The 230,686-nt window shown below is 48.5% G+C and carries 209 protein-coding genes and 1 pseudogene (2 of these 210 cut by a window edge); 122 read left to right on the forward strand and 88 right to left on the reverse strand.

What is annotated here, in order from left to right:
* Both I4W93_RS02110 and I4W93_RS02115 read right to left on the reverse strand, forming a co-directional pair.
* Positions 1–352: the 5' end (the start) of a 2-hydroxyacid dehydrogenase gene (locus I4W93_RS02110; RefSeq protein WP_205310080.1), read on the reverse strand. Its footprint begins 638 nt before the window's first position; the window shows 352 of its 990 coding nt (coding positions 1–352); the start codon lies at positions 350–352; its stop codon lies off the left edge, out of view.
* A gap of 69 nt (positions 353–421) precedes the next feature.
* Positions 422–901, reverse strand: coding sequence for a glutathione peroxidase (locus I4W93_RS02115; RefSeq protein ID WP_224673220.1), 480 nt, complete (start codon positions 899–901; stop codon positions 422–424).
* An 87-nt stretch (positions 902–988) separates the two neighbouring features.
* Between I4W93_RS02115 and I4W93_RS02120 the strand changes: the two genes are divergently transcribed.
* Both I4W93_RS02120 and I4W93_RS02125 read left to right on the forward strand, forming a co-directional pair.
* Positions 989–1,870, forward strand: coding sequence for an NAD(P)-dependent oxidoreductase (locus I4W93_RS02120; protein WP_205310079.1), 882 nt, complete (start codon positions 989–991; stop codon positions 1,868–1,870).
* Between the two features lie 5 nt (positions 1,871–1,875).
* On the forward strand, positions 1,876–2,793 hold the full coding sequence (locus tag I4W93_RS02125; RefSeq protein ID WP_205310078.1) for a transporter substrate-binding domain-containing protein: 918 nt from the start codon (positions 1,876–1,878) through the stop codon (positions 2,791–2,793).
* Here I4W93_RS02125 and I4W93_RS02130 read toward each other — a convergent pair.
* From I4W93_RS02130 to I4W93_RS02175, 10 genes are all read right to left on the reverse strand, one after another.
* Positions 2,790–3,248: an RES family NAD+ phosphorylase gene (locus I4W93_RS02130; RefSeq protein WP_205310077.1), complete on the reverse strand. Its 459-nt coding sequence runs from the start codon at positions 3,246–3,248 to the stop codon at positions 2,790–2,792. The genes I4W93_RS02125 and I4W93_RS02130 overlap by 4 nt on opposite strands.
* Positions 3,248–3,697, reverse strand: a complete 450-nt coding sequence (parS, locus tag I4W93_RS02135) for a type II RES/Xre toxin-antitoxin system antitoxin (RefSeq protein ID WP_205310076.1) — start codon at positions 3,695–3,697, stop codon at positions 3,248–3,250. The genes I4W93_RS02130 and parS overlap by 1 nt, the downstream gene beginning before the upstream one ends.
* 117 nt (positions 3,698–3,814) lie before the next feature.
* Positions 3,815–4,474 carry a CoA transferase subunit B gene (locus I4W93_RS02140; RefSeq protein ID WP_205310075.1) on the reverse strand — a complete coding sequence of 220 codons (660 nt, stop codon included), beginning with the start codon at positions 4,472–4,474 and terminating at the stop codon, positions 3,815–3,817.
* A 10-nt stretch (positions 4,475–4,484) separates the two neighbouring features.
* Complete coding sequence (locus I4W93_RS02145; RefSeq protein WP_173500440.1) at positions 4,485–5,186, reverse strand: CoA transferase subunit A; 702 nt, start codon at positions 5,184–5,186, stop codon at positions 4,485–4,487.
* Positions 5,187–5,403: 217 nt separating this feature from the next.
* Positions 5,404–6,318 carry a hydroxymethylglutaryl-CoA lyase gene (locus I4W93_RS02150; RefSeq protein WP_205310074.1) on the reverse strand — a complete coding sequence of 305 codons (915 nt, stop codon included), beginning with the start codon at positions 6,316–6,318 and terminating at the stop codon, positions 5,404–5,406.
* Complete coding sequence (locus I4W93_RS02155; RefSeq protein ID WP_205310073.1) at positions 6,315–8,312, reverse strand: acetyl/propionyl/methylcrotonyl-CoA carboxylase subunit alpha; 1,998 nt, start codon at positions 8,310–8,312, stop codon at positions 6,315–6,317. The genes I4W93_RS02150 and I4W93_RS02155 overlap by 4 nt, the downstream gene beginning before the upstream one ends.
* The gene (locus I4W93_RS02160) at positions 8,312–9,112 is read right to left on the reverse strand and encodes an enoyl-CoA hydratase/isomerase family protein (RefSeq protein WP_205310072.1); all 801 of its coding nucleotides are present in this window, start codon (positions 9,110–9,112) and stop codon (positions 8,312–8,314) included. Before I4W93_RS02160 ends, I4W93_RS02155 begins: the two co-directional genes overlap by 1 nt.
* Before the next feature lie 274 nt (positions 9,113–9,386).
* Entirely contained in the window at positions 9,387–10,994 is a 1,608-nt protein-coding gene (locus tag I4W93_RS02165) for a carboxyl transferase domain-containing protein (RefSeq protein WP_205310071.1), read from the reverse strand.
* A gap of 407 nt (positions 10,995–11,401) precedes the next feature.
* Entirely contained in the window at positions 11,402–12,571 is a 1,170-nt protein-coding gene (locus I4W93_RS02170; protein WP_205310070.1) for an isovaleryl-CoA dehydrogenase, read from the reverse strand.
* A gap of 33 nt (positions 12,572–12,604) precedes the next feature.
* Positions 12,605–13,009: a MerR family transcriptional regulator gene (locus I4W93_RS02175; RefSeq protein ID WP_173500434.1), complete on the reverse strand. Its 405-nt coding sequence runs from the start codon at positions 13,007–13,009 to the stop codon at positions 12,605–12,607.
* Between the two features lie 264 nt (positions 13,010–13,273).
* Between I4W93_RS02175 and I4W93_RS02180 the strand changes: the two genes are divergently transcribed.
* The 10 genes from I4W93_RS02180 (at position 13,274) to I4W93_RS02225 (ending at position 22,867) form a co-directional block, all read left to right on the forward strand.
* Positions 13,274–14,455 carry a thiolase family protein gene (locus I4W93_RS02180; RefSeq protein WP_205310069.1) on the forward strand — a complete coding sequence of 394 codons (1,182 nt, stop codon included), beginning with the start codon at positions 13,274–13,276 and terminating at the stop codon, positions 14,453–14,455.
* Positions 14,456–14,794: 339 nt separating this feature from the next.
* On the forward strand, positions 14,795–16,291 hold the full coding sequence (locus I4W93_RS02185) for a CoA-acylating methylmalonate-semialdehyde dehydrogenase (protein WP_205310068.1): 1,497 nt from the start codon (positions 14,795–14,797) through the stop codon (positions 16,289–16,291).
* A gap of 267 nt (positions 16,292–16,558) precedes the next feature.
* A complete protein-coding gene (locus tag I4W93_RS02190) occupies positions 16,559–17,716 on the forward strand; it encodes an acyl-CoA dehydrogenase family protein (protein WP_205310067.1) in 1,158 nt (385 codons plus the stop codon).
* Between the two features lie 165 nt (positions 17,717–17,881).
* Positions 17,882–18,655, forward strand: coding sequence for an enoyl-CoA hydratase (locus I4W93_RS02195; protein WP_205310066.1), 774 nt, complete (start codon positions 17,882–17,884; stop codon positions 18,653–18,655).
* Entirely contained in the window at positions 18,655–19,797 is a 1,143-nt protein-coding gene (locus I4W93_RS02200; protein ID WP_205310065.1) for an enoyl-CoA hydratase/isomerase family protein, read from the forward strand. The genes I4W93_RS02195 and I4W93_RS02200 overlap by 1 nt, the downstream gene beginning before the upstream one ends.
* A gap of 8 nt (positions 19,798–19,805) precedes the next feature.
* Positions 19,806–20,696, forward strand: coding sequence for a 3-hydroxyisobutyrate dehydrogenase (gene mmsB / locus I4W93_RS02205; RefSeq protein WP_205310064.1), 891 nt, complete (start codon positions 19,806–19,808; stop codon positions 20,694–20,696).
* Positions 20,697–20,853: 157 nt separating this feature from the next.
* Positions 20,854–21,612 (forward strand): SDR family oxidoreductase, encoded by a 759-nt coding sequence (locus tag I4W93_RS02210; RefSeq protein ID WP_205310063.1) that lies wholly within the window; start codon positions 20,854–20,856, stop codon positions 21,610–21,612.
* 94 nt (positions 21,613–21,706) lie between these two features.
* On the forward strand, positions 21,707–22,135 hold the full coding sequence (locus I4W93_RS02215) for a nuclear transport factor 2 family protein (RefSeq protein WP_205310062.1): 429 nt from the start codon (positions 21,707–21,709) through the stop codon (positions 22,133–22,135).
* A gap of 5 nt (positions 22,136–22,140) precedes the next feature.
* Complete coding sequence (locus I4W93_RS02220) at positions 22,141–22,443, forward strand: YciI-like protein (protein ID WP_205310061.1); 303 nt, start codon at positions 22,141–22,143, stop codon at positions 22,441–22,443.
* Between the two features lies 1 nt (position 22,444).
* Entirely contained in the window at positions 22,445–22,867 is a 423-nt protein-coding gene (locus I4W93_RS02225; RefSeq protein WP_205310060.1) for a DUF1801 domain-containing protein, read from the forward strand.
* A gap of 17 nt (positions 22,868–22,884) precedes the next feature.
* Here the strand turns inward: I4W93_RS02225 and I4W93_RS02230 are convergent, their stop codons facing one another.
* Entirely contained in the window at positions 22,885–24,540 is a 1,656-nt protein-coding gene (locus I4W93_RS02230) for a tetratricopeptide repeat-containing response regulator (RefSeq protein WP_205310059.1), read from the reverse strand.
* A gap of 181 nt (positions 24,541–24,721) precedes the next feature.
* Here I4W93_RS02230 and I4W93_RS02235 point away from each other — a divergent pair, with 181 nt between their 5' ends.
* The gene (locus tag I4W93_RS02235; RefSeq protein ID WP_205310058.1) at positions 24,722–25,030 is read left to right on the forward strand and encodes a DUF6482 family protein; all 309 of its coding nucleotides are present in this window, start codon (positions 24,722–24,724) and stop codon (positions 25,028–25,030) included.
* 4 nt (positions 25,031–25,034) lie between these two features.
* On the opposite strand, the gene I4W93_RS02240 is transcribed toward I4W93_RS02235, so the two are convergent.
* The 3 genes from I4W93_RS02240 to wecA are packed head-to-tail and all read right to left on the reverse strand — an operon-like array spanning position 25,035 to position 28,602.
* The gene (locus tag I4W93_RS02240) at positions 25,035–26,195 is read right to left on the reverse strand and encodes a polysaccharide pyruvyl transferase family protein (protein WP_205310057.1); all 1,161 of its coding nucleotides are present in this window, start codon (positions 26,193–26,195) and stop codon (positions 25,035–25,037) included.
* 11 nt (positions 26,196–26,206) lie between these two features.
* Positions 26,207–27,529 carry a flippase gene (locus I4W93_RS02245; protein ID WP_224673221.1) on the reverse strand — a complete coding sequence of 441 codons (1,323 nt, stop codon included), beginning with the start codon at positions 27,527–27,529 and terminating at the stop codon, positions 26,207–26,209.
* On the reverse strand, positions 27,526–28,602 hold the full coding sequence (gene wecA, locus I4W93_RS02250) for a UDP-N-acetylglucosamine--undecaprenyl-phosphate N-acetylglucosaminephosphotransferase (protein WP_205310056.1): 1,077 nt from the start codon (positions 28,600–28,602) through the stop codon (positions 27,526–27,528). The genes I4W93_RS02245 and wecA overlap by 4 nt, the downstream gene beginning before the upstream one ends.
* A gap of 167 nt (positions 28,603–28,769) precedes the next feature.
* Here wecA and I4W93_RS02255 point away from each other — a divergent pair, with 167 nt between their 5' ends.
* The 17 genes from I4W93_RS02255 to I4W93_RS02335 all read left to right on the forward strand — a co-directional run bounded on the left by I4W93_RS02255 (position 28,770) and on the right by I4W93_RS02335 (position 45,680).
* Positions 28,770–29,825: a glycosyltransferase family 4 protein gene (locus I4W93_RS02255; protein WP_205310055.1), complete on the forward strand. Its 1,056-nt coding sequence runs from the start codon at positions 28,770–28,772 to the stop codon at positions 29,823–29,825.
* The gene (locus I4W93_RS02260) at positions 29,822–30,571 is read left to right on the forward strand and encodes a WecB/TagA/CpsF family glycosyltransferase (RefSeq protein WP_205310054.1); all 750 of its coding nucleotides are present in this window, start codon (positions 29,822–29,824) and stop codon (positions 30,569–30,571) included. The genes I4W93_RS02255 and I4W93_RS02260 overlap by 4 nt, the downstream gene beginning before the upstream one ends.
* Positions 30,572–30,590: 19 nt before the next feature.
* The gene (locus I4W93_RS02265; RefSeq protein ID WP_205310053.1) at positions 30,591–31,493 is read left to right on the forward strand and encodes a glycosyltransferase; all 903 of its coding nucleotides are present in this window, start codon (positions 30,591–30,593) and stop codon (positions 31,491–31,493) included.
* Positions 31,493–32,770, forward strand: a complete 1,278-nt coding sequence (locus I4W93_RS02270) for an O-antigen ligase family protein (protein WP_205310052.1) — start codon at positions 31,493–31,495, stop codon at positions 32,768–32,770. Before I4W93_RS02265 ends, I4W93_RS02270 begins: the two co-directional genes overlap by 1 nt.
* Positions 32,754–33,449, forward strand: a complete 696-nt coding sequence (locus I4W93_RS02275) for a YdcF family protein (protein WP_205310051.1) — start codon at positions 32,754–32,756, stop codon at positions 33,447–33,449. Before I4W93_RS02270 ends, I4W93_RS02275 begins: the two co-directional genes overlap by 17 nt.
* 31 nt (positions 33,450–33,480) lie before the next feature.
* Complete coding sequence (locus tag I4W93_RS02280) at positions 33,481–35,223, forward strand: ABC transporter transmembrane domain-containing protein (RefSeq protein WP_205310050.1); 1,743 nt, start codon at positions 33,481–33,483, stop codon at positions 35,221–35,223.
* 43 nt (positions 35,224–35,266) lie between these two features.
* Positions 35,267–35,677 (forward strand): hypothetical protein, encoded by a 411-nt coding sequence (locus tag I4W93_RS02285; RefSeq protein WP_205310049.1) that lies wholly within the window; start codon positions 35,267–35,269, stop codon positions 35,675–35,677.
* An 89-nt stretch (positions 35,678–35,766) separates the two neighbouring features.
* The gene (gene secD, locus I4W93_RS02290; protein WP_205310048.1) at positions 35,767–37,620 is read left to right on the forward strand and encodes a protein translocase subunit SecD; all 1,854 of its coding nucleotides are present in this window, start codon (positions 35,767–35,769) and stop codon (positions 37,618–37,620) included.
* Between the two features lie 11 nt (positions 37,621–37,631).
* Positions 37,632–38,576: a protein translocase subunit SecF gene (secF, locus tag I4W93_RS02295; protein ID WP_205310047.1), complete on the forward strand. Its 945-nt coding sequence runs from the start codon at positions 37,632–37,634 to the stop codon at positions 38,574–38,576.
* A gap of 152 nt (positions 38,577–38,728) precedes the next feature.
* Complete coding sequence (locus tag I4W93_RS02300; protein ID WP_205310046.1) at positions 38,729–40,261, forward strand: bifunctional GNAT family N-acetyltransferase/carbon-nitrogen hydrolase family protein; 1,533 nt, start codon at positions 38,729–38,731, stop codon at positions 40,259–40,261.
* 137 nt (positions 40,262–40,398) lie between these two features.
* Positions 40,399–41,721, forward strand: a complete 1,323-nt coding sequence (locus I4W93_RS02305) for a SpoIIE family protein phosphatase (RefSeq protein ID WP_205310045.1) — start codon at positions 40,399–40,401, stop codon at positions 41,719–41,721.
* Positions 41,722–41,774: 53 nt separating this feature from the next.
* Complete coding sequence (locus tag I4W93_RS02310; RefSeq protein ID WP_205310044.1) at positions 41,775–42,269, forward strand: STAS domain-containing protein; 495 nt, start codon at positions 41,775–41,777, stop codon at positions 42,267–42,269.
* A gap of 217 nt (positions 42,270–42,486) precedes the next feature.
* Positions 42,487–43,092 (forward strand): DUF998 domain-containing protein, encoded by a 606-nt coding sequence (locus I4W93_RS02315; RefSeq protein WP_205310043.1) that lies wholly within the window; start codon positions 42,487–42,489, stop codon positions 43,090–43,092.
* A gap of 24 nt (positions 43,093–43,116) precedes the next feature.
* Positions 43,117–43,515, forward strand: coding sequence for a hypothetical protein (locus I4W93_RS02320; protein ID WP_205310042.1), 399 nt, complete (start codon positions 43,117–43,119; stop codon positions 43,513–43,515).
* A 111-nt stretch (positions 43,516–43,626) separates the two neighbouring features.
* On the forward strand, positions 43,627–44,088 hold the full coding sequence (locus I4W93_RS02325; protein WP_205310041.1) for a hypothetical protein: 462 nt from the start codon (positions 43,627–43,629) through the stop codon (positions 44,086–44,088).
* A 100-nt stretch (positions 44,089–44,188) separates the two neighbouring features.
* Entirely contained in the window at positions 44,189–44,554 is a 366-nt protein-coding gene (locus tag I4W93_RS02330; protein ID WP_205310040.1) for a hypothetical protein, read from the forward strand.
* Positions 44,555–44,906: 352 nt separating this feature from the next.
* A complete protein-coding gene (locus tag I4W93_RS02335) occupies positions 44,907–45,680 on the forward strand; it encodes a hypothetical protein (protein ID WP_205310039.1) in 774 nt (257 codons plus the stop codon).
* Here I4W93_RS02335 and I4W93_RS02340 read toward each other — a convergent pair.
* The 5 genes from I4W93_RS02340 to I4W93_RS02360 form a co-directional block, all read right to left on the reverse strand.
* On the reverse strand, positions 45,670–47,025 hold the full coding sequence (locus I4W93_RS02340; RefSeq protein ID WP_205310038.1) for a sensor histidine kinase: 1,356 nt from the start codon (positions 47,023–47,025) through the stop codon (positions 45,670–45,672). The two genes, I4W93_RS02335 and I4W93_RS02340, sit on opposite strands and share 11 nt — an antisense overlap.
* Positions 47,022–47,717, reverse strand: coding sequence for a response regulator transcription factor (locus I4W93_RS02345; protein ID WP_205310037.1), 696 nt, complete (start codon positions 47,715–47,717; stop codon positions 47,022–47,024). The genes I4W93_RS02340 and I4W93_RS02345 overlap by 4 nt, the downstream gene beginning before the upstream one ends.
* Before the next feature lie 29 nt (positions 47,718–47,746).
* Positions 47,747–48,865, reverse strand: a complete 1,119-nt coding sequence (locus I4W93_RS02350; protein ID WP_205310036.1) for a type 1 glutamine amidotransferase domain-containing protein — start codon at positions 48,863–48,865, stop codon at positions 47,747–47,749.
* A 78-nt stretch (positions 48,866–48,943) separates the two neighbouring features.
* Positions 48,944–51,469: an ABC transporter permease gene (locus tag I4W93_RS02355; protein WP_205310035.1), complete on the reverse strand. Its 2,526-nt coding sequence runs from the start codon at positions 51,467–51,469 to the stop codon at positions 48,944–48,946.
* Complete coding sequence (locus I4W93_RS02360) at positions 51,459–52,160, reverse strand: ABC transporter ATP-binding protein (protein ID WP_205310034.1); 702 nt, start codon at positions 52,158–52,160, stop codon at positions 51,459–51,461. Before I4W93_RS02360 ends, I4W93_RS02355 begins: the two co-directional genes overlap by 11 nt.
* Positions 52,161–52,392: 232 nt before the next feature.
* On the opposite strand from I4W93_RS02360, the gene I4W93_RS02365 reads away from it, so the two are divergent.
* The 4 genes from I4W93_RS02365 (at position 52,393) to I4W93_RS02380 (ending at position 56,063) form a co-directional block, all read left to right on the forward strand.
* Positions 52,393–54,690, forward strand: a complete 2,298-nt coding sequence (locus I4W93_RS02365; RefSeq protein WP_205310033.1) for a TonB-dependent receptor — start codon at positions 52,393–52,395, stop codon at positions 54,688–54,690.
* 62 nt (positions 54,691–54,752) lie between these two features.
* Positions 54,753–55,430, forward strand: a complete 678-nt coding sequence (locus I4W93_RS02370) for a Fe2+-dependent dioxygenase (RefSeq protein WP_205310032.1) — start codon at positions 54,753–54,755, stop codon at positions 55,428–55,430.
* A gap of 90 nt (positions 55,431–55,520) precedes the next feature.
* Positions 55,521–55,952, forward strand: a complete 432-nt coding sequence (locus I4W93_RS02375) for a VOC family protein (RefSeq protein ID WP_205310031.1) — start codon at positions 55,521–55,523, stop codon at positions 55,950–55,952.
* A gap of 27 nt (positions 55,953–55,979) precedes the next feature.
* Positions 55,980–56,063 (forward strand): type II toxin-antitoxin system RelE family toxin, encoded by an 84-nt coding sequence (locus I4W93_RS02380; protein ID WP_205310343.1) that lies wholly within the window; start codon positions 55,980–55,982, stop codon positions 56,061–56,063.
* 82 nt (positions 56,064–56,145) lie between these two features.
* Here the strand turns inward: I4W93_RS02380 and I4W93_RS02385 are convergent.
* From I4W93_RS02385 to I4W93_RS02405, 5 genes and pseudogenes are all read right to left on the reverse strand, one after another.
* Positions 56,146–56,322: pseudogene (locus I4W93_RS02385) on the reverse strand (transposase); the annotation flags it as partial.
* A gap of 67 nt (positions 56,323–56,389) precedes the next feature.
* The gene (locus I4W93_RS02390) at positions 56,390–56,824 is read right to left on the reverse strand and encodes a DUF3429 domain-containing protein (RefSeq protein WP_205310030.1); all 435 of its coding nucleotides are present in this window, start codon (positions 56,822–56,824) and stop codon (positions 56,390–56,392) included.
* Entirely contained in the window at positions 56,821–57,168 is a 348-nt protein-coding gene (locus I4W93_RS02395; RefSeq protein ID WP_205310029.1) for a hypothetical protein, read from the reverse strand. The genes I4W93_RS02390 and I4W93_RS02395 overlap by 4 nt, the downstream gene beginning before the upstream one ends.
* A gap of 11 nt (positions 57,169–57,179) precedes the next feature.
* Positions 57,180–57,524: a thiol-disulfide oxidoreductase DCC family protein gene (locus I4W93_RS02400; RefSeq protein ID WP_205310028.1), complete on the reverse strand. Its 345-nt coding sequence runs from the start codon at positions 57,522–57,524 to the stop codon at positions 57,180–57,182.
* 203 nt (positions 57,525–57,727) lie between these two features.
* Complete coding sequence (locus tag I4W93_RS02405) at positions 57,728–58,180, reverse strand: PA2169 family four-helix-bundle protein (RefSeq protein ID WP_205310027.1); 453 nt, start codon at positions 58,178–58,180, stop codon at positions 57,728–57,730.
* Positions 58,181–58,567: 387 nt separating this feature from the next.
* Between I4W93_RS02405 and I4W93_RS02410 the strand changes: the two genes are divergently transcribed.
* Positions 58,568–60,850 (forward strand): heavy metal translocating P-type ATPase, encoded by a 2,283-nt coding sequence (locus I4W93_RS02410; RefSeq protein ID WP_205310026.1) that lies wholly within the window; start codon positions 58,568–58,570, stop codon positions 60,848–60,850.
* Positions 60,851–60,938: 88 nt separating this feature from the next.
* Here I4W93_RS02410 and I4W93_RS02415 read toward each other — a convergent pair whose 3' ends face one another.
* Positions 60,939–62,777, reverse strand: coding sequence for a M1 family metallopeptidase (locus tag I4W93_RS02415; RefSeq protein ID WP_205310025.1), 1,839 nt, complete (start codon positions 62,775–62,777; stop codon positions 60,939–60,941).
* 130 nt (positions 62,778–62,907) lie between these two features.
* On the opposite strand from I4W93_RS02415, the gene I4W93_RS02420 reads away from it, so the two are divergent.
* The 3 genes from I4W93_RS02420 (at position 62,908) to mnmH (ending at position 65,886) form a co-directional block, all read left to right on the forward strand.
* Positions 62,908–63,639, forward strand: a complete 732-nt coding sequence (locus I4W93_RS02420; protein ID WP_205310024.1) for an SIMPL domain-containing protein — start codon at positions 62,908–62,910, stop codon at positions 63,637–63,639.
* Between the two features lie 94 nt (positions 63,640–63,733).
* A complete protein-coding gene (gene selD / locus I4W93_RS02425; protein ID WP_205310023.1) occupies positions 63,734–64,774 on the forward strand; it encodes a selenide, water dikinase SelD in 1,041 nt (346 codons plus the stop codon).
* 11 nt (positions 64,775–64,785) lie between these two features.
* Entirely contained in the window at positions 64,786–65,886 is a 1,101-nt protein-coding gene (gene mnmH / locus I4W93_RS02430; RefSeq protein WP_205310022.1) for a tRNA 2-selenouridine(34) synthase MnmH, read from the forward strand.
* A 17-nt stretch (positions 65,887–65,903) separates the two neighbouring features.
* On the opposite strand, the gene I4W93_RS02435 is transcribed toward mnmH, so the two are convergent.
* Complete coding sequence (locus I4W93_RS02435) at positions 65,904–67,634, reverse strand: DUF885 domain-containing protein (protein ID WP_205310021.1); 1,731 nt, start codon at positions 67,632–67,634, stop codon at positions 65,904–65,906.
* A 251-nt stretch (positions 67,635–67,885) separates the two neighbouring features.
* Here I4W93_RS02435 and I4W93_RS02440 point away from each other — a divergent pair, with 251 nt between their 5' ends.
* On the forward strand, positions 67,886–69,136 hold the full coding sequence (locus tag I4W93_RS02440; RefSeq protein WP_205310020.1) for a DUF2254 domain-containing protein: 1,251 nt from the start codon (positions 67,886–67,888) through the stop codon (positions 69,134–69,136).
* A 96-nt stretch (positions 69,137–69,232) separates the two neighbouring features.
* Here I4W93_RS02440 and I4W93_RS02445 read toward each other — a convergent pair whose 3' ends face one another.
* Complete coding sequence (locus tag I4W93_RS02445; RefSeq protein ID WP_205310019.1) at positions 69,233–71,296, reverse strand: winged helix-turn-helix domain-containing protein; 2,064 nt, start codon at positions 71,294–71,296, stop codon at positions 69,233–69,235.
* Between the two features lie 157 nt (positions 71,297–71,453).
* Between I4W93_RS02445 and I4W93_RS02450 the strand changes: the two genes are divergently transcribed.
* The 5 genes from I4W93_RS02450 to I4W93_RS02470 all read left to right on the forward strand — a co-directional run bounded on the left by I4W93_RS02450 (position 71,454) and on the right by I4W93_RS02470 (position 75,602).
* Complete coding sequence (locus tag I4W93_RS02450; protein ID WP_205310018.1) at positions 71,454–72,989, forward strand: serine hydrolase domain-containing protein; 1,536 nt, start codon at positions 71,454–71,456, stop codon at positions 72,987–72,989.
* Between the two features lie 176 nt (positions 72,990–73,165).
* Entirely contained in the window at positions 73,166–73,969 is an 804-nt protein-coding gene (locus I4W93_RS02455) for an FAD-binding protein (RefSeq protein WP_205310017.1), read from the forward strand.
* Entirely contained in the window at positions 73,970–74,632 is a 663-nt protein-coding gene (locus tag I4W93_RS02460) for a D-arabinono-1,4-lactone oxidase (RefSeq protein WP_205310016.1), read from the forward strand. It abuts the gene before it with no gap.
* Positions 74,633–74,682: 50 nt separating this feature from the next.
* Entirely contained in the window at positions 74,683–75,162 is a 480-nt protein-coding gene (locus I4W93_RS02465) for a DUF4199 domain-containing protein (protein ID WP_205310015.1), read from the forward strand.
* A 5-nt stretch (positions 75,163–75,167) separates the two neighbouring features.
* Positions 75,168–75,602 (forward strand): CBS domain-containing protein, encoded by a 435-nt coding sequence (locus I4W93_RS02470; protein WP_205310014.1) that lies wholly within the window; start codon positions 75,168–75,170, stop codon positions 75,600–75,602.
* A gap of 77 nt (positions 75,603–75,679) precedes the next feature.
* Here the strand turns inward: I4W93_RS02470 and I4W93_RS02475 are convergent, their stop codons facing one another.
* The 3 genes from I4W93_RS02475 to soxR form a co-directional block, all read right to left on the reverse strand.
* Positions 75,680–76,765, reverse strand: coding sequence for a fatty acid desaturase family protein (locus tag I4W93_RS02475; RefSeq protein WP_205310013.1), 1,086 nt, complete (start codon positions 76,763–76,765; stop codon positions 75,680–75,682).
* Positions 76,766–76,776: 11 nt separating this feature from the next.
* Entirely contained in the window at positions 76,777–77,865 is a 1,089-nt protein-coding gene (locus I4W93_RS02480) for a flavin reductase family protein (protein ID WP_205310012.1), read from the reverse strand.
* A 192-nt stretch (positions 77,866–78,057) separates the two neighbouring features.
* Positions 78,058–78,501: a redox-sensitive transcriptional activator SoxR gene (gene soxR / locus I4W93_RS02485; RefSeq protein WP_205310011.1), complete on the reverse strand. Its 444-nt coding sequence runs from the start codon at positions 78,499–78,501 to the stop codon at positions 78,058–78,060.
* 211 nt (positions 78,502–78,712) lie between these two features.
* Between soxR and I4W93_RS02490 the strand changes: the two genes are divergently transcribed.
* Positions 78,713–79,141 (forward strand): VOC family protein, encoded by a 429-nt coding sequence (locus tag I4W93_RS02490; RefSeq protein WP_205310010.1) that lies wholly within the window; start codon positions 78,713–78,715, stop codon positions 79,139–79,141.
* Between the two features lie 93 nt (positions 79,142–79,234).
* Here the strand turns inward: I4W93_RS02490 and I4W93_RS02495 are convergent, their stop codons facing one another.
* Positions 79,235–79,786, reverse strand: coding sequence for a hypothetical protein (locus tag I4W93_RS02495; RefSeq protein WP_205310009.1), 552 nt, complete (start codon positions 79,784–79,786; stop codon positions 79,235–79,237).
* A 213-nt stretch (positions 79,787–79,999) separates the two neighbouring features.
* The gene (locus I4W93_RS02500) at positions 80,000–83,254 is read right to left on the reverse strand and encodes a S41 family peptidase (RefSeq protein WP_205310008.1); all 3,255 of its coding nucleotides are present in this window, start codon (positions 83,252–83,254) and stop codon (positions 80,000–80,002) included.
* 155 nt (positions 83,255–83,409) lie between these two features.
* Here I4W93_RS02500 and I4W93_RS02505 point away from each other — a divergent pair, with 155 nt between their 5' ends.
* A complete protein-coding gene (locus I4W93_RS02505) occupies positions 83,410–84,108 on the forward strand; it encodes a tellurite resistance TerB family protein (protein WP_205310007.1) in 699 nt (232 codons plus the stop codon).
* Between the two features lie 143 nt (positions 84,109–84,251).
* Positions 84,252–85,505 carry an Nramp family divalent metal transporter gene (locus I4W93_RS02510; protein ID WP_205310006.1) on the forward strand — a complete coding sequence of 418 codons (1,254 nt, stop codon included), beginning with the start codon at positions 84,252–84,254 and terminating at the stop codon, positions 85,503–85,505.
* 29 nt (positions 85,506–85,534) lie between these two features.
* Here the strand turns inward: I4W93_RS02510 and I4W93_RS02515 are convergent, their stop codons facing one another.
* Together I4W93_RS02515 and I4W93_RS02520 are read right to left on the reverse strand one after the other, a co-directional pair.
* Positions 85,535–86,533: a sugar phosphate nucleotidyltransferase gene (locus I4W93_RS02515; protein ID WP_205310005.1), complete on the reverse strand. Its 999-nt coding sequence runs from the start codon at positions 86,531–86,533 to the stop codon at positions 85,535–85,537.
* A 126-nt stretch (positions 86,534–86,659) separates the two neighbouring features.
* Positions 86,660–87,016, reverse strand: coding sequence for a DUF3718 domain-containing protein (locus tag I4W93_RS02520; protein WP_205310004.1), 357 nt, complete (start codon positions 87,014–87,016; stop codon positions 86,660–86,662).
* A gap of 178 nt (positions 87,017–87,194) precedes the next feature.
* On the opposite strand from I4W93_RS02520, the gene paeA reads away from it, so the two are divergent.
* Positions 87,195–88,502, forward strand: coding sequence for a polyamine export protein PaeA (gene paeA, locus I4W93_RS02525; protein WP_205310003.1), 1,308 nt, complete (start codon positions 87,195–87,197; stop codon positions 88,500–88,502).
* Positions 88,503–88,529: 27 nt separating this feature from the next.
* On the opposite strand, the gene I4W93_RS02530 is transcribed toward paeA, so the two are convergent.
* The gene (locus I4W93_RS02530) at positions 88,530–89,141 is read right to left on the reverse strand and encodes a DUF5610 domain-containing protein (RefSeq protein WP_205310002.1); all 612 of its coding nucleotides are present in this window, start codon (positions 89,139–89,141) and stop codon (positions 88,530–88,532) included.
* A 157-nt stretch (positions 89,142–89,298) separates the two neighbouring features.
* On the opposite strand from I4W93_RS02530, the gene I4W93_RS02535 reads away from it, so the two are divergent.
* On the forward strand, positions 89,299–90,480 hold the full coding sequence (locus tag I4W93_RS02535) for an MFS transporter (RefSeq protein ID WP_205310001.1): 1,182 nt from the start codon (positions 89,299–89,301) through the stop codon (positions 90,478–90,480).
* On the opposite strand, the gene I4W93_RS02540 is transcribed toward I4W93_RS02535, so the two are convergent.
* Positions 90,442–91,182: a pseudouridine synthase gene (locus I4W93_RS02540; protein WP_205310000.1), complete on the reverse strand. Its 741-nt coding sequence runs from the start codon at positions 91,180–91,182 to the stop codon at positions 90,442–90,444. The two genes, I4W93_RS02535 and I4W93_RS02540, sit on opposite strands and share 39 nt — an antisense overlap.
* 279 nt (positions 91,183–91,461) lie before the next feature.
* On the opposite strand from I4W93_RS02540, the gene I4W93_RS02545 reads away from it, so the two are divergent.
* The 7 genes from I4W93_RS02545 to I4W93_RS02575 all read left to right on the forward strand — a co-directional run bounded on the left by I4W93_RS02545 (position 91,462) and on the right by I4W93_RS02575 (position 99,547).
* Positions 91,462–91,983, forward strand: coding sequence for an RNA polymerase sigma factor (locus tag I4W93_RS02545; RefSeq protein WP_205309999.1), 522 nt, complete (start codon positions 91,462–91,464; stop codon positions 91,981–91,983).
* Positions 91,976–92,455, forward strand: coding sequence for a hypothetical protein (locus I4W93_RS02550; protein WP_205309998.1), 480 nt, complete (start codon positions 91,976–91,978; stop codon positions 92,453–92,455). The genes I4W93_RS02545 and I4W93_RS02550 overlap by 8 nt, the downstream gene beginning before the upstream one ends.
* Before the next feature lie 9 nt (positions 92,456–92,464).
* On the forward strand, positions 92,465–93,439 hold the full coding sequence (locus I4W93_RS02555) for a DUF4097 family beta strand repeat-containing protein (protein WP_205309997.1): 975 nt from the start codon (positions 92,465–92,467) through the stop codon (positions 93,437–93,439).
* Positions 93,440–93,631: 192 nt separating this feature from the next.
* Positions 93,632–94,099 carry a nuclear transport factor 2-like protein gene (locus tag I4W93_RS02560; RefSeq protein ID WP_205309996.1) on the forward strand — a complete coding sequence of 156 codons (468 nt, stop codon included), beginning with the start codon at positions 93,632–93,634 and terminating at the stop codon, positions 94,097–94,099.
* Positions 94,100–94,128: 29 nt separating this feature from the next.
* Positions 94,129–94,866 carry an alpha/beta hydrolase gene (locus I4W93_RS02565; RefSeq protein WP_224673222.1) on the forward strand — a complete coding sequence of 246 codons (738 nt, stop codon included), beginning with the start codon at positions 94,129–94,131 and terminating at the stop codon, positions 94,864–94,866.
* Between the two features lie 88 nt (positions 94,867–94,954).
* Complete coding sequence (locus I4W93_RS02570; RefSeq protein WP_205309994.1) at positions 94,955–95,368, forward strand: GNAT family N-acetyltransferase; 414 nt, start codon at positions 94,955–94,957, stop codon at positions 95,366–95,368.
* Between the two features lie 111 nt (positions 95,369–95,479).
* On the forward strand, positions 95,480–99,547 hold the full coding sequence (locus tag I4W93_RS02575) for an AAA family ATPase (protein ID WP_205309993.1): 4,068 nt from the start codon (positions 95,480–95,482) through the stop codon (positions 99,545–99,547).
* A 58-nt stretch (positions 99,548–99,605) separates the two neighbouring features.
* Here the strand turns inward: I4W93_RS02575 and I4W93_RS02580 are convergent, their stop codons facing one another.
* From I4W93_RS02580 to I4W93_RS02590, 3 genes are all read right to left on the reverse strand, one after another.
* The gene (locus I4W93_RS02580; RefSeq protein WP_205309992.1) at positions 99,606–100,874 is read right to left on the reverse strand and encodes a hypothetical protein; all 1,269 of its coding nucleotides are present in this window, start codon (positions 100,872–100,874) and stop codon (positions 99,606–99,608) included.
* A complete protein-coding gene (locus tag I4W93_RS02585; protein WP_205309991.1) occupies positions 100,871–101,419 on the reverse strand; it encodes a hypothetical protein in 549 nt (182 codons plus the stop codon). Before I4W93_RS02585 ends, I4W93_RS02580 begins: the two co-directional genes overlap by 4 nt.
* A 156-nt stretch (positions 101,420–101,575) precedes the next feature.
* Positions 101,576–102,682 (reverse strand): phosphoribosylaminoimidazolesuccinocarboxamide synthase, encoded by a 1,107-nt coding sequence (locus I4W93_RS02590; protein WP_205309990.1) that lies wholly within the window; start codon positions 102,680–102,682, stop codon positions 101,576–101,578.
* A 238-nt stretch (positions 102,683–102,920) separates the two neighbouring features.
* On the opposite strand from I4W93_RS02590, the gene I4W93_RS02595 reads away from it, so the two are divergent.
* Positions 102,921–104,237 (forward strand): DUF4397 domain-containing protein, encoded by a 1,317-nt coding sequence (locus I4W93_RS02595; RefSeq protein ID WP_205309989.1) that lies wholly within the window; start codon positions 102,921–102,923, stop codon positions 104,235–104,237.
* A gap of 63 nt (positions 104,238–104,300) precedes the next feature.
* Here the strand turns inward: I4W93_RS02595 and I4W93_RS02600 are convergent, their stop codons facing one another.
* Positions 104,301–105,770, reverse strand: a complete 1,470-nt coding sequence (locus I4W93_RS02600; RefSeq protein ID WP_205309988.1) for an OmpP1/FadL family transporter — start codon at positions 105,768–105,770, stop codon at positions 104,301–104,303.
* 282 nt (positions 105,771–106,052) lie between these two features.
* Between I4W93_RS02600 and I4W93_RS02605 the strand changes: the two genes are divergently transcribed.
* The 8 genes from I4W93_RS02605 (at position 106,053) to I4W93_RS02640 (ending at position 120,172) form a co-directional block, all read left to right on the forward strand.
* A complete protein-coding gene (locus I4W93_RS02605) occupies positions 106,053–107,123 on the forward strand; it encodes an efflux RND transporter periplasmic adaptor subunit (RefSeq protein ID WP_205309987.1) in 1,071 nt (356 codons plus the stop codon).
* Between the two features lie 35 nt (positions 107,124–107,158).
* Positions 107,159–110,413, forward strand: a complete 3,255-nt coding sequence (locus I4W93_RS02610; RefSeq protein WP_205309986.1) for an efflux RND transporter permease subunit — start codon at positions 107,159–107,161, stop codon at positions 110,411–110,413.
* The gene (locus tag I4W93_RS02615; RefSeq protein ID WP_205309985.1) at positions 110,410–113,484 is read left to right on the forward strand and encodes an efflux RND transporter permease subunit; all 3,075 of its coding nucleotides are present in this window, start codon (positions 110,410–110,412) and stop codon (positions 113,482–113,484) included. Before I4W93_RS02610 ends, I4W93_RS02615 begins: the two co-directional genes overlap by 4 nt.
* Positions 113,485–113,489: 5 nt before the next feature.
* On the forward strand, positions 113,490–114,356 hold the full coding sequence (locus I4W93_RS02620) for an alpha/beta hydrolase (protein ID WP_205309984.1): 867 nt from the start codon (positions 113,490–113,492) through the stop codon (positions 114,354–114,356).
* 213 nt (positions 114,357–114,569) lie between these two features.
* A complete protein-coding gene (locus tag I4W93_RS02625) occupies positions 114,570–115,148 on the forward strand; it encodes a TMEM165/GDT1 family protein (RefSeq protein WP_205309983.1) in 579 nt (192 codons plus the stop codon).
* A 141-nt stretch (positions 115,149–115,289) separates the two neighbouring features.
* Positions 115,290–115,640 (forward strand): DUF4870 family protein, encoded by a 351-nt coding sequence (locus tag I4W93_RS02630; RefSeq protein ID WP_205309982.1) that lies wholly within the window; start codon positions 115,290–115,292, stop codon positions 115,638–115,640.
* A gap of 281 nt (positions 115,641–115,921) precedes the next feature.
* Positions 115,922–117,043, forward strand: coding sequence for an efflux RND transporter periplasmic adaptor subunit (locus I4W93_RS02635; RefSeq protein ID WP_205309981.1), 1,122 nt, complete (start codon positions 115,922–115,924; stop codon positions 117,041–117,043).
* A 36-nt stretch (positions 117,044–117,079) separates the two neighbouring features.
* Positions 117,080–120,172 carry an efflux RND transporter permease subunit gene (locus I4W93_RS02640; RefSeq protein ID WP_205309980.1) on the forward strand — a complete coding sequence of 1,031 codons (3,093 nt, stop codon included), beginning with the start codon at positions 117,080–117,082 and terminating at the stop codon, positions 120,170–120,172.
* Between the two features lie 91 nt (positions 120,173–120,263).
* On the opposite strand, the gene I4W93_RS02645 is transcribed toward I4W93_RS02640, so the two are convergent.
* The gene (locus tag I4W93_RS02645) at positions 120,264–120,458 is read right to left on the reverse strand and encodes a hypothetical protein (RefSeq protein WP_205309979.1); all 195 of its coding nucleotides are present in this window, start codon (positions 120,456–120,458) and stop codon (positions 120,264–120,266) included.
* Between the two features lie 124 nt (positions 120,459–120,582).
* Between I4W93_RS02645 and I4W93_RS02650 the strand changes: the two genes are divergently transcribed.
* The 6 genes from I4W93_RS02650 (at position 120,583) to ybaK (ending at position 125,540) form a co-directional block, all read left to right on the forward strand.
* Positions 120,583–121,614 carry a GlxA family transcriptional regulator gene (locus tag I4W93_RS02650; protein WP_205309978.1) on the forward strand — a complete coding sequence of 344 codons (1,032 nt, stop codon included), beginning with the start codon at positions 120,583–120,585 and terminating at the stop codon, positions 121,612–121,614.
* A gap of 76 nt (positions 121,615–121,690) precedes the next feature.
* A complete protein-coding gene (locus I4W93_RS02655) occupies positions 121,691–122,071 on the forward strand; it encodes a BlaI/MecI/CopY family transcriptional regulator (protein WP_205309977.1) in 381 nt (126 codons plus the stop codon).
* Positions 122,064–123,275, forward strand: a complete 1,212-nt coding sequence (locus I4W93_RS02660; protein WP_205309976.1) for a TonB family protein — start codon at positions 122,064–122,066, stop codon at positions 123,273–123,275. Before I4W93_RS02655 ends, I4W93_RS02660 begins: the two co-directional genes overlap by 8 nt.
* A gap of 176 nt (positions 123,276–123,451) precedes the next feature.
* The gene (locus I4W93_RS02665) at positions 123,452–124,135 is read left to right on the forward strand and encodes a hypothetical protein (RefSeq protein ID WP_205309975.1); all 684 of its coding nucleotides are present in this window, start codon (positions 123,452–123,454) and stop codon (positions 124,133–124,135) included.
* A gap of 115 nt (positions 124,136–124,250) precedes the next feature.
* Positions 124,251–125,051: a S1 family peptidase gene (locus I4W93_RS02670; RefSeq protein WP_205309974.1), complete on the forward strand. Its 801-nt coding sequence runs from the start codon at positions 124,251–124,253 to the stop codon at positions 125,049–125,051.
* A gap of 21 nt (positions 125,052–125,072) precedes the next feature.
* A complete protein-coding gene (ybaK, locus tag I4W93_RS02675) occupies positions 125,073–125,540 on the forward strand; it encodes a Cys-tRNA(Pro) deacylase (RefSeq protein ID WP_205309973.1) in 468 nt (155 codons plus the stop codon).
* 11 nt (positions 125,541–125,551) lie between these two features.
* Here the strand turns inward: ybaK and I4W93_RS02680 are convergent, their stop codons facing one another.
* Entirely contained in the window at positions 125,552–126,970 is a 1,419-nt protein-coding gene (locus tag I4W93_RS02680) for a diguanylate cyclase (RefSeq protein ID WP_224673223.1), read from the reverse strand.
* A 220-nt stretch (positions 126,971–127,190) separates the two neighbouring features.
* Between I4W93_RS02680 and I4W93_RS02685 the strand changes: the two genes are divergently transcribed.
* On the forward strand, positions 127,191–127,673 hold the full coding sequence (locus I4W93_RS02685) for a LabA-like NYN domain-containing protein (RefSeq protein ID WP_205309971.1): 483 nt from the start codon (positions 127,191–127,193) through the stop codon (positions 127,671–127,673).
* On the opposite strand, the gene rhlP is transcribed toward I4W93_RS02685, so the two are convergent.
* Positions 127,633–128,517: a rhombotarget lipoprotein gene (gene rhlP / locus I4W93_RS02690; protein ID WP_205309970.1), complete on the reverse strand. Its 885-nt coding sequence runs from the start codon at positions 128,515–128,517 to the stop codon at positions 127,633–127,635. The two genes, I4W93_RS02685 and rhlP, sit on opposite strands and share 41 nt — an antisense overlap.
* 130 nt (positions 128,518–128,647) lie before the next feature.
* Here rhlP and I4W93_RS02695 point away from each other — a divergent pair, with 130 nt between their 5' ends.
* Complete coding sequence (locus tag I4W93_RS02695) at positions 128,648–129,385, forward strand: helix-turn-helix domain-containing protein (RefSeq protein WP_205309969.1); 738 nt, start codon at positions 128,648–128,650, stop codon at positions 129,383–129,385.
* A gap of 75 nt (positions 129,386–129,460) precedes the next feature.
* On the opposite strand, the gene I4W93_RS02700 is transcribed toward I4W93_RS02695, so the two are convergent.
* Positions 129,461–130,090, reverse strand: a complete 630-nt coding sequence (locus tag I4W93_RS02700; protein WP_205309968.1) for a glutathione S-transferase family protein — start codon at positions 130,088–130,090, stop codon at positions 129,461–129,463.
* 165 nt (positions 130,091–130,255) lie between these two features.
* On the opposite strand from I4W93_RS02700, the gene I4W93_RS02705 reads away from it, so the two are divergent.
* Complete coding sequence (locus tag I4W93_RS02705) at positions 130,256–131,206, forward strand: helix-turn-helix transcriptional regulator (protein ID WP_205309967.1); 951 nt, start codon at positions 130,256–130,258, stop codon at positions 131,204–131,206.
* A 6-nt stretch (positions 131,207–131,212) separates the two neighbouring features.
* On the opposite strand, the gene I4W93_RS02710 is transcribed toward I4W93_RS02705, so the two are convergent.
* A complete protein-coding gene (locus tag I4W93_RS02710; protein ID WP_205309966.1) occupies positions 131,213–131,551 on the reverse strand; it encodes a YajD family HNH nuclease in 339 nt (112 codons plus the stop codon).
* 132 nt (positions 131,552–131,683) lie between these two features.
* On the opposite strand from I4W93_RS02710, the gene I4W93_RS02715 reads away from it, so the two are divergent.
* Positions 131,684–132,487, forward strand: a complete 804-nt coding sequence (locus I4W93_RS02715) for a TlpA family protein disulfide reductase (protein WP_205309965.1) — start codon at positions 131,684–131,686, stop codon at positions 132,485–132,487.
* 109 nt (positions 132,488–132,596) lie between these two features.
* On the opposite strand, the gene I4W93_RS02720 is transcribed toward I4W93_RS02715, so the two are convergent.
* Genes I4W93_RS02720 through I4W93_RS02735 form a run of 4 tightly spaced genes read right to left on the reverse strand, consistent with a single transcriptional unit; the run spans position 132,597 to position 139,988 of the window.
* Positions 132,597–134,867, reverse strand: coding sequence for a CHASE2 domain-containing protein (locus I4W93_RS02720; RefSeq protein WP_205309964.1), 2,271 nt, complete (start codon positions 134,865–134,867; stop codon positions 132,597–132,599).
* A gap of 30 nt (positions 134,868–134,897) precedes the next feature.
* A complete protein-coding gene (locus tag I4W93_RS02725; RefSeq protein ID WP_205309963.1) occupies positions 134,898–137,468 on the reverse strand; it encodes a cadherin-like domain-containing protein in 2,571 nt (856 codons plus the stop codon).
* A gap of 11 nt (positions 137,469–137,479) precedes the next feature.
* Entirely contained in the window at positions 137,480–138,676 is a 1,197-nt protein-coding gene (locus tag I4W93_RS02730; RefSeq protein ID WP_205309962.1) for a FecR family protein, read from the reverse strand.
* Positions 138,666–139,988: a porin family protein gene (locus I4W93_RS02735; RefSeq protein ID WP_205309961.1), complete on the reverse strand. Its 1,323-nt coding sequence runs from the start codon at positions 139,986–139,988 to the stop codon at positions 138,666–138,668. Before I4W93_RS02735 ends, I4W93_RS02730 begins: the two co-directional genes overlap by 11 nt.
* Before the next feature lie 207 nt (positions 139,989–140,195).
* Between I4W93_RS02735 and I4W93_RS02740 the strand changes: the two genes are divergently transcribed.
* From I4W93_RS02740 to I4W93_RS02755, 4 genes are all read left to right on the forward strand, one after another.
* A complete protein-coding gene (locus tag I4W93_RS02740; protein WP_205309960.1) occupies positions 140,196–140,774 on the forward strand; it encodes a HutD/Ves family protein in 579 nt (192 codons plus the stop codon).
* Positions 140,775–140,831: 57 nt separating this feature from the next.
* Positions 140,832–141,773, forward strand: a complete 942-nt coding sequence (locus I4W93_RS02745; RefSeq protein ID WP_205309959.1) for an SEL1-like repeat protein — start codon at positions 140,832–140,834, stop codon at positions 141,771–141,773.
* Positions 141,774–141,881: 108 nt separating this feature from the next.
* Positions 141,882–143,558 (forward strand): diguanylate cyclase, encoded by a 1,677-nt coding sequence (locus tag I4W93_RS02750; RefSeq protein WP_205309958.1) that lies wholly within the window; start codon positions 141,882–141,884, stop codon positions 143,556–143,558.
* A gap of 64 nt (positions 143,559–143,622) precedes the next feature.
* Positions 143,623–144,477, forward strand: a complete 855-nt coding sequence (locus I4W93_RS02755; RefSeq protein ID WP_205309957.1) for a substrate-binding periplasmic protein — start codon at positions 143,623–143,625, stop codon at positions 144,475–144,477.
* A 50-nt stretch (positions 144,478–144,527) separates the two neighbouring features.
* Here I4W93_RS02755 and I4W93_RS02760 read toward each other — a convergent pair whose 3' ends face one another.
* Positions 144,528–145,040 carry a lactoylglutathione lyase family protein gene (locus I4W93_RS02760; protein WP_205309956.1) on the reverse strand — a complete coding sequence of 171 codons (513 nt, stop codon included), beginning with the start codon at positions 145,038–145,040 and terminating at the stop codon, positions 144,528–144,530.
* A gap of 99 nt (positions 145,041–145,139) precedes the next feature.
* Between I4W93_RS02760 and I4W93_RS02765 the strand changes: the two genes are divergently transcribed.
* Both I4W93_RS02765 and I4W93_RS02770 read left to right on the forward strand, forming a co-directional pair.
* Positions 145,140–146,039, forward strand: coding sequence for a LysR family transcriptional regulator (locus tag I4W93_RS02765; protein WP_205309955.1), 900 nt, complete (start codon positions 145,140–145,142; stop codon positions 146,037–146,039).
* Between the two features lie 144 nt (positions 146,040–146,183).
* Positions 146,184–146,696 (forward strand): GNAT family N-acetyltransferase, encoded by a 513-nt coding sequence (locus I4W93_RS02770; RefSeq protein ID WP_205309954.1) that lies wholly within the window; start codon positions 146,184–146,186, stop codon positions 146,694–146,696.
* 450 nt (positions 146,697–147,146) lie between these two features.
* Here I4W93_RS02770 and I4W93_RS02775 read toward each other — a convergent pair whose 3' ends face one another.
* The 5 genes from I4W93_RS02775 to I4W93_RS02795 all read right to left on the reverse strand — a co-directional run bounded on the left by I4W93_RS02775 (position 147,147) and on the right by I4W93_RS02795 (position 149,293).
* The gene (locus I4W93_RS02775) at positions 147,147–147,740 is read right to left on the reverse strand and encodes a hypothetical protein (protein WP_205309953.1); all 594 of its coding nucleotides are present in this window, start codon (positions 147,738–147,740) and stop codon (positions 147,147–147,149) included.
* Complete coding sequence (locus tag I4W93_RS02780; protein ID WP_205309952.1) at positions 147,740–147,916, reverse strand: hypothetical protein; 177 nt, start codon at positions 147,914–147,916, stop codon at positions 147,740–147,742. The genes I4W93_RS02775 and I4W93_RS02780 overlap by 1 nt, the downstream gene beginning before the upstream one ends.
* 75 nt (positions 147,917–147,991) lie before the next feature.
* A complete protein-coding gene (locus tag I4W93_RS02785; RefSeq protein WP_205309951.1) occupies positions 147,992–148,531 on the reverse strand; it encodes a hypothetical protein in 540 nt (179 codons plus the stop codon).
* A 12-nt stretch (positions 148,532–148,543) separates the two neighbouring features.
* On the reverse strand, positions 148,544–148,684 hold the full coding sequence (locus tag I4W93_RS02790) for a hypothetical protein (protein ID WP_205309950.1): 141 nt from the start codon (positions 148,682–148,684) through the stop codon (positions 148,544–148,546).
* Between the two features lie 306 nt (positions 148,685–148,990).
* The gene (locus I4W93_RS02795) at positions 148,991–149,293 is read right to left on the reverse strand and encodes a hypothetical protein (protein ID WP_205309949.1); all 303 of its coding nucleotides are present in this window, start codon (positions 149,291–149,293) and stop codon (positions 148,991–148,993) included.
* A 161-nt stretch (positions 149,294–149,454) separates the two neighbouring features.
* Here I4W93_RS02795 and I4W93_RS02800 point away from each other — a divergent pair, with 161 nt between their 5' ends.
* From I4W93_RS02800 to I4W93_RS02880, 17 genes are all read left to right on the forward strand, one after another.
* Entirely contained in the window at positions 149,455–150,201 is a 747-nt protein-coding gene (locus tag I4W93_RS02800; RefSeq protein ID WP_224673224.1) for an esterase/lipase family protein, read from the forward strand.
* Positions 150,202–150,214: 13 nt separating this feature from the next.
* The gene (locus I4W93_RS02805; protein WP_205309948.1) at positions 150,215–150,739 is read left to right on the forward strand and encodes a hypothetical protein; all 525 of its coding nucleotides are present in this window, start codon (positions 150,215–150,217) and stop codon (positions 150,737–150,739) included.
* Between the two features lie 57 nt (positions 150,740–150,796).
* The gene (gene nadS / locus I4W93_RS02810) at positions 150,797–151,081 is read left to right on the forward strand and encodes a NadS family protein (protein ID WP_205309947.1); all 285 of its coding nucleotides are present in this window, start codon (positions 150,797–150,799) and stop codon (positions 151,079–151,081) included.
* 170 nt (positions 151,082–151,251) lie between these two features.
* Positions 151,252–152,178 (forward strand): hypothetical protein, encoded by a 927-nt coding sequence (locus tag I4W93_RS02815; protein WP_205309946.1) that lies wholly within the window; start codon positions 151,252–151,254, stop codon positions 152,176–152,178.
* Between the two features lie 50 nt (positions 152,179–152,228).
* Positions 152,229–152,795, forward strand: coding sequence for a DUF1240 domain-containing protein (locus tag I4W93_RS02820; protein ID WP_500808178.1), 567 nt, complete (start codon positions 152,229–152,231; stop codon positions 152,793–152,795).
* Positions 152,796–152,976: 181 nt separating this feature from the next.
* Positions 152,977–153,528: a DUF8453 domain-containing protein gene (locus I4W93_RS02825; protein WP_205309944.1), complete on the forward strand. Its 552-nt coding sequence runs from the start codon at positions 152,977–152,979 to the stop codon at positions 153,526–153,528.
* Positions 153,529–153,718: 190 nt separating this feature from the next.
* Entirely contained in the window at positions 153,719–155,980 is a 2,262-nt protein-coding gene (locus I4W93_RS02830; RefSeq protein ID WP_205310341.1) for a YgiQ family radical SAM protein, read from the forward strand.
* A complete protein-coding gene (thpR, locus tag I4W93_RS02835) occupies positions 155,980–156,501 on the forward strand; it encodes an RNA 2',3'-cyclic phosphodiesterase (protein WP_205309943.1) in 522 nt (173 codons plus the stop codon). The genes I4W93_RS02830 and thpR overlap by 1 nt, the downstream gene beginning before the upstream one ends.
* Before the next feature lie 120 nt (positions 156,502–156,621).
* A complete protein-coding gene (locus tag I4W93_RS02840) occupies positions 156,622–162,477 on the forward strand; it encodes an alpha-2-macroglobulin family protein (protein WP_205309942.1) in 5,856 nt (1,951 codons plus the stop codon).
* 18 nt (positions 162,478–162,495) lie between these two features.
* Entirely contained in the window at positions 162,496–164,829 is a 2,334-nt protein-coding gene (gene pbpC, locus I4W93_RS02845; protein WP_224673226.1) for a penicillin-binding protein 1C, read from the forward strand.
* Positions 164,830–164,955: 126 nt separating this feature from the next.
* Positions 164,956–166,905: an alpha/beta hydrolase family protein gene (locus I4W93_RS02850; RefSeq protein WP_205309941.1), complete on the forward strand. Its 1,950-nt coding sequence runs from the start codon at positions 164,956–164,958 to the stop codon at positions 166,903–166,905.
* Between the two features lie 68 nt (positions 166,906–166,973).
* Positions 166,974–168,119 (forward strand): 23S rRNA (uracil(747)-C(5))-methyltransferase RlmC, encoded by a 1,146-nt coding sequence (rlmC, locus tag I4W93_RS02855; RefSeq protein ID WP_205309940.1) that lies wholly within the window; start codon positions 166,974–166,976, stop codon positions 168,117–168,119.
* 66 nt (positions 168,120–168,185) lie between these two features.
* The gene (gene imuA / locus I4W93_RS02860) at positions 168,186–168,857 is read left to right on the forward strand and encodes a translesion DNA synthesis-associated protein ImuA (protein WP_205309939.1); all 672 of its coding nucleotides are present in this window, start codon (positions 168,186–168,188) and stop codon (positions 168,855–168,857) included.
* 1 nt (position 168,858) lies between these two features.
* Positions 168,859–170,256: a Y-family DNA polymerase gene (locus tag I4W93_RS02865; RefSeq protein WP_205309938.1), complete on the forward strand. Its 1,398-nt coding sequence runs from the start codon at positions 168,859–168,861 to the stop codon at positions 170,254–170,256.
* A 9-nt stretch (positions 170,257–170,265) separates the two neighbouring features.
* Positions 170,266–173,361: an error-prone DNA polymerase gene (locus I4W93_RS02870; protein WP_205309937.1), complete on the forward strand. Its 3,096-nt coding sequence runs from the start codon at positions 170,266–170,268 to the stop codon at positions 173,359–173,361.
* 11 nt (positions 173,362–173,372) lie between these two features.
* Complete coding sequence (locus I4W93_RS02875; RefSeq protein WP_205309936.1) at positions 173,373–173,918, forward strand: isochorismatase family protein; 546 nt, start codon at positions 173,373–173,375, stop codon at positions 173,916–173,918.
* On the forward strand, positions 173,918–175,039 hold the full coding sequence (locus I4W93_RS02880; RefSeq protein ID WP_205309935.1) for a dienelactone hydrolase family protein: 1,122 nt from the start codon (positions 173,918–173,920) through the stop codon (positions 175,037–175,039). Before I4W93_RS02875 ends, I4W93_RS02880 begins: the two co-directional genes overlap by 1 nt.
* Here I4W93_RS02880 and I4W93_RS02885 read toward each other — a convergent pair.
* The 6 genes from I4W93_RS02885 to I4W93_RS02910 all read right to left on the reverse strand — a co-directional run bounded on the left by I4W93_RS02885 (position 175,021) and on the right by I4W93_RS02910 (position 179,332).
* Positions 175,021–175,794, reverse strand: a complete 774-nt coding sequence (locus I4W93_RS02885; RefSeq protein WP_205309934.1) for a S1/P1 nuclease — start codon at positions 175,792–175,794, stop codon at positions 175,021–175,023. The genes I4W93_RS02880 and I4W93_RS02885 overlap by 19 nt on opposite strands.
* Before the next feature lie 3 nt (positions 175,795–175,797).
* On the reverse strand, positions 175,798–176,634 hold the full coding sequence (locus I4W93_RS02890) for a 23S rRNA (adenine(2030)-N(6))-methyltransferase RlmJ (RefSeq protein ID WP_205309933.1): 837 nt from the start codon (positions 176,632–176,634) through the stop codon (positions 175,798–175,800).
* Between the two features lie 95 nt (positions 176,635–176,729).
* Positions 176,730–177,833: a tetratricopeptide repeat protein gene (locus I4W93_RS02895; protein ID WP_205309932.1), complete on the reverse strand. Its 1,104-nt coding sequence runs from the start codon at positions 177,831–177,833 to the stop codon at positions 176,730–176,732.
* Positions 177,830–178,504 (reverse strand): hypothetical protein, encoded by a 675-nt coding sequence (locus I4W93_RS02900; protein WP_205309931.1) that lies wholly within the window; start codon positions 178,502–178,504, stop codon positions 177,830–177,832. Before I4W93_RS02900 ends, I4W93_RS02895 begins: the two co-directional genes overlap by 4 nt.
* Positions 178,483–178,974 (reverse strand): hypothetical protein, encoded by a 492-nt coding sequence (locus I4W93_RS02905; RefSeq protein ID WP_205309930.1) that lies wholly within the window; start codon positions 178,972–178,974, stop codon positions 178,483–178,485. The genes I4W93_RS02900 and I4W93_RS02905 overlap by 22 nt, the downstream gene beginning before the upstream one ends.
* 40 nt (positions 178,975–179,014) lie before the next feature.
* On the reverse strand, positions 179,015–179,332 hold the full coding sequence (locus I4W93_RS02910; protein ID WP_205309929.1) for a peptidoglycan-binding domain-containing protein: 318 nt from the start codon (positions 179,330–179,332) through the stop codon (positions 179,015–179,017).
* 221 nt (positions 179,333–179,553) lie between these two features.
* On the opposite strand from I4W93_RS02910, the gene I4W93_RS02915 reads away from it, so the two are divergent.
* The 4 genes from I4W93_RS02915 to I4W93_RS02930 all read left to right on the forward strand — a co-directional run bounded on the left by I4W93_RS02915 (position 179,554) and on the right by I4W93_RS02930 (position 182,703).
* The gene (locus tag I4W93_RS02915) at positions 179,554–180,438 is read left to right on the forward strand and encodes a tRNA/rRNA methyltransferase (RefSeq protein WP_205309928.1); all 885 of its coding nucleotides are present in this window, start codon (positions 179,554–179,556) and stop codon (positions 180,436–180,438) included.
* A 328-nt stretch (positions 180,439–180,766) separates the two neighbouring features.
* On the forward strand, positions 180,767–181,375 hold the full coding sequence (locus I4W93_RS02920) for a DUF2589 domain-containing protein (RefSeq protein WP_205309927.1): 609 nt from the start codon (positions 180,767–180,769) through the stop codon (positions 181,373–181,375).
* A gap of 63 nt (positions 181,376–181,438) precedes the next feature.
* On the forward strand, positions 181,439–182,143 hold the full coding sequence (locus tag I4W93_RS02925) for a hypothetical protein (RefSeq protein ID WP_205309926.1): 705 nt from the start codon (positions 181,439–181,441) through the stop codon (positions 182,141–182,143).
* Positions 182,144–182,148: 5 nt separating this feature from the next.
* On the forward strand, positions 182,149–182,703 hold the full coding sequence (locus tag I4W93_RS02930; protein WP_205309925.1) for a hypothetical protein: 555 nt from the start codon (positions 182,149–182,151) through the stop codon (positions 182,701–182,703).
* Here I4W93_RS02930 and I4W93_RS02935 read toward each other — a convergent pair.
* The 7 genes from I4W93_RS02935 to metK form a co-directional block, all read right to left on the reverse strand.
* Positions 182,681–182,947, reverse strand: coding sequence for a DUF1653 domain-containing protein (locus I4W93_RS02935; protein WP_205309924.1), 267 nt, complete (start codon positions 182,945–182,947; stop codon positions 182,681–182,683). The two genes, I4W93_RS02930 and I4W93_RS02935, sit on opposite strands and share 23 nt — an antisense overlap.
* Positions 182,931–183,347, reverse strand: a complete 417-nt coding sequence (gene ruvX, locus I4W93_RS02940) for a Holliday junction resolvase RuvX (RefSeq protein WP_205309923.1) — start codon at positions 183,345–183,347, stop codon at positions 182,931–182,933. The genes I4W93_RS02935 and ruvX overlap by 17 nt, the downstream gene beginning before the upstream one ends.
* Positions 183,347–183,904, reverse strand: a complete 558-nt coding sequence (locus tag I4W93_RS02945; RefSeq protein ID WP_205309922.1) for a YqgE/AlgH family protein — start codon at positions 183,902–183,904, stop codon at positions 183,347–183,349. Before I4W93_RS02945 ends, ruvX begins: the two co-directional genes overlap by 1 nt.
* 24 nt (positions 183,905–183,928) lie before the next feature.
* Positions 183,929–184,891 carry a glutathione synthase gene (gshB, locus tag I4W93_RS02950; protein WP_205309921.1) on the reverse strand — a complete coding sequence of 321 codons (963 nt, stop codon included), beginning with the start codon at positions 184,889–184,891 and terminating at the stop codon, positions 183,929–183,931.
* A gap of 9 nt (positions 184,892–184,900) precedes the next feature.
* Entirely contained in the window at positions 184,901–185,629 is a 729-nt protein-coding gene (gene rsmE, locus I4W93_RS02955; protein ID WP_205309920.1) for a 16S rRNA (uracil(1498)-N(3))-methyltransferase, read from the reverse strand.
* A gap of 106 nt (positions 185,630–185,735) precedes the next feature.
* Positions 185,736–187,319 carry an AbgT family transporter gene (locus I4W93_RS02960; RefSeq protein WP_205309919.1) on the reverse strand — a complete coding sequence of 528 codons (1,584 nt, stop codon included), beginning with the start codon at positions 187,317–187,319 and terminating at the stop codon, positions 185,736–185,738.
* 190 nt (positions 187,320–187,509) lie between these two features.
* Positions 187,510–188,658: a methionine adenosyltransferase gene (gene metK, locus I4W93_RS02965; protein WP_205309918.1), complete on the reverse strand. Its 1,149-nt coding sequence runs from the start codon at positions 188,656–188,658 to the stop codon at positions 187,510–187,512.
* A gap of 329 nt (positions 188,659–188,987) precedes the next feature.
* On the opposite strand from metK, the gene tkt reads away from it, so the two are divergent.
* From tkt to I4W93_RS03015, 10 genes are all read left to right on the forward strand, one after another.
* The gene (gene tkt / locus I4W93_RS02970; RefSeq protein WP_205309917.1) at positions 188,988–190,985 is read left to right on the forward strand and encodes a transketolase; all 1,998 of its coding nucleotides are present in this window, start codon (positions 188,988–188,990) and stop codon (positions 190,983–190,985) included.
* 87 nt (positions 190,986–191,072) lie between these two features.
* Positions 191,073–192,101: an erythrose-4-phosphate dehydrogenase gene (epd, locus tag I4W93_RS02975; protein WP_205309916.1), complete on the forward strand. Its 1,029-nt coding sequence runs from the start codon at positions 191,073–191,075 to the stop codon at positions 192,099–192,101.
* Position 192,102: 1 nt separating this feature from the next.
* On the forward strand, positions 192,103–193,284 hold the full coding sequence (locus I4W93_RS02980) for a phosphoglycerate kinase (RefSeq protein ID WP_205309915.1): 1,182 nt from the start codon (positions 192,103–192,105) through the stop codon (positions 193,282–193,284).
* A 49-nt stretch (positions 193,285–193,333) separates the two neighbouring features.
* Complete coding sequence (gene fba / locus I4W93_RS02985; protein ID WP_205309914.1) at positions 193,334–194,398, forward strand: class II fructose-bisphosphate aldolase; 1,065 nt, start codon at positions 193,334–193,336, stop codon at positions 194,396–194,398.
* Between the two features lie 248 nt (positions 194,399–194,646).
* Entirely contained in the window at positions 194,647–195,417 is a 771-nt protein-coding gene (locus I4W93_RS02990; RefSeq protein ID WP_205309913.1) for a DUF3450 domain-containing protein, read from the forward strand.
* A gap of 6 nt (positions 195,418–195,423) precedes the next feature.
* On the forward strand, positions 195,424–196,791 hold the full coding sequence (locus tag I4W93_RS02995; protein ID WP_205309912.1) for a MotA/TolQ/ExbB proton channel family protein: 1,368 nt from the start codon (positions 195,424–195,426) through the stop codon (positions 196,789–196,791).
* On the forward strand, positions 196,791–197,318 hold the full coding sequence (locus I4W93_RS03000) for a MotA/TolQ/ExbB proton channel family protein (protein WP_224673228.1): 528 nt from the start codon (positions 196,791–196,793) through the stop codon (positions 197,316–197,318). Before I4W93_RS02995 ends, I4W93_RS03000 begins: the two co-directional genes overlap by 1 nt.
* A 12-nt stretch (positions 197,319–197,330) precedes the next feature.
* The gene (locus I4W93_RS03005; protein WP_205309911.1) at positions 197,331–197,735 is read left to right on the forward strand and encodes an ExbD/TolR family protein; all 405 of its coding nucleotides are present in this window, start codon (positions 197,331–197,333) and stop codon (positions 197,733–197,735) included.
* A 2-nt stretch (positions 197,736–197,737) separates the two neighbouring features.
* On the forward strand, positions 197,738–198,355 hold the full coding sequence (locus tag I4W93_RS03010) for an energy transducer TonB (protein WP_205309910.1): 618 nt from the start codon (positions 197,738–197,740) through the stop codon (positions 198,353–198,355).
* Position 198,356: 1 nt separating this feature from the next.
* Entirely contained in the window at positions 198,357–199,616 is a 1,260-nt protein-coding gene (locus I4W93_RS03015) for a tetratricopeptide repeat protein (RefSeq protein WP_205309909.1), read from the forward strand.
* Positions 199,617–199,654: 38 nt separating this feature from the next.
* Here the strand turns inward: I4W93_RS03015 and prsR are convergent, their stop codons facing one another.
* The 3 genes from prsR to I4W93_RS03030 are packed head-to-tail and all read right to left on the reverse strand — an operon-like array spanning position 199,655 to position 203,862.
* Entirely contained in the window at positions 199,655–201,013 is a 1,359-nt protein-coding gene (prsR, locus tag I4W93_RS03020; protein ID WP_205309908.1) for a PEP-CTERM-box response regulator transcription factor, read from the reverse strand.
* A gap of 34 nt (positions 201,014–201,047) precedes the next feature.
* Positions 201,048–203,075, reverse strand: coding sequence for an XrtA/PEP-CTERM system histidine kinase PrsK (gene prsK / locus I4W93_RS03025; protein ID WP_369408123.1), 2,028 nt, complete (start codon positions 203,073–203,075; stop codon positions 201,048–201,050).
* A gap of 46 nt (positions 203,076–203,121) precedes the next feature.
* Positions 203,122–203,862 (reverse strand): S1 family peptidase, encoded by a 741-nt coding sequence (locus I4W93_RS03030; protein ID WP_205309907.1) that lies wholly within the window; start codon positions 203,860–203,862, stop codon positions 203,122–203,124.
* A 139-nt stretch (positions 203,863–204,001) separates the two neighbouring features.
* Between I4W93_RS03030 and I4W93_RS03035 the strand changes: the two genes are divergently transcribed.
* Positions 204,002–204,895 carry a patatin-like phospholipase family protein gene (locus I4W93_RS03035; protein WP_205309906.1) on the forward strand — a complete coding sequence of 298 codons (894 nt, stop codon included), beginning with the start codon at positions 204,002–204,004 and terminating at the stop codon, positions 204,893–204,895.
* Between the two features lie 32 nt (positions 204,896–204,927).
* Here I4W93_RS03035 and I4W93_RS20480 read toward each other — a convergent pair whose 3' ends face one another.
* Entirely contained in the window at positions 204,928–205,968 is a 1,041-nt protein-coding gene (locus I4W93_RS20480) for a Leu/Phe/Val dehydrogenase (protein ID WP_205309905.1), read from the reverse strand.
* 244 nt (positions 205,969–206,212) lie between these two features.
* Between I4W93_RS20480 and I4W93_RS03045 the strand changes: the two genes are divergently transcribed.
* Positions 206,213–206,650: a DUF4826 family protein gene (locus I4W93_RS03045; protein WP_205309904.1), complete on the forward strand. Its 438-nt coding sequence runs from the start codon at positions 206,213–206,215 to the stop codon at positions 206,648–206,650.
* A gap of 74 nt (positions 206,651–206,724) precedes the next feature.
* Here I4W93_RS03045 and I4W93_RS03050 read toward each other — a convergent pair whose 3' ends face one another.
* The 6 genes from I4W93_RS03050 to I4W93_RS03075 form a co-directional block, all read right to left on the reverse strand.
* Positions 206,725–207,879, reverse strand: a complete 1,155-nt coding sequence (locus tag I4W93_RS03050; protein WP_205309903.1) for a ribosomal protein uL16 3-hydroxylase — start codon at positions 207,877–207,879, stop codon at positions 206,725–206,727.
* Between the two features lie 49 nt (positions 207,880–207,928).
* Complete coding sequence (gene purB, locus I4W93_RS03055; RefSeq protein WP_205309902.1) at positions 207,929–209,299, reverse strand: adenylosuccinate lyase; 1,371 nt, start codon at positions 209,297–209,299, stop codon at positions 207,929–207,931.
* A gap of 8 nt (positions 209,300–209,307) precedes the next feature.
* A complete protein-coding gene (hflD, locus tag I4W93_RS03060; protein WP_205309901.1) occupies positions 209,308–209,946 on the reverse strand; it encodes a high frequency lysogenization protein HflD in 639 nt (212 codons plus the stop codon).
* Position 209,947: 1 nt separating this feature from the next.
* On the reverse strand, positions 209,948–211,072 hold the full coding sequence (gene mnmA / locus I4W93_RS03065) for a tRNA 2-thiouridine(34) synthase MnmA (protein WP_205309900.1): 1,125 nt from the start codon (positions 211,070–211,072) through the stop codon (positions 209,948–209,950).
* Positions 211,073–211,140: 68 nt separating this feature from the next.
* Positions 211,141–211,596, reverse strand: coding sequence for an NUDIX domain-containing protein (locus tag I4W93_RS03070; RefSeq protein WP_205309899.1), 456 nt, complete (start codon positions 211,594–211,596; stop codon positions 211,141–211,143).
* A gap of 35 nt (positions 211,597–211,631) precedes the next feature.
* Positions 211,632–212,228: a pseudouridine synthase gene (locus I4W93_RS03075; RefSeq protein ID WP_224673230.1), complete on the reverse strand. Its 597-nt coding sequence runs from the start codon at positions 212,226–212,228 to the stop codon at positions 211,632–211,634.
* A 289-nt stretch (positions 212,229–212,517) separates the two neighbouring features.
* On the opposite strand from I4W93_RS03075, the gene I4W93_RS03080 reads away from it, so the two are divergent.
* Positions 212,518–214,746 carry an NADP-dependent isocitrate dehydrogenase gene (locus tag I4W93_RS03080; protein WP_205309898.1) on the forward strand — a complete coding sequence of 743 codons (2,229 nt, stop codon included), beginning with the start codon at positions 212,518–212,520 and terminating at the stop codon, positions 214,744–214,746.
* A 79-nt stretch (positions 214,747–214,825) separates the two neighbouring features.
* On the opposite strand, the gene cspD is transcribed toward I4W93_RS03080, so the two are convergent.
* Positions 214,826–215,044 (reverse strand): cold shock domain-containing protein CspD, encoded by a 219-nt coding sequence (gene cspD / locus I4W93_RS03085; RefSeq protein WP_205309897.1) that lies wholly within the window; start codon positions 215,042–215,044, stop codon positions 214,826–214,828.
* Positions 215,045–215,236: 192 nt separating this feature from the next.
* Between cspD and clpS the strand changes: the two genes are divergently transcribed.
* A complete protein-coding gene (gene clpS / locus I4W93_RS03090) occupies positions 215,237–215,557 on the forward strand; it encodes an ATP-dependent Clp protease adapter ClpS (RefSeq protein ID WP_205309896.1) in 321 nt (106 codons plus the stop codon).
* A gap of 54 nt (positions 215,558–215,611) precedes the next feature.
* The gene (gene clpA / locus I4W93_RS03095; protein WP_205309895.1) at positions 215,612–217,879 is read left to right on the forward strand and encodes an ATP-dependent Clp protease ATP-binding subunit ClpA; all 2,268 of its coding nucleotides are present in this window, start codon (positions 215,612–215,614) and stop codon (positions 217,877–217,879) included.
* A 74-nt stretch (positions 217,880–217,953) separates the two neighbouring features.
* Here the strand turns inward: clpA and infA are convergent, their stop codons facing one another.
* The 4 genes from infA to trxB form a co-directional block, all read right to left on the reverse strand.
* Positions 217,954–218,172 carry a translation initiation factor IF-1 gene (infA, locus tag I4W93_RS03100; RefSeq protein ID WP_008610216.1) on the reverse strand — a complete coding sequence of 73 codons (219 nt, stop codon included), beginning with the start codon at positions 218,170–218,172 and terminating at the stop codon, positions 217,954–217,956.
* Positions 218,173–218,266: 94 nt separating this feature from the next.
* Complete coding sequence (locus I4W93_RS03105) at positions 218,267–218,968, reverse strand: arginyltransferase (protein WP_205309894.1); 702 nt, start codon at positions 218,966–218,968, stop codon at positions 218,267–218,269.
* A complete protein-coding gene (gene aat, locus I4W93_RS03110; RefSeq protein WP_205309893.1) occupies positions 218,961–219,686 on the reverse strand; it encodes a leucyl/phenylalanyl-tRNA--protein transferase in 726 nt (241 codons plus the stop codon). The genes I4W93_RS03105 and aat overlap by 8 nt, the downstream gene beginning before the upstream one ends.
* 9 nt (positions 219,687–219,695) lie before the next feature.
* Positions 219,696–220,652 (reverse strand): thioredoxin-disulfide reductase, encoded by a 957-nt coding sequence (gene trxB / locus I4W93_RS03115; protein ID WP_205309892.1) that lies wholly within the window; start codon positions 220,650–220,652, stop codon positions 219,696–219,698.
* A gap of 211 nt (positions 220,653–220,863) precedes the next feature.
* Between trxB and I4W93_RS03120 the strand changes: the two genes are divergently transcribed.
* Both I4W93_RS03120 and I4W93_RS03125 read left to right on the forward strand, forming a co-directional pair.
* The gene (locus I4W93_RS03120; RefSeq protein WP_205309891.1) at positions 220,864–224,112 is read left to right on the forward strand and encodes a sensor histidine kinase; all 3,249 of its coding nucleotides are present in this window, start codon (positions 220,864–220,866) and stop codon (positions 224,110–224,112) included.
* A 209-nt stretch (positions 224,113–224,321) separates the two neighbouring features.
* Positions 224,322–225,908 (forward strand): S8 family serine peptidase, encoded by a 1,587-nt coding sequence (locus tag I4W93_RS03125; RefSeq protein WP_205309890.1) that lies wholly within the window; start codon positions 224,322–224,324, stop codon positions 225,906–225,908.
* A gap of 41 nt (positions 225,909–225,949) precedes the next feature.
* Here I4W93_RS03125 and trhA read toward each other — a convergent pair whose 3' ends face one another.
* Positions 225,950–226,591: a PAQR family membrane homeostasis protein TrhA gene (trhA, locus tag I4W93_RS03130; RefSeq protein ID WP_205309889.1), complete on the reverse strand. Its 642-nt coding sequence runs from the start codon at positions 226,589–226,591 to the stop codon at positions 225,950–225,952.
* Between the two features lie 190 nt (positions 226,592–226,781).
* On the opposite strand from trhA, the gene I4W93_RS03135 reads away from it, so the two are divergent.
* Complete coding sequence (locus I4W93_RS03135; protein WP_224673232.1) at positions 226,782–227,969, forward strand: glycosyltransferase; 1,188 nt, start codon at positions 226,782–226,784, stop codon at positions 227,967–227,969.
* Here the strand turns inward: I4W93_RS03135 and I4W93_RS03140 are convergent.
* A complete protein-coding gene (locus I4W93_RS03140) occupies positions 227,966–228,286 on the reverse strand; it encodes a hypothetical protein (protein ID WP_205309887.1) in 321 nt (106 codons plus the stop codon). The two genes, I4W93_RS03135 and I4W93_RS03140, sit on opposite strands and share 4 nt — an antisense overlap.
* A 136-nt stretch (positions 228,287–228,422) precedes the next feature.
* Here I4W93_RS03140 and I4W93_RS03145 point away from each other — a divergent pair, with 136 nt between their 5' ends.
* Together I4W93_RS03145 and I4W93_RS03150 are read left to right on the forward strand one after the other, a co-directional pair.
* On the forward strand, positions 228,423–229,181 hold the full coding sequence (locus I4W93_RS03145) for a Nif3-like dinuclear metal center hexameric protein (RefSeq protein ID WP_205309886.1): 759 nt from the start codon (positions 228,423–228,425) through the stop codon (positions 229,179–229,181).
* Complete coding sequence (locus I4W93_RS03150; RefSeq protein ID WP_205309885.1) at positions 229,178–229,945, forward strand: methyltransferase domain-containing protein; 768 nt, start codon at positions 229,178–229,180, stop codon at positions 229,943–229,945. The genes I4W93_RS03145 and I4W93_RS03150 overlap by 4 nt, the downstream gene beginning before the upstream one ends.
* A 19-nt stretch (positions 229,946–229,964) precedes the next feature.
* Here I4W93_RS03150 and tamB read toward each other — a convergent pair whose 3' ends face one another.
* A protein-coding gene (tamB, locus tag I4W93_RS03155; RefSeq protein ID WP_205309884.1) for an autotransporter assembly complex protein TamB crosses the window boundary here: on the reverse strand, positions 229,965–230,686 show its 3' end. The gene runs 3,037 nt beyond the window's last position; 722 of the gene's 3,759 nt are visible here — the last part of the coding sequence; its start codon lies off the right edge, out of view — the gene reads right to left on this strand; it ends in the stop codon at positions 229,965–229,967.

Here is a 230,686-nt window from a genome sequence, read left to right on the forward strand (position 1 = left end):
TGCGGTTCAGGCACAGCATCATGCCTATGGTGTGTTCGGCGACGGCTTCCGGTGAATAAGCCGGTACCCGTGCGACACGAATACCCAACGCTTTGGCGGCGTCCAGGTCAACATTATTAAAACCGGCACAGCGTAGCGCCACCATTTCAATGCCCATTTCAGACAGCTGCTGCAATACTGCGGCATTTAATTCGTCATTAACAAACACGCAAACGGCATGGCTACCGGCAGCCAGTTTTGCACTGTCGCTGCTTAAGCGGCTTTCAATGTAAGTAAACTGTAGGCTGCTGTCTGCCCACTGGTTAAACCCTTCACGGTCATATTTTTTGGCGCTGAAAACGGCAACTTTCATGGCTTTTCTCCCTGTGTTGCCGTACAGCTTAGCGCATAACACATGGCGGTATTTAGCGCTGGATCAAATTTACAGCAAGTCAGCTATTGATTGCGCAATGCTGGCAGGCTTGGTACGCGGCGCATAGCGCTTAACTACATCGCCGTCTTTGTTTACCAAAAACTTGGTGAAGTTCCACTTTATAGCGCGGGTTTTCATAAGGCCGCGGGCGCTGTCTTTTAAGTGTTCAAACAATGGTGACGCTTCCGGACCATTGACCATCAGTTTGGACATTACCGGAAAGCTCAGGCCGTAGTTAATTTCACAAAACTGCTGAATCTCGCTGTCGGAGCCAGGCTCCTGGCCGCCAAACTGGTTACACGGGAATGCCAGGATCACCAGGCCTTTGTCATGATACTGCTGGTACAACTGTTCCAGCTCTTTATATTGTGGTGTAAAGCCACACTGGCTGGCGGTATTAACAATGAGCAGCACCTTGCCACGATAGCGGCTTAAATCGACTTCATTACCGGCTGCGTCTTTTACTTTGTATTGATGCACATTAGCCATGCGGATCCCTTAGTTAAAATGCTTTTCATTGTGTACGGAACTTTGTAAGCTTTGCGCCACAGTATGTCACAGATTTAAGTCATTAATATGTCAATTAATAGTGAGAACAAAGTCGCTTTTATCGGCCTGGGCGTAATGGGCTACCCGATGGCGGGCTACCTGCAGCAAAAAGGCTATCAGGTCACGGTGTATAACCGTACCCTGGCTAAAGCAGAGAAATGGGCCGCGCAATATGGTGGCGGTTTTGCGCAAACGCCCGCGGCTGCGGCACAGGGCGCTACGTTGGTGTTTCTTTGCGTGGGTAACGACAACGATGTACGCTCGGTGGTGTACGGCGAACAGGGCGTGCTGGCCGGTATGGCCTCGGGCTCAGTATTAATTGACCACACTACCGCATCGGCTAACTTAGCCCGTGAACTGGCTCAAGCGGCCAAGCAGCAGGGCATCGGCTTTTTAGATGCACCGGTATCAGGCGGCCAGGCCGGCGCGGAAAACGGCGTATTAACAGTGATGACCGGTGGCGAGCCTGCCGACTTTGCCAAAGCCGAAGCGGCGATTATGAGCTATTCACGCTGCGCTAAACTATTGGGCCCGGCAGGCAGTGGCCAACTGGCGAAGATGGTTAACCAGATTTGTATCGCAGGCGTGGTGCAGGGGCTGGCCGAAGCGCTTAACTTTGCCCAAAACGCCGGTTTAGATGCCGCAGCTGTGGTCGAGGTTATATCACAAGGTGCCGCCTCATCCTGGCAGATGCAAAACCGCTCGCTGACCATGCTGGACGGTAAATACGATTTTGGCTTCGCGGTAGATTGGATGCGTAAAGATTTGGGCATAGCCCTTAGCGAAGCGCGCGAGAATGGTAGCCACTTACCGCTAACGGCATTGGTAGACCAGTTCTATAGCGAAGTGCAGCAAATGGGCGGTAACCGGTGGGATACCTCTAGCCTGCTGGCCAGATTAAAAAGGTAACCCTATTGACGGCACTGATGCGACGCGCTTTTTACATAAAACTGTTTAGCTGCGTTATTTGCGGTTTATTTGGCGCTGTAACGGCGGCTGATACTGTTGCAATTACACGCGACGCGCCTTTTGTCTGGTTAAAAGCAATCAATAACGCCACTACTTCGGGTGTTAAAAATCGCGATATTGATGGTGCAACGGCAGCATTATTGTTTCCGTTGGTGTCGCAACAGCCGCCGCAGCAAATTGAAGCTAATTTTGAGCGGCAGTTTAAGTTGCTGCAGGAAATACCAGTAGCATGCAGTGGCAAGAAGATTTATACGCCGGAGCGCGCCCGGCTTGGACATTTTTCTGATATCCCGCAATTGTTTTCCGTTGGCCTGAGACTGTTTGTTGTTAAGGACTCTGCTTACGCGGAAATAATTGCCGAACTGGCCAAAGCAGGCCGGTTGTCTATGGCAACGTTAGCGAATTCTCTGCCCCGTTTGATGGTTGGTGCTGTGGCCGGGCGTAGCTATACGCCACAACTGGACGACGTATTACAACAGTTTGCCAGTACAAAGCGTTTGTGGTTGCGCAGTGCTGAAGATATGGCAAGTGGCATGACGCAAATGTTGGTTAGCCAGCGGGTTGATGCAATAGTGGAATATCCGACGATCATGGCAGATTTCAGCCCTGATAATACGGATAAAGTGTTTGTCAGTTACCAGATTATCGAAACACCGGCTTTTACTGATGGGTATATTTTGTGTGCAGCAACGCCCCAGGGCGAAGCACTGGTGAAACGGTTTAATGCGGCGATCCGTGAGCGCAGCCAGCAGCGTGATTATCTGGACGCACATCTACAGTGGTTTGAACCGGCACGGCATAATGAAATTTTGGCTTATTACAACAAAGTGTACGGTACCCATTTTGTCTTAGATGAGCATTAACAGAGTCGGGGATCTGGCATGAAGTCCAGTTGCTTAATACTGGCCAAAATGTTGTTAAATCGAGCATGCTGTGGATTTAGCAGAAAATTGTTTTCCCGCGGTGCGATAACACTGGGCACTGATAACGCCAGGCTGGCGTTTTGTGCCAACCAGCTATCGCCAATATGTGCGGTAGCTGTGCTGGCTGGTTGTTGTTGCCAATCAGATGGCAGATTGGCCCGGCTGACAGACAGTACATCATCAGTGGCAATAGTTAATTGAAATAACCGGTATTGCGATAGCGCCTGCCGGTTATTTAAATGTACCAGAATCTCCAATATGGCCAGAGCTTCAGAACCTGCAGTATAGACACAAAGCAAGCCTTTGCTGTTCCAGCGTCCGCCGTAAAGCTTTGCTCCTTCGCCGTCAAAGGCTTGCGCCGCCCATTTGTTATGCACTAAGCGATACAGCTGCATCAGGCAAAGACGCCGTGTTCCAGACGGCCAATTAAATCTAATATTGCCTGGGTTTCAGCCGATGTTGCCAGCATCTCCAGCGGTGCTTTATCACCAAGGCCGTACACCGGCTCTGTAAGCCAACGTTTGGCTGCTGTTTGATCTTTATCAAACAGGGCATTCGCAGCTACCAGCACGGTGGCAAAACGATGTAGCCGGTCACTTTCTTCCTGTGTAAATTTACCCAGCTTTGCCCGCCGGGCCAGTGTGGCAGGAGCCAGCTGACATACTTGCGCCAGTTGCTTTTTATCCAGCATTGACACCGTCGCCAGCTTATCAAATACGCTGTAGCTAAATCCTTCATGCAGCGCCTGATATAATTTAGGTCCACGCTCAGCAATACCCAACTGTTGCCACAAATTGGGTGCGGCGTAAAGTGTGGGGGTAAACTCACGTACTAAGGCTGTCATGATACACCTTTTTATCAATTGATATTTAGTAAGGTTATCATGTGATTTTGGTGTGGTCAAAAAAAGGGCGCTAAGATCATCACAATCTTAGCGCCCTTAAGAGATTAAAGCGGCAACTTAGTTAAACACCATCTCCGGTATATCGCCTTCGATAACCAGCTTGCCAGCGGTTTTTTGTTGAATTTCTTCAACTGAAATGCCCGGAGCACGCTCCAGTAAGTGGAAGGCGCCATTGCGTACTTCCAGCACGGCTAAGTCTGTAACGATTTTCTTCACGCAGCCCACCCCGGTCAGCGGCAGGGTGCAGTCGGTTAGCAGCTTGCTGTTGCCGTATTTGTCGGCGTGTGTCATGGTCACAACAATGTTCTGTGCACCGGCGACTAAATCCATTGCGCCGCCCATACCTTTTACCAGTTTACCGGGGATCATCCAGCTGGCGATATTGCCGTTTTGATCCACTTCAAAGGCACCCAGCACGGTTAAATCGACATGGCCGCCGCGGATCATGGCAAAGCTTTCAGCCGAACTAAAAATCGCCGCGCCTTTAATGGCGGTGACGGTTTCTTTGCCGGCGTTAATCATATCGGCGTCAATTTCGTCTTCAGTTGGGTAGGGGCCCATACCGAGTAAGCCGTTTTCTGATTGCAGCATTACTTCAATGCCGGCCGGCACATAGTTGGCCACTAAAGTCGGAATACCAATGCCTAAGTTAACGTAGTAACCGTCTTGCAGCTCTTGCGCCACGCGCATGGCAACCTGTTCACGAGATAAAGCCATTGTTGCCTCCTTAACCTTGACGGACCATACGACGTTCAATGCGTTTTTCAAAGTTGCCTTTAATTACGCGTTGCACATAAATACCCGGGGTGTGAATTTGTGATGGTTCCAGCTCACCCGGTTCGACTATCTCTTCTACTTCAGCCACGGTAATTTTGCCGGCGGTGGCCGCCATCGGGTTAAAGTTCATTGAGGTGTGGCGAAACACCAAATTGCCGTAACGGTCAGCTTTCCAGGCACGTACTATGGCAAAATCGCCAGTAATGGCCGGCTCTAACACATAATGACGGCCATCAATTTCACGGGTTTCTTTACCCTCGGCAACCGGCGTGCCGTAGCCGGTGGCAGTAAAAAACGCTGGTATGCCAGCGCCGCCGGCACGCATTTTTTCTGCCAGGGTGCCTTGTGGTGTTAGCTCTACTTCCAGCTCGCCGCTGAGCAGTTGTTTTTCAAACAGGGCGTTTTCGCCGACGTAAGAAGCAACCATTTTTTTAATTTGCCGGTCCTCCAGCAAAATGCCCAGGCCAAAGCCGTCTACACCGCAGTTGTTAGATACTACGGTGAGATCTTTGGTTTTCATTTTTTTAATCTGGGCAATTAAGCCCTCTGGAATACCGCATAAGCCAAAGCCACCGGCAATAACGGTCATGCCGTCCTGCAGGCCTGCCATGGCGTCTTCGTAGCTATGTACGACTTTATTAAACCCTGCCATTTGTTGTCCTCTGTTCTTTGCTGAACTATCTGTAGCGAACTGCTCTTCGACTGCGCGGCTGCTATCTGTGCCGAGGTAAGCGCGCAGTACACTTTGACCGGAACCGTGTTTTTCATGGATGAAAAACAGGAGCCTACAGGGACGTATTTACGGCGTGTTCCGGCAAAGTAGTACGGAGTGATTACCGTGTTCGAAGAACCTTAGTTGTTGCTGTTAACTAACTACCAGTTTGCGTGCACTTGGCCCTTAGCGCCAATCCTACTTTAGAACTAGGCTGCTTCCCCAGCTTGTCGGTAATAAACCAGCCGGCTTTGGCCAGCGCAGTTAAATCGATACCGTGTGAAATGCCAAGACCGTTCAGTAAATACACCACATCTTCGGTGGCAACATTGCCTGACGCACCGGCAGCGTAAGGGCAGCCGCCTAAACCGGCAACGGCGCTATCAATCACCGCAATGCCGCGGCTTAGCGCCACGTAAATATTGGTTAACGCCTGGCCGTAAGTGTCATGAAAATGCACTGCCAATTTATCTGCCGGCACCATAGATAGCACCGCATCCAGCATCGCATTGACTTTATCCGGCGTACCAACGCCTATGGTATCGCCTAGTGAAATTTCATAGCAGCCCATCTCTAACAGGGCTTTGGCGACCAATGCCACCTCGGTAGGCGCAACATCGCCCTGATAGGGGCAACCGACGACGCAAGACACATAGCCTCGCACTTTAATACCGTCGGCTCTGGCCGCTTCTACCACAGGCGCAAAGCGCTCCAGGCTTTCAGCTATGCTGCAGTTAATATTCTTCTGGCTGAAGGCTTCTGACGCTGCACCAAAAATGGCTACCTCAGTGGCACCGGCGGCTGTTGCGGCTTCATAGCCTTTTAAATTTGGCGTCAGCGCAGCGTAGGTCACGCCAGTTTTGCGCTGGATACCGGCGAACACGTCTGAAGAGTCTGCCATCTGCGGCACCCATTTTGGCGAGACAAAAGCGCCGCTTTCAATGTAGCTATGGCCGGCGGCGGTTAGCATATCAATCAGTGCGATTTTATCTGCTGTGGCTACCGCAGCCTCGTTTTGCAGGCCATCACGCGGGCCTACTTCAACCAGGCGCACACTTTTTGGCAAACTCATGCGTCCTCCGGGCTAAAATCAACCAGTTCGGCGCCATCTTTTACCAGATCGCCGGCGGCGTAAAATACCTCATTAACCATACCGTTTTTTGGCGCTTTAATGCTGTATTCCATTTTCATCGCTTCCATAATCACCAGCGTATCACCGGCTTTTACGGCTGCGCCGGCTTTGGCCATTACCGCTACTATAGTGCCGTTCATCGGCGCGGTTAAGCTACCCGCATGCTCACTGCCATCTACCTCGGTAGCAACCTCAGTTTGATAGTTAAAGTCGTAACGTTGATGTTTAATAAATACGCTGATGGTGTCGCCATTGAATTTATCAACATAGCGACTAACCCGCACCTTAGTACGATGCTCACCCAGTACTGCACTAAGCTCATCGCCGTTTAGCTCGGCGGTACAGCATAGCTTTTGGCCTGCCACGTCTATCACATAATGCTGCTGCAGTTGTTGCACCGTTAGCTGCGTATTGTGCTCGCCGTGTTGCAAGGCGATGTTTACCGTTGGCATTTCATTTAAGCGCCAACCATGGCTGAATTGCCAGGGACTGGAACTGTTGCTACTTTGCGGTGCTTTTTGCTGCTGCAAAATAAACAGTGCAGCCAATACCAGCGCCTGATTATTTTCTTTATTGGCGGGCGCAAATAAGCTCTGTTGGTGTTTATTGATAAAGTTGGTATCAAGCTCTGCGGCTTTAAACGCCGGGTGCTCGGTTAAGCTGGTTAAAAAGCTTAAGTTTGTGGTAACACCGGCAATGCGGTAATCGTCCAGCGCACGTAACATGCGGGCGATGGCGCGGTCGCGGCTTTCATCCCAGACAATCAGCTTGGCGATCATCGGGTCATAAAACGGTGACACTTCATCATTTTCTACCACACCTGTATCCACCCGCACATGACGGTTGGCTTCAGGCTGGCGTAAATAGGTGAGTTTACCGGTTTGCGGCAGGAAGTCGTTATCCGGATCTTCGGCATACACCCGCACTTCAATGGCGTGGCCATCCAGTTGTATATCATCCTGCGCCAGTGGCAGTTGCTCGCCGGCGGCGACCAACAACTGCCATTTGACTAAATCCTGGCCGGTGATCATCTCGGTAACCGGGTGTTCTACCTGCAGCCGGGTGTTCATTTCCATAAAGTAGAAAGAGCCGTCTTCGTCGAACAAAAACTCCACCGTACCAGCGCCACGATAATCAATGGCTTTAGCCGCTTTAACTGCCGCTTCGCCCATGGCCTTGCGCTGTTCGCTGCTAAAGTTGGGTGCCGGTGCTTCTTCAATCACTTTTTGGTGGCGGCGCTGAATCGAGCAGTCGCGCTCGGCTAAATACACTGCATTGCCGTGGTTATCGGCAAATACCTGAATTTCAATATGGCGCGGCTTGGTCAAGTAGCGCTCAATCAGCATTTTATCGTTGCCAAAGCCGGCTTTAGCTTCACGGCGGGCGCTGGCTAAGGCATCATTAAATTCTTCTTTTTGCCAAACCACACGCATGCCTTTACCGCCGCCGCCGTAGGCCGCTTTTAGCAGTTGCGGGTAGCCGATCCGTTCTGATTCTTTGCTAAGCAAGGCATCGCTTTGATCATCACCATGATAGCCCGGTACCAGCGGCACGCCGGCTTTGGCCATAATCTCTTTGGCAGCGCTTTTTGAACCCATGGCAGTAATGGCACCAACCGGTGGGCCGATAAACACCACGCCGGCTTCCTCACAGGCTTTGGCAAAGCTTTCGTTTTCCGACAAAAAGCCGTAGCCCGGGTGAATAGCCTCTGCACCGCTTTGTTTGGCGATGGCGATAATTTTATCTGCACGCAGGTAAGAGTCTTTGCTTGGAGCAGGGCCTAGTAAATAAGCTTCATCGGCCATGCGTACATGGCGGGCGTTGGCGTCGGCTTCGGAGTACACTGCCACGCAGCGAATGCCGAGTTTATGTGCGGTGTCGATAACGCGGCAGGCAATTTCGCCGCGGTTGGCGATTAATATTTTACGAAACATTATGCGTCTTCCTTGCCAAGCCAGGCCGGTTTACGTTTTTCTAAGAATGCGCTTAAGCCTTCCTGACCTTCAGGTGATACCCGTATTTCAGCAATCGCTTGCTCGGTATGAGCAATAACATTGTTGCTGATCTTACGGTTATAAATATTATGAATAAGCGATTTCGCTGCACTCAGTGCTGCCGGGCTGTTTTGCAGCAGAGTGTTGATAAATGTTTCTGCGCTATCGCTAAGCTCGCCCTCACTAACCATTTCATGCAGTAAGCCCAGTTGTTGGGCTTTGGCAGCCATAAAACGCTCGGCCGTTAAAAAATAACGCCGGCTTTCACGCTCGCCAATGGCGCGCATTACGTAGGGGCTGATCACAGCAGGAATAAGGCCAATGCGTACTTCGCTTAAGCAGAAGCTGGCATTCTCTTCGGCAATGGCGATATCGCAGCAGGCGACTAGACCCAGGGCGCCACCAAAGGCTGCACCTTTGATTAACGCTATGGTAGGTTTAGGGAATTTATCCAGCCGGTGCATTAAGGTGGCCAGCTCCGCGGCGTCGTTTAAGTTCTGCTGATAATCTTTTTGCGCCATGGAGCGCATCCAGTTTAAGTCGGCACCGGCAGAGAAGTTTTTGCCGTTGGCGGCCAGCACCAATACCCGCACTTCATCGTTATTGGCTAAGTCTTTTAGCACTGCGATAAGCTCGGCTATCATGGCATCGTCAAAGGCGTTATGCACTTGTGGCCGGTTTAGCGTTAAGGTGGCTACGCCGCGCGGGTCGATACTGACTTCTGTGTAAACCTGGTTCATTTTCTCTCCGAAAGTTTTTACTCTCTGTTCAATGACAGTGTTTATTCAACCGGCAATCACTCCGCACAACTTTGCCAGAACACGCCGTAAATACCTCCCTGTAGGGTTACAAACTTCATCCGTGAAGTTTTCCCAAGGGCAGCAAACGGCGCTGTTCAAATTCGTTCCTGACGAATTTGTGTGTTTTTCGTCCCTGAAAAACACGGTTCTGGTCAAAGTGTGCTGCGCGCTTGCCTCTACAGTTGAACCAGCAAGTGCGTGTTTATACTCAAAATCACATCCGGAACACGCCAAAACGGCTCTCTTCAATCGGTGCATTCAGCGCGGCGGCTAATGCCAGCCCCACTGTCATTCGCGTTTGTGCCGGGTCGATAATACCGTCATCCCACAAGCGACCACTGGCATAATACGGGTGGCCCTGTTTTTCATATTGTTCAATAATCGGCTGTTTCAGCGCTTTTTCGGCGTCCGCCGACAGCGTTTCGCCTTTACGGGCCAAACCGTCTTTGGTCACCTGTGCCATTACACCGGCAGCTTGCTCGCCGCCCATTACCGAAATACGCGCATTGGGCCACATCCACATCATGGTGGGATCGTAAGCGCGGCCGCACATGCCGTAGTTACCGGCGCCATAGCTGCCGCCAATTAGCACAGTAAATTTCGGCACCTTGGCACAGCTTACTGCCATCACCATTTTAGCGCCGTGCTTGGCTATGCCTTCGGCTTCATATTTTTTACCCACCATAAAACCGGTGATATTCTGCAGGAACAATAGCGGAATTTTACGCTGGGCACATAGCTCAATAAAATGCGCGCCTTTTTGCGCCGATTCCGAGAACAGTATCCCGTTATTGGCGACAATGCCTACCGGATAGCCGAAGATGCGCGCAAAGCCGCACACTAAGGTCGCGCCGTAGTATTGTTTAAACTCATCAAAGTCTGAGCCATCGACAATGCGGGCGATCACTTCTTTGACATCAAACGGTTTGCGCAAGTCAGTGCCCACTATGCCGTACAACTCTTTGGCGTCATGCAGCGGCTCCTGGGCCGGCTTAACATCCATTGCTTGCGGGGCAGGGCGGTTTAACCGGCTTACTGCGTTACGCGCCAGTTGCAGTGCGTGCTCGTCGTTCAACGCATAGTGATCGGCCACGCCGGAGATTTTACAGTGCACGTCAGCACCACCGAGCTCCTCGGCGGAAACCTCTTCACCAGTGGCGGCTTTTACCAGCGGCGGGCCGGCTAAAAAGATAGTGCCTTGCTCTTTAACGATAATGCTTTCATCGGCCATGGCAGGTACATAAGCCCCGCCCGCAGTACACAGGCCCATTACCACAGCAATTTGCGGTATGCCTTTGGCTGACATATTCGCCTGGTTAAAGAAGATACGGCCAAAGTGCAGTTTGTCGGGAAACACATCATCCTGGCGCGGCAGGTTGGCGCCGCCGGAGTCGACCAGATAAATACACGGCAGGTGGCAGCGCTCGGCAATTTCCTGGGCACGTAAATGCTTTTTCACGGTAAGCGGGTAGTAAGTACCGCCTTTTACTGTGGCATCGTTAGCTACTATCATGCACTCGACGCCGTTAATACGGCCGATACCGGCGACGACACCGGCACTGGGTACGTAATCGTCGTAGCATTCCCAACCGGCAAACTGGCCAACTTCTAAAAACGGTGAGCCAGGGTCGAGCAGCTTTTGAATGCGATCACGCACAAACAGCTTACCGCGAGAGGTATGCCGTGCAATCAGCGCTTCGCCGCCACCGAGTTTAATTTGTTGTACTTTACTTTGCAGATCATCGACCACGGCCTGCATTGCGGCGGCGTTTTTCTGGAAGTCCTCAGAGCGAGGATTGATTTTGGAGGTAATTCTGGTCACTTAAGTCACCTTATACCAGAGCTGGTTAGACAAAGCGGAACCGGAACAACTAAGCAGACGATCAAAGTGAGGATGGTGGTCCGACACTTCGGAGACCGGAGCGGGTCTGCGTGTTGTTACGGTGTAAGCTTTGGCCTGCACCGGACTTAGATTCACGGCTTCGCTGCTTCCACACATTTAACACACTCGCCCGTTCGCCGCTCCCCGGCTCACTTTTGATCGCTCGTTTAGTTAAATCTGCTACGCGCTTCGCCTCGTTCAACTTTCTATTCAGTTACTGCGATTCTGGGCGGTGCGGAACCGGAACAACTTAGCTGACGATCAAGAGCGAATTAGGGAGAAATTCGCGGGTCTGCATGTTGTTACGGTGGAAGCAGCCGCTTCCACCCGAGTATCGCCTTTAAACCTTAGTTTGATTCAGTAAACAGTTCCCGGCCAATCAGCATACGGCGGATTTCCGAGGTACCGGCACCAATTTCGTACAGCTTGGCATCGCGCAATAAACGCCCGGTAGGGTACTCGTTAATGTAGCCATTACCGCCCAGCAACTGAATCGCATCCAGCGCCATCTTGGTCGCCAGCTCTGCTGAATACAGAATAACTGCTGCTGCATCTTTACGTGTTGTTTCGCCACGATCACAAGCTTTAGCTACCGTATAAACGTATGATTTAGCCGCGTTCATCTGAGTATACATATCGGCCAGTTTGCCCTGTACCAGCTGGAATTCACCAATGGCTTGACCAAACTGCTTACGGTCGTGAATATACGGCACTACTACGTCCATACAGGCTTGCATGATGCCCAGCGGACCGGCTGCCAGTACTACACGCTCGTAGTCCAGGCCACTCATTAATACTTTAACGCCACCGCCAACCTGGCCTAGTACGTTTTCTGCCGGTACTACGCAATCTTCAAACACCAGCTCACAGGTGTTAGAGCCGCGCATGCCCAGCTTGTCCAGCTTTTGCGCGGTGCTAAAACCTTTAGTGCCACGCTCTACAATAAAAGCGGTAATGCCTTTAGAGCCGGCGTCAATGTCGGTTTTGGCGTAAATCACATAGGTGTGTGCATCCGGGCCGTTGGTGATCCACATTTTATTGCCGTTTAAAATGTAGTTATCGCCTTGCTTCTCTGCACGCAGTTTCATGCTAACCACGTCTGAACCGGCATTGGGCTCGCTCATTGCTAAGGCACCGATATGTTCGCCCGAACACAATTTTGGCAGGTACTTTAATTTTTGTGCTTCAGTGCCGTTGCGGAATATTTGGTTTACACAGAGGTTTGAATGCGCACCGTACGATAAGCCAACCGAGGCTGAGGCGCGGCTGATTTCTTCCAGTGCGACAACGTGCTCTAAATAGCCTAAGCCTGAGCCACCGTATTTTTCATCGACGGTAATGCCCAGCAGACCTAAGTCACCGAATTTGCGCCATAGCTCATTCGGGAACTCATTTTTTTCGTCAATATGGGCGGCGCGTGGCGCGATTTCTTCGCGGGCGAAGGCGTTAACCTGCTCACGGATCATATCGACCGTTTCACCTAAATCGAAATTAAGCCCTTTATAACTGCTAATCATTGTGGATCCCCGTTTGCTATGTTTTTCAACCGCTTAAGCGGTTTTATGTTGTTTGGCGTCGGCTAAAGTGTCGCGGCAACGTTTTTCTACTGTTACCAGTTCCATTAGCACAACTTTGATATCGTCTAATTGCTGGTGCAGCTCGGCCTTTTTCAGCTCGATCAGCTGCAGCATGGTACTTAATTGGGTTACGCTGCTTTTGTCTGCGTCATATAATTCAAATAATTGGCCGGTTTCGGCCAGGCTAAAACCCAGGCGCTTGCCGCGTAATATCAGCTTTAACCGCACGCGGTCACGCTTGCTGTAAATACGGGTTTGGCCGTTTCGTAAAGGCGTGATCAGCCCCTGATCTTCATAAAAGCGAATACTACGGGTAGTAATATCAAACTCTTTGGCCAGTTCGCTGATGCTATATGTTTTTTCTTCTTTTTCTGTCATATCCGCCTTCCCCGAAAACGCAGTCAATATAAGTGAAGTTTACGTAAAGGTAAAGCTGGGGCGTTGCCGATAAGTTGGCAAAACGGCCATTTTTGCCATGTTTGTAAAGCTAAAATGCCAGTTTGTACTGGTCAGACTGTACACTTTGCTGAACCAAAGCGGTGGCACACTACCATAGTGTTAGGTGGTTGACGTTGGCGTAAACGTAAATTTGGTGTAGGCTCTGGAGCAACTTTTTAGCCGACAGCTTTTTGGGAGACTTTTATGGCTACCGACAATATTGTAATCGTTGCTGCAACACGCACCGCTATGGGCGGCTTTATGGGCGGCTTAAGCGATGTAGATGCCACTGTACTGGGTGCTACAGCTATTAAAGCAGCGTTAGAGCAGGCCGGTTTAAGCGGCGACAAGGTCAGTGAAGTAATTATGGGTAACGTGCTGCCGGCCGGTTTAGGCCAGGCACCGGCACGCCAGGCGACATTAAAAGCCGGTTTACCGTTATCTGCCGGCGCGACTACCATTAATAAAGTGTGCGGTTCAGGCTTAAAAGCGGTGATGCTGGCCAGCGATTTACTTAAAGCCGGCAGCGCTGATGTTGTAGTCGCCGGTGGTATGGAATCGATGAGCAATGCACCGTACCTGCTGCCAAAAGCGCGCGGCGGTTACCGTATGGGCCACGGCGAAATTAAAGATCACATGATGCTGGATGGCTTGGAAAACGCCTATGACGGCAAAGCCATGGGCTGTTTTGCGCAACAGACAGCGGATGAAAAAGGCATTACCCGCGAGCAGATGGACGCCTTCGCGGTGCAATCTACCACCCGCGCCCAGCAAGCGATTGCCAGCGGTGCCTTTAAAAACGAAATTACCCCGGTAACCTTTCAAACCCGTAAAGGTGAAATGACTTTTGCGGTAGATGAGCAACCGGGCAATGCCAAAATCGACAAAATTCCGGGTCTAAGGCCGGCCTTTGCCAAAGACGGCACTATTACGGCGGCCAACTCCAGCTCAATCTCTGACGGTGCTGCAGCACTGGTGTTAATGCGCGAGTCTGATGCTAAAGCACAAGGCGCTAAGCCATTAGCCCGCGTGGTGGCACATGCCACCAACTCAATGGAACCGGCGTTGTTTACTGTAGCTCCGGTGGGCGCTATGCAAAAAGTGCTGCAAAAAGCTGGCTGGGATAAACAGCAGGTAGACCTGTGGGAAATTAACGAAGCCTTTGCCATGGTAACTATGTTGGCGATTAATGAGCTGGGCCTGGATGAGAGCAAAGTAAACGTTAACGGTGGTGCTTGTGCGCTGGGCCATCCTATCGGCGCCTCAGGCGCGCGTATTCTGGTTACCCTTATTCATGCACTGCGCAACCGCGGTTTAAGCAAAGGCGTGGCTTCACTGTGTATCGGTGGTGGCGAAGCGGTCGCATTGGCTGTAGAAGTTTTATAAGTAACACGATAGAGGCGAAGTGCGGAGCAGATTTAACTTAGCGAGCGATCAAAAGTGAGGCTGGTGGTCCGACATTTCGGAGAGCCGAGCGGGCGAGCGTGTTAAATGTGCGTAAGCAACGAAGCCGTGAACCGGAGAAAGGTGTAAGCCGACGCTTCCACCGTAACAACACGCAGACCCGCGAATTTCTGCCAAATTCGCTCTTGATCGTCTGCTTAGTTGTTCCGGTTCCGCTTTGGCTGGATAGTCCGGCTAAACATATTAGAAGCTCGCCAGCATAAATTGATAATTAGACATACAACAAGCTGGCGGCATACCCAAACAATCGGGAGAAGCAACATGACACAACAGGTTAAGCATTTCATTGACGGCGAGTTTGTCGCACCAACAGGTGACAAACTAATAGCTGTTACCAACCCGGCAACACAAGACGTGATTGCGCAGGTGGCGTGTGCCACAGCGGCAGAAATGGAGCGCGCTATCGAGTCGGCCAAAGCCGCCTTTTTAACGTGGAAAGAAGTACCGGTATCAGAGCGCGCCCGTTTAATGATGCGCTTTGCTCACCTGTTAAAAGAACATCAGGGTGAAATTGCCGACATTATCTGCCGCGAGTTGGGTAAAACGGTAGAGGACGCCAAAGGCGATGTTTGGCGTGGTATCGAAGTAGTTGAACAAGCGGCTAATATTCCGTCATTAATGATGGGTGAGACGGTAGAAAACGTAGCACGCAGCATTGATACCTACAGCTACATTCAGCCTCTGGGTGTATGTGCTGGTATTACCCCGTTTAACTTCCCAGCGATGATCCCTCTGTGGATGTTCCCGATGGCCATTGCTTGCGGTAACACCTTTATTTTAAAACCGTCTGAGCAAGACCCGATGACGGTAAACAAAATTGCCGAGCTGTTTGTACAGGCTGGCGCGCCCAAAGGCGTGTTACAAGTTGTGCACGGCGCCAAAGAGCAGGTTGATGCCATTTTGCATCACCCGGATATTAAAGCGATTTCGTTCGTTGGCTCGGTTAATGTTGGCCAGTACATTTACAAAACCGGTACCGACAATTTAAAACGCGTACAGGCATTTGCCGGTGCGAAAAACCACATGGTTATTATGCCGGACGCCAATAAGCAGCAGGTGGTTAATGCCTTAGTCGGCGCTTCAGTTGGCGCCGCCGGTCAACGTTGTATGGCCATCTCGGTAGCGGTGTTTGTTGGTGCTGCGGCAGATTGGATCCCAGAGGTAGCTGCCGCCATTGGTAAAGTACGTCCGGGCGTTTACACCGACCCTAACGCGGCTTACGGTCCGCAAATCAGCCCGCAGGCGCGTGCCCGGGTGTTATCGTTAATTGAGCAGGGTAAGAAAGAAGGCGCGACTTGTGTGCTGGATGGCTCGGACTGCAAAGTTGAAGGTTACCCGAACGGTAACTGGGTAGGCCCAACGGTGTTTAGCAACGTCACTACTGAAATGGAAATTTATAAGCAGGAAATTTTCGGCCCGGTATTAACCACTATGCAGGTTGGCTCGCTGGCTGAAGCCTTAAAAGTGGTAAACGACAGCCCGTACGGTAACGGTACTTCTATCTTTACCGCCAGCGGCGCGGCAGCACGTAAGTATCAGCATGAGGTGGAAGTAGGCCAGGTGGGTATTAACATTCCTATTCCGGTGCCACTGCCGTTCTTCTCGTTCACCGGCTGGAAAGGTTCGTTCTATGGCGATCAGCATGCTTATGGTAAGCAAGCGGTGCGTTTCTATACCGAGACGAAAACCATTACAGCGCGTTGGTTTGACGACGATATTCCGGTGTCTGGCCCGAATATGTCGATTAACTTACGGTAAAGCAGATTTGAATGTATTTGTAGTGCGGCGCTTCCACCGTAACAACACGCAGACCCGCGAATTTCTCCCAAATTCGCTCTTGATCGTCTGCTTAGTTGTTCCGGTTCCGCCCGCCTGCAAGTCCTGAGTAAATTACTAATCGGAACAAGCGCAGCGTAAGGGGAATTAATTAGCGAGCGATCAAAAGTGAGGCTGGGAGAGCCGAACGGGCGAGCGTTTAAATCCCCTGAAAGCGTAGCGATTGGTTAAGCGGTAAGGTCCAAACAGATGAATTTCAATTTAACAGAAGACCAACAAGCCTTTGTCGATGTGGCCAAACAGTTTGCCGAACAAGAACTGGCGCCACACGCAGCGCAGTGGGATCGTGATCACCACTTCCCAAAAGATGTGATTCAAAAAGCCGGCGAACTGGGTTTTTGCTCATTGTATACGCCCGAAGAAGACGGCGGCATGGGGCTATCACGCTTAGACTCCTCGATAATTTTCGAACAATTGTCGATGGGCTGCACGGCGACAACCGCCATGCTGACCATCCACAATATGGCCACCTGGATGATAGCCAGTTGGGGCACCAGTGATGCTAAAGCCGAGTGGGTAGAGCATTTAGTGACTGGGCAAAAGCTAGCCTCTTACTGCTTAACGGAACCAGGCTCAGGCTCTGACGCAGCAGGCCTGCGTACCAGCGCGAAAAAAGATGGCAACGAATACGTATTAAACGGCTCGAAGATGTTTATCTCCGGCGCAGGTTCTACTGAAGTTTTGGTGGTAATGGCACGCACCGGTGAAGCCGGGCCAAAAGGCATTTCAGCCTTTATCGTGCCGGCCGATGCCAAAGGCGTTATTTATGGTAAGGCCGAAGAGAAAATGGGCTGGAACGCCCAGCCAACCCGTTTAATCACTTTTGAAGATGTGCGCATTCCGGCACATTACCTGCTGGGTAATGAAGGTGAGGGTTTCAGCTTTGCCATGAAAGGCTTAGATGGCGGCCGTATTAACATCGCTACCTGTTCAATCGGCACTGCACAGCAGGCACTTAACACCGCGCGTAACTATATGCTGGAGCGTCAGCAGTTTGGTAAGCCACTGGCAGCATTTCAGGCGCTGCAGTTTAAGCTGGCGGATATGGCCACCGAGTTAGTGGCCGCGCGGCAGTTAGTGCGCTTAGCTGCGTTTAAATTAGACCAAAAAGACGGTGAAGCCACCGCGTATTGCGCTATGGCAAAACGTTTTGCCACTGATGTCGGTTTTCAGGTATGCGACCAGGCGCTGCAACTGCATGGCGGTTATGGCTATATCAAAGAATACCCGCTGGAGCGCCATTTCCGTGATGTGCGTGTGCACCAGATTTTGGAAGGCACCAACGAAATTATGCGGCTGATTATTGGCCGGCGTTTACTGGATGAAGCCGCAGGTGACATTCTTTAAGTCGCAGATGAATTCAAGCTGGGGGAACAGGATTGTTCTAAACCGACCGTTGGAGGCCATGGATGGCCGGAGTCGAGCCCCAGGGACGGTTTATGGCGTGTCGGTGTGGACAATGCTGTTTCACCGGGCACGTAGCATGAACTACGCCCATATCAGGAGACAACTATGGCTCAACTAAAACTCGAAAAACGCGGCCACACGGCGCTTATTACCATGTCTAACCCGCCGGCTAATACCTGGACGCGCGAAACTTTGACCCAACTGCGTAACGCAGTCAAAAGTCTGGATGAAGATAAAAATATCTATGCGCTGGTGATCACCGGTGAGGGCGATAAATTTTTCTCTGCCGGTGCCGATTTAAAGCTGTTTGCCGATGGTGATAAAGCCGTGGCCAGTGATATGGCGCGTATTTTCGGCGAAGCCTTTGAAACACTCAGCAGCTTTAGCGGCGTGTCTATTGCTGCCATTAACGGCTATGCCATGGGTGGCGGTTTAGAAGTAGCACTGGCCTGTGATATCCGCATTGCCGAGCAACAAGCACAAATGGCATTGCCGGAAGCCAAAGTGGGCTTATTGCCCTGTGCCGGTGGCACGCAAAACCTGGCCTGGTTAGTGGGCGAAGGCTGGGCCAAGCGAATGATTTTATGCGGTGAGCGTTTAAGCGCGGAAAAAGCGCTGCAAATTGGTCTGGTAGAAGAAGTGGTTGCCACCGGCATGGCGCTGGAAGCTGCATTGGCGATGGCCGATAAAGCAGCGGAGCAAAGCCCGTCGTCAGTAACGGCCTGTAAAAAGCTTATTCAGCAAGGTCGCAGCGGCAGCATTCAAAGTGCTTTGCCGCTGGAGCGTGAGTTGTTTGTCGGCCTGTTCGATACCAAAGATCAGGTAGAAGGCGTGCAGGCATTTTTAGAAAAACGTAAAGCCAACTGGGTGAACGGCTAATGAGCGGCGCAAATGAGGTGGTGCTGTATCAAGAACTGGCAGCACAGAACGGCAAAAAGATTGGCGTGGCCACACTTAACTCAGAAAAGTCGCTCAATGCCCTTAGCCTGCCGATGGTAGAGTCGTTATTACCACAATTATTAGCCTGGCAGGCTGATAGCAGCATCAGCATGGTGTTGCTGCAAGGCGCTGGCGATAAAGCCTTTTGTGCCGGTGGCGATATCCGCGATTTATATAAAGCCATGCTGGATAAACCCGGTACCTATGCGCCTTATGTCGAAGAGTTCTTCACCAAAGAATACACACTGGATTATTTAATCCACACCTTTGGCAAGCCGGTGCTGGTGTGGGGCAATGGCATAGTAATGGGTGGCGGTTTGGGCTTAATGGCCGGTGCGTCGCATCGGGTGGTTACGGTAACCAGCCGCATTGCCATGCCAGAAATGGCCATTGGTTTGTATCCGGATGTCGGTGCCAGCTGGTTTTTAAACCGTATGCCAGCCGGTTGCGGCCTGTTTTTAGGCTTAACCGGTGCCTCTATTAACGCTGCTGATGCCAAGTTTATTGGCCTGGCAGATAACTTTTTACTGCATGAACGTAAAGCGGCGCTGTTAGAAAAACTGCTGACGGTGAAATGGGGCGACACCATAGCGCTGAATCATCAAAAACTCAGCGACGCGCTGCGCAGCGAAGAAGAACAGTGTCGTACCCAAATGCCGCTAAGTAATATCCGGCCGCATCAGGGCGAAATTGAACAGCTGGCAAAGCACGACAAGCTGCAAAGCGTGATCGCGGCAATTAATACTATGGCCGGTGAAGACAAATGGCTGCAAAAAGCCAAAGAATCGCTGGCTTATGGTAGCCCCATTACTGCGCATATCGTGTTTGAGCTGCTAAAACTGGGCCAAAGCAAAATACTGGCCGACAGCTTCCGCTTAGAGCTGGGCTTAAGTGTGCAGTGCGGCAAGTTGGGCGAGTTTACCGAAGGTGTGCGCGCTTTGTTAATGGACAAAGATTTACAACCCAAGTGGCAATACAAAACTGTTAGCGACGTGCCGCAAAGCGTGATTGATGAGCTATTTCGCTCACCGTGGGCTGCGAACGAGCATCCGCTGCGCGAGCTGGGTCAACTGGATAACTAGGAGCAAATATGGCGAAGGTTGCATTTATAGGTTTAGGCAATATGGGTGGCCCTATGGCCATCAATCTGGTGAAAGCCGGCCATGCGGTTACGGCGTTTGATTTATCGGCAGCGGCACTGGCACAGGTAAAAGCCGAAGGCGCTGCAGTTGCGGCTACAGCAGCAGAGGCGGTAGCTGGCGCGGAGTTTGTGATTTCAATGCTGCCGGCAGGTAAGCATGTCATCGGCTTATATCTGGGCGAGCAGGGTGTAGCCGCTAGTATCAGTAAAGATGCACTGGTCATTGATTGCTCTACCATTGATGCTGACAGTGCGCGTAAAGTTGGTGCTGGACTCTCTGCTCAGGGTATCGCTTTTATCGACGCACCGGTGTCAGGCGGCGTTGGTGGTGCCAAAGCCGGTACCTTAACCTTTATTGTTGGCGGTGAAGCGGCGCATTTTGAGCGTGCGAAAACCATGCTTGGTAATATGGGCAAAAACCTGTTTCATGCCGGCGCTGTTGGTGCCGGTCAGGTGGCGAAAATTTGCAACAATATGCTGCTGAGTATTTTAATGGTCGGCACTTCTGAAGCATTGCAAATGGGCGTAGACAATGGCCTTGACCCTAAAGTGCTATCAGACATTATGCTGAAAAGCTCTGGTCGTAACTGGACCTTAGAGCTGTATAACCCCTGCCCGGATGTGATGCCAAATGTGCCATCCAGCAACGGTTATCAGGGCGGTTTTATGGTCGATTTAATGGCGAAAGATTTAGGCCTTGCGCTGGAAGCAGCAATGCAAAGCAGTAGCAGCACACCAATGGGTGCACTGGCGCGCAGCCTTTACGTGGCGCACCAGAGGGCCGGTAATGGCAAATTGGATTTTTCCAGTATTTTTAAACTGTTTGCTAAAGCCAATTAATTTGAATTAACACGCAAGTACTCCGAATATTTTCTCCGGGACACGCCGTAAATACGTCCCTGTAGGCTCGTGTTTTTCGTCCCTGAAAAACACGGTCCCGGCAGAAAAATTCTACGCACTTGCTCATATCGCAGTAATCGCGATGTCGGAGAAAGAAATGAACCTGCAAAACAAAACCATCGTTATCACTGGCGGAGCACAAGGCTTAGGGCTGGAAATGGCACGCATGTGTGCAGCAGAAGGCGCCAAACTGGCGTTAATTGATATGAATGCCGACCAACTAGCGGCAGCCAAGGCTGAGCTTGGTGCTAACACCACAGTACATACTTACATTGCCAACGTGGCTAATGAAGAACAAGTTGAAGCGACCTTTGCGCAAATCGACAGCGATTTTAACGGTATTGATGGCCTGATTAACAATGCCGGCATATTGCGCGACGGCTTATTGCTGAAATACAAAGACGGCGAGCTGCAAAGCAAAATGTCGCTGGCGCAGTTCCAGTCGGTAATAGATGTCAACTTAACCGGCGTCTTCCTGTGTGGCCGTGAAGCCGCTGCCATTATGGTGCAACGCGGCACCAAGGGCGTAATTATTAATATGTCCAGCGTCGCCCGTGGCGGCAATATGGGCCAGACCAACTATGCTGCCTCTAAAGCCGGTGTGGTAGCGATGACGGTAACCTGGGCACGTGAACTGGGTCGTTTTGGTATTCGTGTGGGTGCCATAGCACCGGGCGTTATTCGCACCGCCATGACCGATGCGATGAAACCGGAAGCGCGTGACCGCTTAGAGAAAATGAAGCCGGTAGGTAGGTTGGGGGAGGCCAGTGAAATAGCCCACACCGCGAAATACATCTTTGAAAACAATTTCTTCACCGGTCGGGTGGTAGAAATTGACGGTGGTATCAGCATGTAATCAACTGATTACTGGAAAAAAAGACGCTGCGGCGTCTTTTTTTGTGTGCTAGCTTAGCGAATAATCAATTCAAAAAAACAACAGAGAATAGACAATGAAAACCAGCCTACTACTTGCCTCACTGTTACTTACACCCGCTTTAGTCACTGCAGACGACAAAGCAGAACTTACGGCGCTGTTAAGCGAGTTTTTAGACGGCGCCACGCGCAACGATGCCGCTATTCACAACAAATACTGGGCCGATGAGCTTATTTATACCAGTTCTTCAGGTACGCGATTTGGCAAGGCTGAACTGATGCAAGGTGTCACCAGCCGCGGTATGTTAAAGCCGGAAGAGATAGACACCGTATACAGCAGTGAAGATGTGCGCATTATGCAATACGGTGACACCGCTGTAGTGGCATTTGTTCTGGTGGGTAGATCAGGCGCTGATACCAAGCGCTACTTAAACAGCGGCACTTTTGTAAAACGTAACGGTCAATGGCAAGCGGTAAACTGGCAGGCGACCATCAAAGCGGAGTAAACACTATGCACTTTCTGCTGATTTACGATACCGCGCCGGATTATCTGACACGGCGGGCTGAATTTCGCTCGTCCCATCTGGCACTGGCCTGGCAAGCAGCCGAGCGCGGCGAGTTGCTGTTAGGCGGGGCGGTGGGTGAACCAGCAGACAGCGCGCTGCTGCTGTTTTGTTGTGCCTCTGCCAATATTCCGGCTGCCTTTGCTAAAGCTGATCCTTATGTAGTAAACGGCTTGGTTACACGCTGGCAGGTTAAACCCTGGCATACGGTAGTGGGCGACGGGTCCGCTAACCCGGTAAAGCTGGATTAAAATGATGATGGCAGAGAATAAAACCAAACCGACAGCGATTAGTGTGGATGACTACCTGGCTATCCGCGCTAATGCGCAGCAACTGGCCGATTGTCAGCAGTTGATCTGTTTGCTTACTGAGATAACCGGCCAAAGTGGCATTATGTGGGGGCCTAGTATTGTGGGCTTTGGCCGCTATCATTACACCTACGACAGTGGCCATAGTGGTGAGGCACCGTTAACCGGTTTTGCCATACGTGGTCGCGAACTGGTGATTTATTTATTGGCAGAAAGTGAGCAACAGCAAGCGCTGCTGCAACTATTGGGTAAACATAAAATGGGCAAGGCCTGTTTGTATATTAAAAATCTTGCTGCTGTCGATACCAGTGTATTAGAGCAGTTAATATTTAACTCTGTTGCTGAGGTGCAGCGCCGCTATAGCTAGACCGGCCAGTGTTGTCTTTACAAAACTTCACGCTCTTTTGGCCGGCGTCTGGGGATCATTTCCGGGTGCATTTCTTTAATTTGGCTCAAATAGCGTTTAAAGCGCAGTTTAATGTCGTCATCTAATTCGCTTCTGGCGAGTAGCTTCACGGCAGCGCGCACGTAGCGTTGGCTGAAGTCAGTAACTCTGGCGCCTTTAATCATGGTTTGCATCAGGTTTATAGCAATAGCTGGGTTGGTGGGCATGTAGTCAAATGTCTCTGCAAAACGGTCAAATGCGGTGTTAAAGTCTTCACGCTGGTAGGCCTCTGCAGCCTCAGCGTTGATAACTTTAAGTTTGGCTTTCAAATCTTCGTGCCGGCTTTGTTCCATTTCCAGCATAATGCGCTGGGTTTCAGTTAAAAAGTCATCCCGGTCGAGGATATGTTGTAATTTATCGATATAAATTTGGCTGGCATATAAGTCGCCCAGTTCAAAATACGCTTTTGCGGCATCCATGCAGCTGTCGATAGTAATGTTTTGCTGGTATGACAACGGTATCTCACTGATAAGCTGCTTAGCGTCGATCAATTCTGCTTTGGCCGCTAAAAAACGACTGCGCAAAATGGTAATTTCTGCTTTTATTTTGTCTGCATCGAAACGCTTAGCCAGATGATCCACAATTTTGGCGGCATTGTTAATTGTCACCGCGCGCTCAAGTACATTGCCACAATAGGCAGCGTCTACCAGGCTGCGCGCCTGGTTTAAGTAGTTTTCGGCAATATCATTAATTGAATGTCGTGCAGTAGCCACTATTTTACTGTTAATGCGCGAAGATGCCTGCTTATCGCCAATAATGGACGCTAAGTTAGCCAATGTTTTTAAGCGAACAATGTTTTTCGGCGACAGTAATGCGGCTTCAGTTAAGGTGTCATGGGCAATTTGAAAGCGCCGGTATTTAACATACAGCCGCGACAACCAATCGAGTGCTTCTACTTTGGTTTCATCAAATTGTGTAAGATCAGCCAGCTGCAGTTCGGTATCATCCCAGCGCTCCTGATAGAAGCATGCTACTGCATGGCCTAATCGGGCCCAAGCCAAGGTTTTTTGGCGTTGTAGAACTTGCTGATAAAACGTTTCCGCTGCGGCATATTGTTTTTGTGTTAGTAGCAGTTCACCCTTTATTCTTAGCGCTGCCGCGGCGAACTCAGGCTTATTCGTAACCACATTTTCACATTCTGTGATGGCATTTTTATAATCATTATCAAACAGGTTAAGATAGATTTTGCGCAGTGCAATGCGGTTTTTAATCGCCCGGCTGATACGATGCTCCAGCTGTTGGAAGGTAAAAGGCTTGAGCAGATAATCGTCGGGTTGCAGCTCTATCATGCCGTGTACTATCTGACGCTGATTTTCAGCGCTGATCATTATAAAGCAGCCCATTGGCGCCAGTAGTTGTTGCGTTTTCAGCGACTCAAATAGTTGATAACCATCTTTACCGTCACCGAGATTAAAATCACTCAGGATAAAATCGAACGGAATTTCCAGGCATTTGGCTATGGCTTCATTGGCATCACGTGCAAGGTGAATTGATTCAAAACCAATTTGTTGCGCCATCGCTTTTATCGATGTTCGCACTGGCGCGCAATCATCAATAATCAATATTTGTTTACAACGATAAAAACTGGCGTCCATAAGTGTCACAACATTAAACACAGCGATAGTTGCATACTAGAGTATGTTAGCTAACAGAGTAAAGCAGGTATCCATTTTGTATCTGTTTGGTGGGTAATAAAGGCTTTATTTTTTCCACTGGCAATCCACTGGCTATACTAAAACGTAACAAAAAGCAGTTTGCCACTTAACGGAGATGACTATGAACTTTCATCGTGCAGCCCATTTAAATCATCAGGATGTGCGGATAGATGAACTCACCATTCATTCATTTGAAATGGGCGTCTATCTGGCAGAAGCCGATTATGACGGTCGAAAATCATTTTTAGTCGACGAAGATAATAAACCACAACAGTTCCAAAGTATTGAGCAGGTGAAGCTGGCGCTGCACCGCTGTACAATTTATAAAGCTTATTTAGTACACCAGTCGGCCTATGATGAAATGTGCGGCGGCGCTGAAAAAGTGGATAACACATTAAAAGTGCCGCTATTTGTCCCCGGGGTTAGCTAATGCGTTAACCGATAGCCTGATAAAGCCGCTGCCACATAGCGGCATTTTGCTGTTTGAGTGACCCTGCATTAGTTTTAACCTGGCTGCTGAGACTGGCCTTGTTATCCAGTAGCTGCTGTAAAGCAGCCAGCATACTAGCTTCACTTAGCTCTGCTACACAGTAATCCGCCATGCCAAAGTCTGACATCATAGCGTGATATTTGTGGCTCCAACTGGTGGCAATGCAGGGGACGCCCTGGCTTAGTGCATTTACCGCGCCGTGAAAACGCGAACTAATAGCCAATTCTGCTTTCCCGATAAAGGCTTTTACCGCTAGCGGGTCGTCTATTTGGATAATAGTGCATGGCGCCATTTCAGCTATTTCGTCACACAGCTGTGCATCTTCTTTTCCCTCGTGGTTTACCAGCACACATTGCATCCCTTCAGCGGCTAGCTTATTGGCCGCTGCAGCAAAAGCGTTAATGTAATTGCTACGTTGCTGCTCGGCACCGGGGTGGTTAAATTTGGACACCACTTTATTATTCGGAATAAGTGCGGCGTATGGGCCGCTAATGGCGGGTATCTCATCGTTAGCGCGCGGACTTAGGCTAATGGTGAAATCGGCTGTTAGCACCACTGAGTCGGGTAAGTTGGGCTGGCAGCCTTGTAAATGTTGTAATGAGACCGGATCGCGGACAAAAATCAGCCTGGCATGGTTAATAATATCGCGCATGGCCGCTTTGCTATCTTCGGTTTTAAACGGGCCAAAGGCTTGCGGCATAAACACAAACGGCTTACCAGCTTTGGCGAATCGCACCACCTCTTTGGCGGTATTTTGTAAAAACCGCAGCGGCCACTGATCGCCATAAGCAAAGCCGCTGGCTTCCAGCACTAAATCGACCTGCTGCTCACTTACCATGCCATAGCGGTTAAACAGTCGCTGCACTGCACCTGGTAACTTGCCGATAAGCGGCGTTAAATCCAGACCGCCGCGGCGAAAAGACAATTTTTGCCAGGCACCTAAGCGGGCGCGCTCTACATAGGGCAAATTAGGCCCGGGGGACAGCACTAGTTCAACCGGTTGTTTAATGCCTTTTAGCCCTTCCAGGCTGGCTAGCAACATTAAATAAGCGCCTTTATTACGAAACTGCACGCCTTTAATTTCTACGAAAAGTGGTTTGCTCATAAAACGCCTTGTTATTGGGTGTTTGTGCTACGTACGGTAATCAGTTGCCAAAGCTGGGCACGGGTACTTTTGGCTAACAACAGAAAAAAGAACGAGGCATACGCATAGGATATCAGCGTGGCCCAGGCTGCACCAACTATGCCCATTTTGGGAATAAGCCACAAATTGAGGCCGACATTTAGCGCAGCACCGACAGCATGGCTGAGCAAGGATAATGGCTCTTGCTCGGTAATAAGCAGGTGCTGGCTAATCAAATAACGTACGAAGATAAAACAACCGGCCCAAATATGAATACGCAGCACATCCACTGCACTGGCAAAAGCATCGCCGAATAGCAGGCTGACAATCCAGGGAGCCAGTACTGACATACTCACCGCAATGGCAAACGCCAGCGTGAAAAACAGCAGCGCAAAGCGACGTAATTTTAAATAATACGGTGTCCAGCCTTGTTGATGAGCGCGGATCATATCCGGGTAGTAACGCGCCGCCAGGGTAGCCGGAAACACGTACCAAAGCTCCGATAAGCGGCTGGCAGCGGCATAAATACCGGCTTGCTCGGTGCCAGCTATAGAGCCAATCATCACAATATCAATTTTTAGATAAATTACCGATACAATACCCGACAGCCACAGCCAGGATGAGCGCTTGAGTAACTGTTTAGCCTGCTGCAGATTAAACCAGCGAGGATGATAAGCCGGCCAGCGTGTTTCGCCGTCTTTGTAAGGCTGATGTTTGCGCCGGTAAACAATATACTGCGCTATACCCACCACAAAAAACTCAATACCGGTTAGTAGCAATAAGCTGGCGATGCCAAAGCCGCTATATAGCAATGCCAGCTTTATACTAAAACTTAGCAACGATATGGCCGATTTAACGTAGGCCACAGTGCGAAAAGTACCTTGGTAATTAAGGTAAAACTCAAACAGTAAAAAGCCAAAAAAGGTTTGCAGTAAAAACAGCACCGGAATGGCGATAGCAGTGTGGCCGCTGAACATGTTGGGGTATAGTAAATAAAACGCCAGCAGCATTAAGCTGCCACCCAGCAGCCCAAGTAGCAGGCGCATACTTATGGCGCTGTAGAGCATGGTCATGGCCGCATGGCCGTTGTCGTGCTTTACCATCTGGCGCACGACGATATTATTTAGCCCTAAACTGGTCATGGGCACCAAAAACGCGCTCCATGCCATGACTATCGAATACACGCCCAGCTCGCTGGCACCGAGCATCCGCGCGACAAATACTGTTAATACAGCGCCTGCAGCCAGCTTAACTAATTTATCGCCCAGCATAGCGGTGGCTCGCGCCAGTATGATTTTTCTAATTAACTGTATCACTTAACCATCCTGGACTTAGCACCGGGCATTCGTTTGTGCCGCAGGTGCGAGATAATACGCCAGATATGCTGTAGCAGGTAGATATAGACAATCAGCAGCAATAAAAAAAAACTTAACATCAACCAGTCTGGCAACAACAGGTATTCACCAATAATGCCAATACAGGCGAACACGCAGGCCAAGGCGGTAATTAACGCCAAAGATTCACGCGAATTTAGCCCCAAGCGCAGTGAAATATGGTGCAGGTGCTCTCTGTCTGCCTGAAACGGTGATTGGCCTTTACGAATACGCCGCAGCATTATGGCAATCATATCCATCAAAGGAATAGCAATGATCCATAGCGCAGTTACTGGCCTGAAACTGGCACTGGCGCTTTGTGTGCCAATGATCAGTAACCAAATCACGGTAAGGCCGATAAGCATGCTACCGGCGTCGCCCATAAAAATTCGCCGGCTGGGGATTAAATTTAAATTGCACGCCAGATAGGGCAGCATGGCCAGTACCATAACTAATGCCAGGCTGGCATAGCTTTGCTGTCCCCACAGCGTCATGAAAATGGCAATAGTACTAAAGCTGACCAAACTAAGCATGCCTGCCAAACCATCAATGCCATCGGTCATGTTAAAGGCGTTTATGGCGGCAATAACCGCCAACAAGGTTATCGGCAGGCCAAGTACACCCAGTTCAATAACACCGAAACCAAACAGATTGCCCAAACTTGCCAGATGTAAGTCCAGGCTAAAGGTCATTGCCAGCCCGACAGCCGTTTGTACGACCAGACGTAGCTTTACACTTAAATCAAGGTAATCATCAAACATGCCTAGCAGTACAATAACCCCGCAGCAGGCTAGGTAATATAGTGGCTGAATACTACCGTCGGCAAAAAATAACATCGCCACGGCCAGACCGCAGTAGGTAGCAATACCGCCAATCAATGGCACAGCACCCTGGTGCTGCTTTCTGCCGCGCGGAATATCAACCAGGCCAATACGTATTGAAAATGGATATAAAATTGCAATAGCAATACAGGATGTAACGAAAGCTGCAAGATAAAGGTTAATAGGTTCAGGCATTTAACTTTCCGATGTCGGGTTGTAGTTATTCAGCAAGGCGTCAGCTACTATCGGTTATTACTATGCCGGTTTCAATGTTCGCCGGCAAGGCCGCTTATGCGCAGTATTTTCTGGCTACACAACAACGATATAACCTTAGTAACAGACGAGCAGGAAGACATTTCAGCGTGCAAGCAGTTAACAGAAATATTCTAATTATCAGCAACATGGGGCCAAAGTCTTCAGCGCCATTTCAGGGTAAATTTGTGCATAATCAGGTGTGGGCACTGGCTTCACTGCATCCTGCTTATCATTATATGCGCTGGCACAGTGACTCGTTGCTGAACAAAATATTGAAATATCCGGTTTTTTTGCTCGATTTTTTCTGGCGCTATATCCTTAGCCGGCGGCGTTTCGATATAGTGCACGTGCATTTTTTTTATCCCACTATCTGGCTGGCTTTATTGTACAAAGCGCTGCGTCACCGCCAGGTAAAAATTATTGTTACCTGTCATGGCAGTGATATTTACAAGTATCAACCGCCGGGTAAGCTATATCGTTGGTGTGCAGCCAAGGTAGATCAATGGATTTTCGCCAGTAAGGCGTTAGCCCGGCATTTTAGCCTGCCAGCGCCAAGGTCGATGGTTCTGCCGGCAGGAATAAGTGAACTGTTTCGCCAGGTTGAGCCGTTGAACTGGCAACAAAAAAGCATTGATATTCTGTATGTTGGTAGCTTGGATCACAACAAAGGCATGGACAGATTGTTAGCATTACTGCCTGTAGTTGCCGACAAAAAAGTCGTGATTGCGGGAGCCGGCCCTTGGTTAGAAAAATTGCAAACAGCGGCCCGGCAATACCCTAATGTGTTGGTGGTTGGGCCCAAAGACAGTGCGGCGCTAAAGCAGCTATACAGCCAGGCGCGCTGTTTTATTAGTTTGTCGCGCCATGAAGCTTTTGGCCTGGTAATGGCCGAAGCTATGGCGTGTTATACACCGGTTATTGCAACCGAAACCGATGGTGCACTAGAACAGCTGGTAACCGGCGAAAATGGTATCTTAGTTGCGCAGCAAGACGAAGAGCAACACTTGCTAAGCCTGTTTAGTCAGGCCTTAATGCAGTTTTTCCTGCAATCGACACAGCAATACCAGCAGATGCAGCTGCAATGTCGAGTCAGCGCAGAGCAATATATGTTGGGCCAGGTAGTGTTAGAACTACAGCAGCTTTATCAGGATATCTTAGAATGACAGACTCAGGCAGCGGCGGAATTTCAGGCCAGATACCGCAGGTAAACATTGGCCCGGTGCAGGTATCGGCATTTGCAGACATGCAACAGTTGCTGGCGTTTATTCTACATGACGATGGCACGGTGTATACGGGTTCAGCTATTGCTATCAACCCGGAAAAAGTACTTACTGCTATGCGAAACCCGCAAATTGAAGCAGTGATTAACGCCGCGGATATTCGCTATGCTGATGGCATCGGCGTGGTAAAAGTAATGCGCAACAGGTTGCGTAGTGAGGTGCAGCGCATCCCCGGCTGTGAACTATGGCAACAATTAATGCTGCGTGCCGCCAGCATGCAAACACCGGTATTTATTGTTGGCGCTACAGGCGTGGTTAGCCAGCAAACGGCGAAAAAATTACAGCATCAGGGCGTTAATCTGGTTGGGGCGGTAGACGGCTACTTTAACGATGAAAGCAAACTCATTGCCCAAATTAAGCAAAGCGGTGCGCGTATTGTCAGTGTCGCCATGGGATCGCCAAAGCAAGAGTTGCTCATTCAGCGGATACGGGAGCAACATCCGGAGTGTTTCTACATGGGTGTAGGGGGCAGTTATGATGTGTTTACCGGCAATGTTAAACGCGCACCTGCACTGTGGTGCAAACTGAATCTGGAATGGGCCTATCGATTACTGGCTCAGCCCAGCCGAATTGGCCGCCAGTTGGGCTTGCTGCGCTACGTTTGGTGGTACTGGCTAGGTAAAATATAACATCAGATAGGGAGTTTAGATGACAAACAAGCAAGCATTACCACTGATCAGCGTATATATGCCCACCTACAACCGGGTGCAAATGGCAATCCGCGCTATTGAGTCGGTGCTGGTGCAGGATTACGCCAACTTCGAGCTACTGGTGGTAGATGATGCCTCTAGCGACGATACCTGGCAGGTGCTAACCAATAAGTATATTAATGATGAGCGTATCCGCTTTTTCCGTCAACCCAGCGGGCAGGGCGCTTGTGCCGCGCGTAATCGCGCTATTTCTGAAGCCAAGGGCGATTTTGTAACCGGCATTGATGATGACGATGAGTTTTTACCGAATCGGCTAACTAGCTTGTATCAGGCGTATGATGATAAATACAGTTGTGTCTGTTCTGGCTATATCTGGGATTATGGCACCGTACAAAAGCAGCTGTTTACCAGCCGGCGTATCGTGGCGTTGCCTGAGTTATTGGATTTACATATTTTATCGAATCAGGCATTAGTGCGTCGTGAGCGCATGCTGGCTTTGGGGGGCTTTGATATAACCCTGGCGGCGTTTCAGGATTACGACATGTGGGTGCGCGTGGTGCAAGCGTATGGCCCGGCGCTGCGCATAGCCACTGCCAGCTATAAAGTTAATGTTGGCCATGAGCTGGGTCGCATTACTAATTCACCTAAGCGGCTGGATGCACACAAGCAGTTTATTGCCAAACATCGCGTCCATATGAGCGAGCGCAATTTGCAAAATCAAATGTTTTACCGCCAGAGTATGGAGCAAATTCCACTGACATTATCCGGGTTACTAGGCAGTAGTCGTTATGGCCTGGTAAAGCTTAAATGGCGTTATTATGTGAAACACAAGTTGGGGCTGCTTAGCCACTGGCGCATTAAAATATTTAGCAAAGGTATTCGCGGATTGTTTAAAAAATAATGTCGGTGGTCCAGGCCAGATCACGCTGGCAACACTATAGCGACAGCCTGCTTTGCAGGCTGATCCCGTTGTGTTTACTTATTGATTGCATCAATGGTGCTTTGCTGCAACAGCAGGGCAGCAGTTACGGCCTGTCGGTGTTTTATAAAATAGGCGTGCTGGCATTGATGGCGTTTGCCACGGTATTGTACCGGCCTGTGTGGGCACTGGGTTTTCTGCTCATGCTGATGGCCATGTTAATTGGTCCGGCGTGGCACTGGCCACAGCTGGCTACCTCCTGGATGCTGGCTGATATACAGCTGGCCGTTAAAGCGCTAAGCCCGTTGCTGGCATTTTGCTACCTGCTGGCACTACAAAAACGCCAGCCCCAATCAGCACAGCGAGTGTTTTGGCAAACCTTGCAGCTAAGTGCAGTGGTATTGCTGCTTAATGCCTTGGCCGGAGCCGCTGGCCTGGGATTTACCGCCTATCAGCCACTGGAGGGCGTAGCGCAAGCTTTTTTAGGTATTAAAGGCTTTTTCTACTCGACCAACGAGTTGTCAGCGGTGTTATTGGTGATTACTGCCGCATTGCTATGTGTCAGCTGGCCACGGTATAAAGCCGCTTTTATCGGCGTTAGTGTACTGGCATTTATGTTGGCACTGTCGATGCTAACTAAAACCGGCTTGTTTGGGGTGGTGCTGTTAGTGCTGCTGGTGCCGCTGTTAATGCAACATGCAGCGTTCTGGCGCGGTAAAAAACATGTGTTGCTGCTGGTTGGCGGTATGGCATTGCTGCTGTTTTTAGCCGTGCTTGCCAATGCTGAAACGCTGCTGAAGCTACTGGGTATGTACGACAAGCTCAGCTTTGTTTACCACCAACGTGGTATCAGCGGTATTGCGTTATCGTCGCGTGATTATTACGCTGGGCGCATCTGGCAAAGTTTAACCGAGCACTATAGCCATTGGCAGCAATTGCTGGGTGTGGGGCAGGGCGGCATTGCGCTGTATTTAAAGAAATACTTCGCCGAGCTAGACTGGTTTGACTTACTGATATTTTACGGAGTCGCTGGGCTGGTAACTTGGGGGCTAACCTTTGCTGTCTTCATCCGCCATAGTGTTAAGCACTGCTATAACGGCATCGGCCGGGTGATTTTAATGCTTAATCTACTGTTGTTGCTGGTGTCGTCCGTTGCCGGCCACATTCTAACATCCGGTATGCTATGGCTACCCTGGGCACTGTGCAACGCCTTGCTACTCACAGCCCACCAACGGAGAGATGATGAAAGACATTCTTGAGCCCTTTTTATACCCGCAAAATCTACTCTTGCTTGGCTTATTGCTAGCATGCATTGGCTACCGTAAAAAAGGGCTTTGGTTATTATTAATATTTTACTATTTGGCGGGTAATACCTGGCTGGCTAACCACATGCGGCAGCTGTATAGCAGCCAGATTGCCGAGCAGGTGATCACTGCGGGTAACACAACGGTGTTGTTGGGCTGCGGCGGTTCGGCTACTGCGCTGCCAACCTGTGCCAAAGCCAGAATAAACCACTTGGTCAGGATTATGCCGCCGCGTAGCAGTGTGCTTATCACTACAGAGCACTGTAAGCCCTATGTCGATTACCTGTTAGCCCAGCAGCGAGAGTTGGCGATGGATTGTTTTTACGGTGGCGACAATACTTATCAGGAGTTCAGCAGCCTGGCCGCGCGCGGTATTAAAGCTGATTACATTATCACCAGCGATTTTCACGCCTGGCGGGTCAGCCAATTGATACAACGGCATGGCTTCAATAGCAGGGTTATTGCTACTTCCAGCCAAACATTTCGCCCGGTTAACTGCAGTTATAATTGCTTCCTAACGGTAAATTTGACCAATTTTGATTTTTACAGCAAGTTAACTGCCGAGTTTGCCAGTTATGGCGTGTACCTACTGACTCGTAATTGGACCGATTGGTATCAGGAGCCATCAACGTGAAACATACAAACCAGCTGGCAGCGGCAAACGGATGACCAATACAACATCTGTCGTGCCCTGGCTGCTCAGTTTTTTACAGCCGTATCGCAATCGGGTGCTGCTGGCGCTGTTATTTTTACTGATTGGTTCATTAAGCTGGCTGGCACTGGGCCAGGGCGTGCGCTTACTGGTAGATGATGGTTTTGTTGCCAATAACAGTGCGCGGTTAAACCAGATCACAGTGGGCATTTTGCTGCTGTGTCTGCTGGCCTCGGTGGCTGTGTTTTGCCGGTTTTACTTAATGACCTGGCTGGGCGAACGGGTGAGCGCCGATATCCGTAATCGGGTGTATCAACATATGCTTAAGCTGTCGCCGCAGTTTTACAGCCAGATGCGCACTGGTGAGGTGATATCACGTTTTACTGCCGACACTACCTTATTGCAAAGTGTGGTGGGCTCTAGTTTGTCGATGGCGCTGCGCTCTGGTGTTACCGCCATCGGTGGTTTAGTGATGATGGCGCTAACCAGTTTTAAAATGACGGCTTTGGTGCTGCTGGCCGTGCCGCTGGTGTTGCTGCCTATTATTGTGCTGGGGCGTAAAGTACGCAGCTTATCGCGCGCCAGCCAGGATAAGTTAGCCGACGTTGGCGCTTATGTAGATGAAAGCCTGCATGAAATTCATACCGTACAAGCCTATGGCCATGAAACTGTTGATACAGCGCACTTCGCCAGCCGTATAGAGCAGGTGATGCAGGCCGCAAAGCAACGTATTGTGTACCGCTCATTGCTCATCGCCGCTGTTATGCTGCTGAGTATTAGCGCGATGGTGCTTATTAGTTGGGTTGGCGCGCAGGATGTGATGGCAGGTAACGTTAGTGCCGGTGAGCTGACTGCCTTTATGTTTTACGCCGTAATGGTGGCAGGCAGCGCGGCGACCATTAGCGAAGTTGTGGGTGATATTCAGCGTGCCGCCGGCGCTGCCGAGCGTTTAATTGAGCTGGCGCAGGCGCCGGTTGATATTGTTTCGCCAGATGCTGCGCTGTCGCTGCAGCCGCCGGTTACCGGTGCCTTGCGTTTGCAGCAGCTGAGTTTTGCCTACCCACAGGTGGCCGATAAAACTGTGTTGCAGCAACTGAGTATTGACATAAAACCTGGTGAGCGTATTGCCTTGGTGGGCCCAAGCGGCGCCGGTAAAACCACCTTGTTTCAGTTGCTACAGCGGTTTTACCAACCTACTGCAGGGCAGATTTTTCTCGATGATATTGATATTAGCAGTGTAGATTTAGTGCAGCTGCGCGCGCAGTTTGCGTTGGTGCCGCAAGAGTCGGTGATCTTTGCCACCAGCGTACTGGAAAACGTGCGCTATGGCCGGCCCGACGCCAGTGAGCAAGATGTTGTCAACGCCTGCATCGCGGCGCGGGCTGATGAATTTATCCGTGACTTTAGCGCGGGTTATGCCACCGAGCTCGGAGAGCGTGGAGTGCGTTTATCCGGTGGCCAGAAACAACGTATTGCCATTGCCCGCGCTATTTTAGCCGACCGGCCGGTATTGCTGTTAGACGAAGCTACCAGCGCGCTGGATGCCATTAGCGAGCAGCAGGTACAACAAGCACTGGACTACCTTATGCAAGGCAAAACCACCTTGATTATTGCCCACCGCCTGGCAACGGTACTGACTGCCGATCGCATTTTGCTGCTAGAGCAAGGCAAGTTGGTGGCAAGTGGTAGCCATCAGCAGTTGCTGCAATCCAGCCCCTTGTATCAGCAATTGGCAAAGCTGCAGCTGTTAAGCTAACCGGCCGTGCCTTAGCGCCAGTTTATTTTTGCGCGCAGCTCTTGTGCCGCGTCAATACAGACCGCATTATGCGCTAAGTGCTGCTGCCATAGCAGCGCGTATCGACAAGCGAGCTTGTCGTAATGAATGGGGTTCTATGCGCTGGCTCAGTAGTTTTGCCATACTGGTTTATTTAAGTTTATTGTGTACTCCGCCAGCATTGGCCGTGCACGATACTCGCTTATCGCCATTGGCAGACACGCAATTACTGGCACTTAATCCGGCATTGCTACAGCATACGTTAGCCCCGCAAGATGACCCCAATGACGAACCTGTCGCTGTAGTTAACAGCAGCATGCCGCAACTGCCTCAGGCAGTTTTTGCAGGCGTTGCGGCTGCGGTGACCGTGGTTATCAGCTTTTTTTATCTGCCTGCGCATCAGCCGCGGGCTCCGCCTGTGTTGTCCTTCGCATAACTTAACGCCTGAACAGCTTAGCTGTTCAACCCTGTTATAAGCCGGTGTAGTCGTGCTACATCGGGCTAGATATATGTAAAGGAAAACCGATGTTAAATACGAACCCACTCTGGCGATATCTGCTGGTGGCCGGCATGTTATTGCTGGCGCTAGTGTACGCGCTGCCCAATTTGTATCCGGAAGATCCGGCGCTAAATATTAGTGCCAGCCGTGGCGGTGTTATCACTGAACAACGCCGCGCCCAACTGCAGCAACATTTCAGCGCAGCGGGCCTGGCGGCCAAGTCAATAACGCTGGAAAACGGCCAGTTGCTGGCCCGGTTTAGCAGTACAGAGCAGCAGCTTCAGGCCCGCGACTTAGCACGGCAAGTGCTGGGAACTGACTTTATTACTGCGCTTAGCCTGGCACCGGCCACGCCAGCATGGTTAAACATTATTGGTGCTAAACCGATAAAACTGGGCCTGGATTTACGCGGCGGCGTGCACTTTTTATTGGCGGTAGATATGCAGGCTGCGCTGGATAAAAGCTTGCAGGATTTGGTGCAAACGGTGCGGCTGGATTTGCGCAACGCCGATATTCGTTTTCGTAATGTACAGGCAGATATGGCGCGCGCTCAGGTGCAACTGAATTTACGCACTGCGGCCGATGTGCAAGCGGCACAATTGTTACTGAAACGGCTTGATACTGAATTGCTCGTTAGCCCCGGCACAGACAAGCTCAGCCTGCAGTTAAGTATGAGTGAGGTGCGGTTAAAGCAAATCCGCGAATATGCCCTACAGCAAAATATCACTATCTTGCGTAACCGGGTGAACGAGATTGGCGTAGCCGAGCCATTAGTGCAGCGCCAGGGGGCCGATCGTATTGTTGTGCAGTTACCAGGTGTGCAAGACACAGCGCAGGCGAAAGAGATTCTTGGTGCTACCGCTTCACTGGAGTTTCGTCTGGTTGATACCGAGGCCGACATTGCTGCCGCGCTGGCAGGGCGTGTGGCACCCAATACCGAGCTGTTTTACAGCCGTGATGGTGCACCCGTGTTGTTGGAAAAGCGCATTGTGCTTAGCGGCGATCATATCAGCGGTGCGACAGCCGGCTATGATGAATTCAGCCGTCCTCAGGTAAACATTAAGCTCGATGCACAGGGTGGCAGCAAGCTATCAGTGGCTAGTAAAGATGCGGTTGGCCGGCGGATGGCGTCTGTATTTACCGAATATAGACCCAGCGCTGCGTTGGGGCCAGACGGTAACCCTGTGCTGGTTAAACAGCAGGAAGTGATTAACGACGCCGTGATCCAGATGCGACTAGGGCGCGATTTTAGTATTAGTGGTCTTAACAGCGCTGCAGAGGCACAAAATCTGGCGACCTTGCTGCGAGCGGGGGCGTTAATTGCCCCGGTACAAATTATCGAAGAACGTACCATAGGGCCAAGCTTGGGGCAGGAGAATGTAGAGCTGGGGCTGGCGGCTATTCAATGGGGCCTGGTAGCGGTGCTGCTGTTTATGCTGGTGTACTACAAAGCTTTTGGGTTGGTGGCCAATATTGCGCTGCTGGCTAATGTGGTGTTGATAGTTGGTGTGCTGTCAATGGTGCCAGGCGCCACGTTAACCTTGCCGGGTATGGCCGGCATAGTGCTGACAGTGGGTATGGCGGTAGACGCCAACGTGCTTATTTTTGAGCGCATCCGCGAAGAGTTGCAAGAGGGCCGTTCGGTGCAACAGGCTATCCATTTAGGCTATGACCGTGCTTTTGCCACCATTGCCGATTCGAATATTACCACCTTATTGGTGGCGCTTATCCTGTTTGCTGTTGGCAGTGGCCCGGTAAAAGGCTTTGCCGTCACATTGGCTATTGGCATTTTAACCTCAATTTTTACCGCTGTAGTAGGTAGCCGGTTACTGGTTAATTTATTTTGGGGTGGCCGCCGCGTGCAGTCACTGCCCATCTAAGGAACGAAAACATGCAAATATTACAATTTTCCGAGCCGTTGAAGTTTATGCGTTTCAAGTGGCTGGCACTGTTGTTGTCGGCAGTGCTGGTATTGGCATCGCTGGGTTCTATTGCCAGCAAGGGCATTAACTGGGGGCTGGATTTTACCGGCGGTACCGTGATTGAAGTGGGCTTTGCCCAACCGGCCGACTTAGTGGCCGTGCGGCAAACATTGCACGCTGCGGGTTACGATGACGCTGTGGTGCAACTGTTTGGTAGTAGCCGCGATGTGCTAATTCGTATTCCACTGCGCGCCGACGTAGCGCAGGCTGAAGTGGGTGACACCGTGCTAGTGGCATTGAACAGCCAGCAGGTTGACCCGGTCACCATGCGCCGGCTTGAGTTTGTTGGCCCCAGTGTCGGTGAAGAGCTAAAGCAAGATGGTGGCCTGGCAATGCTGGTCGCATTATTGGGTATTCTGCTTTACGTTACCATGCGCTTTGAGTGGCGTTTGTCGGTTGGGGCGGTAGCGTCATTGGCGCACGATGTTATTCTAACCTTGGGCCTGTTTTCACTGCTGGGGCTCGAGTTTGATTTAACCGTGCTGGCGGCCATACTGGCACTGATTGGCTACTCTATCAATGACACCATAGTGGTGTTTGACCGCATTCGCGAAAGCTTTCGCAAATTACGCGATGCCAGTGTTGATGACACTATTAACGATGCCATTACGGCCACGTTAAGCCGCACGTTTATCACCTCACTCACTACCGTGTTGGTGCTGATAGTGCTGTTTTTTATCGGCGGGGCGCTTATTCATGGTTTTGCTACCGCATTGCTATTTGGTATTGCCGTGGGTACGTACTCGTCGGTATATGTTGCCAGCGCAATAGCGGAAATACTGGGTGTCAGCCGCGAAGATATGCTGCCAGCTCCAGCGGTTGATAAAGACCATGAAGACGCTACGGCCCAGTAAAATCGCCGTATAGCGTTGCAACACAATGCAGCGGATAGGCATAGTGTAATGCCGGGTTTGGCGCACAGCTTGATAAACAGATTGGCGTAACCTCTGTCAGCGGCGGCCTGATGTGTTAGTCTTTAAAGACTATACAAACAGCAGGAGACACCATGGAAGCCAATCATGTTGAAGTGCGCCACTTAACGCGGGAAGATATGTCGGCGCTGCGTAAAGCGTCAGAGCAGGTGTATCAGGACGCTGCGTTGTTGAACTGGACCGAGCCAGTGGTTAATACCTTACTCACCAAGTTTCCCGACGGCCAGCTGTGTGTTTGTGTCGACGGTAAAGTTGTCGGCTGCGCCTTTTCGCTGATTATCGACTACAGCAAATTTAGTGACGAACACACTTATGACCAGATAGTCACTGGTTTCTCGTTTAAAAATCATGACCCCAGCGGCGATGTGCTGTATGGCATAGAGGTGTTTATTCACCCGGATTATCGTGGCTTGCGGTTAGCCCGGCGCTTGTACGATGCGCGTAAAGAGCTGTGCGAAAATTTAAATTTGCGCGCCATTATGGCCGGCGGCCGGATGCCGAACTACAACAAATACGCCAATACACTTAGCGCTAAACAGTATATTGAAAAAGTGAAAGTGCGGGAAATCCATGACCCGGTACTGAGTTTTCAGCTGGCCAATGGTTTTCATGTGCGCAAATTACTTAAAGGTTATCTGCGTGGTGATACCCAGTCACAGGAATATGCCACCTTGCTCGAATGGGCCAATATCTATTACGCCAAGTCAGTTAAGCTGATTAATGCGCCCAAGGCTGAAGTGCGGCTGGGGCTGGTGCAGTGGCAAATGCGTAATATGAAAGACATTAACCAGCTGTTTGAACAGATGGAGTTTTTTGTTGATGCGGTATCGGATTACAAAAGCGATTTTATCTTGTTTCCCGAGCTGTTTGCCGCGCCTTTGATGGAGCACTACAACCATTTAAGCGTGACCGAAAGCATTCGTCAGCTGGCAAAATATACTGAAACCATCCGCGATAAATTCATCGAATTTGCCATTGCGTACAACATCAATATTATTACCGGCAGCATGCCGTATCTAATTGACGGCAAACTGTATAACAGCGGATTTTTATGTCGCCGTGATGGCAGTTGGGAGCAATACGACAAGGTGCACGTTACGCCGGCTGAGAAACGCAACTGGGCCATGACCGGTGGCAACAAGGTTGAGGTATTTGACACCGACTGCGGCAAAATCGGCATTATGATTTGCTACGATGTCGAGTTTCCGGAATATGCCCGGCTGTTGTCTGATCAGGGCATGAATATTTTGTTTGTACCGTTTTTAACCGATACGCAAAACGGCTATACCAGGGTGCGGCACTGCGCCATGGCCCGTGCGATAGAAAACGAGTGTTATGTTGCCATTGCCGGGGCGGTAGGTAACTTAGCCAGGGTAAATAATATGGATATTCAGTACGCGCAGTCGGCACTGTTTACCCCGTCAGATTTTGCTTTTCCAACCACCGGCATTAAAGCCGAAGCCACGCCCAACTCAGAAATGCTACTGATAGTGGATGTTGACCTGGATGCGTTAAAAGAGCTGCACACCCATGGCAGTGTTAACACCATGAAAGACCGGCGCCACGACGTGTATCAGCTGAGCTTGGTAAAGCCGCTGCAGAAATAGTGTGGCTAAGGGGGCTTAGCGGTTGTTGCTGTATCACCTTTAGTGCTAGCCCCATCGCATCTTAACGTGCTGCCAGCTATAGTTAAGCAAGTTAGCTGATAGCCGCAGTGGTTGACTGCTCTACAAAGGAATACCTTATGCCTCAGGACTCTGATGGCCAACAGCACAATGATCCGGATGATGGTTTTCTGGTCTTTGCCGCAGATATCGACGTTGACGATACCCCTCAAGCCTGCTGGACAGTGCTGATAGTTGATGATGATGCCGAGATCCATCAGATCACTAAGCTGGCGCTGCGTGATTTTAATTTTCAGCAGCACAGGCTCAATTTTATCAGTGCATACAGCGCGGCCGAGGCCAGAGGTATTTTGCAACAAAACCAAGATATTGCCTTAATTCTGCTCGATGTGGTGATGGAAACGGATGACGCCGGGTTAACCTTAGTTCGTTATATTCGCGAAACCCTGGGCAACAACCTGGTGCGCATTATTTTACGTACCGGTCAGCCAGGGCAAGCCCCCGAGCAGCGCATAGTGCAGGATTATGATATTAACGACTATCGCGCTAAAACGGAGTTAACAGTACAGCGGCTTACCACAACCGTGGTATCGGCAATGCGGGCTTTTTTGGCTATTGAGCAGTTAGCCAGTTTAAATGACAATTTAGAACAGCAGGTGCAGGCCAGAACCGCGCAGCTTGAAGCCAGTAATCAGCAGTTACAGCAAACCTTGGCAGAGCTGGAAGCCGGTGAACGTGCCGGCAAGCAGTTGCAGTTTAAAATGTTGCCGCCACAGCAGTTGAGCTGGGCGGGTTTTCAGTTTAGCCATGCCTTGTATCCATCTGAATTTATGAGTGGCGACTTTGTCGACTACTTTGCTGCCGACGAGCACAATGTGGTGTTTTATATTGCCGATGTGTCGGGGCATGGGGTGGCATCGGCTTTTGTTACCGTATACCTAAAGCGCTTTATCAGCGCCAACCTGGAGCGCTACCGCCGCGGCAGCTCAGGTATGCTAACTGATCCGGCAGCGCTACTTCAGGCACTGAATACGGAATTACTCCAGGAAAAAATAGGCAAATACATTGCGTTGTTTTATGCTGTGCTGAATACCCAAAACGGTGAAATATGCTACGCCAACGCAGGCGCTTTTCCCTGGCCGTTGTTAGTGCAGGCGCAAAGCGCTGATTTTATTGCATTAAAAAGCACCCCGGTTGGCATGTTTGATTTTGCCACTTACGCTAATAAAACCCTGCTACTACAACACGATAGTCGCTTATTGTTATTTTCTGATGGTATTTTAGATATGTTGCCACAACCGGCTACTGAACAAAAACTGCAGCATTTGCAGCAATTCAGCCAACAACATCATGACATAGCGGCGTTGCTGCAGGCGTTAAGGATAGATCCAACCGCACCATTACCAGATGATTTAACTATACTCAGCCTGGCACGACACTAATATATCCGTAGCGCAGCGGCCACGCTGTCGCGCAGACAATGAACGAGGTTGCTATGACGCAACAAGAGCAAATTCTGTTCGCTTGTATTGATAACTGCTGTTATTTCAAGCTTAGCGGTGAGCTACGTTACACAAATGCGACAGGCATGGATGACCTGGTAGAACGTTTATTTTCCCGGCAGTTGCAGTGTAAACAAGTGGTTGTCGATTTAAACGCCGTCAGCTTTATGGACAGCACCTACATCGGCCTGCTGGCCAGTTTAGCGCGCTATTGTCAGCAACAGCAATTGCCCCGGCCAACTTTGTTTTCTACCCATACCGAAGTTAACGAGTTATTGTTTGGTCTTTGTCTGGATCAGGCGTTTGATATTGTGCAAAAACCAACCAAACAAACGCCGGACATGGCAGGCATTAGTGCACAGCCATACAGCGAGCTGCAACAGGGCCAGATGATTTTGCGCGCACATGAAGCGCTAATCGCATTACATGACAACAATCTGGCCGCTTTTGCGCCGGTAGTCGAGTTGCTAAAGCAGCAGTTGAAGTAATCGCGTTAACATCTGAACGCCTGCGATTTAAGTTAGCCGGCTCAAGCCGTATTTGTCGCATCCTGCAACATCAAGTGCACCTGTAAGTCGTTGTAAGTTTTAACGAAGCGGTGTAATGTTCTGCACATTAAATTTACAAAGGCAGCTTAACCGGTGTTTAACTACGGGGCGACCAGCCGAGTAAGTGTTAGCGACCTTTGAAAGCTCGGAGTAACCGATGATCAAAAGTAATTTGTTGGCGATAAAACAAGCGATGCTCATTCCAGTATTCGCTTTTTACAATATATTCATTGGGTTATTTGTGTCTGGCTATAGCGTTGCATCTCAACATATTAGTGAGTTGGCGCTGGAAGCAGAATTTTTTGCATACTCCCATCGATTGGCTGACATTTTAATAGGTCTGTCCATGTGCTTGTTTGCTTTGGTGTGCTTTTCAACTGCAAAGGCAAAGTTCACTTTTGTGACAATGTTTTCATTCGGAATGACTTGGATCTTTGCAGGGATCTTTATCCTGAATAGCCCCTTGCATGATATTTACGGGTTAACAAACATCTTAATAGTTGTACCTGTGGTGTTCGCACTAGAAATGCGAGACTTCTATACATCAAAGAAATTTCAAGACTTTTCCATTTTAGTTACATTGGTCCATATAATGTTTTTCTGGTTCTTTAACTACGGTTTTATGCCTGTGGAATATAAAGGCATAACTCAAAGAGTTTGGGTGGCAATTACTCTGGTTTGGTATGGCGTTGCTGCTTATCAAATGTATAGAGTCGCTAACAAACAAAGGCAGACAACGCATAACAGCGCGCGGCTGCTTTGAGCGTTATATACGATGGAAGTAAAATTGAAATTTAAGATTACATTTCAACAAAATATCAAAGCTACTTTAAAATTCTTAAGTCTTGTTATGCCTGCGATTGGGTTATTTATCATTGTCGATTCGATCAAAGAGGATGACTATTCAAACTTGATGATATTGGTTTATCTGTTAGCTGCCATGCCACTTGTTGTTCTCTCGACAGCGACATATACAGAGTTAAAGGTGTCTCCCTTGAACAAATTTCTTTGTTCTGTGCTGTTTGCTTTTGCCACCACAGTGTTTGTGATTGCATACTATTTCTTGGCTTGGTTTATTGATGGATCTGAACTAGGTTTTCCCTTTTTACAGAGAATGTCAGTCATTATGTTTATTGTCCTGGCAGGAATTTATTTACAGCTACCTTGGAAACTTAATGGTGTATAAGAAGCGCCTCAAACATTGCGGCATGGGGCCGCTGGACTCGCCTTTTTGCCGCTTTGTGGCTACAAGTCTGTCCCAAAGCCGGGCGTTCGGCATATTTAACAAGGAAACGTAATGAAGTCTATTTATCCATTTTTTTTACTAGTAACATGGCTGTGTTTTTCAAATAAAGCCCTTGCAGATAATTGTGACTCCAACTGTCAAATGGACCAAATCTACAGTTATTTCAAAGCCCTAGATAAAGTCAGCCTCAGAGGTTCGAGCATCAAAGATATCGAATATTTTTTGTCCTTGATGCATGCTGATGTCAAATATATCCACGTTGAATATGAAGCTAGGTTTGACAAAGAGTCATGGCGTAAAGCTTTTGTTCGAAACCTGGAACGTGGTGCTTATCAAAACAGTAATGAAAATGAACAGCGAGTTTTACAAGCAATTCTAGGGAAAAATCATGTGGCAGTTGAATACTCCCACGGAATGGTACAGAAAGACGGAACTTGGCAACAGAAAAAGCCATTGCTCATTCTATTCGGTTTTACTGAAGGAAAAATATCGTTAGTAAAAGAGTTATGGTAAGTGAGCCTAACAAACGTTAGCACAACCGGCCTGCGACACTCGGCTTAATGCAAGTTGCTCGCGTGTTTGGCGGGTATTATGTTTGAACATAGGCACTATAGTGTTTAAAAAAACAACTCCAGATAAAGATTATGTTCCAAACAAGATTTCGCTAGGTGCGCGGTTAGCGAATCTTGCACTAGCAGTATTATTAATTTTATTAGGTAGTTACGGGATTTTGAATGAAGAGCTCTATCTACCGCTTGGCAGAAGAGCAGAAGTAACCTTGTATGGAGTCGCGACTTACGTTGCAATGCTTGCATTTAGTCTAGGTGCGTTTTACTTCCTACTAGAAATTGTTGATCACTATGACAAGAGAAACAATGAGCACATCTATAGGCGTTTGAGAATGATCTTTAGAGGTTTCGCCTGCATGGTTTTTGTTTCGGCAATCATAGTAAATTTAAAATATGTTTATCAAACATAACAATCAGCAAAAAAACGGACAAACGGCTATGTTAGTGTTCTTTTCAGCATCTGGCCTATACCAATAAAAACTATCCCCGGGCAGTTGGACACCCGCTATGGCGAACTAAGTATGCTGGGCTTTGATATCGCCAGATTAAGTGGTGTGTAAAAAGTGTACGGAATCGACCATCACCTGGGATACAACTACAGCCTGGGCGATTTTATTGAGCGCAGCCCCAAATTCGACATGGTAAATACGCTGGATTATTTAACGCCCTGGTAACGCCAAACGTTACCGTGTTGATTTCACGCCGGTTTCACAACCCTTGCGTTATGTTTGCTGCCTGTTTTATCTATTAACAAGGCATCTTATGGCGAAAAAATACTCACGGTTGCTGCTTTGCATCGCATTTGGCTTTGCGACGCCCTTGCCGGCAGCAGATACCAGTAGTTTAGAGCAGCCTGCGCTGAATATGCAGCCTACTGCAGCGGCAGATTTGCAAAGCACTATTGCCGGCGCGATAAGCCAGTTTGAGCAACGATCGCGGCGGGACTGGGCATATCGAATTAGCCGCTATGAAAACGAAGAGGGTGTTATCAGCAGCAGTGTCGAGCTGTTTGAGCCGACAAAAGCGCCAGCCGAACAATGGCAGTTATTAAGTATTAACGGCCAGCAACCGGATAAGAAACAACTGCGAAAGTTTGCCGTGGCAAAACAGCAGCAATCTAAAGCAGCCGGGCAGCAGAATTTCTCGGTTAAGCTAAGTGAGCTTATTCAACTAAATAGCTTGCAGCTGACGTTTGAAGACCCGCAGTATCTGCAGGCCAGCTTTGGGGTGTATCTCAGCCAGCTCGGTGGCGATGTCAGCAAAAAACTGCAGGGCACGCTGCGCTTTGATAAAACACAGCGCTATATCGATACTATTGAAATTAGTAACAGCGCGAATTTTTCGCCGCTGTTTAGTGCCGATATTACCGAGTTTAGCCTGACGCTGCGTTTTACTAAAATAGACAGCGCAGTACTGCCACAACAGCAGCAGCTGAGGATGAAAGGTACTTTTGCCTTTTTTACTAAGATTGATGAAAGCTCAAACGACACCTTCTCGGATTATCGCTATGTCGGCGATGGCCGCGCTACTGACTAAACTGCACCTTGACCGTGGTGCCTTTGTCGTCACTGACCTGGCCACTGCTAACGCTCATCTGCCAGCCCTGATGTTCACACAATCGTTTGACGATGGCTAAGCCAAAGCCAAAGCCGGTGCTGTGCCGGCCTTTTACCCCCGGCTCGGTGATATGCGGGTAAATGTCGGCCGCTATGCCCGGGCCGGTATCGCGGATCAGCAGGCAGTTATTGCTAAAGGTAATACTTACCTCGCCAGATTGTGTGTATTTAAAGGCGTTACTGAGCAAATTATCCAATAACACTTTTAGCATGTCGGCATTAGCGTTAATGCTCACCTGGCAACTGTCACACAACTCTACGGTAACCGGCTTTCCTTGTAGCAACAGGCTGTTGTCTAGAATGGCCCGCTCGAGCAGCGGCATTAATTCAGTGTTGCTATTTTTGTCTGCGGTATGCTCTGCTCTGGCCAAAATAAGCAGGGTTTGCACGGTTTTTTCCATTTGCACCGCAGCATCATAAATGCGCGCCATTAGCTGCTTATCGCTGTCAGGCTCTGCCCGCGGAGGTGCTGGCTGTTGACCGCCAGCTTGTTGGCTTTGCCATAGCTCTGCCGCATTTTTTATCACAGCCAGCGGGGTGCGCAGCTCGTGGCTGACATCGGCGGTAAAGCTTTTTTCGCGTTTCAGCGCGCGGGCAATGCCGCTTAGGCTATGTTCCAGTGTACGCGCTAAAATACCCACTTCGTCATTGGCGAACTGGCTGGCAAACTCGCTGGAAAATGGTTTAGAAAAATGCTGCGACAGCTGCTCTGGGGCAACATTATCAACCAATGCCGCCAGCTGTTTCAGCGGTCGGGTGGTTTTGCGGCTGACAAACCAGGCAATAAGGCAGGCAAGGGTAGTGATAATCAGCGCGCTGATAATCAGAAATTGCAGCACGCCGCCACGAATAGGCCTTACCAATAACTGCTGGCTTACCTCGGCCAGCAGCAACACCTCAGGCTGTGCGCTAACGGTATACAAGTGATAATGCCGGCCCTCTGCTGCATAAAACTCTTTACGCGCTGGCTCGGAGAGTGCTCTGCTACGTACGTCGTCAGGCAGGGTGTCGCGGCTAAAATACAATTGCATATTGCTGCGTGCCGGCTGTGACCACTGGCCGCTATTCTGCTGCTGAGCGCTAAGGTATGCTGCTTCCTGCTGCAGCTGTTGTTCGATAAAGCTATCTTCCAGCGTGTACATCAGAGTAAAAGAAATAAGGCCGTAAACGGCAGAAATCACCAGGGTGAATACACAGAACTGCAACACGATGCGCCGGCTTAAACTGTGAAACTTTGCGCTGTTGTTGGCGGTTTTTGCGGTCATTGTGGTGTTATCTCCAGCGTAAAGCCGACGCCAAATACGGTTTTTAACAACGGGTAAGCAAATGGCTTATCCAGCACGTTGCGTAGCTGATAAATATGCGAGCGCAGCGCATCAGATTCGGTCGGCTCATCGCGCCACAAATGCTGACTGAGTTCACTGCGGCTGACCACTTGCGGGTAGGCCTCGGCCAGACGCAGCAAAATGTTATAGCCCATGGCGTTAAGCGCCAGCGGCTGACCATCGCGTTTGGCGATTCTGCGTTGTTTATCCAGTACTAACGGCCCCAGGGTTATAATGTGCTGCTGTTGTAACAGATGGCGGCGGCACAGCGCCAGGCAACGCACTTCCAGCTCCTGCAGTGAGAACGGTTTGGTCAGATAATCGTCGGTGCCAACTGTAAAGCCCGCCAACTTGTCATTAATGCTGTCGCGGGCGGTGAGCATTAACAGCGGAATGTGCCGGTCTGCCTGTTGTCTTATTTGCTGGCAAACCTGCAGGCCGTCCATGCCCGGCAGGTTTAAATCTAAAATAATCAGGTCGTAATATTGTTGCAGCGCTAACGCCAGCCCCTGCTTACCATTACTGGCATAATCAAAAATATGGCCTTTTTGCTCCATATAGCTGGCAATGTTTTTTGCAATGCTTAGCTCATCTTCAATCAGCAATAGCTGCAGCGCAGCGGGCTTGTTCATCACTTAATCCATTCCAATACAGGTTAAGGCTAAAAAGTCGCTAACAACTCTGTTGCCGCGGCATGCTCGGGCGTTGCGGCCAAAATTTGCTGCAGTGTTGCCCGTGCTGCGGCCTTATCATTTAGTTTAAGCTGGGTTTTTGCAATGGCCATATCCAGTGCTGGGTTGTTAATGGAGCTTTGGCCCGTTTGCATTAGTGTTAGCGCATGCTGCCATGCCTGGGCGGTACTGGCAGTATTAAGGTAGTAATACCCGTACATGCCCAGCAATTCAAGCTGATACTGCGCGGCATCGGCTGATAATACCTGCTGTGCAGTAATGTTGCCGTTCAAAAGCTCAGCTACCAGTGCCAGCGTAGCATCATCTTGATATGGCATCATCGGCAGCGGTGTAATGCCCATTGATGTGACCAACGCCACGGCTGTTGCTACGGTTGAGGCCGGGTTTTGTCCGGTGATCAGGCGGTTATCCACTGCCACATGGCTTAGCATCATCGGGCTGTGTTCAAAGCGGCCGCCGCGTTCAGTCAGTTTGTCTTGCAGCATAAAATCAAACTCGGCCAGCCACTTCTTGCCAAATAAGCGCTCTTCTTCATTGGTAAAGCCATTTACTGCTTTATTGGCAACCAGAAAGCTGCCGTCGGTTAATTTAACGTTAACCAGCGCCGCCGGGCCATGACATACCGCGGCCACTGCGCCTTGCTGCTGATAAATATCGGCAATCAATTGCTGCAGGGCAGTGTCTTTGGGTAAGTCGAACATGGCGCCTTTGCCGCCAACAATAAAAATAGCGTTGTAGTCGGCCGCCTTAAGCTGAGCCGTACTCAGAGTTTGGTTTAACTTTGCCATAATGGCCGCGTTGCTTAGTACTTGTTGATTATAAGCTTTGGCCGCATCGTATTTATCTGCTACTACGTTGCCGCCTTGCGGGCTGGCAATATCTACCGCAATACCATGGGCCTGAAATACCAGATAGGCTTTGGCAAATTCGTCAAACTCATAGCCCGGCGCTCGTTGCTCTGGCTGGCCATAGCCACTTAGCACCATAACAATACGTTTGCTGTCGGGCGCGCCGGCAAAGGTTGATGGAGTACCAAGCATGCCAAGCAGGGTGATTAAAATCAGGATCAAAATCTTCAGCGGTTTCATTTTACGGCTCCTTTATAATGGGGTTGCGCCGCCAGCATGGCAAAGCGGCTGTGAAACGGATGTGAAAAATCCAGCGGCTTATTCCGCCAGTAACTGGCGCACTGAGCCGGACAAACTGTTTTTACTCAGTACAACACCCAGCCCTGTAACCAGCGACAAAATAACGGTCAGGGTGCCCAGTAACCAGCCAATGTCAGGGTGGTAGGGTAAGGAGAACTGCGATTGATAAATCAGAAAACCAGCCAGCCAGGTGGCAACAATGGCACCACAGGCGGCAATAGTGCCGGTTACCAGCCACTCGATGATATTCAGTTGCAGGCAGGTTCGTTTTGACAGGCCGAAACTGAGAATAATGCTGTTCTTTTTCTGCTCTTTGGTTTCTACAGCATGCACTGAAGACACCATTACGACACCTGCAAGAAGGATAATTAGCCCCGCGAAACCGCTGATCAGTTGCGTTACCATGGCTAGGCTACTGTCAAAGCGTTGGGTCAGTTCTTGTAGTGATACCATGCGCAGCGACGGGTGTTGCTGCCAAAGCTGGCTCAGTAAGGAAAACTGCTCTGGCTGCAGCTCCAGGCTGGCCATATTGTACTGTGGCGCCTCAATATGCAACAGCGCCCCAGGTGGCATTTGCAGCCAGAAGGTAATAGCGCCGGCACCGCTTTGGTAGGCATGCGTAGCCGCAATGCTGAACTCAACATATTGCTCTGCAATAACCAGCCCTAACCGGTCGCCCAGCTGCAGGCCCAGGTCGGTCATGACTTCTTGCTCCACCGACAGCTGCTGCCAGTTGGTATCTGCGCTGTGCCACCATTGGCCGCTAACCAGCCGGTTATTACCCGGTAAGGCTTCGCTCCAATGTAGGCGCACCGGGCGACTTAAGGTTGCCAGACTGTCGCTGGGTTTTTGCATCACATCCGCCAGCTGGCCGCCGTTAATATGGGTAAGCTGGGCGTACATAAACGGCTTATGCTGGCGTAGTGTAATTGCGTGCTGCGCCGCCCATAGCTGAATATCGGCCATTTGTGCCGAACTTGCCTGCGATACCAACACGTTGCCATCATGCGTTCGCTGATGAGCCGCCATATTGTCGCCCAAATCTTTTAGTAGCATTAAAGTAAACAGCAACAAAAACGCGGCTAACCCTATGCCTAAAATTTGCGTCGTTTTGCTTATTAAACGCTGCTTCATCATATAAAGGGCAAACGGCAGCAAACCGGAAAACGGCTGGCTGAGTTTTTCGCCCAGCGACAGTGCCAACCAGCTAAGCACTAACAGCAGCGCTATACTTGCCAGCATTGAGCCCAGCAGCATGGTGGTAAGCAGGCCATTATCCGAGTAATGTGCCGCTACCCCGGCCAGTACCAGTGTTGCGCAACCAAACAATACAGCGTTACTGATACTGCGCTGCTGTTGCTGAATTAACTGCCGCACCGAGCATTGCCACAGGGCCAACCACAGCGGAAAGTTGAGTACAAAAAAAATCGACGCACTGGCAACAATAGTTTTTACTGCCAGCACAATGTCTGGCTGCCACGCCAGATTGGCAAAACTGCCGGCTACCCCTGGCTGCACAAACGCTTGTGCCTGTAGCCATTGCAATAATAACCAGTGACACAGCGCAGAAATCGCCAAAACCTGGGGTAATAACCACAGTAAGCCGAACAGCCACTGCAGCATAGAAATGCGCAGCACCGTCTTTTTCGCCGCCCCCAGGCTTAAACACACCGCGCTGAAAAACTGCTGTTGCTGCAGTTGCGCCCGGGTAAGCTGCTGCATGGCAATGGCCGCCATAAAAAATAACAATATCGACGCTAAGCCAATAAAGTTCTCTGTGCGCTGCCAAAACAAAGCCAACGGGTGGGCGCCGTGTTTATGGTGCACTTGCGCGGCGGGCAAATGGGCTTTTTGCCACTGTAAAATAGTAGCGATTTGCGAAGTATTAGCGGCAAATAAATAGCGATGCTGAATAATATCGTCGGTAGCGCGAAACTGCTGCAAATCCTGACGGTGGAGCAGGGCGCGCATTTCCACGTTATGACCTTCCATCAGCCGGTCTGGCTCATGCAGCAATATGCGCGATACCTGAAGGCGGTGACTGCCAATACTAAGCGACTCACCAATGCGCAGCCCTAATGCAGCGAGTAAGCGCGAGTCTAGCCAGATTTCACCCACAGCTGGCCCTTGAGTGCTGACACTATCTTGCCCGCCCTGAGACGTTGCAGTGCGTAATTCACCTTGTAAGGGGTAATCTTCTGCGACAGCTTTTAGTGTTGCCCGTTGCCATTGGCCATTATGCGTCAGGGTAGTGGTTAAGCTTTGGCTGAGCACAATCTGCTGAGACATTGCCGCCAGTTCGGCTTGTTGGCTGGCAGAAAGCGCAAGCGGTTGGCTCAGCACCAGATCGGCGCCCAGCAGGTTGGCTAAATTATGGCTCAGATAAGCCTGAATGCTGGCGCTGGTTTGGCTTAGCGTAACAATAAATACCAGCAGAATGCCTTGCACCCAGCGCAGCACGCGTTGGCTGCTATGGTGCTTTTGCTGCTGATAAAAATGCCAGGCCAGTTGTAGGCTATTTCGAATTGGATGATTAGCAGACACTTTGCACCTCCAACTGCGCTTTTTCAAGCAAAGCACAATTGCCATTGTTAAAGGCAAACACCTGCTGCGCCCGCGCCGCCAGTTGCGGACTATGGGTTACCATAACTAAAGCTGCACCGTTTTGCTGGCAGCAAGCAAACAGCAGGTCGGCCACGTCTACAGCACTTTTGCTATCGAGATTGCCGGTGGGCTCATCGGCAAAAATAAACTTAGGTTGAAATACTAAAGCTCGGGCAATGGCGACCCGCTGCTGCTCACCGCCACTGAGTTGCTGTGGCTTATGGTTGAGCCTGTGGCCCAGGCCGACTTTTTCCAGCCAGGCTTTAGCTTTGGCCTCGGCGCCTTGTTCGCCGCGCAATTTAAGTGGCAGGGCCACATTGTGCAGCGCCGTTAGCTCGGGCAATAAATGAAACTGCTGAAAGATAAAACCAATGTCCTGCCGCAGTTGTGTCAGGGGTAGGCTGCGCCCCTGCTGCAGGTAAGCAACCTGGCCGGTGGTTGGTTGCTCCAGGCCGGCCATCAGCATTAATAAGCTGGATTTACCCGAGCCCGACGGGCCGGTAATGGCATAAGACTGGCCTTGTTCAATACTCAGGCTCAGCTTTTGAAACAACTGCACCTGATGCTCAAGGTGACGGAATGTTTGGCTAACATGAGTCAGCGCAATGGTACTTAAAGCAGATAGCGGCATGGGGTTACCTCTTCAATGGTTTAGGCTTTGAAGCGTAACCACTATGCCGTGAAACAGATGTGAAATAGCGTCGGATATAAGTGAGCGGGCTTAGCACCTGGCAACTAATGCTAATTATCTGGCGAAGGTAAAGAACACTAATCAAATAAAAATAATTATCAATTAGGTTTACATTGATGTGAATGGGAATTATTATCATCTAACTTTAACAAGAAGAGGTAGATAAGTTCCCATGGCGACAAAAAAAATTTCGATGCTTGGCTCTCAGGCATTATTTACGGCACTGGCATTTAATTGTATTGCCCCTGCTATGGCTGAAACGTCTGACAACTGTAGTGTGGAGTCGCAAGGATGCAGCGAAGAAGCAATTGAACTGATTAAAGTGCATGGCGTAAGAACGTCGGTGTATAGCGTTAAACAATCGGGAGATTTGCGCCGGCTGGCTGATTTAACTGACACGCCAGCCACCATCACGGTGTTAACTAAAGATCAGCTGGAAGAGTCGGGTAAAAGTGATCTAAAAGAAATTTTAGCCGCGCAGGCGGGGGTAACGCTGGGGACCGGTGAAAATGGTAACGCTTTTGGTGACCGTTACATTATACGCGGCCATGAAGCGCGCTCCGACGTGTTTGTAGACGGCTTGCGCGACCCGGGTATGACAACGCGTGAAAGTTTTGCTACCGAGCAAATTGAAATTACCAAAGGGCCAAGCTCTACCTTTGCCGGGCGCGGCTCCTCAGGTGGCGCGGTAAACAGCATTACCAAAAAGGCGTCTACCGCCTACAACTTTGGCAGGGCTGATGTAAGCGTAGGTACTGACGATCACCACCGGCTGGTGTTGGATTATAATGCGCCACTGGCCACCAATATGGCAACCCGTATCAATTTACTGAGCACAGCAGAGCAAGCGCCTGATCGGCACGGCATCGACAGAAACCGGCACGGCGCATTAATTTCTGGCTTGTACGATAATGTCTCTGATTTGCGGGTATTTGCCGATTATTACTACTTAAAAGCCGAAGATACGCCTGACCTTGGCAGTTATTTTGACAGTGATAGCCGACAGCCAGTCAGTAATATTCCGGTCTATGCCCAACAAGAAGACTTTCTCGATTCTGATGTGTCGGCATTTACGCTACGTACCGAGTATGACATTAGCGACAACATCAAGTTTTACAACGCTACCCGCTACGGTGAAACCAGTAACGGCTATATATCCACCGGTGCCCGCGGCACTGTGCGCGCAGACACCGATCCCGATGGCCCGGGCACAGCCACTATCGTATTAAGCAGCCATCAGGGCTGGCAGGAGGTTGAGTATTTCGCCAGCCAATTTAACCTGTTCTGGCAGCTGGACACTGCAGCCATCGAGCATAAATTATTGTTTGGCGCCGAATTTAGCGATGAAAAAGTAAATAACGGTGTGTATAACTTAAGTTTTAATAACCCGACTAATTGCACTACGTCAGGACGCGGCGGCGCCAGCCCAAGTTACTGCTTAGTTGATGCCCAGGGCGATATTTACCCGCAAGCTAGTACTATCATAGGCAGAAGTTTCAGCAAGGGTAATTCTGATGCGCTGTTCTCGGCAAAAACGATAGCGGTTTATGTGATGGATACGGCGAAAATTAACCAGCAATGGCAGGTGTTCGCCGGTGCACGGTTAGACAATATTGATTACAGCAATGATGTCGCTAGTCGCGCTGATAGCTTGCAATATGCCTACCAAGATGACTTTTATAACGGCCATTTGGGTGTGGTGTATAGCCTTACCGATGATGCCAATATTTATTTAAGTGTCGCAACAGCAACCAACATTAACGGTGGTGAGTCTGATCTGGGCGCAAACTGTGGCTACGGCGGTTTGTGTGGCGATCCGGATCAGGCCGCAGTGGCTGACCCGGAAACCGTGCAAAATATTGAGTTGGGCACCAAATGGTCCTTATTAAACGAAACACTGTTTTTTGCCGCGGCGCTATTTGAAACCACTAAATCGGATGTCATGGAGAGTGTCGGCGACGCTTACTCTACATTGGGTACGCTAAATACCGGCAAAAACCGTATTCGTGGCGTAGAGCTGGCTGTAAACGGTAACCTGAACGCCAAGTTAAGCGTGCAGGCCAGTGCCTCGCTAATGGACTCGGCAGTGCTGCAGTCAGTTAATACCGATACCATTGGCTTGGAGCTAAGTAATTTTGCTGATAAGAGCTTTTATCTGCAGTTGCGTTATCAATTGACGGAAAATTTCGCATTTGGTGGCGACTATACCTACAAAGGTGAAATGTATGGTGGTCAACCGGATACGGCGGCGTCGTTTGATGCAGTAAATGGCTACTACAGCATTGTGGTACCCAGCTATTCCAGCGTAAATTTGTTTGCCAACTACAGTATTTCCGATGCGGCAACGCTGCGGTTGAATGTAGGTAATGTAACCAATGAAGAATACTGGACTGCGGCTTACCGCTCTGGCGCTTTTATGTACCTTGGCGATGCCCGTTCAGTGCGTGCTACGTTAACCTACGAGTTTTAACCCAACCCGATAGCCCGCCAGCTGCCGCGCGCTGCGGGCTAATAATTAACAGAGTGCTGCACGTGATAATAATTAACCAACTACTTAGCGCTGATGAAGTCAGTATGTTTCGTCAGCAGCTGCAACACGCCCGTTGGCTGGATGGCAAAAACACCGCCATGGGCATGGCTGCGGCGGTAAAGCGCAATGGTCAGGCTGACGCCACTGACTCATCCGTGCAAAAATTGGCTAATCAGTTACTTAGCAAGTTTGGCCACAACGCAGAGCTTATCTCAGCCGCACTACCACAGCGTATCTTTCCACCGTGTTTCAACCGCTATAGTGAAAGCGAAACCTACGGCTTGCATGTTGATGGAGCAATAATGCGCTTACCTGGTAATGAGGTGATGCGCTCTGATCTGTCGATAACGACCTTTTTGTCTGAGCCGGAGGAATACAGTGGTGGTGAGCTGATTATTCATACCCCGTTTGGCCAGCAGAGCGTGAAACTGGCCGCAGGTGATGCGGTATTGTATAACTCAGGCTCGTTGCACCGGGTAAGCCCGGTTACCGCCGGTACGCGCCTGGCGGCTATTAGCTGGATCCAGAGTATGGTAGCGGATGTCCAGATGCGGGAAACATTGTACCAGCTAGACCAAAGCATTCAGTCTTTAATGCACAACGACGCGGTTGCACGCGACGAATTAGACCGGTTACACCATGTATACCATAACCTTATTCGCCAGCATGCAGAGGTGTAGGAGGCAAGGTGCATGTGAGATGCTGGCGGCTGTTTTTCGGCGTAAAAATTGTTGTAGAATCGGTTATCAAGAAAAAACGGCAGTAAACAGATGTCCGAGCCTCTAAAACAAGCAGAACAAAAAACCGTACAACAAAAAATCGGCAATATCGCGCTGTTAGTGTCCGATTACGACGACGCCATTGCGTTTTATACCACTAAGCTGCAATTTAGCCTGGTGGCCGATACTGACTTAGGCGGCGGTAAACGCTGGGTTGAAATTGCACCACCCAACAGCAACGGCAGCCACTTGCTGTTGGCCAAAGCCAGTAACGCCCAGCAGCAAGCTGCAGTGGGTAACCAAAGCGGCGGCAGGGTGTTTTTGTTTTTGCACACCAACGATTTTTGGCGCGACTATAACGCCATGCAAGCCAACGGCGTTAAGTTTAACGAAAAGCCCAGAGAGGAAAGTTACGCTACTGTCGCCGTATTTCAGGATTTATACGGCAACAAATGGGATTTGTTGCAGTTGCACTCGCATTAAGCCCTTACAAGGCAAGGGCTATACCGAATTATCTATGAAATAAGAGATAGCCAGTTGGTGGTGCACGTTATAAAAGTCGGGCATAGATCGGATATTTACCAACATATCTGATACGCGTTTATAAAACAGCAGCGCCATAAGCAAACCAAACCAAACCAAACCAAACAGATCCCAGGCTGTGTAAAAACTCGTCATAAATGTATAGTTTCAGCATGGTAGCCGGATGATATCCTGGGCGCCCTGTTTGCTTAGCACTGACTCTCTCGAAACCCAGAGAGTCAAGTTGCAGCCCATCAACAAAAATATCGACTACCCGGACAGGGTTATCTTCTGTAACAAAGTCATCCAGCGCTTCAGGAAGCAAGGTTATTTGATGTCTGCCTTGGCCTTAAACTTACGTCTGATACTGCTGCAAAAAATCAACAAAGGCGTAGTGCTTATGCTGAATTGAGCAGCCAGTAAAACAGCAGATGGCTGATACAAACCACCAGTGTCAGATGGTTACGCAGGGCGCGGTATTGAGCGGGATATTGCCGGCTAATGCCGCTGCGGTATTCGGCGGTGCGTAGCAACACAAATAAGCAGGCCTGTGCCGCTAAGAAATAATCGTCGGCAAACAGCAGTGCAATAATGCCCAATACCGGAAAGGTTACGGCAAGCAGTGCCAGCCGGTTTATTTTAGCGGCGGTTGCGCTGTTGCTGTGCAGCACCGGCCACAATACGCCGGCCATAAAACCTAATATTAGCGCGCTGTATACCTGATACAGCTGAATAATATCAGCGCTGCTAAGCCAGAGTTGCTGGCTGTACAGCAGTGGCAAAGCAATAAAAGGGATCAGGCCGGCATAGCCAAGGCGGTTTATCAGCGTCATTCCAGTGTCTCCGCTAGCAATGCCAGGCGTTCTGGCTCGGTTAATAGGCCTACCAACACTGTGCGCCGGCGCAGTTTACTCATCCTTTCGCCGCCATCCAGCAGCGCTGCCTTAAACAACTCCGGCTGGTCAATACAATCCAAAATACTGTACCAATGGATATAACCGCTGTGTCTAATCTGTCCGGCCTGATAGCGGCGTTCCAAAGTTTGGCGTATGTCGGTGATACGCCAGGGCTCGGCCAGCAGTTTATCGGCCATGGCACGGTGCAAGTGCAATATATGCTTATCGGTGGCGGCGGCAGGTTTACTGACAGTACGCCGGCGTAGTTGTGGTCGGGGCATAGTAATTTATCTTAAATAGCGCAGTCGTTGTTTGAGCAATTGCTGCGTTTAGCTGCCCAATAAGTATAAGCTTTTTTTGCCAGCCAATAACAAGGCGGTAAACGCAGCAACGCTACCAGCCAGTTGTGTCCAGCCAGCTGCCAATAGTGCAAGGTAGCGTCGATGCCAATTAAATAATGACCATCACGCCATAAATGAATTTGCTGCATCATGGCAGCTTTACTCACGCCGGCAAAGCCGCTGAAGCCGTCTGCGCTGATATCCACCAGCTCAAGATGTGGCGTTAACTTTGGCCCCAGCCAGTTTATTTCGCGCCGGCATAAGGCACAGCTGCCATCAAAAAACAGTTTTTGCATGTTCAGTCCCGGCATAAAATACCCCAACTTTTACGTTGGTAACTGTTTTAAGATCAAACCTAAATGTAAGGCGGTTAGCGGCACAGGCTAAAACCGTATTTTTTCTCGAGTTATGGTTGCAGCATAATATTGCCGCATAACACCGGCGCCAGAATGCCAAAAACGGCCGAGCAGCCGCTTTTGGTTAGAGTTAACGCTGTGGCTTAATGACGGGTTGCCTGTTTTAATGCCCGCATCTCGTCATGACACTCTTGCATAGTCGCCAGCGACTGCAGCAACGCTGCTTCGTATTGCGGACGTTGATTCTCAGTCAGCGCTGACCTTATCTCTTCCAGCGTTTTATCTTCCACCTCTTCCAACTGGCTGATATAGGTGTGAGCTTTGTCAGATGCCACCGCAGCAATTACTTTGGTGTACACTTTTCTGGCTTCAACCGACAGTGCCGAGCCTTCTTCGCGTTTTCCGTCGTCTTGCACGGCAAAAGGTTGTAGCTGCTCTTTCACCAGCCGGCGTGCGTTTAGCATGCGGTCAAAAAACTGCTCAAGTTGCTGATCGTCGACCTTGTCTTTTGCATCACGATAAAAGTCAATGCCGCTATTTAATACCTGAATAATATCAGATACATGCTTCATTTCAGGGGTATTTAAGTTTGCCATAGTTTGGGTTCTCCGTGTTGAAAAGTTATCGGTGATAATTTATCAGCACGCGCCACCGGTAATACCACCGTATGACCGTACATCTAAGGTAGCTGCAGATTGCACGCCAGATAGCATAGCGCATGGAATAATAGCTGATCATTGCATTCAAATTATTGAATAGTATGATTTTGTTGGTTTAACGTTTAGTGCATTTAGCTTTGAACTGTGTTGTCATTGCCTATCTGGCTCTGCATTAACTTCACAGTCTGATTAACATGTCGGTAATTTTTACCAGCAACAAAAAATAAGCACAGCCGTCATTATGCTTTAATCACGGTTGGCGCTTGACCTTGCCATGTGGGTAAGGTTCATACTGTTGTCACAGCGATACTGCAGGAGAGTGTGATGAATATTGGTCAGGTCGCCAGCGTAACCGGGTTAAATGCAAAAATAACGCTTAACATCAGTGGCATGCACTGCGGTTCTTGCGTTGGCAAAGTTGAGAAAATCTTACAGGCCGTGCCGGGTGTAAGCACGGCAACCGTTAACCTGGCAACAGAGCAGGCACAGGTTGAGGGCAGCGCCGCGACAGCAGAGTTGTTGGCTGCACTGGAACGGGGCGGTTATCAGGCGCAGGCATTAACAGCAAAAGCCGATAACCAGGCGGTGATGCAGCATAAAACAGCCGAAAAACAGACAGAGCAGGCGTTGTTGCTGCGTGATCTGTGGCTGGCGGCGGTATTAACCTTACCGGTATTTGTGCTGGAAATGGGCGCTCATCTTATACCGGCGTTTCATCATTGGCTAATGGCCACCCTGGGCCAGAGCCTGAACTGGCAACTGCAGTGTGTGCTGACTACCCTGGTGTTGCTCGGACCGGGCCGGCGTTTTATCCAAACTGGCATACCGCTGCTGTTAAAGGGCCAGCCGGAAATGAACTCGCTGGTGGCACTGGGTACCTTATCAGCCTGGGGGTTTTCTGTGGTGGCCACCTTTATGCCGCAGTTACTGCCAGAGGGAAGCGCACAGGTATATTTTGAAGCCGCGGCCGTCATTGTAACGCTTATTTTGTCAGGCCGTTATCTGGAAGCCCGCGCCAAAGGCCAAACCGGTGCGGCAATCCAGCAACTGTTAAGCCTGCAGCCGGATACCGCAACGCTGCTGAAAAACGGCCAACAGTATAGGGTGGCACTGTCGGACATTAAGCCGGGCGATATAGTGTTAGTAAAGGCCGGTGAACGTATTGCGCTGGATGCTGTGGTGGTGCAGGGCACATCTTATATCGACGAGTCGATGCTTACCGGCGAGCCGGTAGCAAAAGCTAAACAACCAGATGATGCCGTGTATGCCGGCACGGTAAATAAACAAGGTGTATTGCAGCTGCGTGTCAGTAAAGCCGCTGGCGATACGGTGCTGGCGCAAATTATTAACCTGGTGCAGCAGGCGCAAAGCGGCAAGTTGCCGATCCAGGCGCTGGTAGATAAAGTAACCGCCATCTTTGTACCGCTGGTGATTGTGCTGGCGCTGCTCACTTTTTCGGTATGGCTCTGGTTTAGTTCATCACTGAGCCTGGCACTGGTCAATGCGGTTGCTGTGCTGATTATTGCCTGCCCCTGCGCCATGGGACTGGCGACACCGACCTCCATTATGGTTGGCACCGGCCGCGCGGCGCAGCTGGGTATTTTGTTTCGCAAAGGTAGTGCGCTGCAAACGCTGCAGGATTGTAAGGTAATAGCGCTGGATAAAACCGGTACCCTTACGCTGGGTAAGCCGCAACTAACGGACACACTGGTTGAAACCGGCTTTAGCGCAGAGCATGTGTTGGCAATGGCCGCTGCGCTGGAGCAACAATCTGAGCATCCATTAGCTGAGGCGTTAGTCAGCGCCGCAGCAAAACAACAACTTAGCCTGCCGCCGGTAACAGATTTTAACGTGCACAGCGGCCTGGGGGTAAGTGGCATGGTGAATGCCCAACACGTCGCCATTGGTGCCGACCGCTTTATGCAGCAGCTTAAACTGGATGTCAGCGCAAAAGCAGCGCAAGCCAATGCGCTGTCGGCCAGCGGTAAAACTGTGTTGTATCTGGCGGTAGATAACCAGCTTGCGGCCATGCTGGCGGTGGCTGACACCCTTAAACCCGATGCCGCAAAGGCGATAGCAGCGATGCACCGGTTGGGCTTAAAAGTGGCGATGGTTAGTGGTGATAACCGCCATACCGCCAATACCATAGCGCAGCAGCTGAATATTGACACCGTGCTGGCAGAGGTTTTGCCACAGGGTAAAGTGGATGCGGTAAAACAGCTGCGTCAGCAATATGGTGCCCTGGCCTTTGTCGGTGACGGTATTAACGATGCACCGGCACTGGCTGAGGCTGATATTGGCTTAGCAGTAGGTAACGGCACGGATATCGCGATAGAGGCGGCCGATGTGGTGTTAATGCATACCGATGTTATGGCGGTGCTTAGTGCTTTAAGTATCAGCCGCACCACACTGCGTAATATACGCCAGAACCTGTTTTGGGCCTTTGGTTACAACGTGCTGTTGTTGCCGGTGGCAGCCGGTGTGCTGTATCCGGCCTTTGGCATTTTGCTATCGCCGATGCTGGCGGCTGGCGCTATGGCGTTATCCAGTGTGTTTGTTGTAACCAATGCGCTGCGGCTGCGCCGCTTAGCGTTGTCGCAAGGCTAAGTTAACTAAAGCGCTTAATAAACCGCAAAGAAAAACCCCGCCTGGCTATGTAACGCAGGGCGGGGCAGGTGTAGTTTGCAGCGGGTTGTTATTTCAATATTTCATCTACCGTACCCTGCGCCAGCGGGTGGTAACCGGGCCGGGCTTTTTCATACACCGCACGGGCAAACGCCAGGCCTTCAGGTGTGCTGGCCAGTTGTTTATACAGCGGAATAATCAGTTTGCGCCGGCCGATATTAACCAGGTATTGCTCCAGTGGTGCGGCAATGTCCTGATAACCGGTATTAAGTGCCAGTAGATACCAGGCGTGGGCAATTTCGCTGTTGCTTGACAGGGTTAAATTAAAGGTGCTGTCCAGTTTGGCCAGTTGCTCTAGCGTGATGGAAAGTGGCAAGTTATTAATAAAATACAGCCACTCATGCACTGTCCAGCTGTCGGTAGGCAGGCTGCTAAGTTCGCTGTTGCCATTAAGCCAACTGCTGGCATGTTGTTGTACCTGGTTAAACGCGTCGGACTGCGGATCTGGCGCAGTAGCTGGTAAACCCGGCTGATAAATCCAGTTTTTCGCTTCATCCAAGGACACAACCCCTGGATATTTTTGCAATAAGTTGGCCGTTAAGAATTTAATAAAACGTTCGGTATCAATGCTTTGAAAGGCATGCTCATCAAAGTATTGCCGAACGAACGGGTCAAACTTATCGCGGCCGAATTTTTGCTCCAAAAACATTAAAAATAGCTGGCCTTTGGTGTAGGGTACGCCGCTGAAAGCGTCGTCCGGATCACGGCCCTGTAAGTCGATATGTAAAATGCTGTCGTTGGCCGGTAATTCAGTCAGTTCATCTTTTAAGCCCTGCACCGACAAGGCTTGCTCCATCACGGCGCGGTCAACGCCAAATACCTGCTCCATAATGCGGTTTTCCACATAGGAGGTAAAACCTTCATTCAGCCATAGATCACGCCAGCTGGCGTTGGTGACCAGGTTGCCCGACCAGGAGTGTGCCAGCTCGTGGGCAATTAAATTAACCAGGCTGCCGTCACCGGCTACCACAGTTGGGGTAATAAAGCTCAGTACCGGGTTTTCCATACCGCCGAACGGGAAACTGGGCGGTAAAATCAGCAAATCATAACGGCCCCAGCGGTAGTCGCCGTAAAGCTGTTCGGTGGCGTCAATCATCGCCTGAGTGCTGGCAAATTCTTCTGCCGAGGCATTTAGAATATAAGGCTCGGCATAGATGCCGGTTTGCTCACTCATGGCTTTAAACTGCAAGTCACCGGCGGCGATGGCAATTAAATAGGCCGGAATAGCTTGTGGCATCACAAACTGATAATCGCCGTCGCGAATCATGCCAGGTTCATTATTGGCGCTCATAATAGCCAGCACATCATCGCGGCTTGGAATGCGGGCGCTGTATGTCATGCGCACGGCCGGGGTGTCTTGAATGGGGATCCAGCTGCGGGCATGAATAGCCTGGTTTTGGCTAAACATAAAGGGCGTGGTTTTACCGGCGGTTTGCTCTGGCGTTAACCACTGCAGGCCAGAGGCTTTATCGGTAGAGCTGTAGTAAATACGCAGTGTTTGCGCCTGAAACGCCGGGCTTACCGTGAGTTTACTGCCCAGCACGGCATCGCGCTTAGCTAAGGTAAAGGGTACTTTTTGCCACTGGCCATCGGCGCGTTTGGCGTAAATACGCTCTATCAGCAGATCGCGGGTGTCCAGATATACCGTGTTATCTGTGCGGTTTAGCCAGTTAAGCTGCAAATCGGCAAAGCCGGTTAAGGCTTTTTGCTCAAAGTTGACGGCTAAATCCAGATGTAGGTGCTTTACCGTTACCGCATCAAAGTTAGCATAGGTGTAGGCATCGGTTGCCGCCATAACATTACTGCTGCAAAGCAGCGCAGCACCCAGGGTAAGCAAACGTACAGACATGGTGAGTCCTTAAAATAAACAGATGGCAGAGTGTAAAGGCAAACTCCGGCCAAATACAACTCTACAAATTGTAACAACTTAACGCGCTAAGCTTTGCTGTAATACTTATTAAATACAACACGAGGTTGATATGAAACTAACCACAGTTACCACGGCGCTGCTACTGAGTTTTAGCGGCATAACCCAGGCCAGCCCGCTACCGGATTTCCCGTTTATTACTGTTACCGGTGAAGCCAAGCTGGAGGTCGCACCGGACAAGGCCCGTATTCAGTTTGTTGTCCGCCACACTGCGGCCAAAGCCGATGCGGCTACAGAGGGTGTGTACAAACAGGGCCGTGATTTAATGCAGTTTCTGGCAACGCAAGGTGTAACCGAAGCCGACATTGACGCTGCCCAGGTGAACAAAGACGCACTTTATAAAGACTACAACGACAGAACCATTACTGGCTACGAAGCCAGCCAGCCCATTAGTGTCACGCTGCATCAGCTGACTAATTACGTGGCGGTGATGGACTACCTGTTTAAGCAGCCGCAGATTTTTTCTATTCAGGGCAGTTTTGACAGCAGCCAGCGCGAACAGCACGAGCTTAAGTTAAGCCAGCAAGCCGGTGCTGATGCCCGCCGCCGGGCTAATCATCTGGCTGGCGCCCAGGGTGTACACGTCAGCAGTGTGTTTGCCATTAGCGAAACTACAGGTTGGGGCAGTTTAGCCGCTGATTTTGGCTTTAGTGGCGGTGCAGTAAGCTATGGTGCACTGCGTAAAAGTGCTGAAATGGCCGACAGCAGCGCTAACCTGGTGTTACCAAGGCATATTACGCTGCAAAAATCGGTGCAGGTGATTTACAAAATTAAGCCTCAATAAGCGCTGGCTAAATCCGGCTGGAACTTGTGATCCGGTCGGGCTTTAGTTATGTTGGCGCTATTGTGTATTAGCGTTATGTTGAATAAGCCGGAATATGTCTGATTACTCTGCCATTAAACTTACCGAATACAGCCACGGGGCCGGTTGCGGCTGTAAAATATCACCGCAAGTGCTTGATAAAATTCTTAAAACCAGTTTGACCTTTAATGACACTAAGTTACTGGTAGGCAATAGTACAAAAGACGATGCGGCCGCTTATGATCTGGGCGATGGCACGGCGCTACTAAGTACCACAGACTTTTTTATGCCCATTTGTGACGATGCGTTTGATTTTGGCCGCATTGCTGCCACTAATGCCATCAGTGATATTTATGCCATGGGTGGCCAGCCACTGCTGGCTATAGCCATTTTAGGCTGGCCGGTAAGCAAGTTGCCGCCAGAGTTGGCGCAGCAGGTGCTGGAGGGCGCGCGCCAAAGCTGTAAAGAGGCCGGTATCGTGCTGGCCGGTGGCCATAGCATTGATGCCCCTGAGCCAATTTTTGGCTTGGCAGTAAGTGGCCGCTCTGATATCGCGCTATTAAAACGCAACGATACTGCACAAGCCGGCGACCGCTTGTACTTAACCAAACCGCTCGGCGTCGGCATTTTAACCACAGCGCAAAAACAAAAAAAACTGCAGCCAGAGCATGCCACGCTAGCGCGTGACAGTATGGTACAACTCAACCGCATTGGTGCCGACATCGCCAAATTGCCCGGTATTCATGCCATGACCGACGTTACCGGTTTTGGCTTGCTGGGGCATTTATTAGAGATGTGCGAGGGCAGTGGTTTGCATGCCGAGCTAGACAGCCATGCGGTGCCGGTATTGTCGCACGTAGCCGACTATATCGCTAAAGGCTGTATCCCGGGCGGCAGTGCGCGTAACTTTGCCAGTTATGGCGCTAAAGTGTCGCCACTTAGTCCAGAGCAGCAGGCTTTGTTGTGCGATCCGCAAACCAGTGGCGGTTTGTTGGTAGCCGTAAGCCCGGATGCAGAAGCCGCTTTTATTCATCTGGCGGTAGAATATGACTTAAGCCTGCAACCAATAGGCGAGCTGAAAACACAGAAAAAAGGCCACCGTATTCGTGTGCGCTAACGGCATTTACTATGGGCCGTGATTTACCGTTGCCCGATAACTACCATCAAATCCTGCAACAGCAGCTACCGTTACTGGATTTACGCGCACCGCTGGAATTTAGCCGCGGTGCTTTTGCCAATAGCTGTAATTGGCCGCTGATGACTGACGCCGAGCGCGCCGCTGTGGGTACCTGCTATAAACAACATGGCCAACAAGCTGCCATTAGCCTGGGCCATCAGCTGGTGCAGGGCGAAGTGAAACAACGCAGGGTTCAGAGTTGGGTTGCCTTTACCAAAGCCAACCCAGAGGGCATGTTGTACTGCGCCCGTGGCGGCTTGCGTTCACAAATTGCCCAGCAATGGCTGGCTGATACCGGTGTGGTTTATCCACGAGTCAAAGGTGGTTTTAAAGCCCTGCGTCAGGCAGCTATTAATGTTATTGCCCAGGCAGCAGCGCAGCCGTTGTTATTACTGGCTGGCCCTACCGGCAGTGGTAAAACGCGTTTGCTTAAACAGTTACAGGCGGTGGATTTAGAAGGCCTTGCTAACCATCGCGGCTCAGCATTTGGCCGGCGATTGTCGGCGCAACCGGCGCAAATTCGTTTTGAAAACGATTTAGCCGCGGCCATTTTGCGCGTTAACGCCGGGCAGCCGCCGTATCTATTGCTGGAAGATGAAAGCCTGCTAATTGGCCAGCGTAATATCCCGCATCCGCTGTATCAGGCGATGCAGCACAGCCCGTTACTGTTGCTGGAAGAGCCACTACCACAGCGGGTAGAGGTAATTCTGCAAGATTACATTATTGATTTACATTGTGAAGCGCTTAGCCAAAGCGCAGAGCAGGGGTTTAGCCTGTTCAGTGACATGTTGTGCCACAGTATGGCGCGCATTAGCAAGCGGCTAGGTGGTGTGCTGTACGCTGAATTACAGCAGTTGTTGTTGCAGGCTTTAGCCGAACAACAACGCAGCGGCGATGTCAGTTTGCACCGGGTTTGGATAGAGCGGTTACTGCGCCAGTACTATGACCCGATGTACTACTATCAATTGCAAAAACGCAATTTAGCGGTGTTGCAGCGCGGCGATGCGCCAGCGCTGCAGAACTGGTGGCGCCAACATAGCGCCTTGTGCTAATGGCTTCGCGATAACGCCTATTTTTGTTTGTTTATCCACTCTACTGTCAGCTCGTCGAGTAAATCCAACGGCAGGCTGCCCGAGGCTAACAGATGGTCATGAAAGGCGCGGATATCAAATTTATCCCCCAGTTGTTGCTGTGCTTGCTGACGCAATTGGCGAATTTTAATTTCACCAATTTTATAAGACAGAGCTTGGGCGGGCCAGGTGATATAGCGGTCAATTTGCGCTTCTACTTCTGCCATGCTCAGCGCGGTATTGTTGGCTAAATAGTCTATGGCTTGTTGGCGGCTCCAGCCCATGGCGTGTATGCCGGTGTCTACCACCAAACGGCAGGCGCGCCAGGTTTCATAGGTTAAGCGGCCAAAATCGCTGTACGGATCTTGATAAAACCCCATCTCTTTGCCCAAGCTCTCGGCATATAAACCCCAACCTTCGCCATAAGCACTGTGATACAGCGTTTTACGAAACTCCGGCAGGTCCATTTCTTGTGCCAGCGCGCTTTGAAAATGATGCCCGGGCTCTGCTTCGTGAAAAGTTAACGCTTCTAAGTTATACAGTGGCTCGCTGCGCACATCGTTGGCACCGACAAAATAGGTGCCGGAGGTGGTGCCGCTGCCGTCAGAGGCGACATAATAGGCGCCACCGTTTGGGCTGGCTTTTATATCGAAGGTACCTCGTGGCAGGGTGTTGAACCACTTAGGTAACTGGCCGGCCATTTTGCGCGTAATGTAGCTGGCTTTTTCGATAAGTTGTAACGGGGATCCAGCATAAAACCGTTCGTCGGTGCGCAAAAAGTTGACGAAGGCGGCGAAGTCGCCATTAAAGCCGACCTGTTTAATAATATTATCCATCTCAACACGAATGCGTTTAACCTCGTCAAGACCGAGCTGATGGATATGCTCGGGTGTCATATTGGTTGTGGTGTAAAAGTTAATTAAGTACTGATAATAGGCCTTGCCATCTTCCAGCTCGCTTATGCCCACCACTTTGCGACATGCTGGCATATATTGCTGGGTAAAAAACTGATACAGCTTGTTATATTCCGGGATCACCGTATCCATAATCAGTTTGCTGCCGGCTTCACGATAGTGGCGCTGTTGCCTGGCACTAAACTGTAGCGGTTGGTTTGCTATAGGAGCAAAAAATACGCTGTTACTGACATCACTAACAATATGTTTGCTAATGGTTTTATCGTAATTGGCAAAGCTGGTGCAATAATGGGTGTAACCTTTGGCGATAGCTTGTTTTAGGTTGTCGATATGCTGCTGATTGTAGCGCGGGAAATCGGCCAGGCTGATTAAATAATTGTCGTAATCAGCGGTGGTTAAAAATGACATGTTATCCGGCGCCCCGGCAAAATAACTGTGGTAACCGGCATAGGCCTGCATCGGAAACAAATGATCAAACTGCTGGTAGCTTTGCGCTTCGGTTTCACGTTCGTATTTAAATAACCGAAGCGTTATTTGATCAACTGCGCTGAGCTCGCGTTGATTAATGCTGGCAACTTGCTGCAAAAAAGCTTGGTTAACCTTGGCCCGGCGCGCTTGTCCTGCCGGGGAAACGTCAGGCAGTGTGCCCTTCATCCGAAAGGTATCGGGGTCTTTACGAAAGAAAATTTGTTCTTTGTTGGCTTGTGCCCAGTGTTGATTAAGCAGCTGTTGTAACTGTTGCTTAGCATCGCTGGCACTTGCGCCAGAGGTAAAGGTCAGCAGCAGGGTGGCAGACAAAAACAGATATGGTTGCATATAACAGATCCGACGGCGCTATGGTTGGCTTGGTGTTATACCATAGCCGGCATGGGCAGGCTATGGTAGTTACATTAGGTTGTTGATATTGCAGCACATCGCACTATTACGCTTAGGGATAATGCAAGATTTAAGCAGGGTTATTTGTGTTACTGCTGTCGTGTCAACGACACTAATAGGCTAAGGTAAGTAACTGTGTAATAACTAAGAATGTCATAACAAAGTGTGTCATAACAAAAAAGGGCGCCACTATGGTATCTAAATGGGGCTGGCAGTTGTTGCAGCTAAGTCGAAAACTCTGGGTGCGCACCGTGGCCTTTGCTGTGCTGGCACTGCTATCTGCAGTGTTTGCGGTGTTGTTGCAGGATCTGATCCCAGCATCGGTTGCGGGTATTATCGGCGCCGGCGCGGCAGAGAAAATTCTTACCATTCTCGCCTCCAGTATGCTGGCGGTAACCACTTTTTCGCTCAGTATTATGATTGCTGCCTTTAGTGCATCTACCAACAGCGTATCGCCGCGTGCTACCCGGCTGCTAATGGAAGACAGCACCACCCACAATGCGTTGGCAACCTTTGTCGGCTCTTTTTTGTTCAGCATTGTCAGCATTATCCTGCTGAATACCAAACTGTATAACGAGCGTGGCGAAGTGGTATTATTTATCACTACTATTGTTGTTACAGCGCTGATTGTGTTTACTATTTTGGTATGGATTAACCACCTGTCAGGTCTTGGCAGAGTGGGCGAAACGGCCAACCGGGTTGAGGATAAAGCCTATGCTGCGCTGCAGGCTTTTGTTAAACAGCCCTGGCACGGTGCAAATCCGCTGGCATCACTGCGTGAGGTACCTGAACGTGCTAAGGCCTTTTTAACCCAAGCCATAGGTTATATTCAGCATGTCGATGTAAAGGCTATCAACAACTGGGCACAGGCCAATGATTGTAGGGTGTTTATCGTGGTGCGGGCCGGGGTGTTTATTGATCCGGGCCGGCCGTTAATGTGGATAGACGGTGAGCTGCCAGACAACACTGACAGCCTAATCAAAGCCTTTAGCATTGACGATTTTCGCAATTTCGATCAGGACCCACGCTTTGGCTTACTGGTGTTGGCCGAAATTGCCTCTAAAGCTTTGTCGCCAGCGGTAAATGACCCTGGCACGGCAATTGAAATTATCGGCCGTGGCATGCGTGTGCTCAGTAACTGGCAGCTAAAGAGCAGCAGTGAAGCCGAAGTGCGTTTTGCCAATGTGTGGCAACTGGGGCTAGATCTTTCTGATTTATTTGATGATTTTTTCACGCCGATAGCACGAGATGGCGCAGCGCTGGTCGAGATACATATCCGCTTACAAAAAAGCTTTATCGCACTGGCTAAAGTTAACACTCAACTGCGTATACAGGCGCGGCGCCACTCCGAGGCAGCGCTGGCCAGAGCACAGCAAGTACAGGCTGATACTAATGACTTGGCGCGGCTTAAAGCCTTACACAGTCAGTTAATGGACACCTAGTGCTACAGCAGCAAAACAGCTAATACCATGGCCACAGCACACTAGTACCATAACTTTACTGCAAGCAGATTGCCGCCAACATGTAACAAAAGGATACTATTTCGCGGTCATTGTCTGAAATATGTCGATATTTCGTCGCTCTGCGGTGTGGTAAAAAATGCCTGCGGCAGACACAGAGAAATGCGGGCTGTCAGAGCGTAGCAGCGGTTGTGGCTGTTTGTGTTCCGCTGCCAAACTGTACAGCTGATACTGGTCGTTATCCCAGTGTTGCCAGTACCAACTAGCCCCAAGTTTGGTTAAGTTAAACTTGCCGCCCAGCATAATATCAATGGGACCCAATTGCGCTGTTGTTACCAGCTGCGCTGTAGCACCGGCGTAGAGGTTGTTTTGCTGATCCAGCCACAAGCTATCGTCAGCATCGGCAGCGAAGCGGACAAACTGCCATTTACTATCAATGCTGGAGACTTGGTCTGTCACCGTGTTGTAACGTTTTACCGTCCATTGGCCGTGTTGCTTCACGCTGTAAAACAGGTTGTGCTCATCTTGAAAGGATATAGCGCGGATCTCGGTTTGTGGTATGCGCAGCACATGGTTGACGTTAGTGCTGATATCAAACAGATGAATTTCGTTTAGCGTCAGGGCGGCAAGCGTTTTGCCATTTGGCGACCAGACTAAATCCAGGTAGTGGCGTTGATCATTAAAATGGCTTAATTTACGCTGGTTTTTGCCATCACTATCTGCCAGCCAGATCTCTTCGGTACCCGTTGCCAGCCCAATGTAGGCAATGTGATCGTGCTGCGGGCTTATTATCGCCAACCTGTCATCTACCGAGCTATCCGCAATTGGCTGTATGTTACCCTGGCTAAAACGATAGAAATGGATATCAAGATTAGTTCTACCGGCTGCAAACACATAATCATGGCCATTGCTGTGTCTTTCCGGCGGATATAAGCGCTGCGAGCCGGCATAAAGCACCTGCCGGTCTTTGCCTTGCAGATCGTAGCTAACCAGTTGTACCGCCGGATGTTCACCCATTAGTACCACGCGTTTACCGGAATGATGCCAAATACCGCAACAAATATAGCTATCGAGCTTAAACAACAGCGTCACGCTATCGTTGTCCAGATCGACAGCATAGAAGCCTTCCCACATTTGTTCGTCGACTGAGGAAACCAAGAGTTTGTTTTGTGTTGGATGCAAATCGAATGAGATATTGCCGGCCAGTACTAAAGCTGGCTGGTTAAGTTTGCGCTTTTTACCTGTAATCAGGTTAAATTCAAATAACTCATAGGGCGCGTGCTCTGCGGCACGTTCGGTAAAAATTAACACATCATCGGCATGTGAAAACACGATTTTGCCGTAACTGCCAGCCGGACAGTTGTGAATAAGCTGCGGTTCTCCCAGTGTCATCGCTGTAAAAGATTGCAGGTAATAGCGGCAGTAGGTTTTGCTTGCCACCAGATAAACCAAGCGATTACCGCTGGCGTTCCAGCTACCCGGCCCAACCCAGGCATTAGTGTTTGCGTCTGGCATGACCTCCAGGCTACGACCATCAGATAACTGCTTGATAAAAAGCCGCATTTTATTAGCCGCAATCTCGGTATACAGCAGGTATTGCTGATCAGGTGACGTGCGGGGCTGGCCTTCTTGCCCCACAGAGCGGGTAAGGGGTTTTGCCGCAGTAAACACCGAAGCGGCATTGTCGCTGCCCTGCTGCCACTGCAAGCCGATAGCCACAGCGATGACAGCAACAACGATATAAAGAAGCCATTTCGCCGCTGTCTGGCGCCGGGCACTAAATGCTGACTGATCAGTATTGACCGGTTGCAAAACCGTCGCTGGTGCGGGCGTTATTCGGTGGGCGACCGCAATAAATTTGTAGCCTTTTTTAGGAAAGGTGGCGATAAACTTTGGTGTTTTGACATCATCAGCAAGACAGCGCCGCAATTTGGTAATGGCTCTGTTCACCGCACTATCTGTTACCGTGCGGCCAAGCCATACTGCGGCTATAAGCTCGTCCCTGCTGATAATTTTATCCGGCTGCTGGCAAAAGTAGGCCAGTAACGCCACCAGAATCGGTTCCAGTTGTTGCACGGTGCCTTGATTCGTTAACGACTGTTGCTGATCGCAAAATACAAAACCTTCAATCTGCCAACGCATTGCTTACCCTGTACTGTCTCTGTGGAGGCCAGAAATTAGCATGTTCAGCGCGACAGGTCATTAAAGGTCATAAAAAGTCATTGGAAAATCATGCCTGCGATTTGGCAAGTAGTCATTATCGGCGTGGTCAAAATTGCACAACACCATAGAGGGAAATATGCAGAAATATCTGTTTGTTATATTGGCGGTCAGCGCCAACTTTTTTGCGCAGGCAGGCAATACAACGCAGGCAACAAAAGACGCGCAGGATAAAAATACTATCGGGCAGCGAGAGAACGTGGCTGCACTGCAAGCGGCAGTTGAGCAGAATTTACGTGGTCCGGTTAAATTTGGTGCCCAGCCGGTTAGCACCTATACGGTACAGCAGCGGCTTGCCTATCATAAGGTGCCAGGCGTCAGTTTTGCGCTGATCCAAAACAGAGAGCTTGCCTGGGCCAGCGGCTATGGCACTGTCGCCGCAGCGTCAGACCAGGTTGTAACGGTTGATACGGTATTTCAGGCGGCATCTATTGCCAAACCTGTCACGGCCTTTGCGGTGATGCGCATGCAACAGCAAGGCCTGTTAGATATAAATGCTAGTATTGATACCTACTTAACCTCGTTAACTCTAGCTAAAGGCAAGCAAGCGCCAGAGGCAGCGGTTAGCTTTAAAAATCTGCTGGATCACAGCTCCGGCCTAACAGCCGGCGGTTATCAGGGCTATGAACAAGGCGTAGCCATACCCTCAGATCTGCAAACCTTTAACGGCGAGGTGCCCGCCAACACTAAAGCGGCCAGTGTGGAAACCACGCCCGGTACGACAGTTAGCTATTCTGGGGCTGGCTACACTCTGGCTGAAATAGCCTTAACTGACACTTTTAAACAGCCCTTTGAGCAATTGATGGCTAGCTGGCTGTTGTCGCCACTGGGCATGACAAACAGCAGCTTTGCGCTCGATTATCCGCAGCAGGGCGGGGTTTTGGTTGCTTTAGGCCACGACAGATCGGGCAAAACATTGACCGGCGGCTGGCGGCGGCATCCAGAGCAGGCTGCTGCGGGGTTGTGGTCAACGCCAAGCGATTTAGCCAGATTCGCCATCGAAACCACTAGAGCCTATCAGGGGCAAAGTAAGTTTTTATCACAAGCTGCTGTGCGGGAAATGCTAACGCCAATCATGCCAGAGCAAGATCTGTCTGCTCAATTTGGCGGCCAGCCGGCGATGACTTTTATCGTTGCCGGTGCAGGGAAGCAATTCTTGTTTCAGCATGGTGGCGGCACCCTTGGCTACAGATGCTTTATGATCATGTACCCAGAAACCGGCGATGGCGCAGTGTTTATGACCAACTCTGATGCCGGTTACGGTATCGGGCTTGAAATGCTAAGAGCCGCGTCTTTTGTGTATAACTGGCCTGATTTTAAAGGTAAAGCGTTGCAAAAACGCCAGGTTGACCGGCAACAGCAAACCGTGTTTCTCGGCGAATATCCCTTTGCCGACTGGCAGGCAGAGATTATTCAAGTGGTTGAAGCCGACGGTATTGCGGTTAAATTCCCCAATGGCGATATTTACCCATTAACTGCGGTGCAGGGCGAACATGCCGATGTAAATCAACAACGCTACGTACATGAAGATACCGGCGTGGAAGTCAGCTTTGGTGTAACAGGGGGGCAGCCGACAATTAATTTGTATCAGCAAACAGCAACAAAAAAGCACTAAAACTGAGTATATCGGCAGCTGAAGTTCACTGCCGATTACAACGCTTTGAGTCGTTAATTTGAAGGCAAAAAGCAAGACGCGGCCCTTAGGGGGTTAAATAAACTTGCTAACACATTGTTATTTATTGGTTGGTAAATTATCTTAGCCGGTCTTAATTGACAGGGGCGCGAAAAGAGATGCTAAAAAAGCTGCTAAAAAAGCTAAGTATAGCAGTATTGGTTACGGTTGTAGTTACGTTGTGCTGGTGTTTAAGTTATCTGCTGCCTTACCTGACTGCGCCTGAGCAGCCAACAGCAGAACTTGTTGTCAATGACATTACCCGGCTAAACCCAATCAAGGTAGCTAAAGTGCTGAGGCCGCAAACTGAGGCCGAATTGGTGCAGCAGTTAATGAATTCAAGCGGTGCGGTGTCGGTTGGTGGTGGGCGCTATAGCCAGGGCGGCCAGATAGCGCTGTCAGACAGCCTGCATATTGATATGCGTAGTTACAATAACATCGTTAGCTTTACACCGGACAAGAAGCAAATAACAGTGCAGGCCGGTATTACCTGGCGCGATATTCAAGCTCACATTGATGGCTACGATCTGTCGGTGAAAACTATGCAAAGTTATGCTGATTTCACTGTAGGTGGCTCGTTAAGCGTAAATGCGCATGGTCGTTACATTGGCGAGGGGCCATTAATTAATTCGGTGCTGGCTATCCGGCTGTTACTGGCCGATGGCAACGTTGTAAGCGCAACGCCAGAAACCAACAGTGAGCTGTTCTTCGCCGCTATTGGCGGCTACGGTGCTATGGGAATTATCCTTGAGGCCAGCCTACAACTTACCGATAACAGTAGGGTGCAGCGCCAGGTGACGACTATGGCAGCATCGCAGTACCGCAATTTTTTCCAGAGCCAAATCCGTGAGAATGCACAGGTCGTGTTTCACAATGCCGTGCTTTATCCACCGAATTATAACCAAATGGCTGCCGTATCCTAGTTGACAACCGATAACACTGTTACGGTAGCCAGCCGGCTGCATAGCGCCGACACCCGCTACTGGTGGCAACCTGCATTAGCCGATTTTGTTGCTGATTATGCTGTGGCGAAAAGACTGCGACAGCACTGGCTGGATCCGCTGCTGTACCGCCAGCCGGCCGTGCACTGGCGCAATTATGAAGCCAGTTATGATGTACGAGAGTTAGAACCGGCGGACAGAACACAGCAGACTTACGGTTTACGTGAATATTTTGTGCCGGTGAGTAAATTTGATGCTTTTGTACCGCAGCTGGCCTCTGTGTTGCAGCAGCATAACGTCAACGTGTTAAATGTGTCGGTCAGGCATGCCTTGCCCGACAAAGGCTCGCTATTGGCCTGGGCACCGCAAGAAACCTTCGCCTTTGTTATTTATTACCGCCAGGGAACTGATGAGCAGGCAAAGCAGCATACTGATATTTGGAGTCAGCAGTTGATAGAGGCAGTGTTAGCCCAAGGAGGCAGTTATTATTTGCCTTATCAACCCAGCGCGTCACCCGCACAATTTCAACGCGCTTATCCGCGCGCAGCTGAGTTTTTTCAGCTAAAGCAGCAATATGATCCGCAAAACCGCTTTAGCAGCCAGTTTTGGGCTAAATACCAACCGCCGTTTGCGGCTGGCGTTTAATAGAAAAAGCGCTATAGTTTTGCCGTGTTTAACATCAAGAACAAAGCGTTATGCAAAAATATCTGACAGAAATACGCTGGGGCGTTATTTTCACCGCTGTGGTGCTGCTGTGGATGTGGGCCGAGCAGTTGGTTGGCCTGCACGGCCGTTATATTGCTGAGCATGCTAGCTACACTAATTTATTCGCTATACCGGCAATACTGGTTTACGTATTGGCGCTCAGGCAGAAAAAGGCGCGTGAATACAGCGGCAGTATGAGCTGGAAGCAGGGCACCGTTGCCGGACTGCTTATTACGTTAGTGGTAGTGCTGCTAAGCCCGGCGGCGCAGTGGCTAACCCATAACGTTATTACACCGGAGTATTTTGCCAATGTGCAGGCTTACGCCAGCGCGCAAGGCATGATGACACCGCAGCAGGCCGCCGAGTATTTCAGTTTAAATAACTATATGCTGCAAAGTGTTATCGGCGCCGCCATTATGGGCGTACTGACCTCGGTTATCGTGGCGTTTTTTCTGCGTAGTAAAGGTTAACTCTGATGCTGAATGTCGCGCAGTTAATGACACTTAAACCGGTAAGTGTATCCCCCGATGATAGCCTGGCGGTGGTAAAGCAGATTTTTGATCATGTAAAGTTTCACCATGTGCTGGTGGTGGAACACGGCATGTTGCTTGGCGTGTTGTCTGACCGCGATCTGTTTAAAGCCCTTAGCCCGCATATCGGCACTGCAGCTGAAACCGCGCGGGATTTGGCGACGTTAAATAAAAAAGTGCACCAGGTTATGCGGCGCAAGCCGTTAACATTGCAACCGCAGGCTAAGGTAATGGACGCCATTCATCTGTTTAATAGTGAGGGGGTATCCTGCATTCCTGTGGTAGACAGCAACAACCGACCGCAGGGTATTATAAGCTGGCGCGATATTATTCGCGCCTTAGATCGGACAGATAAACGCGCTGCACCAGACAAAACGTAGGGGCGCATAATTGCCCCTGGTTACATTACCAGGCGTAAGAATAAGCCTTCCATATCAATGGGCGCAATTATGCGGCCCTATAGTGCTTTTACAGCCTTGTCGCCGCCCGGCAGTGAATAGCGCATAATTCGGCCAAAAACCGTGCTGTACTGGCGTACAAAGCTGCCGGTATTATATGGAATACCGTATTTAGCTGCGATAGCCTGCACCTGCCCAGCCATAGCTGGGTAGTGCCGTGCCGGAATATCCGGATACAGGTGGTGCTCTATCTGGCAGCTTAAATGGCCGGTTAAAATATGCAGCCAGGTTGGGCCGGTAAAATTAGACGAGCCCAGCATTTGGCGATAATACCACTGGCCACGGCTTTCGCCCTCGCATTCTACAGCAGTAAACACATGCACTTCTTTGGTAAAGTGGCCGCAAAAAATCACCGTTGATGTCCATAAATTGCGCAGCAAATTCGCCAGCAAGTTACCGCACAGCACCCATAACCACATCGGTCCGGCGATGAGCGGAAAAAATATATAGTCTTTAACCAACTGGCGGGCGCCCTTACCGAAAAACGCTTTTTTCAGTTCGCTGTCGCTAACTTGAGTGTGACGATCGGCCTTCTTTTTACCAAAGAATACCCGCTGGGCTGCCAGCTCGTGATACGACACGCCCCATTGGAATAGCATGCTTAGCAACAGGTAAGTACCGCCTTGCCATAAATTACGCAGCCGCCAGCGAAAATCGTTACTTAAACGCAGTAGGCCGTAACCAAAGTCGCGGTCTTTACCTATGATATTGGTGTAAGTGTGGTGCTCAAAATTATGCGTGCGCTGCCAACTGCCGGCGTCACAAGCAATATCCCATTCGTAGCGTTTGGAATGCAGCACCGGGTCATTCATCCAGTCGTATTGACCATGCAGCACATTGTGGCCAATTTCCATATTGTCGAGAATTTTTGCCAGTGCCAGCAGCAATACGCCAGCCAACCAAAGCCAGGGCGTAATAAAGCCCAGAACCATTAAAACCCGCCCGCTAAGGGCGCTTATACGTTGTACCAGCAACACGCGGCGGATATAGCGTGCATCGGCCTCGCCCAGTTGCTGTTGTACCTGCTGTTTTACGCTGTCCAGCTCGTGCTCAAGCGCGTTAAATTGCTCTGTGGAAAGTTTCATCAATAGTCCTGTTACAGCTTAATCACTAATTCGGTTACCGGTTGGCTGATACACAGCTGAATTTGTTCGGCGCCGTGGCCGCTTAGGGCTCCGCTGCGCATATCACGTACCTGGCCGGACACTTTGTCGCAGACACATTGAAAACACACACCCATTCGACAACCAAAGCGCGGCGCCAGATTATATTGCTCCGCACTTTGCAGCAGGCTGTGTTGGCTGTTCAGCGTTACCGCGGTGATGAAACCGGCGCGGATAAAATTAGCGCTCAGCAGAGGATCTGTTGTGCTGCATGAGGCTGGGGGCGGGGCCAAACCAAATTGCTCTTGCTTAATAAGCTCTGCCGTTACGCCATGCTGGCTTAGTGTATTGCGCAGCTGCTGCATAAATGCTTGCGGGCCACAGAGGTAAAACTGCTTATTGCTGATATCGGCGCAAAGTTGTTGTTGCAGTGTTTCAGCGGGTGCAATGCGGCTGTCTGACAACATTAGCGTAAACAGCGGTTGCCTTTGTGCAAGTTGCTTTAATTCTGCCAGTAAGGCTGCGTTTTCTGCACCGCGAACCCGGTAAAACAGAGTTGCCGGCGCTAACCAGTGACGCTGGCTTAACAGCATAGATGCAATAGGCGTAATACCGGAACCGGCCGCGACAAATACCGTAGGTACAGCCGGTTGTAGCCAGTAAAAGCCACCCTGAGCAGCGCTGATATTTAGCACAGCACCGTTTTGCAGCTGGTTTAACAGCGGAGTAAATTCAGCCTTGCGGTTGATTTTGCAGCATAGCTGAATGTGCTGTTGGCTTTGCCATAGGCTGAGCGGCGAGCAAATACTGAATGGCCGGCTGATATAGCGGCCATTATGCTCAATGGTTAACAGCAGGTGCTGGCCTGGTACAAAACCCTGCCAGCGCGGTGATACTTGAAGTGTTAGCTGCAGCATATCGGCTGTTTGCCACTGTTTTGCCTGTAAACGGGCACGGTATTGGTCAGGCACAAAACCCGGCCAAAAACGTTGCAACAGCGGCAAAAAATATAAAGTTAGCGTGGGCTGGTTGCCCAGCACTAAACAAAAGCTACGCCAGAGGCGGGTAAAAAATGACTTCACTACAGCTTCACACTATCAGGCAATTTCGGCGTACAGTTGTACACTAAAAAATCTGGTGTGGCCAGTTTGTTTGTTGTGTTTCTGCATTATTGTTTATTATGTTTATGAATTTAAATGAGTTAATTATTTTCATTTATTTGCTGGTGCCAGATGTTTCAGTGAACAGCTGTACATTTTACATTGTGTTTATCGCTACTCTACCTGTTCGAGAATAACCGGCCCGGTACCTTCGGCGCCCAGAATATCATCCGGGTTATACAGCGGGCACTTAGTCATACTCAGGCAGCCACAGCCAATACAGCCGGTAAGGTAGTCGCGTAGTTTTTGCAGATAAGCAATGCGCGCATCAAGCATTTGTTGCCAGTTGCTGGATAGCAGCTGCCAGTCCTCTACGGTAGGAGTGCGGCTGTCGGGCAGGGATAAAAATGCTTGTTTTACTTCGTCTAAACTAATACCTACTTTTTGCGCTGCTTTAATTACAGAAATACGCCGCAACACTTCTGGCTTATAACGGCGCTGGTTACCCTCGTTGCGCCAGCTTTTAATCAGGCCTTTGTTTTCATAAAAGTGCAGCGTGCTGACGTTTATGCCGCAGCGTTTCGCTACGCGGCCGATACTCCAGGTGGCGTCTGTCATGGTTTGACTCCTTATTTTTATATTTTTCGCAAAAAGCACTTTACCTCAACTTTGGTTGAGGTTTTAACCTGCCGTCTAACTTACAGCAAGGAGTTAACTAATGACAACGCAAAGTGAAAACACAAGGCAGTACCAAAATGGCTTTTTACGCCGCTATTTTCAGCTGGTTAGCCACACCATAAGAAGCAAATAATATCTTTGGAGACAAACTATGTACTTAGAGCACGTTAATTTAGTGGTGAGTGATATTGACGCCATGCTGCATTTTTACCGCGCGGCTTTTCCACACTGGCACATTCGTGACCAGGGTAGGGGCGAATGGTATGGCAAGCCACGCAAATGGTTACACTTTGGAGACGATTATCATTATTTAGCGCTTAGCGACCACGGCGAAGGCGACAACCGTGATTTGGCCGGCCACAGTGTTGGTTTTGCCCATTTTGCCTATGTGACTAACAACCTCGATGCGGTTATCGCCAGGCTGAATATCGCTGGTTATGCCATTGCCAAACCAGGTGCCGATGAGCCTTATCGTAAAAATATCTACTTTGTTGACCCGGCCGGGTTTGAGGTGGAGTTTGTTGAGTATTTAAGTGATATTCCTGCCGAGCGCAACTTAAACCAGGAGAAAACCGCTTAACTGCATGATGTTTGTCAGTTAAGCGGGACGGGGTTATGGCGAGGTAGTTTGGATAAGTCGAGGGCAGCTTCACTGTTAGCAAGCTGCCAGCCTTTATTTGGGGGCTGTCTGAAGCAAGGTGGCAAAATCCTTACTGGTTATCGCATCTTGCAGCAACTGCTTTACAGCAGAGGGCATAGACTGCGCAACGAGAAGGCAGCTTGTTTCTTCTTCATACCCTCTGCCTTCACCGCTATAAGTAGTCTGAGTGGTAAACTTATGGCCATTCGATGACACCAGCTCCAATGTTAAATACCAACTGTTTTTCCAGGAGTTAAACTTAACTTTTTCTAAATAGCCGGTTAATTGAATAGGTGCGCTGTCCGCTAGTAAATTGGCGTTTGCCAGTTCAGCACGTAAAGCGGCATCAACATAGTTAGCATAGCCGCCGGATGCTTTTACCTGGCCTTGCGTTTGGCATTGTTCGTGATCTTTTATGCCCGCCGGGCGGCTAATGGGTTTAAGTGCAACGGGGGCCGCTTCTAATTGCTGCAAGTGCAATAGTGTCTCTGCCGAGCTTTGGTAGCGTGGCGCTTTATAGGTTATGCAGGCGGTAAGACTGGTTGTTATAACCGCCACTAAAAATATGGCGTGATGTTTTCTCATATTGATGGCCTCTTGTTGGTAAAGTAAATTCAGCTATCTTACGTACAGCTTTGGATGTAAGTGTGTTGTTAAACAAAGAGATTCAATTAATATACAAATATTTACAATTAGAGGCTGTGCTAACGAAGGGATTTTAAAAATCGTGCCACAAGAATAGGGAGTTAAAAAAACAAAACCGCTGCAGAGCAACGGTTTTGTATGTAAACCAGAAGATTACATGCCTAGCTTGGTTGGCATGGCTGGGGCTTGGCTATGATCTTGTGGCGGCTTGGCTTTTAGCTCGTTCAGCGTGTGCTTAATAGCACGCTCTAACTGCACATCAATGCCTTTATTCACTGCTATCGGATCCAGTTCTACCTCGATGTCCGGCGCTACGCCTTCGTTTTCTACCCGCCATTCACCATCTGGGGTGTAAAAGCGGAAAAACGGCACCACGTGGAAACCACCGTCAATCATGGCCGGATTGGCTGAAATACCAATTAAGCCACCCCAGGTACGGGTACCGATGGTTTTACCCAGACCTAAGCGCTTAAACGCCCACGGCAGGAAGTCACCGCCTGAGCCGGCGTCTTGATCAATCAGCATGGTTTTCGGGCCGTAAATACCGCCGCCGGGAGTGGTAAAGACTAAGCCATCGCGGTCTTTCCAGCCAGATAAAAACGGCCGGCCAAGAATTTCGGTAATGTAGTTTGCCGCTTGGCCACCACCGTTTTTACGTTCGTCCAGAATAACGGCCGGTTTGTCGGTTTGGGCGAAGAACATGCGGTTAAAGAAGTAAAAACCACCGTCTGCAGTATTAGGCAGATACACATAAGCCACTTTTCCGTCGGTTTTTTCTGCCACCAATTGGCGGTTTTGTTCTACCCAATGCCATAAGCGCAGTTGGCTGTCGTTAGCTACCGGCTCTATGGTGATGTTGCGTTGGTTTTTACCACGGGCATCGTCGGCTATGCTTAGCACCACTTGTTTGCCCAGGGTGTTGTCGAGCAAGGCAAATACGTTATCGTTGGCACTAAGCTCGCGGCCGTTTACGGCCAGTAGGTAGTCGCCGGCCTTGGCAGCGGCACCCGGTACATTTAACGGCGCCTTTAAGAATGGGCTCCAGCGATCGCCCTGATACACTGTTTTAAACTGGTATTTGCCGTTGTTAATAGCAAAATCGGCACCTAACAGACCGGCTTTACTGCTGCCTTCCTGGTGCACATCACCACCGCCAATACGGTTGTGGCCAACCTGCAGCTCGGCAATCATCTCTACCAGCACGTCGTTTAAGTCTTCACGGCGTTGCACGTGTTTAAGCATGGGTTGGTATTTGTCGTAAATGGCCTGCCAGTTAATACCGTGCATTTTGGCATCATAAAAGTACTCTTTTTGCATACGCCAGGCGTCATTAAAGATTTGCTGCCACTCCTGCGCCGGGTCAACAAAGCTGCGTACTTCAGCCAGGCTTAGCGCCTTGGCATCCGGTTTGGCTTTGGCGTCGCCTACCTGCAGGTTATTAGGCGCTGTTAGCATAAGCAACTTTTTGCCGTCGTCGCTGAGGTTATAACCAATCAGGCCGTCTTTTACCTGCTCTGCCTTTTTCTCTTCAAAGTCATAGCGGTATAAGGTGCCATTGTTTTGGCCGTTACTGCCCGGTGGCTCATTGCTGGCGCCCGGTTGGCTGCGCTCGATATAAAACAAGGCGCCGTCATCGGCCACACTTAAGCTGTCGTAGTTACGCTCGGCTACCGGCAGCGCAATAATGCGGTTTTGCAGCCCGGCAAGGTCGATTTTTACTGCTTTTACCGCCGGCTTGTCGTCATCTTTATCTTTTTTCGCTGCTTTTTCGTCAGCTTTTTTCAGCGGTTCATCACCGGTTTTCGGCAGTAACGGCGATTTGCCATCACTGGCCAGGACATAAGCATAAATGGCTTTGCGCACCGGCCGCTCGCGAGTGGATAAATCCAGCCCAACCTGCGACGGGCCGGTATTTACCGAGGCGGTAAAGTACAGATAATCTTCAGTAAAAGCCGGGTCGTCAGCGTGGCTCAGGCCATCGGTAATTTGGCTGGCTTTATTGGTGTTAAAGTCAAATAACTTAATTTGGCTGAAGTAGTTAGCCGCAGATACGGTATAGGCTAAATAACGGCTATCGGGCGAAAAAGACACGTTAAAGTCATCGCGCCGTGCGGAGGTGTCCAGTTTTTGGCTGCGTTTGGTTTTAAGGTTAAACACATACAGATTTAAGTGGTTGTCGTGATAAGCAATAAGGTTGCCATCGGGCGAAAAGCTCAGCAGATTAAAATAACCCGCATCTGATAAAGAAAAGCTTTCAGCAGCGCTTAAGCCATCCTGACTTTGCAGCACCAGTTGGTGCTTATTGCCGGCGTCAGAAATGTAGGCTACTTTGCTGCCGTCCGGGCTCCACAGGCCGTCAAATTCGCGTACACCGCTGCTTTGCGTCAGGTTGCGTGTGCTGCCGTCTTTTACCGGCACGGTAAAAATATCACCGCGGGCACTAACCACCACGCGCTGGCCGGTGGCCGACAGGCGTGCTGCGGTCAGGGTTTTGCCGGCATCTTTCCACTGTGGTCGTTGCTGTGGCGATTGGCTGTTAAGGTCGACACGAACAGGCGTGCTTTGGCCGCTGGCGATGTCAAAGCGGTGCAAATAGCCGCCGGCTTCGTACACTATGCTGTTACCGTGGCCGGCCGCGCTGCGCAGGTCCCAATCAGTATTGTTGGTTAATTGGGTAACTTGTTTATCGGCGTAGCGGAATAGGTTTACCGCTTTGTTATCACGGTCTGACAGGAAGTACACCGTATCACCGAGCCAAAACGGGTTAAATTCATTGGCGTTAGGGTGAGGGATTTTTTCCAGCTGTTGTTTTTCCAGGTCAATGATCCATACCGGCGGTGTGCTGCCACCGCGGTGTAAACGCCAGCCACTGGCACCGCTGTAGGCCATATTGTTGGGCCGGTAAGCCAGCCTTTTACCGTCGCTGCTTAAGTCGCCTTCAAAGGCCACCGCTTGCATTAATTTATCCGGGTAGCCACCGTTGACACTGATTTTATATAACTGATTGCTGCGGCTGTTAGCGATTTCGCGGTTTGAAGCGAAAATGACACTTTTACCATCCGGACTCCAGCCGTTTACCGTGTCCGCCCCCGGGTGAAAGGTTAGCCTGGTGGCCGCGCCGCCGCTTACCGGCATGACGTAAACGTCGGTATTGTTGTCATATGCCGCCGAGAAGGCAATCCAGTTACCGTCTGGTGAAAACTTCGGTGCAAATTCGCTGGCCGGATGGCTGGTAAGCTGGCGCGGGTTTACGCCGTTGGTATCACTGAGCCAAATATCACCACCGTAAACAAAGGTTAAGTGCTTTGCTGAGATATCCGGCTGGCGCAGCAAGCGTGTGCCCTCTGTGGCAAAAGCCGAGCTGCTGGCCAGCGCACAAAACAGGGCAAGGTAACGTGGTTTAAACATGAGAAGTCCTTGTTGTTATGGTTCTGAATCGACTACAAGTAAAGCACATAGCGCGAGCTGGGCAAAATATCAGGTTGTAACAGATGATGTCTGGCTGGAATCTTTTGTTGTCAGTATGGTCAGATAAAAATCGAATAAAAAGCAGAGGCAAATAAATGAATACCAAAGGATTATTAGATCAGTTATTTAAGCATGGCTCGGCGTTGCTATCAGGCAGCAATAGCGCAGGGACCGCTCGCTCAGGGGCCCCGGCCAGTGGTGGTTTGGCGGGTTTACTATCTGGCAAAGCCGGGGCGGCGTTAGGTGGTGGCGCTATCGGCCTGTTGTTGGGCAGTAAAAAAGGCCGCAAAATGGGCGGCAAAATTTTAACTTACGGCGGCCTGGCGGCGCTGGGTGTCGTGGCGTACAAAGCGTACAGTAATTATCAGCAACAACAGGGCGCCAAAGTGTCGCAGGCCGAGCCACAAACCATTGACCGGTTAGCGGCGCCGCAAGCTGAACAGCACAGCCATGCTATTTTGCGCGCTATTATCGGTGCTGCCAAATCTGATGGTCATATTGATGATCGCGAACGCGAGCTTATCGACAACGAAATTGCGCGGTTAACCAGCGATAGCCAATTACAGCACTGGTTTGATGCTGAGCTTAAAAAACCGCTCGATCCGGCTGATATCGCGCAAAGTGCGACCACACCCGAGATAGCCGCGGAAATGTATCTGGCCAGCGTGTTGGTGGTAGATGAAGAGAGCTTTATGGAACGCAGTTACCTGACTGAACTGGCCCGTCAGTTAAAGCTGGAGCCGGCATTAAAAGCGGAGCTGGAGCAGCAAGCCAGGCAGGCCGTCAGTGCCTGATGCATTTAAAACCATGGCAAACGTCACTTTGCTAAAGTGGCGTTGCATGCTGACATAAGGCTAGGGTGGAATATCTACAGTTTTGGCAGGATGACGCAGCCCTGTGCTAAGGTAGCGCCATCTGTGGTTATGAACCTGAACTTATGTCTAAAAAACTATCATGCTTTGGCCCCGCTACCTTAGTCACTGCCGCTTTTATCGGTCCCGGCACTGTAATAACCGCCTCGTTGGCCGGTGCTAATTATGGCTATGCGCTACTTTGGGCACTAGTATTTTCCGTATTTGCCACTATGGTGTTGCAAGAAATGGCAGCCCGGCTTGGCATAGTAACCGGCCGTGGCCTGGGTGAAAACCTGCGTGAATTGGTAACGCTACCCTTGCTGCGCTGGCCGCTACTATTATTAGTTGTGGCGGCTATTGTCATCGGTAACAGTGCTTATCAAGGCGGTAATATTAGTGGCGCAGTGTTGGGCGCTGAAGCACTTTTTGCTGACGTTTATTTAATAAAATACTGGCAAACGGTTAGCGGCCTAAACCTTTGGGCATTGATATTGGGAGCTTTGGCTGCAGCAGTACTGTGGTTTGGCCAATACAAGTGGATTGAGCGCTGTTTAATCGTGCTGGTACTGCTGATGAGCCTGGCATTTATTGGCACTATGTTGCTAACCAAACCTGATCTGCCAGCATTATTAACCGGCGCATTATTACCTCAAATTCCAGCTGGAGCCCTGCTTACCGTAGTGGCACTAATTGGCACTACGGTAGTGCCGTATTCACTTTTTTTACATGCAGCCAGCGCAGCACAAAAATGGCCAAAAGGCAGTATCGATACTACCAAAGCACTGAGCGCATCACGCACCGATATCGCTGTAGCCATTCCTTTAGGCGGGCTTATTTCGCTGGCCATAGTTTCGACTGCAGCAGCCGCTTTTTTTGGTAGCGGCCAGCAACTGGAAAATGTTACCCAGCTGGCGCAAGGTCTGACGCCATTGTTTGGCAGCGCCGCTACCTGGTGTTTAGCAATAGGGTTGATGGCGGCCGGGTTGTCTTCTGCTATTACTGCTCCGTTGGCTGCAGCTTATGCGTTGTCGGGCCTGGTCGGTAAACCACTGAACCTGACGCAACCGCTGTTTCGCTTAACCTGGCTAGTTATTATTGTAGTTGGCGTGCTGTTGTCGTCGCTAGGCATTCGGCCCCTCAGTGTTATTTGGTTTGCTCAGGTTGCCAATGGTATTTTACTGCCGCTGATTTGTTTGTGTTTGTTGCTGGCTATGAATCACAAGGTATTGGGGCAATATAAGAATAACCGCTGGCAGAATTTATTGGGTGTCTTGGTATTATTGGTAAGCTTGTTACTAAGCGGCCGCAGTCTGGCATTGGCTTTTTCACTACTATAGCCATCCTTGAAAGTACCTGTTGCCAACGTTTAACAGTAAAGTGGATGATGGTTTTGTAATGGTAAGCGTTGTACCGGCGTGAGATTGGCCGGACCCAGCAATGTACTATGGCTGCTGGCCAAAATCGGCCATGGTTGTTCGGGGCCGTCTAGCCAGTCTGGATGCTGCAGTACATCCAGTTTACTGTGGTAGTATGCCGCTAGCGTGCCGACATCGCGCCAATAGTGTGGCAAGCTTTGTGAACCTGGTAGTTGGTTTTGGTTAAAATCGTAAACACTGGCTTGTTGCCGGGCAAAAAGCGTCGGTAAAATATCGTGACCAAAGTCACAACTGTTGGCCGGATCCCGGTTGACTAAAGCCTGATACAAGCTAGCCGCATTAAACAGATAGTTTCCCATAGACGCCAGTGCAAAACCCGGCCGGCCAGGTATTTCCGCTACGTTGCTCTGTGGTTTTTCAGAAAAACCACAGACACGGAAATCACTGTCGACAGCAAAAATACCAAAATGATGCGCCAATGCTACGGGTACCGAAACAGCTGACACAGTAAGTGCAGAGTGTTGCTGCAGATGAAACGCCAGCATTTGCCGGTAATCCATTTTATATACATGGTCGGCACTGAGTATTGCCACCACCTGTGGACATTGATCGCGAATATGGCTCAGCTGAGACATCACGGCACCTGCCGTACCCTGGCAAGCCTGCTCTGGCGCCTGATACAACGAAAAGCTACCTTTTTGTGCAAAACGAGGTTGCCATAGTTTGTAGAGATGTTGCTGCAAACTGTCGGGTTTATATTGCGTTAACAGCATTAGTCGGTGGAAGCCGGAGTGCCATAAATTGCTTAAAACAAAATCAATAATGCGCCGATGGCGCACGAGAGGTAGCGCAGGTTTGGCATGCTTTAAGGTGAGCGGTTGCAGCCGCTTGCCTGCACCACCAGCCAAGACAATGCTTAGTACCTGGTTTAACGCGATGTCGGGTTCTGAATTATTGCTATCCAGCGCGGCACGACCAAATGAATTCATGACTGACACCGTATTAGCCCTATAGGTTAATAAATGTACAGTAGATCAGCATTACGTGCTTGATATGTATCAAATGAAAGTGTGATATTGTTTAAAGCGCCATAAAAGACGCTTTAAACAGAATCGTTACTCGCCGATGCGGGTACGTATTTCGTTGACCAATGGTGAGGCTTCAAAACCATTGCTGGTTGCCCAACCGGCATAATCAAATTCCGCCAGGGTTTTTGATGGCATTTGTTTTACTATAAAAGTGCCTGACTCGTAAGCGTCGCTTCTGATGGCAAACTGCAGCATATTTTCGTTATTGCATTTAATGCTGTCATAAATATTACGCACGTTAACCCGGTTTTCCGTTAACATTTTACGTAGTTGATTACGATTATCGTCTTTTAAGTATTCGCAAATGCTGGCTACCATTTGATCATCAGCCATTGCAGCGTTACTTAATAACAAGGTTAGTACAGGAACTAATAGTTTTTTCATAAGCCCTCCCGGGCGCTATTTAATAACGCTGAAAGTATAGTGTGACTTTTGCATATTGGTACAAAAGCGAAATAAATTTCAGTGATTATTTTCAGCCGCTTAGCAAGTTTAGTCATCGAACAGGGCTATACTAGGCACAATAAAAATTGCGGGCATGTCGCCCGTTGCAGGAGAGCAGATGTCTACGCTGGAATATTTGATACTAATGTTATTACTGGTCGCCAGTAGTGCGTTTTTTTCTATTTCGGAAATAGCCCTGGCCGCGTCGAGAAAAATGCGTTTAAGGCTGATGGCAACTGAGGGCAATGTTAATGCCGAAAAAGTGCTGGCACTGCAGGAACATCCGGGTAACTTTTTTACCATAGTTCAAATTGGCTTAAATGCGGTGGCAATCTTAGGCGGTATCTTAGGTGAGTCGGCATTCACGCCATACTTTACCTCGTTGTTGCAGTTAATGTCAGACGGCAGTTGGGTGCCCAGTGCGGGTTTTGCCTTGTCGGTGTTTTTTGTCACCTCGCTGTTTATTCTGTTTGCCGATTTAATGCCAAAACGACTGGCAATGATAGCGCCGGAAAAAATTGCCACCAAAGTGGTAAGTCCGATGTTGTTTTTAATTATGCTGTTAAAGCCGTTTGTTTGGCTGTTCAATGGCTTGGCTAATTTATTTTTTAGCCTGTTTAACGTTCCCACCATGCGCAAAGACGACATTACGCCAGAGGATATTATTGCCATGATGGAAGCGGGGGCCCAGGCCGGGGTGCTGCAAGAGCATGAGCATCAACTGCTGGAAAACGTGTTTGATATGGAGTCGCGCACTGTAACCTCGGCTATGACGGCGCGGGAGAGTTTAATCTTTTTTACTCTGAACGAGTCACAAGACAATATTAAAACCAAACTGGCCGAGCACCCGCATGCCAAGTTTCTGGTAGTAGATGGTGTGCTGGATAAAGTAGTCGGTTATGTCGATACCCGCGATATTCTATTGCAGGTGCTACACGACCAGCCCATTTCGCTGAAAAAAGAGGGCATAGTGCGCTCGCCGCTAATTATCCCTGATACCTTGTCGTTGTATGAGGTGCTGGAGCACTTTAAATCTGCCGGGGTCGATTTTGCCATCATCATGAACGAATATGCGTTGGTGGTTGGCATTATTACGCTAAAAGACGTGATGAGTATTGTGATGGGTGAACTGGTAAGCTCGGAAGAAGAGCAAATTGTCGCACGCGACGCCAACTCCTGGCTGGTCGAGGGGTTAACACCGCTACAAGATGTGATGCGAGTGCTGGATATTGACAGTTTTCCTAACCCGGAAAGTTACGAAACCATTGCGGGTTTTATGATGTATACCTTGCGAAAAATTCCGAAGCGCACCGACTTTGCGCTGCATGGTGGTTATAAGTTTGAAGTGGTTGATATTGACAGTTACAAGATAGACCAGCTGCTGGTTACCCGGCTGACTGCGCCAGAAGGTGCACATATCACCTGATACTGGCGCGGTGTGGGTGAAAGCCGGTTATACCGGCTTAGTTTCAGTATCAGCGGGTGGCGTATCCTCTTGTTGCTTCGCTGCCAGCTCTAGCATTTTCTCGCGAAAACTTGCCAGACCTTGCATCACCATGTCGTAAGTGCTGTCTACACCCGTCTCAACGTCACCTTCGTACACCTTTAAGCCTTTAAGAATGTCTTTGGCATCCGTAAAGCCCTTGTCGATGCCTGGAGTTATCACTGCTAAAAAGTTATCAAGGGTTTTTTCTTCAGATTCAGCGCCAGATAGCTCTTTATAGCGACTATAGAATGCGGTGGCAAAAGCTATTATACGTTCTGCCGTAGCCTCGGGTGAGGTATCAATTCCTGAGTCATAGATTTTTTGGCTGGCATTTTCGCCCAGAACCGGTTCTAGCTCTGCATTGATACCTTCCAGCGCGGTTTTGTAAAGTAGGCTTAACGAGTCGTTATTGCTGCGCAATGACACTTGTTCATTGGCTTTTAATATCGCGGTATTTTGCGTTCTCTTAGCCTGTGCAGCGACATCTTTTATCTCGCGGTTGTCTTCTGTTTTAACTGCATTGGGATTTTGCCTGCTAACGCCCATTGCTGAGGCGTTGTTATTGGACGTAATGGCCATGATGCCGCTCCTGAAGAAATTAACCATAGTATAGCCTGTAGCAGGTTAACGGCAGTAACGGGTGAAACTTTAATCTTTATTGTCTATGGGGTGCTGGCTCGTTTGTCTAGCAAAATAGCTTTATACTAGCCGCACTTATCAAAGCGGATCTGTCGCTGTGATCGAATATAAAAGCCCGGCATTTTACCGCAGCAGTTTTGCCTTGTGTTTAGCCGCTGTGGTGGTGTTTGCCAACCTACATTTATTACAGCCGTTATTGCCGGTGCTTAGCCGTGAATTTATGCTAACGCCACTGCAAACCAATTGGGCCTATAGTGTAGGCACGTTAGCCCTGGGCTTGTCGCTACTGGTTTATGCAGCATTGTCTGATGCCTGGGGCCGGAAAAAATTGCTGTTACTCACCTTAGTAGGCATGACGCTGACGACGCTAGCCTTAACTCAGGTAGAAAGCTTCGCCGCGTTGGTATGCTTAAGGGCACTGCAAGGGCTTTTTCTTGGCGGTTTGCCAGCAGTCGCCATTGCTTACATGGGCGAAGAGTACAGCAAACCGGCGCTGGTTGCGGCGGTGGGGTTTTATATCAGTGCAAATTCACTGGGTGGAATTAGCGGACGTTTAATGGCGGGTGCGCTGGCGGATATTGGGCACTGGCAATGGGTATTCTGGCCTGTTGCCGTGCTGGGAATACTTTGCTGTTACTTGGTTTGGCGTTATTTGCCAGCGGCGAATGGTTTTGTTGCTAAACCTTTCCGGCTGCGCCAGGCCTTAGCTGACAACCTGTTTCATTTGCGTCAGCCAGTGCTGTTGCTTACGTATTTAATTGGTGGGCTTAACTTTTTTATCTTTTTAAATCAGTACACCTATATTGCCTTTTTGTTATCCGATGCACCGTATAATTTGTCTAGTTTCTGGATTGGCCTGCTGTTTGTTACCTATTTTACCGGCACAGTGGGTTCGGCTATATCGGGTAAGGTAGCACTGAAACTGCCCGTGCCATTGGGTATGGCATTGGGTGTGGTTATTTTGATGCTTGGCACCTTGGTTACACTCGGTTCCAGTCTTTTGCTTATTGTCGCGGGTTTTTTTATCAATGCCTTTGGTTTTTTCTTAACGCATTCGCTGGCCAGTAGTTGGGTTAATCAGTGTGCTAGCCGCGCTAAAGCCAGTGCCAGCGCGCTTTATCTGGTGTTTTACTATGTTGGCGCCAGCAGCGGTGGTATTTATTTGCAACCCTTCTGGCATTGGCTAGGCTGGAACGGCATTGTCATCGGTGCCTTGCTGATGTACGGCGTTACACTGCTGCTATGTGTCTGGCTGTGGCAGCGCAGCCGGTTGAAGTAGGCTTGCTACCTCGGTGTCGGACAATGGCCGGTAGTCGCCTACGGCCAATTCAGCCAGGGCAAAAGCACCAATGGCTATGCGCTGCAAACTAACAACCCGATAACCTAATGCTTTGCACATGTAGCGAATTTGCCGGTGCAGGCCCTGCGTTAGCACTATATGAAACTGCTGTGTGCCGCTTTGCCATATCTGGCAGGGCAGTGACTGAAAGCGCTTTAAGCCCAGTTGCCAGCTAACGCCAGTGGCCATGTGTTGCAAAAACGCGGGCGAGATGCTGCGGTCAGTGCAGACCACATAGGTTTTGCTGTGCTGCTGATCTGGGTGCAGCAACCGTTGACCCAAGGCTCCATCATTTGTTAGCAGCAATAAACCACTGGAGTCTTTATCCAAGCGGCCAACCGCAAACAGGCGCTGTGGTAGTTGCTTTAACAACTGATAAATACTGGCGTTGTCGTGCGGCCGGTTATTACAATTTATGCCCACAGGTTTATGGTATGCCAGGTAGCATGCTGTGGTGGGTGGCAATAGCACGGTATTATCAATAGTAATTAATTCGGCGCTTGTTACCGCATCTGTGTGCTTTGCCGGTGCGCCATTAATGTTAACCCGGCCCTGAGTAATTAAGCGTTGTGCTGCACGGCGCGAGCAATGGCCACACATTGCAATGTATTTCGCCAGGCGATGTGAAGGCGTGCTACTCATATAAACACTTTAATATCAAAGAGCCGTATAGTAACCGAACTGCCGTCACTTTCACAAAAACATCTTCTGCTGGTAACACAACTGACACGGAGCCCGGCCATACTGCTTCGCGCTACACCTTCCTTCCTGGATTATTTAGCACTATTTAGTGGCGGGAGCCTGGCTCCCGGTTTTCTTTGGCACCAATGTGGCTAAAAAAATTCTACATCGTTTAAACCTTTCGTTTTACCCTAACGACTAACCTGACAATACATCATTAATCTGGTCCAAAGGACGTTTATGGCAACGGAGCTTGCGCAGGCAATCGCGGCGGCAAAAAACGGCGATAAGCAGGCGTTTCACAGCTTGTATCAGCAGTTTATCGGCCGGGTATATGCTATTTGCTGGCGCTTGCTGGCCAACCGGCAAAAGGCTGAAGATGCCAGCCAGGATGTGTTTATAAAAGTGTGGCAGCAGTTGCCGGCGTTTCGTGGTGACAGCAGTTTTGCTACCTGGCTGCACAGCATAGCTACCCGCACGGCAATAGATATCTGGCGCACAGAAAAATATCTGCGCCTGACCGATAGCAGTGACGAGTTGGAGTTAGCAGAGCAAAGCGTGGCCTGCAGCAGTAATGAGGCGCCGCTGGAGCAAGCCATTCAGCGCTTGCCAGCACAAGCGCGAGCTGTATTTGTTCTGTTTGCCCTGGAAGGCTATCAGCACCAGGAAATTGCTGCATTGCTGGGTATCGCAGAAGGTACGTCAAAAGCGCAGTATCACCGCGCCAGACAACTGTTACAGGAGTGGTTAGCTGATGAATGAACAGCAATTAGATAATGCTATCCGAAATTTAAACCGCGACCTGATGCCAGAGCGTGAGCTGTGGCCGGATATCGCCGACCGGTTACCGGCACGGGCAGCGGTTAAAACTCCTTTAGGCTATTGGGCCAGTGCCGCAGCTGCGGTGTTAATGGGTGTAATTGGCTGGCAACTGACTATTTTACCCACGTCGGCGCAGCGCTCAGCGGCCATGCCGACGGCTGAGCTGATGTTGCTGCAGGTATACGAGCAACAAAAAGCGCAGCAATTAAGCCAGGTTGCCGCTGTCGCCGAAGGTTTTGATAATTGGCAGCAGCAACTACAGATTTGGGACCAGGCCATTGCTCAAGTGCGCCAGGCCTTACAGTTTTATCCGGATGAACCGCAGCTGTTAGCGCAGCTGCAAAACTTATATCAACAGCAGCTTAGCTTTATTCAACAAGCCACACTGCAACAACCTTTAACAATCAGTTAGGAGAGTCGCATGCAAACAGCAACCAAAACCCGGTTTACCGGCCTGGCAGCATTAGTATTACTGGCCGCCAGCCAATTGGCCTGGGCCGATGCGCAGGAAACCGTCGATGAAAGCCGCAACGTAACGGCAAACGAGAAAATTTACCTCGAAGTCATGAGCGGAGAAGTAACCATTAAAGCCGTTGACGGCAACCAGTTTAAAATTGTTGGCAAACTGGATGAAAAGGCTACCGGCTATACGCTGGATTCAAAAGACGGTTTTACCCGCTTTGAAATGACTATGCCACGCCAGGTTAATTATCGTGGTAATGAGAAATCCAACGGAGCTGATTTACGTGTTGAAGTGCCCATCGGCAGCACCTTGGAGTTTAAAGGTGTAAACAGTGACGTAAGCCTGAGCGGCATTAGCGGCGGCAGTAAAATAAGCACCGTGAATGGCAAAATTGCGGCGGCCAATCTGTCAACATTGGTACAGTTAAATACTGTAAATGGTGAAATAGGCAGCAAAGACAACAGTGGCCAAATTGAACTAAGTTCGGTAAACGGTGAAATTACCGATGTCGGCTCATCTGGACGTATAGATTACAGCGTGGTAAATGGCGAAATTGAAGCCAGAACCAGCGCAGAAGAAATCAGTGTTAGCACAGTAAACGGTGATGCCAAATTGAAAATGAGCGGCACGCAGCGCCTTAAACTGAGTACAGTAAACGGCGAAATTGAAGCCGAATTGGCTAATTCAGCTAGCCCGCGCATCAGCGGTAGCAGCGTAAGCGGTGATATCGAGCTTAAGCTGGACACTAATGTTAACGCCCGGTTTGATATTAAAGCCTCGGCCGGTGGCAGCATTGACAATAAACTCAGCAGTGACAAAGCCACTAAAGCCAAATACGGCCCGGCCCGTAGCCTGCAATTCACCTTAGGCGGTGGCGATGGTAGCATAGAGCTAAGCACAGTAAGCGGTGATGTAGAGTTGGATAAGTTGTAAAGCGGATTAAAACATTACTTTTCTGCCAACCAAAGGCCGCAATTGCGGTCTTTGTTATTTGTAGTATCAAAGGCGGATACACGATAAAAATGGTTGATTTACATTTAGATAGCAGCATAGACTCAAATTAATTTGGATTTTTAGTTTGGGTGTTTAAAACGTGCGAGCGTGAAATAATAAATGGAGTTTGCAATGAAACATAAGTTACTTTCTGCTGTTGCAATTTTTTTGTCGCTATCGGCCTCATCAACGGAGACAGAAATAGATTTAAATGCTTTTGCACAGCAGTATTTTAAGGCGATGGTGGCGACCCAGGCGCCTGATGCGACAACACAAGATCTGGAAAACTACCTGGCACTTTTAACCGATGATATCGGTCATTCGCATTTACCTTATGTTACCGACGATTCGCGCCAGCCTGATGGCAAACAAGCGATGCGAAAGGGCATGACGTTTTATTTGGGCGCCCACACCGAACATAAAGCAGAGCTGCTGGATGTGTTTACCTTTAACCAGACGGCTATTGCTATTCGCTACAGCAACAGCGCCAAAGGAATTCATCCGCAGCACAAGCAAGCCATTTCTTACAGCCAGATCATGATGGAAGTACTGGAAATGGAGAATGGCAAGGTTGCGGTTATCCGCAAGTATCATCAGTAAAGTCGTTGCAGTACATTTGGAATGTTCAATTGAAATATTTAGTTCTGCTGACAATCATATTTACTGCGCAACTTGCGAGCGCGGCTGAATACCGTGTGCTTCATGATACACAAACGCAGCGCGATATTCCCATTCACATCAGTTACCCGCAGGACAGGTTGGCGTGTAGCGGCGAAAGCCCTTGCCCGGTGGCGTTGTTAAGTTCCGGCTATGGCGTGCCGTATGACAACTACTCGTTTATCAGCAACACGTTAAATGCTGCAGGTTATCTGGTAGTGGCAGTGCAGCACGAGCTGCCGGGCGATCCGCCGTTGGCGGTGAGTGGTGATTTGTATAAAGCCCGCAGCGAAAACTGGCAGCGTGGTGCCACTAGCCTTGAGTTTGTTCGTACTCAGTTGCAACCGAGGCTGCCAGGCTATAATTTTGCCGACATAACCCTGGTGGGGCATTCCAACGGAGGCGATATTTCGACCTGGTACATTAACAGTGCAGCGGGGGCTGCAACGCAGTTGATCACGCTGGATCATCGCCGTGTGCCACTGCCTCGGCTTGAAACGGTATCTGTATTGTCAATTCGTGGCAGTGATTTCCCTGCCGATGACGCTGTGTTATACAGCGAAACAGAATTGCGGCAGTTTACTGCTTGTATCGTTCGGCTTGTGGATGCCAGGCATAACGACATGACAGATTTTGGCCCGGATGCGCTTAAACATAGACTATCAAATACTATCCGCGCTTTTGTCGGCGGGCGTTGTTTTAGCGGTTAGCGCATAATTCACTGCGCTTATTCCATCAATAATGCCGCTTGGCTCTGGTATGCTATGCCGCAACTAAAGCAGATTATATCCAATAGCCATGAGCAAATTTATTAGTGACACCAGCGCCGAATTTGCCGAACAGGCAAAACAGAACATCGCCGAGTTCAATGCGCAGCACTGGAATGCCAGTAAGCGCCAGGCGCTGGGGCTTAAGCAATTAAATGCGGCCGGTGAGCTGGTGGCGGCATTGGCCGGGCGTACTTTTGGTAACTGGTTTTATTTAGAGTCGTTTTGGCTGGCCGAGACTGAGCGCGGCAAAGGCATCGGCAGTGCCATGCTGGCAGAGGCAGAAGCCATAGCCAAGGCGCGAGGCTGCCGTTTTGTGGTATTGGATACGCTGGAGTTTCAGGCTAAACCGTTTTATCAGCGCCATGGTTACCGCGTAGAGTGGGTGCAGCAGGATTATCCGTTTGCCGGCGGCGCGAAATACTTTATGACTAAAAATTTGTGAAGTAATGTGAATGATTTTTAAGCTATTGTTTTCCTAAAATAATAATTGCTTTTTTTGGGTAAAAGCAATTTAATCGGGTAAATCGATTTTCGTAGTTGCTGGAACAAACTATTGATATACCTTCCATTTGTTCGTGAAAGCGACAGAGTAGAATTTTACAACGCCGTTTTTGGATTTGTTACATACGAATGTGTCAATACCAGCTTCAACGTTGAAATGCTCGTAAAGTTAGACGTGTTTGAACCGCTGTTGCAGATAGTGTGTTTGGATTGTGTAGCGCAAAAAGGCGATATTGATTGCTCAACTGCCTATATTAAAATTGAGGGGGATCAGACTTCTGCGCTAGGATTTAAAGCATGTATTTTTGCAGAGGATGTAAAGGTTACGCGGATAGGGGCAGATACCAGCGTTGAAAACCTGATACGTTTGCATCCTGTCTGGTGTAAGCTAAAAGTCTGGCAAGAAATACTTGGAAAAAACACTACCTCTGAGATTAGCTTGGCAATTACTGCGTTAAGGTTCTTTTTTTTAAATAAACATCCTCAACCCAGATTTGATTTTTCACCACATCCAGGACAGCTCTCGTTACCTGCGCTAATAGACAACTTGTTGTCATTTCTAAATTCTGAACCGACTCAATTCCTAGAGAAAATAACCTCAAATGACAAGCTTTGTGTTGTTGACCCTTATTTTGGTTTCAGCCGAATATTTGATTTTGATGGCTTCACTCGACGAGTTGAGGGTTTAGTGGCAGGTCCAGAGCAAACAGAATCTTTAAATTTTTTTGATGATGAATTTGAAGAAAACTTTCTTGAGGAGCTTCTTATGACAGAAAATGATAGTGCAGAAACAACTTCTGACAATGCTCACAACACCGTAATTTATCAATTTCAAAAACCTAAAGATGAACTGTTTGATGTGCTGGTAGAGCAACTTTGCCTAACCTACTTTGGCCGTCAAATGTTATTGGGAAGTGTAGATAAGCAACTATCAAACTTTCACGGCAATGATCCAATTAGTCATCAGGATTTGCTTGCAGCTGTTTTTTCCAGCTCAGCCTTGAGTGAGCTGTGGGCAAAAAATGTTAAAAGAACCTCTTACTCTCTGCTTTTCCCAGAGAAAATTTATCATCTATTTGATCAGCTTCCTGGTATTGTCTCATTCAGGTCTTATGAAAAGCGAGACACCAGTAATACAATTCATTTTTTTCGGCATATTCTTGAATTTAAGACAGATATAACTTCAAAGCTGGTGAAGTATATCGAAGATTTAATAGAAAGCATGCCATTGATAAATGACACGCCACAATTAATGGAGCTCTTGTGGTTTGGTCTGAAGTCGTTGAAAAGCTCAGCTATTCTAAAAGAGTTTTTTGAGATAAATACTGTACAATCTCTTGAGGATGTTCGTGTTACCAGCAATCGATTGAATGCATATTTAAAAGAGCAGGTAAAAGGCCAACCGGAAGCTCTCAGACAAATCATTAATGCTGACATGTGGTCTAAGTTTAAATCTGGTAAAGGCTTGAAAAGTATCTTTACTTTTGTTGGACCAAGTGGCGTAGGTAAAACGCATTTAGCTTTACGGTACTCGAACGCACTTCGCACTATTGAACAAACCGGATACAATTTTATTGTTTATAACATGGAAAACTTCAGTGATGAGCGCGCAGCTTCATCGCTGGTTGGTGCGGGTATTCAATATACAGATACTTCTGCCGGAACCTTAACTTATAATGTTGCTCTGGCACCTCGAAGTGTTATCTTGTTTGATGAAATCGAAAAAGCACACCCGAATGTTTTACAAACACTGCTAACACTAATCGATTCGGGAAAGCTAAGAGACGAATCTACCCAGCGCATCGTCGATTTTTCACAATGTATTGTTATTTTTACCTCGAACTTAGGCCATACAACTTTTGACAAAGCTGAACATATAGGTGAGTTGGATGTTTTTCAGGTTCTTCGGCAGGCAAAACTACCTAACACCAATACTGTACCGTTATCACCAGAGTTCGTTAACCGTTTAAGCGCCGGTGCTGCTATAAGATTCAGGCACCTGAGCACGTCGAGCTTATTAGAAGTCGCTTCTGCGCAAGTTAAAGCATTGGATGCCGATGACGGCGGTATTCTTGACTATCAGCTCGATACTAGTTTTGCCGCCGCCATGGTATTTAGGCAACTACCATCGCCTTCTGTGCGGGGCTTCAAGGCCCAGGTAACATCTATGTTGTCAGAAGCCAAACAAAAGCTTTTCGGATTGCCAGAATCGAGTTGTAATTTAGCAAAAATAAATAAGCTTAAAATTACCACTTGCCCCAGTTGTTTTAGCTTTGGAGTTAAGACAGGCCTGATTGTGTGTATTGGTCAAAGAGACGATTCCACAGCATTTTTGCACTCTCAATTACCAAATTATAATTTTAATTTTGAGGGTTCTCTAAATTTCGATCAAAGGCCTGTTTATTCGAATAAAGTTGATGCAGTCGTGGTTAATGAAGCGACCTTATCACCAGCAGAAATTAAAGCACAGTTAACTCTTGTGCAGCGCTATTTCAAAACTCTGCCACTCGTTGTTATATCTACTAATTCTTGTGCTGAAGAGCAGTATGATGATATCTCATTGCATATTCGGCCAGACCAGCTGAAAAATACGGTATCTTATTTATCACTGTTATTAGCTACTGATCGAATAGTAAGAAGAGCTAAGCAAAAGCAGCACGCTTTTAATTACCAGTTAAATGTGAGCGAACTTGCAGAGGATGCGGTTACGTTAAGCATTGATCAGGCAGTTTTCAAACCGCTCATTTCTGTCAACCGGGCAGAAAACGGTGTGGTTGGTCTTTTGCGCGAACGACCAGATATTCGGTTGAAAGATGTTGTTGGCCTGCAAAGAGCAAAGTTGCAGCTTGAAAGAGTAGTTAACTGGTTAAAAAATCCCGACTTACTGTCGAGTCAGAATGTGGCCTTTCCTGCAGGAATGTTGCTTGCTGGACCACCAGGAACAGGAAAAACTATGCTTGCAAAAGCGTTGGCTGGCGAATGTGACTTGCCATTTATCAGCTTAAGTGTTGGAGATTTAATTAGCAGCTTACAAAATGGCACGGCAAGCAAAATTGACCAGGCGTTTAAAGAAGCTGCAGATATTGCGCCTTGTATTGTTTTTATCGATGAAATTGACACTATCGCATCAGCTAGAAAAGCAGGTGATATCAGTGGCAACAATGCAGTCAATACATTACTTACCCATTTAGATGGCATCCAAAAAAGAGCTGAGCCAGTGTTTGTATTGGCTGCAACTAACTTTCCTGAAGCATTAGATCCTGCAGTTTTACGGGCTGGTCGGTTAGATGAAGTCGTATACTGCGACTTACCTGATAAAGCAGCACGGCGTGATTTTTTAACTATTCTAGCCAAGAAATATAATTTGCAGCTTAGCCAAAGTGAAGTCATCAGCTTCGCCGACATGACAATAGGCATGAGTGGTGCGCAAATGGATAAAATTTTTCGTGATTATCTGTATTGTGCTTCGACAGAACGCCAAACAGACAACCGTTCTATTGACTACAAACTGATGCGGCAGGCTATTGCTAATGTACTTTATGGTAGTGCCAAACCAACCAGCAGCTATTCAGAGCAGTCAAAAATTCAAACGGCCTGGCATGAAGCTGGACATTTACTGCTCTCGAAACTGTTACTGCCCCATCACTCCATCAATTTTGCAACCATCGAACCTCGCAATAAAAGCTTGGGCTTTGTTTCCCTTATGCGTGATGAAACTCAGGGGTCTATGACTGCAAGTGAGATAAGAGCTCAAATCGCCGTCGCTATGGCTGGCCGTGAGGCAGAGCGCTTGCAAAGCAGTGATTATGATGTGTCGGCTGGGGCATCTGGAGATATCAGAACTGCTACACGCTATGCAATTTTCGCCGTATGCGAGCTTGGTTTGGATCCGGAATTTGGACAGTTAAATATTAAAGAACTGGATAATCGTATGATATCTTCTGATCTACAGCAACTCGCAGAATGCAGAATTAGATACTGGTTAAATGAAGGACAACAAACAGCAGCGCAAATGCTTCAGCAGAACAAGGCGTTACTGAAAAACATTGCTGACGCCTTGATCGAGAGAGAGTCGTTATATCCAGATGACATAAAACTGCTGTTCTCCAGTGCTGCCTAAAGCTATTAAAAATACAAATTTAAAGCAGGTCTTACCATATTTTCTTTATTAATGGCGTTTAATTTTTCATTCTTAATTCAAAGAGTTCTGAAATTGCTGAATTATCGTTTAGCCAATAAGACAAATACTGACCACGCTCTGGTTTAATCAGAGCTTTTATATTTTTATCATTGAAAAATGTCAAAATTTCTTTTGAGTATTTGCAGAAGTATGTCAGTTCTGTATGGTATTTTTCTATAGCTTTGTCGATCAGAGAAGTAAGCTCTTGACGTGAGAGTAAATTTCCATAGAGTTGAACAACCCCTTTTAAATATAAGTCTCTGACTTCAATCGGATCAACTTTATCAGAAAGGTGATTATATAGTTCAGAGATAATTTCAAGTTCACTTAAAATATGTGGCTCTTTCTCAAAGTCGTTTAATATGGCAGAAGAAAAACAAATTAGATCTACAGATGATAAAAATGACAGAGTTTTTCCTGAGCTGATTATTTGTTTTTCAAATTTAGATCCATTGTTAAAGGGTTCAAATTTTAGTAGTGATATCTTTTTATGATGAAAATTATCAACCATATTAAAAATGCAGGATAACGCATTGTTGAAGTTGCTATGTCGGCCTGAAGAAAACAAAAATTTAAGCTGCTCTGATTTAATTTTGAAAACAGATATGACATTAATAAATTCTGATTTATCTATATTTGATTTGCAGAAGAAGCTTTTATTAAATTCTGAAGATATGACACTCGGCAGTATATTAGAGATTATTTTCATGACTTCTGAGATCTCTAAAATATAACTTGAAAACTCTTCAGAAAAAATTTTACCCTCTTCTGATTCCATAAAGTTTAGGAATGACTTGTATTCGAGTGTATCAGTCTCAGAGTATGTATTGATGGGTTCGAAGTTAGACTTAATCTGATAAAAACACTTCTCAAAAGCTTTACTCTTTTCAATAAAATTTACTAAATTTGTAGACAAGCTAATTAGTTCTTCAGTATTTTTCTTGAAAGATAAAACGCTCTCTAATTCATTTTTGACTAAAGTATCTACAGTCTGCTCTAGCTTAGAGAATGTGTTTCTGCTCTCTATACTCAGAGCCCTATCTGCAATGACCATAGCTGTAAATGCTCCACCGACCGCCACAGCAATACCAAGCGTAGCAGTTGAAACATCTGATACAAAAGACCATTTATCTGAATGCAATCCAATTAATGGAAATAAATGCCCGTCTGAAATGTATAAAAAAAATAAAAATGACAAAATAAGAAAAAATGTAGTGTATATTATAAAGTATGTCGGGTAACTTATTGTTTTTAAAATATTTTTCATATTTCGTGCTCTCCCTGCTTAAAAAAGCTTTCAAGGAATTCGTGGTATAATTTGGGGAGATAAAAATACGAGCTATCACTGCATTTTTCTGAATCGAAATAAACTCTTATTTCAATTAGCCAAGTGTTTCTATTGTTTGATGAGTTATTTTCATTTGCCATGAAAATAACTTTGGCTATCTCGCTTATATTTTTTATTGTTCCAGAGCATTCAAGCCGACTGTATTTTTGGCTTTCGTCGTTTTCCTCAATGAAATTGAAATGTTTTTTCATCTTTGAGAAGAAATCTTCTATGGTCCAAAAATCGCTTCTTCCTTCTCTAGGCTCAGGATCTAATTCAAACCTGTAATCAACATCATTTAGCTCATCCCCCCAATCGCCGTTTAAGTCAATAGCAAAATTATACATTCTTGCACCAAGGGAGTTTATGAAAATTTCCGTTTGTATACTGTATCTGAATCTGAAGTAATCAAGAATTTTACTTACCCGACATTTACTACCCAGTGTTGCATATAGCAGAGAGGGAAACGAGTCATTATTTCTCAAAGTTAATCCTCAACGATAAAACTAATAAGTTACTAACCTAGAAGAAAAAAAGCAATATGTATAGATGGCTACTATAACGCTTAATAAATGACAACCAACAATAACAAAGCCCGCGATGCGGGCTCTGTTGAGTGTTGAGTATTGAGTATTGAGCTCTTAGTGGTTAATTAAGCCGTAGTGCTTATCCAGCACGGCAATAATTTCCTCTTTCGGGTTGGCCGACAGCTCAATCTTTTTACCAATAACTTTTTCCGCTATACCCAAATAGGTGCGGGAGATATCCAGCATTACTTGTGTGGGCAGGGCGTTGTCACGTGCTAAGGCCGCGCGCTCTGACATGCGATCTTTATTTAGCAGAATATCCGGCTCGGGGAAATTATTTAGCAGCCATTGCCTAAAGCCTTCTTTTGACTGCTCGACAATCTTGCCACTGCGCCAGCTTTCGCCATCCCAAATACGTGAACTGTCTGGTGTGCCAACTTCATCCATATAAATCAGTTTGCTTTGGCCTGTGGCATCTTTAACGTAGCCAAACTCAAATTTGGTATCGACAAACATCTGGTCCAGTTTGGCCAGCGCATCGCTGATTACGCCGAAGCCTTGTTTTAAAAGCTTTTCGTATAAATCGATATCTGATACTTGCTCAAAACCAAAGGCAGCGCTGTGACGTTCGATATCAGCACGGGAAATATTCACATCATCGGCTTCCGGTACGCCGTCTAATCCGCTCAGAATACCTTTGGTTGAGGGCGTAATTAAAATCTGAGGCAGCTTTTGGTCTTTTTGCAGCCCTTCCGGAAGGGTAATACCGCAAAACTCCCGCTCACCTTTGCTGTAAGCGCGCCACATTGAACCGGTAATATATTGGCGGGCAATGGCCTCAATTTTAACTGGCCGGGCTTTTTGTACTATCCACACCAGCGGGTGCGGGATATCCAGAATATGGCTGTCAGCCAACCCATGTTGTTTAAACAATGAGAACCAGTGGTTGGAAATTGCATTTAACGCCGCACCTTTGCCCGGCACGCCGTTTAAGTTGTTTTCACCATGCCAAATGCAGTCGAAGGCGGAGATACGATCGCTAATAACCATAATGGCCAGCGGCGTATCGGCGGCAACCGGGTAGTTTTTCTCGCGGATAAGCCTGGCGCTGTCTGCCGTGGTTAACCAATAAACGCTGCGCACTTTGCCGGAGTGGACCGGTAAATCTGTACGAATTGGCAAGTCGTCATTGACTGCCAAAACCTGAGTTGCAAGAGTCATCTTCACTTCTTCTGAGGCTGAGAAAAGGCGCGCAGAGTGTAGCAGAATCTGCGGCGTAACTGAATCTGTCTGTACAGCTTATCGTGATGGGGTAGCTGGTAGTAGGTTGGGCCGGTCCAGAAATACTGTAACCTTTGTAACTAAGCGTAACCAACTGTTTTTAATAGTAAACTGCCATAGCTAAAGCTGCGGTTAGTCCGTACTCTGAGCCGGTCTTTTTATCCTCAGGAATTTTCAGATGAAACCAGTTTATTTAGCACCCCTGCTCGCACTTAGCAGTATTTTAATCTTAGCGGGCTGTGGCGGTAGTAGCAGCAATAGCAGTGCAACAGCAGAAACGTATTTGCAGTTTTATAACGGTGCAGCAAATAGTGGCAATACGTCATTAAAAGCCGGTGATATTGCAATTGGTACTGCTGTGTACGGTGATGTCAGTGCGCTGGTGGCGATAAAGCCAGACAGTTATAGCCTGGAATTAACTGACGTGGTAACGGCCGAAGACTTATTAACCGAAGATATGGCACTGGCAGAAGGGAAGAAAACCCTGTTTATTCTGACACAGCAAGAAGACCAGCTGGATTATCTTAGCTTGAGTTTTACCCGCGATGATGGCCTGGAAAATCAGTTCAAGTTGCATCTGGCTAATTTATCAGCCGAAAATCCTCAGCTGGATGTTTATATGAGCGCTGAGAATAAAGGCTTTGCCGATGCCGAGCTATTAGATGCGTTAGCGTTTCAGGAAATAAGCTCAATTAGCGCTGCAAAAGACATTGGTAAGTTTAATCTGTATCTTACCGCCGCGGGCACAACCACACCGCTGTTTGTGGCCAACAGCGTTAATTTTGCTTATGCCAACCACTATGTACTGATTGTGCGCGACAAACACGGCCCTATCGCCGAGCAATTGTCAGTCGATGTGGTATTGAATTCGTCTACGGTCACCGCTTATGACCATGCTGATGCTCAAGCACAATTCCGCTTGTATAACAGCTTGGCGCAACCTGTTAACGTTGAGATTGATAATCAGCAGCTTACAACACTGGCGCCGAGCGGTTTTAGCAACTATTTGCCGTTAAACAAAGGTGATTACAGCTTGTCTCTGCGTACAGCAGATGATCAGTTATTACTAAACAGCGCCCTGTTAAGTCTGGTGGCTGGCGATAGCAAAGCTGTACTTGTTTATGCGAATGAGCAGCAGCAAGTTGAAGCCTTAAGCATTGCTGAAGCTGATGCACCGCAGTTAAAGGCCCATGATATCAGCGTGGCTAACCTGGCGGCCGATTTTGACAAACTGCACTTTTACTTTGTGCGTCAGAACGAGACTATTTCGAATGCGCGTTACAGTGTTAAAAACCTGGCGTTTAAAAAACAACAAAGCTTGAATCTGCCAAAAGACTACTATGCTATTTCATTGGTGCATGTAGCGGAAAATGGCAGCACCACTTTACTGGATAAAACCGCTAGTATGATGTTGGAACCAGGTAAACATTACATGTTGCTGGCAGAACAAGATGATGCTGCGCCATCTGGCTACAAGCTAAAGCTGGTGCATTAAGTTTTAGCACGTATGAAAAAGGCGATCTCCGGATCGCCTTTTGCGTTTTATCCTCAAGCGGGTTTAGAAGCTGTAATTAGCCTGTATGGCTAACAGCTGGCCTTTATTACTGTATTGGCCCTGAAAACCACTGTTGTAAAGCGGCTGATCTTGCACATTGTATTCACGCTCATTCACGCTGATATCGCCGGTAAACAGATAGCCGTAGGCGAAGTCCAGACTTAATGTGTTACTTAATTGCCAGTTGGCACCTACCGTTAACCAGACCCGGTGATCGGTGGGGATGCGGGCAGTTTTATGGCTTTGGCCAATCGGGTTTTCGTCATAGGCCACACCGGCTTTTAATGTTAAATCAGCTTGGTATACATAGGTCGTACCAAGTGCGAATGACCAGCTGTTTTGCCAGTATTCCGGAATATAACCAATGTAACCTTCACTGTTCAGGTTGGGGGGCAATTGTGTATTTAAAGAAATGCTTGGGTTGATGTCATTGCTTACAATATCAATGCTTTGAAACTCGCTCCATTGAGTCCAGGCGGCACTGAATTGTACTGATAATGCTGTTGTAATCTGTTGATCCAAACTAAACGCGGCGCTGGCCGGCGTAGTTAAATCTAGTTGGCTGGCTTCTACTAAACGGTCATTGGCGGCCAGTTTGCCGCTGCGTAAATCAATTGCCGGCAGGTTAGGTGCTACTACAGCAAAATTTGGGTTACCGGCTACATTAGCGCCGGTAATAGGCGTATTGGTAATAATAGAATCGCCTTTTAGCGTGTAACGTACTGCCGAGTGCCAGGTTAATGCCAGCCGCGTACCTTTTACCGGTTCGCCATGAATACCTAAGGTATAACCAAAGGCAATATCATCACCTTCAACTTCGTAGTGGCTGTTGCAGTAGGCATCGTTGTATACCGGCATGCCAAACATGGCATTGGTAGTAGCTTCGCCTAGCTCACATAAACCACTGTGATCTTTAAATTTTGATAGGGTACCTTCAGCATGGTTTAACGAGATACCGGCGCCTAGCGACCACTTGTCATTTAGCTTGTACGCCAGTGCAGGCTGCAAGCTTAATACTTGTACTGCGGTTTCATCTGCAAAGTAACGGCCAACAAAATCGTCGTTGTAATCTGACGACAAGCCGAACGGCACATAAAAACCGATACCCCAGCTTAATTTTTCTGACATTTTATTGGCGTAAAACACAAAAGGTACCAGCTCATTCAAACTATTTGCGCCTTCACTGCGACCAACTACCGACTGGCCGTTAGCGCTTTGTGCTGTTGCGTTACGGTAATTGGTTTTTGCGCTGATAAGGTTTAAGCCGCCGGACAATTGTGCACCGTCCAGTTCGGTTAGGGCGGCAGGGTTGGAATACACCAGGCTGGCATCAGTAACCTGAGCGCCACGGCCGGCATAGGCATTACCTATGCTACTGACAGATTGTTCAAATAATTTATAGCCTTCAGCGTGCGCCGACACACCACAAAGGCTGCAGATAACGGCGAGAGACACGGCAGTTTTTCGAAACATATACATACCCTGTTGAATGTAAAAGCGGCAGTATAAAGAGGTTAAACGTTAGAGTATAGGCTCTAAAATCTAACTGCTGATTGTTTGGCCGTTATAACAATAGGGTTTATCACCAATAGTTAGTGTTTTTGACTAAGTTAAACGAGCGATTACTATGGGTTGAAAAATGAATTTATTCTATCTTGTTGAAATTATTCATGAATTAATGATTTTAATGGCTGGCATGGCAGCTGCATTAGTAATGTTAACTTGCTCAGTTTTTTGTTTTCCAAAGGATGAATGATGAAAACGTCACATAATTTTAAACTTACCGCCGCTGCAGTCATGTTGGCCAGTGCATTACTTACTGGCTGTAATCAGGCTAATAGTTCCACCGCTGCCACTAAGGCGGACGCCGTGGTAGCCATCCCCGTAGAGGCGGTGTTGACCCGTCAGGGCCAGATCAGCAGCAGTTACCGCACCACAGCCACGCTGGAAGCACGTGCAGAGGCGGAAGTGATCAGTAAGGCCACCGGCATAGTGCAAAAAATACTGGTAGAAGAAGGTGACAAAGTTACCGTCGGCCAGTTGTTGGCCGTGCTGGACAACGAACGTCAGCAATACAGCCTGAACAAAGAAAAAGCCGAATTAAGCCGCTTGAGCAGCGAATTAAAACGCATGGAAGAGATGTACCAGCGTCAGCTGATCAGTGCCGACGTGTTTGAAAAGCTAAAATGGCAGTTTGATTCGTTACAGGCTTCTGTAAGCCTGGCCGAGCTTGCACTGAAAGAAACAGAAATTCGCGCGCCAATAGACGGTGTGGTAGCGCGCCGCTATGCCAAAGTTGGCCAGTTAGTGAATCAGCATGCAACTCAGTCACTGTTTCATCTGGTATCTAACCAGCAACTCGAAGCGGTGGTGCATTTACCTGAGCAGCAACTGGCACAAGCTCGCGTGGGGCAGCAAGCCATGCTGCAATTTGCGGGTATGACGCCGGTGAATGCAGAGCTGGTGCGAATTTCACCGGTGGTGGATGCTTCATCTGGCACGGTGCGTGCCGTGTTAAAAGTGGCCAATGCGCAGCAACAGCTAAAACCTGGGATGTTTGCCCAGGTGCAACTTCAGTTTGATGTAAAAACTGATGCGTTATTGCTGCCCAAACGTGCCCTGATGAGCACCGACAACACCCAAACGGTGTTTGTTATCGACAGCGAGCATAAAGTCAGTCGTAAGCAAGTGCATTTAGGTTATCAGGCTGACAACACGGTTGAAATACTGTCTGGCCTTGAACTGGGTGAGCAGGTAGTTATTGCCGGCCAGTCAGCACTAAAAGATGAAGCCTTGGTAAATGTAGTTACCGTTCGCCAGTTTTAAGAATAATAATAACAACGCTCACAGGACATGACGCTATGAAACTGGTCGATACCGCGGTAGCCCGCCCCGTTACTATCTGGATGTTTACACTTGGTATTTTACTGTTTGGTATGGTGGCTGCGGGTCGCCTCGCGGTAAATTTACTGCCAGATTTATCTTACCCTTCCTTAACAGTACGCACCGAGTTTGTCGGTGCCGCCCCAGCCGAAGTCGAGCAACTGGTGAGTAAACCGATCGAAGAAGCTGTTGGTATCGTCAAAGGCGTGCGCAAAGTGATGTCGGTCTCGCGCTCTGGCCGCTCTGATGTGGTGATGCAGTTTGACTGGGGAACCGACATGGATTTAGCCGCATTGGAAGTGCGCGAAAAGTTGGATGTCTTGCTGCTGCCACTGGAAATAGATAAACCGCTGCTGTTGCGCTTCAACCCTAATTTAGATCCGATAGTGCGTTTAGCGCTAAGCCGCGAAAATGCCGGTGAGGCACTAAGTCCTGCCCAGCTGGTCAGTCTGCGTACCTTTGCTGAAGAAGATTTACGCCGCGCGTTGGAAGCTCAGCCCGGTGTGGCCGCGGTGCGGCCCGACGGCGGGCTAAGCCAGGAAATTCAAATTCTGGTTGACCCGCAAAAGCTTAGCCAGCTGCAGTTGGATATCAGCCAAATCAGTAACCGTTTACGCCAGGAAAACCTCAATCAGGCTGGTGGCCGGCTGGAAACTCCAAGTTATGATTATCTGGTGCGCACCATTAACCAGTTTGCCGATTTAAATCAGATTGAAAACCTGTATATCGCTGAGGTAAACGACAGTCAAATCCGCTTAAAAGATGTGGCCGAAGTGCGTGATAGCTTTGTCGACCGGCAAAGTATTACGTATGTTGACGGCAAAGAAGCGATAGAAGTTGCGATTTACAAAGAGGGTGACGCTAATACCGTGCAGGTGGCGCAAACCTTGCTGTCGCAATTGCCAGAGTTGGAAAAAGCGCTACCGGCCGGATATCGTTTAACGCTGGTGTATGACCAATCAGAATTTATCAAGCAAGCGATTGACGATGTGAAATCGGCAGCCGTTGTCGGTGGCTTACTGGCAATGATGGTGCTGTATCTGTTTTTACGCAATGTCTGGGCTACATTGATTATCTCTATATCAATACCGGTATCGGTTATTGCCACCTTTAATCTGATGTACGGTCAGGGAATTACGTTAAATATGATGAGCCTGGGCGGCATTGCGCTGGCTGTGGGCTTGCTGGTAGACAACGCCATAGTGGTGCTGGAAAACATTGCTCGACATAAAGAGCAGGGCAAGCCCGCATTTGAAGCGGCCAAAACCGGTACCAGCGAAGTGGCGATGGCGATTACAGCCTCAACCTTAACCACCGTTGCCGTGTTTTTTCCGCTGGTGTTTGTCGAAGGTATTGCCGGCCAGCTATTTCGTGATCAGGCGCTAACGGTTACGTTTGCGCTGCTGGCGTCTTTGGTCGTGGCGTTGACATTGATCCCAACTATGGCGGCTCGTGAGCGTAGCAATAAAACTGAGCATGAAACCGGCGTTGCAGCCAGTTCTGAGCCTGACGTGCGCCGCTGGTACTACTGGCCTACCTGGCCACTGCGCATGCTGGGTAAGGCACTACGTGGTCTGTTATTGGTGCTGGTCACACTGTTAACGCTGTTATTCCGTCTTGTTAGCCGCAGCTTGGCATTGCTATTTAAACCGCTGCTAAGTGCAGTGCAGTGGTTATTAACCCACTTAGAAGCATTGTACCGCCGGGCATTGGCAGGTGCGCTGCAGTTAAAACTGTTAACGTTAGCGGTCACACTTGGTGCTGCCACAGCTTGTTTTACGTTATTACCGCGCTTGGGCGCAGATGTTATCCCTGCTATGAGCCAGGGCGAATTCTATGTTGAAGTGCAGTTGCCAGTGGGCAGTGCGATAGAGCAAACCGATAAAGTGCTTATTAAGCTGGCGGCATTGGCTGCAGAACAAACGGCTGTAAAACGTAGCTATGCCCAAGCCGGTACCGGCGCTCAGATGACGGTAGACCCCAGTATTGGCGGTAGCCATTGGGGCAGATTAAATATTGTCTTGCAACCGGGCAGTAGCGCGGAGCAAGAGCAGCAGGTGGTAGCAGTATTGCGTGATTATTTAGCGCAGCAGGCTGATATCAGTGTCAAAATTGACCGGCCGCAGCTGTTTAGCTTCACCACGCCGTTGGAACTGGAATTGTCCGGTTATGAGCTGGCGCAGCTGAAAATTGCCGCGGATAATCTGGTAACTAGTTTGGAAGCAGATGGTCGCTTTACCGATGTAAAAACCAGCCTGCGGCCGGGGCAACCGGAAATTACGTTGTATTTTAACCATGGCTTGTTATCTCAGCTGGGTATGAACTCACATGATGTCGCTAAACGCGTGGCGGCCTATGTCGGCGGAGAGCTAGCCGGGCAGTATTCCGTCAACGATCGTAAAGTGGATATCCGCGTGCGTTTAGCCGAGCAGTATCGCCAATCTGAGCAACAACTGGCGCAGCTAATCATTAACCCGGGCAGTGATAAACCATTGCCGTTATCTGCCGTGGCAGAAATTAAGCGCGAAACCGGCCCCAGCGAAATTACCCGTATTGGTCAGCAGCGTGTTGCGGTGGTGAGTGCGAATCTGGCCTATGGTGATTTGGAACAGGCCACGCAAAGTGCACAAAGTATATTGGCAGCGCAAAGCCTGCCATACGGTGTGTCGGCAACGGTTGTTGGTCAGAGTGAAGAAATGCAGCGTGCTTATTCTTCGCTTACGATGGCACTGCTGCTGGCGGTATTTTTAGTGTATTTAGTCATGGCATCGCAGTTTGAAAACCTGTTGCAGCCACTGCTGATCCTGTTTACCGTGCCGCTGGCCGGCGCGGGAGCAATTTTGGGCCTGTGGCTAACCGATACCCGTTTATCTGTCATTGTGTTTATTGGCCTGATTATGCTGGCCGGTATCGTGGTGAATAACGCCATCGTGCTGATTGACCGTATTAACCAGCTACGCGCTGAGGGCGTGGCACTAAAACAAGCCATAGTTGACGCTGGAGCCAGTCGGTTGCGGCCGGTATTAATGACCACCTTAACTACTATTCTGGGCTTGTTGCCGATGGCACTGGGTACCGGCGATGGCAGCGAAATTCGCGCGCCTATGGCTATCACAGTTATCTTTGGTCTGGCGCTGGCAACCTTGCTTACGCTGTTGTTTATTCCGGTGCTGTATGCGCTGGTCAGCCGCGATAAAATACCAGGCAGCCCAGTGGCGGAGGCAAACGTATGAGCCAGCAACCGTTATGGTTAACCCGGTTTGCGTTGACGCGGCCGGTGACGATTTGCATGCTGTTTTTATCGATGTTGGTGTTTGGCATTATTGCCAGCCGCATGCTGCCACTGGAAAAATTCCCTGGCATTGATATCCCGCAGATTTTTATCAATGTGCCGTATAACAATGCTACGCCGACCGAGATTGAGCGCCTGATCACACGGCCGGTTGAAGAAGCGCTGGCAACGGTTACCGGTGTGAAAGAAATGCGTTCCTGGTCAAATGAAAATAGCGCGGAAATATCGCTGGAATTTAACTGGGAAGAAAACATCAACAGTAAAAGCATTGAAGTGCGTGAGCGGTTGGACAGTATTCGTCATTTAATGCCGGATGATGTTGAGCGGGTTCTGGTGTTTCAATTTAATACCAACGACATGCCAATATTTCAGCTGCGTATTTCCAGTGAGCGTGATTTAGCCATGGCGTACGACTTGTTAGAGCGCCAGATAAAGCGTCCACTGGAGCGGGTGGCTGGGGTGTCAAAAGTTGAGCTGTACGGCGTTGAAAAACGCCAGGTGATTATCCGCCTTAACCCCGACAAAATGCGCGCGCTGAATATCGATGCGCAAAGCATAGTACGAACCTTGCAGGCGAATAATTTTGCCATGACCGCCGGTGAGCTGCGTAACAGCGAAACCAGCATTTTAATAAAGCCGGTGGGAGAGTATCAGCAGCTGGAACAAATTGCTGCACTGCCGCTGCGCCCCGGGTTAAGCCTGCGTGAAGTGGCGACAGTACAGTTGGAGTTGCCCAAACGTGAAGATGGCCGGCATTTAGACCAAAGTTATGCCGTAGGCATGAACGTATATAAAGAGTCTGGTGCCAATCTGGTCGAAGTCGCCCGTGCAGCACTGGCGGTGGTAGAAGCCGCAGATAAAGACCCTGCTTTTAATGGCATTAGCCTATATATTATGGATGACACAGCTAAAGGCGTAACCACTTCGCTAACCGACTTACTGAGTGCCGGCGGTATTGGTGCTTTGTTATCGTTTGCTGTGCTGTATCTGTTTTTACGCCATATTGGCACCACTATGGTGGTGGTGTTGGCGGTGCCGGTGTCTATTTGTATAGCGCTGGGTGTAATGTACTTTCTCGGTTACAGCCTGAATATCTTAAGTATGATGGGGCTAATGCTGGCCATCGGTATGTTGGTAGACAACGCAGTGGTAGTGACTGAAAGTATTTTTCGTGAGCGGGCATTGGGCGGCGACCTTAAAGCGGCAACAGCGCGCGGGGTTCGCCGGGTTAGTTTGGCTGTTGTAGCAGGTACGGCAACCACGGCAATTGTATTTTTGCCTAATATTGTTGGCCAAAAAATGGAACTGACCATCTTTTTAGAGCACGTCGCCATTGCTATTTGCTTGTGTCTGGCGGTTAGTTTATTGATGGCACTCACCTTAATTCCATTGCTAACTACCAAGCTAAAAATGCAGCCGGTACAACATAACAGCGAAAAAGAAAACGCGGGCGTGCTTGAGCTGGGGTACCGCAAAGTATTGAGCTGGGTGATGTATCACCCGCGCTGGTCGACATTTTTTGCCCTGGTATTGTTGGCTAGCATCGCTATCCCAATCTCTATGGTGTCTGGCGGAGATGAAGATAACGAAGATCGCGACAGGATTTTCCTGAATTACAACGTGCAGGGCAACTACGCATTACAAGAAGTCGAAGCCGAAGTGAGTGCCATGGAGGCTTACCTGTATGCCAACCAAGACCGTTTTGACATTGAATCGGTTTATAGCTATTACCGCTCTGGCCATGCCATATCCATCCTTATTTTAAAGCCACAGCTTAGTCAGCCAATGGCCGCATTGAAAGAGGCTATTCGTAAAGACTGGCCGGCATTGGTGCGCGCTAAACCATCGTTTGGTTGGGGCAACAATGGTGGTTTACAAGTGCATTTACTGGGTAGCTCCACCGAAGTATTGCTGCAACTGGCCACTGATATTGAACCGATGTTGAGCAGTATTACCGGTTTAGAGGACGTAAGCTCTGAAATTGCCCATGGCCAACAGGAGTTACAAATTCGACTGCAGCTAGAGCAATTACAACGCCATGGTTTGTCGGCGCAACAGGTTGCCGGGGCCGTTGCCCTGGCCCTGCGTGGTACAAACTTGCGCACTTTTAGAACCATAGAGCAGGGCGAGCTGTTGATGCGGGTATTATATGATGAAAAAATCAGTCACTCGCAAGCAGAGCTGGCAGCATTACCCATTTTAAGTAAAGACGGAGTGGTAATAAGCCTGGAGCAATTGGCTCAGCTGAATTTTGCGCCACGGTTAGATCAGATCCGCCGTTTTGACCGCCAAACCGGTATCGCCATCCGGATGAACCTGGCTAAAGACTACAAAATGGATACCGCACGGGAAGACATCAAAAAAGTAATGGATCAACTGGCGCTGCCTGCTGGCTATCGTTGGTCGTTTCAAGGCAGTTTTCAGCGTCAGGATGAATCGCAACAGGTAATGGTAGTGAATATGTTGCTGGCAGTGGCGATGATTTATATCGTCATGGCGGCGTTATTTGAGTCATTGTTACTGCCCACGGCTGTGATTGGTTCTTTGCTGTTCTCGTTGGTCGGCGTGTTTTGGGCCTTTTTGGCAACAGGCACGACCATGGGCATAATGGGCATGATTGGAATGTTGGTGTTAATGGGCATAGTGGTAAATAACGGTATAGTGCTGGTAGACCGTATTAACCAAGACCGGCAAGAGAACGCCGATGTGCCACTACGCCAGCTGATTATTAATGCCAGTGAATCACGCTTGCGGCCGATTTTAATGACAGTGTCTACCACCGTACTAGGCTTGTTACCGCTGGCACTGGGGGGCACTCAAATTGGTGGCGACGGCCCAAGTTATGCGCCAATGGCGATTGCCATTATCGGCGGCCTGCTGTTTTCTACCTTAACCAGCTTGGTGCTGGTGCCATTAACCTACTGGGGATTGGTAAATTTAACGGCTGGCTGGGCCAATTGGCGCACGCAATCGACGCGCTGGGCAGATAAAGTAATAAAAGCAAGGGGTTAAATGCCATGCCAAAATGCAATTTGACTTTGCTACTTAGCGTGATGTTCTTTTACCCTATTTACGGTGTAAACGCTGCACCTATAGGTGGTTCTACGGCAACTACCAACGTGCATGTACTGTCGCAAGACTTTACTATTGCTGGCTTAAACCGCAGTAGAACAGTCCGCTTGTATTTGCCGGCAGATTACCAGTCAAGCAATAAGCATTACCCGGTGCTGTATATGCACGACGGCCAGAATGTTTTTGATCAAGCCACCGCGTTTGCCGGTGAATGGGGCGTTGATGAAACATTGAATCAGCTAGCTACGCAAGGTTGGCTACAGCTAATAGTGGTGGCAATAGATAATGGTGAATCACACCGGATGGCGGAGTACAGTGGCTGGGATCATCCGCGGTACGGCAAGGGGGAAGGTGAGCACTATATCCGCTTTATTACTACCGTGATAAAACCCTATATTGACCAGCAGTATAGAACGCTGCCACAGGCTGAATACACCGGTTTGATGGGAAGTAGCATGGGGGGATTAATCAGCCACTATGCTATGTTTAACCAACCAGGGATATTTAGTAAGGTGGGTATTTTTTCACCATCGTACTGGTATGCCGATGCGGTTTTTCAGCAAACTGACAGCCGTGTGTTGCCGCCAGGCAGTCGCATCAGCCTACTGGTAGGTGCACATGAAGGCCGTGACATGGTGACCAATACGCAAAAAATGGCTGCTTTATTACGCCTGCAAGGGTTTAATCGCATGCAACTTGCTGTTAAATCTGTGCCTGGAGCCGAACACAATGAAGCTTTTTGGCGTGGTGAATTTGCTGATGCAGTTTTGTTTCTATTTAACCCTAGCGCATTCTTTTTACGCCAGCCTTGAGCAGGCACAGGCTTTAGGCTAAGATGCGCCGGTCTTTAAGGGAGTAATCTGCTGCGGTATTGTATCGCAGCGCTACGGTCAACATACTTGTGCCCCAATGCACATGGCCGATGCGTTCAGCGCCAGCTGAATTGATGAGACTTAAGACACAACAGCGGCCCAAAGCGGGAGCCGTTGCGGTGTCTTATGTTATATCCCGCTAAGGTACTATTAATGGACGCCTTATTCTCCTCGTTTACCGCTGTGGCAATTGCCGAAATTGGCGATAAAACCCAGTTACTTTCCCTGTTTCTTGCTGCCAGATTTCGCGCTAAAGGCGCCATTATTGCAGGTATTTTGGTCGCGACCTTGCTCAATCATGCGGCTTCAGCCTGGCTTGGCGTATGGGTGGCGCAGTTTATCCCGCTTAACTGGCACAATTGGCTGTTGGGGGGCAGTTTTATCGCCGTAGCGTTGTGGTTACTTATTCCGGACAAAGACGATAGCGAAGACAGCGGCGTTTTGCGCTATGGCGCTTTTGCCGCCAGCTGCATCTTGTTTTTTCTGGCCGAAATTGGCGACAAAACACAAATAGCCACGGTATTGCTGGCGGCTAGCTTTAATGATGCAGTGTGGTGGGTAATTTGGGGCACTACGTTGGGTATGCTGGCAGCAAATGTGCCTGTGGTTTATGCCGGAAGCTGGTTATTGACAAAAATTCCGCTGGATTTAGCCCGTCGCGTTGCCTGTGCAGTATTTATGTTGCTTGGACTCTACATTATCTGCTCTGATCAGTTAGCATTACTGGGATAAATAGCTGTTTGCAATAGTGAAACTATTGCTTAAGCCTATATTAAACGCTATGTTGCGTAACGAAACTGTGCGGCTAATGTAACATTAGCCTAATGGCGGTTTTATAAAAACAACAATAGTAGCAGTAAAGGAGAGAGTGTCATGAATGACATTAATGCAGCGCCAGCGGTAAATTCGTCTACCGCCAAGTTGGTGTACATTTTGTATCTGGTGGGGTTGGTATTCGGTATCACCGGTATTATTGGTGTAATCGTAGCCTATGTTAACAAAGACGACGGCCCTGAGTGGTTGCAAAGCCATTATCGTTTCCAGATCCGTACTTTTTGGATGGGCTTTGTCTACCTGCTGGTAGGTACCGTGTTAGCGATGATATTAATTGGCTGGCTGGTACTGCTGTTTTGGGTGGTTTGGTTAATTATCCGCAGCGTGAAAGGCTTAAAGCAGTTAGGGCTGCAACAGCCTGTACAAGACGAAAAGACCTGGTTGTTTTAAGGTTATATCTTGCAAAAAAAGCGAAGCCTCGTGCTTCGCTTTTTTATGTTGTTAAGTACCGGCTGGTAAATAAAGCAGACTGGCTGCAGTACGTAAGCAATATTAGTTACATTTTTTGTCATCATATTCTCACTATCTTGCTGTAGAATACCTAATGGTAACGTTACTCTGATCGCGGTAGGTCTTTGCGCTGTCTTGGTTAAATGCCGTTTATCTGGTTAGCAATACAGCAACGAATATTAAAAACGCCATTGTCTATTACGCACTATCTGGTTGAATTTATGAATAAAATTAAAGCTTTTGTTATCGCAGTTATATTGTTGGCAGTGGTGTTTGCTGTATTGGCCGGGGTAAAAGGTAATCAAATCGTGATGATGATTGAATCGGGTGAGCAATTTGTACCGCCACCGGAGTCGGTCAGCACTACTGTGGTAGAGCAACAAAGCTGGAGCAATCATTTTACTGCAACCGGCACCGTACTGGCGGATGAAGGTATTACCATTTCAGCGGAAGTGTCCGGTAAAGTGCAACGTATCAGCTTTAAAAACGGTGCTTATGTTGAAGCCGGCACGGTGCTGTTAGAGCAAGAATCCAGCAACGAGCAAGCCCAGCTGCGGGCTGCATTGGCGCGGTTAACCTTAGCACAACAAAACTATCAACGGCTGGTTGAGCTGCGCCGCGATAAAATTGCTACCCAAAGTGAAATAGATGGCAGTAAGCAACAGCTGGATTCGGCACAGGCCGAAGTTGATAGCCTACGCTCTACGTTAGATAAAAAAGTGCTGCGTGCGCCGTTCTCCGGCCGTTTAGGTATTCGGGTAGTAGATGTCGGCGCCGACTTACAGCCGGGTGCTGCGGTGGTGTCATTACAAGCCAGTAACGCAGTGAGAGTAAACTTCCCGGTGCCGCAGCATAAGTTGCCTGAGATGCGTATCGGCTTGCCGGTAAGCGTTAGCGTAAATGGTGGCGCAGTGCTGGTAGAGGGCGAAATTACCGCCATTGCACCGCAGCTTAACAGCGCTACCCGTAATGCTGTGGTGCAATCGCTGTTGGATAATAAAGCCAATGCCTTAGTGCCCGGCATGGCGGTAACGGTAAAGGTAACATTAGAGCAACCATCAGACGTATTGGTGGTGCCGGCAACAGCACTGATTTATGCGCCTTATGGCGACACGGTCTTTGTGGTTGAAAAAGCTAAACAAGGCGAAGGCCTGGTGGCCAGACAGCAGTTTGTCAGGCTGGGCGCGTCGCGCGGTGACTTTGTTGAAATCCTCGAAGGCGTTAAACAAGGTGATGAAGTGGTTACCTCAGGTGCGTTCAAATTATTTAATGGCCAAAGCGTAATAAAAACCGACAGCCCGGCGCCAAAGTACAGCTCAACCCCTACGCCGGCTGATGCCTGATATCGGTTAGTTTAAAAATAACGTATTGAGATAATTATGAAATTCACCGATATTTTTATCAAAAAACCGGTATTGGCCATCGTCGTCAGCTTGCTTATCTTGCTGGCTGGCTTTCAATCGATGAGCAATATGACAGTACGGCAGTATCCGCGCTCTGACATTGCCGTGATTAAAATTACCACCGTGTATGTCGGCGCCAATGCCGAGCTGGTGCGCGGTTTTATAACCACACCAATAGAGCGTGCTATTGCCTCAGCCGGCGGCATCGATTATATCGAGTCGCAAAGCACCATGGGCGTATCAACCGTTACGGCGCACTTACAGCTGAACTATGATCCACTTAAGGCCATGACAGAAATTAGCGCTAAGGTGAATCAGGTGCGCGGCGAATTACCGCCTGAATCTGAGCTACCTTCTATTGCAGTAGAAGCGGCAGACAGCCAGTTTGCCTCGGCCTATTTAAGTTTCTCCTCCGACATTTTGCAGCAAAACCAAATTACCGAGTTTTTAAGCCGCTCGGTGCAACCGCGGCTGATTGCTATTGCCGGGGTGCAAAAAGCTGACATTTTAGGCGGCCGTACTTTTGCCATGCGTATTTGGTTAAAGCCCGAGCCGATGGCGGCGCTGGGTGTAACGGCATCTGATGTACGCAAAGCGCTGAGCGATAATAATGTGCAAGCGGCCATTGGTCAGACACGAGGCGCTTATACCCAGGTAAATTTACGCGCCAATACCGATATGAAAAGCGTTGATGAGTTTAAGCGCATTGTACTGCGCCAGACCGATGATGGCGTAGTGCGCTTGTCTGATGTGGCCGATGTCGAACTTGGCGCTGATGATTACAATACCAACGTAAACTACTCCGGTGAAACGGCGGTGTTTATGGGCGTATTTGTCTCGCCTACGGCCAATTCACTGGACGTGATAAAAGCGGTAACAGAAGAAATGGCGCTGATCCAATCCGAGTTACCTTCAGGCCTTACCGGTGAAGTGTCGTATGACGCGACTAAATATATCCAAGCCGCTATTGATGATGTGCTAAAAACCCTGGCTGAAACCCTGTTGATTATTGTCATAGTGATTTTTTTGTTCCTTGGCTTTAGCCGCTCAGTGTTAATCCCGTTAGTGGCCATTCCGTTGTCGTTGATTGGCGCGGTATTTATTATGAAGGTGTTTGGCTTCTCGCTGAACTTGCTCACTCTGCTGTCGATAGTACTCAGCGTGGGCTTGGTGGTAGATGATGCCATCGTGATGGTAGAGAATATCGAGCGGCATATTCAAGATGGCTTAAAGCCGTTTAAAGCCGCCATTGTAGCCGCACGCGAGCTGGGTGGGCCCATTATTGCCATGACCATAACCCTGGTGTCTGTTTATGTGCCTATAGGTTTGCAGGGTGGCTTAACCGGCACCTTATTCCGTGAATTTGCCATTACCCTGGCCGGTGCGGTAACCATTTCGGCTATTGTCGCTATTACCTTATCGCCGATGATGGCGTCTAAAATGCTGAAACCACACAGCAGTTTAAAAGCACCGCTGGATGGCATTTTTAACCGCTTTAAGCATTTTTACAGCCGTCAGTTGGATAAAAGCCTGAATAACCGTATTGGCGTTTATGTATTCTGGATTGGTATCAGTGCCTTGTGTATACCGCTTTACAGTATGTCACCCAAAGAGCTGGCACCAACAGAAGATCAGGGCGTTATCTTTGGTATTGTCGACTCACCGGCCAACGCGACGGTAGACCAATCGTCGTTTTACGGTAAAGCGGTAAATGAAGCCTTTATGTCGGTAGAAGAAACCGACTTTACCTTCCAAATTACTTTTCCGACCGGCGGTTTTGGCGGCATGGTCACCAAGCCGTGGGATGAACGCGAGCGCACGGTATTTGAGATGATGCCGGAAGTGCAGCAAAAGTTATCGCAGATTGCCGGGGTGCGTATTTTACCTATTACGCCGGCGGCACTGCCTGGCGGCGGTAATTTTCCGGTAGAGTTTGTTATTACCTCTACCGCAAATTCAAAAGAGATTTATGACTACGCATTGCAACTGGAAAAAGTGATGCGCGAAAGCGGCACTTTTCCGTTTCAGTTAATCGATATGAAGGTCGATCAACCGGAGTATTTACTCAATATAGACCGCGAAAAAGTTGCTGATTTAGGGCTGAATATGCGTGATGTGGTCAACGATTTAGGCACCTTATTAGGCGGCGGTTATGTTAACCGCTTTAATATGGCTGGGCAAAGTTACAAAGTGATCCCGCAGGTAAAACGCAGTGAGCGTTTAACGCCGGACAGTTTGACCGATCTGTACATCACCGGCCCCGGCGGTGAGATGATCCGTGTCGACCAAATCGCCAGTCTGAGCCACAGCACAGTGCCGCGCAGTATTAACCGCATGCAGCAGCTGAATGCAGTTAAAATCAGTGCTGTGACAATAAAACCGTTGGATGAAACGTTGCAATATCTGGAAGCTGAAGCGAAAAAAATCCTGCCAGCCAGTTATTCCATTGATTACACTGGTGAATCGCGGCAGTTAAAGCGTGAAGGTAATACCTTTTTACCGGCATTCTTGCTAGCCATTACCATGATTTTTCTGGTGTTAGCGGCACAGTACAATAGCTTTCGCGACCCTATGGTAATTTTATTAGGCTCGGTGCCAATGGCGCTGTTCGGTGCCCTGGTATTTACCTTCTTAAAAATACCGGCACCAATGCCGCACTTTACCGATGCCTTTACCAGCACATTAAATATTTACTCGCAGGTGGGCCTGGTGACATTAATTGGTCTTATCGCCCGCAACGGTATCCTGGTGGTGGAATTTGCCAACAAGTTGCAAGAGCAGGGTAAAGCCAAGCTGGATGCTATACGTGAAGCGTCAGTATTACGCTTGCGCCCGGTTATGATGACCAGCCTGGCTACCATTGCCGGCCATACACCGCTGATATTTGCTACCGGCGCCGGTGCCGGGGCGCGTAATTCTATCGGTATTGTATTGGTACTGGGGATGACCATCGGAACCTTGTTTACGCTGTTTGTATTGCCGTCGGTATATATGCTGATTGCCAAAGATCACAGTAAAGACAAGTTAGCAGCAGAGGATGATATCGAACCGGATACCGCGTCTGTTTGAGTAACGCTGAGACAGCAAAAAGCCTGGTTAGTGCCAGGCTTTTGTTTATCTGAGGCAAAGTAACGCCGAGATGCAGCGCTGCGTCAACAGATCAGCCATCATGGTGTTGGTTGTCGTTAGGCTCCAGATAGTGCCAGGCGGCCAGTGCGGTGCTTAGCAATAGTATGGGTATGGCAAAAAAGTGCATCATCAATGAAAGTTCTGCGGCAAAGTTGATCCAGAAGATCAGCAGCCAGCTGACAGCCCAGGCTGCGATAGTCAGCCATTTAACGCTAATGTTATTCATACTGCCTCCTGCATTAGGTGATTTAATACTGCAACGTCAGTCTAGCGCTTGCCAATTAGCTTTTGCAGTGTCACTATTGATAAAAATAAGGTGAATAGTGACAAATGGTGCCTGGGAAGCAAATATGAAGCAGATAGCCGTTTTGGCAAATAGCAACAGTATTAGCAGCGACTTATTCGCGTTACTAGACTATTTTGAATACTGTAACGTGTTGTGGGCATTGCAGCAGCCCACTGCTTCGGCGCCGCTGTTTCATTGTTATTTGGTTTCACCCGATAGCCAGCCACTGCGGTTAAAACAAGGTGTGCAGTTACCCGTTCAACAGCATGCCTGGCAGCAAGCCGACGCTGTGATTTTACCAGCGGCATACGCTTATCACCGCAATGAGTTGGCAGCACTGGCCAGCCAATCTGCCGCTTATTATCCGGGCTTACGCCAGGTGTATCAGCGCGGCAGCTTAATTGCTGCCAGTTGCACCGGAACTTACATTTTGGCCGGTAGTGGCTTACTGGACCATCGTAAAGCTACCAGCAGCTGGTTTTTTAAAGATGTGTTTCAAAGTTTATTCCCTGATGTTCATTTGCAGCTGAATAAACTGCTGGTGCAAGATGGCAATCTGCTTACGGCTGGCGCAACGACGTCTTATATTAACTTATGCCTGGCGATCACTGAGCAACTAGCCGGTGAGCAGTTTGCCCGGCAGATGGCAAAAATAATGCTTACCGATCCTAACCGCACCTCACAAGTACCTTATATGGATTTATCCATAGGTCAGCAACATAACGACAGCTTGATAAAGCAGCTACAGGCACATTTGGCGCAGCAGCTAGCGGCGCCTTTTGCGTTGGAAGCATTAGCTCAGCAGTTTCATCTGACCAAGCGTACCTTGTTACGCCGCTTTAAAGCTGCACTGGACGACACCCCGCTAAATTATCTGCAGCGTTTACGGGTAGAGCAAGCCAAGCGCTTATTAGAAACAACCAATCAACCGATTGAGCAAATCGTGTTGCAAGTGGGCTATGAGGATGTTAGCTCGTTTCGAAAATTGTTTTTACAATACACAGAGTTAACCCCCAGCCAATACCGGCAAAAATTTAGCCAGGGCGAAACGTTTAACTGTTGTCCGGTAGAGCAGGGTGCATCGGCAGAAAAATAATTTGCGTGTCAGCTTGCATCTGTTGATTACATCTGTAATATTATTTGTATTACAAGTGTAATCGACAGGTCAAGTTATGATTGAAATCAGCAATGCCGAGCTTAGTGTAATGCAGGTGCTGTGGCAGCGTCAGCCGTTATCGGCCAATGACGTGGTCACGGCACTGGGCAATGATAAAGACTGGCATGAAAAAACAGTAAAAACTTTATTAAACCGCCTGGTGGCTAAAGGCGCACTGGGCTTTGATAAAGATGGCAGAGCCTACTTGTACTATCCGTTGGTGGCACAGCAGGATTACCAGCTTGAGCAAAGCCGCTCTTTTGTTGAACGCCTGTTTGCTGGCCGGGTTGCCCCCTTGGTTGCGGGCTTCGCCAGCCAAAATAAGCTGAATGCTGATGACGTGCAGCAACTGAAACAGTTAATTGCCAACTGGGAGCAGGAGCAGAAGAATGATTAACTATCTGCTGCAACTGTCACTGCCTTTATCGCTACTGTTGCTGCTATTATTGCTGGCGCAGAAAGTGTTACTTAAACCCCTCGGTGCCCGCAGCGTTTATGTATTGTGGTCGGCGGTGCCGGTGTTTTTGTTGACCACTATGTTGGTTTCCTTTTCACCGGTAGCGATTCACGGCGACGTGATAAAGCGCTACCAGGTAGGGCTGCAACAGGTTTCCAGCGCTGTCAGTACGACAAATTGGTTGTTTTGGCTTTGGGTGCTTGGTGTGGCGTTATGCAGCGGTTACTTACTGTTAAATTACCTCAGTAGCAGGGCGCAGTATATACGCGCTGCACCGCTAAAGCTAACACCCGCAATACTGCATTGCCGCCAGGCCGATGCTAATAGCGGACCTTATATTACCGGGCTTTTTGTACCGCGCATTTTATTGCCGCATGATTTCTTTACTCGCTTTGATGCTATCCAACAGCAGCTTATTTTGCAGCATGAGTTGACGCACTGGCGCCGTGGCGACTTACACCTGAATTACCTTGCACTACTGTTACTGTGTTTATGCTGGTTTAACCCACTGTGTTGGCTGGCTTATAGCCGGTATCGTCAGGCGCAGGAGCTGGCTTGCGACGCCGTAGTAACACAGCATGCCAGCCAGGCAGAAAGAATTGCTTATGGTTATGCATTACTAAGCAGTACACAGCAGTCATCAGTAAACTGGTGGCCGCTTACTCACCACTATGGAGACTTTAACATTATGAAACAACGTATTATGCAGCTGCAACGGCAGCAAGGGTTGAGTAAGATGGCAATATTATTGGCTTTGGTTTTAGTGACGTCAGTGACCTTGTTAGTGCAGCAGCCGGCTAGGGCCGGTGCAGACAGCGCCACTCAGCTTACTGCCGTATCACGGGTTGAACCGCGTTATCCAGTGCAAGCGGCACAGCAAGGGATATCAGGCTATGTGCAGATCCAGTTTGATGTTGATGCACAGGGTAACGTAATCAATGCGGATGTTATTAAAGCGGTGCCTGAACAGGTATTTGCTAAAGAGGCGCTGTTTGCGGTGCAACAATGGAAATATACCGCCACAGGTCAGCTGCACAAGGCACAACGGGTTCAGCTGGACTTTGAGCTGGATACCACTCCTGCAGATATGGAGCGGATTAATGTAGTGCCGTCGCAGAAAAAGCATAACCAGAACACGGATTAGTGCAACAAGCGCACAGCAGTGTCACCAGAGAGAGCGGTTATATTTCTTTACGACGGAGTGTTAACTGTCAGTATTTACAGCGGTGAACAAGCACCAGCACAAACGCACCCGTTAGATGCCCGAAACACATTGCTCTGTGTGAAGGGTGTTAGTGCCTACCGAGAGTGAGCGTTAAAATGTACCCTAAACTAATTATTATTTTACTTCTGTTGTTGGCTGGATGCACAAATACAAAAGTGCATTTATATACGAAGTATTTATCAGAAGAAGAAACACAGAAAGTAACGAAAGAGCTTGAGAAAAAAAGGTTTACCGTTATTAAAAATACACTGTCAATTCCCAGCGATGTTAATGAGTCATCTGTAATTTACTCACCTTTCCTTATAAATAGGGAGCATCTAAGTAGTGCTTTAGATTCTTTATCCAAACTAGGTTGGACAGGAATTAGATTAGAAAATTTTGTTAAAGGTAACCATTGGTATGGTCAAAATAACTTCGGTTTGATTCTTTTACCTAAAGGGCTAATAAAAAGCGAATTGAAGATAAATGACGAACTATCTCAAAGGTATGTAGGAACTGATTGTGATGCCCAAGTTGAGATTGAGTTGCATAGCAGTAACATTTATAGAATAAGATATAAAGATGGAAATGAAATGATAGCTAAAAATGGATCTTGGAAAGTAAGTGGCTATCCATATTTGGAGCTCTCTAATGAAGATGGATTTCTGCCAATGTATTTTCAAGCTGTTAAAAAAACAGAACAGGATCTTATTGGTAAGATCAATATTATTGAAATTAAACCAATCCAAAACTATCAAATATTTTCTAATTGCAAATTTAGTCATGGAGTGAGGTCTTAGAAAAAATAGGCCTAGCACATAAAATATTATCGTCTGCAAAAAGCGCTGGCTGCGACGTCAATCCGTTACGCGGCTTTCCGCGCTAAATTTGGGCGTTAGATAGCAAGGAAGATTTATGAGATATTATTTACTTTGTTTGTTGGCTATATCATTTACAGCAAAACCAATCGTAATTCGTCACGACGTAGATGATTCAGAATATAAAGAGTTTGCTAAAAGCGATAATTCAACAGTGACTTTTTATGGCATCTATAAAGGCGAAGAAGTTGTTGCTGGCACAGGAGCTATAATTGCAGACAGCTGGGTTGTTACTGCCGCTCACGTTGCTAAATACCTCGTCAGAAGCGGAAAGGTCCAATTCAAAGAAAGTTTTTACCAAATAGAAGACGTTGTAAGGCATCCACTTTGGCAAGATCAGCAATTCCCAAACGACATAGCTCTGGTTAAATTAACCGCTTCTGTTGAGAACGTAACAATAGCGAGACTGTATGGCTCATCAAACGAAAAAGGCAAAACTGTAACTCTCGTCGGGCGTGGTGATCACGGAAATGGTATTGACGGAGTTGTCGGGTCGGATAAAAATCTGAGAGCAGCAAAAAATGTAGTCACTGGAGTAAGAGAACAATGGCTCCAGTTTGCGTTTGACAGCGGAGAAAACGCGTTAGCACTCGAAGGAATAAGTGGTCCCGGAGATTCGGGAGGACCTGCTTTTGTTACATTGCATGACTCAATTTTCGTTATTGGCGTAAGTTCGTGGCAAAATACCGAAGCCACAGACTGGCAAGAGGGAAAGTACGGTGTTATTGAGAATTACTCGCGAATTTCGTACTTCAAGAAATGGATTGAGCAAACAATCGCGGAGAGTTCTTTTAACAAGGAGCCCAACACACAAACTTTTACAAATAAAGTCGAATGATACTGGTAAGGAATAGCATGTATGACACCCGCTATCGATTTGGCGAAGCAGCAAGGTATTAGCTACCGCTTGCATCATTACCAGCATGACGCGGCATCCGCATCCTATGGCCTGGAAGCGGCAGAAAAGCTGGGTATAAATCCGGCGCAGGTATTTAAAACCCTGGTGCTGCAGTTAGATGGCAAACAACTGGCTGTGGCGCTATTGCCAGTTAACCAGCAGCTAAGTATGAAGTTGGTTGCAAAAGCGCTGGGGGCAAAAAAGGCGGAGATGGCTAATGCTGGCGACGTTATGCGCAGTACAGGTTATGTGCTTGGTGGCGTTAGCCCTTTGGGGCAGAAAAAGCGGTTGCCGACAGTGATTGACAGTAATGCCTGCCAGTTCGGCACTATTTATATTAGCGCGGGTAAGCGCGGCCTGGAAATTGAACTGGCCGCCACAGATTTAGCCACACTATTAGATGCCAGCTTTGCGGCTTTGCTGGCGTAGTTAACAACGGCTCAAGCAATACATATTTGGTTTCGGCCGGCCTGTTTCGCCTGGTAAAGCGCTTTGTCGGCGCGTTCAAAACAATGTAGTAAGTCTTCATTGTCCTGTTGTTCGGCGACACCGAAACTGCAGGTTAAGTTGATATTATGACTAAAGCTATGCCGCTTAATAGCTGCGGCAACTCTGTCGCACAAGGCTTTTACCTCGGCCAGGGTTGTGTGCTGACAGAAGATAACAAACTCTTCACCGCCCCAGCGTGTTACCTGATCCTGCTCGCGTACCTCAGTGCTCAGTATTTGCGCCAACTCACGTAATATTGCATCGCCGATAGTGTGGCCATGGGTATCGTTTATTTGTTTAAACAGGTCGATATCAATCAGTGCCAGGCTAAAAGCTTGTTGCGCCTGTGCCGCGCGTTGCTGCGCTGCGCGCAGGTTATTATCAAAATGGTTTCTGTTGTACAAATGGGTTAGTGGATCATGGTTAGATAAAAACTCCAGCTTCTGCACTGCAGCCTCAAGTTCAGTACGTGTTTGTTCTAATTGTCGGTTCTTTTCCTGTAAACGCAGATAAAAGTAGCGGCTGCGATAATTCCACGCGGCCAACAGCAGGATCAGCGCCAAGGCAGCGGCACCGAGTTGCCACATCAACGTATAGTTGACAACCTCCGGTACTTTAATTCGGCTCCACTTTTGATAGATAGCGACATGTTCGGCTTCGGTGATGTCTGCCAATGCCTGATTTATAGCAGTCAAAATAGGCTGATGTGCTGTCACTACGCCAAAGCGCAGTTCGTCTTCCAACCCCAGCCAGCCGGCAACTTTAAGCTGATATAACGTTTCTTGCTGGATTTGTCTGTTAATCGAGTATAACGAGCCAATAAACAGATCTGCTTTGCCATCCGCTACCGCGTGCAAGCCGGCGGTTTCATTCTCAACCAGTACAATAGGTGTTTGCGGGTAGTAACGCTGAATATGCTCAAGCAGCCGGTAACCCTCTGGTACAGCCAGAGAGCGGCTGCCGATATTCTCCATGGTTTGCAAAAAGGGTTGCTGGCGCAGCGACACCAGAACATTAGGGGCCCGAAAGTACACCTGTGAAAAATGCAGATATTGTTCGCGGGTAGCCGAGCGATTAAGTAACGGCGACAACATGCAATCGCCACTTTGCAATAATTGTAATGTTTGCACCCAGGATTCGGTTCTGAGTAAGCTAAATTCTAAGCCGGTTTTCTTGGCAACTAACGCCAGATAATCTGCTGAGATACCAACATGTGTACCATCCCGGATTGCTTCATATGGCATCCAGTCCGGGTCAACGCAGTAGGTTAGGGTTTTACCTTCGTATGAAACCGGTGTATTGGCAAACGCTGTTAGGGAACATAAAGATAACAATGCTAAAGTCGTGAGGTGGCAGAGCCGCTGTTGCATATGTATTAAGCCTGTATCCAGCATTGATATCCATTTCCCGCGATAAACATTAACTCTTCAGATACCACCGCATTAATTGTGCTGCGGCGTCGTTCGTCGTAATCTGCCTCGATTGATAGTAGCGTTAAACAACTAAAAGCGCGAATGCGCGCAGATCGCTGGTTTTTATATGAAATGCTGTCAGTATTGCAAAGCCGTTTGCCAATTTATGAGTTAGACCATGACAAGTGTTACCATTTTGGTTGATGTACAAAACATCTACTACACCAGCCGAGAGGCGTATCAGCGTAATTTTGACTACAACGCCTTCTGGCGCCAGGTAACGGCCGGGCGCACGGTAGTTAAAGCCATTGCTTATGCCATTGACCGTGGCGATGAAAAGCAGCGCCAGTTTCAAAATATTCTGCGTGCTATCGGCTTTGAGGTAAAACTTAAGCCCTTTATTCAGCGTGCTGATGGCAGTGCCAAAGGCGACTGGGATGTGGGTATAACGTTGGATGCAGTCGAATACGGCCAGCAAAGTGATGTGTTGGTGCTGGCCTCCGGAGATGGCGATTTTGGCTTGCTGGCAGATAAGCTGATCACTAAATACCACATCGAAGTAGAAGTTTACGGTGTGGCAATTTTAACCGCACAGACACTGATAAAAGCCGCCAGCCGTTTTATTGCAATTGACGAGGAGCTGCTGCTTGGCGCAGACTAATGTTGCCATTAGCCTTTAACCACAAGCACAGTAGCAACAACATAACGCTAACTCCGCAGCTACCACCGCCATACCCCGGTTTATAGTTTAATTTCACCGCATCCGGGTTTTGCTGTAGCTGTTGTTTGAATTGCTGCAGCTGCGTCTCCAGGTTTTTAATCATGTCGTCATTGGCCTGCAAAAAGCCTTGCAGGCTGTCCTGGCGTAATTCTTTTTGCAGATCTACCGGGGTTGATCGGCCCTTCAGCTGGTTGGTACCGGGGGCGCGAAACAATAGCGTACGGCTATCTATGGCATATACCGCGGTATCCATCAGGGTATTGGTATCATTTTTTTGTCCGGCCACCAGATAAGCGCCCACCAGCGTCAAGTAGCTCAGTGATAACTTACTGTCGTCGGTAAATTGCACCTGATCATAAGACACCAGGGCAATAACATCGATGTTGAACATGGCTTTAAGCTGATCCAAATTCGCGAAACTACCTCCGGCGGTAAGATACGCCGAGGGGATCACTTCAATATGCCCAACAAATGGCTGGGCGCCAAAATGGGCAGCAACAGAATTTAACATTTGTGCTTTATGATTTTCAGTTAACGGGTTGCTTTGCACCTCAACCCACGGCATCGCGTTACTGCTTCTGTTGCTGCTGGTGCCTGGTACGAAGGCAATACCCATACGTAACGGTAACGTAAGCTGTGGTATTGCCGTTAGAGTTTGTGGCACGGCTTTATCGGGGTATAAATAACTCACCACGCTGCTGCGGCTGCCGGTTTGCTGAGTTGCGCAGGCAGTTAACGTCAGTAATAGAGTGCATATAACGCTGAAACGGCTTTTTCCTAACATAGTGTGGATCCTCTGTCTGTTGCATAATTGTCTTGCAGACTATGTCGACTCGGCATAAATTGATACTTAATCTGTGGAAGTAGTAGGTTATTGCTACTTTGGTTGCGTATTTTGATACCTTTGAGGGGCTATGTCACAAATTGACGCTATGCTGGGCTGTGTAAAAAAGGCGCTTAAACAACGTGGTATCAGCTACGCGCAGGTAGCGGCACACTTAAACCTTAGCGAAGCCAGCGTAAAAAGGTTGTTCTCACAACAGCAGTTTACGTTGCAACGGCTGGAGCAAGTGTGTCAGCTGATGCAGCTGCAGTTGGCCGATTTGCTGCAATTATTTAATGAGCAACAACAGTACACCGAGCAACTAAGTTATCAACAGGAAGAAGAGCTCACGGCCGATCTGAGTTTGTTGTTAGTTGCGGTGTCGGTATTAAACCGCTGGACATTGCAAGATATTTTGCACTGGTATCAGATATCTGAGCATGAGTGTATCCGCAAACTGGCCAAGCTCGATCGGTTAAAGCTAATAGAGCTTTTGCCCAACAATAAGATCCGTTTGCGGGTAGCCGCCAATTTCAGCTGGCGCGAGGGTGGGCCGATACAGCGCTTTTTTCAGCAAAAAATTGCGCAGGAGTTTTTTCAGGCACGGTTTAACAGCGAAGCTGAGAGCTTATTGGTACTCAATGGTATGTTATCTGAGGCCAGTAATAGGGCATTTCAGCTTAAACTTAAACGTTTAGCCAACGATTTTAACGATATGAATCAGCATGACGCCAGTTTGCCGTTGGCTAAGCGCAATGGCGTAAGTGTTGTGCTGGCAATGCGTGATTGGCGGTTTGGTTTGTTTAAACCCTTACTTAAACAACCGTAACTCTGTGGTATCGGGCGCATAGCTGCGCCCCGTTTTATAGCCATGATCTGCCAACGCTGTCCAGCGGCTGCCAACTTAACTCACGGCTGATGCTGTCACTAAAGCGTCATCTAATTGACTAGCTTTGATGGCGGCAGGTCGGCTTTGTAAGCGCTGTGCGTATTCAATAAAGGCTGGCCGTTTCTCCAGAGTTTCAAACATCATGCCCCATTCAATATGGCTACCTACATACACATCTGCAGCGCTAAATTGCTCACCACAAACATAAGGGCCGTTAGTTAAGGCGGTCTCCAGCGCATTGAGCGTGTCGGCATACAAGCCACAGCCAACTGCTTGGGCGTTATCGGCATCTATGCGCCAGTTGTAGGCTTTGGCTGTGGTAGCCATTTCCAGCGGGCCGGCGGCAAAAAATAACCAGCGATAATACGCTGCGCGCTCAGGGCTATCCGGCTTTGGGGCCAGCTGTTTGTCGGCAAACTGGTCGGCCAGATAAGCACAAATGGCTGCCGCTTCGGTGACTATTACATCGCCATGGGTAACTACCGGTACTTTGCCCATCGGGTTTAGTGCCAAAAAATTGGCCGATTTCACTTCAGGGCCGTACTGCAGCACTTTTACCTCATAAGGTACATGCAGTTCTTCCAAAAGCCAGCGGATAATACGGCCACGCGATTGTGGGTTGGTGTATAAGGTTAACGCTTTCATACTTTTATTCCTCGTTGTTAATTAAGGTTATTGCGGTTTGTTTTGCACTACCAGCCAACAATAAAACTCAATTAGGACAAAATCCGTCCTAGTTATCGGTTATATTTTGTTTAATTATTATTTCAGTAATCATCAGGAGTCGCAGATGCATAGTAGAGATACCCGATGAGTGGCCCCACTGTTCGCGTGCTTAGCTTGCTGGAACTATTGCAGTCGCATGGCCGTTTAAGTGGCACCGAGTTAGCTGCGCGGTTGGGCGTAGATAAGCGCACCGTCCGCCGGTATATTCAGGCGCTGGAACAACTGGGTATTCCGGTGACCACAGAGCAGGGTTGCGACGGCGGCTATATGCTGGTGGCCGGCTTTAAATTACCACCGATGATGTTTACTAATGACGAAACGCTGGCGTTGTCACTTGGGCTGCTGGCAGCAAAGAATCTGCAGTTAGCCGATACACAAGCGGCGCTCAGCAGTGTGCAGGCCAAGCTAGAGCGGGTGATGCCAGCAAAGTTAAAATCCCGCGCCCGAGCAGTTGCCGATAGTATTAAATTGATGCTGCCGACTGCAGAGACCGGTGCCGCCGGCCAGCAGCTTGGGCCTTTGCTTGACGCTATTGAGCAGCAGCGCTCGGTGAGTATTTTTTATGCCGCATATCAGCAAGCGCCGGAGGCCAGGCAAGTTGACCCTTATGGCTTGTTATTTCGCAGTGGCCGATGGTATATGAGTGGCTATTGTCATTTGCGCAAAGAGCTACGCACCTTCCGGCTGGATCGTTTGCTGCATATCGAGTTGCTGCAGCAAAGCTTTAATCGGCCCACTCAATTTAATTCAGCTGAACATTTTACTCAAAGCCTGTATGGCATGCCGGGTAATTTGGATGTGCAAATTGTGTTGCACACAGATAAACATACCGCGGCACAGGCAATGGGTGAAACGGCATCGATGTTAAAGCCGCAGGCTGATGGCTTGCTGCTAAGCACGCGCACCGACAGCTGTTATTGCTTGGCACAGTGGCTAAGCCAGCTGCCGTTTGATTTTAGTATTATTGCGCCGACCGAGCTGAAACTGGCACTGCAGCAACATGCTGAGCGTTTACTACAAATAGCCAGGCACTAAGGTTTATTACTTCGGTTTATTTAATAATGCTTTTAAATCCGCAAAAGGGTTATGTGTCGCTGGCGCAACTTTTTGCTCAGTGGTGCCGCCGTACAGCACAAATTCGTGGAATTTATTGTGCTCGTTGTCATGGCAATAAATACACAGTAACTCCCAGTTGCTGCCATCGCTTGGGTTATTGCTGTGGTTATGGTCAATATGATGCACGGTTAATTCGCGCAAATTGGAATGCACAAACTCGCGGGCACAACGGCCACAAACCCAGGGGTACATTTTCAGCGCTTTGTCACGATAGCCTTGTTCTTGCTGCTGATAGGCCAGGGCACCGCTGTTGGTTTTACTCATAATGCTTCTACTTTGCTGCGTGCTAATATAATGCCCGATTTTAGCAGCCATAGCTTCTGAAGCAATGCTTGTTTAACTATTCCGCGCCCGGCATGCTATAAGCTGTTGTTGCGCTAACAAACGGTCGTAATCATGTTAAGTATTTCGCTGGGGCCGCTATCACTGCCTACTGCGGTATTAGTATTGTTGTTAAGTGTTGCCTGCGGCCTTTTTGTCGCCCGCATTGTTGCAAGACGCAGCAGTAACAGTGCTACCGATCCGTTGTTGCTGGTGTTACTTGGTGCCTTACTGTTCGGCAGGCTGATATTTGTGGTTCGCTTTGCCGACAGTTACGCCAGCTTCTGGCAGATGCTAGACTTTCGTGACCGCGGTGTCGACATTGCCGCTACTGTATTGGCAGCGCTGGTTTTACTGATGTTGCAGTTTAAACGCCATCCCACAATAAAACGCGCTATGGCGGCCGGGGCCATCAGCACGGCTTTGAGCTTTTCGCTTGGCAGCGCCTGGTTACATGCGCAGCAACAACAGCAGGTACTGGCCGATATAAGCCTGGAGACCTTATCTGGCTATAGCGCGGCGTTGCCGCAACTGGCGCAGGGTAAACCTGTGGTGATGAATATTTGGGCCAGTTGGTGCCCGCCATGTCACCGCGAGATGCCGGTGCTGTTAAAAGCACAGCAGCAGTATGCTGATATCAGCATTATTATGGTTAACCTGCAGGAAAACCGCGCTACGGTGAAGCAATACCTGCGCCAGCATCAGTTAGCTTTTAACAATGTGCTGCTGGATTACCGCGGCGATGTTGCCAGCTATTACGGCGCACAAGGCGTGCCGGCCACCTTGTTTTTTGCAGCGGATGGGAAGCTATCTGCAGCACACTTTGGTGAGTTGTCCAATGCGGTGTTGCTACAAGGTATTGCTAAAGCCGCTAAGTAGATAATAACAATGGGCCAAATAATGATTGCGCCGCAGCGCCTTGCTCTGACGGCCCTTACGCCAGGCCATTGGCGCTGCGGCTTATGTCTGGCAGACAATAAGCCAAAGGTTACTTGTTGTTATGAGCGTGGCTACCGTCCCAATCCGACGCAGGCGGGTGTTTACTGAATGCGTCAATACGCTGCAGATAGATTGCTATCAGCCTGCGCACATCGAACAGGTTGTGTTGCTGCAACTTTGCTTCATTTTGCAATGATCCCTCTAACTGCTCGGCTTTTATCTGCAAGGTTGTTAACTGAGCAAGTGCAGTGTCGAAATCCCGGGTAAAATATGCTGTCAGTGCCAGATCTAACTCTTGATATAAATTTTGCTGCGGCTCAGGCGTGTCTGCGGCGATTGGCATATAAATTCGGATTGGGATCAGTTTGCCCTTCACTCTTACCTTGTCTACCAATAAATAAGCAAAGTCAGTGGCTTGCTCACGGGTAAACTCGCTGACAAGTAGCGGCACACCATAGAATTTGGTAAGGCCTTCCAGTCTGGAGCCCAAATTTACCGCATCACCTATAACGGTATAATTTCGGCGAAAATCAGAGCCCAAATCACCAACAATCATTTCACCACTGTTAATACCTATACCAATACGGGCGATGGGGCTTCCTTGTGCAACAAACTGCCGATTAAGTGCTTCCACAGCAGCGATTATTGCAAAAGCCGCCTGGACAGACTTGCTGGCATGGGCCGGTTCTTCCAGCGGTGCGCCCCAGAAGGCCATCACCATATCGCCGACATATTTGTCAATGGTGCCGTCGTGGGCCAGTATGGCTTTGGTAACTGGCGAAAAGAATTGGTTCAACCACAATTTCAACGCTTGCGCTGACATGCTCTCGGAAATGCCGGTGAAATCACGAATATCACTAAACAGGACTGACAACTGCTTTTTTTCACCGGCCAGACTAACTGAAGCAGGGTCGTTTAGTAGTCTTTCAATATGCGCTGGTGGCAGGTATTGGTCGAACACGTTATTAATGTGTTTGCGACGCCGCGCTTCTCTGGCAAAGCCATAACTGATGAAATACACCGACAACAATAGCACCAGCAGCAACAGGTTTAGCAGCGGTAAATCCAGCACATGTTGATGCCACAACCACAGGTTCACCGTAATGACCAGCAGAGCAAGTATCATGGCGGCGGCGATACTTGTTAGCGGGCCAAGTCTTGGAAACAGCCACAAACATAATAACCCCACCGTTAACATTTGCAGCAAAATAGCGCCGCTCCACCAATCTGGCCTGTAGGGTAAATGTTGAGGTGACATCAAGCCGTCAAATACTGTAGCGTGGATCTCAACACCGGGAAAGGTCAGCGACGTTGGTGTCGCGCGTAAATCGGCCAAACCCGTTGCGGACGTACCGACGAACACCACTGCTTGGTCAAAGCGGAGGTCGTTTATTCTGTCCATCAACACATCAGCAGCGGCGCTGTACGGATAATGTTTTGGCCCACCACGGTAAGGGATTAAAATCCGACCTTGTTGATCGGTATGGATCAGGCTATTGCCAATCTGTACACCTTGAAGATAGGCTTTGTCTGCTTCTTGCCGCCAGCGTGGTTCTACTTGTTCAACCAGGCTATATATCCGAAACGCTTCCAGCGCCAGCGATGGATAAAGTTGCTGATCCAGTTGGTGTAGCAGCGACACCCGGCGGATAAAACCATCGGCGTCCTCATCGGCGTTCATAAACCCTTGCCCACGGGCGGCTGCTGTCAGGGGGGCGATTGGGGCGGCGAAACCACTGAACGGTTCAAACGGCGTAGTCCCTGTAGGGCGCTGTTGCCTTACACCCCCCACACTTAGCTCACCGCTACGCAAGGTGCCATGGCGGTGCAGCAAGTTTGCCAGCACAACCTCGGTTGATTGAAATGCGGAAGCGAAATGTAGATCAGCGTCTTGTCTGGTCGCATGTTCCAACAGGTTCTGCCGCTGTGCGGCGGTTAGAGTTGCATGTTGCGGCCAGCTTTGTACTGCTGCCAGCGCGGCATTGGTTTGTGGTTCAGAAAACAGCACATCGAAAACCACCAGCAGGGCACCGGCTTCATTTAGTTTGGTCGTAAGGCGGGCAAAAAGATTGCGATCCCATGGCATACGACCAATTTCATGCAAACTTGCTTCGTCGATATCGACAATCTGGATGTTACTTACGTTGCGTGGCCAAGGCGGCAGAAATTGGACTTTGGCATCGTATAGCAAACCTTCTAAGCGTTGTAGATTAAGTTCCAGAGCAGGTGGAGCAATAAACTGCATCAACAGCATCATCAGCAGCAGCAACAAGGGAATGGTCTGCCTTATCAGCCATTTCCCAGTCTTATACTGCTGCATTTTGCTCACTGCTGCCGGCGGTATTGATGGTTATTGCACATCAATTACTACAGTTGCCTGACTGCTGCCACCAAAGGCGCCAATCACCTGATAGGTAAAGCTGTCCTGACCAATGAAATTAGTATTGGGTGTGTAGCTAAAGCTACCGTCTGGCTTCAATAACAAGGTGCCATTTGTCGGTTCGCTTAGCAGAGCTATTTTTAACGTTGGAACTACACCCTCATTGGTAAACCCGAGTTCAAATACCGAGCCATTGGTGGATGCCAGCCATAGTCTGCTGCCATCTGCGTTAATGGTTAAACCGCTGATGCTGCTGACGCCTACTGGTAATGGCATCAGCCGTAGCAGATTGCCATTGATATCAAATTCGGCTATCGCTGACTGAATGCTGCTGACCAGCAGAATATTTCCGTTGTGTGGGTTGATATGCAAATCACCAAAACTAACACTAAAAGAGTGCTGGTTATTCACGACATTAAAGCTGCTCAATACCTGGCCGGTGGTTGGGTCGATCTGTGCTACCAGATTGCCTTCGGTGCCGGCAGGTACATTGTCCTGCAATAGCCAAAGGGTGGCTGTTACCGGGTTATAGGCGCCTCCTACCACATGGCTGTTACCAAATGCGGCGTCAAGTTGGCTCAGTAAGGTGCCAGTTTGTGGATCTATGGCATATATTTCGGTAACGCCGCTTTCACCATTGAATATCAGCAAGCTGCCTTGAGGAATTTGCGTATCTTTAAGCGTAAAGGCCTCAGCAGCAATATCCAAATCTACATCATTAGCGCCTTCGCCTTGCATGGCTAGCGAACTCAGGTTTTCACCAAGCCGATTGAGCAAATGGATCGTTGCGGCGAAAGATGGGTATAGATAGAGCGCTTGCTGATACTCGTTAACTGCGAGTCCTACCAGTGAGCCTAAACCGGGATTGAAATTGTGGAGGATTTCCAGCTGATCGCCCTGCGACAGCGACCGTCCCTCCAGATCGTTGCTTAACAATCCCGGAGCTTCAATGTTGAGGGGCTGATTTACCGTGATCGTATAAATATCATCATTGGCGACAGGAGGGCGCGGCGCAGGGGTGTCCAATGCTGAGCCTGGAATAGTGAAAGTGAGTCTATCGAGGGCGGCTTCTATCTGCGCCCCGGCAACCCGGCCGACCTGACCAATACTGCAACTTTGAGTGGTTAATCCACTGCAGCTGGCGGTATTGCTAATAAAAGCACCGAAATTCAGTGAATTAACAAAAGGAGTAGCGGGGTAGACACTGCTGAATTTACCGCCATCATCGGGAAACAGATTTAATTCGAACCGGGCGCCAGCCGTGCTAACAAACTGCAGAGTGTTACTGTTGGGTTCAACCGAACGTGCCAGCACAGGTGAGTTTCCTACGCCGGGATAACGCATTACAAAGGTAAAATTACCCTGTTGGCCCACTACGTTACCACTTTGTCCTGTTTCCTCATAGCGACCTAGCATTGAACAGCGTGTATCAACCAATTGAATACAGTCGCCAATCCGGTACAGACCAGTACCAATTTCGCTACCTGGAGGTTGCTCTCCCTGACCGATATAAAGGAACTCACCGGTCATGGTTAGTGACTCGCCATTAATGTTGCTGATTGGCCGGATCACGTCGATGCTGACTTCAGCCTCTGAAGTACCCCCGTCGCTATCGCTAATCTGATAGATGAAATTATCGGCACCCATGAAATCCGGATCTGGAGTGTAACTGAAGCTGCCGTCTATCTGCAGTGTTAAGGTACCAGATTGCGGTTGAGAAACCGGCGTTACGTTAACGGTAAGCAGGTCACCGTCGGGATCTGTGTCGTTTGCCAATAGTCCTTCACTTGCTGCGACCTGCAAGGTTTGATTGATCGCTGTATCATAGCTATCAGCTGCTGCCGTAGGAGGCTGATTTGATTGCTGAGAAGATGGGACCGGAATTTCTGCACTTAAAGGTAACTCGCCGCCGTTTCGCAGGCCGGTGACTAGCAGATAATATTGAATAAGAGGATTGAGGTTAGTAAAAGCAGCTGAATTACCGCGAAGTGCCAGTTTGGCCTGACCGTCAGGCAATTGCCGGTAGTTGAACCGGTTGACGCCAGATACGCTGGCGAGATAAAGGTTATATCGTATGATAGCTGGATCTGCAGCCCAGCTGACATCAATCTGTGCTCCGTCAGCACTACGTTGAACTGCCAGATTATTAAGGTTGGCCGGTTGCCAGTTCACACTGACACTAGAAACCGCTGTGTTGATACCGCTAGTATCAGTGACCCAGAGCTGCAGAACGAGGGGGCCCGCGTTTACCGCAAAAGCCGCAGGATTGATGTTAGGCACTGTGGTTTTGAAGCTGTTGCCTTGGCATTGCTCAGCAGATTGGCATAAATCCAGATATTGCGGACTGTCGTTTAAGCTAACATACACCCTGCGCAGACCGTCCAAATCTTCTGTCTGTATTGATAACAGCAAAGGTCCTGTAAAGGTGCTACCGGGCTTCGGCTGAATAAATCGACCACTGCTATCTGCTGCCCACACGGGTGTAAGCAGCGATAATCCCAAACAAATAACAACACACGTCAACTGGCTGAATATTTTCATGGTATTACTCCTTATGGGAGTTCGGAAAGCTCAAAACCGCCTTCAACGCGTACTGAAGGGTTATCCAGTTCAAACAGACTCAGATTTCCGAGAATTTTAGTAGCGTCGTCAATCAGTAGTGCATTGATAGTGCCATCGGCCAACTCATTGCCATGGCTGGCAAAATTGACAAAAAGCTCAAGTGACTTTTCGCCAAAGACACCGTTAAATATAGCAAACCACTCGCCGCCGGCATCAGTAAAAGACAGTTGCCCGGATGGGACCCAGGCACCATCAAAATCTATTTCCATCGACATACTCAAATCAGACAAGGATCCGGCAGTACTGCTGAAACTGTGATTGCTAAGTTGATCAAAGGTGGCAATGCCGCTTCGGCTGATACTGTCCAACCCTTGAAGGCTCCAACCCGCGGTCACTTGCTCATTGTCATAAAAATCGCGACCACTAGCGTCCAGAGCCAGTGCGCCATTAGCTATCAGCCAGCCTGCTTCGCCTTTTATAGTGTCGGCAATGTCAAACTCGCCAGCATACCTAGACTGACCAATAAGCGGGATAATGTTAGCAGCAGCAAATAGGGGTGGCGTGCGCAACAACAGTTCCACCGTGCCATCAGCACGCACTATGGCAAACCGATATGCTTGTTCAGGTCCTAGTGAAAAGCGCTGGTTTGCACCAGGTACTGTGACCTGAATATCAATGCTGCCATCCCAACCGGCCAGGTACAGATCGCCTTGTTGTAGTATTGCCTCGTAATGTGTACCCCGCACGCCAATAGTGGCTATGGGCGTATTCAGCTTATAGGTTTTTTGATTTGCCGGCAGGGCACCGGTGATGGTGCGCAGGCCGCCTTTGAGTAGTGTCATATCGACGTCGCTGAGGCCATCTTGATTAAACTGATAATTACCAATGGCCAGTTCAGAGTCCGCCTGCAACGACAATAAACCGCCATCAATCATCCGCATCTGACTGCTACTGGCTGGCCCGGTACTGACCAAATCAACCTTATACACCGGCGACAGCCGCTTTAACGCTCTGCTCTGTTGCTGATCATTGGCTGCCACTATGCCCTTGGCCATAATGGTTTTCCCTACCGCTGCTGCAGATGATGTTGACGTATCAGCCTGCAACGGTGATGTGCTTATTCCCAGACCTAACACGCTGGCGCTAGCAAGTCTGCAACAAAGCAGACCGAGGTTTTTAGAATGCATAACGTACTCCTATCCAGACCCGTGTCCGCTTATATTGGTAGATGGTAATATTACTGTCGTTACGCATATGGCTGATTGCCGCCAGCATGCGCCAGTGGTTATTAAAGTTGTAACTCAGATCTAACTCGGCCCGCTGATAGCGGTCATCACGAACTTGTTCAAACAGTGGGTGGCTATCATCATAATCACCGCTCATATAATCCAGCGACAAGCTGCTCATCCAATTTTCCCCCAGCATTTGCTGCCAGCGGTAACCCAGACCAACATAATCACGGCTGTTGAAGTTGGTGCGACTGTGCTGACTGTCCTCAATACCCCAACGCAGAAAAACTTTATGCTCAGCATTGCCAAACTGTTTTGACAGCCAGCCCTCAGCCAGCAGAATTTCCTTATCTAACGCGGTTAGCTCGTTGTAAGCATGCCTGGCATAGGTTAGATCCAAACCGGCTTCGGCGCTGGACCACAGCGGCTGACTAATTTTGCCTTTTACACCCACGTAATCGACATAGTTGTCGTCGTCCAGATGGATTGGTCGATAGAATAGTTCTGTCGACAGCCGATAGTCGCGCCAGCGGGTCTGATAACCCGCTTGGGCGCTGGCATAAGTGCGGGAAAAAACCTTATTCTCTGCATACTCGCCGTGTAATACCGACGCCGACAGATAAAACGCCGAATGTTGGCTTTGCGGCTTGATCCAGTACAGCTGCGCCTGCAACTCGTAAAAACTGCTGTCCTGCTCGAGGCTATGTTCAAACAATCTAACCTGGCCTAACAACGGAATAAATATAAATTCCTCGTCGACACCACTATTCGGGTTTGTGTCACTACCAAAACCGAGCTGTACCCAGTTTAGCCAATAGCCTTTTTCAGGATCACGATATTTCTCAATCCGTTGCAGATAATTTTGCACCAGGGTGGCGCTTTGATCTGGTAGGGAGATTTTTGCGAGTTGTTGTAATTCGTGTTCCGCTGCGAGCAGATTGCCGAGCTCAAAATAACTGACAGCCAGCGCCAAGCGGATATCTGATGAATCTGGCTGTGACTGCAGTGCTCGTTCTAACGCGAACACCGCCTGGTGCAGATTGCCTGACGCTCTGGCCGCCACTGCGAACAGGAAGTCAAAACGGGGTTCACCTTCTTGCTCTACTTTCAATTCATTTGCCAGTTGCCAGGCTGTTACGTAATCCTGCTGTTTAAGCAACGTTTCCAGCCTGCTCAGTGATGCTGAAGAACTGGCTAGCACCATCGACGGAAGCAGCATTAACAACGCTAACCAACAAATCAACCACCTGGAGATATAACTGCCTGTCATTGTGATGTTCTTCTTGGCAAACAAGATGTGTCAGTCAAGACTAGACACAAAATTTTAGAACTGGAAGAAATCTAACGATTTTTTTATTTTTATCTGATTTTTGTTAGTGCCTGTATTGGCTGCGCAGTCAATAAGGCCTTGACCAGGTTGAGCTTTTCGGTAAATGTAATTGTCTGCTGTGAAATATCATCGTTTTAATGAGGCAGTATGAGTACAGAAGTTATAACACCGGCGCAATGGCAAACCCAGCGCTGGCAAAACGGTGGTGGCATTACCCACCAGCTGTGCCGGCAGGACGACGGCACCGGCATGCTTTGGCGTTTATCTATTGCTGAAGTAGCCAGCAACGGGCCTTTTTCGCGCTTTGATAACATCGACCGGATTATTATTCTGCTGCAGGGCGACGGCTTTAGCCTTCATGGCGTTGGCAATAACCCGCAGCGAATAGATACACCGCTTACTCCGTTTGCCTTTGCCGGCGAAACGGCTATTCATTGCCGTTTAATTAACGGCGCCGTGCGTGATTTTAACCTGATGATCCGCCGCGGCGCCTTGCAGGCCAAGTTGCAAGTATTTGCGCTTAGCTTGGCTGTGCAGACGTTGCCATTGAGTTCGCAAACAGTGATCTACGTGGCAAGTGGTATCGTTGATGCTGAAGTAGGTGTTAAGCGTTTTAGCCTGCAAGAGCAGCATACGCTTAGGCTTAGTAATGAAACCGGAAGCGTGCAGCTTAGTAGCGCCGATAGCGCGCAGGTTATTTTTATCCGCTTGTCGGTAAATGAATAGGCATTAAAAAAAGAGGTCAATTATGCAGCCTGTATCAATAAAAGCTGAAATCAGCTAGTGAAAGCGCTCTTTACACTTCTTTTGCTAATAGCGGTGGTTGCTTTATGGCTGGCGAGCAACTATTGCCGCACAGCGCCGTTTAATGCTGAAAATGTTAAGCCACAATCAGGGCAAGATAACCCTATTGATCAACAACCGACTAAACATACCACTGCGGCTCACGATACATTAAACAACGATACATCGCTGGCAACCCACGCGGACAATGATGGCCAACTGGTGATTATGACAAGACCAGACTGGAGCCTGGATAATAATCTGTTGTCCCACTTTAATCGTTTAGAACTGGCTGCACAGCAGGGCGACACTACAGCAGCCTATGTGTTGGGAATGAACCTGCGCAATTGTTACTTTGTGCCACAAGATGATAACGACCTGGCTGAGCGACTGCAGCAGGCTTACCAATTTAACGATGATGGTGAGGCCGCTGCCGAAAATGCCGAGCGCTATGAATTTTGCTTAGGTGTTGATAAACAGCAGCGTAGCCAGTTTTATGCTTATCTGGAAATGGCCGCAAGCAACGGCTCTGTGCCAGCGCAAGAAGCAGTAGCGTTAATAACACCAGAGCAATATATGCATGCAGCGGGTTATACCAAGCTTGAAAGAAACGCTTATGTCGCTAAACGTATTGGTTATGTTCAACAGCAAGTCGACTTTTTATCGTCTGCGGCGCAGCATGGAAGTATTAAAGCGCTGATAAAATTATCGCAACTACATTATGCTCAAACTGTTGGTAAAGATGGCCGCTTACAAGCCTATGCGTTTAACCAGATGATTATGGAACTCTCCGACGATACTGAGCTATACAACCGCTACAACTGGTTTCAGCAACGCGCGTTGTCAGAGTTTACAGTAGAGGAAGTTGAACTGGCGAAGGCGATGTCAGAGCAGTGGTTAAACACGATACAAGCCAATGGCACTTTGTACTTACATAACTAATTGAGGCGTACTAAGCGATTATTTAGCTACAACAATTGCAACCACGATGTAAACTGGAGAACATAATTCGATATTTATGCTTTGAAATAGCTATGTTGGTGACACAAAATGCATATCGATAGTTTTCGTGCCAGGCTGGTTGGGTATTTTGGTGGGTTAATTTTGCTTGTTAGTTTAGTACTGACATTGTTTCTTGATCGCCAGGCATCCAACACCTTAAGTAAAGCCAGTGGCAGTGCACTGTATGGTATTGCCAATTCTGCTGCTTTAATGTTGGAGCGAAACCTGGCAGAGCGTGAGCGCGAAACTTCATTGCTGAGTAAAAGCTATCTGTTAAAGAACGCCGAATTAGATAGTGTCGCTGTGCAACAACGCCTCGAAGATATTAAAGCTACCTACAAGTACTATGCCTGGATTGGCGTCGCCACCCCTGATGGCGCGGTAGTTGCTGCCACCGATGCAATGTTAGTTGGTCAGAATGTAAGCCAACGCCAGTGGTTTGTCGCCGGTTTAACCGGTAGTTACCTTGGTGATGTGCACAAAGCGGTATTATTGGCTAAATTACTAGGTGAGGAGCAGGCCGGCCAGCCGCTGCGTTTTATAGACTTTGCTGCACCGGTATATGCTGCAGACAATTCCTTACGAGCCGTTGTGGCCAGCCATGTAAATTGGGACTGGGTGCAAGATATTTTAGCCAGTGCCATAACGGCAGAAGCTGCTAGCGAGGACGTTGAAGCCTTGGTATTGGGTGAAAACGGCAATTGGCTACATCCGTTTGCCTATATTGGCAAATTGGCCGTACCAGAGAGCTTACCCGAGTTGGGGCAGGTAGCCATTGTTGATTGGCCTGACGAAGGTCGCTTTTTAACCACGCGGCTGGCTGTAAATGCCAGTACCAGTTCTGAACTTGGTTGGCAGCTTGTGGTGCGTCAGCCTATCAGTCGCGCTCTGCAACCGGTGGATGAGTTAAATAAGCAATTATTTATACTCTGTTTTTTTACTTTATTGCTCAGTATTATGCTGGCGTATCAATTAGCAAGGCGTTTTAGCTATCCTATTGAACGTTTGGCCGACTCTGCGGAGCAAATTGCGCTGGGCGGTGAACATGTTGATTTTGCTGTTAACAGTTCATTGCATGAATTCAGTCGTTTAAGCCTGTCGTTGGGTAAAATGATGGAAAAGTTAGCCGTGCGAAGGCAAGAGCTTGAACAAGCCAATACCCATCTTGAACAGCAGGTGGTCATTAGAACCGCAGATTTGGAACGGGCTAACGCCGCGCTACAGGACTTGTCGCATAAAGATGCATTAACCGGTATTTGTAACCGTCGCGCCGCCGATGAGCGATTAAAAACCGCGCATTTGGCACTAAAGCGTGGCGCTGCGGTTTATGCGGTGATGTTGCTTGATATCGACCATTTTAAGCAGGTTAATGACAACTTCGGCCACGAAGCCGGTGATAAAGTTATTCAGCAAGTGGCAAACTTACTGCAAGATAGCGTGCGCGAAACCGACATTGTGGCGCGCTATGGTGGCGAGGAGTTTATTGTTGTACTGGCGCAAACAGAGCCTGCAAAAGCGACGTTGATAGCGGAGAAACTGCGTGCTGCTATTGCGGCAGACAGAATGACAGCTGTAGGGCAGATCACTGCAAGTATTGGCGTAGCAATTGCCAATATCAGGGATACTGACGCTGAGGCTGTGGTGCGAAGAGCAGATGCGGCTATGTATCAGGCCAAGCGAACAGGTCGCAACCGGGTACAGCTATGTGACTCTTTGCTGTTATGACTCTAAAACGGATTACGGCAGTTTGGTGTGGGGTAGGCAAAAGGCAAGATTTGACCCTGAATGTATGAAGGTTCCAACTGAGTTCAAAGTTGGTTTTTTGGACTACAATGGGACGAACTGGATATGGGAGCGAATTGATTTGCGAACTCTATGGTCAATTTTATTATTAGCGCTGATAAGCTTTCCGAGCCTTGCAAATAAAATCGTGGTCAAGGTTGGTGCTGGCATTCGCCCGCCATTTCTATTGCCAGATGGTAATGGTATGGGACCAGAAATATTAACGGCGTTAAATCTTGTTCAGGACGACTTTCAGTTTGAACTGGTGTCGGTCCCTATCGCTCGTCGGGTAATGTCGCTAGAGAATGGCTTGGTAGATATTGTGATGTGGGACAATATCAACTGGGGGTGGAACAACATAGATACGTTAACGGTATCAATACCACTGCTGCACTCCCGAGACAGTTTTGTCGCACATTCATCAATTACCTCAGTTCAAGATTACTTTGACAACTTTACCGGCAAAAGTATCTGTGGTGTTAATGGGTATCACTACCGGTTTTTAAATTATGAGACCGACTACCAAGCCTTATCAAAAGATCACACTATTACACTGGTCAGAACTGAAGAAGAATCTATAAAAATGGCACTGAACAAAAGATGTGACATTAGTGTCGCTAGTCTGTCGGCTATTAATTGGTTTTTTACTGTCTATCCAGATGCACGCAGTCAATTAATGGTATCGGAACGTTATGATACAAAGTATACAAGGCACTTTTTAATCCCTATCTACGCTCCTATTAGCTCAGATGAAATCGACAGCATTTTTTTAAAGGCCAATAAGCTCGGACTGATTGAACCGATTTATAACCGCTATGGGCAATCGATACCACAATTTACTACTGATGGGGTGTCAAATTGAAGCGCTAACATAAGGGCGCAATATTGCGCCTTTAACTTTTGCAGTGGCTGTTAGTTATAGGCGCCGCTGGCATAGTGTAACTCATAGCTGTGACTATAAATTTCCAGAATATTACCAAACGGGTCTTCCATATAAATCATGCGATACGGTTTCTCGCCCGGGTAGTAATAGCGTGGCGCTTTCATACGTTTTTTGCCGCCGGCGGCAACAATACGCTCTGCCAGGCCTTCAACATCCGGGTCTTGCACACAAAAATGAAACACGCCGGTTTTCCAGTATTCAAAGTTGTTGTCAGGGTTTTGCTGGTTTTTAAACTGAAACAATTCTACGCCGATGCGATCGCCGGTCGACATATGAGCGATACGAAAACGCTCCCAGCCGGCACCAAATACGTCAGTACACATTTCACCAATAGGTGAGTTGTCTTCAGCGACATCTGTTGGCGGCATAATTAAATACCAACCCAATACTTCGGTATAGAATTTTACTGCCGCTTCTACATCCGGTACCGAAATACCAATATGCGAAAAGGTTCGCGGATATACCTTTGTGTTGTCTGTCATGACTAAACTCCTGCTCTGCTAAGGTGTTGCTATGGTAGCTGGACAGGGTGGTAATAAAAAATTATGATTAATTATTAAATTGATAACGATAATTTATTAATGCTGAATCCATTGTGGCTGCAAACCTTTGTTAGCCTGGTTGAAAGCGGCAGTTTTACCCGTACCGCACAATTGCGTTTTATGACTCAGCCCGGGGTAAGCCAGCACGTAAAAAAGCTGGAGCAAGCCTGTGACGCTGAACTGCTACTGCGTTTAGGCAAAGGGGTCGAGCTTACTGAGCAGGGCCGCAAGGTGTATCAATATGCGCTGACGTTGCAGCAACACGAAGATAAGCTGCTTGATAGCCTGAAGTTTGACTCACCTTTTGAGGGGCGCTGCAGCATCGCTTGCTCAGGTGCTTTGGCGCAGCGTATTTACCCTGCGGTGCTATTGCTGCAGTCGCAGCACCCGCGGCTGTGTATTGAGCTTGAAGTGGCACCGCAAAGCAGCATTCTGCAGGGTATAGCGCAATCTCATATTGACCTGGGTATCAGCACTAAGCGTGATGATAACGACAACTTCAGTTATCAAAGCTGCGGCAGCGAACCGCTGGGCCTGATGTTGCCTGCAGAGCGCGCTGATAATATTGACAGTGCTGATATTGTAACCACGCTGCAATCACTGGGGTTAATTCAGCATCCTGATGCACTGCATTATCTGAATTTGTACTTCAGCCATTGTGGTGATGGCGCCCTGGCCGTATGCGATCCGGCAATATTTAAGCGCTCAGGGCGAATTAATCAGCTATCACAAATTTTACTACCGGTAAGTATGGGGCTGGGCTTTACGGTACTGCCAGCCAGCACCTTGCTGCAGTTTAGCGAGGCAGCAAAAGTGGCGATGTACCAGGCACCAAAGCCGGTGGTAGAGCCGTTATATTTTGTGCAGTCGCGTCATCGGCAGTTAGCCGCCCGGTATGACACACTAAAAACAGCGATTTTGGCACGGTTAAGTAACTAAAAGTGCCGTGTGCTAAACCAACATAGGGGCGCACAATTGCGCCCTTTGCTTTTGTAGCAAATAAAGCCTTGACCAGTTTAGATTTTTAGCTAAATGTAACAGCACTATTTTTGTGCAAACATAATTCGGTAAGAGCGCAAAACCATGAATATCCGTACAGCACGGCTGGAAATGACGCCGCTTGCAAAAGACGACTGGCCGTTGTTTCAAACGTTGCACAACACAGAGCAAGTGATAGCACAATGTTTTGACCCACTTCCCGATACCTTGTTGCAGCAGAAATTTCAGCGGCGTTTAGTGCCGTGGCATAAAGATGCTAATCATTGGCTATGCTTAGTGATACGACAACATGGCAGCGGCGAGGCCATTGGTATTACCGGCATGTGTGTGTCGCAGGGCAGGGCAGAAGTAGGCTACTTACTGCTGCCGGCTTTTTATGGTCGGGGCTTTGGCACTGAATCGCTACAAGCGCTTATTCAATGGGCCTTAACCACGCAGGGTATTAGCCGCTTTAAAGCAGTGGTCACTGAAGGTAATACCGCATCAGAGCGGGTGCTGCAAAAAGCAGGTTTTCAGCTGGCAGAAAAAGTGCCACAAGCGCACAGTATTGCCGGCAAACGCTATGCTGATCATATTTACCATTTTGACGCAGTTTGATAATTCTAGCTTGCTAAAAACCTCAGGTTTTGCAACCAAGCTAACCTAATGTTAGGGAGCATTATTGCGCCCTTAGTTTTTGCAGCAAATAAATCCTTGACCAAGTTTGGTTTTTCGGTAAATGTAACAACAAATTTAAGGTTAACTAACCGGTTTTATTGATGCTGGAGCGGTTCAGGCAAAAGGCCTGACCCCGTGCTCTCCGCCGTGTTTAGCCTGTCCCGAACAAGCTGTGCCAAATGGCGCCAGAACAGGGTAATGAAATGCGGATAATGATGTATCGCATCCGTTTTTGATGAAACGGCAACTGGTCATAGATCAGGTACTGCACTTTTTGCGCACCGGCAGCTTTTTTGGCGATAACGCTCAGCAGTTTAGTTGCCCGGCGCAGTTAACACTCAAAGCTCATTCGATTTAGTTTTTTAGTAAATTTAATCAACTGGTCGCAGGTTATATGCCAGACCTATTTTTCGTTTTTCTCTTTAGCTCAGCAACTAAGGCTTTTTCTTCAGCAATGAGTCGTTGCTTAATTACCCAAAGTTTTTGCTGGTACGCCAACATAGCACTGAACTTTTTGCTGTAGACGAGCAGACAAAAAACGCTACCAATTACTACTGGTAGCGCCAGAAAGATTTTTTCAGGCATTTGTCCGCTATAGGTTGGTATTTCCAGAAAAAAAACGCCCAATATGGTTATCAGAGTGCAAACAAGGGCAAACTTTTTAAAATATAATAAATGATCTTTCTTACCCAAAACCATATTCTGAAACGGGAAGGTGTAAGCTAAAACCACAAATGCTGCAACCGGAATGAGTATGAAAAAATAGTGTTCAACCACGTTTACTACATCGGCTAAACCAATGATGTTGGCTGAACAATAAAAAATATATAGTGCTGCAGCAACGCTTAACATCATGCCTGTTATACCTGCAGGCATGCCATGACTAAGAAAGTGAGGGGCAAATAAGCGGATATACTCCGGCCCCAGCTCTCGCTTAACGGTTTCAAGCAGGCGATGTTGCAATTGACTTTGCCGGTTACTCATTATTGCTCCGTATCTGTTGCGGCATAAACACCTACCGCCAGATATTTAATGCTGCCGCCTGTGGCGCTGCCACCGAAAGTCAGTACGCCAGCGACAGCATCTTTGATCCGCACTCTTAACGCATCATTAATCTGTATTTGTTGATAACGCTTAGGGTACATATTGGCATTGATCATGCGTTTTAATGCACCGTTGGAATGTGCTAAAGCCGGGTGGTTTAGTTTTACAATTTCCAGTGTTAGCCGTTTACGCTAATGCCGGTTAAGACTGTGTAAAAATTTATCCGGGTTAATACCACTGGCTTTTTTCAGATGGTGGTAATTCTTTATCAAGCTTGCGCCAGATTGCACTGCCAAGCCAACAGAGATAGTATCCAATGCCAGCGTACTGTATTTATACCAATCGTTTCCGTCTAAAGCATCCAAAGTTGAAGGAGAATACGCTTCTAAAGGTGCCCGGATAGCACCATTAGCACACTGAATTGTAGAGATTACAGCACCAGTTTTAAGTAGCGCCATTCCCGCTGCAGACAAACCACCTGTTATAGGGATAGCGGTACCCATGCCTACAATAGCAAGCCAGTTTAACGCCATAACGCTGCAACTGATAACTGTCGCGGCTATTTCTTGAATGTGCTTGCTTTCCCGCTCACCACTTTGCAATGCTTTTGCATAATGCTCTACAGGGATTTGTACTGGTGGCTCTCTCAGGATCAGGTAGGCAGGTTTAGCTCTGCAGCTTTCTAACAAGGTTACAGCGGTAAATTCGTTATCAATAAAAATAATACCCATGCCACTTAGGTCTTAGCCTAAAGCATTGTCATGGTTAATCTTGTTGTACAAACTTTCTGCATTGAGCATGAATTTTAACCGATGCTCTAAAGCGCTTTGCTTGCGTTTTAACTCTTGATTTCGAAACAGCGAAGGGAGTAATGCAGATTGCATGGGTAACATCCTTATTGTGTTTAGATTTAAGCAGCTCAAAGATCCTATAAGAGAAATGATTGAATGTAAATTAAATGATTTAATAATGTATAATTTGTTTCGGTTTTGAGCGCTTATTATGTAGGCAGAGGCAGCTGGAAGATCGGCGACAGTTTTTGCTGCAAGAAGAGCAACTAAAACAGCAGCGCCTGCAAAGGGCTGCTGAATCGCAGTAAGAATAAATGAATTAAGCTGTAAGGGCGCATTTTGCGCCCTTTGTTTTTGCAGCAGTTAAAGCTTCAACCCGTGTCTTCGCGCATGGTGCCGTTAAAACAGCACGGCCATTTTGCCGCTAAACCACAGTGCAGCGATTAACCCGGTGCAGCCCAGAGCGTTGATAGCAGTAAGCCATAGTTTACTTACCGGGCTGGTGCTGTGGCGGTTTATAGTGGCGAACAAGGCTGCTACGGCAATCATGTAGGTAGCGACAGGCAAAAACCAGCCAGCGCTATAAGTGGCTGCCTGCATAAAAACAACCACGGCAAAAGTGGTTAGCACCACATCGGTAGTTAAGGTCGGTTTTTTTACTAAACGGTCAGCGCTATTGGTGTTGTTGTTTAATTGAGTCATAGTAGTGTCCTTTAAATTTTAGTTGCTGTGTTTAACCAGTTTCATAACCAAGACACGGCAGCTAAGGCAAGTGTGACAAAGTTTTTTAATTATTTTTTGTCCATCAGGTTTATATCGATAAAACAGCCGCAAGCCTGCGCCTTGCAACCTAAAGGAGTACTATGCGAATAACATTGTTAGTTGTTTTGCTACTTATGTCGTTTAACAGCAGCGCGAAAGACTGCGTTGTGCTGTTGCATGGCCTGGCCCGCAGCGCCGGCGCGATGGACACTATGCAGCAAGCGCTGGATGATGCCGGCTACCATAGCGTAAATGTCGATTACCCATCGCGCGAATACAGTGTTGAAGCGCTGGCGCCGATGGCTATAACGCCGGCATTAGCGCAGTGCCGCGCAGAGCAAAACCGTGTTATTCATTTTGTTACCCATTCAATGGGCGGTATTTTGCTGCGGCAATATCTGCAGCACAATGTCATTACCGATTTGGGCCGGGTAGTGATGATGGGGCCGCCGAATCAGGGTAGCCAGGTGGTGGATAATTTAAAAGAAGTACCGGGTTTTGAAGCCTTTAACGGCCCGGCTGGCATGCAACTGGGCACCGGAGAACACGATATACCTAAACAGCTGGGGCCGGCAAGTTTTGAGCTGGGCATTATCGCCGGCACCAGCTCTATCAATGTTATATTGTCAAACTTCTTACCCAACCCGGATGATGGCAAAGTGTCGGTTGAAAACACCAAAGTACAAGGCATGTGCGCGCTGGTTACGGTAGAGGTATCGCATCCGTTTCTGATGAAACGACAACAGGTTATTGACCAGGTACTGCACTTTTTGCGCAGCGGCAGGTTTTTGGGTGACAACGCTCAGCAGTTTGCTTGCCCGGCGCAGTTAAAGCCAAAGCTTAGTTGAGGGAGCATAAGGTTTGAAGTCACTTCTCTTTATTTTTATCTCACTCTTTTGGTCTGGATACTTGCAGGCTGATGAGCCTGATTGCTCAAAAGATAATCTCTTTAAAGGCGAGATGTTTGAGTTGTTTATCGGTAATTCACTGGCAGACGATTTAAGCTTTAAATACTGCTTAGGCGACAAATCGAGTTACTTGATTTCCGCGCTGTATCAGACGGCTTATGCATCAAAAGATTTCGGCATCAGGCCTGCAGTGACTTATCACTCCCGTATTAAGCTTACCGATGAGATGAAAAATAAAATTGAAGATCTGTATAAAAATGCGCTGCTGCGATCAAGGCCAGATGATGTGCGGGGCATGGATGGCTCTACCTGGTGTTTCAGACCAAAATCCGGTAACAAATATACCGAGCTGTGTTATTGGTCACCGAATGTTTACGAAGGTGATGAAGACAAACGCGGAATGATCGATATTTCCAATCTTGGCACTTATCTTTTCGATATATCAGGTCTGGTTGAATATGGAGCAGAAATGCAATAAGGCATTGCTTTTACTGCAAAGCAGCGGGACAAAGGTTACTTAAAGGCGAGGCTTAGTATGAGTATCTTTAACGAGCTAAAGCATTCTCTGACCGAAGCGGTAGATATCAAGCAAGGCAGAAAACAAGCAAGCCGGCTGACTCGCTATAAAGTGGCAGATGTTAAAACCCTGCGCGAAAGTTTAGCCATTACTCAGGCCCAGTTAGCCCAAGCGCTGGGCACCAGTGTTGATACCATCAAAAGCTGGGAGAGCAAGCGCCGCAACCCAACCGGCTTGGCCGCCAAAGTGCTGGCTACCATTCAGGATAACCCCGGATTTTATCACCAACTGTCTGCATACTAAACCAGCTGGTACAGCAAAGCATTGTAGGGGGCGCAATGATGCGGCCTTAGTATTTTCAGTAAAGGTATTTTTGTTAAGTTAAATTAAATTTCATTTTTAAGTAACATCTTTATTGCAATTGGCGTGCTCATAATTAAAATAGGTAGCTCTCTTTTTCACAAGGAATGTTTATGACAGCATATCTGGCACATCAGCAAGCACAACGTTTTCTCTATCAACAGCAGTTAGAAAAAGATCTGGCAGAAAGCCAAGCGGATATTTATGTGCTAAATGCGCGTGAACTAACAGAGTTTTGGCTCACTGTGCAGCGTCATGAAGGAAAATCACAGTCACAAATCGAATCAGTGTTTAACGATTTAACCGGCATGGATTTGTCGAAACAGCTTTTAGCTACTGGTCGTGACTTTGGCTCTGCAAGCAAAGATTTAACTACTGTGGCTGTGCTGGGAGCTGATTTAAAACGCGGTAGCCGGTTTTTTGAGAGTTACCGGACTGTTACTCAAAATGGCCGCAATTACATAATTTTTAAAGGTAACCACCGGGCCCGTTTAATCATTAAAGGGACTCGCTATTTGGCTACAAATACTGTTATGTTGAAGATGGCTATAGGCGGCGAGGGGCTGAAAGCGTCTGCAAAAAGCGGGTTTATAGTATCGATTGTATTCTCAGTTACTTTGCACAGTATACAATGGATATTTGAAGACGAGTACCGTTGGACTCATTGGTTAGCAGGTGTAACGACTGACTTAGTAAAAATTGTCATCGCAAGTGCAGCAGGTTATTTGGCGAGTATTGCTACCGCTGCCGGCATTGCTGCGTTGACGGGTGGCACAATTGCTGTTTTGCCTTTGGCTATAGGTGTAGTTGTGTGTGTAGGTGTTGGTTTCACTTTGAATGCTATTGATGATCACTTTCAAATCACTCAAAGTTTAGTTAAGCATTTAGAACAAAAAGAAGCGTACATTAAACGTAAAGCTTATGACGGAGTATATTATGTTATTCGTTCTGCAACGGAGTCTGTGCAGCGGAAGTTGATAAAATCTGCAACCCGTAAAATAAATGAGCTTGTAAGGTTTAAATTTCAACTATGGAATTAAAAAGCAAAGCGATATTGTCTGTATTAGGCTTAGCCATTTTTTCAGTAATAATGATTGGGCTATTGCTTTGGTTATTTCCTGAATCGTTTAAAAACCAGTTTGAGGCAATTAATAGCGGCAGGCAAGTTATAGTTCTGAATCAGTCTAATGGCTATGCTCCAGGAGCAATTATAAGTTTTGTTGCTTTGTTTTTTTTTGCGGTGACATCAATGTTTTTCTTGCTGAAAGATGAGCAAGACAAAGCTAAAAAGCAGCGCTTTGTAAAGTTTGTTACTGTAGCTGTGTTAGTAGGTCTTGCCAGTATTTTTGTCGGACAATATTTGATAAGCAGCTATTTAAAATCGAAAATATCTGGTAGAGGCTATCAACCTTGCCCCGCAACCACCTTGTTGTTCACCCGCGTTACTTACAGTGCCTGGACATTAAATCCTGCCTTGTGTTACGACGCTGACGTTAAGCGAATTGTGCAGCGTGGTGTCTGGGATGAGTCAAAACAAGTTGAGCAAATGCTACAGCAAAGGGAAAGGCAGCAGGAAGCACGACGCCAGTTTTTACTACAGGAAGAGAAAATAAAACAGCAGCGTGCTCAACGAGCCGCCGAAGCGGCGCAGAATTAGTGCGGTTTGGTAATCAATACTGAGACGCATCAGTGTGCTGCACACTAAACTTTCCGGTACACCAACACCTCATAAGGGCGCATTATTGCGCCCTTAGTTTTTGCAGCAAATAAAGCCTTGACCAAGTTTAGTTTTTCGGTAAATGTACTAACACAGTGAACATTAATTAATCGGTTTTAGAATGGAATCTAGCGCTTTTATCATCAGTTTGGTTGCAGTCATTATCGCTACCGCATCGACTGTAGTTAGCTATTTAATATACAGACAAGCAAGAGATCCTGAGATTGTTGTATATGCTCAAATTGATGAAAGAAGGCCATCAATCATCAATTTGGTAATAGAAAATATAGGTAATAGCCCTGCTTGGAATGTTAGTTTTTCATCATCTGAGCCAGTTCCATATAGAGCATTCGGGATTGATAAATTATCTGATTCAGAAATTATGAGTAATGGACCGTTAATTAATGGTATACCATGTTTCGGTCCCAGAGCTAAAAGAGTATTGACGTGGGGCCAGTTTGGTGGAATTCGAGATAAGTTGGGTAAAGAATGTTTAGATATTGAAGCTATTTACTTTAGCAAGCCAGCCCTTAGTTTTTTTCGGAAAAAGCACAAATCAATATCAAGGCTAGATATTAAATCTTTTGAATGTTCTGATGTTTCTGATCATAACTGGAATCAAAAAATTGCAGAGGAATTGAAGAAAATTGCAAACTATATGAAGTCTCAATAGTTAAGGTCGGTTCCTATCAAGTTGATTGCTTGAGTTGGGTTTAGTGTAGTCTGAAAGGCGCTGTTGAAGTGAACCCATTCGCCTTTCCCTTGTACTCCTTGTATAATACGCGCCCTTGTTACTCTCAGGCGTGCAATTTATGACCACAGCTTCATCCGTTAATCTTCGAAAGTCTGCACCTGTAGCACGGATGGCGCCTGAGCGTGATTTATTCTCTTACCCGAAATACTGGGCCGAGTGCTATGGCACGGCGCCGTTTTTACCTATGTCGCGCAAGGAAATGGACGAACTTGGCTGGGACAGCTGCGATGTTATTTTGGTAGTCGGCGATGCCTATGTAGACCACCCCAGCTTTGGTATGGCGGTAGTAGGGCGCATGTTAGAAGCCCAGGGCTATCGCGTGGGGCTTATTTGTCAGCCGGATTGGCACAGCAAAGACGACTTTATGCGCCTGGGCAAACCGAACCTGTTTTATGGCGTGTCGGCCGGTAATATGGACTCGATGATTAACCGCTACACCGCCGATAAAAAGCTGCGCCACGATGATGCCTATACCGCCGGTGATATTGGCGGCAAACGGCCGGACCGCGCGGTTACTGTATACACCCAACGCTGTAAAGAAGCCTATAAAGACGTGCCGGTGATTATTGGCGGCATAGAAGCCAGCTTACGCCGTATTGCGCACTATGATTACTGGTCGGAAAAAGTGCGTCGTTCTGTGATATTCGACGCCAAGGCTGATATTTTAATTTACGGCAATGCCGAGCGGCCATTGGTAGAAGTAGCGCACCGCATTGCATCAGGCGTGCCCATTAGCGAAATACAAGATGTACGCGGCACTGCGGTTATTCGTAAAGAGCCGCTGCCGGGCTGGCGCGGCGTGGATTCTACAGCGCTGGATAAAATCGGCAAAATAGACCCGGTGCCTAACCCCTATGGCGCCGACGATGTGGGCTGCAGCAGTTATTCGGAATATGCCAAAGCCGGTATTGATTTAACCAAGCCCGCCGAAGTGGAAGCCAAACCGATACTGGTGCAGCCGCCACGGCAAAAGCCGTGGGAGCAAACTTACGTTAAGCTGCCGGCGTTTGAGCAGGTAAGCGTAAATAAGCCGCTGTATGCGCATGCTTCGCGTATTTTACACCAGGAAACCAACCCCGGTTGTGCCCGCGCCATTATGCAACGCCATGGCGACCGGCATATCTGGGTTAACCCGCCGGCCTTTCCTTTAAGCACGGAAGAAATGGATCTGGTATTTGGTCTGCCGTATCAGCGCGTGCCGCACCCTGTGTATGGCAAGGAAAAAATTCCGGCCTACGAGATGATTAAAACCTCGGTAAATATTATGCGCGGCTGCTTTGGCGGCTGCTCGTTCTGTTCTATTACCGAGCATGAAGGCCGCATTATTCAAAGCCGCTCGAAAGAGTCGATTATGCAGGAGATTAAGGATATTCGCGACAAAGTGCCGGGTTTTACCGGCGTGATATCCGATCTTGGCGGGCCAACGGCCAATATGTACCGCTTAAACTGTAAAAACCCCAAAGCCGAGCAAACCTGCCGCCGGCCCAGCTGCGTGTACCCCACCATATGCGAGCATATGGACACCGACCAAAGCCCGACGGTAGAGCTGTACCGCGAAGCGCGTACTTTACCAGGCATTAAAAAGGTGTTGGTGGCCTCGGGCGTGCGTTACGACTTGGCAGTGGAAGATCCGAACTACGTGCGCGAGCTGGTACAGCACCATGTTGGCGGCTATTTAAAAATCGCGCCGGAGCATACCGAGAACGGCCCGTTATCGAAGATGATGAAGCCGGGCATGGGCGCTTACGATAAGTTTAAAGAAATGTTCGACCGCTTTAGTAAAGAAGCCGGTAAAGAGCAGTTTTTAATTCCGTATTTTATTGCGGCGCACCCGGGCACCACCGATCTGGACATGGTTAACCTGGCGCTGTGGTTAAAAGAGCGTGACTTTAAGCTGGACCAGGTGCAAAACTTTTACCCCAGCCCAATGGCGAACGCGACCACCATTTACCACACCGAAATGAACTCGCTGAAGAACATTAACAAAGCCAATGACGAAGTGGTAGCCGTGCCCAAAGGCGAGCGTCAGCGCCGCTTACATAAAGCGATACTGCGTTACCATGACCCCAAAGGCTGGCCGCAAATTCGTGAAGCGCTGATTAAAATGGGCTTAAAGCACTTAATTGGCCGCAGTAAAGGCTGTTTAGTGCCGGAAGAGGGCAAAGACGAGCAGTTTAAAAAGCCGTTAAAAGGCGGTCAACCGGCACTGAGCCGCCACACCGGCTTAAACCCGGCGGCGAAAGCGATTGCCAAACAGGGTAAAAAGCCAGCACATGGTCAAAAGCCGTTTAATGCTAACGGTAAGCCTGCGGCTAAAACCGGTGCCGGTAAAGCTAATGGCCCTAAGAGCCCGCAGCGGTCTAAAGGCTAATGCAGCGGCTGTTTTTCAGCCTTAAATTCTCCCCCGTGCAGCAACAGCAGTTGCTGCCGTATCAGCAGCAGGCGCTGAGTGTATGCCCCAGCGCCAACGCGGTTGACACTGATAACCTGCACTTGACGCTGTTTTTCTTAGGTCAGACAGATAGCGAACAGCAACAGCGCCTGATTAGTGCAGCACAGCAGATTAATATGCCACCGTTTAACCTGACACTGGACACGCTGAGCTGTTTTACTAAACCAAAAATTCTCTATCTGGCGCCATCACACATTCCCAATGCACTGTGGCAGTTGCAGCAGCAAGTGGCAGCGCTTTGTAAAACTGCAGGTTTTAGCGATATGCATGATAGCTACCGGCCGCATATTACCCTGGCACGGCAGGCCTTGTGCGATGCGGCATTGCAGCAGCCGGTGGTGCCGTTAACTATGCAGGTTAGTGGGTTTGCGCTTTATCAGTCAGCGCAATTTAACGGCCGCTTGCAATACCGGCCATTACATCACTTTGTGCTGATATAACAACTCTTTAGCAGTGTCAGCCACAAAGGCTTAAGTGTAGTAAAGCAAACTGCTATAGTTCATCAGTGATTAATTTTCGCCGCCTATACTGGCCATCAACTGCACTAACAAGGATGGGTTATGCCTGCCTCTGCGTCATTTTTGGGTAAGATTTTCGGCTCGATAAACTGGACTGCGCCCAACTGGGTACAACAAGTAAAGTTTAGTGCTAAACAGCAACCGGTTAAGTTCTGGAGCCTGCTGTTGGTAGGAGTGCTGAGTGTTGCGGCTGTAGTTGGTGGCGTGCGCTATTACCAGCAATTACCCAAACCACTACGGGTTATTGCCAGCATTACGGCGCCGGAAGTTGGACATTATCAGGATGATATTGAACAGCCAACCCAGCTACGATTGCAGTTTAGTTATGAAATGACCAACCAACAGCAGCGTATTCAGCCAGTAACGCAGTTATCGGCCGCCAGACTGGATTTAATTGGCGAAGTACTAAACGAAGGTATTAGCGTCAGCCCGGCGATTAGCGGCAAGTGGCTGTGGCAAGATGACAACAGCTTAACGTTTACCCCGGAGCAGGCTTGGCCGGCGGCGACGTCGTATCAGGTAAAGTTGGATAAGAGTATTTTTGCTGCCGCAATCAAGCTGGCTAAAACTGACTACCGTTTTGACACCGCAGCGTTGGATGCGCAAATAAACCGGCTGCGGTTTTATCAACACCCCACCGAACAAAGCACCCGCCAGATAGTGACGACGCTAAATTTTAGCCATCCGGTCGCTTTAGATAGCCTGAAAGAGCGGCTTTCAATGACCATGCGGCCAGATGGTAGCGATGTGCGTAGCAAAGGTGAAGTCATAGACTTTGCGTTAACGGCAGATAAAAGTGGCCGCGAGGTTTATGTGCAATCAGTAGCGCTTAGCCTACCAGAGCGCGAGCAATATTTAACGCTATTGCTAGAAGCTGGTGTGAAGGCGCAAAACGGCAATGGCAAAACCACACAAGACAGCACAAAGCAGTTACTTGTGCCGGATAAAAATAGCTTTTTAAAAGTAGAGCAGTTGCGCACCGACATTATCCGCGGCGCTGAGCAACAGCTTGAGCAAGAGCCGGAGCAAATGCTGCTGCTGAGCTTTACCGATCGTATCGACCGTGCCGAGTTACACAGTAAACTGAAGCTGTATGTATTGCCAAAACACCCAAAACGCAACTCCAACTATTGGGCCGTCGGAGAAGTTAACAGTAGCGTATTACAGCAAGCCAGCCTGCTGAGCTATGAGCTAATGCCCACAGCGCAGCAGCACGACAGTGCATTTAGTATTAAATTAGATTTACCGCCGGGCCAACACCTGTTTGTCAGTGTGGCAAAGGGCTTGCAATCTACTAGTGAATTTAACCTGTCGAATGAGTACCGTGCAGTGGTGCAGGCGCCAGCGTATCCGAAAGAGGCGCGCATAGTCGGCGAGGGCGCAATGCTTACCTTAAGTGGCGAGCAGACTCTGCAATTACTTAGCCGTGGCGTCAAAGGGCTGCGGGTTACCTTACATAAATTGCTGCCTGGCGAGTTAAACCATTTTATCAGCCAAAGTGGCGGTGACATCAGCCAGCCGTATTTCAATAATTATCAGTTTGATGAAAGCAATATCAGCAGTCGGTTTGAAAAAACCTTTACCCTGGCCAATAGCCATGCCAAGCAAGCCAATTATTTGTCATTAGCGTTAAAGCCCTATCTGGCTGAAGCCGGCATGGGCGTGTTTTTTATTCAGCTGGCTGAATTTGACCCGAAGCGACCAAACGCTGAAGGTGCGCAGCTGCATAAACGCGTGGTGCTGGTAACCGATTTAGGTTTGCTGGTTAAACATAATAACGATAGCAGCCAGCAGGTGTTTGTCATGTCGCTGGCTGATGGCAAGCCGGTAGCCGGCGCCAAGGTTGAATTGTTGGGTAAAAATGGTGTCGCGGTGTTAAGTGGCGCTACAGATAGCCAGGGTAGCGTTAAGCTGGCTAAAACCAGCGGTTTTAGCCGTGAGCGTCAGCCGGTAGTATATTTGGTTAGCCGCGATCGTGGCGGTGTAATGGACAGCAGCTTTATTCCGTATGACCGCTATAGCCGGCAGTTGGATTACTCTAAATTTAATACCAGTGGCCGCTATCAGGATGAACTAAGCAGCAAAGCATTAAGTGCATATATGTTTAGCGATCGCGGTATTTACCGGCCCGGTGAGCAGGTGCAGTTGGCGGCGATTATTCGCCACAACGATTTATCTTTGGCGCAGCAGCAACTGCCGCTAAAAATTCAGGTAACAGGCCCGCGTGGCAGTGCCTTTTGGCAACAGAATTTCAGCTTAAGCGGCCGCGGTATGCACAGCTTTAGTCTGGACACCCAGGCGCAGAGTGACACCGGTAACTACCATGCCAGTATTAGCCTGCTCGATAGCAAAGGTAATACCAGCCGGCATTTAGGTTCGGTTAGTTTTGCACTGGAAGAGTTTGAAGCAGATACACTGAAAATTAGCAGCCGCTTTAACCAAAGCCTGGCCGGGGACACCGAGCGGGGTTGGTTATCACCACAAAATTTAGTGGCACTGGTGCAGCTGGATAATTTGTTTGGTACGGCGGCGCAGCAGCGCAAAGTCAGCGCAAAATATGAGTTGATGCCAGCCAGTTTCAGCTTTAGCGAATACCCGGAATATCGTTTTATTGCGCCACAAGACACAGAGCAAAACAGCACCACCGTGCGCCAGACCCTTGACGAGCAACAAACCGATGCTGACGGTAAAGCCAGCTTTGAGCTGCCGTTGACACAGTACAGCGGCGGTACATATCGGTTGATATTAACTACCGAAGGCTTTGATGGCAGTGGCGGTAAGAGTGTGCAACACCGGCGCAGTGCGCTGTTGTCGCCATTAACGGCCCTGGTGGGCGTAAAAACTGATGGTGACTTAAGCTACCTTAAAAGGCAGCAAAGCCGTAACCTGGAATTTATCGCTATTAACAGTGCATTGGCACAAATAGCGTTAGATGATTTAACCCTGCAGCTGGTAGAAAAACGGCCGCTATCAAGCCTGGTAAAACAAAACGATGGCACCTATCAATATCAAAGCATCGTACAGGACGTCAGCGTTAGTGCAGCGCCATTTAGCATAGCGGCAACCGGTAGTGTGTATCAGCTGCCAACAGACAGCCCTGGCGATTATGAACTGCAACTGCGCCAGGGTGAGCAGCTGCTGGGCAAGTTGGCTTTTAGTGTTGTTGGTGCGGGCAATATCAGCGCTATGCTGGAGAAAAACGCCGCTCTTGCCGTTAAGCTGAACAAGGTCGACTACAGCGCTGGCGATTGGATTGAGCTTAATATTACCGCGCCTTATACCGGTAGTGGTTTAATCAGCATTGAAACGGACAAAGTACATGCTTTTAGCTGGTTTAGTAGCGATACCACCAGCAGTATTCAGCGGATACGGTTACCCGAGGGTCTCGAAGGTAATGCTTATATTAATGTGAGTTTTGTGCGTGGCAGTAACTCAGATGCGTTGTTTGTTAGCCCGCTAAGTTATGCAGTAGTGCCGTTTAATATCGACCGCAGCAAGCGTGAGCTCAGCATTAGCCTGGTTGCCCCTGAAGAAGTTCGGCCTGGCAAACCTTTTACTTTGGGCTATAAAACCGACCGGCCGGCCGATGTGCTGTTGTATGGTGTTGATGAGGGTATTTTGCAGGTGGCTGGCTATCAGTTGCCGGATCCGTTATCGCACTATTTGCAAAAACGTGCGCTGCAGGTGCGCAGTTTGCAAATGCTGGATTTAATTTTGCCTGAATTTAGCGCGCTGCAACGCCAATTAGCCGGCGTAGGCGGTGACAGCGAACGAATAATGGTAACTGGCAGCAGAATGATGCTGGATAGAAACCTCAACCCCTTTGCCCGTCGTGCAGAGCAACCCGGTGTATTTTGGCTGGGTATGGTTAAAGCCGGCACTGAACTTGCCACGCAGCAGGTTACCGTGCCGGCCAGTTTTAGTGGCAATTTAAAACTGATGGCAGTAGCGGTTAGCGACGAAGCATTATCTGCAATCAGCCAGGACTTGCGCGTGCGCGGGCCCTTTGTATTGACGCCTGATGTGTTATTAAGCGCAGCTCCGGGGGACGAATTTGATGTTAGCGTAACGGTGGCTAATGGTGTTAAAGGTTCAGGCCCGGCTGCGCCGATAACGGTAAGCCTGCAGTTGCCTGCCAGCTTAACGGCCATTGGCAGCAGTGAGCGGCAGCTTAATATCAGTGAGAACAGTGAGCAAAGTGTGCGTTTTCGGCTTAAAGCTGCAGAGACGCCAGGCGAGGCCAGTATCCGCTTTAGCGCCAGCTTTAAACAAGGAGAGCTGGTAGAGCAAGCCAGTAGAAGCGTGAGTTTAAGCATTCGCCCGGCGACGCCTTATGTAAATACATTACATGCTGGCTTTGATAAAGATGGCCAGGCCACGGTCGCGACCCGTTATCCGCTACATCGCGAGTTTGCTCAGCTAAGCGTGGCCGCATCTGCCAGTCCGCTGGTATTGGTGGAAGGTTTTACCGATTATTTAGCGCGTTATCCGCATGGTTGTACCGAGCAAGTGGTATCACAAGTATTTCCCTGGTTGGGCTTAGTGCAACAGCCTTCCTATCAGGCGCGCTGGCCAGAGCTCAATGAAAAGTTCGCTATTTTGTTGCAAAAACTGGCCGAGCGGCAGCTAAGTGATGGTAGTTTTAGTTTTTGGCCTGGCAGTTTCTCGGCTGCCGATGTGCCGAGTATTTATGCTATGCACTTTTTACTCACGGCCCGCGAGCAAGGCCTGGCAGTACCCGACTATTTGTATCAGCAAGGGCTGGAATACTTACGCAGCGTTGCACGCCAGGGCGGAGCCAACTTGTATCAGGCCAGGGCCCGTGCAACAGCGATATACCTACTAACCCGCAGCGGCGAAGTGACCAGTAACTATTTAACCGAACTGCATGAGCGGTTAGAGAAGCAACACCAGCAAGCCTGGCAGGGTGATGTTACTGCCAGCTACATGGCCGCCAGTTATCAGTTACTGCAAAAGCCCGAGATAGCGCGGGGCTTAATACGCAGTTACCGCTTAGGTAAGGCTTCTGCGATGCAAACTGCCTACCTGGCGCGGGCAGATATTAATTTTACACAGTACGCCAACCCGACGTTTCAATCTCAGCTTAGTCAGGATGCACAGCATATTTATTTGCTGGCCAGTCATTTTGCCGATGAGGCGCGTAAACTGCAGCAGTCGGCTTTGTTAGATATGCTACAACCGGTGTTTGATAAGCAGTACAACACTTATGCTACCGCGTACACCGTACTGGCACTGGCGGCATACCAGCAGTTGCTTACCGAGCAACAGCTGGAAGCGCCAGCGTTTTATCAGCTTAATGCCGACGGCAGTAAAACGGCTATTACCGGCAGCGATAATTTGGCAGCGCTGCCTAAGCGGGAATTTACGGTGTTGGCAGAAAGCATTTTACTGCAAAGTGAACAACCACTGTTTTATGCCTTAAGTGAAGCTGGCTTTGCGCTAAAGCCCCCAACGCAGGCGGTGGCTGAGCAACTGGAAGTAGCGCGTGATTATCTGAACAGTGAAGGCCAGGTGGTTAACCAGGCCCGGCAGGGTGACGAGCTAACCGTGCGACTGCGTATACGCAGCCTGAGCAACAGTTGGCACAGCAATGTGGCAGTAGTAGATTTATTACCTGCTGGCTTTAACGTGATAAGAAGCTCGGTGCCGCGCCAAAGCATGCGCTGGCGCGCTGATTATGTCGATATTCGCGAAGACAGAATTGTGTACTATGGCACTTTTGGCACGCAAATGACCGAGTTGAAGTATCAGGTTAAAGTAACGGCAGCAGGCGATTTTACCCTGCCGGTGGTGCAGGCTGAGTCGATGTATGATAACAGTGTGCACGCTAGCACAGCAGCTGGCCGTTTTGTGGTTAGTGCAGCTAACGCTGATTAGCAGCTGCCAGGAGCCAAGGTGCAACGGGTGCGCGTAAAAAAATGGCTGTGGATGGCATTGTTGCCACCTGGACTGGTGTTGCTGATTATAACGCTGCTGCTGTGCTCGCCAAAGCCTGAGCTATATAGCAACTACGCCCAGAGCAGCGCTTATTTTGCTGACGGTGGCGAGCTATTAAGCTTACGTCTGGCGTCGGATCAGCGTTATCGTTTGCGTGTTGCGCTTAGTGATATTGCGCCGGTATTACGCCAAGCCACCTTGCTATACGAAGATCGGCAATTTTATAGCCATGTCGGTGTTGATGCTAAGGCCATAATACGTGCTTTCTGGCAGGGCGTTGTGCAAGGAGGCAGGCGGCAGGGGGCTTCAACCTTAAGTATGCAGCTGGCGCGGCTACGTTATCAGCTAAACACGAGCAGTATAAGCGGCAAGTTGCAACAACTGGCGTATGCCTTGTATCTGGAGTGGCATTTTAGCAAAGATGACATTTTAGAAGCCTATTTTAATTACGCGCCCTATGGCGGTAATATTGAAGGCGTGGCTGCAGCCAGCTTGATTTATTTTGCCAAAGAAGCCCATCGGCTGACACTGCCCGAGGCCCTGGCGCTGAGCGTTATTCCGCAAAACCCAAACCAACGTAGCCCGCTAAGTAACGCTGGCGTGCAGCAGCTGGAGCTGGCGCGCCAGCGTTTAGCTACGCTGTGGTTAGAGCATTATCCGCTGCTACAGCCCGATGCTGCAGGGCGTTTAAGCTTGCCGCTGACATTTAACACCCGTACTGATCTAAGCTATGACGCACCGCATTTTATTAATCAATTACAAACACAAGGACATACAGCGGGCCGGTTCTATACCAGCTTACAACTGCCGTTGCAGCAGCAGATGCAACAAAAGCTTCGGGCCTATCTGCGCCGGCATAGCGACAAAGGTTTTACTAATGCCAGCGCCTTACTGATAAAACGCAGTACGCTGCAGGTGCAGGCCTGGCTGGGATCTGCCGATTTTAATAATGCTGCGATCAGTGGTCAGGTCGATGGTGTTACGGCACTGCGTTCACCAGGTTCGGCGCTCAAACCTTTTGTATATGCGCTCGCCATGCAACAAGGGCTTATTCACCCGCATACGCTGCTTAGTGATTTGCCACGGCGTTATGGCAGTTTTAACCCAGAGAATTTTGATCGCCAATATGCCGGCCCCATCAATGCCACCGAGGCGTTGATTAACAGCCGAAATGTGCCCGCAGTGCAATTGCAGGCGCGTCTAACCGCACCGGATTTTTATCACTGGTTAAAACAGGCCCAAGTACCGCTGACTTTTCCTGCCCAGCACTATGGCCTGGCCTTAGTGCTGGGTGGCATGGAAATTAGCATGCAGCAGCTGGTGCAACTCTATGCCATGCTGGGTAATGGCGGTAACTGGCAACCTATAGTTTGGCAAGCCAGTGCCGGCAGCAAGGCGTCTCAGGCGCTGTTAACCCCAGAAGCGGCGTTTTTAACCTTGGATATGCTGCGCCAGCATGCTAAACCACAGGCCGGTTTACTTAGCGAACTGGTAGACACGACGCCGGTAGCATGGAAAACCGGTACCTCTTACGCGTTTCGTGATGCCTGGGCTATCGGGCTAAGCGGTGATTATGTGCTTGCAGTGTGGTTGGGTAACTTTGACGGCAGTAGCAATCCTAATTTGATTGGTCGCAGTGCCGCCGGGCCTTTGTTATTTGAGTTATTTGCACTGCTGCCGCAGGACAACCTTGCCAATCAGCAGCTATTTAACAGTAACCAGCAGTTAAACCTGAAACAGGTAGCGCTTTGTAGTCGCAGCGGTGACTTAGCGAATAAATATTGTCCGAAGACCCGACCTGGCTGGTTTATTCCCGGGGTTTCACCGATTAAGCTGTCAGAGGTGCATCGGGCGGTGCCGGTATATGTCGATAGCGGCCTGCGCGCCTGCTACCACCAACCACCGCAAACGCAGTTGCAGGTATATGAGTTCTGGCCGTCAGACTTTGCCAATGCATACCAGCTATCTGGCCTGGTATTGCAAAAGCCACCGCATTATCAAGAAGCATGTACTGGCCAGCAGTTCTCGCAACAGGCGCCCAAAATTCGCTCGCCACAACCGACGTTAACCTATCAATTGGGCAAACAGGCAGCGCAGCAGCAAATTGCGCTGCAGGCCAGTTTTGACGGCGCGGTAACAAAAGCACACTGGTTTATTGATAATCGTTATTTAGGCGCTGTAGCACCGGGCGAAACCCTGTTTTGGCAAGGCGAAGCCGGCGAGTTTCAGCTTAGGGTGGTGGATGATTTAGGCGGTGTTGCCAGCCAGTTGCTGCGGGTGAGTACAAACTAAAAACAGGCTGCTGGGAGCCGGGCCGGACAAGGTGCAATATATTAGTACCTAAACATTGCAGTGCTGGTGACTAAAATGTAATCTTGCTGCGAAAATTTAACGGATAGGTAATAAATCAGGATGTTTATGCAGTTTTTTAAATCATTAGTGTGCGCAGTAGTGCTGATTACCGGTTGTGCGCAGGCGGCTGAGCCGGATATGGTGGCGGAGTTTAGTAAAGATGCTACTTATAGCGATGTTAAATTATCGCCAGATGGTAAGTTTCTTTCCGTGGTTGTTAGTTTAAATGGCAAGAAGGCTTTGGGCTTTGTCGACCGTTCTAGCTATAACATGGTGAATGCGATTCAGTTTGGCGGTGAATACGAAGTAGGTGACTACCATTGGGTAAATGATGAACGCGTAGTGATAAAAATGGTGGCATCACTACCCTGGAGTAAAGAGCCAGCCTATTACGGTGAGCTATATGCGGTAAACTGGAACGGTAGAATGGGCTCGATGATCTACGGTTATTCTGCGGCCGAGCAACAAACAGGTAAGCTTATCAAACAACGTGAGGCGACGCAGGGCTGGGCTGAAATTGTTGATTTATATACTAAAGATGACCGAAAAATAGTCATTTCCAGTACACCATGGGGCCAGGATGGTAACCGGGTGCCTGAACTGCTGTTAATGGATGTCTATAGCGGTAAAACACGTAAAATTGCGCATGGGCCGGCAGCTTACAGTAATTTTTTGGTCGATGATGACGGTGAACCGGTGTTAGCTTTTGGGGTAGATAAGCATAATGATCGTGTTGTGTTTCGTTATAACCAAAAAGATGAGGACTGGACAGAAGTACCAAAACAGAAGTTCGGTAATGACTTCAGGCCAATTGGCTTGAACGACACCAAAGATGGCGTTTATGTATTTGACGATTTTCAGCAAGATAAAATGGGTCTGTTTGAGCTGAAATTAGCCGATTTTGCTTACACTGAAGTATTTACCGATGCCAAGGTCGACATTAGCAGCTTTGAAGCCACCAAAGAGGGCAATAACGTATTTGCTTTTAAACTGGAAGATGGCAACCCCAGCTATGCGTTGTTCACCGAAAAATATGCTGAAGCCAAACTATTTAAAGAGTTATTGACTATTTTCCCTGGTGAAGCGCTACATATCACCAGCAAAACTGATGATGACAAACTGTGGGTGGTATACAGCTATTCGGATACAAACCCGGGTACCTATTATTTATATGATGCTGAAAAAAAATCTATTGGTCAGTTGTTTAGCACAAGGCCTTATCTGGCCGATGTGAAATTAGCTAATACAAAACCGATCTCGTTTACCTCCTTTGATGACACCGTAATACATGGCTATTTTACCGCAGGTAAAAATCAAACTGAGCATAAACCACTAATTGTTAATGTGCATGGCGGCCCACACGGTGTGCGTGATCATTGGGGATATGACGGTGAGGTACAATTGCTGGCCAATGCCGGTTATTCTGTGCTGCAGGTTAACTTCCGTGGTTCAGGCGGTTATGGCAATAGCTTGCTCAGAGCGGGTTATTTGCAATGGGGCGATGCCATTCAGCGCGACATTATAGCCGCAACAGAATGGGCTATTGCCAGCGGTATGGCCAAAGCCGGTAATGTTTGTATTATGGGTGCTAGTTTTGGTGGCTATGCTGCACTGCAATCTGCTAGTTTGGCACCAGACTTGTTTAAGTGCACTGTTGGTGTCGCTGGCGTTTACGATTTAAATATCATGAAATCAGATGGCGATATTCCGCTCAAATCTTTCGGTATTTCATACCTGGATCAGGTTCTGGGTTCAGATCAGGCTCAGTTGGATGCGTATTCTCCGGTAAACCAGGTAGCGAAACTTAAAGCGGCAGTATTAATTGCCCATGGTAAACGTGACAAGAGAGCACCGCTGGAACATGCGTTAAGGTTAAAAAAAGCGTTAGATAACGCCGGTAAACCTTACCAGTGGCTTGAGTTTAACGATGAAACCCATGGCTTTTATTCACCACAAAACCGTGAAGTGTATTATCGAAAACTACTGGAGTTTTTACAAACTCACCTGAAAAACTAAAGCAGGTTTGCGTTTTGCTAAGTGGGGCGCTGCAGTATAATAACAACAATTTATGTTAAGAGTTGCTTATGTACTGCGCCCACTATGCAGCTAAACGCTGTCAGTCTTGCCATTGGCTGGACAAAATTTACCCTGAACAACTGGCGCTAAAGCAGCAACAGTTACTTGCATTACTGGCCCCGGCACAAGACACAAAAGTGCTTGAGCCGGTAGCCTCTGCTGAGCAGGGCTTTCGTTACAAAGCCAAAATGGTAGTACTGGGTACGGTAGACACTCCGGTGCTGGGCATTGTTAATACACAGGATGACGTGGTCGATTTAAGCGATTGTCCACTGTATCCGCCGGCGTTTTCCCCGGCCTTTGCCTTGTGTAAAGCCTTTATACAGCGGGTAAGATTAACCCCTTACGATATTGCTACCAGGCGCGGCGAGCTGAAGTTTATTCTGCTTAGCCAAAGCCGGCACAGCGGCCGTTTTATGCTGCGCTTTGTGCTGCGTTCAAAAAACTGTCTGGCATCGATTGAAAAACACTTACCTTGGCTGTTGCAACAGTGGCCAGAGCTTGAGGTGTGTTCGGTAAACCTGCAACCGTTGCCTGCCGCAGTGCTGGAGGGCGAACAAGAGATTATCCTGACACAGCAAACACTGTTAGCCGAGCAGCTAAACCAGGTGCCGCTGTATTTAACGCCACAAAGCTTTTTTCAAACCCAGCCGGTGATGGCCGCTGCGCTATACCAAACGGCAGCCGATTGGGTTGCGCAGTTGCAACAGCAGCACGGCGATTTTAGCCGAATTTGGGATCTGTTTTGCGGTGTCGGCGGCTTTGGTTTACATCTGACTAAGCCGGCACAGCAACTCACCGGTATTGAAATTGCTCCTGCGGCTATTGCCAGCGCCACACGCTCGGCCAAAGAGTTGGGGCTAACGCAGGTGCAGTTTCAGGCGCTGGACTCCGCAGCATTTGCTGCTGCCTCAGCGCAAGCGCCGGATTTGTTGGTGGTTAACCCGCCCCGGCGGGGCCTGGGTAAGCAGCTGTGTCAGGATATTGCACGACTGGCACCGCGCTGGTTGCTGTATTCCAGTTGTAATGCGCAAACTCTGGCAGAGGATTTAGCGGTACTAACAGACTATAAGCTTCTGAAAGTACAGCTGTTCGATATGTTTGCTCACAGCAATCATTATGAAGTGCTGACACTGCTGCAAAGGCGGGTGTAACCCCGCAGTTGCATCCTGTATATCTCAGTATATACTGTATCAATATACAGTAATATTGAGTGTGATATGTCGGCGTTACTTCAACAATTAGCCAGACGCCAGCTGCTATGGCACGGCAACAGCCAGCAGGCAGCGTATCAGGCGGTAAGCTCTGGCTACCCACAGCTGGATCAACAGCTGGCCGGTGGCTTTCCATCTACCGGCCTTATTGATATTCAAACAAACACCGGCATTGGCGAGCTACGGCTGTTACTGCCCTATTTGCAGCAGCAACAACAGCATAGCGGCCGCTTACTGGTGTTTATCTCGCCACCGGCACAGCCGTGTGCTGATATGCTGGTTACGGCCGGCATAGTGCTGTCGCAGTTAGTGATTATTACACCTAAAACGGCCAAAGAAGCGCTGTGGGCAGCAGAGCAGTGCTTACAAAGTGGCTGTTGTGCTTCGGTATTAATGTGGCAGGTGCCGCTGAAGCTGGCGCTGGCGCGGCGTTTACAGCTGGCGGCAGAGCAGGGGGGGGCCAGTCTGGTGTTGCTGCGCCGGCCGGCAGCCAGCCTGAGTTTGCCGGTAAATTTAAGCCTTGAGCTAACACCGCACCAACATGGGCTGCAGCTTAGCGTGCACAAACGCAAGGGCGGCTGGCCGGCCGCGGCATTTTTGCTGGATATGCAGCAGCACTGGCCGGCTTTGTATCCGGCTGCGGACAGCGCAGCATTACCACAGCGTAAGGCTGGCTAAGATGGCGCTGTATTTGTATCTGCATTTTCCAGCGCTACAGTGCGATAGCATTACCGACCCGGGGCAACAAGCTTTACCGCTGGCGGTAGTGGATGCGCAGCATAGTATTATTCAGTTAAATGCACAGGCGGCCGCGCAAGGTGTGCAACTGCAGATGGGGCTGGCGACCGCTGCCGCACTGTGCCATAACCTGCAACTTATCCCCTATCAGCCACAGCAACAACAAGCCGTGTTAAGGTCGATTGCACAGCAGCTTTATCAGGTGAGTGCTGACATTGCCTTGGATGGACCGGACGGCCTGTATTTACGCTTATGCAATATGTTGCAGTTATATCAGGGGCTGGCCGGTTACCGGGCGGCGTTAATGGCCGCTTTGGCGCTACTGCCTTATCAATATTATTACGCCAGCGCCGCCACACCTTTGGCGGCGAAATGTCTGGCGCTGCAGCGGCTTAATTTGCTGACGCAAGACAGCATCGACACAGAAACAGCGCTTAAACGCAGCCCGCTTAGCTTTACAGAGCTGGAGCCGGATATACAGCAGCAACTGCAACGCTTGGGTATTGCCAGCCTGGGGCGTTTATTGGCGCTATCGACAACAGAGCTGGCGCGGCGTTTTGATAACCGTTTGGTCAGCTATCTTGGCCGTTTACGTGGTGAGTTTTTTCATGCGCTGGAGTATATCCGGCCCGAGCCCGGCTTCAGCCGGTATCTGGAGCTGTTGTATGACATCAGTGATATGGCAGTACTCAGCGCACCGCTTAGCAGGTTACTACAGCAACTGCAGCAACAGCTACAGCGCAACAATGCCTTGTGCCATCAACTGACACTGCGCTTATATTGCCGTGACAGCGAGACACAAAACTACAGCGTTGGCTCGGCGCAGGGCGAATACCGCGCGGCAAACTGGCTGAAGCTGTGTCAGTTGCAACTGGAAAACCATCGTCTGACCGCGCCGGTATATGGCCTGCAACTTGAGGCTACACATTTTATGCCGCAGCAGGCACAAAGTGACGATTTATTTGCGCCACAGCAGGGCAACGTATCGGCCTTGCAGCTGGTGTCGTTGCTGCAAGCCAGGTTAGGCAGCAATGCAGTAAGTGGCCTTAGCCTGCAAAACCAGCATTTACCCGAGCAAGCCAGCGGCCGACCGCTGCCGTTGTTGCAAACTAAACCGCTGGCCGGGGCTTTGTTGCAACGGCCGGCATTTATATTGCCACAGCCGCGGCCACTGCAAGAAGCGGTAGAGATTAGCAGCGGGCCAGAGCGTCTGTGCCCCGATGGCTGGCAACTGGCGGCGCAGCGTGATTATTTTATTGGCCGCAATGGCAAAGGCCAATGGTTGTGGCTGTATCGCACCGCGCAGCAACAATGGTTTGTGCACGGTTTGTTTAGTTAGCTGCTGCCTATGCGTTACGCTGAACTGTTTTGTCAAAGCCACTTTAGTTTTTTGCACGGCGCCTCCAGCCCGCAGGAGCTGGTGCAACAAGCGGCAGTGCTGGGCTACAGTGCGCTGGCACTGACCGATGAATGTTCGGTAGCCGGTATAGTGCGGGCTTACCGGCAAATTAACGAGCAAGCGCTTAATATTAAACTGATTGTCGGCAGCTATTTTAAGCTGGATAAGCTTGAGCTGGTACTGCTGTGCACGGACAAAGCGGCTTACGCCGAGCTGTGCCGCATTATTACTAATGCCAGGCGGCGCAGCACTAAGGGCGAATATTGCTTAACCGAATGGGATCTTATGTCACTGCAGCACTGCCTGCTGCTGTGGCTACCCAGCGGCGATAGCGACACTGATACACACTGGGCCAACTGGCTGCAAAAATATCACGGCGAGCGGCTGTGGCTGGCCATGCGCCGCGAGCTTAGCCATAATGAAGCCGCTTTTAACCATTATAGCCAGCAACTGCAACAGCAGTATCAGTTAAAGGCTGTAGCCTGTGGTGCTGTGCTAATACATATTCCCGGGCGGTTGGCGCTGCAGCACTGCATAACGGCCATTAAAGCCGGTAAACCCTTGGTGGAGCTGGGCCGCCAGCTGCTGAGTAATGCCGAGCGCGCACTGCGCCCGCTGGCGAAGCTGGAGAAACTGTTCAGTGCTGAGTTACTAGAGCAAAGCGATATTATTGCCGCGCGCTGCACATTTTCGCTGCAGGAGCTGAAATACCAGTACCCCAGCGAGCTGGTGCCAGAGGGCGAAACTGCTGCCGGTTATTTAGCACGGCTGGTAGTAGCAGGCAGTGCATTACGCTTTCCGGCTGGTTTGCCAGCGCGGGTGCAGGCCATTATCGACAAAGAAATGGCGCTTATCACCGAGCTTAACTACGAATACTTTTTTCTCACCATTTATGATGTAGTGCAATTTGCCAAAGCGCGCGGCATTTTGTATCAGGGCCGCGGCTCGGCGGCCAATTCGGTAGTGTGTTATTGCCTGGAAATAACCGCGGTAGACCCAGAGAAAATACAGGTGCTGTTTGAGCGGTTTTTATCGCGTGAGCGCAAAGAGCCGCCGGATATCGATGTCGACTTTGAGCACGAGCGGCGCGAAGAAGTGATCCAGTATCTGTATCAAAAATACGGCCGTGAACGCGCAGCGCTGGCCGCTACGGTCATTAGCTATCGCTTTAAAAGTGCGCTGCGTGATGTTGGTAAAGCGCTGGGGCTGCCCATCAGCCAGCTGGATTTTTTAGTGAAAAACATTCAACGGCGCGACCCGGCATTAAGCTGGCAGCAACAACTTGGCGCGCTGGGGCTTAACAGTAATAGCCAAATCACGCAGCAGCTTATTACGCTGGTGGAGCAACTGCGCGGCGCCCCGCGGCATTTATCGCAGCATGTCGGCGGCTTTGTTATCTCACAAGGGCCCTTGTATGAACTGGTGCCGGTAGAGAACGCCGCCATGGTCGACAGAACCGTGATCCAATGGGATAAAGACGACCTGGAAACGCTGGAATTGCTAAAAGTGGATGTGTTGGCGCTTGGTATGTTAACTGCCATTCGCAAGTGTTTTACGCTGCTAAAGCAACACGAACAGCAGGAGCTTAGCATCGCCGGTATCAGTGCGCTGGGTGATGCGGCGGCGGTGTATCAGATGATACAAAAAGCCGACACCGTCGGGGTGTTTCAGATTGAATCGCGGGCGCAAATGAGCATGCTGCCCCGGCTTAAACCGGCCTGTTATTACGACTTGGTGGTACAAATTGCCATAGTGCGGCCCGGGCCAATTCAGGGCGATATGGTGCACCCGTATTTAAAACGGCGTGATGGCAAAGAAGCGGTAGACTATCCGTCTGAGGCGGTGAAAACAGTGTTGCAGCGCACCTTGGGCGTACCGATATTTCAGGAGCAGGTGATCGCGCTGGCGATGGTGGCTGCCGGCTTTAGTGGTGGCGAGGCCGATCAGCTGCGCCGGGCTATGGCCAGCTGGAAGAAAACCGGTGAGCTGCAGCAATTTAAGCATAAACTAATTGATGGCATGCAAAGCCGCGGTTATACGCTGGAATTTGCTGAGCGTATTTATCAGCAAATTTGCGGCTTTGGAGAATATGGCTTTCCTGAGTCGCATTCGGCCAGTTTTGCGGTGTTGGCCTATGTCTCTGCCTGGTTGAAGCATTATTATCCGGCCGCCTTTTGTACTGCCTTGCTTAACAGTTATCCGATGGGGTTTTATAGCCCGGCGCAGTTGCTGCAGGACGCGCGGCGCCATGGTGTTAGCGTGTTGCCGCTCTGTGTTAATCAATCGCAGTGGGATCACAGCCTGCAACAGCAGGGCAAGGCCATAAGGCTGGGCTTACGGCAGATTAAAGGTTTAAGTCGTGCCGGTGCAGAGTTACTGTTAAAACTGCGCCCGCTTGGTGGCTATCGTGATGTACAACAATTGCGCCAAACCGGGCTTAGCCGCAGCGACTTACAGGCGCTGGCCAGTGCCAATGCTCTAAGTAGCATTAGTGGCGATCGCTACAACAGCCGTTGGCAATTGCTGGATACGCAGCACAGCCTGCCGCTGTTTGCAGCCGGGCAGGAACCGTCTGAACCGGCGCTACAGCTGGCACAAACGGCGCCGGCTTATTTGCCGCCTCCGGGTAAAGTAGAAGAAATGCTGGAAGACTACGCGGCTACCGGCCTTACGTTGTCAACCCATCCGTTGGCACTGCTGCGCCAGGCCGGCAAATTACCACGCAGTGTGGCGGTGGAGGAGTTACACCGCGTGCGGCATAACAGCCCGGTGCGGGTTAGCGGCCTGGTAACGTTGCGCCAAAGGCCTGGCACCGCTGCCGGCGTAACCTTTATGTCGCTGGAAGATGAAACCGGCACCGCCAATGTGCTGGTGTGGCTGGCCACGGCGCAGGCACAGCAAAAAAGCTTTTTAACCGCCACTATTTTGCAGGTAGACGGTATTTTACAGCGCGAGGGCGAGGTTACCCATATTATCGCCGGCAAGCTGGTTGACTTATCAACACTTTTGGCTGAACTTAGGCTGTCGTCACGCGATTTTCATTAACGGGAACTGCTATGTTATTGCAAGCCTCACAAAGCCTGGTATTACTGATTGATATGCAGCAAAAGCTGGCACCGGCTATTTTTGCCAGCAAAGAAGTCGAGCAGGCTGCAGCCTGGGTGCTGCAGGTCGCGTTGCAACTGGACGTACCGGTGTGGGCCACCGAGCAATACCCGCAAGGTATAGGTGCGACCTTACCGGCGCTGGCAGAGTTGATACCCGAAACGCAGGTACTGCAAAAAATGCATTTTAGTGCACTTAAAGAGCCGCATATTGCCAGCAGCCTGGCCTGTACTGAACGTAAACAAATAGTGGTGCTGGGTACCGAAGCCCATGTTTGTGTGCTGCAGTCGGTAATGGATTTATTGGCGCTGGGCTATCAGGTGTTTGTGGTAGTAGAAGCCGTGGGCTCGCGCACGGAGCAAAATAAACAACTGGCCTTAAACCGCATGCAGCAAGCCGGTGCACAAGTTATCAGTAAAGAAATGCTGGCGTTTGAATGGTTAGAATGTTGCGGCACTGATACCTTCCGTCAGATCAGCAAGGGCTGGATCCGTTAATGCGTTGCTGCTGGCTACTGTTACTTTTTGCGCTGCCGCTGCAGGCCGATAAGCTGATTGAGCAGCAGCTGCCGGATTTTTATCAGCAACTGCTACCACAAGCATCCTATCCGCTGGGCTGGAATAAAGAAAAATTCGTTGATATTCAGCATTGGCGCCAACAGGGCCGGGCGGCACTGCGTGCAGCCTTGCTGTGGCCGGATGAGCCGGTTGATTTTGCTGCAAAATTGCTTGAAACCGAACAACGCGACGGCTACAGCGCCCAGCTCTGGTCGGTGCAGCTAACCAAACAAAGCCGGGTGCAGTTGATGCTGTTGCAACCTGATACTGCCAAGCCTGCGCCGGCGGTGTTACTGCTACACGATCACGGCGCCCGCTTTGACATTGGCAAAGAAAAATGGATACAGCCGTTTGCAACTGACGAGCGCTTGCCCTCGGCGCAGCAGTGGGCCGCTAAATACTTTAGCGGAAACTTTGTCGGCGATGCACTGGCCAAACAGGGCTATCTGGTGTTGGCGGCGGACACCTTTGGTTGGAGCGATCGCGGGCCGATAGAATTTAACGCCCAGCAGGCGCTGGCCGGCAATATGTTTATGCTGGGCCGTTCACTGGCCGGTATGGCCGCTTATGAAGATTTACGGCTGGTACAGTATTTAAAGCAGCTGCCACAGGCCGACAGCAGCCGGCTGGCCGTACTGGGTTTTTCGATGGGGGCTTTTCGTGCCTGGCAATTAGCGGCGCTGACTGATGATATCAAAGCCGGGGTGGCGATAGCCTGGTTAAACAGCTACCGACATTTAATTACGCCCGGCAATAATATCCTCAAAGGTCAGTCGGCGTTTTATATGCTGCATCCGGGCTTAGCGGCAAAACTGGATATCCCTGATATGGCGGCGCTGGCAGCCCCCAAAGCGATGCTGTTTATTAACGGCGGCAAAGACAAGTTAATGCCCAAGGGCGGGGTCGACTATGCCTATGCGCAACTGGCAACAGTGTGGCAGGCGCATGGCGCGCCGGGCAAGCTAACAACGACATTGTATCCGAACTACGGCCATGAGTTTAACGCCGAGCAGCAACAGCAGGTGTTTAACTGGTTAGCGGCTCAGTTGGCAACTAACTGATCGAGCAGCATGGCCAGCCTTACCGCAGCCTGCTGTACGCGTTGCTCTAACACGGTTTGATACCGCTTAACATAAGCCTCATCGAGTAACATGCCGGGTTTATAGTGCTGATAAATTTCAACCGTGATGGCTGCAGATTCGTTGGCCCAGCTTAGTACATCACCTTGTTGCCATGTTAGCCGACGTTCTGGGCTGATCTGCGCCAGCAAACCGCTGAATTTTGATGGTTCAGTTTCATAGCCCAGCTGTTTTAGTAGCCCAAAATCCCACACCCCGTGCAGATTATTTGGCTGGCCGAAAAAATACACCGCGGTGCGGTTGCCGCCCAGATCATCAGCAAAACTGACATGCAGTGGTTGGTGTAAATCAGCAATATGATGAGCTAAAAACAACAATGCCTGCCAATCTGCCGGGTTATCTATCAGCCGGTGCTGCATATCGCTAATGGCAGACAAAATACAGCCTTGAGCCGGGCAGTGTTGCATGCTGACAGCTGTTTCGCCGCGCGCCATATTGACATAATGATGTGGTGCGCTCCATTTAAACGCCTCTTGCGAGCGTACTTCATCCGGCCAGGAACACGCATTGCCAAACTTAGTGTGAGGCGCCGGTTTTAGCAGCGTATCAAGTTTTATTTTGGTATCGCTATTTACCAGTTGATAGGCTAAATCACACACCAGTTGATGGCCGGTTTTGCCAAAGGCAAACACGGGCTGGCTTAACAACAATAAGACTGCGGCGATAATAATACGCATAGCTTACTCCGGCACCAGCTGGTGCACCTGAAACTCTCCTTGTGCACTTAACAGCGGCGCCAGTTCACTCAATGCAACACGCATATCATTTGCAAGGGTATAAGGCGGGTTAATGACTAACATACCGCTGCCGGTCATGCCAAAGCCGCTGCTATCTGGTATTGGGCAGTATTCAATGCGCAGTTGATCTTTAATGCCTGTGGCGACAATAGCGCTGATAAATGCTTCTACCGCTGCGCGCTCGATAACCGGATACCAGATTGCATAAGTCGCTTGCGGAAAGCGCTGATAAGCGCTTTGCAAACCGGTAACCACATCCTGATATTCGGTTTTAAGCTCATACGGTGGATCAATTAATACCAGGCCGCGTTTATGTAGCGGCGGCAGCATGGCTTTAAAGCCTGCCCAGGCATCCATATGCTCAATACGGCTATGACGACGCCGGACAAACTGGCTGGCCAAAATAGGGTGGTCTGTTGGGTGAAGCTCGGTCGCTTGAATACTGTCGCTGTTACGCAGCATCATGGCAGCAATTTTCGGTGAGCCAGGGTAAAACGCCAATTCATCATTGGTATTGAGTTGTTTAATCAGCTCGATATAACGCACCAAAGCCGGGCTAGCCGCTTGATATTGCCACAATTTGCCAATACCGGTTTGATACTCGCCGGTTTTTTGTGCCTGCTCAGCTAATACGCTATAAAGCCCCGCACCAGCATGGCTGTCGTGGTAGCAAAACGGCTTATCTTTTTGCAGCAGGTAATCCAGAATGGCCACCTGAACCAGGTGTTTAACCACATCGGCATGATTACCGGCATGATAACTGTGGCGATAACTAAGCATAAACAAGGCCTGTAGCGGCAAATTTAAAGGCCGTCAGCATACTGCGCGAGCAGAAAAATACAAGTATTGTTGCTATCTGATTTTAGCAGCGCAGCCTAGCGGGCGGCGTTACTACATAGCATAAGGCGGTCAAACGCCTGTAGCCAGGCGTCATCAGTATCAAATAGAAAACGCTTTTGCTGCATTGTCTGGTTTATTTGTGCCTTAGGGCGCGCTGCAGCCAGCATTGCCACTAACTGATAACGTGCCGCACCTGCGTCGAAAGGTGCCAGCGAGGCCGCTTTTTCAATATCGGCCAAGCCATTACCGCCCTGGCGAAACTGCGCCATGCCACGCAGCAGGTATGCATCTATCTGCAGCGGTATGCGAGTAACAGGGTTGGCAAGCACCCGGCTAAAGCTGCTGTCGGCGGCCTGCCAGTCACCACGAAACAGTTGTAACAGACCACCGGTCATGTCGGCGAACTCAGAGTTTTGCTGTGATATTTTTGGCAGTGATACGTAGCCTTCAACGCCCTGGCTGCGTAATTTGGTAGGTGCATGAGTTAACTGCCGGTTAAACTCGAGGAATTGTAAATCTTCTCCGGTGTAGCCAATAATTTGCGGGTTATTTAATGCTGCGGTTATCGGCAGCCCTTTTACTTCGCGGAATTTTTTTACTACCTCGTCTTCCAATACAATGCCGGCCATATGGTAACGCCGCCGTGGCAGCGGCGTATAGAGTGTTTGTTGTTGGCATTGTAACGGCCAAAGTTCAAAGTTTTGCTTGCGGTAATCACACGGCAGGCTGCTCTGATTGGTGCAGCCCGGGTAAGCTGCCTGGTAATGCGGCAGCAGTACTTCTACTTCCACCACCACATTGCTGCCAAATCGTTGTGTGTTACCCAGTACAACCATTTGAGCAAGCAGTTTGGTCTGCTGCGCCAGGCGAATTGCTGTGGGCTGCTGTGTCAGGTTTAGGCTGTCTGCACTCCATTTAATCATTCCGCGGCCAAAGTCTAGTTTGTCTGGATTATCCGGCCATGGCGCTTTACGGGTTGTTTGCGCCAGCTGTAATGACAGTATGGTGCTGACATTACGGCCTAGGGTATTTTCGCCGCCAAAAGCCGGGAAAAACACCGTTATCTGATCCGGATTAGGCTGCGCCCACACCGGTATCAGGCTGCAAACGAAGCAGAGAATGCTGAGTAGTAGCTTCATCTGTGACACTCGGATTTTAGGGCCAGGATGCTTTGCTGTATTTTTTGTTCCAGTTCACCTCCCAGCGCAGCTTGCTGTACCGCAATGGCTTTTGCTCGTTTCAACGCTTCACTCAGCAGTGCAACAATGGCCGTAAACTGATTGCACTGCACATCGGGCTGGTTGGCAATAGCATACAAAATTGCAACTGAATGGCTGTCAAAGGTAGTGTCGAAGTAATTGCCGGTTAACGGCAGTTCGATGTCGATCATTTCCTGTGCCAGAGGCGGCTTTAACTTGCCCCAATACAAGGTTGTGTGGATGCTGGGTACGGCGCCCTGCATATCAACGACGCCGGTTAGTAACGCCAGCGCGCCCACATCATCCCAGTATCGTTGGCGCAACTGTAAATTACCAATCAGTTCAGAGGGGCGGCGTAATTTATCGTGCTCATCCTTTACCGGCACGACTCTGATGGCTTTTAGCACCGGTAATGCCTCGCTAAGTGATAGTTCATCTGACAAACGCGGCATTTTTTCTTCCAATACATAACGAAAGTCCTCAAATAGTGCGGCGCGTTGATCTGTACTGGTTAAACCATACTGAAACAGATGTAAATCAGAGCGTTGCTGCGCAAATGCCACAGCAGTAAAAAATAACAGCAGATTAGCTACAGCGACGGACAGGCGCATGTCAGCTCCCGGAACGATGTTTTTTGCGCAAAAGAAACACTGTGCAAGCGTATTGTTATACTGCAGTTTGCCGTCTGACGCTGGGCAAACGGTACCAAACCGCCGGGGCTTATGGTGTCGATAGTTCTGAGCTCTATGGCTCGTGTGTCACTGCCGTCAATAAGCTTTTTTTCGATATCCAGCCGGATATGTAATGGCTGGTACGGAGAGCCGTTACTGCTAAACTCTGCATGTGTCAGAATCGCGGCCCGGTTGCCCAAATTACTGGCAAACACGGCTATTTGTTTGGCGTCGCAACGAGTTAACGTAAATTGCAAATCGGATGCTTGTGGTTCAAGTCTGTCGTAGACAAAAGTAAATGCCAGCGTGCAAATGGGGATCAAGGCAATCAGGCCACTGAGTACATTTCCTGACAGCCAGCGATAAGCCGGATTTTGGTATTCGTTGCAAGTGGTACATTTTTTTGCCATAACCGATAGCGGATGTGCGCATACCCGGCAGACTGTCTTATCATTGCTCAAAACCTAAGGCCTCAAGTAAGGTTGCACTGATCTGTCCGTCTACCTTCATAGCGTTTTGCTGCTGATATGCGTTTATCGCTTGCCGGGTTCGCGGGCCAATAATGCCGTCTGCCTTACCGGTGTCAAACCCCAGGCTACTAAGCTTTTCTTGTACCGCGCGGACCAAATTTTCTGGCCATTGGTTGTTGTCGGCCGGGCGATGTTGTAATTCTCCGGCAACTGTTATGCTGACAGTGGTTGACGTCAGACATAATGCGATAAAGCTTTTTAGCAAGCTACGTTTGGAGTGTGAATGAATAGCGGGCATGGTGCTGACTCCATGGTGTTGAGCAGAAATTGGGCACAGGGTCTTAAATGGTGAAATCTGTAAACTGCACACGCCATTGCCAGCTCAGTATAGTTCGCAATTTCAATAGTTCCAATCGCGCTGCACCATGGTGGAAAAAGCATAAGTAATGTTGGCGTTGAGCTGGTAAAATCGCTAGCAGTATTGAATGTTTACGGCGCAGCGGTGCCAGCAGGATTTTTATGTCACAACACAAAAGCAAAAGCACAAAAACAGCCAACCCACTGCATAAACCCTGGACCAAAGAGGCTGGTGCAAAAAACGCAAGGCCTGCAGCGAACAAAGCCCATCGCTCTGCAGGGGCAAAACCGCAGGCGAGTAAAATGCCAAAATCTGTGCAGGATAATGAAGGCAAGGTCTATGGTGACAACGCGTGCAGGGTGTTGTTTGCGCAGCGACCAGACAGTGTGATCCGTTTGTATGTGTCGCAGCAGCTGGCACCGAAATTTGCTGATGTGATGAAGTACTTAGCCGCAGTAAAAAAGGCCTATCACATTGTCGATGATGCCGAGTTGGAAAAAGTCGCCGGTAGCGGCCATCATGGTGGCGTGGTGTTGCTGGTTAAACGCAAACCGGCACAGGCACTGGCGCAATATCTGCAGCAAAAAGGCCGCAAACGCGACTGTCTGTTAGCCTTAGATGGCGTTGGCAACCCGCATAATTTGGGCGCTATTACCCGCAGCTGTGCGCACTTTGGTGTTGGTGGCATTATTATGAAACAGCCTGAATTGTTGCAATCGGGCGCTGCTCTGCGTACTGCTGAGGGCGGTGGTGAGTTTGTTGATGGCTTAAGTTGCGACAACCTGCCGCTGGCATTGCAGCTGTGTAAAGAAGCTGGTTATACACTTATAACCACCTCCAGCCATGGCGGCAGCTCGTTATACAACACAGCATTGCCTGCCAAAGTGGTGGTGGTGTTTGGCGAAGAGATGTTTGGTGTGTCGCAAAACGTGGCGAAAAGCGCTGATATTGCGCTGCAAATACCGGGTTCCGGCAAGGTAGAGTCGCTCAATGTCAGCGTCGCTGCCAGCCTGATCTTAGGTGAATGGTACCGCCAGCAATTGTAAAGCTAGACGGCACTATACTGCTGTTTTAGTTGCTGTGCCTGGCAGCAGCTTACGTCTAGCTGCTTGCCGTGTTGCATCACTGCAATTAACCCCCCACTGCTCATGCCGGTTTAATATGGCTACTTATTGTCATTTAATTATCAATTAAATGTAATGTAATTCCCTATTTTGTAGCTGGTTATTCCTGTCCTTACGGCTAGTCTTGATAGACTGCCGGGCTGGTGCTGATGTACCGTCTGAAGTAGCTGTGGTTAACAGCCGGCGAGTGAGTAGTCGGCGGCAACCGAAAAGCCTGAACAGAGTAGGTACAGTGAGCAGGGAGAGACTTATGCCAAATTTGGTACAGGAACTCAACAGTTTAGATTTTAGCGTTTATATCGGCGGACCGTTGCAGGCCGCTGTGCAGGCACAACATGCGGCATCTATGTCGCAGGTGAGTTTTATTCAGGCAGTTGGGTTTGAAGATAGCGGCGGCGGCAAAGCCTTACGCTATGTCGACTTTGAATTTACCAAGTCAACACCTAACCCGCATGTTGGCAAAACGGCGCAGCAATTGACCGATGAAGGTTTGCCACCAGGTACCGATGTTACCAGCAATTTTATTTCAACCGACGTTGCGATAAAGGTGCCGTTTTTAACCATGCTAACCATACCGGCTTTGCGTATTGAAGAAATGACCATTGACTTCAATGCCAAGCTTACCTCTACCGAAACCTCCAATGTGTCGAGTGAATTTGCTGCCAGTGCTGAGCTGGGCATCAATTACAAGATTGTAAACTTTAAAGCGTCGGCGTCGTACAAGCGCTCGTCGACACGCGGGGTAAGTGTAGAGAAAACCTATAACCTCGGCGTTAAGGTAACGGCACTGAATGACGAAATTCCGGCCGGGCTAGACCGCATTTTGACTATGCTGGAAGACAGTATTGTCAGTGCCTGATTGGCGTTAGCACAGGTTTTGGCCGGTGGCGCTGCTGCCGGCCTTTTTAACAGGGATATCAGCATGCCGAATTTAAACGAATACCTGGGCAGTATTATTAGCAGCATTACCAACGCCAGAGTTATGGCGGATATTCAAACGGTAAAAGTGGCTGAAGAGTACGCCAAACATGACTTACTTAAACATTTTGCTGTGCCGCATATGCGCGTAGGTGATGTGGAACTTACTATTCCGGTGGCACTGGATGTACTGACAGAAAAAACGGAAACCCAGTATCAACCGATTGATAACACTAAATTTAACAGTTTAATCTACAAAGAGCTGACTAACAGCCTGGGCCGTACCAGCTTGCCGGCGAAAGCCTCTAAGGCGTTACGTGCTGCATTAACCGAGCAAACTCATAGTTTGGAGCAGTCGCTACGCATTAAACAAGATATGGCACCGGTTGCAGAATATAGCCAACTGGCTGCCCGTCAATTAGTACAACTGGCAGAAGAATATCAGCTGGTTAGCCGTGAAAGCCTGCCGAAGCTTAATATAGAACAAATAACGTCCAGAGTAGTAGCGGCTGCGACACAGGAAATTAAGGTACTGAGCCAGCGCAAAGTGATTGAAAATTTAAATGTAATTGCCGAGTCGCATAAGCTGCGCGAAGAAAAGCCAGAGAACATTATTTATATCAAACTGAAAATCTCGGAAGACGGCATGGAGTGGCAGCAGATGGAAAGCAGCAACGGTGAAATTAGCCGCCGTTTGTTGCCGGAATAACTGCCATGCAAAAATCGACTGTACATTTAGTTAACGCGTTAACTGACTTGCTGCTGCAGTTTCCGGCATTAGTAACCGGGTTTGAACGCAAGCAACCGCAGGCACTAACGGCATTGCAAAGTTGGATTGCAGCAGCTGAACAACTACTAAGTAGTTATGGCTTAGTGGCCAGTGCCGAGTTGGCTGGGTTGCGTAGCAAGCTTACCGCACCGGTGCACCGTGACGAGCATCGCGGCCAATTACGTAAACAGCAATTACGCGAAGCGGTTGAGATATTGTACCCATTACAGCAATGCCTGCAGCAAACTTTGACGCCATATCAGCAAAAGCTGCAACAGAGCGCTGAGTTGATCCGGCATTTGCTCAGTGTGATCAGCCAGAGCGGGGCGCTGCATTACGATGCGGCGGCGGGTTTTGACAGCTTTGTGCAGCAATTGTGGCAACTGATTGGCCAGCATGAGCAGTTAAAGGCCGGTGCGGTGCAGCTGCGAAGCTGGTTATCGCAACAGGACATTATCCTGCTGTTGGCGCAAGAGGTTAATCCAGCTGATTTTCCGTAACCGCATCGGGTTTGCTTTGGCTGATAAACAAAAAGCGTGGTAGCAATTCACCGGCAATGTCGACGTTTTCAGAAAACATGTGCAGCGGCCTGGCCCAAAGGCCAAAATCGCCGTACAGCGCGCGGTAAATTACCAACCATTGCTCGGTTTCGCTATGGCGTGCGCAGTCAATTACCTGATAATACGCCCCTTTATAGTGCTGATAGTAGCCAGGTTGAATAGGGGGCTTAAGTGCGTTGTTCATACCAACTCTCAAAGATAATTTTTGCCGATAAACTGTCTACTTTGTCTTTTGCCAGATTGCGATAGCCACCTTCGGCAAACAGCATGCTGCGTGCTTCTGTGGTTGTTAGGCGTTCGTCATGTAATTCTACCGGCAAGCCAAAACGGCCGTGCAAGCGGTTGGCAAATTTACGTGTACGCACGGTAAACGGCTGCTCGGTGCCGTCCATATTCAATGGCAGGCCTACCAGTAATAGTTGCGGTTTCCACTCGTTAATCAGTTTTTCCAGTTGGCTCCAATCAGGCGTACCGTCTTGTGCTTTTAGCGCGCTAAGCAGTGAGGCGGTGCCGGTAAGTTCCTGACCTACCGCCACGCCGATGCTTTTGGTACCGTAATCAAAGGTTAAAATGGTGCGACTCATTAAGCGTGACCGGCCTCATTGGTTAGCTGCCACGGCTTAATGCCAATTTTTGCGGTGGCACTTTGCCATTTTTCGGCATGAGTTAAATCAAAAATAATACCGCTGTCGGCCGGAATAATTAACCAGGCGTTATCGGCAATTTCCTGCTCCAACTGTCCGGCTGTCCAGCCAGCATAGCCCAGCGCCAGAATAAATTTTTCTGGTGCGTTGTCGGTGGTTAAATCAAACAAAATATCTTTTGAGGTGGTAACCATCAGCTCGTCGTTTAGCCGCATACTGCTGCTGTAGCCTTCTTTGGCGGTGTGCAATACAAAACCTCTGTCATGCTGCACCGGGCCGCCGGCACAAACGTGCGCAGTAGCCGCTGTGCTTGTGGCATCAAATTCAATTTGCAGCTGTTGCAGCAAATCGGCTACTTTTACTTCTAACGGGTGGTTAATAACAATACCCATGGCGCCTTCATCATTGTGCTCACAAATATAGGCAACACTGCGTTTAAACAGCGGATCATCTAACGACGGCATAGCAATTAAAAAATGATTCTGAAAATTCTGCATAGTGACCTCGATACAACGTGGTTGTCACTGGCGTGCTGCCAGCAGCTGCTCAATTTCATCAAATAACAAACCGGTGATGCTGATTGGAAACGCCGCTTCAATTTCGCGGATACAAGTTGGGCTGGTAACGTTTATTTCGGTTAGCTTGTCGCCGATAACATCCAGGCCGACAAAAATTAACCCTTTGGCTTTTAAAGTTGGTGCTACCGCATTGGCAATGGCCAGGTCAGACTCTGACAAGGGTCTGGCTTCACCACGGCCGCCGGCTGCCAGGTTACCGCGGGTTTCGCCGCTGGCCGGTATGCGTGCTAAACAGTATGGCACGGGTTTACCGTTTACCACCAGAATTCGTTTATCACCGTCACTGATTTGCGGAATAAAGCGCTGCGCCATAGCATAGCGGTTGCCATGTTCGGTTAGCGTTTCAATAATAACGCTGACATTGGCGTCGCCCGGCTTTAAACGGAAAATAGACGCGCCGCCCATGCCGTCCAGGGGCTTTAATATTACATCTTGTTCAGTCTGGTAAAAGGCCTTTAAACGTTTAGCATCGCGGCTAACCAGGGTTTTCGGCGTATGTTGGCTAAACCAGCTGGTGTACAGCTTTTCGTTGGCATCGCGCAGGCTCTGCGGTTTATTAACAATTAAGGTGCCTTCATCTTCTGCCCGCTCCAGCATGTAGGTGGCATAGATATATTCAGTATCAAACGGCGGATCTTTACGCATTAAGATCACATCCAGCTCGCTAAGTGCGATGTCTTGTTCGCTACCAAACTGATACCAAGCAGCCGGATCTTCCCGCACTGTCAATAGTTTAGTGGCTGCGCGGGCTTGGCCCTCCAGTAAATATAAATCAGCCATTTCCATATAGTGGATTTGATAACCGCGCTGCTGTGCTTGCAGCAACATGGCAAAGCTGGAGTCTTTTTTGATATTGATAGCCGATATCGGGTCCATCACTATGCCAAGCTTAACGGGTTTACTCATGTTGTGTCCTCAGGCCAGATCGCCAAATTGCAGTTGTAATGCACTGATTGCGGTAAGTGCGGCGGTTTCAGTGCGCAGTACCCGCGGCCCCAACTGAATGCCGTTAAAACCGGCTGCCGTGGTATGTACCATTTCCTGCTCACTAAAGCCGCCTTCAGGGCCTATTACTAACCGGATATCAGAGTTGGGTATAAGCGTCTTAATGGTGTCTTTGGCCCACGGATGCAAGGTTAGTTTTAATTCTTTTGTGTCTTGAGCCAGCCAGCTATCGAGTGATATCGCCGGGTGTACTGTCGGTACCACACTGCGGCCACTTTGTTCGCAGGCACTGATAGCAATTTTTTGCCATTGCTCATTGCGTTTGGCTAAACGTTCACCGTCCAGTTTTACACCGCAGCGCTCGGTAAATAGCGGGGTAATTTCAGTCACACCCAGCTCTACCGCTTTTTGAATAGCAAAATCCATGCGGTCACCGCGCGATATACCCTGGCCCAGATGAATTTTTAGCTGTGACTCCACCGGGTTTGGCTGCTGAGAGGTGGCAATAACGTTTACGCGTTTTTTATCGCTACTGCTGATACGGGCAGGGTAGTTAAAGCCATCGCCGTTAAACAGCAGCAACTCGCTACCCACGGCCATGCGCAGCACACGGCCGACATGGTTGGCCGCATCGTCGTCAAGAGCAAACTCGTGGTTAAGTGCAATAGCACCCTGGTGATAAATTCTTGGAATACGCATACAAACTTCAGCAACTGAATAATGCCGTTATGGTAGCAGGCGGCAACGGCAAGCGACAGAAAAAACAAACCCTGCCGCAGCAGGGTTGTTGTTAAGTTAGCCAGCTTTAGTTCGTGGCAGAGTAGCTGTAGCTTGAACCCAGCCCCAACGGAATATCCAGTGCCCAGAAACCAAGCAGGAATGCCGTCCACAGTACCAGCATCACTACCGAGTAAGGTAGCATCAGCGCAACCAAGGTACCAATACCGCTATTTTTGACGTATTTTTGGCAAAAAACTACGATGAGCGGGAAGTACGGCAACAGTGGCGTAATGATATTGGTAGAGGAGTCACCAACCCGATACGCCGCCTGAGTAAGATCTGGTGATACGCCTAGTTCCATCAGCATAGGTACCATAATAGCGCCAATTAAGGCCCATTTCGCTGATGCAGAACCTACCACCAAATTGACAAAACCGGATAAGAAGACAATACCTACCAGTGTCATACCTAACGGCAGGCCCATTGCTTTTAGCGCATTAGCCCCTTTCAACGCCAGTAATACACCCAGGTTCGACTGGCTGAAGGCATATAAAAATAAAGCACAGAAAAACGCCATAACAATGTAGTAGCCCATACCGCTCATGGCATGGCTCATACCAGCGACGACATCACGATGGTTTTTCACCGAGCCTGAGACATAGCCATAGACAATACCCGGCACCAGGAAAAAGATAAAAATAATGCTGACAATAGATTTCATAAGTGGCGCAGCCGCAGTAAGTAACGGGTTAACGCCCGGTAATACTTGCTCAGGTTTTGCTGCCCACGGCGTCGTTTCAGGTAGCGCTATGGTTAACACCAGCAATGCCACTACTGCCAGCATAGATAAGCCCGCCGCTTTTAAGCCACGTAATTCATGCGGCTTCAGTGCATCCATGGTCACCATTTGTGATGTATCACCGTCTACTTTAGTACCTTTTAAGCGTGGCTCTATCACTTTATCGGTTAATACCCAGCCAATAATGACGATTAAAAACGTTGAAGCGGTGGTAAAGAAATAGTTATTTAGCGGGTTTACCGTTACCGTGGGATCTAATATTTGCGCCGAGGTTTGGGTTAAACCGGCCAGCAATGGATCTAAACTGGAGGGTAAGAAAAACGTAGCCGAGAAGCCACCTGATACACCGGCAAAGGCCGCTGCTATACCTGCCAGCGGATGACGCCCCGCGGCATAAAATATCACTGCACCCAGCGGTACAACTAACACGTAGCCCGCATCTACCGCGACATGGCTTAGCACACCAACGGCAACTAATACCGGCGTTAACAGCATTTTAGGTGTAACGGTTAAAATTGAGCGCAAACCGGCGTTAATAAAGCCGGTATATTCTGCTACCCCTAAACCCAGCATAGCGACCAGTACTACGCCCAAAGGTGGAAAGGTAACAAAGGTATTAACGATACTTGAGGTAAAATTAGTCAGTGCTTCGCCAGACAACAAGTTGACGATTTGTATTTGTTGCCCAGAGCGTGGGTCTAACTCTGTAAAGGTTACGCCAGACAGTAACCAGGAAATAACCCAGACAATGACCATCAGCAAAGCAAATAATACGGCCGGGTCGGGTAATTTATTACCAACGACTTCGATGGCGTTTAGCGCACGGTTAAGCCAACCGCTTTTTACAGCAGGGGCAGTTTGTTCAGACATAATGGTTCCTTTCTTATAGTTTTGTTTCACTCTGTAGCTAGACAGAGGACCCTGGATACAACACAACGACTTATAATACACAAAAAGTGGCCGATGATAAGGCTAAAGTGTGTAGCGTACAGACCGCTGGTTATGAAAAAGGAGAGCTTGGCTCTCCTTTTTTGCTAAAACATCACTTTGGGCTTACGAATTATTTAGCGTACTGGCGCAGAATGTCGGCTTTGTCAGTTTGCTCCCACGGGAACTCTTCACGACCAAAGTGGCCATAAGCTGCGGTTGGCAGATAAATTGGACGCTCAAGTTTTAGCATTTCAATTAAACCGTATGGGCGCAGATCAAAATGTTCGCGTACCAGTGCAATCAGCTCATCTTCGCTCAGTTTGCTGGTACCAAAGGTTTCCAGGCTGATGGAAGTCGGCTCTGCTACACCGATAGCGTATGACACCTGCAGTTCACAGCGGTCTGCCAGGCCAGCGGCAACGATATTTTTCGCCACATAACGTGCCGCATAGGCGGCAGAGCGGTCAACTTTTGACGGATCTTTACCCGAGAAAGCGCCACCGCCGTGACGTGCCATGCCGCCGTAGGTGTCAACAATGATTTTACGGCCGGTTAAACCACAATCGCCCATAGGGCCACCGATAACAAAGCGGCCCGTTGGGTTAATGAACATTTTAGTTTTAGCCGTTAACCATTCGGCAGGCAGTACTGGTTTGATAATGTGTTCCATTACCGCTTCACGTAAATCTGCCGTGCTAATAGTATCGCAGTGCTGGGTTGAAAGTACTACTGCATCAATGCCTACTGGCTTGCCATCTTCGTAAATAAAACTCAGCTGTGATTTTGCATCGGGGCGCAGCCACGGTAGGGTGCCGTCTTTACGAACTTGTGCCTGACGCTGCACCAAACGGTGTGAATAGGTAATAGGCGCTGGCATTAACACGTCAGTTTCATTGCTGGCATAGCCGAACATTAAGCCCTGATCGCCCGCACCTTGTTCTTTCGGATCGGCACGGTCTACACCCTGATTTATGTCTGGAGACTGCTTGCCAATGGCATTTAATACGGCGCAAGAATCAGCATCAAAGCCCATATCTGAATGCACATAGCCAATTTCGCGCACGGTTTTACGGGTGATTTCTTCAATATCTACCCAGGCTGTAGTGGTAATTTCACCGCCTACCAAGACCATACCGGTTTTAACGAATGTTTCACAGGCTACACGGGCTTTAGGATCTTGTTCCAGGATTGCATCCAGCACGGCGTCTGAAATCTGATCGGCAATTTTATCCGGATGTCCTTCAGATACCGACTCAGAAGTAAAAATATGTTGTGCCATCTGTTGTATTCCAAAATAAGGTTAATGCAGTTTAGCTCTGTGCACAGGGTTACACCGGCCTGAACTAAAAAATAGGCGCGTATTTTAGAGAAAGCGTTACCACTTTGCCAGAAAAATCTGCCGCCCAGACGTCTTTAATGCTATTTTACCTTGCTGGTTACGTTGGCTGGGTAATTTGGATCTGGCGTGAGGAAATTATTCCTGCTGTTGGATTTAAATTTGCCATCCGGCTGGGGCTCTGGGAAAATAGCGCACCATACCGCATTACAATATCAGCTTAATAATAATACGCTTCGCTAAGCAGAAGCTGCGCAATGTCAGGAGTGAACATGCCATCTCGTAAACAACTCGCCAATGCAATCCGTGCGCTTAGTATGGATGCAGTGCAAAAAGCTAAATCTGGTCATCCGGGCGCCCCGATGGGCATGGCAGATATTGCCGAAGTATTGTGGCGCGACTTTTTACAGCACAATCCGCAAGATCCGCAATGGCCAAACCGCGACCGTTTTATTTTGTCTAATGGCCACGGTTCTATGTTGCTGTATTCTCTGTTGCATTTGAGCGGTTACGAATTAAGCATTGATGATATAAAGCAATTTCGGCAGTTGCACTCCAGAACACCAGGGCACCCTGAATATGGTTATGCTCCCGGTGTAGAAACCACAACCGGCCCATTGGGGCAGGGCATTACTAATGCCGTGGGTATGGCGATTGCTGAAAAAGCGTTAGCCGCGCAGTTTAACCAGCCTGGATTCGATATTGTTGACCATCACACTTATACCTTTTTAGGTGATGGTTGTTTAATGGAAGGGATCTCGCACGAGGCCTGTTCACTGGCCGGTACTTTAGGCCTGGGTAAATTAATTGCCTTTTGGGATGACAATGGTATTTCTATTGATGGCCATGTTGAAGGCTGGTTTACCGACAATACCCCTGCGCGATTTGAAGCTTATGGCTGGCAAGTGATAAGCAATGTTGATGGTCACGATGCTGCAGCGGTAGAAGCCGCTATTAAGCTGGCCAAAGCAGACGTCACCAGACCTACGCTAATTTGTTGCCGCACAGTCATTGGTTATGGTGCACCTAATAAAGGTGGCAGCCATGATTGCCACGGCGCACCTTTGGGTGATGCCGAAATCGCCGCGGCGCGTGACTTTTTACAATGGCCGCATGCGCCGTTTGATATTCCGGCCGATATCTACGCTGACTGGGACGCAAAAGCCAAAGGCAGTGCACAGCAACAAGACTGGCAGCAATTGTTTGCCCGCTACAGTGCCGCATTCCCCGAGCTTTCCGCCGAGTTCAGTCGTCGTGTTGCCGGGCAGTTGCCGGCAAATTGGGCTGAGCAATCTCAGGCGTATATTGCACAGTTACAAGCCAACCCGGCCAATATTGCCAGCCGCAAAGCCTCGCAAAATGCATTAAATGCGTTTGGCCCGCTGTTACCTGAATTTATGGGTGGTTCGGCAGACTTAGCCGGTTCTAACCTGACTATCTGGTCTGGCAGCAAGCCACTTACCGGCACCGATGCCAGCGGTAATTACATTTACTACGGTGTGCGCGAATTTGGTATGTCGGCTATTATGAACGGTATCGCACTGCACGGTGGTTTTGTGCCGTACGGGGCTACCTTTTTAATGTTTATGGAATATGCCCGTAATGCGGTGCGTATGGCAGCACTGATGAAGCAGCGGGTTATCTTTGTTTACACGCACGATTCTATCGGTTTAGGCGAAGATGGCCCGACGCACCAGCCGGTAGAGCAACTGGCCGCGCTGCGTGCAACGCCGAACTTGATGAACTGGCGCCCGTGCGATCAGGTTGAGTCAGCGGTAGCCTGGAAAGCCGCGATTGAACGAACTGACGGACCAACTACTCTAATTTTTACCCGACAAAATCTGGCGCAGCAAACGCGCAGTGCACAGCAGTTAGCTGACATTGCCCGCGGTGGCTATATTTTGCGTGACTGCTCAGGCGTACCAGAGCTGATTATTATTGCAACCGGCTCTGAAGTTGAACTGGCCATGCAAGCTGCCGCTAAACTGGCAGAGCAGGGCAAGGCAGTGCGTGTGGTATCTATGCCATCCACTGATGTGTTTGAACAACAAGATGCCGTATACCGCGAAGCTGTCTTACCCGCAGCCGTGAGTAAGCGTATTGCGGTAGAAGCCGGCATTACCGATTGTTGGTATAAATATGTTGGTTTAACCGGCAAAATTATCGGTATGACCAGCTTTGGCGAGTCAGCACCGGCTGAGCAGTTGTTTGCTCATTTTGGTATTACTACTGAAAAAGTGCTCGAAGCTGCAGAGCAGCTACTGGCATAATGGGCAAAGTAACGGGACCAGGTTGGGTCCCGTTTTTTTAATCGGATTTTTGATGTCGGTTTTAATGTTGATTAGTGGCGTGGTGTTATGGCAATAAGACTGGCAATAAATGGCTTTGGCCGTATCGGGCGCAATATTTTACGTGCTATCTATGAAAACGGCGGGCAGCAAGAGTTGCAGGTGGTGGCTATTAATGAGCTGGCTGATGCTAAAGGGGTCGCCCATTTACTGAAGTACGACACCTCACACGGTCGTTTTGGTTTTAGCGTCGGCTCTTACGAGGGCGGTATTACCGTGGCGGGTAATAAAATAGCCTTGTTTTGCGAAGCGGATCCACTGGAACTGCCATGGGCTGAGCTTGCAGTTGATGTGGTATTGGAATGTACCGGCGTATTTCACAGCCGTGAACATGCCAACTGGCATCTGACCGCTGGCGCGAAAAAAGTGCTGTTTTCGCATCCGGCTGACACCGATATCGATGCCACTATTATTTATGGCATTAACCAGAGCAGCTTAACGGCTGATATGACCGTTTTATCGGCAGGGTCTTGTACCACTAACTGTATCGTGCCGGTTATACAGGTCTTGGATCAACATTTTGGTGTTGAAAGTGGCACTATTACCACTATCCATGCCTCAATGCACGACCAGCAAGTTATTGATGCCTATCATCCTGATTTACGCCGCACCCGCGCGGCCAGCCAATCTATTATACCGGTCGATACTAAGCTGGCATTGGGTATAGAGCGCATCTTGCCCAAGTTTGCCGGTCGTTTTGAAGCCATAGCGGTGCGGGTACCGACAGTAAATGTCACGGCAATGGATTTAAGTGTTTCCCTACATCAGGACGTTAGCATAGCGGCGGTGAATAAGGTGCTGCAACAAGCGCGCGTGGGTGAGTTGGCCGGTATTCTGGACTACACCGAAGAGCCATTGGTATCGGTGGATTTTAACCATAATGCGCATTCTTGCATTGTTGATGGTTCGCAAACCCGGGTTAGTCACAAACGGCTGGTTAAATGCCTGGTGTGGTGCGATAACGAATGGGGTTTTGCCAACCGTATGCTCGATACCGCGCGGGCAATAATGCAACCAAATTTAAAACAAGGAGCTTGAAATGTCTGTTATTCGCATGAGCGATTTGGATCTTAACGGCAAACGTGTACTGATCCGCGAAGACTTAAACGTGCCGGTAAAAAATGGCAAAGTAACCTCAGATGCGCGTTTACGAGCGGCAATACCGACCATTGAACTGGCGTTGAGTAAAGGCGCAAAAGTGATGGTTATGTCGCACCTGGGCCGGCCAGAAGAGGGTGTATACGATGCTGAGTCATCATTGCAGCCAGTGGTTGATTATCTGGCGCAGGCATTAGCAGCACCGGTGCGTTTAGCGAGTGATTATCTTGCTGGGATCGACATTAATGCCGGTGAAGTGGTGGTGTTTGAAAACGTACGCTTCAATAAAGGCGAAGGTAAAAACGATGACACTTTGGCGCAAAAGCTGGCAGCACTGTGTGATGTGTTTGTGATGGATGCCTTTGGTACTGCGCATCGCGCCCAGGCGTCGACGTATGGAGTGGCAAAATTTGCGCCAGTGGCTTGCGCAGGCCCGTTGCTGGTTGCTGAACTTGATGCTCTGGCTGCGGCACTGAAAAATCCTAAGCGACCGTTAGTGGCAATAGTAGGTGGCTCTAAAGTGTCTACTAAGCTTACCGTGCTTGAGTCTTTATCCGGTATTGTTGACCAGCTTATAGTAGGCGGCGGGATCGCCAATACGTTTATCGCTGCCAATGGCAATAATGTAGGTAAATCACTGTTCGAAGCCGATTTAGTCCCCGAAGCACAGCGGTTAATGGCGCAAGCTAACGCCCGCGGCGGTAATATCCCGGTACCCACCGATGTGGTAGTTGGGCAAGCGTTTAGCGAAACGACGCCAGCCACGTTAAAGCCGGTGAATGCGGTTGATGACGGCGACATGATTTTTGATATTGGCCCTGATACTACAGCACAGCTTGTCAATATCTTAAAATCAGCCGGTACCATTGTCTGGAATGGTCCGGTAGGTGTATTTGAGTTTGAGCAATTTGCAGCTGGCACCAAAGCGCTGGCCCAGGCTATTGCTGATAGTGATGCTTTTTCAATTGCCGGTGGTGGTGATACCCTGGCGGCTATTGATAAGTACAATATTGCTGACAAAGTATCCTATGTGTCTACCGGCGGCGGCGCCTTTCTAGAGTTTTTGGAAGGTAAAACATTGCCGGCAGTAGCTATACTGGAACAACGCGCAAAAACACAATAATAATAATGTCATATTACAACTGTACCCTAAAAGATTAAGAGAGGATTTCATGGCCCTTATTTCCCTGCGCCAAATGCTGGATCATGCTGCCGAATTCGGCTACGGCATCCCGGCCTTTAACGTCAATAACCTTGAGCAAATGCGCGCTATTATGTTGGCTGCCGACAAAACCGACAGTCCGGTAATAGTGCAGGCATCTGCCGGTGCGCGTAAATACGCCGGTGCGCCTTTTTTACGCCATTTAATCCTGGCTGCGGTAGAGGAGTTTCCGCATATTCCGGTAGTTATGCACCAGGATCACGGCACTTCGCTGGGCATTTGCCAGCGCTCTATTCAATTGGGTTTTTCATCGGTAATGATGGACGGCTCTTTGGGTGAAGATGGCAAAACACCAATGGATTATGCCTATAATGCTGATATAACCCGTAAAGTTGTAGAAATAGCGCATGCTTGTGGTGTGTCGGTAGAGGGCGAGTTAGGTTGCTTAGGCTCGTTAGAAACTGGCGCTGCGGGTGAAGAGGATGGCATAGGTGCTGATTGTATTCTGAGCCATGACCAAATGCTTACCGACCCGGAAGAAGCAGCGCAGTTTGTGCGCGAAACGCAGGTAGATGCACTTGCGATTGCTTGCGGCACTTCGCATGGAGCCTACAAGTTTAGTCGTCCACCAACGGATGATATTTTAGCAATTGACCGTATTAAAGCTATCAATCAACGTATTCCAGATACCCATCTGGTAATGCATGGTTCTTCTTCAGTGCCACAAGACTGGCTAAAAATCATTAACGACAATGGTGGTAAAATTCCAGAAACCTATGGTGTACCTGTCGAGCAAATTCAGCAGGGTATTAAATATGGTGTTCGTAAAATAAATATTGATACAGATTTACGTCTGGCATCAACGGGTGCCATTCGACGTTATATGACTCAACATCCGGCTGAGTTTGACCCACGTAAGTATTTACAAGAGTCGGTTAAAGCCATGATGGAGATTTGTATTGATCGTTATGAAGCCTTCAATGCAGCAGGACACGGCAGTAAAATTAAACCAATATCATTGGATGATATGGTAGCGTTATATGTATCCGGCAAATTAACGCCGAACATAAAATAAGCAAAAAAATTAATGAGCTATAACAAAATAATTTTCATTTGTTATAAAGCACATAAATAAGGTGCTAAACCAAAAAAATAGCCGCATCTGAGCAGACCTCCGGACGCCTGTGTTATCTTGACAAGGGTGTTTTTACCTGTAATGATGCGGATGGTTTACCCTCTAACCGAGGGCCTATTCTGTCTGTTCGAACAGGCTGGCCCTTACAACTTCAGGTTACGTTAATCAGCAATAATTGGTTGGGAACTATGTTTAACAATAAAATTCGCAAGAGTCTTGTTGCAACAGCTCTGGCTGGTACTTTCGCATTATCTGCGAATGTTCTGGCTTCAGATTTAAAAGCTTTGCACCAGGAAGGAAGCCAGATCCAACGCGCAGCAGTTCAGTCTCAAGAAAAAATTAATACCATTTATGAGCAGTCTCAGGAATTGCTGGGTGAATACCGTCAGGTAGTTGACCAGACTGAAAACTTAAAAGTTTACAATGATTTCTTAGCAACGTTAGTTGCCGATCAACAGCGTCAAATTAATTCTGTGCAGCGCCAGATTAACGGCTTGGAAGATACGCGCAAAGGTACAGTACCTTTGATGTTCCGCATGATCGATGCTTTAGAGCAATTTGTTAACGCAGACATTCCACTGCGTACCGAACGTCGTTTAGAGCGTATCGAAAAACTGCGTGAAATGATGGGACGCTCAGATGTGCAATTATCAGAGCAATACCGTCAAATCTTAGAAGCATACAGCATTGAAGTTGGCTACGGTTCAACAGTGGATGCCTTCCAAGGTACGCTAACGCTGAACGGCCAGGACATGACAGTTGACTATGTTAACACGGGTCGCTTGTCGTTAATGGCATTGTCACTTGATGGTAATGCTGGCTGGGTGTGGAATAAGCAATCTGCAAGCTGGGATGAGTTACCAGGTTCATACCTGACGTCAGTAGCCCAGTTTATCAAGATGGCGCGTCGTGAATCCACGCTTGAGATGGATCGCGTACCACTTATCGCAGCGGAGTAAGAACAAATGAAACAAGCATTTAAGTCGATGTTAATTGCCGCAGCGGTGACTTTGTCAGCTAGTGTTGCTTTTAACGCAACCGCTAACACTGAGAAGTTAGATCAGTTGTTAGAGCAGTTAAAGAAAGAACGTACTGTTGAAGGCCGTGTTAACCAAGAACGTGAACGTGCTTTCCTGTCTGAGCGCTCAGATAAGCAAGCCTTATTAAACACAGCTAAAAAGCAGTTTACTGACGAAGAAAATCGCGGTAAGCGTTTGCAAAAAGAATATGCCGATAACGATATTTTGATTGGCCAGAAACAGCAAGAATTAGAAAGTGCTTTAGGCACCATGGGTGAGTTGTTTGGCGTTGTACGTCAATCGGCTAACCAGTCTATTGGTACCATCAGCAGCTCTATCATCAGTGCACAGTATCCAGATCGCGATGTTCCACTGCGCTCTGTAGCCTCTGCCACTGAATTACCTACTTTAGGTGAGATGGAAGACCTGTGGATGGCATTGCTGACTGAAATGACAGAGTCAGGCAAAATTGCTAAGTTTGATGCTGACGTGGTTAAGCTGGACGGTGGTGTTGAAACTAAGCGTGTTACTCGTTTTGGTACTTTCCACCTGACAACAGATTCAGAATATCTGATCCTGAACAATGACACTGATCAAATCCAGCCATTAGGCCGTCAGCCACAGTCAAAAATTCATGACTCAGTAGCGGCTTACCACAACGCGAGCGGCGGTGAACTAACTGGCATTTACCTTGACCCAACTAAAGGCAATAGCTTACTGCGTCTTAACCAACAGCGTTCTACATTGTTTGAATACTATCAGGCAGGTGGACAAGTAGGTTATATCATTACTGCGGTATTCTTTATCGGTTTACTAATCGCGCTTGAGCGTATTATTACACTGTCGCTGGTAGGTGGAAAAATCCGTGCTCAGTTGAAAAATCTGGCTAATCCATCAGAATCTAACCCACTGGGTCGTATTCTGCGTGTATACCACGAGAACAAGACTGCTGATGCGGAAAACCTTGAACTGAAACTTGATGAAGCTATCCTGCGCGAAACGCCGAAAGTTGAACGTGGTGTTGGTTTAATTAAATTATTCTCTGCGGTTGCACCGTTGTTAGGTCTGTTAGGTACTGTTATCGGTATGATTTTAACATTCCAGCAAATTACCTTGTACGGAACGGGTGACCCTAAACTGATGGCAGGCTCAATTTCTCTGGCGTTGGTAACAACGGCACAAGGTCTGATTGCTGCTATTCCATTACTGTTTGTTCACTCTATTGTGTCGTCAAAAGCCAAATCAATTCTGCACATTTTAGATGAGCAGGCGGCTGGCATTATTGCTGCGCACGCGGAGCAGGAGAAAGCCTAATGATACTCCAGCTAGTAGAGCTGTGGGAATCTGTTCAGGATTTTATCCATACCGGTGGCAACGTATTGTACGTTGTCGCCCTGGTACTCTTCATCATGTGGTTTTTGATGATAGAGCGCTACTGGTTTCTCAAGACAGAATATCCGAAGTTGAAAAAGGATATTATTGCCCGTTGGGATGCTAGAGCTGATACCACATCATGGTATGCGCATAAAATCCGTGATTGCTGGATTTCCGAGGCTGCAGATAAATTAGATCAGCGTATGCTGCTCATTAAAACCTTGGTTGCACTGTGCCCATTAGTGGGATTGCTGGGAACCGTTACAGGTATGATCGCTGTGTTTGATATTATGGCAACACAGGGAACCGGTAACCCAAGAACCATGGCAACAGGTATCTCAATGGCGACTATTCCGACGATGTCAGGTTTGGTTGCAGCGATATCAGGTGTATTTTTCAGTGCGCGGTTAGACGTACAGGTGAAGCGCGAAAAAGCGAGCCTGGCCGATAGTCTGCCGCATCATTAAAGAGAGTTTTTTATGGCCCGCAAACGTATTCGCGAAGCTGAAACGGCAGAGATCGATATAACGCCGATGATGGATATCGTTTTCATCATGCTGATCTTCTTCATCGTAACCACTTCTTTTGTGAAGGAAGCCGGTATTGATGTTAATAAACCAGAGGCTGCTCAAGCGCAGAAAAAGCCTAGCGCAACCATCTTTATTGCTATCCGTGCAAACGGTGAAATATGGATGGATAAGCGCGCGGTAGATGTTGAGCGGGTATCTGCTAACATCGAACGCTTAAGAGCAGAATCACCAACAGACACCATTATTGTGCAGGCAGATAAAGAAGCTAAGCACGGTATCGTAATGGAAGTCATGGATCAGATTAAAGCAGCTGATCCGACGTTGGTGATTAGTATAGCCGGGGAGACTAAGTAATTATGGTACGTTTCCTAACATCGTTGATAATCGGTGGTGTGGTAACGTTTCTGTTGTTTTTAATGATGGCCACTTTGCTGCAATCCAGTGGAAAGCGTGAAGTGAAAGAGCAAGAGCGTATTGTTATAGAAATTAACACTACGCCGCCAGACTCAGAAACGCAGACGCGGCGGCCACCACCGCCACCACCACCACCGCCACCGGCGCAACCACCAAAGGCGCCGCAACCTGAGCCTGAAACAGCAAACGCTGCGGGTGCCATTGGTTTTAATATGCCAGGCCTGGATTTAGGTGCAGGATCAGGCGGATTAGGTGACCCTTCCGGCATGATGCGCGATGGCGATGCTACTCCAATCGTACGTATTGAACCGCGGTATCCGGTTCAGGCGGCACGTGACGGCTTGCAAGGATGGGTTAAGTTGCGCTTCAGTATTATGGAAGATGGCAGCGTTGATGAAGTTGAAGTCATTGAAGCTGAGCCGCGCCGGGTGTTTGACCGGGAAGCTATTCGCGCGCTTCGCCGTTGGAAATATAGCCCTAAAGTGGTAGATGGTAAGCCAATGAAGCAGACGGGCCAACAAGTTCAACTAGACTTTACGCTTGATATGGCAGGGGGTTAATATGAAAAAGTTGAAAAAACTTACCTCAGCTTTGGTTGTTGCAACAGCGTTGGGTGTGTGTGCTGCACCTGTTTTAGCTGCTGTACAACCTAACATGGCCAAAGTGGAAGAACGTAAGGCACGTAAAACGCAAATCGTTGGCGAACGTGTTGGTAAAGTTCTGGTTAAAGCTTTCGAGCTGTATAACCAGGATTTAGTTGACGAAGCTATAGCTGAGCTGCTTGAAGTTAAGTCGAATAATGAATTTGACACCGCAACGTTAAACCGGTTTTTAGGTAACTTATACGCCACCAAAGACGAGAAGCAGTCGATTAAGTATCTGACACTTGCAGTTGCACCTGACTTATTGTCATTTGGTGATCAGTCAACGTCGATGAAACTGTTAGCTGATATGTTATTGCAAGATAAGCAGTATCAGAAAGCTGTTAAAGCCTATGAAGATTGGATCCGCTTTACCGGTGAGCAGAATGCTGACGCTTACATGCGTATTGCTAATGCATACTACTTGATGGAACAGCATGCCAAAGTTATTGCTCCGGCTGATGACGCAATTCGGTTTTCGCCGAAGCCTATTGAAGGCCCTTACCAGCTAAAAATGGCCGCTTACTATGATCTTAAGCAATACAAAGAGCTAGTAGCTGTTGTTGAAACTATGGTACAGCTGTTCCCTGAGAATAAGCAGTTCTGGGTTTACTTAGGTAATTTTTATACGCTGACTGAGGAATACGGTAAGGCGTTATCAACGCTGCAGCTTGCATATTCACAAGGCTACCTGGAAAAGGACTCTGAAGTAAGGATGTTGGCACAGATGTACGCCAATAATAATATTCCTTACAAAGCAGCAGTTACCATGGAGAAGCATGTAAAAAGTGGCTTAGTAAAGCGTGATAAAACGAATCTGACGTTTATCGCGTCAAATTACCAAGCCGCTAGAGAGTTTGCAAAAGCTGCCGATTACTACGGTGAGCTGGCTAAGTTGACTAATGATGCCGATGCTTATCGTCGTCAGGGTTCGGCTTATTCAGCAGTACAAAAGTATAACGAAGCGATTGCTGCTTATGATAAGTCATTGTCGTTAAATGTTGATAAGCCAAGTGGTGTTTATATGAGCCTGGTAGATGCTTATTTCTATCAGAAGAAATATAAAGAGGCCTTTGCTGCATTAATGAATGCGAAGAAAGACCCGTCTATGGCACGTCAGGTGCGTAGCTGGGAGTCGTATATCAGAGATAAAGCAAAACAAAAAGGCATTAGCCTGTAAAAAAAACCCCACGTCTGTGGGGTTTTTTATTTTACTATCTAGTTTTCTGTTTCGGTATTACGTAAGTCATGTAAGCGATACTTATCGATTAGCGCATAAAGTGTAGGCCTTGTAATACCGAGCAAATCTGAGGTCTTAGACAAATTTCCATTTGCCACAGTATAGGCGTGTCTAATGGCCTGAGTCTCGGCTTGCTCCCTTACTTTACGCAGCGTAGTGGTTTTTAACGCATCAACGGCTTTTAAGCCCAAATCTTCAGCTGTAATAAGCTTGCTGTCTGCCAGAATAACAGCGGATTTAAGTTTGTTTTGTAGCTCTCTAATATTACCTGGCCATGCATGTTGCAGCATTGCTTGCATGGCACAGTCTGAAAAACCTTGAACCTGAGTACCAAACTCGTTGTTGAATTTGCTTAATAGTGCTTTGGCAATCACGATGATATCGTGGCCACGCTGCCTTAATGGCGGGATAGCCAGAGTAATTTCACTAATGCGGTAGTACAAATCTTCACGAAAACTCTGTGCTGCAACCATCTCTGCCAGGTTTCGGTGTGTAGCACAGATCACTCTGACATCAACTTCTATTTCCTGGCGACCACCAACACGTTCTATCACCCTCTCTTGTAAAAAACGCAGCATTTTAGCCTGTAGGCTAAGTGGCATATCTCCAATTTCGTCGAGTAACAAGGTGCCACCATTGGCACATTCAATCTTTCCCAGGGTCGTTTTGTTGGCACCGGTAAAAGCGCCTTTTTCGTAGCCAAACAGTTCGCTTTCCAATAAGTTTTCCGGAATAGAGGCACAGTTTATTGCCACAAAGGGTTTGTTGACCCTCGGGCTTTGACGGTGAATTGACCTGGCAAATACCTCTTTCCCAGTGCCGCTGTCGCCTAACAATAATGTAGTGATTTCAGTTGGCGCAATTTTCTCAACAGTTCGGCATGCACGTAATATAGCGTCGCTGTTACCGATAATATCGTTATTAGATATGCTGGATGCCTTTAGTGCACGGTTTTCAGCTTCTAACTGGCTTAACTTAAACGCCCTGGCCAAAATGATATTTAATACCTCGACATCTATTGGTTTTTGATAGTAATCATAGGCACCAAGAGATACGGATTTAATGGCGTGGTCATTATCAGTGCTACCGGTAATAACGATCACTTTACACTGTGGTTGAATGGCCAGAATCTCACTGAGACAGGCCAGACCTTCACTGGCATTGGCTGGATCTGGTGGCAGGCCTAAATCCAGCGTGACAACATCTGGTTCATAACGTCTTAACTGAGTAAGAGCGGATGCCCTGTCCTGAGCAAATACCAGCTCATAATCAGGGAAGCTCCATTTAAGCTGCTTTTGGATGCCAATATCATCTTCTATGACCAAAACGGTCTTCATATAACAGTCCTTGTATTTACTTCAATAAACATGGCTAGTGTAAAGGAAGAACTAATGTAAAGGTAGTTCCGATACCTTCCTTACTGCTGACCATTAACTGGCCTTCATGTTGCTTTGCAAAGTGTAGCGCATCATAAGCGCCAATGCCCATGCCGGCGTTACCTTTGGTTGAATCAAACGGTTTAAATAACCGTTGTTGTATAAATTCTTCCGACATACCACAACCGGAGTCGTTTATCTGAACAATTAGGTTATGTTCGTCAGTAGTAATATCAATTTTTATGGTACCGGTATCAGCAGTAGCATGTTGCGCATTGTCGATGAGATGAAATAGCACACTGGCAAAGCGCTCTTTATCGACAGACAACTGACCATCGTTGCTAATATTCAGTACAGGCGTGGGGGATTTTGAGGCACAGCGCTGTGTAACTACTTCTGTGACTACAGCTGCGGCGGTAAATACCGAGTTATTTGCCGCGGCAATTTGTTTGTTACTAAGCTGCGAGAGCATATTTTCCAGACGTTTTTGCATTGCCGCCAGAGTTTCAAAACTATCATCTATGAATTCCGGGTTACGCCGGTGTTTAATGCTATTTGTCAGTAAAAGGTCAATTTGTGCTTTAACATTTTTCAGGTCATGCACGATAAATGCAGACATTCGGCTGAATGCGACAAACTGAGCGTTTTCACTAAGCTGCTCGCTGGTTTGCATCAATAATAAATAACTGGATATTTGTTCTGACACCAGCATTAAATAGTCGCGTAGCTCCCAATTAAGATGCTGCCGGTCAACATCTGGCGCATTCATCAGGCAAAGGCCCCAAAGTAAGGTATCGGAATAGATCGGCACGATAAGTTGTATGTCGATGTTATTCAGTTGGTGCTGTTGGCTAAATGGGTCTTTGTTATCAGACAGATCGACAATCCAGTGTTTTGCTTCAAACTGTTGCACATAATGCTTCAGCAACACTAGTTCATCAGGGTTAAGTTTCCCCCGACCTATGATTGCCAACTGATTAAAGTTTTTTTGCTCATCGAGTTGTATCAGACAGCCACGCTGGTAACCAATAGCATTGAGCCAGGCATACAGAACGGTTTGGTATTGCTCGGTTTTACTCAAGTCTATTAGCTTTAATTGCCTGGTGAGTTCGAGCCACTTTTGCCGGTAATCGAATTTGTTTGCGAAAAAGTGTTTTTCAATAAACACTTTTAGCCTTCGTCTTACCGCGCCAGATAGCAGTAATATTGCCAGCATTGCAAAGCCAAGTACCCAGAAGGCTGTCTGCAATAAATTAGACCAGTTGCCACCAATATAACGAATATAAAAGCCGGCAACGGCAATAAGACAGAGGTAACACCCCGCAGCAAGCACCAGCGAGCTTTGTAATACAATATCCCTGGAAACATATACGTTTATCCCCCAGGCCTGAACACGACGCACAGAGATAATTAGCAGCGGAATTATACCGGCATACACAAACCCTCTGGCAGACCACAGTTGGTTATCTACCTGACCAAACATGGCTGATTCGGCTAATAAGACGAAGTCAAACAGCGCACATACTGTAATACCTAAGACCAGCGGTTTATATTGCCAGCGTTCGGCAGCTGCTCTGCGGTAAATAGCCTCAAGTAGTGATAGCTGTAATATGCAAATAGCCAGGCTGCCGGTAAAAATAAGATTGGTAGACAGCAACTGAAAAACACATAGTGCCGTCCAGCCGGACATTACCACTATGAGCAGCTGCACTGAGCCCTTTTGCAGTAATTGCCATAAGGTTTGTTGCGCATTTCCTAATGCGGATAATAGAAATAGCAATAAGAGCAGGTTTCTACCAAGCTCAAGCGATATGGATAATGTTGAACTATAGGGTGCGACAGCTGTAAATATGTAATACCCGGCCCAAATTGTATTGAGTAAAGACCAGGAAAGTAGCAAGGATTTAGGTAAGTTTTTAACTCTGGTCGCTAACGTTAGCAGGAAAAAAAACAAGTTTGCGATGCAAGCCAGGCCAAAGCCAATCTTATCCACTGCGAGTTCTGTAAGAAAATCCATCTGCATTAATTAGTCAGTCCAGGCTGTATTTGCTAAAAACGGTAGGCATAGATCATTGCGCCAACAACGGCAGTAATGCCTGCACAGGGATGGCATAGGTAATACCACTGGGATCGCTTAGCACGGCTTCTCGAGTGGATTTAATATACACCTTATTGATGATACCGATGACTTCAGCCGTTGCTGCATTAAATAATGGGCTGCCACTGTTGCCGGGGTATGCAGTGGCATCAAGTTGGTACACTAAAAATGGCTGGCGTAATTTTCGCAGTGCTGCCGCTTGCAACTGACTGGCATGATCAACCGGAATCGCCACCGGCGTTAAAGCTGCGATAATGCCTCTATGTGTGGCAGGGTAAAGGCCAAGCACTGAGGTAATTGGAAAGCCGGTAAAGGCAATCTCTGTGCCTTCGGCAACCGCTTCGGGCTGTGCCAGTGTGACTGCAGGCAATTTGCTTTGGATGTTTAGTACGGCCAAATCATATGCGGGTTCAATTTTAGTATTGATTATCTTATGCATGGTGACACTTTCGGCACTGCCTGACATCACCACGTAACTTTCGTTACGCTCTACATTCAGTGCTGCAGCGATAACATGATGGTTGGTTACTATTCTATTTCCTTCAGCCACCGCAAAGCCGGTACCGATTAACCTGACTCTGGGCGATGCCAGTGGACTAAATATACCAATAGCAACAATAGAGGGTTTTATTTTGCTAATACTGTCTTGTAATGTGGCGTGTAGCAAGGTGCTGTACATCAGCATAAAAACACACAATATCGCTTTATACATGAATGAGATATTCCCTATCCACATTATTGTTTTCAGGTTTTATACTAGCTTAATTAGTCTTAAATAGCTGCAGTGTTCTGTGGCAACTGACGGATTTTCCTCCATACTGTCAGAGTCGTAATGGTACAAAGGACCTGTCATGTCTATATCGGTAGCTAAAGATGAAACAGTTAAAGCAATTGTACCAATCCTTTCTGGCGGAGGAACCCGGCTCAGTTGTTACATCGGGATCCTGCAAGCATTACAAGAGATGGGATTTGAGTTTCGTCATTTAGTTGGTGTATCTGGCGGCAGTATTGTGGCTGCCTTATATGCAGCGGGCCATAGCCTGGCAGAGATCAAAACTTTGGCGCTACATACCGATTTCAGGCAGTTTTGGAGCTTTTCGTTTACCTCGCTGTTACGCACTGGCGGCCTGTGTAATGGTAATAAACTAGAGGCTTGGCTAGATAAACAATTGAAAGGCATAACCTTTGCCCAGTTAGCCTATGACTTACATATCTTAGCGACAGATATTAACGGTGGTGGCCCGGTTGTCTTTAATCGTAGCAAAACGCCGCACCTAAAAGTGTCGAAAGCGATCCGTTTTTCGATGTCGATCCCGCTATTTTTTTCATTTCAGGCCTTTGAGCAGCACATTATGACCGATGGGGTAATTTTATCAGAGGATGCATTGCATCGTGATTGGTCTGGTTCGGGCTTACCATTGATTTGCTTTCGTTTAAAAAGCGATGCGGAATCCCGGCCATTGCAAACCAGCCGTTATTTTCCAGTGGTGTCCTATGTTTACATGTTAATCAGAACATTTATGAGTGCGGTGTCACGTGAGTACGTACACGCTGAGTATTGGCACAACACTATAGTAATTAATACCGGTAGTGTATCGTCGGTCGATTTTGCTTTAAGCATTGCACAGAAATTACAACTGTTCGATATGGGGTATCAGACGGCGCATAGTATAGTGCCGTTAAAGCTAGCCGGGTTATTTACCGAGGTCACGGCCGGTGACAGCGACAAAAAAACCACTACGTAAGTGGTCTTTTTGTGCACATAAGTGAGTTAATACTATTTACCGCGGCGAATTATTTCCTGCGCCATTAAATCGGCAATTACGCTGGTCGACTGATTTTCAGCATCAGCACGCTGAAAAATATTTAACAGCGTATCGTAAATCAACATGACTTTGGCGGATGACTCTGGCTCTGAGTAGCCTTCCGGCCGCATTTCGAATGCCACATTGATAATACCCCCAGCATTAATTACGTAATCGGGTGCGTATAAAATGCCTTGTTGACGTAACATGTCACCATGACGGGCTTCTTTTAACTGATTATTGGCGCAGCCAGCAACGATACGGGCTTTCAACTGAGGAATGGTATCGTCGTTAACCGTAGCACCTAGTGCACAGGGGGCATAGACATCGGCATCGACCGAGTAGATTTCGTCAAGACCAACTGCTACGGCACCAAACTGTTCAACGGCACGGCTAATGGCTTGTGGGTTAATGTCAGTTACAATTAATTTTGCACCGTCTTTGTGTAAATGTTCACACAGGTAAAAGCCAACACTTCCAAGGCCTTGTATGGCTACTGTGCGATTGGATAAATCATCTGAACCAAATTTATGCTTGGCCGCTGCTTTAATACCGCGGTAAGTTCCCAAAGCTGTAAACGGCGCAGGGTTGCCGCTTTTTCCTTCGAGGCCAGCTACATAGGGTGTTTCTTTATTGACGATCATAATATCGCCAGTGGTAATGTTAACGTCTTCCGCACTGTAGTAACTGCCAGACAACCGGTGCAGCATACGGCCAAAAGCGCGGAACAAGGCTTCAGATTTTATCTTTTTCGCGTCGCCAATAATAACTGATTTACCACCACCGAGAGGCAGGCCAGCCATGGCGTTTTTGTACGTCATACCGCGAGACAAGCGCAGCACATCATTTAATGCTGCGTCGTCTGAGACATAATCCCATAAACGGCAGCCGCCAACCGCTGGCCCTAATGCTGTGCTGTGTACTGCAATAATAGCTTTTAAGCCGGTTTCGGCATCGCTACAGAAAACCACTTGCTCATGATTATCAAATTCAGAATGATTAAATATGGCCACGACTGATTTCTCCGTTTATTGGCTGGCACAGGGGCGCTGTGTCGCGGTGATGTTTTGGGTATAGCTACTTTAATCAGTAGCTTTTTGCGCGGCGCAATGTAACATTTCAATTAGGCTTTCACCATAACAGCGGAAAAAAAACCGCTGGTTGGTCCAGATGATTGTCGACAATCTAACTCAGTACTTGATTGTGCCTCACGAGTCACCTAAAGTAGCGCAAAAAGCCACAGCAGGATTGAAAAACATGAGTGAGCAGTTAACTCAAGAGCAGATTCAACAGATGGAACAGGCCAGGGCGCAATGGGTTAGGGCGCAGTTTCAAAAAGCCAACGAACATTTGGCCAGTAAAGGTATTATTCCTGACAATGTAACCGTGGCTGACAGCCGCTATTTACCGCCTTTTTTTGCAGTATGGAAATTAAATACCAAAGATAAACAAACATTTTGGGTGATCAGTGGTGATGTACCAACTGATCATATGGCGGTATCTGCTGCCAAAGATGCGCGTGAGGCGGTGAGATCATTTTCATTGCATTGGCAACTTAAAGCGCAGCAGATTATTGATTCTGGTATTAACGATCAAACTAAACTGGATTTTGCCAATCTACTCATTAAACGAGCCCATGGTTTATACGAGATGTTTGAGAAAGATGAGTTATGGCAAGAAAGTACTGCCAATTAATTGTATTTATTAGTTTACAATAAATAAAAAACCGCCTTGAAGGCGGTTTTTTATTTGTCCTAAGCCTGTTACGTTTATTCGCTGAAATACCAGTAGCCTTGGTTAATAAGACTGGTTAATAACATGGTACGTTCATCAGATCCGATAAAATGCTGATTTTGCGTCGAGGTTAACTCAGTAAAGTCAGCAAGCAGTTGTGCCGTTGTCAGCTCATTAGCTGGCAGAGTGATCTGATCACCATTAATAAACAGCAGAATATCGCTGGCAGCATTTTGCTGATAATAACAGCAACGTAAACCGCCGATACGACTTAACACCGAACCTTCTTGCAGATATTCAGCTATTTCGTCGCTGCCATAATGCGGATCTGGCTCATTTAAATCCAACTCATGTTTAGCGCGGGTAATTAAACTGCCAAACCATTGCGGTAGCATAGTGTTATCTGCGACCAACTGTTGCAGTAACTGCTGAGCCTGTTGTAAATCAGCATCGGTAATGGCGCCGACGGATGTTGCTACACTGCGACTATTGTCAGCAAAGCGTTTGCCACTAATGTCATGATCTACTAAGTGATCAGCAAGGCCTGTCAGTAAATCTTTTTGTGCCGGTGCCCGAAAGCCAACTGAATAGTTCAGGCTGTTTTCCAGACTGATACCGTCATGTGGGCATCCTGGTGGGATATACAATATATCGCCAGGTTCGGTAATTACGTCTATACAATCTTTGAAGGGGCTTATTTGTAAAAGCCGCGGATGAGGACACAACTGTTTTAGGCTGGTGTCTGGCATACCAACACGCCAATGGCGTTTACCTTCACCTTGAATAATGAACACATCATATTGGTCAAGGTGCGGTCCTACGCCGCCGCCGGGCGTAGAGAAGCTTACCATCAAGTCATCAATTCGCCAGTTCGGGATAAAGCGAAACGGGTCCAATAGCTTTGCTGCTTCTGGATGCCAGTGATCAACAGCCTGCACTAGTAAGGTCCAGCCTTGTGCACCAAAAGCAGAGAAGTCTTCGAACGGACCAGTTTGCATATCCCAGTTTTTTTCGGTACAACTTACAATCCGCGATTCTATTTCTTCTTCCTGAGCCAGACCCGCCAGTTCATCTGCACTTAGCGGATCGCTAAACTGCTGGAAACCTGCTTTGATTAATAACGGTTTTTTTTGCCAGTATTCACAGAGAAACTCGTCGATACTCAGGCTGCCCAAATTTAACTGATACATAAAATGTCCCAAAAAAAGGCGCTTACTAAAGCGCCTTATTGTCAATCGCTTACTTCAGTGTGCTGGTAATGTCTATGGCAGCACCGATGTAATTGGCCGGAGTTAACTGCTTTAACTGCGCTTTAACCTGATCAGGTAGCTGCAGCTTATCAATAAACACATGCAAGTCGGCTTGTGTAATACGTTTGCCGCGGGTTAATTCTTTCAGTTTTTCATAGGGCTGTTCAATACCATATTTTCGCATCACGGTTTGTACCGGCTCTGCCAGTAATTCCCAATTGGCATCCAGCTCGGCACGCAGGTTGGCTTCATTTACTTCTAACTTACTAATGCCCTTTAGCGTTGCCTGATACGCAATTAAGGTATAACCGAATCCAACACCCAAATTGCGCAGCACTGTTGAGTCGGTTAAATCTCGCTGCCAACGCGATACCGGCAGTTTGGCGGATAAGTGATTAAACAAGGCATTGGCAATACCCAAATTACCCTCTGAGTTTTCGAAATCGATTGGGTTTACTTTATGCGGCATGGTTGATGAGCCAATTTCGCCAGCAATAGTGCGTTGTTTGAAATGACCCAGCGCAATATAACCCCAGACGTCGCGGTCAAAGTCGAGCAAAATGGTATTAAAGCGGGCTACGGCATCAAACAGTTCCGCGATATAATCATGCGGCTCAATTTGCGTGGTGAAGGCATTCCAGCTCAGTCCCAAACTGGTTACAAACTGCTCAGATAACTGATGCCAATTCAGCTCAGGGTATGCAGATAAATGTGCATTGTAGTTGCCCACGGCACCATTAAACTTACCCAGTATTTCTACTTTAGCTATCTGGTCACGTTGGCGTTTTAAACGCATATAAACGTTCGCCATTTCTTTACCCATGGTGGTGGGCGACGCCGGTTGACCATGGGTCCTTGCCATCATAGGCACGTTTTTATGTTCGTTGGCTAAGTGTTTAATCGCATCAAGTAAGGCATCACATTGCGGCAGTAGCACCGCTGAACGCGCTTCATTTAGCATCAAGCCGTGCGACAGGTTATTAATATCTTCTGAGGTGCAGGCAAAGTGAATAAATTCACTCACGCCAGCAAGTTCAGCATTTTCTGCCACTTTCTCTTTTAGCAAATACTCAACTGCTTTGACGTCATGGTTGGTGGTGCGCTCAATTTCTTTTACCCGCTCGGCATCAGCGACGTTAAAATTGTCGACAATATCGTTCAATAATTGATTTGCCGAGGCAGATAGTGGCGCAACTTCATTTATTTCTGATATGGCAGCAAGCTGCTGCAACCAACGAACTTCTACCATCACTCGGTATTTTATTAAACCGAACTCACTGAAGTAGTTCCGTAAATCGGTAGTTTTGCTGCCATAGCGCCCATCAACGGGCGAAATAGCGGTAAGGGCGTTCAGTTGCATACAGGCTCCTATAAGCTTGATGTGGGCAGTTGCGCAAGCATCTGTTTTGCTTGCGCCACCAGCTTGCGACGTTTGAAAATAAAATTAGTTCGGCTGCCACCTGCTTGGCGCCATAATACAGCAGCCCGGATGGCAGCCAGCAACAGAGCACGCACTTTGTGCTGTACCGCGGACTGTTTAAGTAAATCGGGTTGGCCATAAATCTGGATACGGCCACCTAAACTGCTGATGCAATCTGCATAGATGTCAGCCAGGTTTGCTAACATGTTATCGTCAAGCAGACTAAAATGTTGTAGCTGGCGCTGTAGGTGTTGTAACTTATCGCCAAGTTTAGCCATGTGTGCTGGCGTTTTACTTAGCTTACGCTCCAATGCCAGTACGCCAACGATATAGCGGGTTAGTTCGACATCTTTTTGCGGCTTATCACCAAGCTGATCGATAATCAGCTGTAAACCTGTACTCAAGTTTTTTGCATCATCACCATAAATTTGCAACGGTTGCTCAGCATCGATTATAGCAACGCTGTTTAGCATTAATAACAGCGCGTCTTTATTTAACTCGCTGCTGCGGGCAACTTTTTGCACCAGCTTAAGAGCCTGACACAATCCTGCCAGGGCGATAATTTGGGTAGAAAGAGAATAATGCATATTAATTTAGTGCCTGGTCGATAATGCCGCCGCCAAGACAGACTTCGTCGAGATAAAACACCGCCGATTGGCCAGGTGTCACTGCTTTTTGCGCGCTGTCAAATTGCACGCTGACCGTGCCGTCTGCGTGTGGCGTGAGTAAGCAAGGGATGTCTGTTTGACGGTAACGGGTTTTTACACTGCAACGAATAGCTTGCTGCGGGCCTGCACGATCAGTCCAGTGCATTTGGCTGGCCGTTAAACCGTTAGATAGCAAGCTTGGATGGTCGTGGCCTTGCGCAACGAGCAATTGATTTTTCTCCAGATTTTTTGCCACTACGTACCAGGGCTCATCACCACCATCCCTCAATCCGCCGATACCTAAGCCCTTGCGTTGGCCTAGCGTATGGTACATAAGGCCTTCGTGGCGGCCAATAATGTCACCATCGACAGTGATAATGTCACCTGGTTGAGCCGGCAAGTATTGCTGTAAAAAATCTTTGAATTTACGCTCACCAATAAAGCAGATCCCCGTGCTGTCTTTCTTATCGTGCGTAATTAAGTCTTGTTGCTCGGCAATAGCGCGCACGGCCGGTTTCTCTAACTCACCAACCGGAAACAATGTCTGTGCAATGTGCTCTTCGCCAATAGTGTAAAGGAAATAGCTTTGGTCTTTGTTATTGTCTAAGCCGCGTAACAACTGCCAATGGCCATTTTGTTGACGGCGTCGGACATAATGGCCGGTGGCAATGTAATCAGCACCAAGGGCTTCAGCGGCAAACTCGAGAAACGCTTTAAACTTAATTTCTTTATTGCACATAATATCGGGATTGGGGGTACGCCCAGCTTTGTATTCGGCTAAGAAATATTCAAAAACATTATCCCAATATTCCGTGGCAAAATTTACTTTGTGTAGCACTATACCTAATTTGTCGCATACCGCTTGGGCATCACGCATATCCTCAGCTGCGGCGCAATACTCGTCGTTGTCGTCTTCTTCCCAATTTTTCATAAACAGGCCTTCAACCTGATAGCCCTGCTGTAACAGCAGGTAGGCTGAAACGGAAGAATCCACGCCGCCGGACATACCGACGATGACTTTTTTACTGCTGTTGACTGAGCAGTCAACCGGGCAAATATCTGGCATAGCACTGCACTTTTGAAGGCTTAAAAAACAAGGCGCGGATTATACATTAAAATAAGGCGCCGCGCATGTTATCGTGCTGGCTGAATGAGACCGAGCGGTAAGCGCACGCCTTGTTGATATAACTTCACTGCATCACTAACCAGCGCACTGCGAACTGGTAGAGCTGCTTGTAACAACTCGTTTGCACTAAACCAATGCAATGCCAGAATATCGCGATCTTGCGGTTGGTAGCGTTGCGGCAAGCTGGTAGGTTCAAACACAAAATTAACCCTTACATAGCGATGGTTATTCGCCGCTTTGAGTTGGGAAATTCCCAGCCAGGCAGTGGGTTCAAGCAATAGGCCGGTTTCTTCGTATAGCTCGCGTTTTACGGCGTTTAGCAGCTCTTCGTCCTGTTCAACATGGCCTGCAGGTTGGTTCAGTACGCGTTGGCCGCTGAGTTTATCGATTTCTTCCACCAGCAAAAATTTGTGCTCAAACTGGACGATAGCGGCAACGGTTAAGTGTAGTGTTTCTCTGCTCATATGCTCTTTTCTTTGTTGCTAAACCAGGTTTAGCGTTAACTTAGCGAAATTTGTTTAAACTCACCCGGCGCTAAATCAGCCAGTAGCCAAGAGCCAATTTGAGCACGGATAAGACGCAGAGTAGGAAAGCCAACAGCCGCGGTCATGCGTCTTACCTGACGATTACGGCCTTCAATAATAGTTAGACTTATCCAGCAGGTAGGAATAGTAGTACGCTGCCGTACGGGTGGATGACGCAACCAGATATCCGGTTCGGCGATTCGCTGTGCGTTGGCGGGTAAAGTGACGCCGTCATTCAGTTGTACCCCTTGACGCAGCTCTTGCAGTGCCGCGTCAGTAATGTCGCCTTCAAGTTGCACCCAGTATGTTTTAGCCATTTTATGCTTTGGATCACTGATAAGGTGCTGCGTTTTACCACAATTGGTCAGCAGCAATAAGCCTTCGCTGTCACGGTCCAGCCGGCCTGCCGGATAAACCTCTTCAACCTTGATAAAGTCGGCCAAGGTGGCTCTTTTAGGGCTGCTATTGTCCGTAAACTGGCATAGAACATCAAATGGCTTATTAAACAACAGAAGTATCGGTTGCTCGACCTTGGTCGTATTGCGTTTTTTCGCATATGGATTATTTTGCATCTTCTGTTTGATACGAGCAGGTTTCACTGTGTTTTTATCTCTAAAGTTTATAGCATCTGACAGGGCATTACTGGCTGTCAGCATTAGTTAACATTGCGTCATATGCGGTTTGTACAGTCATACATGAAGACGCTAAGTGGGGCGGCTGGTTGCCTATTTTATTGAATGTCATGCTGCTATACTAGCGCCGCTTTGCAACAAGTGCGTTTAAAACATCAACATCGCCAGGATGAAGGTGCAGACTGGTCTGCAATAGCCAGCTGTTCGCAAACACATTACAGGAACTAACATGTCAAAAGAAATTGCAAAAATTATTTACACTGAAACGGACGAAGCGCCTGCGTTGGCGACTTACTCGTTGCTGCCAATAGTGCAAGCATTCTCTGCTGCGGCCGGTATTGCGGTAGAAACCCGTGATATTTCCCTGTCTGGTCGTATTATTGCCAACTTCCCTGATTTTTTAAAGCCAGAACAGCGTATCGCTGACGCATTAAGTGAGCTTGGCGAATTGGCGAATCAGCCAGATGCTAACATTATAAAGCTGCCAAATATCAGTGCTTCAATTCCACAATTGAAAGCGGCGATTAAAGAGTTACAACAGCAAGGCTATGCGCTGCCAGATTACCCCGCTGAAGCAAAAACTGAACAAGAGCGTGATGTTAAAGCGCGCTACGATAAAATTAAAGGCAGCGCGGTAAACCCGGTACTACGTGAAGGTAACTCTGACCGTCGTGCACCGGCTTCGGTTAAGCAATATGCCAAGAAAAACCCGCATAGCATGGGGGCCTGGGCTGCCGATTCTAAATCGCACGTTGCGCACATGAACCAGGGTGATTTTTATGGCAGTGAACAGTCGGCGACTTTTGCAAACACTGATACGCTGAAAATTCAGCATATCGCCAATGACGGTTCTGTATCGATATTAAAAGACCAGGTTGCAGTATTGGCCGGCGAAGTGATTGACGCCGCTACCATGAGCAAGAATGCTTTGCGGGCGTTTTACCAACAAGAAATCGCCGCTGCGAAACAGCAAAATGTGCTGTTGTCCCTGCACTTAAAAGCTACCATGATGAAGGTATCAGACCCAATATTGTTCGGTCATGCGGTGACAGTATTTTTCAAAACGGTATTTGATAAATATGCTGAACTGTTTGCCGAGTTGGGTGTAGATGTGAATAACGGCGCCGGTGACATGTTCGCCAAAGTGGCATCGTTACCACAACCTAAGCAAGAGCAAGTTATGGCTGATATCAAAGCCTGCTATGCTGCGCAGCCTGAGCTGGCAATGGTAAATTCGGACAAAGGTATTACCAACCTGCATGTACCAAGCGACGTGATTATTGATGCGTCTATGCCGGCGATGATCAGAAGCTCCGGCCAGATGTGGGGAGCCGATGGTAAATTAAAAGATACCAAAGCGATGATCCCAGATCGTTGTTATGCCGGTGTCTACCAGGAAACCATTGATTTTTGCCGTAAAAACGGCGCTTTTGACCCGCGCACTATGGGCTCAGTGCCCAACGTAGGCTTGATGGCGCAAAAGGCAGAGGAATACGGCTCACATGATAAAACCTTTGAAATAGCTGCAGACGGTAAAGTGCAGGTGTTAAATAGTAAAGGTGATGTAGTGTTTGAGCATGCCGTGGAACAGGGTGATATCTGGCGGATGTGTCAGGTAAAAGATGCCCCGATCCGCGACTGGGTAAAGTTGGCCGTGAACCGGTCCCGCTTAAGCAATACTCCGGCAGTGTTCTGGTTGGACAGCGCTCGCGCACATGATTCACAACTTATTGCTAAGGTGCAGACTTATCTGAAAGAGCATGATACCGATGGCCTGGATATTCAGATCTTGGCGCCTGTTGAAGCAACTCGTTTAACGTTGCAACGTATGAAGCAAGGGCTAGACACAATTTCAGTTACTGGTAATGTGTTGCGTGACTACTTGACGGATCTGTTTCCAATTCTGGAGCTGGGTACCAGCGCTAAGATGCTGTCAGTTGTACCATTGATGAATGGCGGTGGATTGTTTGAAACAGGCGCCGGTGGTTCTGCACCAAAACACGTTGAGCAGTTTATCGAAGAAGATTATTTGCGTTGGGATTCACTCGGTGAGTTTTTAGCGCTTGCTGCTTCACTCGAACATTTAAGCCAGGTTACTGAAAATGCTAAAGCTAAAGTTTTGGCTGATGCTCTGGATTCGGCGACGGCTAAGTTTCTCGACAATGACAAATCACCACGGCGTAAGTTAGGTGAGTTGGATAACCGTGGTAGCCACTTTTATCTGGCAATGTATTGGGCAGAAGCTTTAGCAACACAAGAAGCAGATGCAGAGCTACAGAGCCGCTTCGCCAAACTGGCGGCGACATTGCAACAGCATGAATCTGTGATTGTTGCTGAGTTAAACGGGGCTCAAGGCAAAGCGGTAGATATTGGTGGCTATTACCGGCCAAATCCTGATCTGGTATCCAAAGCGATGCGACCAAGTCAAACATTTAATCAGGCTCTGGCTAACGCTTAATACTGTTGCATGTAGTTAAAAAGCAAAAGCAGGCGTTAAGCCTGCTTTTTATTTTACGTGCTTTACGCTCAGTAAATATTTATTCTGTCAGATCACCGGGCACTTTAATATTCACAGCGTGCAAGCCTTTTGGGCCTTCAGACAAGTCAAACTCAACGTCTTGCCCAGCCTTTAGCGTGCGGTAGCCATCCATGCTAATGGTTGAATAATGAGCAAAGATATCATCATCACGGCCATCTTCACGAATAAATCCAAATCCTTTGGCATTATTGAACCATTTTACTTTACCGGTAGCCATACAACTTACTTCCTTCTCTAAGTTAGCTAAATTCTGTATTCTTAGTCTTAAATAGTGGGATTGTTGTTGATCCCAGTAACTAATGTAGATAATTTAAGCAGACAGTCAAGTTATTTGCAAAATTAAACGAAAAATTTACTAATATTTAACGCAAAGCTCCTTTGATGGAATACATAGGCATGGCTATAGTTTATGAGTGGTAATAAAGACGGTAATGAACAATACGGTGGATTAGAAGAGTTAACGCGGCAACGTGTGGCTCCTCCGCCAATGTATAAGGTGGTGCTGCATAACGATGATTACACGCCGATGGATTTCGTTATCGATGTGCTAAGTCGTTTTTTTAATATGCAGTATGAGCAGGCGACAGAAGTAATGTTAAAAGTACATTACGAAGGTAAAGGGGTTTGTGGGGTATTTACCGCTGAAATAGCGGAAACCAAAGTGCAGCAAGTAATGCAGTATGCTAAAGAGCATCAGCACCCGCTGCTTTGTGCCATGGAACGCGCATAAGGTAAGCCTTTGCATGATTCTGGTGTCGTTACTCAGGTGGATTAGGAGTGGTGTATGTTAAATAAAGATCTTGAGTTAACTCTGAATTTGGCTTTCAGGTTTGCGCGTGAGCGCCGTCATGAATATATGACAGTAGAACATTTGTTACTGGCATTGCTGGATAATCCGGCTGCCGGCGAAGCATTGCGCTCTTGTGGCGCCAACATTGAAAAGTTGCGTCAGGAATTGGCGAGTTTTATTGACTCTACAACGCCAGTGCTGCCAGAGGGCGAATTGGAGCGTGACACGCAGCCTACACTGGGTTTTCAGCGTGTACTGCAGCGAGCGGTGTTTCATGTTCAATCTTCTGGTAAATCGGAAGTGACGGGTGCCAATGTACTGGTAGCCATTTTCAGTGAGCAAGAATCGCAGGCCGTGTATTTACTGAAAAAAATTGATATTGCCCGTTTAGACGTGGTGAATTTTATTTCCCATGGTGTAACCAAAACAGAAAAACTTGAGCAGCATGATGAACATTCACAGGAAGAGGGTACCGACACTGTTGTAGAGGACAGTAAGTATCTGGAAAACTTTACCGCTAATTTGAACGTTCAGGCAAAGAATGGCCAGATTGACCCGCTAATTGGTCGCGAACACGAAGTTGAGCGCGCTATTCAGGTATTGTGCCGACGCAAGAAAAATAACCCATTGTTGGTGGGGGAGGCGGGTGTTGGTAAAACTGCGATTGCAGAGGGATTAGCTTACCGTATCGTGCACAATGAGGTACCGGAAGTGATTGCTAATGCCACTATTTACTCACTGGACATGGGGGCTTTGCTGGCGGGCACTAAGTACCGTGGTGACTTTGAAAAGCGGCTTAAATCGTTGCTCAAAGAATTAGAGCGGGAAAAAGACGCCATCTTATTTATCGATGAAATTCATACCGTAATTGGTGCTGGCGCTGCGTCCGGTGGCGTGATGGACGCCAGTAATCTTATTAAACCTTTGTTATCTACTGGTCGCTTGCGTTGTATGGGCTCGACGACTTATCAGGAATATAAAAGTATTTTCGAAAAAGACACTGCTTTAGTGCGCCGCTTTCAGAAAATTGATGTCGCAGAGCCAAGTGTAGAAGACACAACCCGTATTTTACTAGGCTTAAAAGAGCGCTATGAGCAACATCACAATGTGCGCTACACGCAAAAAGCGATTCGTGCGGCGGCTGAGCTGTCAGCTAAATATATTAATGAACGTCACTTACCGGATAAAGCGATAGATGTTATCGATGAAGCCGGCGCCAGTCAGCGCTTGTTACCGGTATCTAAACGTAAAAAAGTGATCAATGTGCCTGAAATTGAACATGTTATTGCAAAAATGGCACGCATTCCGGAAAAGTCGGTGTCGGCGTCAGATAAAGATGTATTGGCTAATTTGGACCGTAACTTGAAGCTGGTCGTGTTTGGACAGGATGAACCGATTGAAGTGCTTACCGCGGCTATCCGCTTATCACGCTCCGGCCTTGGTAGTGAAGAAAAACCTATTGGTAATTTCTTGTTTGCTGGCCCAACCGGGGTGGGTAAAACTGAAGTGACCAAACAACTGGCTAAGGCGCTGGGTGTGGAACTGCTACGTTTTGATATGTCAGAATATATGGAACGCCACGCTATTAGTCGCCTGATCGGTGCTCCACCGGGCTATGTTGGCTTTGAGCAGGGTGGGTTGCTGACTGATGCGGTGTCTAAACATCCGTATTCAGTGGTACTGTTGGATGAAATTGAAAAAGCCCATAGCGATATTTATAACATTTTGTTGCAGGTAATGGACCACGGTACTTTAACTGACAACAATGGTCGTAAAATTGATTTTCGCAATGTTGTGTTGGTCATGACGACGAATGCGGGTGTGCAGGAAACTATTCGCAAATCAATAGGCTTTAAGCAGCAAGACCATAGCCATGATGCTCTGTCAGAGATCAACCGTACTTTTAGTCCGGAGTTTCGCAACCGGCTGGATGGCATTATCTGGTTCAAACATGTATCGGCCGACATTATTCTGCAAATTGTTGATAAGTTTATTTGTGATTTGCAGGTGCAACTGGACAAAAAACAGGTATCAATGGAGCTAAGCAGTGCCGCCAGACAGTGGCTGGCAGATAAGGGCTATGACCATGCTATGGGAGCTCGACCTATGGCAAGACTGATCCAGGAGCAGCTGAAAAAACCACTGGCTAATGAGATCTTGTTTGGTCGTTTATTACATGGTGGGGATGTTAGGGTTGATGTCGTTAATGAAAAATTAAGCTTCGACTATGAAATTGCAGAGGAAGCAGCATTAGCTGATTAATCTGGCTAATTTACCAAACAGTAAACCCGGCGTTGGCCGGGTTTTTGTTATCATACGTACTGCTTAAAGCCGACTTATCGTTGGCGGAACACGATACGACCTTTAGTTAAATCGTATGGCGTTAATTCAACGGTTACTTTATCGCCGGTTAAAATACGGATATAGTTTTTACGCATTTTACCTGAGATATGAGCGATAACGACATGGCCGTTTTCCAGTTCAACTTTGAACATGGTATTTGGCAGGGTATCCAAGATGGTACCTTGCATTTCAATTACGTCTTCCTTCGCCATTCAGCGCACTTGCCTCTTAAAATTGGGTGAACCATAAAAAAACTGCGCAGATTGTGCCGAAATCATCAGCATAAGTAAAGCAACAAGCGCTTTTTTAGCCAAATGAGTGCCATTGTCCCTGAATAAAGCGCTGTTGTGGCTTAAAAGCAGCCTTATAGGCCATCTTCTGGCAGCTATCAATCTGGTATCCCAGGTACAGCCAGTTTTTATGTTGCGCTAAGCTGACTTGAAGTAAATACAAGATAGCGAGTATGCCCGGAGAATAATGGCTGCACTCAGGTTGGAAAAAAGTATACACCGCCGAAAATACTTCTGCGGTTTCATCCACTATGGTCACCGCCACCAATTCTTGTTGTTGGTACTGCTTAAGCACTTTTACATTTAGCCAAGTACAGTTAAGCATACCGTCAAGCTGCTCAGGTGCTGGCGGAAACATGCTGCCATCAGCATGTTTGTGGCGAATATATTCGGCAAAGAGTGGATAGTAGTCGCTGCCTGCTGCTTGCTCTAATGTATAGTGCCAACCTGCCCGGGTGGCTTTATGCAGCAACCGGCGCTGGCTGCGACTTGGTTTAAAATCCCTGGGGTTAATACGCACCGATTCACAGGCGCGACATGCCGGGCAGTGGGGTGTGTACACTTGCTCGCCACTGCGGCGGAAATTAAACTTCAGCAACTGCTGATACAGGGTGTCATCCAGTGGTTGCTCTGGTAATAAAAAAACTAATTGCTCTTGTTGAAGCGGCAAATAATTGCATTGGCTGGGCGCTGTTAGACCAAAGCGTAATTCATGCATCGATAGTCATATCCAAAGTGATATGGCGTGCTTGCCAATGCGATAAAGGTAGCAATTGACAGCGATACAGTTGCAACATAGCGCAATAGTCATCACGTTCAATTGTCTGGGCACCAAGCTGCATTAAGAATGGGTTAGGTAGCTGACAGTCTATCCAGCCCGGGGCTTTCTGTTGTAAATGTTGTTGAAGTGCCACCAGTGCTAGCTTGGCTGTGTCAGGCAGCAGATTAAACATTGACTCACCACAAAACAAACTTCCCACCATTACGCCATACAAACCGCCCACCAGCTTGTCTTCTTGCCATACCTCAAGGCTGTGAGCATGGCCTTGCAGATGTAACTGCAGATAAGCCTGCTGCATCTGCGGAAGGATCCAGGTACCTAACTGTGTCGCACGGGGCGCTGCACAATGCGACATCACTTTAGCAAAGGCGTAATTCACGCTGAAATGTAACTTGTAGCGCCGGATTTGCTTCCTCAGTGTGCGATTAAGTTGAAGGCTGTTTGGTGCAAACACTGCGCGCACAGATGGGCTCCACCACAGCAAGGGATCTTCATCACTAAACCAGGGGAATATAGCATTTGCATAGGCGTTCATTAAACGAGGGACTGATAGATCGCCCCCCATCGCGAGCAGGCCATCTGGTTCAGTCAGCGCACGATGCAGCGGTGGAAAGCTGACATCGTGCGCGACGAGTTCGGGCAGATAAATGGCCACTATAGTGTATTACTTACTCAATGCGTCCAGATAACGCTCAGCATCCAGCGCTGCCATACAACCAGTGCCGGCAGACGTTATAGCCTGACGGTAAATATGATCTGATACATCACCGGCAGCAAATACGCCTTCTATGCTGGTTTGCGTAGCGTTACCATCGTTGCCGCTGTGCACTTTTAAATAACCACCATTCATGTCCAGTTGGCCAGCAAAAATATCGGTGTTTGGTTTGTGGCCTATAGCAATAAACACACCCTGCAGCGCCAGCTCCTCGGCGGCTTCTCCTTTAGTTGATGTCAAGCGTACACCATTAACGCCCATATCATCGCCTAGTACTTCATCTAGCTCGCGGTGGGTATGAAGTATGATATTTCCGCTGGCAACTTTAGCCATTAAGCGGTCGACCAGAATTTTCTCTGCTTTGAAACTATCACGTCGATGTACTAAATGGACTTCGGCTGCAATATTAGATAAGTACAATGCTTCTTCAACGGCGGTATTGCCACCACCGACCACGGCTACTTTTTGATTGCGATAAAAAAAGCCATCACAGGTCGCGCAGGCTGACACACCTCGGCCGCTGTATGCCTGTTCTGAAGGCAGCCCCAGATACTTTGCAGAAGCGCCGGTACAGATAATAAGTGCATCACAGCTGTATACCGCGTTGTCGCCACTAAGAGTGAAAGGGCGTTGCTGCAAATTTACTGTGTGAATATGGTCAAATACAATTTCGGTATTAAACGTTTCTGCATGCTCACGCATCCGATCCATTAACGCTGGTCCGGTAAGGCCATGAGCGTCACCAGGCCAGTTTTCAACTTCAGTGGTGGTAGTTAGTTGGCCGCCTTGCTGCATGCCAGTAATCAACACCGGGTTCAAATTAGCGCGGGCTGCATAAACGGCAGCAGTGTAACCAGCAGGGCCAGAACCTAATATAAGCAGGCGACTATGTTTAACGTCAGACATGTACTTCTCCGGGAACATCATAATTAAAACCAGTAATGGTGGCGATTCTAAAAGAATGCAACCGTGAGTGAAAGTGGCGGCACAGATTTAATCCTGCTGTCGCTGTAAAGCGGAGTTGGCTATGCTAAGGTTACGTTGTGTCGAAATAGCAAACAATGCGCTTTCAACGTCAAACTAAATTCAGGCCAGGTTTTGCAGACAGAGGGTAAGGATGAGCTTTATAACGCGCTGTTTTATCTTCTTGTTTAGCCTGTGCTTTAGCGTCAGTGCCGAGCAGATTTTTAGCCGCTTTGGCGTCGACGATGGCCTGCCAAATGCCACTATTTATAGTATTCAGCAAGACAAAACTGGCTTCCTGTGGTTGGGTTCAACTAACTCTGGGTTGCTTCGATTTGACGGATATCGCTTTACCGAATTTCCTGTACTTACCGCAAAAGAGCTGGAGCAACAGCAAACCGCTGATGTTGGTGTGATCCTGCTTGATGATAACGACAACCTGTGGGCGGGGACCTGGGGGTTCGGAGTGTCGATGTTGCAAGCTAAGACAGGCAAGCTACGGCGATATACTACATCAGAACAACTTGCAGGCAATCAAATTCAGGCGCTACTGCAAGATGCTCATCGCCACATTTGGGTGGGTACAACTACAGGGCTAAGCCGGATAACGCCTGATGGAGAGGTGCAAACTATTGGTGAAGCAGGGCTGCGCATTTGGAGTCTGGCCGAATTTGCCGACGGCACTATTTGGGTTGGCAGTTCTGCTGGTTTGCAATCCTGGCATCCCAACACTGGCTTCAGCGAGCTGGTGCAGCTGGTACCTGGAGCTGACAGTTTAAGTCGTGATAATGAAATCCGTGCCCTCAAAGCCATTGGAGATGAACTATGGGTTGGTAGTCGCTCTGGTTTGTATCGTTACAATACCCGGCAACAGACATTTAAACCGGTCGTGCTGGCATTGGGCGGGCAAACAGAGCCGATTATTAATATATTAACAACTGATACTGACGACAGTAGCTTATTGATAGGCAGTTACAGTGGCTTGTTTCGCGTGGATTTAACCCAGCACAATGCACAGCGCCCACCGCAGCCAGCGTTATTACCGAACGTTAACGTACGCAGTATATTACAAGACAGGTCGAACGTGCTGTGGCTGGGGTCACGAGAGAGTGGCTTGTATCGTAGTGTCGTGTCGAGTAAAGCCTTCGATAGTTTGCCACTATTCTCAGAAGCCCTGGCTCAGCGTGATGCCTTTTCAGTAACCGCTGTATTGCAATGGCAGCAGCAATTATGGCTGGGCTCAATTGACAGTGTTTATTTAATCGATTTAAACGACGGTAAATACCAACAATTCAGCACTGGCAGCAGAGTGAACGCCATTAAAGCAACGTCGGCTGGCGATGTCTATATAGCCAGCGACAACGGGCTGTTACGGTATGCTGGCGATAGCACACTGCAGCCTGTTGATGAGCCATTTGAGTTATCAGGTGTAGTCAATCGCAATGTGCGAGATTTAGTCATCGATCAGAACGATAACCTTTATTTAGGTATGTGGGGCGAAGGCGTTATTGCCTGGTCGTGGCGCTCTGGCACTACCAAACATTGGCTTCCCCAGTTAGCTGAACAAGCCGCGGGTAATACGGTGCAGGGCGTCTTCTTGGGGAGCGATTCGCAGCTATGGGTGGGTACCCGTTACAGTGGCCTGTACCAGATTGATTTAGCCACTGATATGGTTACGCGTCATAGTACTAGCCAAGACTCTGTCATCCGGCTTCCGCACAATGACGTGCAATGCGTCAGCGAGTACGCCGGCGAGTTGGCTGTTTGCAGCCGAAATGGCTTGTTGCTATATGATTTGAAAACAGGTTTACAACAACATCTGACAAGCGAAGATGGCCTGCCTGCCAATGCAGTACTAGATGTAGTGCAGCAACAGAATGGCCGATTGTGGGTTGCAACAGCTAAAGGGCTTGGCTTTCGGCCACAGCAGCATAAACATGTGGTTCCTTACAACAGCAGTGACGGCATGATTAGCTCTGAACTTAATGCTAATGCAGCGTTTGCTGCGGATAGAATTTACTTTGGTGCAATTGCCGGTCTGGTTGTTGTGACACCTGAGCAATTAATTGTGAATACCGTTGTACCGGCGCCGGTTTTATCAGCGCTAGTAATAGATCGCCAGGTGGCACAGGTTAAACCGCATCAAAAACTATGGCCTGACATTAGATTGATGTCCGGGCAACGCACACTTAATTTTGAATTTAGTGCCCTGGATTATCAAGATCCGGCTCGTAATCGCTTTCAATATAAGTTAGAGGGGATAGACGCTGATTGGATAACAACAAGCAGCCAAAATAGTGCTTACTATGCCAATCTGCCAGTTGGCCGCTATCAGCTATGGTTAAAAGCCTCCAATAATCATGGTTTTTATAGTGAGGCTACAGCGGTAGCCACCTTACAGGTGTTACCACATTGGTGGCAGCAAAATTGGCTGATTTATTCGGCAATAGCAATTTTTGCTGTGCTCCTGTGGTTAATGCATCAGTACCGCTTACGTCATATACGTCAAATTAATCGCTTACTACAAGATACAGTAGACAATAAAGCTAAAGCACAATTAGTGTTGGAAACCCGAGTTACCGAGCGGACCAGAGCGCTGGAGGAAAGCTCTGTGACCCTGTCTCTGCGCACCCTGCAACTAGAACGTAGTCTTGACGATCTTGCAAAAAGCAATGCAGAGCTAAAACGGCTAGATAAATTGAAGGATGAATTTATCGCTACCGTCAGTCATGAGCTTCGCACACCGTTAACGGCTATCCGTGGCGCTATCGGTCTGATTACACAACAGGTGGTGACACCGGGCACAGAGCTCTATCAAAACATGTTACAAACTGCACAAACCAACAGTGAACGCCTGGCCCATCTAATTAATGATTTGTTGGATTTACAAAAATTTACTACCGGTACTTTTAGTTTAAGTTTGCTACCGTCCGATTTGGTGTTGCTGGCACAACAGGCTGTGCTTGCAATGCAACCCTATGCTAGCCGCTATCAAGTTGAATTGCAGTTGATTAATAAAGTTGAGAATAAGGTTTGGGTTAAAGCTGATTCGTTAAGGATCCGCCAGGTTATGGATAACTTAATATCTAATGCAGTAAAATTTTCAGCAGCGAATAGCACGGTGTTTGTTCGCATTAGTCAAAACGCTGACGCTCTCCTGTTTGAGGTGCAAGACTTTGGCGTTGGAATACCAGAAGAGTTTAAAAGCCGTATTTTTGAAAAGTTCTCTCAGGCCGACGGCTCTGACAGTAGGGCAAAAGATGGCTCTGGTCTTGGCTTGGCTATTTGTAAAAAAATCATCGAAAACCACCAGGGGCATATTGGTTTTTCCAGTAGCTCGGGCCAAGGGGCCACTTTTTGGTTCAAGTTACAGCTGGATAAAACTACTACTTTACATAGTTAAACTACAAATCATAATCATCAGGCCGTTCCGTTATTATCTAAAATGTTTCTGATACTGGTTTTATTTTTCTGAAACAGGTTTTATCAATCAATTTGTAAGAAATTTATAATCAATTTGTAATGGTTATCTGATGCCTGATTGGTGAATTATTGAGCAGCAGGATGCAGCACGTACAACAAGGAAAATAATAATTTACCAAGGGTACTATGATGAAAAAAATATCTACAATTCTGGCGGCTGCTTCCGCCGGCTGTTTTGCACTAAGCCTGACATCAGTCGCTGTTGCTGAAGGCGTTAAAAAACCAGAACTTAAGTTAAGCCAGGCAGAGCTAAGAGATAATAAAACTACACGCTACATCGTAAAATTTAAAGAACCCGTAGCCAAAACCACTGTCGATGGCCGTAACCCACGGGCTGAGTTTTCAGCTTCCCGCGCGCAGCAAGTTTTGCAAAAAGTTAATGTCAATGCGTTGTCGCATTTAAAATCTGTGCATGCCAGCGTGGCAGAGCTAACTCCTTCTCAGCGTAAAATGTTACAAAATGATCCTAACGTCGAGTATATAGAGGAAGATCATAAACGCTATCTAATGGATGTGATAACGCCTATGGCACAAACCACGCCTTATGGCATTACCATGGTTCAGGCGAACCAAGTTAGTGATAGTAGTGCGGGTAACACCAAGGTGTGTGTTATCGACACGGGTTACGATTATGATCATGAAGATTTACAAAGTTCAGGCGTTTCAGGGTATTCATTTTCTGGCCATGGTAACTGGTATGAAGATGGCAACGGTCATGGTACCCATGTCGCAGGCACCATGGTTGCACTGAACAATAACAATGGGGTAGTAGGTACAATTGGCTCAGGCCAAGCTGGCGTACATATTGTTAAAATCTTTAATAACTCAGGTAACTGGACGAACGCGTCAAACCTGATCACGGCTATCCAGTCGTGTAAAGATGCCGGTGCAAAAGTGGTTAATATGAGTTTAGGCGGCGGGTCTTCAAATCAGACTGAAAACAACGCTATGGCCAGCTTTTATAACGGAGGCATGCTGTTAGTTGCCGCTGCGGGTAACGGTGGCAACACCAGTTTGTCTTATCCTGCCTCCTATGATGCTGTAGTTTCTGTTGCTGCCGTTAATTCCAGCGGTTCACTGGCCAGTTTTTCACAGCGTAACTCTCAGGTTGAAATTTCCGGCCCTGGTGTCAGCGTTAATTCAACCTGGAACAACGGTGGTTATAACAGCATCAGCGGTACTTCAATGGCATCGCCTCATGTAGCCGGTGTTGCTGCTCTGGTGTGGAGCAATCATCCACAATGTACCGCAGCTCAAATCCGTAGTGCATTAAATGCAACAGCAGAGGACCGTGGTTCTTCAGGCCGGGATAACTCTTATGGCTGGGGTATTGTAAAAGCTAAAGCTGCACACGATTATCTAACCAACAACGGTTGCGATGGCTCAGGCGATGATGGCGGCGGTGATGACGGCGGCGGCACGGGTGGGGCCACTTTCCCTAATTTGTCTGCCACAAGTGGGCAATGGTTAAGAGGAAGTTATCAAATCCCATCTGGTGTCTCTAGTGTTAGCTTCCAGATATCAGGCGGTACTGGTGATGCAGATTTGTATATACGATACGGTAGTCAACCATCAACATCGAATTATAATTGTCGCCCTTACCTAAGTGGTAATAATGAAATATGTACGTTTAACAATCCACAAGCTGGTACCTGGCACATTGGAATTCGGGCTTACACCGCCTTTAGTGGTGTAACGTTCAGCTATCAATATTGATAATGTAAAGTGTAACAGGCCGGACAAACCGGCCTGTTTTTTTACCGTTGCAATACGTAGTAATACACTGCCAGAAAATGCAATACGCTGCCCGCGAGCACGAACAAATGCCAAATAACATGGTGCATAAATAATCGTTTCCAGGCGTAAAAAATAACTCCGAAAGAATAACTTAAGCCACCTGCTAACAGTAGTAGCATACCACCGCTAGCGACATGAGTTAGCATTGGCTGGATAGCAATTATCACTAACCAGCCCATTCCAAGATATAAACCCAATGATAACTTTTTATATTTAAGGCCTGTTGCCAACTCAATAATTACGCCCGCCAACGCCACCAGCCAAATCAACGCAAACAGCGGCAAGCCCCAGTTGTCACGTAAATTGATCAGCGTAAACGGTGTGTAGGTACCGGCGATCAGAATAAAAATGGCGGCGTGGTCTAGTTGGCGTAGGCGCCGTTTAATGTCAATGTTAGCAATAGCGTGATACAGCGTTGAACTAGTGTATAGCAGGATCAGGCTGCCGCCGTAGATTACGCTGCTGGCGAAATGCCAAGGATCGGTTGTCGGTAAGGCTATAGCTAGCATCAACAATAAGCCAATCACACTAAGAATGGCACCTACGCCATGGCTAATTGCATGTAGTAATTCTTCAACGGCAGAATAAGGTGTAGCATTCATAATAAGATATCCAGATTCAACAGCTTGTATCTTATCACGGCTACGTCGACTGCCAAGTTGTTCTGCAGCATCGATTTTAGGTAGAATGCCGCTTTATTCTGACAAGGCATCGCCTGTGAACAACAAGCCATTATTAATTGTGATTGGTTACGTTTGGCCAGAGCCAAACTCGTCCGCGGCAGGCTACCGAATGTTGAGTTTATTAAAGCTCTATTTAGCGCAGGGCTGGCAGGTTATTTTTGCCAGCGTGGCAGAGCCTGGCCCGCATCGATACCCGTTGGCAGAGCTTGGCGTGAATGAGCAGCAGCTGAAACTAAACGACAGTAGTTTTGATGCCTGGCTGGCTGAACTGGCACCACAGGCGGTGATGTTTGACCGCTTTATGTTAGAAGAGCAGTTTGGTTGGCGGGTTGAACAAGCGTGTCCGCAGGCAATGCGTATTCTGGATATGGAGGACTGTCATGCGTTGCGACAAGCACGTGAACACTGCTTTAAAGCCGCAGTGCCGGTCAATGCTGGTGCGCTCAATTCTGAATTGGCGCAACGAGAGATGGCGGCGATATACCGTTGTGATATCACGCTGGTTATTTCAGAATATGAAATGCAATTGCTGCAACAGCATTATCAGATCCCGTCAGCATTACTGTGTTATTGCCCGTTTTTGTTAGATCAACCTGTCACGTCCGGCACGGCTGAATTTGCGGCGCGGCAACACTTTATTGCTATTGGTAATTTTCGTCATGCGCCAAACTGGCATGCAGTATTATGGTTAAAGCAGCAAATTTGGCCCTTGATAAGGGCACAATTGCCAGCTGCAGAGTTACATATTTATGGTGCTTACCCGCCACCGAAGGCAACAGCATTGCATAACGCCCGCGAGGGCTTTTTAGTAAAAGGTTGGGCAGAAAATGCCAGTACAGTGTTGCAACAGGCCCGAGTGTGTTTAGCTCCGTTGGCGTTTGGTGCCGGGTTAAAAGGAAAGCTACTGGATGCCATGCGATGCGGCACGCCAAGCGTTACCACAGATGTGGGCGCTGAAGGTATGCAGGCCACAGGCGGTTGGGCCGGTGCAATTGCCAATGATGCACAGACGCTGGCTGATGCAGCTGTGCGGTTATATCAGCATCAGGATTTGTGGCAGCAGGCGCAGCAACAGGGCTTTCGTACCTTGCAACTTAATTTTGATTTGGCCCTGCACCAGCCGCGGATTTGGCAACAACTGGAACAACTACGTAGTAATTTGCATAGTCATCGCCAGCAAAATTTCACTGGCCTGATGCTTAGACACCATGCTTATCGTAGTACCAAATTTATGGGGCAATGGATAGAAGTGAAAACACGTCTGGCTGAACTAAGCAGCCAGACAGATGCTGATTAACGACAACCTCTTGGTTGACGCTGTGCGCTGTTGCGTTCTGCCCATAGCGCCGAGGCAGATTTTCCACCATTGCTTTTCGCTGTTTTTGCTGCTGGCTTTGCTGTGCTCTTGGCCGGCGCAGCTTTTGTCGCAGCAACCTTTGGTTTAGCACTGCTGTAACTGGCGCCTAAATCAGCCAATTCGGCCAGACGGATATTTTTACCGCCATCTACGCTGAACCAGCCGGGCTTTTGCTCTAATTGTGGCGTTTTACCGAAGGCTGCAGTGTAAGCTGCGGTAAAATCGGCAATAACCTTATCTTTGTCCAATTTACTCATAAGGGTCCTTAACTGACATTATTTGCGCATGTAGCTCGGTATTTATACAACATTTTGTAGCCATAACACAAATGTGCCGGTTTTTTTTAGCTGTTGAAGTACAATACGGTTATCAGCAGCAGTGGAAAACCCATCGATGATAGAGCGCGACCAGTTAGTGACATTTTTGAATACCGAGTTACAAAGTGAAAAAATTCATGATTATTGCCCCAATGGTTTGCAGGTAGAAGGCAAGGCCAAAATTACCCGACTAGTAACCGGGGTTACCGCCAGCCAGGCCTTACTGGATGCTGCTGTAGCGGTGAACGCTGATGCGATATTGGTGCATCACGGCTATTTTTGGAAAAATGAATCTGCTCAGGTAACCGGTATTAAGAAAAAGCGTCTGCAAACTTTGCTGGCTCATGACATTAATTTACTGGCTTATCACTTACCTCTGGATGTGCATCCGTCACTTGGCAATAACGCGCAATTGGGGCGCTTACTAAACGCGCAAAATGTTACCGCAGTTGCTACTGCAGATCCCAATGGTGTGTTGATGCAGGGCGAGCTTACACAAGCGATACCGGTACAACAAATTGCCACTGATTTAGAACGTACGCTGGGTAGGCAAGTGCTGTTGCATACCGCAGGCAGCCATGCGGTCAGCAAACTGGCCTGGTGTACCGGCGGTGGACAGGGCTATATCGAGCAAGCGGCGGCTGCTGGCGCACAATTGTTTATCAGCGGCGAGGTATCGGAGCAAACTATTCATTTATCGCGTGAACTGGGTATTCATTTTATTGCTGCCGGCCATCACGCCACCGAGCGCTACGGTGTAAAAGCGCTGGGCGAATTTATTGCGCAGCAGTTTGCGTTGGATGTGCAGTTTATTGATATTGATAATCCGGCATGAAACAAAAAACTGATCGCAGCTTTGATGGTATAGCGGCCAAATTTGCGCACAATATTTACAGCAGTACCAAGGGTAAGTTGCGCCAATTGGTGCTGCTGCGAGATTTAGCTGAACTTACGCTATTACAGCAACCGTGTAATATTCTCGATGTTGGAGCTGGCCAGGGCCAGTTGGCGCTGGCTTTGGCTGCGCAGGGCCATAGTGTACATTTAACCGACATATCTGCTGACATGCTGCAACTTGCCCAGCAACAAGCTCTGCTGCAGGGTGCTGATAATGTCAGCTTTGCGCAGATTGGTCTGGCTGAGTTGGCGGTTACGCATCAGCATCAGTATCAGCTAGTGCTGTGCCACGCTATGTTGGAATGGTTGGCTCAGCCTGAATTAGCCATTGCACAACTACGGCAGTTGGTTGCGCCCGGCGGTGTGTTATCGCTGATGTTTTACAACAAAGACGCCAAACGTTTTGGCAATATTTTGTTTGGTAACTTTGATTATGTCGCGGTTGATTTTCAGGTAAAAAAGAAAGTCAGTTTAAACCCGCAACATCCGCTGGCGCCAACAGATGTACTGCAATGGTGCCAGCAGGCTGGTTTTAGGCTGCAGGCTAAAACCGGCGTACGCTGTTTTCATGATTACTTACGTGATCGCAGCCAGCAGCAAAGCCACTTTGAGCAGTTGCTGGCGCTGGAATTACAATATAACCGCACTGAGCCTTATGCATCGCTGGGCCGCTATCAGCATTTATTGCTCCAGGCAGTTTAGGGCGAGCTTTAATAGCGCCTTAGTCAAACTCAAATTTGTAGAGTAAATCAACTGCGTTATCCAGACTGTTTACTGCTTCCAAATACAGGTTACGCATTATGCGGTAGCGCAGGGTAAATTCGCCAACCGCATTAAAAATGCCATAGCCATATTTAACCTGCAGATCGCGTGACAAGTAGCCACTTACCGTTACCTGCGAATTGTCTCCGGCACCGGCAGTATCCAGCGTAAGATCGCGTACCCCAAACGCTTCACCCAACTCACCAACAACAGCTCCGGTAGAAGCGATCGACATACCAATCAGGCTGGTGGTAAGCGCTGAACCTGCGCTGCCAGAGTCGCTGCCGATATCACGGCCCATCAGCAAATACGCTAACGCATTAGCCTGCGGTTTGGCTGGCTCGGAAAAAATACTGGCAGTGGGGTTATCTGCCGGGCCGGTAACCCGAATACCGGCAATAACGTCATCTTCCATATTGGCTGGATTACGGATAGCTTCAACATTTAAAAATGGCTGGTCGGCGGGGCCGTTAAAGCTCATTTTGCCCTGGCGGATGAGTAAGTCTTGACCATAAGCCCGAAAAGTACCGTCTTGCAGGCGGACATCGCCATTAAACGTTGGCTGTTGCAGTGGCTGCTGGCGCACTCGTAAGTTACCGCTGAGACGGGTTTGTAAGCCAAAAGCCGACAATTGTACCCGTCTGCCCAGCACCACATTAACATCAGTTTGCAGCGCAAAAG

It is taken from the genome of Rheinheimera maricola (assembly GCF_016918075.2).
Classification (GTDB): Bacteria; Pseudomonadota; Gammaproteobacteria; order Enterobacterales; family Alteromonadaceae; genus Alishewanella; species Alishewanella maricola_A.

Coding starts and splice junctions, on each gene's coding strand:
- hflD (WP_205309901.1), bottom strand. CDS start 209,946: ATGCATTATTCTCTTTCTACCCAAATTATCGCCCTGGCAGGATTGTGT.
- trhA (WP_205309889.1), bottom strand. CDS start 226,591: ATGAATGCTACACCTTATTCTGCCGTTGAAGAATTACTACATGCAATT.
- I4W93_RS02720 (WP_205309964.1), bottom strand. CDS start 134,867: ATGCAGCAGTATAAGACTGGGAAATGGCTGATAAGGCAGACCATTCCC.
- I4W93_RS03045 (WP_205309904.1), top strand. CDS start 206,213: ATGAGTGAGCAGTTAACTCAAGAGCAGATTCAACAGATGGAACAGGCC.
- I4W93_RS02450 (WP_205310018.1), top strand. CDS start 71,454: ATGCAGAAATATCTGTTTGTTATATTGGCGGTCAGCGCCAACTTTTTT.
- I4W93_RS02200 (WP_205310065.1), top strand. CDS start 18,655: ATGAGCGGCGCAAATGAGGTGGTGCTGTATCAAGAACTGGCAGCACAG.
- secD (WP_205310048.1), top strand. CDS start 35,767: ATGTTAAATACGAACCCACTCTGGCGATATCTGCTGGTGGCCGGCATG.
- I4W93_RS02550 (WP_205309998.1), top strand. CDS start 91,976: ATGAATGAACAGCAATTAGATAATGCTATCCGAAATTTAAACCGCGAC.
- paeA (WP_205310003.1), top strand. CDS start 87,195: ATGTCTACGCTGGAATATTTGATACTAATGTTATTACTGGTCGCCAGT.
- I4W93_RS02925 (WP_205309926.1), top strand. CDS start 181,439: ATGCCGAATTTAAACGAATACCTGGGCAGTATTATTAGCAGCATTACC.
- I4W93_RS03010 (WP_205309910.1), top strand. CDS start 197,738: ATGGTACGTTTCCTAACATCGTTGATAATCGGTGGTGTGGTAACGTTT.
- I4W93_RS02150 (WP_205310074.1), bottom strand. CDS start 6,318: ATGAGTTTGCCAAAAAGTGTGCGCCTGGTTGAAGTAGGCCCGCGTGAT.
- I4W93_RS02750 (WP_205309958.1), top strand. CDS start 141,882: ATGCATATCGATAGTTTTCGTGCCAGGCTGGTTGGGTATTTTGGTGGG.
- selD (WP_205310023.1), top strand. CDS start 63,734: ATGTCTGATTACTCTGCCATTAAACTTACCGAATACAGCCACGGGGCC.
- I4W93_RS02800 (WP_224673224.1), top strand. CDS start 149,455: ATGCGAATAACATTGTTAGTTGTTTTGCTACTTATGTCGTTTAACAGC.
- I4W93_RS02705 (WP_205309967.1), top strand. CDS start 130,256: ATGAGTGGCCCCACTGTTCGCGTGCTTAGCTTGCTGGAACTATTGCAG.
- ybaK (WP_205309973.1), top strand. CDS start 125,073: ATGACACCCGCTATCGATTTGGCGAAGCAGCAAGGTATTAGCTACCGC.
- I4W93_RS02995 (WP_205309912.1), top strand. CDS start 195,424: ATGAAACAAGCATTTAAGTCGATGTTAATTGCCGCAGCGGTGACTTTG.
- rhlP (WP_205309970.1), bottom strand. CDS start 128,517: ATGTTAGGAAAAAGCCGTTTCAGCGTTATATGCACTCTATTACTGACG.
- I4W93_RS02920 (WP_205309927.1), top strand. CDS start 180,767: ATGCCAAATTTGGTACAGGAACTCAACAGTTTAGATTTTAGCGTTTAT.
- I4W93_RS02775 (WP_205309953.1), bottom strand. CDS start 147,740: ATGAGTAACCGGCAAAGTCAATTGCAACATCGCCTGCTTGAAACCGTT.
- I4W93_RS02455 (WP_205310017.1), top strand. CDS start 73,166: ATGCTAAAAAAGCTGCTAAAAAAGCTAAGTATAGCAGTATTGGTTACG.
- rlmC (WP_205309940.1), top strand. CDS start 166,974: ATGTACTGCGCCCACTATGCAGCTAAACGCTGTCAGTCTTGCCATTGG.
- I4W93_RS02670 (WP_205309974.1), top strand. CDS start 124,251: ATGAGATATTATTTACTTTGTTTGTTGGCTATATCATTTACAGCAAAA.
- I4W93_RS02215 (WP_205310062.1), top strand. CDS start 21,707: ATGAAAACCAGCCTACTACTTGCCTCACTGTTACTTACACCCGCTTTA.
- I4W93_RS02795 (WP_205309949.1), bottom strand. CDS start 149,293: ATGACTCAATTAAACAACAACACCAATAGCGCTGACCGTTTAGTAAAA.
- I4W93_RS02405 (WP_205310027.1), bottom strand. CDS start 58,180: ATGGCAAACTTAAATACCCCTGAAATGAAGCATGTATCTGATATTATT.
- I4W93_RS02235 (WP_205310058.1), top strand. CDS start 24,722: ATGAACTTTCATCGTGCAGCCCATTTAAATCATCAGGATGTGCGGATA.
- I4W93_RS02655 (WP_205309977.1), top strand. CDS start 121,691: ATGATTGAAATCAGCAATGCCGAGCTTAGTGTAATGCAGGTGCTGTGG.
- imuA (WP_205309939.1), top strand. CDS start 168,186: ATGTCGGCGTTACTTCAACAATTAGCCAGACGCCAGCTGCTATGGCAC.
- I4W93_RS02730 (WP_205309962.1), bottom strand. CDS start 138,676: ATGCATTCTAAAAACCTCGGTCTGCTTTGTTGCAGACTTGCTAGCGCC.
- I4W93_RS03120 (WP_205309891.1), top strand. CDS start 220,864: ATGAGCTTTATAACGCGCTGTTTTATCTTCTTGTTTAGCCTGTGCTTT.
- I4W93_RS02505 (WP_205310007.1), top strand. CDS start 83,410: ATGAATACCAAAGGATTATTAGATCAGTTATTTAAGCATGGCTCGGCG.
- I4W93_RS02685 (WP_205309971.1), top strand. CDS start 127,191: ATGACAAGTGTTACCATTTTGGTTGATGTACAAAACATCTACTACACC.
- I4W93_RS02300 (WP_205310046.1), top strand. CDS start 38,729: ATGGAAGCCAATCATGTTGAAGTGCGCCACTTAACGCGGGAAGATATG.
- I4W93_RS02195 (WP_205310066.1), top strand. CDS start 17,882: ATGGCTCAACTAAAACTCGAAAAACGCGGCCACACGGCGCTTATTACC.
- I4W93_RS02345 (WP_205310037.1), bottom strand. CDS start 47,717: ATGAACAAGCCCGCTGCGCTGCAGCTATTGCTGATTGAAGATGAGCTA.
- I4W93_RS03140 (WP_205309887.1), bottom strand. CDS start 228,286: ATGAGTAAATTGGACAAAGATAAGGTTATTGCCGATTTTACCGCAGCT.
- I4W93_RS02570 (WP_205309994.1), top strand. CDS start 94,955: ATGAGCAAATTTATTAGTGACACCAGCGCCGAATTTGCCGAACAGGCA.
- I4W93_RS02560 (WP_205309996.1), top strand. CDS start 93,632: ATGAAACATAAGTTACTTTCTGCTGTTGCAATTTTTTTGTCGCTATCG.
- I4W93_RS02870 (WP_205309937.1), top strand. CDS start 170,266: ATGCGTTACGCTGAACTGTTTTGTCAAAGCCACTTTAGTTTTTTGCAC.
- I4W93_RS02445 (WP_205310019.1), bottom strand. CDS start 71,296: ATGCGTTGGCAGATTGAAGGTTTTGTATTTTGCGATCAGCAACAGTCG.
- ruvX (WP_205309923.1), bottom strand. CDS start 183,347: ATGAGTCGCACCATTTTAACCTTTGATTACGGTACCAAAAGCATCGGC.
- I4W93_RS02615 (WP_205309985.1), top strand. CDS start 110,410: ATGAGCCAGCAACCGTTATGGTTAACCCGGTTTGCGTTGACGCGGCCG.
- I4W93_RS03035 (WP_205309906.1), top strand. CDS start 204,002: ATGTCTATATCGGTAGCTAAAGATGAAACAGTTAAAGCAATTGTACCA.
- I4W93_RS02590 (WP_205309990.1), bottom strand. CDS start 102,682: ATGACTCTTGCAACTCAGGTTTTGGCAGTCAATGACGACTTGCCAATT.
- I4W93_RS02735 (WP_205309961.1), bottom strand. CDS start 139,988: ATGACAGGCAGTTATATCTCCAGGTGGTTGATTTGTTGGTTAGCGTTG.
- I4W93_RS02270 (WP_205310052.1), top strand. CDS start 31,493: ATGTCGGTGGTCCAGGCCAGATCACGCTGGCAACACTATAGCGACAGC.
- I4W93_RS02375 (WP_205310031.1), top strand. CDS start 55,521: ATGTCCGAGCCTCTAAAACAAGCAGAACAAAAAACCGTACAACAAAAA.
- I4W93_RS02415 (WP_205310025.1), bottom strand. CDS start 62,777: ATGTCTGTACGTTTGCTTACCCTGGGTGCTGCGCTGCTTTGCAGCAGT.
- I4W93_RS03015 (WP_205309909.1), top strand. CDS start 198,357: ATGAAAAAGTTGAAAAAACTTACCTCAGCTTTGGTTGTTGCAACAGCG.
- I4W93_RS02210 (WP_205310063.1), top strand. CDS start 20,854: ATGAACCTGCAAAACAAAACCATCGTTATCACTGGCGGAGCACAAGGC.
- metK (WP_205309918.1), bottom strand. CDS start 188,658: ATGGCACAACATATTTTTACTTCTGAGTCGGTATCTGAAGGACATCCG.
- rsmE (WP_205309920.1), bottom strand. CDS start 185,629: ATGCGTATTCCAAGAATTTATCACCAGGGTGCTATTGCACTTAACCAC.
- I4W93_RS02315 (WP_205310043.1), top strand. CDS start 42,487: ATGATCAAAAGTAATTTGTTGGCGATAAAACAAGCGATGCTCATTCCA.
- mnmA (WP_205309900.1), bottom strand. CDS start 211,072: ATGCCAGATATTTGCCCGGTTGACTGCTCAGTCAACAGCAGTAAAAAA.
- I4W93_RS02310 (WP_205310044.1), top strand. CDS start 41,775: ATGACGCAACAAGAGCAAATTCTGTTCGCTTGTATTGATAACTGCTGT.
- I4W93_RS02495 (WP_205310009.1), bottom strand. CDS start 79,786: ATGAGAAAACATCACGCCATATTTTTAGTGGCGGTTATAACAACCAGT.
- I4W93_RS02435 (WP_205310021.1), bottom strand. CDS start 67,634: ATGCAACCATATCTGTTTTTGTCTGCCACCCTGCTGCTGACCTTTACC.
- I4W93_RS02915 (WP_205309928.1), top strand. CDS start 179,554: ATGTCACAACACAAAAGCAAAAGCACAAAAACAGCCAACCCACTGCAT.
- I4W93_RS03000 (WP_224673228.1), top strand. CDS start 196,791: ATGATACTCCAGCTAGTAGAGCTGTGGGAATCTGTTCAGGATTTTATC.
- mnmH (WP_205310022.1), top strand. CDS start 64,786: ATGGGCCGTGATTTACCGTTGCCCGATAACTACCATCAAATCCTGCAA.
- fba (WP_205309914.1), top strand. CDS start 193,334: ATGGCCCTTATTTCCCTGCGCCAAATGCTGGATCATGCTGCCGAATTC.
- I4W93_RS02620 (WP_205309984.1), top strand. CDS start 113,490: ATGCCAAAATGCAATTTGACTTTGCTACTTAGCGTGATGTTCTTTTAC.
- clpA (WP_205309895.1), top strand. CDS start 215,612: ATGTTAAATAAAGATCTTGAGTTAACTCTGAATTTGGCTTTCAGGTTT.
- I4W93_RS03105 (WP_205309894.1), bottom strand. CDS start 218,968: ATGCATGAATTACGCTTTGGTCTAACAGCGCCCAGCCAATGCAATTAT.
- nadS (WP_205309947.1), top strand. CDS start 150,797: ATGAGTATCTTTAACGAGCTAAAGCATTCTCTGACCGAAGCGGTAGAT.
- trxB (WP_205309892.1), bottom strand. CDS start 220,652: ATGTCTGACGTTAAACATAGTCGCCTGCTTATATTAGGTTCTGGCCCT.
- prsR (WP_205309908.1), bottom strand. CDS start 201,013: ATGAAGACCGTTTTGGTCATAGAAGATGATATTGGCATCCAAAAGCAG.
- I4W93_RS02420 (WP_205310024.1), top strand. CDS start 62,908: ATGAAACTAACCACAGTTACCACGGCGCTGCTACTGAGTTTTAGCGGC.
- I4W93_RS02895 (WP_205309932.1), bottom strand. CDS start 177,833: ATGAAGCTACTACTCAGCATTCTCTGCTTCGTTTGCAGCCTGATACCG.
- I4W93_RS02980 (WP_205309915.1), top strand. CDS start 192,103: ATGTCTGTTATTCGCATGAGCGATTTGGATCTTAACGGCAAACGTGTA.
- I4W93_RS02475 (WP_205310013.1), bottom strand. CDS start 76,765: ATGAAACTTTCCACAGAGCAATTTAACGCGCTTGAGCACGAGCTGGAC.
- I4W93_RS02790 (WP_205309950.1), bottom strand. CDS start 148,684: ATGCAATCTGCATTACTCCCTTCGCTGTTTCGAAATCAAGAGTTAAAA.
- I4W93_RS02145 (WP_173500440.1), bottom strand. CDS start 5,186: ATGGCAGGGTTTAATAAAGTCGTACATAGCTACGAAGACGCCATGGCA.
- I4W93_RS02785 (WP_205309951.1), bottom strand. CDS start 148,531: ATGGGTATTATTTTTATTGATAACGAATTTACCGCTGTAACCTTGTTA.
- thpR (WP_205309943.1), top strand. CDS start 155,980: ATGCAGCGGCTGTTTTTCAGCCTTAAATTCTCCCCCGTGCAGCAACAG.
- parS (WP_205310076.1), bottom strand. CDS start 3,697: ATGACAGCCTTAGTACGTGAGTTTACCCCCACACTTTACGCCGCACCC.
- I4W93_RS03145 (WP_205309886.1), top strand. CDS start 228,423: ATGATAGAGCGCGACCAGTTAGTGACATTTTTGAATACCGAGTTACAA.
- I4W93_RS02740 (WP_205309960.1), top strand. CDS start 140,196: ATGAGTACAGAAGTTATAACACCGGCGCAATGGCAAACCCAGCGCTGG.
- I4W93_RS02190 (WP_205310067.1), top strand. CDS start 16,559: ATGAATTTCAATTTAACAGAAGACCAACAAGCCTTTGTCGATGTGGCC.
- I4W93_RS02410 (WP_205310026.1), top strand. CDS start 58,568: ATGAATATTGGTCAGGTCGCCAGCGTAACCGGGTTAAATGCAAAAATA.
- I4W93_RS02225 (WP_205310060.1), top strand. CDS start 22,445: ATGATGATGGCAGAGAATAAAACCAAACCGACAGCGATTAGTGTGGAT.
- soxR (WP_205310011.1), bottom strand. CDS start 78,501: ATGACAGACGCCACCTGGAGTATCGGCCGCGTAGCGAAACGCTGCGGC.
- I4W93_RS02490 (WP_205310010.1), top strand. CDS start 78,713: ATGTACTTAGAGCACGTTAATTTAGTGGTGAGTGATATTGACGCCATG.
- I4W93_RS02625 (WP_205309983.1), top strand. CDS start 114,570: ATGGACGCCTTATTCTCCTCGTTTACCGCTGTGGCAATTGCCGAAATT.
- I4W93_RS02710 (WP_205309966.1), bottom strand. CDS start 131,551: ATGAGTAAAACCAACAGCGGTGCCCTGGCCTATCAGCAGCAAGAACAA.
- I4W93_RS02890 (WP_205309933.1), bottom strand. CDS start 176,634: ATGCTTAGTTATCGCCACAGTTATCATGCCGGTAATCATGCCGATGTG.
- I4W93_RS03030 (WP_205309907.1), bottom strand. CDS start 203,862: ATGTATAAAGCGATATTGTGTGTTTTTATGCTGATGTACAGCACCTTG.
- I4W93_RS02350 (WP_205310036.1), bottom strand. CDS start 48,865: ATGAAACCGCTGAAGATTTTGATCCTGATTTTAATCACCCTGCTTGGC.
- I4W93_RS02820 (WP_500808178.1), top strand. CDS start 152,229: ATGATTGGGCTATTGCTTTGGTTATTTCCTGAATCGTTTAAAAACCAG.
- I4W93_RS02640 (WP_205309980.1), top strand. CDS start 117,080: ATGAAATTCACCGATATTTTTATCAAAAAACCGGTATTGGCCATCGTC.
- I4W93_RS02465 (WP_205310015.1), top strand. CDS start 74,683: ATGCAAAAATATCTGACAGAAATACGCTGGGGCGTTATTTTCACCGCT.
- tkt (WP_205309917.1), top strand. CDS start 188,988: ATGCCATCTCGTAAACAACTCGCCAATGCAATCCGTGCGCTTAGTATG.
- I4W93_RS02365 (WP_205310033.1), top strand. CDS start 52,393: ATGGCGACAAAAAAAATTTCGATGCTTGGCTCTCAGGCATTATTTACG.
- I4W93_RS02360 (WP_205310034.1), bottom strand. CDS start 52,160: ATGCCGCTATCTGCTTTAAGTACCATTGCGCTGACTCATGTTAGCCAA.
- I4W93_RS02630 (WP_205309982.1), top strand. CDS start 115,290: ATGAATGACATTAATGCAGCGCCAGCGGTAAATTCGTCTACCGCCAAG.
- I4W93_RS02825 (WP_205309944.1), top strand. CDS start 152,977: ATGGAATCTAGCGCTTTTATCATCAGTTTGGTTGCAGTCATTATCGCT.
- I4W93_RS02645 (WP_205309979.1), bottom strand. CDS start 120,458: ATGAATAACATTAGCGTTAAATGGCTGACTATCGCAGCCTGGGCTGTC.
- I4W93_RS02930 (WP_205309925.1), top strand. CDS start 182,149: ATGCAAAAATCGACTGTACATTTAGTTAACGCGTTAACTGACTTGCTG.
- I4W93_RS02275 (WP_205310051.1), top strand. CDS start 32,754: ATGAAAGACATTCTTGAGCCCTTTTTATACCCGCAAAATCTACTCTTG.
- I4W93_RS02905 (WP_205309930.1), bottom strand. CDS start 178,974: ATGGCAAAAAAATGTACCACTTGCAACGAATACCAAAATCCGGCTTAT.
- I4W93_RS03075 (WP_224673230.1), bottom strand. CDS start 212,228: ATGCAAAATAATCCATATGCGAAAAAACGCAATACGACCAAGGTCGAG.
- I4W93_RS03080 (WP_205309898.1), top strand. CDS start 212,518: ATGTCAAAAGAAATTGCAAAAATTATTTACACTGAAACGGACGAAGCG.
- I4W93_RS02140 (WP_205310075.1), bottom strand. CDS start 4,474: ATGGCTTTATCTCGTGAACAGGTTGCCATGCGCGTGGCGCAAGAGCTG.
- I4W93_RS02715 (WP_205309965.1), top strand. CDS start 131,684: ATGTTAAGTATTTCGCTGGGGCCGCTATCACTGCCTACTGCGGTATTA.
- I4W93_RS03135 (WP_224673232.1), top strand. CDS start 226,782: ATGTTGAGTTTATTAAAGCTCTATTTAGCGCAGGGCTGGCAGGTTATT.
- I4W93_RS02600 (WP_205309988.1), bottom strand. CDS start 105,770: ATGTTTCGAAAAACTGCCGTGTCTCTCGCCGTTATCTGCAGCCTTTGT.
- I4W93_RS02115 (WP_224673220.1), bottom strand. CDS start 901: ATGGCTAATGTGCATCAATACAAAGTAAAAGACGCAGCCGGTAATGAA.
- I4W93_RS02635 (WP_205309981.1), top strand. CDS start 115,922: ATGAATAAAATTAAAGCTTTTGTTATCGCAGTTATATTGTTGGCAGTG.
- I4W93_RS02515 (WP_205310005.1), bottom strand. CDS start 86,533: ATGAATTCATTTGGTCGTGCCGCGCTGGATAGCAATAATTCAGAACCC.
- wecA (WP_205310056.1), bottom strand. CDS start 28,602: ATGCCTGAACCTATTAACCTTTATCTTGCAGCTTTCGTTACATCCTGT.
- I4W93_RS02880 (WP_205309935.1), top strand. CDS start 173,918: ATGCGTTGCTGCTGGCTACTGTTACTTTTTGCGCTGCCGCTGCAGGCC.
- I4W93_RS03050 (WP_205309903.1), bottom strand. CDS start 207,879: ATGTATCAGTTAAATTTGGGCAGCCTGAGTATCGACGAGTTTCTCTGT.
- I4W93_RS02390 (WP_205310030.1), bottom strand. CDS start 56,824: ATGACGCTGATAAACCGCCTTGGCTATGCCGGCCTGATCCCTTTTATT.
- I4W93_RS02335 (WP_205310039.1), top strand. CDS start 44,907: ATGGCGAAAAAATACTCACGGTTGCTGCTTTGCATCGCATTTGGCTTT.
- I4W93_RS02500 (WP_205310008.1), bottom strand. CDS start 83,254: ATGTTTAAACCACGTTACCTTGCCCTGTTTTGTGCGCTGGCCAGCAGC.
- I4W93_RS02875 (WP_205309936.1), top strand. CDS start 173,373: ATGTTATTGCAAGCCTCACAAAGCCTGGTATTACTGATTGATATGCAG.
- gshB (WP_205309921.1), bottom strand. CDS start 184,891: ATGAGTAAACCCGTTAAGCTTGGCATAGTGATGGACCCGATATCGGCT.
- I4W93_RS02155 (WP_205310073.1), bottom strand. CDS start 8,312: ATGTTTCGTAAAATATTAATCGCCAACCGCGGCGAAATTGCCTGCCGC.
- I4W93_RS02265 (WP_205310053.1), top strand. CDS start 30,591: ATGACAAACAAGCAAGCATTACCACTGATCAGCGTATATATGCCCACC.
- I4W93_RS02725 (WP_205309963.1), bottom strand. CDS start 137,468: ATGAAAATATTCAGCCAGTTGACGTGTGTTGTTATTTGTTTGGGATTA.
- I4W93_RS02400 (WP_205310028.1), bottom strand. CDS start 57,524: ATGCAAAAACTGTTTTTTGATGGCAGCTGTGCCTTATGCCGGCGCGAA.
- I4W93_RS02130 (WP_205310077.1), bottom strand. CDS start 3,248: ATGCAGCTGTATCGCTTAGTGCATAACAAATGGGCGGCGCAAGCCTTT.
- I4W93_RS02840 (WP_205309942.1), top strand. CDS start 156,622: ATGCCTGCCTCTGCGTCATTTTTGGGTAAGATTTTCGGCTCGATAAAC.
- mmsB (WP_205310064.1), top strand. CDS start 19,806: ATGGCGAAGGTTGCATTTATAGGTTTAGGCAATATGGGTGGCCCTATG.
- I4W93_RS02160 (WP_205310072.1), bottom strand. CDS start 9,112: ATGAACCAGGTTTACACAGAAGTCAGTATCGACCCGCGCGGCGTAGCC.
- I4W93_RS02280 (WP_205310050.1), top strand. CDS start 33,481: ATGACCAATACAACATCTGTCGTGCCCTGGCTGCTCAGTTTTTTACAG.
- I4W93_RS02605 (WP_205309987.1), top strand. CDS start 106,053: ATGAAAACGTCACATAATTTTAAACTTACCGCCGCTGCAGTCATGTTG.
- I4W93_RS02185 (WP_205310068.1), top strand. CDS start 14,795: ATGACACAACAGGTTAAGCATTTCATTGACGGCGAGTTTGTCGCACCA.
- I4W93_RS02240 (WP_205310057.1), bottom strand. CDS start 26,195: ATGAGCAAACCACTTTTCGTAGAAATTAAAGGCGTGCAGTTTCGTAAT.
- I4W93_RS02545 (WP_205309999.1), top strand. CDS start 91,462: ATGGCAACGGAGCTTGCGCAGGCAATCGCGGCGGCAAAAAACGGCGAT.
- I4W93_RS03070 (WP_205309899.1), bottom strand. CDS start 211,596: ATGAGCAGAGAAACACTACACTTAACCGTTGCCGCTATCGTCCAGTTT.
- I4W93_RS02530 (WP_205310002.1), bottom strand. CDS start 89,141: ATGGCCATTACGTCCAATAACAACGCCTCAGCAATGGGCGTTAGCAGG.
- I4W93_RS03150 (WP_205309885.1), top strand. CDS start 229,178: ATGAAACAAAAAACTGATCGCAGCTTTGATGGTATAGCGGCCAAATTT.
- I4W93_RS02325 (WP_205310041.1), top strand. CDS start 43,627: ATGAAGTCTATTTATCCATTTTTTTTACTAGTAACATGGCTGTGTTTT.
- I4W93_RS02945 (WP_205309922.1), bottom strand. CDS start 183,904: ATGCAGAATTTTCAGAATCATTTTTTAATTGCTATGCCGTCGTTAGAT.
- I4W93_RS02470 (WP_205310014.1), top strand. CDS start 75,168: ATGCTGAATGTCGCGCAGTTAATGACACTTAAACCGGTAAGTGTATCC.
- I4W93_RS03005 (WP_205309911.1), top strand. CDS start 197,331: ATGGCCCGCAAACGTATTCGCGAAGCTGAAACGGCAGAGATCGATATA.
- I4W93_RS02865 (WP_205309938.1), top strand. CDS start 168,859: ATGGCGCTGTATTTGTATCTGCATTTTCCAGCGCTACAGTGCGATAGC.
- secF (WP_205310047.1), top strand. CDS start 37,632: ATGCAAATATTACAATTTTCCGAGCCGTTGAAGTTTATGCGTTTCAAG.
- I4W93_RS02510 (WP_205310006.1), top strand. CDS start 84,252: ATGTCTAAAAAACTATCATGCTTTGGCCCCGCTACCTTAGTCACTGCC.
- I4W93_RS02610 (WP_205309986.1), top strand. CDS start 107,159: ATGAAACTGGTCGATACCGCGGTAGCCCGCCCCGTTACTATCTGGATG.
- I4W93_RS02660 (WP_205309976.1), top strand. CDS start 122,064: ATGATTAACTATCTGCTGCAACTGTCACTGCCTTTATCGCTACTGTTG.
- I4W93_RS02650 (WP_205309978.1), top strand. CDS start 120,583: ATGAAGCAGATAGCCGTTTTGGCAAATAGCAACAGTATTAGCAGCGAC.
- I4W93_RS02175 (WP_173500434.1), bottom strand. CDS start 13,009: ATGACAGAAAAAGAAGAAAAAACATATAGCATCAGCGAACTGGCCAAA.
- clpS (WP_205309896.1), top strand. CDS start 215,237: ATGAGTGGTAATAAAGACGGTAATGAACAATACGGTGGATTAGAAGAG.
- I4W93_RS02665 (WP_205309975.1), top strand. CDS start 123,452: ATGTACCCTAAACTAATTATTATTTTACTTCTGTTGTTGGCTGGATGC.
- I4W93_RS02440 (WP_205310020.1), top strand. CDS start 67,886: ATGGTATCTAAATGGGGCTGGCAGTTGTTGCAGCTAAGTCGAAAACTC.
- I4W93_RS02885 (WP_205309934.1), bottom strand. CDS start 175,794: ATGCGTATTATTATCGCCGCAGTCTTATTGTTGTTAAGCCAGCCCGTG.
- I4W93_RS02780 (WP_205309952.1), bottom strand. CDS start 147,916: ATGATCAATGCCAATATGTACCCTAAGCGTTATCAACAAATACAGATT.
- I4W93_RS02260 (WP_205310054.1), top strand. CDS start 29,822: ATGACAGACTCAGGCAGCGGCGGAATTTCAGGCCAGATACCGCAGGTA.
- I4W93_RS02815 (WP_205309946.1), top strand. CDS start 151,252: ATGACAGCATATCTGGCACATCAGCAAGCACAACGTTTTCTCTATCAA.
- I4W93_RS02680 (WP_224673223.1), bottom strand. CDS start 126,970: ATGCAACAGCGGCTCTGCCACCTCACGACTTTAGCATTGTTATCTTTA.
- I4W93_RS02305 (WP_205310045.1), top strand. CDS start 40,399: ATGCCTCAGGACTCTGATGGCCAACAGCACAATGATCCGGATGATGGT.
- I4W93_RS02755 (WP_205309957.1), top strand. CDS start 143,623: ATGAAGGTTCCAACTGAGTTCAAAGTTGGTTTTTTGGACTACAATGGG.
- I4W93_RS02990 (WP_205309913.1), top strand. CDS start 194,647: ATGTTTAACAATAAAATTCGCAAGAGTCTTGTTGCAACAGCTCTGGCT.
- I4W93_RS02220 (WP_205310061.1), top strand. CDS start 22,141: ATGCACTTTCTGCTGATTTACGATACCGCGCCGGATTATCTGACACGG.
- infA (WP_008610216.1), bottom strand. CDS start 218,172: ATGGCGAAGGAAGACGTAATTGAAATGCAAGGTACCATCTTGGATACC.
- I4W93_RS02395 (WP_205310029.1), bottom strand. CDS start 57,168: ATGCCCCGACCACAACTACGCCGGCGTACTGTCAGTAAACCTGCCGCC.
- I4W93_RS02180 (WP_205310069.1), top strand. CDS start 13,274: ATGGCTACCGACAATATTGTAATCGTTGCTGCAACACGCACCGCTATG.
- I4W93_RS02850 (WP_205309941.1), top strand. CDS start 164,956: ATGCAGTTTTTTAAATCATTAGTGTGCGCAGTAGTGCTGATTACCGGT.
- purB (WP_205309902.1), bottom strand. CDS start 209,299: ATGCAACTGAACGCCCTTACCGCTATTTCGCCCGTTGATGGGCGCTAT.
- I4W93_RS02830 (WP_205310341.1), top strand. CDS start 153,719: ATGGCGCCTGAGCGTGATTTATTCTCTTACCCGAAATACTGGGCCGAG.
- I4W93_RS02120 (WP_205310079.1), top strand. CDS start 989: ATGTCAATTAATAGTGAGAACAAAGTCGCTTTTATCGGCCTGGGCGTA.
- I4W93_RS02900 (WP_205309931.1), bottom strand. CDS start 178,504: ATGCGCCTGTCCGTCGCTGTAGCTAATCTGCTGTTATTTTTTACTGCT.
- I4W93_RS02910 (WP_205309929.1), bottom strand. CDS start 179,332: ATGCCCGCTATTCATTCACACTCCAAACGTAGCTTGCTAAAAAGCTTT.
- I4W93_RS02760 (WP_205309956.1), bottom strand. CDS start 145,040: ATGACAGACAACACAAAGGTATATCCGCGAACCTTTTCGCATATTGGT.
- I4W93_RS02230 (WP_205310059.1), bottom strand. CDS start 24,540: ATGGACGCCAGTTTTTATCGTTGTAAACAAATATTGATTATTGATGAT.
- I4W93_RS02935 (WP_205309924.1), bottom strand. CDS start 182,947: ATGAACAACGCACTTAAGCCCCCTATTCAACCTGGCTACTATCAGCAC.
- I4W93_RS02555 (WP_205309997.1), top strand. CDS start 92,465: ATGCAAACAGCAACCAAAACCCGGTTTACCGGCCTGGCAGCATTAGTA.
- I4W93_RS02340 (WP_205310038.1), bottom strand. CDS start 47,025: ATGACCGCAAAAACCGCCAACAACAGCGCAAAGTTTCACAGTTTAAGC.
- I4W93_RS02540 (WP_205310000.1), bottom strand. CDS start 91,182: ATGAGTAGCACGCCTTCACATCGCCTGGCGAAATACATTGCAATGTGT.
- I4W93_RS02770 (WP_205309954.1), top strand. CDS start 146,184: ATGAATATCCGTACAGCACGGCTGGAAATGACGCCGCTTGCAAAAGAC.
- I4W93_RS02960 (WP_205309919.1), bottom strand. CDS start 187,319: ATGTCTGAACAAACTGCCCCTGCTGTAAAAAGCGGTTGGCTTAACCGT.
- I4W93_RS02765 (WP_205309955.1), top strand. CDS start 145,140: ATGCTGAATCCATTGTGGCTGCAAACCTTTGTTAGCCTGGTTGAAAGC.
- cspD (WP_205309897.1), bottom strand. CDS start 215,044: ATGGCTACCGGTAAAGTAAAATGGTTCAATAATGCCAAAGGATTTGGA.
- prsK (WP_369408123.1), bottom strand. CDS start 203,075: ATGCAGATGGATTTTCTTACAGAACTCGCAGTGGATAAGATTGGCTTT.
- I4W93_RS02595 (WP_205309989.1), top strand. CDS start 102,921: ATGAAACCAGTTTATTTAGCACCCCTGCTCGCACTTAGCAGTATTTTA.
- I4W93_RS02580 (WP_205309992.1), bottom strand. CDS start 100,874: ATGAAAAATATTTTAAAAACAATAAGTTACCCGACATACTTTATAATA.
- I4W93_RS02520 (WP_205310004.1), bottom strand. CDS start 87,016: ATGAAAAAACTATTAGTTCCTGTACTAACCTTGTTATTAAGTAACGCT.
- I4W93_RS03125 (WP_205309890.1), top strand. CDS start 224,322: ATGAAAAAAATATCTACAATTCTGGCGGCTGCTTCCGCCGGCTGTTTT.
- epd (WP_205309916.1), top strand. CDS start 191,073: ATGGCAATAAGACTGGCAATAAATGGCTTTGGCCGTATCGGGCGCAAT.
- I4W93_RS02700 (WP_205309968.1), bottom strand. CDS start 130,090: ATGAAAGCGTTAACCTTATACACCAACCCACAATCGCGTGGCCGTATT.
- I4W93_RS02170 (WP_205310070.1), bottom strand. CDS start 12,571: ATGATTAGCAGTTATAAAGGGCTTAATTTCGATTTAGGTGAAACGGTC.
- I4W93_RS02695 (WP_205309969.1), top strand. CDS start 128,648: ATGTCACAAATTGACGCTATGCTGGGCTGTGTAAAAAAGGCGCTTAAA.